This window comes from Novosphingobium sp. (genome assembly GCF_039595395.1).
GTDB lineage: Bacteria > Pseudomonadota > Alphaproteobacteria > Sphingomonadales > Sphingomonadaceae > Novosphingobium.
This window is the reverse complement of the sequence record NZ_JBCNLP010000006.1, coordinates 754727-985412: the sequence shown is the minus strand read 5'-3', so window position 1 is coordinate 985412 and position 230686 is coordinate 754727. Positions and strand designations below refer to the sequence as shown.

The window sequence follows — 230686 nt, the reverse complement described above, 5'->3', positions numbered from 1 at the left end:
CTGTGGGGCGATGCCCGCCTGCGGGCCATGGCGGGCAAGGAATCCATGGCCGCCACCCATGACTCGCTCAATGTCACGCGCGAAACGCATCTGCGCAGTGTTGCGGGCGGCGGGTGTATCGATGATCATCGCAACCGGCTGCAATCCGGGCAGTTCCCCCTCACCTCGCTGCTGCCGGCGATGAACATGGGGATCACCATCAACGCGGCGCGAGCCCTGGGCATGGCCGATAAGACCGGCTCGCTGGACCCCGGCAAGCGCTGCGACCTTGCCATCCGGGATGTCGAACATCCCGCCGAACGTGTCTACCGCATGGGGTTGAATCCGCTCCATGCCTGCATCTGGAGTGGATCATGAACGAGATCATCCTCACCCCCGGCGATGTGCCGCTGGCCCACTGGCGCGCCATCTATCAGGGGAGCCCGGTCAGGCTCGACCCGGCGGCGGCCCCGGCGATTGCGGCCAGCGCGGCGGCGATCACCCGCATTCTGGCCAAGGGCGTGCCAGTCTATGGCATCAACACCGGGTTCGGCAAGCTGGCCAGCGTGAAGATCGCCGACGATGAGCTGGCCATCCTCCAGCGCAACATCGTGCTCAGCCATGCGGCGGGCACCGGCGCCCCCAGCCCCGTGCCGGTGGTGCGGCTGATGATGGCGCTGAAGCTCGCCAGCCTCGGCCATGGCGCCAGCGGCGTGCGGCCCGAGACGGTGGCGCTGCTCGACGCCATGTTGATGCGCGGGCTGACGCCGGTCGTGCCCTCGCAAGGGTCCGTGGGGGCCAGCGGCGATCTGGCGCCGCTCTCGCATATGACCGCGACGATGATCGGCGTGGGCGAGATCGAGATCGATGGAGCGGTGCTGCCCGCCGTGGAAGCCCTCGCCAAGGCCGGGCTGGGGCCCATCGAGCTGGGCCCCAAGGAAGGGCTGGCGCTGCTCAACGGTACGCAATTCTCCACCGCCAATGCGCTGGCCGGGCTGTTCGAGGCCGAACTGCTGTTCCAGTCGGCGCTGATCACCGGGGCGCTCTCGACCGAAGCGGCCAAGGGCACCGATGCGCCCTTCGACCCGCGCATCCATCTGCTGCGCCGTCACCCCGGCCAGATGGAAGTGGGCGAGGCGCTGCGCACGCTGATGCAGGGCTCGGCGATCCGCGCCTCGCACCGCGAAGACGATCCGCGCGTGCAGGACCCCTACTGCCTGCGCTGCCAGCCGCAGGTGATGGGCGCCGCGCTCGATGTGCTGCGTCAGGCCGCCACCACGCTGACCACCGAGGCCAATGGCGTCTCGGACAATCCGCTGATCTTCCCCGAGACCGATGAAGCGCTCTCGGGCGGCAATTTCCATGCCGAGCCGGTCGCCTTTGCCGCCGATATGATCGCCATGGCCATCTGCGAGATCGGCTCGATCGCCGAGCGTCGCGTGGCCATGCTGGTCGATCCGGCGCTGTCGGGCCTGCCCGCCTTCCTCACCCCGCGCCCCGGCCTCAACTCCGGCTTTATGATCCCGCAGGTCACCGCCGCCGCGCTGGTCAGCGAGAACAAGCAGCGCGCCTTTCCCGCCAGCGTCGATTCCATCCCCACCAGCGCCAATCAGGAGGACCATGTCTCCATGGCCGCCCATGGCGCGCGCCGTCTGATGGAGATGGCGGCCAATGCCACGGCCGTGCTGGGCATCGAACTGCTCGCCGCCTGTCAGGGCGCCGATTTCCACACAGGGCTCACCTCCAGCGATGCACTGGAAGCGGTGCGCGCCGCCACCCGTCGCGTGGTCCCCGCGCTGGAGGACGACCGTCATTTCTACCCCGATATGGAAGCGGCCAACCGCCTGATCCGCTCGGGCGCGATTGTCGCGGCGGCGGGCCTGTCCCTGCCGGGCATCGCGTGACCGCCTGACTGGCAATCCATCACGCGGAGGTCACCTTGCCGGTGGCCTCCGCGCATACCCGCGCCGGATATCATCGCAACATCCGATCCCGCCCCGCACGTTCCGGCGCCGCTTTTCACCGCATCAGGCGCTCACCGCCTGACGTTGCAGCACCTGCGTGGCAATCTGCGCGAAGGCCTGCACGGAAGGAGAGGCTTCGCTGGTTCGTCGCCGCCGCAGGCCGATCTTGCGATGCCCCGCTTCGGCCACAGGAATGGTGCGGACAGGCGCCAGCCAGCCGCGCGCCGTGATGCGATTGACGAGCGCGACAGCCCCGATCCGGGCAACCAGACGGTGCGTGAGCGCCACCGAATTGGTCGACAATGTGCGCTTTGGCCAATCGACACCCGCGTTCAGAAACATGGCCTGTGTGTGAGCAAAGGCCGAGCCTCCCGGACGCGGCACCACCCACAGCTCCTCCAATGTCTCGGAGAGCTTCAGGTGTTGGCGCGCCATCAGCGGGGAGTTCTCATGAACGGCCAGCAGAAATGGATCGGAGATCAGCAGCTCCTCGGCGATGTCGGGTGAAGCATTGGGTTGCCCGACCGAGGCGACGACAACATCCAGCTCGCCGGCGATAAGGGCCTCATTGAGCGGGCCGTCCAGCCCCTCGATCACCGAAATCGACAATTGCGGCAAGTCCGCCAGCAACACCTCCAACACATCTGGAATGAACTGCTCCACCAGGCTGGGGGTCACACCAACCGCCAGCGGACCGATCCGTCCCCGGCGCAGCAGCATGGCCTCTTGATCGGCGTGATCGAGCACGGAGCGGATTTCTCGTGCTCGCCTGACCAACGCAGCGCCCAATTCATTGACGACCGCCCCCCGCGCATTGCGGATCAGCACGGGCGCACCAAGACGCTGCTCCAGAACGGCGATGCTGTTCGAGAGAGCCGGTTGCGACAGGTTGAGAGCCTGCCCGGCAAGGCTGAGCGATCCCTGTTCATGGATGGCGAGCAGATGGGTGAGGTGGCGCGGGTCGATCATGGCTTCCTCGCTACGGCGGTGCTTCAGATCGAGGTATCACTCATATTTATACACCATGCAAATCATACGATTTGATTGAATATCACTTCTCCAGCAATTTCTTCCCACCGCCAGGATGGAGATGGGCTGCGAGCACCCGCCTCCCTCGCGCCGAAACATCGAAAGCCCGTTATGCCGGATCACGACGACCTTACCCACGTTTCCATGACCGGCGCCGAAGCGGTGGTTCACATTCTGCGTCATCTCCGCATCACCGAGGTCTTTGGTCTGGCCAGCGGCAAGCTGTCGCCGCTGTTCAAGGCACTGTCCGCCTGTGACGACATGCGCTTCACCGGCGTCCGCCATGAGGCCAGCGCTGCATTCATGGCCAGCGGGATCGCGGCCTCCACCGGCCGCATCGCGCTGTGTCTTGGCGAAACCGGGCCAGGCGGGCTCAATCTGCTCAGCGCGCTGGGCGGGGCCTGGGCCAATCATCTCCCGGTGCTGGCGATCACCTCAAGCAACCCCTCTGCCATCATGCACCCGCACCGGGGCGGTTTCAGCTCGACCGACAATGAGGCGCTCTATCGCCAACTGACGAAATGGACCTGCCGGGTCACCATCGGCGAGCGCCTCCCCGAACTGTTCCACCGTGCCTTGCGGGAGGCCCTGAGCGGTCGCCCCGGCCCGGTGCATCTCGATATTCCGGCCGAAATTCTGGGCGGTACGTTCCGCTACAGCCGCGCCGAGCTGGATGCCCCATGGCCAGCTTCATGGGCCGTCCGCCTGCCCCTCATGCGCGGGATGTGGCGCAGGTGGTCGATCTGCTACGCAATGCAAAGCGCCCTCTGATCGTCGCAGGCGGCGGTGTGGCCCGGTCGGGGCCTGAGGCCTGCACCCGCCTCGTCGCGCTGCTGGAGAGGATCGGCTGCCCCGGCATGACCACGCAGATGGGACTGGGTGTCATTCCTCAGGATCACCCTCTCTGCCTGGGTCAGGGCGGATTTGTTGGGGGGCCTGCCGTGGTCGAGGCCATGCAGCAGGCGGATCTGGTGCTGGCCTTCGGCTGCCGCTTTTCCTCCTTCATGTGGGTGGATGGCCCGCCCAAGTGGGATGACCGCCCGACGCGCAAGCTGGTGCAGATCGACATCGATCCTGCCGCCCTGGGCCAGACCCTGCCCTTGACCCTTGGCCTCACCAGCGACGCGGCTCTGGCGCTGGAGGCCCTGCTTGAAGCCCTGACCGATATCGAACTTGCCCCGGATGCGGATTGGTTGCCCGGCCTGGTCGCGAAGCGCGACAGCGCGCGCGCAGCCATCGCTCTGGCCGATATCGACGGCCAGATGCATCCCGGAGCGCTGGCACAAGGCATTGCCCGCCACATCCGTTCCGATGATCTGGTCACCTTCGATGGCGGCCACACGAGCTTCTGGAGCAATGAGTTCACACCGGCCCTGAGCCCCTCCACCCGCTTTCACGAACCCGGCATGTCGCATCTCGGCTTCGGCCTGCCCGCCGCTTTGGCGATGGCGCGCGCGCATCCCGACCGGCGCGTCTTCTGCCTGACCGGAGACGGCGCTTTCGGTTTCACCCTGCAGGAGTTGGACACCGCCCGGCGCTATGGGCTGAAGGTCATCACCGTCATTCACAACAACGCCAGTTGGGGCGTGATCCGCGCCGCCCAGCGCAAGAATGGCTTCGAGATCGGCACCGATCTCGAGGGCACCGACTATGCCGCCATCGCCCGCGCCTTTGGCTGCCATGGCGAGCGGCTGGAACGAGCGGAAGACCTTGATGCCGTGATGGCCCGCGCCCTTGCCGCCGAAACATCGGTGGTGATCGACGCACAGGTCGCCTGGGCACCGCATCCCATGTTCCCAACCTTTGGCCGGAGCACCGCGCACCGGCTGTAACCATTCCTGACCGTCAATTTGCCCCCACAAGCCAGCACAGAACAGGCCGGGGAAAGGGAGAAGATCGTGCACATCACCATCCGTCGAACTCTGGGATTCAGTGGCGCATCTGCGCTGGCCGTCTGCCTTGCCTCGGCCGCGCAGGCGCAGGAAGCCACCCCGCCGGCACCCGGCGTCGCCGATATCATCGTCACCGCCCAGCGCCGCAGCGAGAGCATGCAGAAGGTGCCCATCGCGGTGACCGCCGCCAGCGCGGAGAGGCTCAGCCAGATCGGTGTCGCCTCCACTTCGGACCTGACAACGCTGGCGCCTGCCGTCCATGTCTCGACGGGGCTTGGCGGTGCCTCCATCGCCATCCGCGGCGTGGGCGGCACCGGGTCGGGCGCGGATGAATCGGCCAATGCGGTCTATATCGATGGCGTCTATCAGCCCTCCCCCACGGCCTCGCTGTTTGCCTTCAACAACATCCAGCGGATCGAGATCCTGAAAGGCCCGCAGGGCACGCTGTTCGGGCGCAATGCCAGCGGCGGGCTGATCCAGATCATCACCCCCGCCCCTTCCGCCGATACCAATCTCAAGGCCCAGATCGGCTATGGCAATTACGACACCGTCACCGCCGGGCTCTATGCCACCACCGGCATCACCGACAATCTGGCGATCGATGTCTCGGGCAATTACAACCATCAGGGCAAGGGCTGGGGCAAGAATCTGACCACGGGTCAGGATGCCTACAAGGGCGAATATGGCGGGGTGCGCAGCAAGCTGCTCTGGACCATCGACAGCGGCACCAGCCTGACCCTGGCCGCGATGTATTCGCATGCCTATGCCCCCAATCTGCAAGGCGGGGCGCTGATCCCGGGCGAACTGACCGTGGTGGGAACGCCGGGCTACAACGGCTTCTACAACACCACGACCAACAATGATCTGCGCACCGGCACCGATCAGCAGAACTATTCCGCGACCTTCAAGCATGATCTGGGCTTCGCCACGCTGACCAGCATCACCAGCCGTGATTTCGTCCATTTCCGGCTGACCACCGAGAAGGATCTGTCGCCGGTCCCGCTGCTCAACCTCAACATCAACAGCCTGAGCTATTCCTGGACCCAGGAATTCCAGCTTGCCTCCAACGGCGATGGTCCACTCAAATGGACCCTAGGCGCCTTCTATTACGGCAATGAACTCAAGACGGTGCCGGTTCAGGTCTCGGGCCTTGCCGTGGCGCCGCTGGCCTATGCCGACACCTTCTCCTGGGCCAACACGCAGAGCTTTGCCGCCTATGGCCAGGCCACCTATGAGATTGCCAAAGGCACCCATCTGACCGGTGGCCTGCGCTACACCATCGACAAGCGCCATATCGATTTCGTCACCACCATCAGCGATCCCACCGTGCCCGCCACGACCTATCCCCGCCAGTCGCTGGAGGACAAGAAACCGAGCTGGCGCGTGGCGCTCGACCAGCAGGCGACGCGCGATGTGCTGCTCTATGCCTCTTATAGCCGGGGCTTCAAAAGCGGGCTGTTCAACGCCACCAACCCCAACCTGCCCTCGGTGCGCCCCCAGACGGTGGATGCCTATGAGATCGGCCTGAAATCAGACCTTTTCAGCCACAAGCTGCGCGCCAACATCGCCCTGTTCGACAATGAGGTGAAGGACATCCAGATCCGCGGCATCCCCAACGGGCTGACCACGCCGATCTTCTACAATGGCGCCAATGCCTCGTTCAAGGGCGTGGATCTGGAGCTGGAAGCCGCCCCGGCGCGCGGGCTGACGGCGCAGGCGAACCTGTCCTATCTGCATGGGCTCTATGGCGCGGGCTTTACCAATGCGCTTTATTTCACCCTGCCTGCCGCGCCTGCCGGTGGTCTGATTGCCTCGGTGGGCGATGCCAGCGGCAAGGTGCCGGTGCTGGCCCCCGAGCTGGTGCTGAGCCTTTCGGCGCAATATGCCTTTGCCACACCCATCGGACGCACCACGCTGGCGGGCTCCTACAGCTACAATGACGGCTTCTTCTTCGATCCCCAGAACCGCGTGCACCAGCCCGCCTATGGGTTGTTCAACGGATCGGTCACCGTCGAGATGTTGCCGCGCATCAGCGTGAAGGTCTGGGCCGAGAACATCGGCAACAAACACTACTATTCCGACGTTCAGCCCGACACCTTCGGCGATGCCTATTTCCCGGCGGCCCCGCGCACCTTCGGCGTCACCCTGTCCTATGCGATGCGCTGAGGAGCCCCTGCCCCATGACCTCTCGCCCTTCTGAAACCCCATCCGAAATCGGCGTGGCGCTGATTCTGGCCGCCTGCTTCGGCACGGTGATGCTCGACCGCATGGAGCAACTGTTCCTTGGCCCCGATCTGGAGCGCGGCCTCCATCTTTCACCCAGCCAGATCGGCCTGCTGGCGGGCGCCGTTTCGGTGTGCTGGGCGCTGTCCACCTTTGTCTTCGGCATGGTCTCGGACCGGGTGGGGCGCAAGCGGGTGCTGGTGCCTGCGATGGTGGTCTTTTCCCTGCTGTCATGGGTATCGGGTCTGGCCCGCAATTTCGAGGAGATGCTGTTGATCCGCGCTTTGCTCGGCCTCGCGGAGGGGCCTTGCTGGTCGGTCATCATGGCCACCATGGAAGACCTCTCGACGCCCGAGCGGCGCGGGCGCAATGTGGGCATCGTGGTCTGCGCCGGGTCACTGGTGGGTTCGACCATCGGCCCGGTGTTCGCCACGCAGATCGCGGCCCATTTTGGCTGGCAGACGGCCTTCTTCGCGGCGGGTATTCCAGGCCTGATCCTGGCGATCGTGGTTGCCCGTCAGGTGCCCGAACCCTCGCGGAAACCCCATACCGCCCGCGCCAGCCTTGCCGCGGCCCGCGCGGTGCTTGCCTCGCGCGATCTGTGGTTGTGCTTCCTGGCCGCGCTGATGCTGACTGTGTGGATTTTTGCCTTCAACACTTTCGCCCCGCTGTTCATGAGCCAGACCAAAGGCTTTTCCGGCACGCAGATCGGCTGGATTCTGGGCGCTTCGGGCCTTGGCGGCTTCCTCTATTGCCTCACCTGGCCCGCCCTGTCCGACCGGATCGGACGGCGCCCGGCTCTGCTGACGGCGGCCGCGATCGCCACAGTCCTGCCGCTGGGCTTTCTGCTGCCGGGGCTCGATGCGCGACTGCTGGCCCCGGTGGCCATGTTGACTTCGGCAGGCCCCGCCATTGCCGCGCTGGCCATGGTGCTGGTGCCCATGGAATTGGCACCGAGCGGGCAGACAGCCACCGCCGTCGGCTTCGTTTCGATCGGTGGCGATGCGCTGGGCGCCACCCTCGGGCCTGTATTGGGTGGCTATCTGGTCGAGCGCTTCGACCTGACCGCCCCATTATGGCTCGCGGCAGGAGCTGGGGCAGCCATCATTCTGGCCTGCCTGTTCCTGAGTGAAACGCGCCCTCGTCTACACACCCGATCCGTTTGAGAGAGAACGGTTTACGCGTCTTGCCCCGCTGACGAGGGACCCTTCTGTCCGATTCAACGCCAATCCAGAAAGCGCATCTCGGACACATATCATATTCAGATACAGACCTGATGCAGGCTCATTCCGGATCCTGAACGGCAAAGAGCGCTTCAATCGGCCCCTCTACGGAGGAAACACAACTACACCGATGGATCGACATCCCGCCTTCCTCTGCACAATCCGACCAGTTGGTGGCCTGTCCGGCAGGACTATCTGATCGATGACTATCAGTTTCGCCTTGCCGGCGCCCGCCCGCTGCGCGTGGACCTGAGAAGCGGCCAGGTCCGGTTGCCGACAGGCTTATCCGATGCGCGTTTCCCGGGCGGATCCGCAACCGTTCTGGGCCTCACATTGGATCCTCGTCGAAGCCTCGCCTCCATCTCCTTTCAAGCTTTGGCACAGGATGTCGTGATCGGGACACTCGCCGGAACTTTGATCCGCCAGGGGATGTCAAGGGCTGCAATCGGGCGGATGTTAGAGAATGGGAAAGGCCCGCAAGCTATCGTCACATTGCAACGAGCACATGGATTCTGACATGACCCGATCATCGAGACTGTGGCTTGCTGCGGCCTTGTGCCTGCCGTTTTCCGCGCCCGGTCTGGCGGCCACCGCGCCGTCTGTTTCGGCTGAGCAGGACAAGGCCCAGGCCATCGCGCGCGTGGTCGAGATCATCAACCGTCCCGTCACTCATCTGGCACGTACAGATGAGGCCAGCCTGTTCTCTCCCGGCTGGTTCCATGAGGGTGCCATCAAGCCTGACTTCGCCAATGTCGATGTGCGCGCCACGCAGGAATTGCCTTACAAGGATTATCGCTGGGTCACCTCAGACCTCAACCCCCAGGAGATGTTCATCGCGAGTGCGCTGGAGTTCAACGCGATGACCAAATATTTCTATCAGGACCGCTCATTGCCGAAACATCGGCTGAGCCAGGACGATATGGTCGAGATAAACGCCCTCTATCGACGTATCGCCACCGACGAGCATGCTATCGCCATGCATCGCTTCGAAACCGCAGGTCTGGTGGCTGTTTTGCTGGCCGTTGCGGCTGCGTTGATCGTCGCCTATCGGCGCGTTGCCTGAACTCGATCCTGCCCCTCGTTAGCATGCTCTTTTTGTCGGACATGATTTTTCCTCATGTCTCTGAGCAGTGGCGCTCGTCAATTAAAAAAGAAATTTGCGTTTTTGAACTGATCACGTAAATTGCTGAAGCAAGATGATGAAGTCATACACCATAAAGTGATTCTTGAACATCTTTTCCGAATTTTCAAAGACATATAAGAGACCAATCCTGATAGGCGGGCAGCACGGTTCCTACCGTTAGGCAAAGTGGGAGGGGGTTACGTGATCATCGACAGACGTGGCATGCTGGCCGGAGTCGCGGTCACGGCCAATTTTACTCTGACAAATCGGGTACATGCAACTGCCGCAGCAGCATCCGCCACGCTGCTTGACGAGCCCGATTATGGCGATGTGACCTTGCTTGATGGCGGCGTCCGCCAACAGGTCGACCAAACCCTCGACGCCGTGATCAACATGAGCGACGATGCGCTGCTGCGGCCATTCCGCGCCGCCGTCGATCTGCCTGTCTCAGGCCCTGCGCTGGGCGGCTGGTATGATCCCGATCCCTCTTTCAACCCGCCGGGCAATTTGACGGGCTATATTCCCGGTCACAGCTTCGGTCAGTATATGTCGGCACTGGCACGCGGCTATGCTGTGACCGGGGATCAGCGCGCGCATCAGAAAGTCGCAAGGCTGGTCGCTGCCTATGCGCCGACCATCTCGCCCAAATTCTATGCCAACTATCCTATCCCGGCCTATACTTACGACAAGTTGATGATCGGCTTGATCGATGCCTTCCGGTTCACCGGCAATCGGCAGGCCTTGCAACTCATCGCCCCCACCACCGAAGCCGTCTTGCCTTATCTTCCGGGCAAGGCGCTGGACCGCGCCGTAACCCAGGCGAATGCCAGGCCCAATGTCGCCTTCGGCTGGGACGAAACCTATACGCTCGCGGAAAATCTCTATCTGGCAGCCGAGATCGGAGCCGGAGACCGCTTCCGCCGGATGGCACCAGCCTATCTTCTGCGGGAGAGCTACCTCGATCCTCTGGCCGCCGGACGCAATGTGCTGGCCGGGCGCCATGCCTACAGCCATGTCAATGCGCTGGCCTCGGCCATGCGCGGCTATCTCCAAGAGCATGATCCTGCCCTGCTGGCCGCGGTGCGCAATGGCATGGATTTCGTCAGAGATCAGAGTTTTGCCACTGGCGGCTGGGGCCCTGACGAAGCCTTCGTCGAAGCCGGTTCGGGCCGCCTTGGCGCCAGCCTGAGCGGTACGCATCGCACCTTCGAGGCGCCCTGCGGCACCTATGGCCATTTCAAGGTGGCGCGCTATCTGATGCGCGTCACGCAGGACAGCCGCTATGGCGATGGCATGGAGAAGCTCTTCTACAATGCCGCGCTGGGCCTGCTGCCCTTGCGCTCCGACGGCGTCGGCCAATATTATGCCGACTATAACGATATCGGCGCCAAATCTTATTATGAATCGAGCTGCCCCTGCTGCGCCGGTTCGATCGGCCAACTCACGGCGGACTATGGCATCAGTGCCTATCTGCGTGACGACAAGGGGCTTTTCGTCAATCTCTACACACCTTCCCGGATGGTCTGGCGCAGGCATGGAGAGCCGCTGCTGACATTGACCCAGCACGGCAATTATCCGCTCGAACCCACCATGGCGCTGCACATTGAGGCGCCGCGCCCGGTGGCCATGGCGCTGCGGCTCCGCATTCCGGCCTGGGCCGGGCCGGGGACACGGGTGTCGGTGAACGGGCGAGATGTTGCCAGCGTTACCTCCGGGCGCTTTTTGACCATCGCGCGGACATGGCAGACCGGGGACAAGGTCGATCTGCGCTTCGATCTCCCTCTGCGCCTGGAAGCTGTCGATGCCCAACATCCCGACCGCGTGGCGGCCGTTTACGGCCCACTCGCCCTCTTCGCGACCGGCGACCGCTTTGCCCTTCACCATCAGCGTGATCTGATGCAACTGCGACAGGTCGCCCCGGCTGCTGCCGAGTGGACCTTGCACGACGCAACAGGCACGACGGTGTTCAAACCCTATTTCGCCCTGGGTGGCGAACCGGCGCGCCTCTACCAACGCAGCATCCTCGACGCAGCCTGAGCGCCGCGTCTCCTCCCCATCAATCCAGCCGCGCAAGAATACCAATCGGAGAACAATGGTGAAGTCGATCCTGCCTGCCGCAGCCATGCTTCTGGCGACCAGCCTGTCCTCAAGCCTGTCCGCACAGACAGCAACCGCGCAATCCCCCGTGGACGCGCGGACCGACGCCCTGATTGCGCAGATGACGCGGGATGAAAAGCTCACGCTCGTCTTCGGCCTGTTCGGCACCGATGATGCCAACCGCAACCATTATGCACGCCCACCGCTGGCGCTGGATGGATCGGCGGGTTTTGTGCCGGGCATTCCACGGCTGGGCATCCCGCCGCAGTGGCAGACCGATGCTGGGGTGGGCGTGGCGACGCAGGGCGCCGCAAAGGAGAAGCGCCTGCGCACCTCCCTGCCCGCCGGGATCGCCACAGCCGCCAGTTGGGCCCCGGACATGGCCCGCAAGGGTGGCGCGATGATCGGAGACGAGGCCAAGCGCTCGGGCTTCAATGTGATGCTCGCGGGCGGGGTCGATCTGCTGCGTGAGCCGCGCAATGGCCGGGGCTTCGAATATGGCGGCGAGGACCCGCTGCTGGCGGGCATCATGGTCGGTGAGCAGATCGCCGGCATCCAGTCGAACGGCGTCATCGCCACGATCAAGCATTACGCCCTCAACGATCAGGAGACCGAGCGCGACGGCACCAGCAATGTGCTGATCGATCACGGCGCGGCACGCATGTCGGATCTGCTGGCCTTCCAGTTCGGCATTGAACGCGGCGCGCCCGGCTCGGTGATGTGCTCCTACAACAAGGTCGATGGCCTGCGCGCTTGCGAGAATCCCTTTCTGTTGACGCAGGTGCTGCGCCATGATTGGCACTGGCCGGGATATGTCATGAGCGACTGGGGGGCGACCCATTCCACGGTGCAGGCAGCCGTGGCCGGGCTCGATCAGGAGTCAGGCTATCCCTTTGACAAGGAGCCCTACTTCGCAGAGCCGCTGAAGAAGGCCGTCGCGAGCGGTCAGGTGAGCGAAGCCCGCCTGACGCAGATGGCGCGGCGGGTTCTGCGCGCCATGGTGGCCAATGGCCTGCTCGACAAGCCGACCAGCGATCAATCCGCCAGCATCGACTATGCCGCGCATGCGCAGGTGACCCGCGCGGATGCCGAGGCCGGGGCGGTGCTGCTGCAGAACAGGAACAGCCTGCTGCCGCTGGGGCCGGGCATCCGTTCCATTGCCATCATCGGCGGCCATGCCGACAAGGGCGTGCTGGCCGGGGGCGGCTCCTCGGCGGTCTATCCGCGCGGCGGCAATGCGGTGCCCGGCCTGACGCCGACCTCCTGGCCGGGGCCGGTCATTTACGATCCCTCCTCTCCGCTTGAGGCGATCCGGAAGCTGGCGCCCAATGCCACGATCCAATTTGCTGACGGAACGGACCCGGCGCAGGCCGCAGCCCTGGCCAAAAGCAGCGATGTCGCGCTTGTTTTCGGCACGCAATGGGCAGGCGAGGGCTTCGATGTCAGCCTTAATCTGGATGGCAATCAGGATGCGCTGATCCAATCCGTGGCGGCAGCGCAGCCCAAGACCGTGGTGGTTCTGGAGACCGGAGGGCCGATCCTGACCCCCTGGCGTGATCAGGTCGGGGCGATCCTTGAGGCGTGGTATCCGGGAACCGCGGGGGGTGAAGCCATCGCCAATCTCCTGTTCGGCGTGGCGAACCCCTCGGGCCATCTGCCGGCGACCTTTCCGGCGGATATTGCTCAACTGCCGCATCACGAGGCCCCGCATGGCGGCGATGTCACCTACACCGAAGGGGCGACGGTCGGGTACAAATGGTTCGAGGCGAAGGGGTTGAAACCGGCCTTCCCCTTCGGGCATGGCCTTTCCTATACCAGCTTCAGCGTCTCGGGACTTCAGGCCACACGCCAGGGCGCGGGTGTGACGGCACACTTCAGGGTTGCCAACAAAGGGCAGCGCCAGGGGGCCGTCGTGCCGCAAATCTATGTCGGCGCGGCTCCGGCTGCAGGATGGGAGGCACCCCGGCGGCTCGGAGGCTGGCAGAAGGTGACGCTGGAGCCGGGGCAAAGCCGGGAGGTCAGCGTGACCATTGATCCGCGTTTGCTGGCCCGCTGGGATGAGAAGAACCATCGCTGGAGGATCGCCGCCGGCACCTACACCATCAGCCTTGCGCAATCCGCGGCGGAAACGAACGAAAGCAGCAGCATCGTGCTGCCTGAACGTATCTTGCCGGTGGATTGGCGCCCGACCGATGGCGGATAGGAGCCATTCCGGGTGATGTTCGCCGCCTGCGTGACATCGAACAGCAGAGCAGGTCACAGCCTGCCATGCCGAAATATGCTAAACAAGAAATTTCTAAAAATATCTTCTACTAGAAAATAAAATATTCAATTGAGTTCTAATATTTCAAATAAATCTCGGACATATAATTATATTTTTAAATTGAATTTATTGTAATTGACGAACAACAAAGCGTCAGGCAATTTCATAAAGCAAATTGATTTTGCGATTCTTATAATAATTAAACAGGAGGGGGTTTACCCATGCAAACAAAGGCCGTCCGGTCTCACCTATTGTCATGCGCGGCATCCGCGCTGACCATCGCCCTTTCAGCACTACCTCCCGCCACGGCCAGCGCCGCCGATGCGCCTGCCGCCACCAAGCCGGATCAGCCCTCCGCCGCCGACATTGTCGTCACCGGCATCCGTGCCTCGGTGGAGCGGGCGATCAGCGTGAAGCGCAACGCGCCCAATGTGGTCGATGCCATTTCCGCGCAGGACATCGGCAAATTGCCCGATGCCACGATTTCGGACTCGCTTCAGCGCATTCCGGGCGTGCAGATCCGCCGCGACGCCGGCGAAGGCAGCACGGTCAATGTGCGCGGCCTGCCGCAGGTCGTGACGCTGATGAATGGCGAGGCTTTCTTGGGCGCCGGGTCGATCACCTCGGTCCAGCCCAGCTTCACCGATATTCCCTCGCAGTTGTTTTCCGGCGCCAGCGTCATCAAATCCTCGACCGCCTCGCTGTTGTCAGCCGGTATTTCCGGCACCATCGACCTGAAAACGCGCCGTCCTTTCGATCTGAAGCCGGGCCTGCATGGCGCTTTTTCGATGGAGGGTGCTTCGGGATCCTCGACGAAGAAGTTCGATCCGCATTTCAACGGCCTTGTTTCATGGCATAATGACACGGTCGGCCTGCTCATTTCCGGTTCCTATTCCAAGGACCATCTGGGCAATTCCTATTCGGGCATCGAGCGTGACTATGGTGGCCGCCTTGCCGATGAATCCCTGGCCAATGCCACCGGCTATGGCGGCTTCCGCTTCGACAATCCCAATCGCGGCACCACCGTGCCGGGCGGCATTGACGTGAACGGCAACGGCACGGCCACCGACACCTTCTTCTCGCCGCAGGCCCACACCGGCTGGAACCGCGTGACAGAGCGCGAGCGCATCGGCGCCAATGCCTCTTTCGAGGCCCATCTGACCGACCAGTTGCAATTCGTGGCCGATGGTTTCTACACGAAACAGAACCAGTATACCGGCACCGCCGGCTTCCAGATGCAGGCTGTCAACTGGCAGGCGGCGGACTTCGTGCCCGGCCTCAGCCGCGACACGGGCTCCACCATCAATGGCATGCACTTCAACACGGTGCAGAAGTACAATTACACGCTGCAAAACTTCGACAGCTATTCCGAAATGAACCGTGCCATTTCGGATTCCACCAATCTGAATGCGGAACTGCGCTACAAGGGTGACAAGCTGAAGCTGACGCTGCGCGGCGTTTATGGCAAAGCCAATTACAAGCTGGACAACAGCTACGCCCAGTTCTCGCTGTCCGATGGTACGCAGTGGCTCAATGGTATCGGCACCTATCCTGCCTCTCTGGGCGGCAATCGCATCTTCAATCCGCTGGGCTATACCTACAACACGCTGCCCGCGACGGTCGATTACACCGGATCGAACGTCAACTTCACCCTACCCGGCCAGTTGACCAGCGAACTGGGCAACAAGAGCGCCTATGCCCTCAAGACCATGTCGTCGGAAGGCAACCAGCGCTCGAACGCGGATATGAAGGTTCTGCGTCTGGACGGCGGCTATGAATTCGACGACCGCTTCAACGTCGAATTCGGCGCGCGCTACAGCGATCGCGGCACGTCACAGACCGTCTTCGACCGGGCCGCGCCGCTCTATGCGAACAATGGCGCCTCCAACCCCGCCGGCTGCTATGCCAAGTGGAAGGCCTTCGACGTTCAGATGAACGATCCCTCCTGCTATGCCACCAACAGCACCGGCCAGTATCTGACGGCGGGCCTGACGCGCCTGGCCACCGATCCCACCGTCTCCGGGCTGGTGAAGCAATACAACCTGCCGGTGGGCGGCGTCGGTTCGATCTATGCCATCGACCCCAATGCCATGCGCGATCCGCTGGCCTTCCAGAACGGCTTCTATCCCGGTAATCAGGAGTTCATCCAGCCGGGCGCGACCTTCTCGGTCGGGCTGAAGCAGTGGTCGGGCTTCGGCCAGCTCAATTACGCGGGCGAGATCGGCTCGATGCCCTTCCATGCCAATGCCGGCCTGCGCATCATCAACACCAGCCTGCATGTGATCCAGCACCGCTCGGGCGGGGGGCAGCCCTATGGCCTGCCCAATGTCGATGCCGGAACCATCACCACCGACCGCTCCTTCACGGACTTCCTGCCCGCCTTCAACGCAGCGCTGGACATCACGCAGAAGCTGAAGCTGCGCGCGGCCTTCTCGAAGAACATGACGCTGCTCAACCTCGACCAGTGGGGCGGCGGCCTGAATTTGAACTATGCCATCGACACCACCACCAATCCGCCGGTGTTCCATGTCGCCGGGGGCAGTTCGAACGGCAATCCGATGCTCGATCCGTGGCGTTCGAACAATTATGACCTGTCGCTGGAATATTACCTCGGCCGTTCCAATCTGATCAGCCTGGGCCTGTTCCGCATCGATGTGCAGAGCTTTATCCAGAGCGCGACCGTCATGCGCAACGACATTCCCGACCTCGACGGGGTGGTCCGCTCCACGGTGCCGATCACATCGAATGTGCAGGGCAAGGGCGGCACGCTGCAGGGGCTGGAACTGGGCGGCAAATATGCCTTCGATTTCCTGCCCGGCTGGCTGGGCGGTTTCGGTCTGGACGCCAACTACACCTATTCGGACTCATCCTCGGGCAATTACGACCTGTCGGGTGCGAAAGAGCCGTTCCACGACAATTCCAAGCATCAGATCAATGCCGCCGTCTGGTATGAGAAGTACGGCTTCCAGGCGCGCATTGCCTGGAACTACCGCTCCAAGCGTGCCGAACAGTCCGATTACGGCGGCATCACCGGCCTGACCCTGTATCAGGCCCCGACAAACTACATCGACGCATCGATCTCCTACGATGTGACCAAGCAGATCACCATCTTTGCCCAGGGATCGAACCTGACCAAGGAATCCGAGCACTATTATCTGGTCTGGCCCGATCTGAAGGCCTTCAACAATCTGTACGAACGCCGCTTCCTGGCAGGAGCCCGCATCAGGTTCTGATCCGGCGTTCCACCTGCCCTTCATCTGCGGGCGGCCTCATGTGCCGCCCGTCTTTTCCGGATCAACAAGACGATGCATAGCGCCAGCGATACGAACGCCGCCGCGCCCGGCGCCATAAGGTCGATTTTGATCGCCGGTGGCGGCACCGCGGGCTGGATGGCCGCCACCTATCTGGCAGCGCGCCTTCAGGGCACGGGGATTGCCATCACCGTTCTGGAATCCAGCACGATCGGCACCGTGGGTGTGGGTGAGGCCACCGTCCCGGCCATCCGCGATTTCTTCAAGGCCATTGGCCTGCATGATTTCGACGTGCTGCGCGCCACGGGCGGCACGCCCAAACTGGGGATTGATTTTGCCGATTGGGCCGGAGAAGGCAGCCGCTTCTTTCACCCCTTCGGCCTCTATGGCCTGTCCTCGCGCGGGGTGCCATTTCATCAATACTGGCTGAAACTGGCCCATGCCGGACAAAGTCGCGATCTGGCCGATTACAGCCTGTGCACCGAAATGGCGCGTTCCGGCACTTTCATGCTGCCGGTGGACAATCCGGTCAACGATCTGGCCGTGTTCGACTGGGCCGTGCATTTCGACGCCACGCGCTTTGCCGCAATGCTGCGCGATCATGCCGAGCGCCAGGGCGTCACGCGGATCGACGACATCATCACCCATGTCGAACTGGACGGCGAAACCGGCCATATCGCGCGGATCGAGACCCAAGGCGCGCTCGCCCTGAGCGCGGATCTGTTCATCGACTGCACCGGCTTCCGTTCGCTCCTTCTAGGGCAGGCATTGGGCAGCCCATGGGTGGACTGGACCGCCATGCTGCCCTGCGACCGGGCGGTGGCCATTCCCTGTGCCGCATCCGGCCCCTTCGAGCGCCCCTACACCACCAGCACCGCCCGCCGCGCCGGATGGCAATGGCGCATCCCGCTGACCAACCGGATCGGTAATGGCTATGTCTATGCCTCCACCCAGATCAGCGACGATGAAGCCGCCGCCACGCTGCGCGGCAATCTGGAAGGGCAGGCTCTGGCCGAGCCCAACCTCATCCGTTTCGGTGCGGGGCACAGGCAGCGTTTCTGGGCGGGCAATTGCGTGGGGATCGGACTGGCGGCAGGTTTTCTGGAGCCGCTGGAATCCACCTCGATCACGCTGATCCAGACGGGACTCGAAAAGCTGATCGACCTGTTTCCCGACCGCGCCTGCGATCCCGCTCTGGCCAGCGAGTTCAACCGCGCCACCACGCTGGAATATGAGCGCATCCGCGATTTCCTGATCCTGCATTATCACGGCAATCGCCGCCATGGCGAACCCTTGTGGGATGCCATGCGCGCAGCCCCCCTGCCGGAGAAGCTGGCGCACAAGCTCTCCTTGTGGCGGGCACGCGGCAAGCTGGTGCGCTATGAATGGGAGGCCTTTCTCGATCCCAGCTGGCTCAGCATGTATGCCGGTTTTGGCCTGTTGCCCCCGGCCCACGACCCGCTGGCCGATCACTTCACCGACGCCCAGGTCGTCGAGGCGCTGGACCATATGCGCGAGGCTATCAGGGCCGCCGCGGCCCATGCCCGCCCTGCCCGCGACTTCCTGGCCCGGCTTGCCGGCGCGCCCGCGCCGCAAGGCGTCGGCTGACACCCATTCATGGAGATAGTGCGAATGACACACCGCATAGCGGGCATCGAACTGGGCGGCACGAAATGCGTGGCCACGCTCTGCGATGACCAGCGCCGCATTCTGGACCAGACCATCGTGCCCACAACCAGCCCGGATGTCACTCTGCCGGCCCTGTCCGCCATTCTGGCGCGCTGGGACCGCAACACGCCCTTTTCGGCTCTGGGGATCGGCTCCTTCGGCCCCCTCTGCCTGACGCCGCACAGCAGCGAGTTCGGCCATATCACCGCAACCGCCAAACCCGGCTGGCGCGATGCCGATGTGCTGGGCAGCCTCTCTGGCCCGCACGATGTCCCCTGCCATTTCGACACGGACGTCAATGCCGCCGCCCTTGCCGAAGGGCGCTGGGGCGCCGCACAAGGGCTGGATGATTTTGCCTATGTCACGGTGGGGACCGGTGTCGGCGTGGGGCTGATCGTCAATGGCAAGCCCACGCGCGGGCTGGGCCATTGCGAACTGGGCCATGTTCGCGTGCCCCGTCTGGCCGGAGACACATGGCCGGGCCATTGCCCCTATCACGGCGATTGCGTCGAAGGGCTGGCCTCCGGGCCTGCCATCAAGGCGCGACTGGGGCAAACGCCTCTGCATGAGGTCACCGCGCAGGACCCGGTATGGACCAGCGTCGCCCATGCGCTGGCGCAGATGTGCCATGCCATGTTGATGAGTTGCGCCCCACGCCGCATCCTGATCGGCGGCGGCGTCGCCAATGGCCAGCCCCATCTGCGCGGCATGATCGAGGATATGGTCCGCGACAGCGTTGCCGATTACATCCCTCTGCCCGACCAGCTCTTTATCCTGCCGCCCGCGCTTGGCGATCAGGCCGGGCCGCTGGGGCCCATTGCGCTGGCCCTCGATGCTCTGGAAAGCGTTAAGCCCGGTTTCACGGTGCCGCCGATCCCGGTGACAGGGCATGGCTGAAGGACACCGCCCATTCGCCGGACAGAAAGCTGGAACCAAAGTTTCGGCAAAAACACCGCGAATAATTATTCCAAATTGACCTATTAATGAAGTCCATCCACCCTGCCACCATACCCGAATGGGAAAACAGAAACGATCGCGTCGCAGCCTCTGGCCCGGCGCCGTGGGAGAGCATTATGGTTTCGCGCAAATTCAGCCGCCGACTGACCGGCTGCGTCGCCGTGTCGGCGCTTGTTCTGGCGCTCAATGCAGCCGCCGCCCCGGCAGCCCCCACCGCAGGGGAAGCGCTCGGCCCCTATAACGCTGCCTTCCTGCAGGGCGGCATCGGCATCGACCGCGATCTTACCCCCTCCCCTCTGCTCGCGGCGCAAGCCAGCCTCACCTTCTCCGCCTGGGTGCTGCCGCAAGAGCTTGGACATGGCACGGTCACGCTGATCGCGCTGGGCGATCCGGCGCAGGTCACCCGCAGCCTTGCGCTGGTCGATGGCCGCCCTGCGCTGATCACCGGCAGAGACAGTCGCCTGATCACCACCACTCCACTGGCCGCCGGGCGCTGGACTCATCTCGCCGGCACTCTCTCGCCCGATGGCGCAAAGCTCTATGTCGATGGCCAAGCGGTGACCTCCGGCTCGCTGCCCGTGCCCGCTGTCACGGGGCAGATCCATATCGCCCCGCCTCTTCCCGGCCAGCCGCATTTCGGCGGCACGCTGGCTGCCGCGCAGGTTGCACCCGGCGCCGCTTCCGCCGACGCCATCGCCGCGCTGGCCTCCCGCCGGCCCGATTTCGACCTTATCCAGACCTGGCATGTGGGCGTGGGCTGGGAATTCCAGAAGACGGCCAACACCGGCTACTGGCGCCAGCAGGACGCATGGACCCTGCCGCAGGCCAAGGGCGGCACCACCGCCCCGGTCGCGACGCCTGTCACGCCCCGCCCTGCGGTGGAGGCCCTTGGCACAGGTCGCTGGCGCATCAATGGCTGGCAACTGGCCGCCGCGCCTGATGTGGCAAAGGATGGTGAAACCCTCTCCCGCCCCGGCCAGCCTGCGGGCGTATGGCGCCCGGCCACGGTGCCCGGCACGGTGCTGACGACGCTGGTCGATCGTGGCGTCTATCCCGATCCCTATTACGGGTTGAACAACCTCAAGATCCCCGAGAGCCTCGCCCGACAGGACTATTGGTATCGCACCAGCTTCACCCTGCCGCCGGAGGCTGCGGGCAAGCAGCTCTCGCTGGTGCTGAACGGCGTGAACTATGCCAGCGCGGTGTTCATCAATGGCGCGCGCGCGGGAACCACCAAAGGCGCCTTCGCGCGCGGCCGCTTCGCCTTTGCCGCCGTATCGGGCGAGAACACCATCGCCATCCGCGTCACGCCCCCGCCCCATCCCGGCATTCCGCATGAGCAGTCGATCAGCGCGGGCGTAGGCGAGAACGGCGGCCAGCTCGCCATCGACGGCCCAACCTTCGTGGCCACCGAAGGCTGGGACTGGATCCCCGGCATCCGCGACCGCGACACCGGCCTGTGGCAAGATGTGGAGTTGGCAGCGACCGGCCCGGTGCGGCTGGGCGATGCGCAGGTCATCACCAACCTTCCCCTGCCCCGCATCGACAGTGCCGACATCACCATCGCCGTGCCGCTCCACAATGACAGCGTTCAGCCCCAGACTGTGACCGTCACCGCCAGCTTCGACGATGTGCGCGTCAGCCGCCAGATCACCGCCCCTCCGGGAGAGAGCGAGGCCCGCTTCACCCCGGCGGATTTCGCCGCGCTGCATGTGAAGAATCCGCGCCTCTGGTGGCCCAACGGCTATGGCGAACCCGCGCTGCACACGCTGCATCTGGAGGCCAGCGTGGCCGGGCAGGGCAGCGATACGGCGACCACACGTTTCGGCATCCGCGAGGTCTCCTATGATCTCTCGCTGATGGACAAGGCCGGGCATCTGCGCCGCGTGAATGTGCAGCCCACGGACGGGCGCATGGCCGGCACAAAGCTGATCGATATCCGCCATGAGGCGATCAAGCAGAGCCCGAAAGGCTGGGTGGAATCCCTGACCGCAGCGGGCGAGACATCCCCCGCCGTGCGCGACCTCGGCCCCGAGGACACCTTGCTCGAGCCCCATCTGACCCTGCGCGTCAATGGCGTGAAAATCGCCGCGCGCGGCGGAAGCTGGGGCATGGACGATGCGATGAAGCGCCATGACCGCGCCCGGCTGGAGCCCTATTTCCGCCTGCACAAGGATGCCCATCTCAACATCATCCGCAACTGGATGGGCAACAACACCGAGCCTGAATTCTACGATCTGGCCGATGAGTACGGCATGATGGTGCTCAACGACTTCTGGCAGTCCACCCAGAATTTCCAGGTCGAGCCCGAAGACCCCGCGCTGTTCCTCGCCAATGCCGAGGATGTGGTGAAGCGCTATCGCAACCATCCCTCGATCGTGGTGTGGTTCGGGCGCAATGAGGGCGTGCCCTATCCCACCCTCAACGAGGGGCTGGACGATCTGCTCTTCAAGCTGGATGGCACGCGCTGGTACACCGGCAGCTCGAACACGGTGAACCTGCAAGGATCGGGGCCCTACAATTATCGCCAGCCCGAGGGCTATTTCACCGATCTGGCCACCGGCTTTTCAGTGGAGACCGGCACGCCCTCGCTGGCCACGCGTGAGGCGGTGAGCGCCTATGTGCCGCCCGCCGACCGCTGGCCGCTGAGCGATACGCTGGCCTATCACGACTGGCATTTTTCCGGCAATGGCGACACCAAAACCTTTATGCAGAGCCTTGAGCGCCGCTTTGGCCCCGCCACCAGCTTCGAGGATTTCGAGCGCAAGGCCCAGATGATGAATCTGGAAGGCCACAAGGCGATGTTCGAGGGCTTTCTGGGCCATCTCTGGTCCCGCAATTCGGGCCGCCTGCTGTGGATGACCCATCCGGCATGGACCTCCAACGCCTGGCAGATCTACAGCTCGGACTATGACACCCATGCCGCCTATTACGGCATCGCCAAGGCCGCCGAGCCGCTGCATGTGCAGATCAACCTGCCCGGCAATGAGGTGGTCGTCATCAACACCACGCGCGACAATGCGCCGGGTCTGACCGCCACCACCCGCATTCTGGGGCTGGACGGCAAGGAACTCTTCGCCCGCCGCGACAGGCTGGATGCTCTGGTCAATCGCGACACGCTGCTGCCCGCCCTGCCGCTGGGCGCCCTGCTGGCCCAGCATCCGATGGTGCTGGTCAGCCAGAGCCTGACGGACCGCAGCGGGCACGTCCTGTCCTCCAACCTCTATTGGCGCGGCAAGGATGAAAGCAGCTATCGCGCGCTCAATGACCTGCCAGCCGTGGCCATGAAGGCGGACGTCGCCGCCCCCGTCACCATCGGGCAGGAGCAGGAGCTGCGCGTTACGCTGACCAACCCCGCCACCACCCCGGCGCTGGCCGCCAAGCTGACGCTGCTCGACGCGCAGGGGCAACGCATCCTGCCCGCCTATTACAGCGACAATTATCTCTCCCTGCTCGGCGGGCAGACGCAGGTGGTCACCATCCGCTATCCCGCCCGCAGCGGCCCCGCCCCGCACGTCAGCCTGCGCGGCTGGAACGTGACGGACGCCGAGGCAGGCCAGTGATGAAACGCGCCACGGCCCTGCTGGCAGCGACCATGTTGTGGGCGGGGGCGGCACAGGCCGCGCCGCCCACAGCGGCTGTGACAGGTGGCACCATCGCGGGCACCGTGGATGATCACGGCACGCTGCTGTTCCGCGCCATCCCCTTTGCCGCCCCGCCGCTGGGCGATCTGCGCTGGCGCCCGCCTGCCCCGGTGGTGCCATGGCAGGGCCAGCGCGATGCCGCCCGGCCCGGCCCCTCCTGCCTGCAAAACGACTATGGCTGGAACCACGCCGACTATGTGCGCGCCAGCGAGGATTGCCTGACGCTGGATGTCGCCACCCCCGCTCTGGCCGGGAAACGGCCGGTGATGGTGTGGATACACGGCGGCAGCAACCGGGCGGGCTCGGCGGGCGAGACGGTGCGGGCCTCGCTGGTGCGGCGCGGTGTGGTGCTGGTGGCGGTGCAGTACCGGCTCGGCCTGCTGGGCAATCTGCCGCATCGCGCTTTGGCCGCCGAGCAGGGCGGCCATACCGGCAATTACGGGTTGATGGACCAGATCGCGGCCCTGCGCTGGGTGCAGGCCAACATCGCGCGCTTTGGCGGCGATCCGGCCAATGTCACCATCTTCGGGGAATCGGCAGGAGCGCAGGATGTTGGCCTGCTGCTGGCCGCACCGGAGACCAAAGGCCTGTTCATCCGCGCTATTCTGGAAAGCGGAACCCCCTCCTTCGGCCTGACCTGGCGCCCGCTCGATCAGGCCCTGCGCCTTGGCGACCAGCTTGACGCCGTGCTGGGGACCGGCGGCGGCATCGCCCCCTTGCGCGCCGCATCGGCTCATGCCCTGCTGGAGGCCGACAAGGCGCTGCATGATCCGGCCCTGCAGCATGACGATTTCCTCTGGCTGCGCGCCACCATCGATGGCGCCGTCCTGCCCCGCGATCCCCGCGCTCTGCTGCAGGAGGCGCCCGCGCGCCCGGTCATCATCGGATCGAACCGTGCCGAATTCGGCCTGCCCGGTGGACGCCCCCATCGCGATGCCGATGTGGACGATGCCTTTGGCGCCCAGACCGACAAGGCCCGCGCCTTCTACCGCCTCGACGCGCCCGATCCCGCGGCAGACCCAAGGCTGGGCGATCGCGATCTGCGTATCGCCACGGACATTCTGTTCCGCTGCCCCGCCGGCAGGCTGTCCGACCTGCTGTCCGGGTTGGGATGGCCGGTCTGGCGCTATGAATTCGATCTGGCGCCCGATGGCGGGCGCAGCTTCCATGCCGCCGAGATCGGCTATGTGATGGAGAACAAGAGCTTTGGCCCCGCCATCACCCTGCAGGATTACTGGCTGGCATTTGCCCAGAGCGGGAAACCCGCAGTTGCGGGCAAACCGGCATGGCCCGCCTATGCGCCGGGCCGCAGCCATATGACATTCGATGCGCGCGGCGCTACGCCCGGCGCCGATCTTGCGGCAACGCCTTGCGACTGGATGGACAGGATATGACAGCCACCCTCAACCGCCGCGCGATGATGGGCATGGCCGCTGCCCTGCCGCTGAGCGCGGCCATGCCCGCAAAGGCGGCCGAATGTCCGGCCGAAAGCGAGGCCGACCGCCGCCTGCACAGCGATTTTGCCTGGCTGGGCCGCTATGCCGACGACAATCGCGCGCTGATCGCCAGCGGCGTGGCCACCGGCATCGTCTTTATGGGCGACAGCATCACGCAGGGGTGGAAAGACAAACGCCCCGGTTTTTTCACGCCCGGACGCGTCAATCGCGGCATCGGCGGGCAGACCACGCCCCAGATGCTGCTGCGCATGATGGCCGATGTGATCGCGCTGCGGCCCCGCGCCGTGCATATCATGGGCGGCACCAATGATATCGCGGGCAACACCGGCCCCATGACAGAGGCCATGAGCCGCGACACCATCGCCGCCATGACCACGCTGGCCCGCGCCAATGGGCTGCGCGTGCTGCTCGCCTCGATCCCCCCGGCCTCGCATTATCCATGGAGGCCGGGTCTGGACACGCGCACGCCGATCGCCGCGCTCAATGGCTGGATGCGCGATTATGCCGCTCAGGCCGGGTTGGACTGGATCGATTATCACGAGGTGCTCGATGACGGCGCCGGGGGCATGAAGCCCGGCCTTTCCTATGACAATGTCCATCCCACCGAAGCGGGCTATGACGCCATGGCCGGTCTGCTTACCCCCCGCCTCGCCACGCTGGGCCTGTAAAACGAGGATTCTCCAGATGAAACGTGCCTTCCACGCCCTGCCCCTTATGGCACTGGCTTTTGCCACGCCCGCTCTGGCGCAATCGCTCGATGTGGCCTCGCCGGATGGCCATAACCGCATTCGCCTCTCCGTCGATGCGCAGGGCCAACCCCTGTGGTCAGCCGAACGGGACGGGCAGCAGGTGATCGAGGCCTCGCCTCTGGGCCTCACGCTGGCGGAAGGCCCGCTGGCGACAGGACTGACGGTCACCGGCAGCGAGGCGACGGCGGGCGAGGATCGCTATGCCATCATCGCGGGCAAGGCTGCCTCCGCCGCCGACCGCTATCGCGCATTGAGCATCCAACTGGTGGAAAAGGACGGCGCCCGCAGGGCCCTAACCGTCGAATTGCGCGCCTATAACGATGGTGTTGCTTTTCGCACCATTCTGCCGGTGCAGCCGCAGATCGTGGCTCCCATCATCCGCGAAGAGCGCAGCGAATTCCGCGTGGCGCCGGGCAGCCATTGCTGGGGTTTCAACATCGGCTCCTTCGGCAAGAGCCATGAGGGAGAATATGAGCCGGTCGATCCGGCCAAAGCGCGGCCCCACAACCTCTTCGACCTGCCCATGCTGTGCGAAAGCAACGGCAAGGCGCTGGCCATCACCGAGGCCGGACTGGCCGATTATGCGGGCCTCGCCCTGACCGGGCGCGGCGATGGCGGACCGGGCTTTGCCGCCAAACTGTCCCCCGCGCTGGACGATCCGCGCATCGCCGTGCGCGGCAAGGTCGGTTCGCCGCTGGCCTCGCCGTGGCGGCTGATCATGCTGGGCGACAAAGCGGGCGATCTGATCCCCTCCACGCTGGTCACCAGCTTGGCCGAGCCTTCGCGCGTGGCGCAAACCGACTGGATCAAGCCGGGCCTCTCGGCATGGGACTGGTGGAACGGGCCCAGTCTGAAGAGCGTGGCCAAGGCCGGCACCAACACCGAAACGGCCAAAGCCTTCATCGATTTCGCCGCCGCCAACGGCCTGCCCTACAGCTTGATCGACGAAGGCTGGTATCAGGGCGCGGGCGGCGCGGGCGAGGTTCGCCCCGGCGCCGATATGATGCATTGGAACCCGGCCATCGATCTGCCCGCGCTGATCGACTATGGCGCGAAAAAGCATGTCCGCCTGTGGCTGTGGTTCAACTGGCGCGCGCTGGACGCCAATATGGAGGCTGCGCTGGCGCAATATGCCGCGATGGGGATCGCCGGGATCAAGGTCGATTTCATGGACCGCGACGATCAGGCCATGGTCGACTGGTATCACCGCCTGCTGGAAGCGGCCGCGCGCCATCATCTGATGGTCGATCTGCATGGCGCCTATGTGCCGCGTGGCCTGACGCGCGCCTATCCCAATTTCCTGACACAGGAAGGGGTTATGGGCGCGGAATACAACAAATGGAGCCGCCGCGTCACCGCCGACCACAATGTGATGCTCGCCTATACGCGCGGTCTGCTGGGGCCGATGGATTATACGCCCGGCGGCTTCAACAATGTGGCGCCCGCCGATTTCGTGCCGCGCAATGACCGGCCTTTCGTTCAGACCACGCGGGCCCATGGGCTGGCGCTGTATGTGGCCTATGAAAGCCCCTTCGCCAGCCTTGCGGACAGCCCGGATGCCTATGCCGAGAGCCCGCAGGGGCTGGACTTTATCCGCGGCGTGCCCACTATCTGGGACGAAACCCGCTTTCTGGGTGGGCAGGTGGGGGATTATGTCGCCATCGCCCGTCGGAAGGGGAAGCGCTGGTATGTCGGCGTGCTGAACAACCATGAGGCGCGCAGCATCAGCCTGCCGCTCGATCTTTTGGGGGCAGCGTTTCACATGACGCTCTGGCGTGATGGTGCCACGCCGCGCGAAACGGTGAAGGAAGCGCGCGCGGTCCATGGGGCTCTTGCGCTTGATCTGGCCGGTTCGGGCGGGGCTGCGATGATCCTGGAACCTTGACAGCGAGGCTGCCCCGGATCCGGTGCGGCCCTGCTGCAGGCACTGCGATCAGGTCAGGCTTCCTCGGGCTTACCTGCGTAACGGTCGGTCGCCCGTATCAATCGATCCAGAATGCCCGGCTCGGAGAAAGCGTGGCCCGCGCCCTCAATCAGATGAAAGTCCGCCTCGGGCCATGCCTTATGGAGCGCCCAGGCATAGCGGGCCGGGCAAGGCATGTCGTAGCGGCCATGGACGATGGTTCCGGGAATCGACCGCAGTTTCTCCGCATCGCGCAACAGTTGACCCGGCTGAAGCCAGCAGTCGTTGACAAAATAATGGGTTTCGAGACGCGCGAAGGCGAGAGCGAAATGGCCATTGTCATGCTGGGCCGTCGTCTCGGGGTCCGGGAGCAGGGTGATGGTCTCGCCTTCGAACAGGCTCCATGCGCGGGCGGCGGCGATCTGATCCTCCAGCACCCCCGTCGTCAGGCGGCGATGATAGGCAGTCAACATATCTCCACGCTCGGCCTGCGGAATGGGGGAGAGGAAGCGCTCATATTTATCAGGGAACATCTCCGAGACGCCGAATTGGTAGAACCAGTTCAGTTCCGGCCCCGTGCACATGTAGATGCCGCGCAGGACCAGTTCCGTCACGCGATCGGCATGGGCTTGCGCATAGGTGAGCGCCAGCGTCGAGCCCCAGGAGCCGCCGAAGACCAGCCATTGATCGACGCCGGCCAAGACCCGCAGCCGCTCGATGTCGGCCACCAGATGCCAGGTCGTGTTCGCCTCAAGCCCGGCGTGAGGGGCGGATTTTCCGCAGCCGCGCTGGTCGAACAACAGAACGTCGTAAAGCGCTGGATCGAACAGACAGCGATGGCTGGGTGAAATGCCTCCGCCCGGCCCGCCGTGCAGAAAGACAGCCGGCTTGGCACCCGGCGTGCCGCAGCGCTCATAGTAGAGGCTGTGGCCGTCGCCCACGTCGAGCATACCGGTTTCATAGGGTTCGATGGGGGGATAAAGGGTGCGCAACATGGTCTCCTTGTCGTCGATTCCGGATAACAAGGAAAGTCACTATGTGAGAGCGTGTCGTGCCCCTCTATCCCGCTGATATGGCAAAAGCCACGTCCGCTTGAAACCCAGGTCGACGCGGGCGACCTCAAGACCCCCATGGGTCACCTTCACAATCTCGGCACCGGCAAACATCCGGAGGAAGGTGTCCGCCTAAGCCTTTGTTGTACCGGTGATCTCCGCAAGGGCGTTGAAGAACCCTTTCTTGCGCGCGGAATTGATGCCCCAATCCACCGGCAGGCTCTGATAGCCATCCTCGAAGGGCTCTGTGATCTGGCGGTAATCGAAATAGCCCCAGCCGACATATTCCTGCACCGCGGCATTCAGGTCATTGTCGAACTTCTCGAAATCGAAATGATCGTCCTCATTGATCAGCAGAGGCTGGCCATGGTAGCCGGGCATCGCGCGAATGTCCTTGGCGCGGCTGCGCAGGCTGTCGGGCGTGGCCATCGCATTGCCATGGAACAGCACGTAATCCACGCTTTCCAGCAGCTTGGCCGGAATTTGCGAGTGCCAGAGTATGCTGGTGCTGACCTGGAGCCGCCCCTGCCGGTTGCGGATCTTGCCCTTGCTGCGGGTCTGAATGCGACTGACCAGCTCATGTGCGCGGGCAGGCTTGATGATGTCATGCGCCCAGGGGGCAAGATCCACCTCATTGCCGACCTCGATCAGCACATGGGTATAGCCCTTCTGGCAGACCAGATCGATCACCTCATCAGCGGCGCGCAACACAGCCGCCTCATCCTTGAGCGCCGGTTTCGCCGCAATGTAGAACAGCCCCAGAATGGCCACCATGCCAGCGGCATCAAGGGCATCGAGCACACGGATCAGGCGATCGCGGTAATCGGGGAGCAGTTGGCCGTCAGCGGTATAGCCGCTCATCTGCCAGGGCTGATGCCAGCCATAGCCCATCGGGCTGCCGCCCTGAATGTTGAAAGCCACAGAGGTCAGCCCATGGGCGCGATAGAGCGGCAGGGCGGCAATGAACTCATTGGTGTTGCGCTCGGGATCCCAGGGGCCGTCGCGATAGGCCCACATGCCGCGCGTCTCCGGGTTCTGGTCATTGGCAATACAATTCACCATGCGCGAGGTGAAGAGCAGCCCCTCGATCTTCGAGCCGCGATACACACGACCGGGATAGGTCAGCTTGCCGTTGATATGGAAAGCATCACCGACAACATCGACCACCGTCGAGCGCGCGGATGCGGCGGCAAAGGCTGGAACGGTGGGAAAGCCTGCCAGCATGACGGCGCTGCCCGTCCCCATCAGTCGCAAGACATCGCGCCGGTTGTTCATGAATTTGGTCATCCTGCATCTCTCCATGATTGTGTTTCGTGGCTTGCGTAAACGGCCTCGACCAGCGCCAGCGTGCGCAGATAGTCCGCTCCGGTCAGCTCATGCGGCTGCCGATCGGCCAGGGCTCGGGTGAAATGGGCCAGCGTGTGGTAGACGCAATCGCCCGCAAAGCCCTTTTTCTCATGATGATACGGCACGGCCTCTACCTGTCCTTGAGGCGAGATGGCGCGCAGATCGCCATCCTCGGCAAGCACCAGCGTGCCCTCGCTCCCCTCGACGCGGAACGCTCCAAAGGTATAGCGCGGGTCGTCCGCCTCGGCCGGGTGATAGCGGTCGGCGTCCCACAGGCCGGTGGCGCCATTGGCGAAATCGCATAGCACCAGCGCCTTGTCCTCGCCCGCGATCACCGGGTTGAGACGGTCCAGCCGGGCCATGACCCGCGTGATCTCCCCGCCCAGAAAACGGAAGACATCGAGGATATGCACGCCGGTCTCATGCACCAGAAAACGCGGCATCTCGCGAAAATAAGGCTGGCGCGAGAGATAGGCATCCTGCCCCCAGCCATCGCCCAGACGGGTGCGGCAATGGATCGCCTGAAGCGCGCCGATGCGCCCGGCATCGATCTGGCGCCTGATTTCGCGATGCCACGGCTGAAAGCGGAAATTGTCATGCGCCATGAACAGGATGCCCGCCTGCTCGGCCATGGCCACGATGGTCTGCGCCTGCGCGAAATCGGGCGCCAGCGGCTTCTGGCACAACACGGCAATGCCGCGCTCCGCCGCCATGCGCACGATCTCGGCATGGGTCTGCGGCGGGGTGATGATGTCGAGAAAATCGGGCTTTTCACGCTCGATCAGCGCGGCCAGATCGTCGCCATAAGCAGGAATGCCGAAACGCTGCGCCATAGAATGCGCGCACCGCGGATCGCTGTCGCACAGGGCGACGATCCCGGCCCCTTCCACCCGCGCCCAGGCGTCGAAGTGGAACTGGCTGAAATAGCCCGCGCCGATGGCCAGCCCGCGCTTCACAGAGGGCCGTCCAGCAACTCGACCTTCTTCGACAGGATCCACGGCGTCACCTCGGCATCGAAAGCCTTGAAGTGAGCGCTGGCCAGATGCGCGTCGAAAGCGGCGGCATCGTCATAGATTTCATACAGCAGCACGCGGTCGTCATGCCGGCCATCGGTGGCCACATCGAAGCGTTGACAGGCCGGCTCCAGCGCCATAGAATCCCGTGCCTGCCCCAGCACACGCTCCAGAAAGGCGGCGCGATGCTGCGCCATGACGACAAATTCCACCCAGACGATCACAGGCCTCTCCTAACCGCCGAAAACGGCATTCAATTCGGCCACCTGCTCCGCCGTCAAACGGCGGTAACGATGACCATCCAGCACGAAATAGAGCTTCGATGTTTCCTCCAACTCCTCCGCGGCGGCGATGGCGGCGGGCAGGTCCGCCCCCGTCACCACCGGCCCGTGATTGGAGAGCAGGATGGCGCGATGATCGCGCAGCAGTCCCTCGATCATATCGGCCTGCGTGGTGTCGCCGGGCCGGAAATAGGGCGCCAGCGCCACCCGCCCGAAGCGCATCACCGCATAGGGCGTGATCGGCGGCAGGACATCGCTGGTGTCGGCAACCTCCAGACAGGACATCGCCACCGCATGGGTGGAATGCAGATGCACCACCGCGCCAATGCCGGGCCGCGCGCGATAGGCGGCCAGATGCAGCCATGCCTCCTTGGTGGGCACCGGGCCATCGACGGGGCTGCCATCCATGCGCACCCGCGTTAGCCCGTCCACCGTCAGGCGGCCGAGCGAGATGTTGGTGGGGGTGAGCAGCAGATGGTCCTCATCCAGCCGCGCACTCAGATTGCCCGATGTGCCGCAGCCATAGCCGCGTGCGAACAGCGAATGGGCATAGTCCACCATGGCCTCGCGCAGTTGGGTCTCGTTCATACCATCTCCCTGGCGAGCTGGAAAAAGTCGGGATCGCCAAAGTTGCCGGATTTCAGGGCCAGCGCGTAACCTTGCGGCTCCTGCGTATAGGTGACCGGCACGCCGGGGGCGATGTCGGGGCCAAAACTCATCATCCGCACCTTGAGCGCGCGCGTCACCGCGCCGGAGGTTTCGCCCCCCGCCACGATAAAGCGCCTCACCCCCGCCTTTGCCAAAGCCTCGGCCAGACACGCAAAGAGCGTTTCGATCCGCGCGGCGGCCTCATCGCGGCCCAGCGTGGCCTGAGCCTGCGCCACGATTGCGGGATCGGCGCTGGAATAGATCAGGAAATCCCCATGGGCAGCTTGCTCCAACGCCCATGAGACGATGCCCTCCACATCGGCGCTCAGCGGATCGATGGCGCGTGACGGCACCTTGCCGGCCATCTGCGCCACCTGCTTCAGGGTCATCGCCGAACAGCTACCACTAAGCATCGCCGCCGGGCCCGGCGTGGCATGCCGCTCAGCCTGCGCCGCGCGATTGTCGCCCATCCTCAACCCGCCCAGAGCGCCGCCCAAAGCCGCGCCACCCGTCACCAGCGGCATGGCGCGGCAGGCCCGCGCGACGGTGGAGATATGGCGATCATCGATGGCATCGACGATGGCCACCTGCCGCCCCAGCGCGGCAAAGCCTTCCTGCAAGGCCTGCTCCCCCGCCTCCACCATGGCCAGCGGCGCCAGCCCGACGCTCGCCCGCGCCTGAACGCCCAGCACGCGCACCAGATCGCTGTCGTGCATCGGCGTCAGCGGATGGTCGCGCATCGAGGAGTCCGACAGCAGCCGGTCCCCCACAAACAGATGCCCCTGATAGACCGTGCGCGCCAGCGCCGGATAGGAGGGGCAAGCCACCGTGACATCGGTCTCCAGCCGGGCCAGCAGATGATCGATCACCGGGCCGATGTTGCCCCGAGGCGTGGAATCGAAGGTCGAGCAATATTTGTAGAAGATCTGGTCCGCGCCCTGCTCCAGCAGAAAATCGAGCGCGGCATCGACAGTGGCCAACGCCTCATCAAGCGGCGCCGTGCGGATCTTGGTGCTGACCACAATCGCGTCGGCAGCAGGCGGAGTGCTACCGGGGACGTCAAAAGTCTGCACCACGCGGCAGCCGTGGCGGATCAGCACAGATGCAACATCGGTTGCGCCGGTAACGTCGTCGGCAATAACACCAAGAATCATTGGACGGGCCATTCACGATTGATAATGTATACGTTGACGTATGTATAAAAGAGGATTCCCTGATGTCAATCGCCGCCTCATCGCTGGAACCGCTGGGCCACAATCTTCACCGGCCCGAATGCGTGCTCCATCAACCCTGCGGCACGGTGCATGTGCCTGACTGGCGCGGGGGGATCACCACCCTGCACCCCGATGGGCGGCAAAGCACGCTGCTGGCCGTGGATGGCCCTCCCGATCTAAAACCCAATGGCATCGCGCTGATGGATGACGGCGGGTTCCTGATCGCCAATCTGGGGGAGGCTGGCGGTGTCTGGGCGATGGATGCGGCGGGGCATGTCACGCCCTTTCTCACGACCCTCAACGGCCACCCGATGCCTGCTGCCAATTTTGTGACGCAGGACGCTCAGGGCCGGACGTGGATCACCGTCAGCACACCCCGCCTGCCGCGCCAGCAGGCGTGGCGGCGCGATGTGCGGGACGGCTTTGTGGTGCGTGTCGATACACGCGGCGCGGTCATCGTCGCCGACGGGCTGCATTACACCAATGAGGCACGCGTCAGCCCATGTGGCGCATGGCTCTATGTGGTCGAAACCTTTGGGCAAAGGCTGATCCGCATGCCTCTGAACGATGCGGGCCAACCGGGGCCGCGCGAAACCGTCGCCCAATTCGGCGACGCGATCTTCCCCGACGGTTTCGCCTTCGACGCGGAGGGAGGGATCTGGGTCACCAGCCTGATCTGCAACGGGCTGATCCGCATCCATCCCGATGGCGGGCAGCAGATCATGCTGATGGAAGACCTGCCCGATCACAGCGCCCCGCTGGCCGCAGCCTTTGCGCAAGGCGCTCTGCCTGCCAACGCGTTGGGGCCCATTCCGGGTGCGCGGCTGCAGCATGTCACCAGCATCGCTTTTGGCGGCTCCGACAATCGCACAGCCGTGATCGGCACGCTGCACAATGACGCGATCTTTCGCTTCGCCCTTTGACCCTTGCGCGCAAAAAGAACCCGCAGAGCGCAGGCTCTGCGGGTCGAGAGGGGATCTGCCACAGGATCGGGGCAAGAGGGAAAGCGCCCGCCCCTATGGTCGATCAAAGACAACACCGCGACGGATACGCAAGGCGACCCAGCACAGCATCGCCAGGAGATTGAGCACAGCGCCCAGCGTAAAGAACGGCGTGGCGCTGCCAAAGGCGGCCATCAGATAGGGAAAGGCGAGCCCGGTCATGAACGACCCCAGATTGCCCGCCATGTTCATCACCCCCGACACCGCGCCAGAGCGTGGTCCGCCCAGATCGATGCAGGTGGCCCAACTCGCCGGATTGGTGAGATCCGCCCCGAACACCGCCAGCGCCAGCCATGCGGTCGCTCCGCCTGCCGTTGTGGCGGTCAGACAGCCCAGCAGGCCAACAGCGGAGAGCGCAAAGCCCACCATCGCCACCCAGCGCCGCGACTGCATCGCGAAACCGCGCCGGAACAGGCGATCGATGGTCCAGCCGCTGACCCAATTGCCCAGCGCGCCCGCCACCAGAGGCACCGCCGCCAGCATGCCGGTGGTCAGCGCATCCAGATGATAGGCCTTCTGCAGATAGGGAAACAGCCATGTCAGGCAGAAGAAGAAGGTGAAGTTGGAGGCGAAGAACTGCCCCATCAGCAACCACATACTGGCCGAGCACCAGAGCGAGCCATGCGGCACAGTCGCCTCGCGCGGATCGGGCCGGGCTTGCGGATCGCCCCGGATTTCGGCCAGTTCGGCAGGCGTGACGCCGGAGTGTTCCTCAGGCGTGTTGCGAAACCATGCGTACCATGCCGCAGCCCAGACCACGCCCACAGCGCCCAGCACGAAGAACGACGCCCGCCAGCCCGCATGGCCCAGCAGGCTGGCCACCAGAGGCAAGGCAAAGGCGGCCCCAAGGCGCGATCCAGACAGGTTGATGCCCTGCGCCAGTGCCCGCTCACCCGCAGGCAACCAGGCGTAGATCGCGCGCGCGCAGGTGGGAAAGGCTCCAGCCTCCGCCGCGCCGAACAGGAAGCGGATCAGGAGCAAGGAGCCCAGCCCCATGGCCAGCCCGGTCAGCCCGGTGAAGGCCGACCAGAGCACCACGATCCCCGCCAACACGCCCCGCGCGCCGAACCTGTCCGCTATGGCACCCGCCGGGGCCTGACACAGCGCATAACCCAGCGCGAAGGCAGAAAGAACCCAGCCAAAGCTGGTGTCCGAAAGCCCCAGATCGCCGACGATCGCCGCCTTGGCTGCCGATACCGCGATCCGGTCGACATAGAGCAGCGTCGTCAGCGAAAAGGTGACGGCCAGCAACAGATGGCGCGTACGCACCATGCGGCTTACGCCAGCGCCGCGCGCACGCGCTCGACGATCTGCGCCGTGCCGTCGCGGCCCCCCGTTTCATAGGACTGGAGATCGCCAGCAGCAAAGGCGATCTCGATGGCGCGCACCAGTTGAACCGAGGCGGTTATGCAGTCAGGCACATCGAAACGTTCGCCCAGCCACTCCAGCATCATCGCGCCCGAGAGCAGCATGGCGGTGGGGTTCGCCTTGCCCTGCCCCGCAATGTCCGGCCCGGTGCCGTGGCAGGGCTGGAAAATGGCATGGCTGTCACCAATGTCGGCCGAGGGGGCCATGCCCATGCCACCGATCAGCGCCGCGCCGACATCGGAGAGGATATCGCCGAACATGTTCTCGGTGACCATCACGTCGAACTCCCAGGGGCTGCGCACCAGGCGAAGGCCCGCCGCATCGACATACATGCAATCGGCCTGAACATCGGGGAATTCCGGAGCGATCTCCAGAAAAACCTGACGAAAGAAAGCCAGCGAGGGGATGACATTGGCCTTGTCCACACAGGTAACGCGACCCTTGCGCCCTTCGCGCGCGGCACGGGTCTGGGCGAGGCGGAAGGCGAAACGGAACAGACGCTCGCAGACATCGCGGCTGATGCGGATCGTGTCGAACACGGCATTCTCTTCGCGGCGCGTCATCGTGCGCGAGGCGAAGATGCCTTCCGTCGATTCACGGATCAGCACGGCGTCCACGCTGGCGGCGCGCGGGTCGGCCAGCGGCGTGGGCGCGCCTTTCAGGATGCGGATCGGGCGGACACCGGCATACAGCGCCAGCATCTCGCGCAGGTCGAGATGCGGCTGCACCTCGGTGCCGTCGGGATAGCGCACATCGGGGATGCCCATGGCGCCCAGCAGGATGGCATCGGCGCTACGGCACGCCTCGACGGCTTCGTCGGGAATGGCGATGCCGGTGCGGCGATAGAGATCGGCGCCGGCCTCATAGTGCTGCATGTCGAAAGAGAAGGTGCCGGCGCGGGTGGCCAGTTCGTTCAACAGATCGACGCAAGGGGCCATCACCTCACTGCCGATGCCATCGCCGGGCAGAACCGTAATCTTGAAAGTGTGCATGGGAGTTCTCGCATTTCCATTTTCTAATGCATTAACGTATACATTAAAAAATGCGAGTCAACAGCCCTGTCCAGCGAGCATGCGTTTTCAGCGGATCAAAGCGAGGTGAGGCCGTGCCGGGTGAGCAGGTCGATCAGCATGGTTCCGCTCTTTTCGCGGTGCAGGCGGTGAATGCGCTCGGCGGCTTCGCCATCGCCGCGGGCAATCGCCTCGACCACATCCTCGTGGTCGCGGTTTGAATTGGTTGGCTTGGGGCGGATCGACAGGGTGATCATCCGCAAGCGATGGGCCTGCCCATTCAGGGTCTCGACGGTTTCGGCCAGACGGCGATTGCCCCCGGCCTGGATCAACAGACGATGGAAGGTGCGGTCCGCCTTGGCCCATTCGCGCAGATCGTCCGCCGCCAGAGCAGCATCCATATCCTCGATGGATTTCCGCATCTCGGCCAGCAGAGCGGCTGACACGCCATTTTCAGCGGCAAATCGCGCGGCAGAAGCCTCCAGCACGGTGACCATCTGATAGATTTCACGCAGATCGTCGATGGAGATATGCTTGACCCGCATGCCATGGCGGGGCCAGATCTCGATCAGCCCTTCGGCCTCCAGCTTCAGCAGAGCTTCGCGCGTGGGGGTGCGGCTGATGTCGAGCTTTTCGGCCATATCCTGCTCGGTGACCTGAAAACCGGCGGGCATTTCATTGTCCAGAATCATCGACCGGATCCGCTGATAGGCGATCTCGGTGAACGATGTGCGCGCCTTTGTTTCCTTGGGCGCCTTCGCCTTGGCCGGGGCAGTCTTCTGGACCGTTTCACTCACCATCGTCTTCAACCTGCTCCAGGGGTATGCGCAAAGCATGAGCTATAGGCGCAATGGCCGGTCCAAACAATGTCGGCGACAGCGCATCCCCAAACCACGGCAAAGCCCTCCCTTGCACGCGGCAAAGGAGGGCTCGACCATGCACCAGAGGATCAGAACGCGGCGCGCAGACCGATGGAGGACATCCGCCCGATCGGGTTGGAGACAAAGCCGTTATAACCATAGCCGCCCACGCCGATGCCGCTGGTGTTGCCGCTGAAGAAGGGCGGCGTGGCATCGAGCAGGTTCTTCACATCGACATAGAAGGTGAGGTTCGAGGCGAAACGGACCGGCAGCTTGTATTCGGCATGCAGGTCGATGGTGGTGTTGGCCCCCACCCAGTCACCCCCGCCATTGGGCAGGCCCGCGCTGTTCACCGTCACCGGATTGAGCGCCGTGTTGCTCCAGTTCCAATAGCCGCCTGTGTAATTGGCGAAACCGTCGATCGAGACGTTGCCATACTGCCATCCCGCCTGAAAGCGCAGCCGCGTCTGGATCGAGGGGAAGGTCGAGTTGAAGCCCGAGGTGTTGAGCACGCTGAAGGGCGTATCGCCGAAATCCTGCATATATTTGGTGTAATAGGTGCCGGTGGCGCCGAGGTTGAAGGTGCCCGCCTTCTGCGTGCGCAGGCGGTAGTTCACCGCATAATCGATGCCCTGCACATTCAGATTGAGCAGATTGCCCGAGTCATTGTTGAGCAGGAAATAGACCGAGGTCGGCAGCGAACCCGTCATCGTGCCGCCATTGGCGACATTGGTGAAGGCATTGATCTGGGCGGTGGTGCAGCCCGAGGGGCAGAGCGTCAGCCGGTCATGCAGCGCCTGCGAATAGAGCTGCACCGAGACGTCTGGGCGGGTCACACCGCCTTTGAAGTGATTGGCCCAATAGGTGACATTGGCGGTGAGGCCCGGCAGGAATTCGGGCTGGAAATCCAGCCCCACCGACCAGCTGTTGCCCGTCTGCGGCCTGGCATTGGCGCCCACGCCATAGTTGCGCGTCAGCCCCTGATTGACACCCGTGCCGATCTGGCAAAGCGTGGTCGCCCCGGCGCAGCCCGGCAATTGCGTGACGCCGGGATAGAGCGCCACGGGTACATAGACCCCGCCTGACACGATGGTGCCCGTCGCGGTGCGCTGATAGCCCATCGAGGGCACACCGATGGCGGCCAGCGGCGGCGCCACAAAGGAGGTGGCATAGTTGGCGCGCAGCTTCACCCCGCGCGTCACCTCCCAATTGGCGGCGATCTTGGGGTTGGTGGTGCCGCCCACGTCATTGTAATGGTCGTGGCGGAACGAGACGTCGATATCCAGCTTGCGGATCAGCGGCACGTTCATGTCCTCGCCCACGATCGGCACCACCGCCTCGGCATAGGCCGAGTAGCTCTTGCGCGAGAGATTGTAGGTGATGAAGGTCGAGCTGAGCGCGGAATTGACGATATTCTGCGGATCGACACTGTCCACCTTCTGCGAAGAACTGAGGAACTCGCCGCCCGCCGCCAGACGGACATCGCCGCCGGGCAGCGAGAAGGCGCGGGCCTGCGCCTCCAGCTTGACCTGATAGAAATCATTGGTGTGCGTCAGCGCCGTGTTGTTCGAATAGAGGCGGTTCCACACCGCCGCATTGGTCGAACCGCCATTGGCATGCCACACGTCCAGCGCATTGGCGGTGGTGAGCGGCGTGTTGAGCGTCACGACATTCTGCCCGGCAATGTCGCTGGCGGTGGTGCTGCCGCTGGCCAGCGAAGTCCCATTCAGCGCCAGATAGGCGCAGGATTGGCAGAACACATTGTAGCTGTTGAGCGAGCTGCGGCTGTGGCCAAGCGCCTGGCTCAGCTTGATCGAGATGCGGTCACTAGCTTTGTAGTCGGCATAGCCATAGAGGTAGAAAGTGTCATTCTCGGCCACCTGCCGCCCGTAATTGTTATCCCCGCGCAGTGCGGCATAGGTGATCGATTCCTGCGTGGCGGTGGGGTCACCCGCCGGGGCGAGGAAGAAGGGGTTGCTCTGCCCTGCGGCCCCTGCCCCCGGACCAAAGGCATTGGCGCTGTTGATCGTGCCCGGCCCCATCGCGCGGCCACCCTTGAGGTGGTTGTAATTCATCACCAGCGACGTATCGAGCCGATCATCGAAATTATGGACCAACCGCATCATGATGTTCGCGCGGGCGTTGCTCTGGATCGCGTCGCCATATTGCGAAATGTTGCAGTTATAATTGGCCTCGGTGTTGGTGACGGTGCTGGTCGCGCCGGGCGAGGTGTAGACCGATGTGCCGGAAGAAGGCGTGCGGATCGTGGCCGGCGAGCAGTTGAAGCTTTGCGCATTACGCCCGCCAACCGCGCGATAGTCGCCCATGCTCAGGAAGGAACGGCTGCTGTTGGCCAGCGGGCTCTGATAGCTGTACTGCGCCGCGACATAGAGGCCGCCGCCGGTCCATGTCTTGCCGACGATGCCGTTGAGATCCTGGCTGCGCCAGTTGTTGGCGAAGGTCGCCTTGCCGCCCAGCTCGACGCCGGAAAAGGTCTTGCGCGTGATGTAATTGACCACGCCCGCGACAGCGTCCGAACCATAGACCGAGGACGCACCATCGGCCAGCACCTCGACCCGCTGCAGCGCGCTGACCGGGATGATGTTGGGGTCGGTCTGGGCATATTGCACGCCGCCGCCCGGCATGCGCATGCCATCGACCAGCACCAGCGTGGTGTTGCTGGCGCTGCCCGCCAGGCTGTGGATCTGCGGCGAGTAATAGGAATAGACGTTTTCGCCGACGCTGGCCGAGCCCGCCGTGCTGATCGCGGGGATCGAGTTGGTCATGTCGGTGGCGTTGACCGGCGCCATCTTCATCATTTCGTTCCGGCTGAGCGCCACCAGATTGGAACCGATGGGCGCAACGCCCTTGATGCTGGTGCCGGTGACGACGATCTCATTGTCGGTGGGCGCGGCGGGCGCCGGGGCGGCTGCGGGAGCGGCATCCTGCGCATGCGCCATGCCGCCTGCCATACAGCTCACCGCCAGCACCCACGTCGAAACAGCACGCCCCAGCCGGGCGCGCGACATCTTTTGCGTCATGAAACCTATCCTCCCTCGGAACCGTCATGGCGTCATCACGCCATTCATTGGATGCTGTAACGTATACGTTGACGCATTCACGAGTCAAGGCCAAGAGGGCGGCGACGCGCATCACGCGGCGCGAAACAACAAAGGACCACCATGTCTCGACACAGCTCTCGCCCCCTGATCCTGGGCAACTGGAAGATGAACGGGCTCTCCACCGACCTGCCCGCGATCCGCAATATCGACGAAATCGCAGGCTTTTACGCCGGGGTAGAGGTGGGCCTTGCCCTGCCCTTCACCCTTATCCCCGGCGGCGCTGCCATGCTGAAGCACACAATGATCGGAGCCCAGAATTGCCACGCCCGGCAGCGCGGCGCCTTTACCGGCGAAGTGTCAGCCGCAATGTTGGTGGATTGCGGCGCAAGTTTCGTGATTCTGGGTCATTCCGAAAGGCGTCAGGGCCAATCGGAAGACAATGACACCGTGCGGCAGAAGGTCCGCGCGGCGATCGAGGCCGGGCTGAAGGTGATCCTGTGCGTCGGCGAGAGTTTGCAGCAGCGCGAAACCGGTCAGGCGGACGCCGTCGTGCGCCGCCAACTCGTCGAATCGCTGCCCAACGCCCCGATTGCCGCACCGTTGTTGACCATCGCCTATGAGCCGGTCTGGGCCATCGGCACCGGGCTGACCCCGGATGCCCAGGCCATCGAGGAGATGCATCGCGTCATCCACGATACGCTTCAGTCCATCGGGCACCCGCCATCCACCATGCCGCGCCTGCTGTATGGTGGATCGGTCTCGGCCGACAATGCCGCTGACATTCTGCGGTTACCGCTGGTCGATGGGGCGCTGGTCGGCAATGCCAGCCTTGGCGCGCCATCCTTCTCCAGCATCATTCGTCAGGCAAGCTGTGCGACATGACGGGAGCACTCCCTGCTTCCACCCATGCCTCGATGCTGTCCTGCATATCGACAACGGCCTGCTTCGGCCCGCCACCGCAATGGCCCACACCGGGCAGCAGCTTCAGGCGGTAAAAATGCGAAACATCCCCCATGCGCGCCCGCACCCTTGCCCGATAGGCCAGCGTATCGGCAAAAGGCACCACGGGATCGGCCAGCCCATGCCATTGCAGCAGCTTGCCCCCCGCCGCCGCGAAAGCCGACAGATCGGCACTGTCGGCATCGACGCTGGCCGACAAGAGATCTCTTGCGCGTTTGAGATCGCGTCCGAAGGAAAAGTTCCACCAGTTCCAGCCCTGCCCTTCGCTCGCCCAGACCTGCCAGAAGCTGGCCCGCATGGGGATGCTCCTGTCCTGTGGATCGCTCCAATAGAGCAACCATTGCCGCTCCGTTCCCGGCGCCTGACCAAAGAAGACAGGGCGGTGTCTTTCATCATGCGGCCCGGCATAGATGGCACGCGCCGCGGTCACCTGCTCGGCCGTCAGGCAAGCCTCGCGCTGACCGGGGCGGCATAGCAGGGCGCCGGGATCTGCGTGACATGCGCCGGGATGATCCAGCCAGCCTGCCCCTGGCTTGCCGCACCGCAGCAGCGTATGCCGCGCCAGCAGATCGAGCTGGCTCTGCTCCAGGATGGGATGCAGATTGTCGCCCCGCCGATGGTTGCTCAGGAACATCCACAGGAAGCCGGCGTTGAGCCGCACCCGGTCATAGCCCGGTGCCCCCGCGACAATACCGTCGAAATCGCGAGGGAAGCGCTGCGCCTCGGAGAGCGCCTGATGGCCGCCGGTGGAACAGCCGTTGAAATAGCGCCAGCGCGGCGCCCGGCCATAATAGGCCCGCGTCAGACTCTGCGCCTTGCGCGCCGTTTCGTGAACAGCGCGCCATCCCCAGTCGGCGATCGCTTCCGGGTGGCCGAGCGCGAAGGAGGGATCATCTCCCTGATGTCCGGTGTCGGTCGCGGCGACGGCATAGCCCTTGGCCAGCGCCCGCGCCATCTGCGCCAGAGGCATGGCCGAAGCATAGCCGCCATTGCCCAGCATCAGAAAACGCCCGTTCCACCGCGCAGGCAGCCAGAGCGCAAAACCGATGTCAGCGCCCTTCACCGGGTGCAGATGGCCACTGACCCGGCATGCGCCCGAAGCAACAGTGGCGACGATCTCCTCCCCCGCCAGAGCGTCACACGCCAAAGCCGGGGCAGCCGTGTCTGGCGACGCTGCGTTGGCCGGAGCCGTGGCCAGCAGCATCAGACTGGCCAGAAGGCTCATGGGCGGGGCGCCTGCAAAACGTTGCTCGCTTGCGCCTCGGCCACCAGCTTTGCGGCATCGTCGGGCAGCAGCCAGCCTTCCTGCACGCGACGGTCGGCCACGGCCTTCACCTTGGCCACGAAACCGGCATGCGAGCCATAGCGCTCCTCCCAAGAGAGACGCGGGTCGCCCTTGGCCAGCCTTTCGGCTTTCGTGGCGGCAAAGGGGATGAAGCCGCCCGCAAAGCCGCAATCGGTACCCGCGCCATAGCCCTTGGCCAGCACATTCCAGCCCAGATAGGTGCCCAGCGGCACCAGATGCTGCACCGAGGGAACACCACCGCCCAGCTCGTTGCCATCCGCATCGACACGCGGCACCAGCGAGGGGATCGCGCGGCGGATTTTGGGCGGCTGCCGGGTGATCACGCCCGAGAGGTCGGGGTAGTCGAAGCCGGGGCCGTAATCGTAATCCAGCAGGCCGTTGATCTTGCCATCGGGCACAGGCGCACCGGGGATGTTGGGCCAATGCATTACTGCTGCGGTGGGCGCCACCAGATCGCCCGCCGCCAGCGTGGGATACTGACTGGGGGGCGGCGCCCGGCCCGTGCTGACCCAGTCGACCAGCCGCTTCAGCAGGGCGCGCATGGTGGGCAGAGAAGGGTTGGGGTTGCTGGCTAGCACGCAAACCGGCGCGCCGGGCCATGGCTTGTCGCCATCGAGCGAGATGCCGCCGGTGATCGAACCGCCATGCGTCACGCCGGGGAAGTAATAGCGGCGCACGTTGGCCGCGATGGGCACATCGGCCTTGGCATCCGTCCCCACCAAGGCGGGCGAGAGGCGCAGGCCCCATAGTTCGGTCGAGCCGAAGGTCTCCATGATCCTGGGGCAGGTACCCGTGGCGGTGCAGCGGTCGAGCAGGCTGTGGGCGCCACGTCCCCGCGTGGTGTCGTTGTAGCGCGTCCACCAGAGCGTGCCCTCGCTGCCCGGCTCGAACAGGGTGGCGGCGCCTCCCGGCACGGCGAAGCGCAGGTTGAGCGGCACCTGCCGGGCGGCGATGTTGGGGTTGGCGCCATCGAAGACGCGGGCGCCATCCTCATCGCGGTTGAAGCCCAGATTGATGAAACTCTTGACGAAATTGCCCGATTGCGAGGTGCCGCTCACCACGCTCCAGTGGACCTGGCTCGCCAACGGATTGGGCGTGCCCGCATCATCAGCCTTGGCGTGGCGCAGAAAGCTGACCAGATCGCGCGTGGCGGCAAAGCCGATGCCCAGCACCAGCGGATCGCGCGCCTGATAGGCCAGCGTATAGGCGTGTGTCGCGTCGAAACCGCCCTTCAGGCAGATACGCGCCGGGTCGGGTGTGCCAGGGAACGGCGCGGTGCGGCAATCGCCAAAGGCCCATTGGTCGGCGGGGATGGGTTCCAGTGGCGCCTCATCGCTGCTCTGGCGGTAGAGATGGGCGTGGGCAGAGTTCAGGTCGACCGGCAGGGGCCGCGCCACCGGGCGGCCGATGCCGCCGGTCAGCCCCCATGTGCTGCCGGAAAGGTCGGTCACGCGGGCCAGCGCCATGCCGGTCAGCCCTTTGGCGACTGGCACGGTGGCGCTCTGCACGCCGGGGGCGGGGGTCAGGTCGCCCTGCCAGCCGCTGATGACGCGGATATGGCCGTCCTCATCGGGGCCGACCTTGCCGTTGCCACGGTTGGGCACATCGTAGAACAGCACGCCGCTGCCGCGCTCCAGCGGGCGGGCGATGGCGAAAGTGGCGCTATAGCCCACCCGGCCTTTGCCGTTGCGCGGGGCATGGGCGATGTCGGTGATAATGGCCTCTTGCGCGGGGCTCAGATCGCCGTCGAAGGTGCCGGTGATGATCTCATAGGGCCGCTCGCCCGGCTTGACGGGCGCGGGGGTGCGGCTGTCGATATGGATCGCGGTGACGCGCCCCTGCGCCCCCGTGGCCAGCGCCAGCAGCGCGCCGCCGAGCAGAAAAGCCTTACGCATCGCCGATCTCCATATCCAGCAATTGGCTGCCCAGCGTCTTGCCATGGGCGTCAAGCGCCAGAGACCGCGTGACCCCGCCCGACAGCGCGCCATGCAGCACGAAATTCACCGCCCCCAGATTGGGCAGCACATGGCGGTCAATGCGCCGGGGCTTCAGCGCGGTGAGGTGATCGGCCACGCGCTGGGCCGTCAACGCGCGCTCCAGCAGGGCGAAGTGTTCGGGCTGGCGCGCAAAGACGCAGATCTGGGATGTGTCGCCCTTGTCGCCGGTGCGGGCATGGGCAATGTCGCGCAGGCGCATCAACTCACCTCGTGCAGGATGGAGGGGGATATGCAATCGCGCCCGATCAGCACCGAGGCGACGGCAACCACCTCGCGCAGGGAGGTCGTCACCCCGCCCCCGCCCGAGGGGCCGTTGAGATAGAGCGCCTCCACCTCCGCGCCGATTTCGGCGGCAGTGGCGGCGTCAGCAGTCCGGGCGGCAACGCGGGCGCGCACTTCCGCCGGATCGCCCATGTGCGCCGTGACATTGGCGGAGTTCATACCGATCAGATCGTAGCGGATATCGTCATGCCGAAGGGCCAGCATGGCGATGCGCTCCTTCACGATCTCCAGCGCCAGTTGCCCGCGCGCCACCGCGCCCGGCCCGGCATAGGTGATCTGCCCCTCACCGATAAAGCCGTCGCGATAGCCGACCGAGACCTTCAGCCTGTCTGGGCGGGGATGGCCCTGCGCGCCCGAGACCGCGATGCGATCGGGGCCCACTTCGGTCAGGTTCAGGCTGGTGAAATCGGCCACCACATCGGCCTGCAGATAGCGCGCGGGATCGAGGATCTCATACATCGCCTGCTCGCGCGCGCTGGCCAGAGACAGACGCCCGCCCGAGCCTGCCGCCTTGGTCAGCACGGCATCGCCATCCTCGGTCACTTCGGCCAGAGGGAAACCGAGGCGCGCCAGATCGGGCACATCCTTCACGCCGGGGTCGGCGAAATAGCCGCCGGTCAGTTGCCCCGCGCATTCCAGCAGATGACCCACCACCGTGCCGCGCGCCAGCCGCGTCCAGTCATCCTCTGCCCAGCCGAAGGCATGGATCATCGGCCCCAGAAACAGCGCCGGATCGCAGACGCGCCCGGTGAAAATGACCTGCGCCCCCTCCTCCAGCGCGCGGGCGATGGGAAAGGCGCCCAGATAGGCATTGGCGGAAATCGGGGCCAGATCGGCCAGCGTGCCGTCGCGGTCGATCAGCGGATGATCCTGCCCGCTGATGGCGCCCAGCACATCGTCGCCCAGCACGGCGGCCATACGGATGCCCTTGAGGCCCAGATCCCGCGCCACGCCCAGCGCCGCCTGCATCGCGGCCAGCGGATTGGCCGCGCCCATGTTCGAGACGATGCGCACGCCGCGCTCCATCGCCGGGCGCAGCACCGCCCGCATCCGCTTTTCCAGCCTGGGGTCATAGCCCGCCGCAGGATCGCGCTGCCGCGCCAGTTGGGCCAGAGCGATGGTCCGCTCAGCCAGGCATTCGAAGCACAGATAGTCGAGTTCGCCCTTCTCGATCAGTTCCACCGCGGGTTCGATGCGGTCTCCGGCGAAACCGGCTCCGGCACCAATGCGTATGCGTGTCATGGGATTGCTCTCACTCATAATCCGATCAGGCCAAGGGCCAGCGCCGCCAGCGTCATCACCAGCGTGGCGGCAAACAGCCATGGGAAGGCGAAGCGCTGATGCGCGCCCAGTTCAATGCGGCTGAGCCCTGCGACAAGGAAGGTGGCGGGCGTCAGCGGGCTGACAGGAAAGCCGACGGTATGCATGCCCAGCAGCGCGGCCTGCGCCACCTGCACCGGCGCCACGCCGAAATGCCCGGCCACCTGCGCCACCACCGGCAGCACGCCGAAATAGAAGCTGTCCGGGTCGAACAGCATGCTCAGCGGCATGGAGGTCACCGCCACCAGCAGCGGAATGCGCGCGCCCATGCCGCTGGGCACCAGAGCCACGCTGGATTGCGCCAGCGCATGGATCAGCCCCGCGCCATTCATGATGCCGGTGAAGGCCCCGGCGGCGAAGAGGATGCCGGCCATCATCATGGCGGGGCGGGCATGGGCCTCGATGCGGGCGCGCTGGTCTTCGGCGCGGGGATAGTTGATGGCCAGCACCAGCGCGGTGGCGACCATAAAGACCACGGCAGGCTCGGCCTTGCCGGTGACCATCAGCGCGATGACCGCCAGCGTGATTGCCAGATTGAGCCAGAACAGGCGCGGGCGATGCAGCGGGTCGGGGGCGCTGACTGCAGTGGCTTGCGCGATCTCGCGGTCGATGGTCGGCAGGGCAGTGAGGCGTTTTTCCTCGCGCCGCCCCATCCACCATGCAGCGCCAAAGACGAAGATCAGGCCGACGATCTGCACCGGCAGCATGGGCGCGAAAATCTGCGCCGTGGTGAGATGCAGCGCCGCGCTGGCGCGTAGGGTCGGCCCTGTCCAGGGCAGGAAATTGACGCCCGCCGCCAGCGAGGCACAGCAGGCCAGAATGCGCCGGTCCATGCCCAGTTGGTCATAGAGCGGCAGCATGGCGGGCACGGTGATCAGGAAACACACCGCGCCTGATCCGTCGAGATGGATCAGCAGCGCCAGCAGCGATGTCCCTACCGTAATGCGCGAGGGGCGACGGCCCACCAGCCGCAGCACGCCGCTCACCAACGGCGCCAGCAGCCCGGCATCGCTGACCACGCCGAAGAACAGGATGGCGAAGACGAACATGCCTGCCACCGGCGCGATCTTGGTCACCCCCGCGATGATCCAGCCCGGCACGCCCGCGCCCTGCCCCAGCAGCAGCGCGCCCGCCACTGGGATCAGGATCATGGCCGCCAGAGGCGATAGCCGGTTGGTGAGGATCACCGCCAGCATCACGCCGACGATGGCGAGGGCGCCTAGAGCAAGCATCGCTCAGCCCTCCCCGGCGGAGAGCGCCGCCATCATGTTCTGCGCGGCGGGCGACAGGCTGCGGCCCGAGAGATGGGCAATGCCGATCAGTCGCTCCGATTGCGGATCGTCGAGCCGGTGCCATTCCAGATCATGCGCGCCCACCATTGGGCGGCAGGACAGAGGCAGAGCGCTGATCCCCAGACCTGCCGCGATAAAGGCGCCCAGCGTGGCGGGCTGTGCGCATTCATAGAGCGGACGCGGGGTCAGCCCCGCGCGGGCAAAGGCCGCATCGGTGATCTGGCGCACGCTGCTGGAAGGGGCCATGGCGATAAAGGGGCTTTGCGTGAAACTGTTCCAATCGGGGGTCGGCGACGCTTCTCCGGCGCGACAGACCAACGCGCAGGGGTCCGAAAACAGCGGCAGGAAGGTGAAATCCTCTTCCGTCTCCTCTGGCGGGGTCATCACCGCCAGATCGATCAGCCTTTCGCGCAAGTGCTGATAGATGGTGCCCGCCAGTCCCTCGCGAACCGTCACATCCACCCCCGGCCACTGGTCGCGAAAGCGGCTGAGCACTTGCGGCAGATCGCCCACGGCATAGGAGGGCAACACGCCCAGCACCACCCGCCCGCGCTGGCCCGACAGGGTCTGGCCCAGCTGGTCGAAAGCCTCGTCGAAATCGGCGATCAGGCGTTCGGTCAGGCGCAGCAGATCCTCGCCCGCCGGGGTCAGTGAAACATGGCGGCGGTTGCGGTCGAACAGGCGCCCGCCAAGGTCTTCCTCCAGCAGGCGGATGGTGCGTGACAGCGCCGGTTGCGAGACGCAGCTCATCTCCGCCGCGCGGCTGAAGTTGACGGTCTGGGCCAGAATGCGGAACTGCCGCAAGACGGAGAGGCTGGGCGTGCGGGGCATACGAAATCTCTGCGCCAGAGGAAGCCGGCCATCGGGCCGGAGAAAGGGCGCATGGTGGCGAGGCGCAGGCGCGGCGTCCAGCAGGCAGATGCCTTCGGGGAGCGCCGATGCCATGACCTCGCCAGCCAACATCAGAACTTCGCCGAAACGCGGGCGTACATCTGCCGCCCGAAGGGATCGGCGATCGAGGGCAGATAGCCGTTGTAGAGCGCGGCGCCGGGAGCCTTGTCAAAGATGTTGATCATGCCCAGCGTCAGATCATAGCGATTATCCTTGCCAAAATTCAGACTGTATTGCGCGTCGAACACCGAGAAGGAGGCGACCCTGGCCGTCACATTGGGCAGCACCGTGCCCGTGCCGCTGGTGTTGATATTCTGCCCGTAATCGTCCTTCACGCCCGAGGTGTAGCGCCATGTCAGCGAGAGCGTGTGGCGGCCATAGCTGGCATCCACCCCCGCCACGCTGCGCCAGCGCGGCGCGGCGGACGAAGACGTGGGCGACTGGTTGAAGGCATTGCGATAGCCAACGCCATTGTAGACCACCGATCCCGTCACATTGCCGCCAGCATCGCGCAGCAGCACGCCGGTGTCGACATCATAGGTCAGCAGCCAGGTCAGCGTGTCACGCAGGGTCAGCTTCACCGGCCCGGCATCGAAGCCATATTGGCCCTGCAGGTCGAGACCCGCCGTCTTGGTGCCGCTGGGCGCGTTGAAGCTGGAGACCAGCACCGATTGCAGTCCGCCAGTCAGCGGATCGCGGATCACCGCGCTGCCGTTGGGCGCGGTGTTGACCACCTGCTGCGGGTTCTGTGTCGAGATCTGGTTGTTGAACTGATAGTTCCAGTAATCGAGCGAAATCCGCGCCCGCCGCGTCGGCACGAAGGTGGCGCCAATGTTGTAGACGGTGGAGGACTGTGGCTTCAGATTGGGGTTGCCATAGGTCTGGATCGTGCGGAACGAGGTTGTGCCATCGACCGGATCGGTGACATTGACCACATTGGTGCCGATCAGCGAGCCCGAGCCATTGGCCAGCGTGGGCGCCTGAAACGCCTTGCTGTAGGACCCGCGCAGCGAGAACCATTCCACCGGGCGGAAGTTCACCGCTACCTTGGGGACCAGCTTGCTGTAGCCGCCCGCATCCTCGTAACGCGCGGCGGCGTTGAGGGTCAGGATGTCGATGGGTTCGTAATTGGCTTCGGCAAAGACGCTCTTCACCTCGCGCGCGAAGCTGGTGTTGAGATGCTTGCCGAGGAAGCCGCCATAGCCGGACAGCAGCAGATCCGAATAGGTGGTGGTGGAGGTTTCGCGGCGGTATTGCGCGCCCACGGCCACGGCGATCTCATGGCCATTGATGCTGGCCAGCGGGCCGTTGGCGACGGCCTCGGCGATGTAATATTGCCGCTTGTAATCGGTGAAGACGTCGCTCTGCAGATTGTAGATCAGCGACGGGTCCATCTGCGACAGATTGGCCTGCAGCGGGCTGTAATAGAGGCAACTGCCCTGCCCCGCCACCGCGCCGCTGGCGCCGCCCAGGAAGTTGGTGTTGCAGTTGGGCCCGCCGTAACCGCGCAGCGCCGCCTGGAACAGGTTCATATCGGTGTCGCGGTCGCGCGCGATGGTCTGCGAGGCCGAATAGGTCAGCGTCGCCAGATAGTTCCACCGCCCGATCAGCTTGCCGCGCCCGCCCAGCACATAATGCTGCTGGTTCACCGTATCGCGCATCACGCGATAGTCATAGCCGCCCGGAAAACCCTGAGCGCCGATGGTGCGGCCATAGAACAGCACATTCACGCCGAAGGGGTTGTAGGGGTTGGAGGCGGGCATCGTCGCATTGCCCGCGTTCTGGGCATAGGAAGGCACGCCGAAACGGTCTGAATCCTGATGGTAGTAGCTGATTTCGGAGAAGATCGTGTTGGCGTCGTTGATCTCGAAGGTGCTGTCGTCGTGGATGTTGATGCTACGCGCGCGCGGGCGGATCGGGTTCTTTGGCTGGAAATTATAGAGGCAGTTGCCAACGCCGAAACTGGCACCGCCGGTTGGCGAATAGACACTGTTGGTACCCGCAGCGCCGCAATTGGGGTCCACCACTTTCAGCGTGCCATTGGCGGCCTTGTTGGCATCGTAAAGCGCGGTATAGTCATTGCCGCCGATCACCACATGGCCACCGGTCGAGGTCAGCGGGCGCCCGGTCAGCAGATAGCTGCCGGGATAGCCGCTGGCGGTGTTGTTGACGAAATTCGTGACCGCGCGATCCGAATTCTGCAGATTGTCCTGAAAGCGGTAGGAGGCCGACAGCACGGTGTGGAACCGGTCGCTGCCCAGCCCCAGCATGGCCTGCACGTTCCAGGCGGGCGACTTGTCGATGCTGGTGAACTGTGCCGAGGTCTTGAAGCCCTTGAACTTCGTATCGGTCAGCACGTTGAACACGCCCGCCACCGCATCGGCGCCATAGGTGGAGGAAGCGCCGTCCAGCAGCACCTCGACCCGCTGAATGGCGATATCGGGCGTCAGGCTGTTGAGGTTGACGTAATCGTCGCCCGCCTGAGGCGTCACGCGGCGCCCGTTGAGCAGCACCAGCGTCGATCCCGAACCCAGCCCGCGCAGATTGGCCGAGCGCGTATCGCGCGAATCCGCGCCGCCCTTGGAGAGATCCTGCAAACCGCCCGTGCTGCCGACATTTTGCGGGATAAACCGCGTAAGATCGCCGATCGAGGAGGAGCCGGTGCGCTCGATGGCGGCATTGTCCACCGCCAGAATGGGCGAGGCGCGGTTCTCCTGCCGGATGTTGCCGAGATAGGAACCGGTCACCACGATGTCCTGCGGCTTGGCCTCACTGGCCTGCACCTGATCGGCGGCTGGCGCGGTTGCAGCCGGAGCCTGGGCGCAGGCCTGCCCTTGCAGACCGGCGATGCCGACGGTCAGCGCCGTGCCCGCCATCAGCCAATGTTTTGTTCCGAATACCCCCGTCATGCGCACCTCCTCCAGACCATCGGCGAGGAGATGCCCTTTCGGAACGCGGCCATGCGCGTCCGATCCGGATTGTTCTCCCTCCCCACCTTGGTGGTTTTCTTGTCTGGAGGGGTGATGGAGCGCGGCGCAGATCAAGTGAAATACAATTGACCTATATTCTTATAACGTGAACTGATAAGTGCGCGGAAAATATGTTGCCACCGGTTGGGCGAGAGGGCGTTATGCCTTTCGCATCATCACCTGGGCGTTGATCATTCTTTCCCATGGTTTGCATAGCGTTTTCTGTCAGGAATTCTCTCCGGCATTTCAGGCAGATCCGGCTGTAATGAGCTGAAAAATCGATGGCGCCTAAGCGAGGTTCACATGCACGTCAGCATGTTGGCGCTTGGCACGCGGGGACTGGCCGCTTTGTTTTGTGTAGCAGCCTCACCGGCTTGTGCTGCACGCGAGCATCCGCAATGAATTGCGCCAAACTGTCCTTTGTTTATAACGCCTTTGATCGAGAGGCGAGGACAATGGCGAGCTTGCGGCGACTTTGTGCCATTCTTCTTGATATGCTGTTTGCGGTGCCAAGGGCCATGGTGTGCAGAATCGCATCCGCCGCTTCCGGCGTAAACTTGCTTGCTGTACTCAACGCCATAAAGGCGAGGCACTTCGCTTTACCTGCTGATCGCGGTGAGAGCTGGCTGCCGATTGATCAGTTCTTCATGGGGGCTGTGGTGTCTGTAGTCTGCCTGCTGCCATCCTTGCACTTGAGGCATACGGGCTCGTCGGCATTTCTGTGGGATCTATGATTTTAGGAGCAGATCTACGAATCGACGCGGCTTCGTGTCGGAAGTCACAAGGCCGCGCCGAAAGTATGAGCAGACTGGCTGTGATGGCCTATTGCGCCCGATCGAACCATTCGAGGAAAGCCTTGGACTTGCCATCCGGCGCCTTGCCCACGCCCCAGCGCACCAGCGTCTTGCCATCAGGCGAAAAGCGCCAATACTGCCCCACGATCACATCGCCATCCTTCTGCTCCAGCACCTGATAGGTGTTGGCATCCAGTTGCTTGATGCGAATCTGGTTGAAGCGGGCATTCTCATGCAAGGGGCCGGGCACGTCATCCAGCGTCGCCTCGAAATTGTTGAGATAAGGCTTGGCCGGATTGGTGGTGTTGACGGCGTGATACTCCAGCTTGTTGGCCGTCCACTTCAGATCGATGGACAGCCTGAAGCCCTTGGGAAACTCGCCATTGCTCCAATAGCTCTTGGCTTCGTTGGAGACATATTTGCCGTCATGGCTCACGGCGGCAGGCTTGGCCATGGCGGGCACAGCCACCACGGCGGCAATCATCATCGCGGCGCCCATGGCCGCGGTTTTGGCAAACGTCATCATTGTGATTGTCCCCTGTGTTTCAGAAGTTGGTGGTGGATTCCAGATGCGCCTCAACATCCTTGCGGGTGGTCCACAGGGTGCGGAACGTCTTGGATGTCAGGAACTGCAACTGGTCGGCGTTATGCGGCGAATTCGGCTGGCTGGAATTGCCATAGCTCATCATGCCTACCGCCTTCATCGGGGTGGAGAACTCCACCATCGAGACCCAGGTCTCGCCATGGGCCGGGGTGCGCTCGCCATTCTTCATCGGGCCCCAGGTGATGGTGCGGAACACGCCGGTGTTGCCGAAGCCGCCATTGCCCGGCAGGTTGACATGGCCCAGATGGAAGCGTGATACCTCGCCAAAGGGCCGGTCGATGGCACCGTAGAGCTGCTTCGTCTTGGCCACGGCCTGCTTCAGCATCGCGACGGCGGCCGTCTTGTCCTTCAGGCCGCGCGGGGTTTCCAGCGGGTCGTCCAACGTCCATTTCACGGCGTAATTGGCTTGGCTGGTGAAATTGCCCGGCGCGAAAATGCCTGCCCATGTCTCGAACAGCAAAGCGCCTCTGCTGTCCGCATTGTCCTGATGGTCCCAGGCCGAGAGCAGCGCGACGGCGGCCTGCACATCGGTGTCGGTGCTGTCCTTGGCGGCGGCGAGCAGATCGGGCAGCATGCGGTCGGCCATCAGGCTGCGCGTGGTCAGCTTGCGCGCCACAAAATCGTCGAAGCTCAGCTTGGGGGTCTGATCCAGCAGCTTGACCGACATCTGGGCGCGCTGGCTCATCGGGCCGATGGCCGAGACATAGGAGGGCCACTTCTTCGGATCGAGCACGCGCGGATAGGTTGCCAGCCATGGCGGATCATTGGCGTTCTGCACAAAGCCGCTCGCCGGATCGAGCACCTTGGGCAGGTCGTCGTAAGTGTGAACATCCTTCCACAGGGTGGAGGAGGTGTCGCCCGCCACGGGCTTGACCCAATCGGCATAGCTGCCGCCCTGCTTGTGGACCGGCAGGATGCCATTATCGAGATAGAGGATATGGCCCGCCCGGTCGGCATAGACGATGTTGAACATCGGCGCCTGCACCGTGCGCAGCGCCCTTTCGAAATGGGCCCAGTCCTGCGCCTTGCCCATATCGAGATATTGCTGCAGCACGCCGGGGCGGTCCAGCCCGGCGACCTTGAGCGCGATCGTCTCCTGACCGCCGGGCAGATCGAAGACCGGGCCCTGAACGGCGTAGCGCTGGGTGAAGGTTTCGGTCTTCAGGCTGCCGTCGGCCTGCCTGACCTTGAAGCTCTTCTGCTGGGTGGTAAAGGGCAGGGTCTTGCCATCGAAGCTATAGCCCTCACCGCTCAACGTCAGCTTATAGGAAGTGTAGCCCTGAATCGTGTTCACCGTATTGGTGAAGCCCAGATTGTTGTTGAAGCCGAAGCGCAGCACCGGCAGGCCGACCTGCGTCGCGCCATAGATCGAGAGGCCGGGCGCGCTGATCTGCGCCTCGAAATAGGTCAGGATGCTGGGCGCCCAGGGCAGATGCGGGTTGGCCAGCAGCATCGCATGCCCGCTGGCCGAGCGCGAGGGCGCCACCGCCCAGGCATTCGACCCGCCCGCATTGTTCGTCGCCGGATTGACCAGCACCCGCTGGTCCGAGGCGATGTAGACATAGTTCATCAGGCGATGCGCATGGGCCATGATGTCCACGCCCCTGATCGGCAGCACCTGCCTCACCTCGGGCTTGAGCGCCTCGGGGTGCGCCTTGGCATAGGCGTTGATCCCGGCGGCAAAGGCATCGAGATCGGCGCGCATCTGTGGCGTCTGCTGCGCATACCATTTGGCCGAGCGCTGCGGCACATCATTGGCCACCAGCCAGCGGTCCTGCTTGGCGAAGCTCTCGCCCCAATATTCGGCGGCGCGGGCGCGCGCCTCGCCCAGCATATGGAGCAGGATGTCGCCATGCGCCTGCGCCTGCGCATAGCCGAAGCCATAGAAGCCGCCCTCCTCGGTTTTCGCATAGATATGCGGCACGCCGAAGCTGTCCCACAGGATCTGCGTGCCTGCCTGAGGGGTCGCGGTATGTTTGATGGGAGCCTTGGCCTCCACCGCCGCACCGGTCAGCGCGGCCGTGGCCATCAGGGCGATGGAAAGAAGCTTGCGTTGCATCAGAAGTTCACCCTTACTCGGCCATAATAATAGCCGCCTGTGAAGCCATAGGAGCCGGTCGAGGGATATTGGCCATTGCCATAGATGGCGCTCGCGACACCCACGGCATCGGGATAGACGTTGAACAGATTGTTCGCGCCGATCGCCAGATTGATCGCCTTGGTCGCCTGAACGCCCAGCTCCATATCCGTGATCCACTTGGCGCCGAAGTAGCGGTCGCTGGCATAGACGGGCTGGCCATTCACCGTGCCGCTGGCATTCTGGTTGGAATAGAAACCGCCATAACGCACCAGACGGCTGCTCAGCGTCACCGGCCCGAAGGTGGAGACATTGTTCAGGAACAGTTTCGACTTGGGCAGGTTTTCGGTCATGTTCATCTGCGACACGCGGTCGAAGAGCACATAGTTCGCGCCCAGCGCCGCCAGTTGCGCCGGATTGGCGGCAACGCGGGTGATGACCGTCTGGTTGTAGTTATAGCCCAGATTCCATTGCATCTTCACGCGCTGCGCCACGGTGTTGTTCCAGGTGGCCACCACATCGATGCCGCGGGTGCGGGTGTCGATGGCGTTGGAATAGTACTGCGCGCTGATGTCCCCCGACAGGCCGTTGGAGACCAGAATGTTCGACACCGCCGTGCCGGTCAGCGTGGAGGTCAGGGCGATGCGATCATTGACCTGGATCTGATAGGCATCGACGGTAATGTTCAGGCGCCGCGTGGGCTTCAGCACGAAACCGGCGCTGAAATTGAGCGAACGCTCGGGCTTGAGCGGTTTTGACCCCAGCGCGATGGCGGCGGGTGAATCCACCGGCAGCGTCTTGATCTGCAGCAGGTTGAGCGTGCCGTTGATCGTGCGGAACTGGCCGGTCGTGGAGGCATAAAGCTGCTGCGCGATGGAAGGGGCGCGGAAGCCGTTGTTCACCGCGCCGCGCAGCGCCAGCCAGGGGGTCACCTCCTGACGGACAGTGGCCTTGCCGATCACCGCATTGCCGCTGCTGTCGTCGAAATGCTCGAAGCGGCCGGCCAGATCGATGGTGGTGTGGCGCGTGGGATCATAGGCCACATCGAGATAGGCCGAGATGTTGTTGCGGCTCTTGTAGCCCGCGTCCGCCGGGGTAAAGCCATTGGCCGCCTGGGCGCCCGGCGCCGGGCGGATGGTCGTGCCGTTCACCACATAGGTGTAGGTGCCTGCCGCATAGGAGCCCGGATCGCCCTGCTGCACGGCATAGCTTTCGCGCCGGTGCATCACCCCCGCCGAGACCTGCAGATTGCCGCCGCCCAACTTGTAGCCCTTGGTCAGATCGAGCGAATTGTCCCATTCGGTGGAGATCAGCGAGCCGACATAGAAGCTGGTTGGGCTGGTCGGCCCCAGCGAGGGGTTGAGCGTGTTGAAACCATCCTGCCAACTGCGGTTCTTGCCGTAATTGCTGGAAAGATCCCACTTCCAGCCCTCGACCACGCCCTTGGCGCCCAGCGCGAATTCGAAATCCTCCTCATTGATGTTGAGCGAGGGGCGGAAACCGTTGGGATAGACCGTCGGCAGAGAGGCCGAATTGTTGGGATAGCGGAAGGTGAAATCGAGCTGCGACTTGCGCAACCCATAGGTGCCGAAGGAATAGACCTCGAACGCCCCGGCATCATAGCTGGTGTTGTAGCCCAGATTGACCGCCTGCGTGGGGAACGCACCGTAATTCTTGGTGACCATACGGTCGGCGGTGGCCTCACGCGGGTCGAGCTGGCCGTTCACGGGATAATAGAGGCAGGTGGCCTGCCCCACCGCCGTGCAGTTGGCGATAGCGGTGGCGCGGTTCGACGCGTCCTGCTTCTTGGCGTTGACGAAGAAATCGGCATAGCCCTTGTCACCCAGCGCGAGGCCATAGCTGGCCTCGGCCAGATAGTTCTCGCCATCCGAGCGGTCCATGTTCTGCCCGGCGGTGAAGGAGGCGGTGCCCTTGTTCCTGTCCTTGCGCAGGATGATGTTGATCACGCCCGCAATGGCGTCAGAACCATATTGCGCCGCCGCACCATCGCGCAGCACCTCGATATGGTCCACCGCCGAGGTCGGGATCATGTCCAGATCGGTCGGCACCGAACCGTTGTAGAGCGAGGACACCGCGTTGATCAGCGAAGTCTTGTGGCGCCGTTTACCATTCACCAGCACCAGCATCTGATCGGGATTGAGCCCGCGCAAACCGCCGGTGGAAATCACAGTGGAGGTGCCGCCGCCCGCGCGGGTGGGCACGTTGAAGCTGGGCACCAGCGTGTTGAGCGCGGCCAGCACGCCCGGCTTGCCCGTGGTCTCCAGCTCCTTGCCCGAGATCACGTCGATCGGCGTCGGACTGTCGGTGACGGTGCGCGGGGTGCCGCGTGAGCCGGTGACGACGATGGTGGCCGGTGGCGGTGCATCCTCGCTGGCGGCGGGGGACGTTGCGGAGGCTGACACCGCGGATTGCGCCGCGACATAGCTGGTCGCCCCGCCGGTCAGCAGCGCCACGGGGCGCACTTCGGCGCCGGTGCCGTTCACACCGCCATTGGCTTTGGCCAGCGACAGCGCAAAGGAGCGCGTCCCGGCATGATTGGCCTTGATCCCGGTGCCCTCGATCAGCGCTACCACCGCCTGCTCGGGCGACATGCGCCCATCGACGGCATGGGTCTTCACATCCTTGAGCAGGTCATAGGGAAACAGGATCTGGAAGCCCGACTGGCGCGAAAACTCCGCCATGGCGGCCGGCAGCGACTGGCGCGCGATATGGAAGTCCATATTCCCCTGCCCGGCCTGCGCCGGAGCGGATATGGCCGCCAGGCATAAGCCCAGCGCCCCGGCCAAATGATAATGATATCGTGTAGCGCCCACAAAATTTCCCCGAGTTCGTGACGATCTACCCGGCTGAAACGGATGGGGTGGGCAAGTCTGCCAGTGCCGTTTTCAGAAATATGACAAAAACTCGATATCCGGTTCGTTTACCGTATGGCAGCCGGGCGATCCCTCATGAAAACAGGCACGAATGCTGGTGCGACAGAGGGATTCGCAAAGGAGCATCCTCACGTGACGAACAATCCTGTCCGCTTGCGGCTCGACTGGTTCAAGACCGTCATCCTGCCCCATGAAGCCGCGCTGCGCGGACGGATGCGCCGCGTGCTCAGACAGCGCGAGGATCTCGACGATGTGGTGGCAGAGGTGCTGGCGCGGGCCTATGCGACCGGCGATTTCGCGCGGATCACCTCGGGGCGCGCCTATCTGTTCCAGATCGCCCGCAATCTGCTGATCGACGAGGCGCGCCGGGCGAAAATCGTGGTGCTGGAGGATATTGTCGACCTCGATCTGGTGGCCGATACGCTCTCGGCGGAGCGTCTGCTTCAGGCGCGCGACCAGTTGCGGCGGCTCGAGGCCATTGTGGAGACCCTGCCCCCGCAATGCCGCCGGGCCTTCATCCTGCGCCGTGTTCATGATAGGCCGGTGAAAGAAATAGCAGAAGAGATGGGCTTATCCGTCTTCACAGTCGACAAGCATATTGCCAAAGCGACTCTGAAAGTGATGCAGGCCCTTGGCCAATTCGAGGATGCAAGGTTTGACGACCCCGATCACGTCTGGCCCGCCCCCGTCCGGCCCGACAACTCCCGCTCAGCAACGGGAAGCGATTGAGCAGGAAGCCGCTCGCCTGTTCCATCAGGCGCGTGACAGCGGCAGCGATGAGGCCTGGGCACAGGTCTATCGCTGGGTCGAACAGAGCCCGGCCCATGGCGTGGCCTTCGCCAAGGCCGAAGCCGGCTGGGAAATGGCCGAAGCATTGCGCTCGGGGGGCGTGCAGCATGGGGGTGCCGCGGATGAGCCAACTGCGGATCTGCGGAACCGGGCCGATCGCGAGGAACCATCCGCCCGCACAGGGCCTCGCCTCTCACGCCGCAGCTTCGCGGCGCTGGCGGCGGGCAGCGGGATTGCGGCGGCGGCATCGCTGGGCTTCTGGCATATGCTGGGCGGCCAGCGCTACATCACCAAAGTGGGCGAAGCGCGGCTGATCGAACTGGCCGACGGCAGCAAGGTCCGCCTCAACACCGACAGCGCCATCGACGTCAACCTTGAGGAGCGCAAGCGGACCATCCGCTTTCTGAAGGGGGAGGCACGTTTCGATGTCGCCCATGATCCGAAACGCCCCTTTCTGGTGACCGCACGCGACGGTTCCGTGCAGGCGCTGGGCACGGTTTTCAACCTGCGCCAGCGCAAGGATTTCACCGAGGTGACCGTGATCGAGGGACAAGTCGCGGTGATCGATCAAGGCGCGCCTGCCACCACCGTTCCGGCAGGCACCGCCGCGATGATCCGCGCCGCCGCGGTCTCGGTGATCAGGCTGGCGCCGAGCGATCTCGACCGGCGCACGGCCTGGCAGCAGGGGCAGATCCATCTGGAGGGCGAAACGCTCTCGCAGGCGGTGGATGAGTTCAACCGCTATCGCACCAAGCCGCTGGTGATCGGCGACCCGGATCTGGCCAGCCTGCGGATGGGCGGCATGTTTTCCGCGACCCATTCCGACGATTTCGTCGAGGCACTCAAACAGTCTTTCGGCATTCGCGTGATGGCAGGCAGCGATGGCGCCGTGATCCTGCTGCCGGAGAATGGGAAATCGCCGCTGGATCACGGATCTGTATAGAACAAGCTAATAGCCAATGATCCGAAGCAGGTTCTGATCAGCCATGGCTTACGCCGATGTCCTCAAGCCATTTTTTTGGCGACGCCGAAGCTGCGGAGACCATGTCCTTGTCCGGGCATCCGCAGCAAATCTTTTCAGATCCCTCAAACAAGCAGCCCACTGCCCGCGTGGAGCTTGCGGCCTGCACCGATGTCGATGCCTATACCACCCATGCCAGCATCGGTTTTAGAAATTAGCTCCGAACCGGTCCCTAAGCCGCTCTGACACCTGCAAGTTGGCAGCCAGGCCTGTCGCGGACTTAACTGGAAGCCACACCCCATCGGCCGCCCTGGGTCCTCCTGCCCAAATCTTTCCCCCGCCCTCTCCTGCTGGCAAAGATCGTGTGCAGGCTGTTTTTTGGCAGCCAGGATAGGAGCAGCCATTTTACTCTTCCGAGGCAATTGCTGAATGCTGGCCCTGATTGCCTACCCGCCTTTGGCTATGTGATCCAGTCGCAGAAACCGTGCCGCGTTGTTATAGAGAATGTCGCGCTTCTGCTCTGAAGTCAGGTAATCCGCATTCTGCACGATACCGATCGAATAAGCCATCAACCCCGGCCAGGCCAGTTGATCGGTGCCGAACATCACCCGATCCTCGAAACCAGCCTCAACAATCCGCTGGATGTAGCGGTTCACCTCTTTCAACGGATAGCTCCAGATCAGCCCGGCGATATCGACATAGACATGGCTGTTGGCCTGAAGCAGGGTCAGCATGTTGTCGATCATCGGATAGCCGGCATGCATCACCTGCACCCGCAGGCGTGGATGGCGCGCCAGCAATTCCTCCAGCAGCAACGGATTTCCTGCCGAGCCGCGGAAGGCAGGCATCGCCACATTGGCCCGCCCCGATCCGCCCGTGCCCATGTGAATGGCGACGGGAACATCCAGCTTTTCGGCCAGCGCGAAATAGGAATCCACGCTCATGTCGCTGGGCGATGTGCCCTGATATTGCAGGCCGATTTCGCCCATCACCTTGAAGCCGTCGCGCGTGAAAGCGATGTTGAGCATCTTGAGCTGCTCGGACGCAGGCGGTGTGCCGGAGCCGGTCTGGAAGGCGGTTCCAGGGATGACACGCCCAGGGGGAGCGGCCTCCTGCCATTTTTTCACCTCCTCGGGCTGACCGAAGACCACGCCAATGACATTCAGCCGCTCCATCTCCGCCAGCACATCCTTGCGATATTCGCCCTTTTTCGCCGGATAGAGTTTGGGCGTGCAATCCTCCTGAGACCAGCCAAAGGAAGCTTCCTTGCCGTCACGCGGGTCGGAGGCGAGGAACTTCGACTGGTTGGGGCAGACCGGCTGAGCCCATGGCGCATCCTCCATGGCATGCATATGCACATCGATCACCGGAGCGCGCTCGCTGCCGGTGTTCTGCGCGAAGGCGGCCGGGGCGCCGAGCCAGCTCAGGGCCGTCAGCGCGGCCATGGCACAAGATCCTGCTCGCATTGCTTGTCTCCTGATGGGAAGAAAGGGCAGCCGCGCCCGCCATTGGCGCGGCTGCCCATAAGGGTCAGTAATGGAAACCCGCGCGCAGCCCGAAGGTGCGCGGATCGGACATGGTGACCGAGCTGGCGCTGCCAGCGACCAGCGAGACATTGTTTTCGATGTTCTTGATATAGGCGCTCAGATACCAGCGGTGGCCGGGCGCATTGTAGGTGACGCTGGCCTGGGTCTTGGTCTGGGCCGGGGTCCACAATTTCAGCCAATAGGGTCCGTTGTCCCCGAAGACAGTCACCGAATAGGCGGTGGACAGGCGCGTGCCCACATTCAGTTGCACATCACCCTCGCCCACCGGCACCAGATAGCTGGCATTGACGTAAATGACGCGCGAGGGCGTGCGATCCAGCTTCTGCCCGGCATAATTGGCCAGCTGGCCGCTGGAATTGACGGTGCAATTGCCGGAACTGTCCAGGCCGCTGGGGCAGAACTGGCGGTAATGGCCGTCGGTCAGGTCGATGCCGGTGGTCAGGTTGAAGTTGTGAACGGGGGTGAACTGCGCCTCGAATTCCCAGCCCAGCACCGATGCCCGGCCGGCATTGGTGGTGATCGTCTGATTGGCGCCATTGACCGGCACGATGGCGCTCAATTGCAGGTTCTTGTAATCATAGTAGAACAGATTGGTGTCGATCTTCACACCGGGGACAATCGTGCCGCGAAAGCCCAGCTCATAATCGATCAGGGTTTCAGGTTGGTAATAGATCGCATGCTGATCACCCAACGCATAGTTGCAGCGCTCGCCCTGGGTTGTCACCAGTGACTGGCCTGCAGCCCCGCTGGAGCAGCCGTCGCCAAAGCCACCCTCCTTGTAGCCGCTGGCCACCGAGCCATAGAGCAGGCCACGCCCGATATCGGCATCGAAACCGCCGCGCCACGTGACCTTGTTGCTCTTGATTTCGCCGTCATTGACATAGCTACGGTCAGCCGCGCCCGGCGTGAGGTTGTAGAGTCCGCCAGCATAGACGTTCGAACCCAGGCTGTTGATGTGCACCGTATGGCCATAGCGACTAAGGTCGTCGGCCGTGTAGCGCACGCCCGCCGTCAGACGGATATGATCGGTCACCTTGTAGGTGCCCTGGGTGAAGGCCCCCTTGGTGGCCGAAATCGTGTGCTGGGGGAAGCCATAGATATAGGTGTTGCCAAAAGCGGCAGGCGCCAGATTGTAGATGTAATAGGCGATGCGCGATTCCTCGCGGAAGTAATAGAGGCCGCCCTGAATCTTCAGCGGCCCCTGCCCTGTGCTGGCCAGACGCAGTTCATGCGATTGCTGCGTATAGTCACCGTTGAAGGTGCCCGGAAGATTGACGCCGATCAGCGCATTGCTGTTTTCCTTAGCATTGTATTGCCGCACCGAACCCAGATAGGTTCCCTTGAGCGGGCCAAAATTATAGTTCAGTTCGGCATCCACATTGTAGGCAATGTCGTTCACATCGGGCTTGGAGGAATTGACGTTGCCGCCGCCATACTGATTGGGAGAGATCCCTGTCGGCAAAGGCGTGTTGAACGAGGCAGAGGCCAGCGTGCTGGTCAGCGCCTGGCTGGTGTTGCCAATCGGCGCCCAGGTGGCGGTGCGTGGCGAACCGGCGGTGGCACCGGACTGGATGTTATAGAAATTGCTGGTCGGCAAAGAAGAATCGCGCGATCCATTCAGCTTGGAATAGGCTCCGCGCAGCAGAAGGTCGCCATTCTCGCCCAGCTTGAAGAGGCCCTGTAGGCGCACACTGATATTCGTGCGGAAGTTCTTGTTGAAATAGGGGTCATTGCTGGCCGGTTTGGTGTAGGTGTCGCGCGAGTCATAGTTAACCGACAGGCGGAAGGCCGCCCAATCCGTCGCCTGAGCGTTGAAGAAGGCATCGGCATTGATGGCATTGTAATTGCCATATCCGATATTTCCTCCCGCCGAGAGCTTGCCGAATTCAGGCTTGTTGGTGATGACATTGATCACGCCAGCCGTGGTGTTACGGCCATAGAGCGTGCCCTGTGGGCCCTTGAGAACCTCGATATGGTTGATGTCGAGAAAGCTGACATCGGCCTCCTGTGGGCGGGCGATGTAGATGCCGTCAAGCAGGAAGGCGGCGGAAGGATTGCCTTTTTCGGTGCCGTCGGTGCTGGTTACGCCGCGGATGGTGATCTGCAGGCCATTGGTGCGATCGATCGAAAGATTGGGCACCTGTTCGCCCAGATTGGCAGGATTGGCGATGCCCTTGCTGCGCAAGCCGTCGCCGGAAATCGCAGTGATGGCCACCGGTGTCTTGGACAGTAACGTGCTTTCCCGCGTGGCAGTAACGATGATGTCACCGTCCGACCGTGTCTCATTTGTTTGGGCATAGGCGTTCGAAGACGCAACAATGGATATGGCGGATACAAGGCCCGCCAGGGCAGTTCTCTGCATTTTCCCCTCTCCCAGTCGGCATTCACGTTTCTCGTGATCTGCCTTTACATAGGTTTTACAGCGGAGGTTTCCTGTCAAGGCCGCGAAACAACGCGCCAAAATCTGTGACAATTTGGCACCTTACGCTGCGAATATAATTCGCATAAAATACATACAGATAACCATCCAACTGGACGATTATGGCCAACAGGCTGCTCTTGCAGCGGCAAATGAATTCCTATGCGTGATCTTCGACCATGCGCCCCGCTTGCCGCGAATTTGCCCCGAGGAGAGCCCTGCTCGGAGTCGCCGTCGTACCAGAAGGCCGATCCCGGTCGGCATCATCGAGGCCATCACCATGCGCGAACATACTGCCACTCCCAGTCCTGGACCCAACTCTCGACAGCAGCCATCCATTCACATTACAGCCACTTGCCAAGTCAGACGGAGGTGAGACTGACATGCCTGGATCGGGTTCGCTCCAGGGCATCGGGCGAAAAACGGCCAAGCCGCCAATCCAAACGCAAACCCCTCTAGGCACAGAAGATTTTTGGTAGGATATCACAGTATCCACGATAGCTGTGTGATGCTCGAGATCGGGCTTTTGGGAAAGGCTTCCAGCATGAAGGCCCTGCGTTTAGGTCTATTCGCAAACCTGCTTCTCGGCAGCGCGGTGGGATCCACCCTGCATGCGCAGACCGCTGCTTCTGTTCCGACGCTTACTGCGCAAGATCGCAGCGAGATCGTCGCCGGCCTCGCGCAGGCTTTGCGCCAACGCTATGTCTTCCCCGATATTGGAGAGCGCGCGGCTAACGCCATCACCACCTCGTTGGCCACCGGCTCTTATGATGCCCAGCCTGACCTGGTGGCCTTTACCGCAAGGCTGTCATCAGACGTTGATGCCATCGCCCATGACAAGCATTTGCAGGTATGGTCACTGGCTGCCGGACCGCCGCATCCGGCAACCGCCGCTCCGGTGCCCCGCAATGAGGCCGGGATCGTTCGCGCCGATTGGCTGGCGGGTGGCATTGGCTATATCCAGATCACGGCCTTTTTCCCAAAACCGATGTTTAAAGAGGCGCTCGACAAGGTGATGACCAGCCTAAAGGGCTGCAGAGCCTTGATTATCGACGACCGTGGCAACCATGGCGGCCAACCGGATTCGGTGGCCTATCTGGTCAGCTTCCTTGTCGCGCGTGGGACACTCATCGTAGGAAAACCGCCGTGGAGGTTCCAGCTTTCGGCTTCCCACAAGGCAGTGTTGCAAAAGGCAGGCGTCCCATAGGCGACGTTATGGCAGCCAGGGTCAGCTTGCGTCGATTATGCTATCATCCGGCCAATCGAGCGTTCTGTGGAGTCGCGCGTGACGCGACCTCAAGGAAGGAGCGAAATCATGCCGCCCATCATCGATGAAACAAAGCTACACGCGTTCGTTGGAAAGATGCTCGGCGATCTGGGCGGTGCGATGAGCGTGCCGACGGTTCGCATCGGCATGCGGCTCGGCCTGTTCGATGCCTTGGCCCGGTCGCCCGCCAGCGCGCAGGAACTGGCCGTAAGGGCAGGCGGCCTGCATGACCGCTATGTCCGCGAATGGGCGCTCGCGCAGGCTGCGAACGGCTATGTGGAGTTCGACCCGGCCTCGGATCGGTTCAGCCTGTCGCCGGAACAGGCCATGGTTTTCGTCAACCGGGACAGCCCGGTCTACCTTGCCGGAGCCTTCGAGCTTGTGGCGGCGATGATCGAGGCGGAAGCCAAGGTCGAGGACTGTTTCCGCCATGGCACAGGCGTGCGCTGGGGCGATCATGCCGGCTGTCTGTTTTGCGCGACGGGTGCTTTCTTCCGGCCCGGATACGTCAACAACATCGTTCAGAACTGGATTCCGGCGCTGAATGGCATGGAGGCACGCCTTCGCGGCGGCGCCAAGGTCGCGGATGTCGGATGCGGTGTCGGTTTCTCGACCCTGCTGATGGCCGAGGCCTATCCGGAAAGCCGGTTCATCGGCTTTGACTTCCATGCACCCTCGATCGAGGAGGCAAGGCGACATGCACAGGACCATGGCCTTGCTGACCGCGTCACATTCGAAGTGGCGGCGGCGAAGGACATTACCGAAGACGGCTTCGACCTGATCACGATGTATGATTGCCTGCACGACATGGGCGATCCACGCGGTTGCGCCATCCACATGCGCCGGATCCTTGCGGATGGTGGCATCTGGATGGTCGTCGAGCCCATTGCCGGCGACGCGCCAGCCGATAATCTGAATCCCGTGGGGCGGCTCTATTACAATGCCTCCACCATGATTTGCGTGCCGACATCGCTGGATCAGGAGGTCGGTGAAGCGCTCGGGGCCCAAGCCGGAGAACAAAGGCTGGCCCGGATTATGCGCGAGGGCGGCTTTGCAAGCGTGCGACGTGCCACCCAAGGCCCGTTCAACATGGTGCTGGAGGCGCGCTGATCGGGATCATGAGGTTATGCGGCCGGCCCTCGGTCAGGGGCCGTTGACATAGCAGACCTTCACGGCGCTGAATGGAGGGCTCGAAATCCGCTCTCCATTCAGCGCGACACTGCCGCGCAAAATTGCTGATCTTATTTCAATTTTCCGCAGAACCGGCCTGCCCGACCGCGAATTGTTCCCCTCCTTCGCTTGACACCAGATTGACCTGCCCATTGGCCCCATCGTTGCGCAGCAGGTTCCGAATGAACTGGCGCGTAAATCGCCCTCCCACATCGCTTGCAATGTCCATGATCGGCCGCTCCGGGCTCTGCTCAATCCGGCGCTGCTGCAGCTCGAGGACGATCTGATCTTCCTCAAAGGTTCGGGCCGTCTGCTCGAAAACAAGATCGGGTATGTCACCGGTGGTCACGTTTGTTGCCATCGACCAGAAATAGTGCGTGGTGCTTTCCGTCTCCGGTGTGATCCCGTGGAAACCACGCATCGAAAACCCATGCTCGCGCTTGCCGTCATAGGCTCCAGTGCCTTCGTCGCAGGCACCAGTATGGATACGGATCAAAATCGGCTCAAACTCGATCTCCTGCCAGCGATCAACAAGCCCCTTGAAGCCTTTTGCGGCAACATAGGTCGGAGGAGGCACGGAAGCGGGCATGCGTCGCTCGACACGCACCCCATTGGGCTGTCGGGTCGCCACAGTCCTAGTTTTGAAATGCAGTTCCGGATTACCCCCGATCGTATGGGGATGAATATAGGGGAGATGGGAGAGGTCCATCAAATTGTCGATCAGCAACTGCCAGTTGCCCTTCACATGGAAATGAGCGCCGCGCCACGCCCAGACTGGATCGCGATGGAAGGCATAGTCGGGGATCGCGTTCTCATCGGCCCTTTCGGCGTCGCCCATCCAGATCCACAGCATCGCATCGCGCTCGACCAGCGGAAAACTGCGCACCTTGGCAGTGGCAGGGATCTTGTCCTGCGCCGGAATATGCGTGCACCGGCCATGTGTGCCAAATTCCAGTCCATGATAAAGGCAGCGCAAGGCTTCGCCATCCACAACACCAGCGCTCAACGGCATGGCGCGATGAACGCAGCGATCTTCCAGAGCCCCCACCTGGCCGGAAGCGGTGCGAAACAGGGCGACAGGCTGACCAAGGAAGGTGCGCCCCAAACGCTCGCCTGATTTCAGCTCATCCGCCCAACCCGCAACATACCAGGCATTGTGGACAAAGGGCGGCAGGGTTTGATCGCGCAGACTCATCGGTCATCCTCTCATTCGATGCGGCCGAGATTAGCGCCCCTCTCACTGATTGGTGTAACTGCTTATCCGGATAAGCTATATTAGTAGGATGGATTACCGCAGACTCGACCTTAACCTGCTTGTCGTGCTCGACAGCCTTCTTGAGGAAAGGGGCGTCAACGCGACAGCACGCCGCCTGGGCATGAGCCAGCCCAATGTAAGCTTTGCCTTGAACAAGCTGCGCAGCTTCTTCGCCGATGACCTGCTGGTTCGCCAGGGCAATGCCATGGCGCCCACCGCCATGGCCGAGCGCATGCGCGAGCCGGTCCGCCGTATCCTGAACACTGTCGACAAGGAACTGCTTGCCCAGCCCGGCTTCGATCCGGCACGCTCCGAACACCGCTTTGCGATCAGCACATCGGACATTGGCGAGTTGGTGTTCCTGCCCCGACTGATTTCCGAGCTTGAACGCCGCGCGCCGGGCATCACCTTGCGATGCCACTCGCTGCCTCCCGCCGAACTTGAGCGCGCGATGGCGGATGGGACGGTCGATCTGGCTCTGGGCTATTTTCCCGATCTCCAGGGTAGCGCCTTCATGACGCAAAAGCTCTTCGATCACCCCTTCGTCTGCATCGCCCGCGCCGAGCATCCCAAGATCCGGGATGTGCTCGATCTCGAAACTTTTCTGTCACTGGGCCATATCGTCGTTGCGCAGAAAGGTCGAAGCCAGGAGCTGTTTGAAGCGCGCTTGAGACATCTGGGCCTGTCACGCAGGGTCGTGCTTGAATCGCCCCATTTCATGAGTGTTCCGCTGCTCGTCGCCGGATCGGATCTGATCTCGACGGTTCCCTATGCGGTTGGTGAGTTGTTTGCCTCCATGGCGCACTTGCGCCTCATCGCCCCGCCCTTCGACACAAGGCTGATCGAGTTGAAGCAATTCTGGCATCGCAGCCATCATCGGGACCCGGCGGCGACCTGGCTCAGGACCCTGATCGCGGAACTTTTTATCGGGCGCGACACGCCCATGACAGGCATGCTGACAGCAAGCGCCGCTTTGCCCGACAAGCCTTGATCCGGCCGGGATTGCCTGCCGTCTACGTACCGATTGCGCGGACAGGTTTTCTCCCCTGCCCGCGCGAGCATGTCAAAAACGGTAGGAGGCGCGCAAGCCATAGGTACGCGGCGGGCGCAACTGGTTGTAGAGTACGCCATTCTTGACCGGGCTTTGGAAGGCCGCAGCAAAGATCGTGTTGTTTTCCAGATTGTTCACGAAGGCTGCCAGCGTCAGTTTGCCGTTCGCCGGCTCGAATTCGATCCGCGCGTCGGAGGTGGTGTAGGTGCCCTGATAGCCAGCCGAAAGATAGTCGATCGAGACATAGCTGCCCGTCTGGATACGGCTGTTCGCCGCGAAGGTCAGATGGCTGCCGTCCCCGAGCGTGACATGGTGTTCATAGCCCATGTTGAACGTCCAGTCCGGCGCGTTGGCCAAGGGCTTGCCGGAGCAGTCGACGCTGTAGATGGCCGCGCCGCTGCTCGCGCCGATGAGGCTCGTCGGGGCGACCGCGCAGCCCACGGCAGGCGCACCGCCGGTGGCCGAATAGGCATTGTAGCGGAAGGTGCGATAACGGGCATGAAGCCACTGGACATCGGCGGTGAAGAGATTGGCCGCGTCAGGCTTGAAGACCAGCTCAGCCTCGACGCCATGCAGACGCGCAGAGCCCGCGTTTTCCGTGAGAAACACCGGAGCATAGATGGCGCCAGCCGGGCTGGTGGCGATCTGGACCGGGCCGAGGTGGGAAATCTGCTGGTTCTTGTAATCCCACAGGAAGGCTTCGAAATTGAGTTGCAGCCGGTTGTCGAGGAACCGGTTCTTCGACCCCAGCGTGTAGGCGGTCAGGTTTTCGGGCTGCGAGCTGTTGTTCGTTTGCGCCGCGTAAAGCGCACCCGATTTGAAGCCGGTCGCCACCGAGGCATACAGCAGGCTGCGCGGACCGGCATCAAATTCCGCGCCAGCCTTCCATGTTGCCTTGCGGAAATGCACGTCGCTGATCGCCTGCGACGTGACGGGATTAAAGATGGGTGTGAAATTGCCCGTGGCCGGACTGACGAAACCCACGAAGGGGGAATTTACGACAGCGCTGTTCTGCGTTTTGTGATCGTCGGTATAGCGCAAGCCTCCGGTCAGGCGAAATTTGGGCGCCACGGTGACGGTTGCCTGGCCAAATGCGGCAAGGCTCTGTGTGGCAAGGTTCGGCGTCACCAGCAGGATGTTCGATCCCTGGTTGTAGTTCTGGCTGGCGTGAACACGCTCGTCAAAGAAGTAGCCACCCACAACCCAGTTGAGCATGCCCTTACTGTTGGCCAGCCGGGCCTCCACCGAACTCTGATGGGTGTATTCTTGATCGCGGATGTAAAAGCCCGAGGCATAGGACAGAAAGTTGAGATCGGTCTCGCGGAAGGCGGGAATGACCGTTAATTTGGCGAACCCCAACTCCTGGTTCACCGTCAGCGCGGCGCCGTAGAAATTGTTGCTCTGAAAGCCATTGGGCTGGGTAACGACCTGAGGCACAGGCGCCGTGGGGCTGGCGGCCAGATAGGCCGCGACGACGGCGGGATCGCTGGGCCCCAGGCGTCCGTTGCCGATCAGCGGCATGATCGTGCCACCCGATCCCTTGCCGCCGACATGGCCATAATCGAGCATCAGCGTCGCATCGAAACCGGTGCGGGAATCGAACTTGAGCTGCGCGCGGGCGGCCTGGGTGTTCTCGTCATCGTAACCGTCGCTGTAGTAACCGTCATGGCTGGCATGCTGGCCCGAAACGCGCAAAGCCCATCTGTCACCGATGGGCAGGTTGACGGCACCTGACACCTTCACCGCATTATAGTTGCCATACTCGCCGTTCACAAAGCCCGAGGTCTCGCCCAGCCTGGGCTTGGCCGTGATGACATTGACCGCGCCGCCCGAGGCATTGCGCCCGTAAAGCGTGCCCTGCGGTCCCTTGAGCACCTCCATGCGTTCAAGGTCGTAGAACAGCGCGGCAGGGGCGGCGGGGCGCGACAGATAGATGCCGTCCAGATTGAAGGCGACGCCCTGATCGGCGAAGGCATTGGCGCCGAAGGTACCGATGCCGCGCAGATAGATCTGCGTATAGGAGGCCGCCGGCGCGATCTGCAAAGCGGGCACCAGCCGCGTCAGATCGGTGGCCTGACTGATCGATTGCTTGACCAGTGCATCTCCGGCCACCGCGCTGACCGCCAGAGCGGTCTTCTGGAGATTTTCCGACCGGCGCTGCGCGGTGACGATGATCTCCTGAATACCGTGATCGGCCCCGTCCGACTTGGCGGAGCGTGCCACGTCTGACGGCGCATCCGTGACGGTCTGGGCCTGAACCGGCGCGGTCAGAACAACCGGCGCCAGCAAGGTTGACGCAATTAGAGCTGTTTTCAGCCTCATGATCCTCTCCCCTTTTTTGTTGAATGCAGAATGGCAACATGAATGCCATCATCAAAATTTTTTGATTTTATGGTCATCCAATCATGAAACGAATAGATCCACCTGGGCCTTCATGCCCAAAGCGATCACGCTCCCGAAGGCTTGCCCGCGTCAGGATATCTGTGCCTGCACCCGCTTGTGCACCGGCACATAGGGCGGCGCGTCCTCGATCTCGGCGAGTTGCGACAGGATGTGCCTGGGCATGTCGTCGCCCACCATCTTCTGCAGGAAGGGCGTATGATCAAACACCCAGTCCCGCAGCGGGCGCAACCAGCGGGGGCAGTGATGGAAGATCTTGCCCGTAAAATAGGCGCCCTGAGTGACCTGCACGGTGTGCGGGATCCGCCGTTTTTCAAAGGCCAGCAAAGCGGACCGGACCGCACCTGTATCCGCCATGTCGATCGCAGCCAGTTCGCGCGCCAGAAAATAGCCATCCTCGATCGACATGCCTGCGCCATAGGCGGCATAGGGAGAGGTTGGATGCGCCGCATCGCCCACCAGCGCGATGCGCCCCTTGCTCCACGCGCGCAAAGGCGGCCGATCACGGATTTCCCAGCGCTGCATATGCTCAAGCGGGGTCGCTTCCAGCAGATCCCGCACGGTCTTGGGAAAGCCGCGAGCCCGCTCACGGCAAAAGCCGATCAGGTCCGACGGTGGCGCAGCCGATGGATCGCAGGCTTCCAGAACCCACCATTCATAGCCCCATTTGCCCTCGTGCCGGATCGGCGTGTAGCTGACCTGGGTGGTGCGGTTGTGGGCAATGATGCCCACGCCCTCGGGCTCCTTGTCGAGGAACAGATAGCCCCCCACCAGATGGAGGCGCTGATGCCGGATCGGCTCGTCACCCCACAGATGCTTGCGGACAAAGGAGTTGATGCCATCGGCTCCGACCAGCACATCGGCATCATGAACCGTGCCATTGGCGAAGGTCAGGCGCACGCTGTCGCCCCTGTCCTCGACCGACACCACATGATGGTCCAGCTTCAGAACACCGGGCGGAAGAGCATCGATCATCCGCTGGTACAGGCCCCAGCGCAGCAGGCCGATGAAGCCACCACCATATTCGGCCTCAACCTCTTCGGGCAACTGAACATCGGCGCGGCGCTTGCCCTTGGCGTTCTCGAAATAGGTGTGGCACGGCGCGCCCAAATCCTGCGTATCAACGCCAATCAGCTTGAGCACCTTCTGCGGCGGCGGCCAGAGATTGAGAATATTGCCCGCCGCCTTGATCTCCCTTGCTCGCTCGAAAAGCGTCACATCGAAACCCAGCCTGATGGCGGCAAGCGCGGTGGCCATACCAGCCGGCCCCGCTCCGACAATTGCAATGCGCCCCTTAGGTATCGTCATACGCTGTCCCTCCCCGTGTTCATCTGTTATCTAAACATCGCTTAGATTAATTTAAGCGATGTTTAGATTCGCGGCAAGCCCTGTTTTGCGAGGACTTGCCCCAACGCTCGGGACTGTTAGGGAAGGGTGGCAAAGGCGATAAAAATGGACAGATGATGGCACGCGCCACAACCTATCATAAGGAAGACCTCAGGCGCGATCTGCTCGCGGCTGCGCGGGACATGATCGCACAGCAGGGCTATCACACCCTGTCCTTGCGCGGTCTTGCGCAAATGGTTGGCGTCACCAGTGGCGCGCCTTATCATCATTTCTCGGACCGCCGGGCCCTGCTGCTGGCCATCGCCATCGAAGGCTTCGAAGATCTGATCGCCCCGACACAAGCGCCTGACATTCTGAAACTGCCGCCGCTCGATCGCCTTGTGGCGCTGGGCCGGGCTTATCTCGACTTTGCGCAGCACCAGCCCAGACTCATGGAACTCATGTACGAAAGCGAGCTCACAACGCCGGCGCCCGCTCCCGAATTGCTTGTCTATCAGCGCCGAGGCTCTCAGGCACTCCTTGATGCGATCACCGAAGCTCTCCCGGCCAACTTGCCCAACGACCGGATCTCAAGAGTGGTGGGCTATTGGTCGACGGTCTACGGCCTTGCCGTGCTGCGCAACAAAGGGCTGCTTCAACCTCATGAGCCAGAAGCCGTAGAGCCACAGGATACCGACCATTTGGTGATTACCCGGAGTGCAAAAGCCGCATTGCAGCCCTGATCAGTTCCGATGCCGTTGAGAAAGCCGCCGTCCAAAACCCCTTTCATGATCGTCGAAAGCGGGCCTTCATTCATCCGGCACTCCAGAACTGAAACCTCCCGTAAAAGCGGCGCGGGCCGTATTATTCCGCCAGGGAAGCCCGTGACGGGGAGGAAGGCAGGGGGGCACGAAGCCCCCCTGCCAAAAGCCGATACCATGCTCAATACTTCAGGCTGAGCGTGCCGATCACCGTGCGACCAGCAGCCTGATGCGCATAGTGCGTTGCATAGGCCTGATCGTAATACAGCTTGTTGGTGATGTTGAGTGCGCTGACCCGCAGGCCGATCCGCTCATTGAGCTGATACGAAGCATTGGCATCGAAGCGCCAGTAATCCGGCACATAGACCGCGCGGGTCTTCACGATGGACAGCACGCCATTGGTGTAGGTCCGGCTGTCCGAGAAACCGCCATAGACCTTGCCCATATAGATTGCCCCGCCGCCCAGGCTGAACTTGGGCGTCACCTTGTAATTGGTGAAAAGGGTAAAGCTGTTGGTCGGCGTGTTGGGGAAGGCATGGCCGGTGAGCGCCGCCGGGGCATAGACCGTTGCCGCCGCACCGCTGGCATTGGTGCCGGTGGTGGCGGTGTAACCCGCGTTCAGCACCTTGGAGGGCATATAGGTGTAGCCGCCGAACACGCTCCATTTGGCCGTGACATTGCCGCTGAAGCCAACCTCGACGCCGCGCACGCGCTTCTCGCCGATAAAGGCCACGGTGCCGTTCGAGTCGGTGTAACGGGCATTGGTCGTACGGGTCTGGAACACGTCGAGGCTCAGCGCAAACTGGTCGTCGAACAGGCTCCACTTGGTGCCCACCTCATAGGAAGTGGTCTTCTGCACCTTGAGCGTGTTGGGATCGATGGTGGCGGAGGCCACCGCATTGTCCTCGCTGCCCTGCGCCAGGAAGGAGCCGGGCGGCACCGTCGAGGAACCGGTCGAGATGTAGAAGCTGCCGTTGGGCACGGGCTTGTAGATCAGGCCCGCCTGATAGGTGAAGATGTTGTCGGTGCGGCCCTGCCAGGTGCGGCTGGCGGTGTAGGGCGCGACCACGGCGGCGCTGGCATTGGTGACATAACGGTCGAAACGGCCGCCAAGATTGACCATCAACTTTTCGGTGAGCGTGATCGTGTCGAACAGGCTGGCCGAGACGGTCGAGGAGTTGGCCAGCGCCATCGATGCGGGCGCGCTGCGCTGGATGGCGGCAGGCGTGGTCGAGGTATCGCTGACCGTGCTGACCCAATTGTCGTTCGGGTTCGGATTGGCCGCCGAGGTGCAGTAGAAGTTGGCAATGGCGGCACTGGTGCAACGCGGGGTCAGCGTCGAGCCGGTGGACAATGCCGTGCCGGTCGCGGCGTTCGAGACGAAAGAGCCATAGCCCGAATCCTGCCAGCTGTATTCCAGCGCGGCGGCAAAGCTGTGCTTGAGCGTGCCGGTGTTGAACTTGCCCGACAGATCGAGCTGATCGACGAAGCCGCTCTGCTTGCTGTAGCGGGTGTTCGCGCGGCGCCACACTGTGCCCGGCACCATCGAATTGGCCGTGTTGTTGATCGAGGCCGCCACACCATAGACATCGCCCTGCGAATCGTCGGGCTGGGTGTAGATGTATTCCTGCGTCGTGTTGGAATAGCGCATGGTGTTGCGCAGCTTCAGGCCGTTCTCGAAATTATGTTCGAAGCGGGCGGTCAGGGCATCGGTATTGGTGGTGCGGAAATCGCGATCGATCAGGCCATAGAAGGCGCCGCGCGCGCGGGTGATCGTCTGCCCGTTGATCAGCGTGGTCGGCGCGGTCGACAGAGGCGCGGTTTCGGCATTGGCCGAAGTCTGGTTGTTGATCGTGGTGAAATAGGGAATGCCCGAATCCGGCAGTTCGGTCGAATGCAGGTGATACCAGTCCAGCTCAAGGCTGGTGGGGCCGGTGAGGCCAAACTTGATCGAGGGCGCGATGCCCCAGCGCTTCTGCCAGATCGCGTCGCGACCGGCCACGCCCTGATCGTGAAACATGCCATTGATACGCACGCCCACAAAGTCGCTGAGCGGCTGGTTGATGTCCACCGTCACACGCTTGTAGTCGGCATTGCCCAGGCTGCCGTCGATCTGGGCGAAACGCTTGTCGGTCGGCGTCTTGGACACGATGTTGATCGAACCGCCGCCATTGCCGGAACCGTTGGTCACACTGTCCGAGCCCTTGGTGACCTCGATGCTTTCGACATCGAAGGTCTCGCGGGTCTGGGCGGCGATGTCGCGCACGCCGTCCAGATAGGTGGAGGCCTGCGAATCCGCGCCGCGAATGAAGGGGCGGTCGCCCAACGGATTGCCGCCCTCGCCAGAGCCCATGGTGATGCCCGGCACGGTGCGCAGCGCTTCGGACAGCGTCGAGGAGTTGGTGTCGGCCAGGACCTGGCGCGAGATGACCGTGATCGACTTGGGCGTGTCCAGCAAGGGCGCGGTCGCCTTGGGGCTGGCCATGCGCTCCACCTTGTAGCTGCCTTCGGTGATGGCCGTGTCGGTCACGGTCACGCCGCCCAGATTTTGCCCCTCGCCGGTCTGGCCTGCCTGATCGGTGCCCTGCGCCATGGCGGGCAACGTGCCCGAAAACAATCCGATGCAGCCCATTGCCAATGTGCTGGCACCTTGCCCGATCCTTTTCTGCGCCTTGCCGACCATGTGATTCCCTATTGATAGTGAGTTGCAATTAAGATGGAGGCGCTTTTGCAAATGCGTTGCAATAGGTCAACGCGCAAAAATTTAAGAATCTTCATGTTGCAGTAAAACAACACCAAATCACCGCCATCCCGTATGGGCAGCCTATGTGTATTCAAATTGTATCCGCGCCGGACATATGATCCATGAAGCGCGACAAGACTTGCCAAGTCAGTTCACGGACATTGGCAAAAATCAATCTTTGTCGCAAAGTTTGTCGAATTGTCGAAGCGCAATGACAATATGGTGTTTGTAGAAGAAATCCCGGAGACAGCCGCTATGCAAGCGATGCGGCCCTGCCCTTAAAAGCATCTCTCCCTCCGGTAACTCTCGCCATGACCACGTCCACGTCTCTTCGCCCCCATATTCTGATCGTGGATGACGAGCCCGACATTCGCGACATGCTCGCAGCCTATCTCGCCCGTCAGGGCTGCCATGTGCTGTGCGCCGCAGACACGGTCGAGGCCCGCCACATCCTGAATACCCAGCCCGTCAGCCTGGTCCTGCTCGATGTGATGCTGCCGGGAGAAAGCGGCTTGTCCCTGGCCCGCTTCATCCATGCCACCAGCGCCATTCCCGTCATTCTGGTCACCGCCAAGGCAGAAGAAGCCGATCGCATCAACGGCCTGAATGCCGGCAGTGACGACTATGTCGTCAAGCCCTTCTCGCCGGCCGAGCTGTATGCCCGAATTGGCGCCGTTCTGAGACGAAGCGGCGGCCACAGGCCGCTGCCGAGCCGGGAAAGCCAGTCCTATACCTTCGGTTCCTGGACCTTGCGCACGGGCCGACGCGAGCTGATTGACGAGCAGGGCATCGTGACGCCTCTGCCCAAGAGCGAATTCAACCTGCTGCACGCCCTCGTGACCCATCCACATCAGATGCTGTCGCGCGAGCAATTGGTGAAGCTGAGCGAGGGACCGAACGCCGTCCTGTTCGACCGCAGCATCGACAACAAGATCCGTCGGCTGCGCAGCAAGCTGGAGCCGGTTCCTGCCAGTCCCGAATTGATCAAGACGGTCTGGGGCGGCGGCTATATATTCACCGCCGACGTCTGCGTGCGATGAGGGATCTGCGGCGATCCAGCCTGACGTTTCAACTTGGTCTGCTGCTCGGCATCGCGCTGCTGGCCGCGCAATTGGCCAATCTGGCGCTCATTCTCAACGAGCAGCAGAAGCTCAGCCTGGCCAAGAACGAAGGCCCCGCCATCCATCACTTTGCCGCCATTGCCGCCGATGCCCAGCGGACGCAAAGCGCGGCTGTCAGCCGGCTCCTTCAGGAGCGTTCGCACCGCGGCGCCTATTTCGACCTTAAAACCCACAATGACGTCCCCTTGCCTGATGACCCAAGGCTGGTCCGGCAAACGGTTGATGCGCTCGAAGCCCTCGGCGTCACGGCCAGAGATGTGCACATCGCCAGCGCGCCTCCGCATCAGGGCATCGGGCCGGGCGGAAAGCCCTTCCCCAAGCCCGACCCGCTCGACCCGCACAAGCCTGACCCCGAACGCCTTGCCGCCATGCAGGTCCTGCATTTCGCCTTCCAGCGCCCTGATGGCCTGTGGTTCACCGCGCGCATTTATGCGCCTCTGCCCGAACCCTTCCTGACAGTCCGCCTGCTGCTGGCGACCACGATCCTCTATGGTGTCGTGCTGCTGCCCGCCCTGTGGATTGCGGCCCGTATTGCGCGGCCACTTCGCTCTCTCACGCAAGCAGCCGAAGCTTTTGGCGGCAGGGGCAATCCGGACTTCGTTCCGCCGACCGGCCCCGGCGATATTGCCGCAGCCATCAACGCCTTCAATGCGATGAACAGGCGCGTGGTCGGTCTTCTGGATGAAAAGGACCGTATGCTCGGCGCGATCGGGCACGATTTGCGCACGCCGCTGGCCTCCTTACGGCTCAGGCTTGAACAGATGGAACCTCTCGGCGATCGCGAGACGGCCATTGCCAAGATCGAGGACATGGCGGCCATGCTGGATGACATCCTGATGCTGGCCCGCACAGGACGCTCCCGCAGCGAGAGCGAAGCCATCGATCTGACCGCCCTGGCCCTGGCCGTGGTCGGGGATGAGATGGATCTGGGGCGCCCCGTCACCTTCAGGGAAAGCATTATCAGCGGGGACGAACGGCTTTTGGTGATGGGGCATGCCGGGCAGTTGCGCCGCGCCCTGAGCAATCTGATCGACAATGCGGTCACTTATGGCGAGTCAGCGATTGTCGAGATCCATCCCGTTGGCGACCGGATCGAACTCTGCGTTTCCGATCGCGGCAAGGGCATCCCGCCAGAGGATCTGGAGGCCGTTCTTGCCCCCTTCCATCGTGCCGAGCCGTCAAGAAACCGAAACAGCGGCGGCAGTGGACTGGGGCTTCCGATCGCGCAAAGCATTGCGGCAAGCCACGATGGCGAGTTGCGTCTGCAATGCGCCGAGGGAGGTGGCTTGAAAGCCACAATTGCCCTTCCAATCGCACAGCGGCCGTACATTCGAACGACATCCGGGCGATAGACTGTGTGTACGACCAACTGGCAACAGGCCGGAAACTGCCTCATCCGGCGCCACCAGCCCGCCGGGTCGAAGCAAGGCCCCAACGCGGTCCGGCCCATGCCTCTTTTTATCTGGCAATTTCTGGCAATTCACGCACCCATATGTTGCGAAAACTGATCGGCTTACTCTGGTCGCCATGCGCTTGCAGCTTGATCGGCGCGCGATCATAGGGCTTGTAGCTGGGCTTGCCGACATACGTCGTCTCGCCGCGCAGCTCAGCATGGTTCTGCACCAGCACGCCATTTAGAAACGCGGTGAGATAGGCCGGGCTCTTCAACGATCCGTCCGCCGCAAACACAGGTTTGGTCCACACCACGTCGATGCTCTGCCACTCTCCGGGCTTGCGCACGGGGTTAACCAGCGGCGGCACTTGCTTGTAGATCGCACCGGCCTGCCCGTTGACGTAGGTATCGTTGTGGTAGCTGTCCAGGATCTGCATCTCGTAACCCGTATCACCGGGACCAGTGGAGGCCAGGAACAGGCCGCTGTTGCCCCGCGCCTGCCCCTGGCCGGTGATGCCCGCCGGGATGCGATATTCGAGATGGAGCTGATAGCTGTCGAAGGACTGACGCGTCTGGATGTTGCCAGCCCCCTTCAGGACGGTCATCATCCCGTCCGCCACGGTCCAGCGCGCCGCCGAGCCGTCCTTCACCGACACCCATTGGTCAAGCGACTTGCCCCCGAACAGCACCGTCGCGTCGGAGGGCGGAGACGCGGTCTCGCTGCCGCCCGACGCCACCACCGGCACCGCCGGCGACCATTGCTCGGTATCCTCGGGCTTGTCCTTGCTGTCCTGCGCCAGCGCAGCCGGCGGGATGGCAACCAGCAGCAGGCTCGCGCTCAGAAGGATCGATTTCATAGTTGCCATTCCTTTCAGCATTCCCGGTCAAGACAATGATGGGCGACGGCGATGTTGGGAACCCTTTTACATGAAAGGTTTCAGCCCGATCGGCAGATACGTCGCCTTAAAGAAAAGCTCTCCTCCAGCCGCCCACGATGTGGGAGGCACGAGGCAAGCCGATTGGACAGACTGAACCACATCAGGTTTGCGGAAGCCTTCAACCTCTTCAATCCACCGGAGCGCTGACATAGCAGACGATCATCGCTCTCAAGGTGCCCCCTGGAAACGGCCCTTGGTTCAGTTGATGTTTTTGGAGGTCCGCCACTCCGGCAAGACTGCCGCTGTTACAGAATATGCCGCCACTTCGAATGACCGGTTATGGCCGCCAGATTTAACCGCCACACCAGCCTTTTCTCGACGATAACCGCGCAAACCAGATCGAGAATAGGCCCACCGCAGCAATAAACAGTGGAAATGGCACCACTTGGGCCAGTCCCTTGTGCGCAATGAGGTCGGTCGCGGCAAACGCGTAACCGAACATCACGACAATCGCGACGAACGAAATCCAGAAAAGTGGCCCCGCCCATGACTGGCGAAGCAGCAATGCCATACCGCCCAGCAATCCCCCAAAAGTAGCGACAGCGTAAACCCAATTGTACCAGACAGGCAGCGCGGCGTAATATTTCAGTGACCAGTCATCAACTGGCCCCATCGCCGCCGCGCCAAGTCTGAACTGCGTGACACAGGCGTAGCAGCCTCCCGCCTCCCACAGGACAAGCAGGATCGCGATGATCCAGAACCGGACCGGCGTGTTAACTTTGGCAGCCATCGTCCCCTCCTCGATTGCAACTGGTGGTGAGATTGCGCGAGAGGCGCGCCAATGGCAAGGTGAAGCGCATCACAAGCGGACGCGCGTTCATGTTGGCCTAAAATCAATAGAATGGCCCGAAAGACTGCCTTTTCTCAGTGCGTCCAACCCGATGCTTCGGCCCAATCCCGCACGGCCTGCGCAAACAACCGCAATGCCGTGGGCGGATGACGATTGGCCGGATAATAGAGGCAGGCCCCCGGAAAGGCATGGCTCCATTCGGGCAGCACATCGACCAATCGCCCCGCCGTCAGATGATCCGCCACCAGACTTTCGGGCAGCCAGGCGATGCCGATGCCATTGAGCGCGGCCTCCAGCATCAGATTGGTGTTGCCCAGCGTCATCGGTCCCTGCACGTCGATGGTGGCTGGCTTTCCGTCTTTCTCAAGATCCCAGAGATAGAGCGCGCCACTGGTAAAACGAAAGCGGATGCAGGCGTGCCGAAGCAGATCCTGCGGCACCACCGGTCTCTCCTTCCCCGCCAGATAGGCCGGCGAGGCAACCGCCATAAAGCGCCAGGGCCCGCCAAAGGGAATGGCGATCATGTCGCGGGGCACATCCTCCTCCACCCGGATACCGGCATCGAAGCCATCGGCCACGATGTCGATCATGCGGGTGTCCACCACGAATTCGACGTGAATGTCAGGATAGGCCGCCAGAAAATCCGGCAACACATGGCGGATGAGCGGACGCGCCCCCGCCTCCGCCGCGCTGATGCGGATCGTGCCCGAGGGGTGATCCTGCGCCGATCCGGCCTCATCCACCGCCTCGGTCAGATCGGCCAGCGCCGGGCGCACCCGCTGCAACAGACGCTCCCCGGTTTCGGTCAGCGCCACGGAGCGCGTCGTGCGGTTGAACAGCCGCACATCCAGCCGCGTCTCCAGATTGCGGATCGTATGGCTGAGCGCCGAGGGCGACAGGCCCATCACGCGGGCCGCGCCGCGAAAGCTGCGCTGCTCGGCAATGGTGATGAAGGCGGTCAGTTCAGCCAGATCGGCGCGCAGCATAGATGAGAAATCCAGAACAGGGAGTTGCAAAAACTCCATCATTGATGAGTGTTATACTACAATTTACACCTGCCTCCCACAGGGAAAGAGGCGGTCCGGCGCATCGGAGGCCTCCCCCGCCCATCGTCCGAAGGACCATCATCATGCCCCATTCCCCCCGCCGCTGGCTCATCACGGGCTGCTCGACCGGTTTTGGCCGGGCTCTGGCCGAAACGCTGATCGCGCGCGGCGACACGGTGTTCGCCACCGCCCGCCAGCCCGAACAGATCGCGGATCTGGTCGCGGGCCACCCCCATGCCCATGCCCTGAAACTGGACGTGACCTGCCGCGAGGACATCCTCGCGGCGGTCGAGGCCGCAGGCGAGATCGACGTGCTCGTCAACAATGCGGGCTATGGCTATCTGACCGCCTTCGAGGAGGGCGAGGACGAAGCCTGTCGCGCCCAGTTCGAGGCCAATCTCTTCGGCCTGATGGCCCTCACCCGCGCGGTGCTGCCCGGCATGCGCGCGCGCGGTTCGGGCCATATCGTCAACATCGCCTCGGTCGGCGGGCTGATCGGCAACCCTGGTTCCTCCTATTACGCGGCGAGCAAATTCGGCGTCGTCGGCCTGTCCGAAGCGCTGGCGCAGGAGGTCGGCCCGCTGGGCATCAAGGTCACGGTGGTCGAACCCGGCCCCTTCCGCACCGACTGGGGCGGGCGCTCGCTGCAATCCTCGTCCACGCGCATTCCGGCCTATGCGCAGACGGTTCACCAGCGCCTCGACATGATCGCGCGCTACAGCGGCCATCAGCCCGGCGATCCGGTGCGCGCCGCTCAGGCCATCATCACCGCCGTGGAGAGCGACAAGCCGCCGCTCAACCTCATTCTGGGCAAGTTCGGCGTGGATGCGGTGCGCCAGAAGATCGCCGCCCTCTCCGCCGAGATCGACGCCTGGGAGCAGGTGTCGCTCGGCGCGGATTTCCCCCAGGACGCATAAGCCCGCCTGCCCGTCGGAACACACAAGAGAGAGGCCGTCATGCCCCCATCCCCCCTCCACCCGGATCGCCGCCGGTTCCTGGGCATCTCGCTGCTGGCGGCCTCGGCCACGGCGGCGGGGGCCGGTTTCATGCCGGGCGCCGCGGGGGCGCAGGCCATCCCCACCCCTGCCCCCGCCTCCTCGCGCCCGATGGTGGTCGGCGATCCGGACATGCGGGGCGTCTCGATCGAGCGGGTGACCTATCCCAACATCGCGGCCAACACCGTCATCGCCGCCAATCTGTTCAAGCCGGCGGGCTTCGATGGTGCCAAACGCCATGCGGCCATCGTGGTGGGCCACCCCTTTGGCGGCGTGAAAGAACAGACCGCCGGGCTTCATGCGCTCAAGCTGGCGCAGATGGGCTTTGTCACCTTGTCCTTCGACGCCTCTCATTACGGCGACAGCAGCGGTGAGCCGCGCTACACCGAAGTGCCCGCCACCCGCGTCGGCGATTACAGCGCGGGGGTCGATTTCTTCAGCCGCCAGCCCTTTGTCGATCCCGGCCGCATCGGCGTGCTGGGCGTGTGCGGCGGCGGCGGCTATGCGGTCAGCGCGGCGGCCATCGATCACCGCATCCGGGCCATCGCCACGGTCAGCATGTATGACATGGGCCGCGCCCGCCGCCAGGGCCTTGGCGACAGCATGAGCTATGAGCAGCGGATGAAACTGCTCGACGAGATCGCGCAGCAACGCTCGATCGAGGCCGCGGGCGGCACGCGGCGCGATATCCGCGCCCTGCCCACCCAGCCTGCCACCGCCGCAACGCCCGCCATCGTCCGTGAATTTCTCGCCTATTACGACACGCCGCGCGGCAAGCACCCCAACTCGACAGGCTGGTACGCCTTCACCAGCCTGGCGCCGATGATGAACTTCTTCCCCTTTGTGCAGGCGGAAACGATCTCGCCCCGCCCGCTGCTGATGGTGGTGGGCGAGAAAGCGGAATCGGCCTATTTCAGTCAGGACGCCTACAAAAAGGCCGCCGAGCCCAAAGAGCTTTTCGTGGTGCCTGGGGCCACCCATGTCGACCTCTACGACAACCCGCGCTATACCGCGCTGTCGGTCGAGCGACTGGGCACCTTCTTCCGTCAGCATCTGGCCTGACTTCTCTTTGCGGAAAGGAGACCGCCCATGCCCCCGCTTGTCAGAACCATGCTTGCCGCCGCCGCCGCGCTGATCGGCGGCACGGAGGGCGTGGCCCGCGCGCAAACCGCGCCGTCCGCCGCGCCACCGCCCCGCGGGCAGCTCGCCGAGCCGTCCCGCGCGCAGCAATTGATGGGCGATATCGCGCCCAAGATGGCGCAATTGACCGACGATGTGCTGCTGGGCGACATCTGGGAGCGCCCCGGCCTCGCCAAGCGCGACCGCAGCCTGATCACCGTGGCGGCGCTGATTGCGATGAACCGTCCCGAACAGTTGCGTTCGCATCTGGCTCTGGCCCGGCAGAATGGCGTGACTCAGGAGGAACTGGTCGAGACGATCACCCAACTGGCCTTCTATACCGGCTGGCCCAATGCCATCTCGGCCATCGGCATCGCGCGTGAGGTCTTTCGGAATGAGAAAACCGGTGATCGCTAGGGGCGGCGGCATGCGCGCGCTGGCGGCCATGCTCGGGCTGATCATGGCGCCCGCTGCGGCCCGCGCAGAGCCTGCCGCAGCACAGGGCGATGTGACGGTGATGCGCGCAGGATCGCAGCCCGCCACCCCGGCGGCGGCGGACCATTTCACCGGTACGGCCCGCGTGGAGGCACGCTTTCAGGCGAGCGCGCCGGCACGGGTCGGCGGCGCCTTCGTCACCTTCGCGCCCGGCGCCCGCACCGATTGGCACAGCCATCCGCTGGGCCAGACCCTGATCGTGACGGCAGGCACCGGGCAGGTGCAGCAATGGGGCAAGCCGGTCCAGACCATCGCGCCCGGCGACATCATCTGGATCCCGCCGGGCGTGAAGCACTGGCACGGCGCCGCCGCCTCCACCGGCATGACCCATCTGGCCATCACCGAGAGGCTGAACGGCAAAACCGTGGACTGGATGGAGAAGGTCGCCATGGAGCAAGCGCCGCGCTGACAGCCGGCGAGAGGTGAGGCGGTGGTGCACAATCCTGACGCCGACTCCGGCATGGCCTCCTCCCTGCACCGCGCCGTGGAGCAGGCGCACGCGTGGCGCGCCGGGCGTCTGCTGATCATGATGGCCGATATGCCCTTGTCAAAGCGACGACCTTGCGCATGCTGCTCGACCGGACCACAGGACACAGTCACTGCATGCCGCTATCCCGAGGGAAGGCTGGGCCCTCCGGCTTGTTTCGGGAGCAGGCGCATGGGGGCCCTCGCAGTGCTGGTCAGCGACATCGGCGCACGCCATTTACTCCGCCGGCCAGGCTTTGTCAGCGCATTCCACGTCCGTCCGAGGCGTTGATGGATATCGATACTCCGGAGGATTTTCGGCTGACTCAGCTCAGAGGGGAACCCAGCATTCGCGCAGGAGGCTTAAATGACAAGGGGACGCACATCGAATGCAACGAACGGCTTGAGGCGTGAATGCCGCAGTCGCCTTTACGAAAAGCCTGCCCTTCGTTTATCACTCACCCAAGGCCGTCAAATGTTCGAGCGTTGGTGAAGCCTGATACCCTCCGAGGCGATTTTGAAGGTGGGCAGGCAACGCAATTCAAATAAAGCTTCGCCGCCTGCCGTCTCCCAAAACCTGTTCAATGAGCGGTAAAGCCGCCATCCACGGGTAAACCCACGCCCACCACGAAACTCGCGCCGGGGCTGCACAGCCACAGAACGGCTGCCGCCACTTCATCGGCATGGCCAAGCCTGCCTATCGACTGCTCTTTCATGATGGCCTCCATCGCGTCGGCCTGCCCGGCCAGCATGTCCCGAACCATGGGCGTATCGATTGTGCCAGGGCACACCGCATTGATCCGGATGCCGCGCGGCGCATATTCCACACCCGCGCTTTTGGTTAGCCCCAGCACACCATGCTTGGTAGCGTGATAGGCCGCCCGCTGCGGCAGGCCAACCAGCCCGCCCAACGACGAGCAATTGACGATCGCGCCCGTACCCTGCTCGCGCATCTGCTTGAGCTCATGCTTCATGCAGGCCCAAACGCCCTTCAGGTTGATCGCCTGAACGAGATCATAGGCCTCGCCCAGCTCGTCGGCCGCATCGCTGGGTGGCACCTGAATGCCCGCATTGTTGAAGGCCATATCAAGTCTGCCAAAGGTGGTGACAGCCTGCGCGACCATGGCCGCGACCTGTGCCTCATCGGACACGTCGCAGCATACACCCAGTGCCTTGTGCCCAGAACCGGTCAACGCCTTCACCTGTGCAGTCAGTGCGGGCTCATCAATATCGCTCAGGACCACGGCGGCCCCCGCCTTGGCGAAGGCTTGCGCTGTGGCCAGCCCCATGCCTTTGGCCGCGCCCGTCACAAGCGCAACTTGGCCGGTAAAATCATAGGTAGGAAGACCGCGCGCATTGATGGCGTAAGTTGAAACCATGAAAGAGATCCTTCGAAACGGTCAGGGGTGCCGCGCCGCCGAGGCAAGCGCGGCGTCGTATTGCTGGTCCGTGACTTTCTCCAGCCACTGGACATTTCTTCTGTTCAGCGCCTCCTGCACCGACAGGTGCGTCATCGCACTGCCCCGCGCGGCACCATGCCAGTGACGGACATTGGGCGGACACCAGACGACATCCCCGGCATGGATGAGGTGTGCGGGCTGCCCCTCGACCTGCGTGATGCCGGTCCCCTCGACCACCCAAAGCCACTGACCGAGCGGATGGGTGTGCCAGGCGCTGCGGGCACCGGGCTGAAAGGTGACGCGGCCCGCCGTGGTGTGGCCCTGTGTGCGGTCCTCGATCACGGGTTCGACACGCACCGAGCCCGTAAATCTATCCGTCGCCCCCGCGCTGGCGGGCCGCGAGCCCGCCGGCAGGATCACCGTATCGGGCTGAGCGGCCGCGGGCGCCGCAAAAGCCAGGATCAGGATCAGGGCCAGTGGCAAGCTGTGCCTCACTTCACGGCCTGGGCACGCTTGGCGAAAACCTCCTTGGCGACCGGAAGCGCAGACATGGCATTGGGCCAGCCAGCGTAAAAGGCCAGCTGAGTGATGACCTCGGCAGCCTGTTCCTGCGTCAGGCCATTGTCCATCGCCCGGTTCAAATGATAGGTCACCTGCGCCACCTGACCCGAGGCAATCAGCGCGGCCACGGTGATCAGGCTACGATCGCGCGGAGCAAGGCCGGGGCGCAGCCACAGATCGCGAAACAGGTAATCGGTGGTGTAATCGACCAGACCGGGCGCAATCTCCCCGAAATTCTCGCCCACGGTCTTCTTGCGCAGGGCCTCGGCGGTGTCATCGAGCGGCAGGGGCTCGGGATCGACCGGTGGCAGGCTGTCCTCGCCGATGCCATGGGCAGCGAACACCTCGGCCACGGGCGGGACGGCGGCCATCGCATTGCCCCAGCCCGCGTAATAGGCCAGATGGGTGATGGTTTCCGAGATTTCGGCGGGCGTCACGCCATTCTTCAGCGCCAGATCGGCATAATAGCGCAGACCCGCAGCCTGCCCGCGCGTGATCAGCGCCGCAAGAGTGATGAGACTGCGGTCCCGCTTGCCGAGGCCTGGACGTTCCCAGACGCTGCCGATCAGGCGCTCGCGCGTATAGGCCCCCAATGCGGGCGCAACCGCGCGCATCTGTTCGGCCGAAACAATGGGTTCTCCAACCTTGGGGAGCGCTCCAACCTTGGGAGCGGCGGCTTGGGCTGGTATGGTCATGGCAAACAATCCTGCAAGTGTGGCGATGGTGCGGATCATGCGGGTCGCTCCGCAAGCTCGATGGTGATGGACATGGAGCCGGGCACGTCCAGCGCGGCCACCGGGCCGTCGACACAGCCCAGCACAATGATGCCGGGCTGCGGGGTCGCCCTGAGATCCTGCCGGTAGAAGATCGCGACATCCGGCCCCGGCGACCAATAGGCGATCTGACCGATCTCATAGGAGAAAGCGCGGGGCGCATCGGGTGAAAGCGCCTGCGGCAGGCCAGCATATTTCTCACGCTCGAGGAGATCGTGAAAGGTGAGCGTCAATGGCAGAAGCGCCACGAAATCACGCGTGCTCCGGCTATCGTTCAGCGTGGCGCTCAACACCTCTCCCCCGATCGTCAGGACGATCCGCATGGGTTCAGGCCTTGGGGCCGGGAAGGTATTGCTCATCGGTGACGGGCTCCAGCCACACCACATTCACGCCGTCCAGCGCTTCCTGAATGGCGATATGCGTCATGGCGGTGGTGGGCGATGCGCCATGCCAGTGCTTGTGGCCGGGCGGGCACCAGATCACGTCTCCGGCACGGATCTCGACGATGTCCTCGCCCTCGCACTGGGTCCAGCCGCAACCGGCCGTGACCAGCAAGGTCTGGCCCAGCGGATGGGTATGCCAGTTCGAGCGCGCGCCGGGCTCGAAGGTCACGGCGGCGCAGGAGACACGGGACGGGGGCGCCGGCGCGTTGAGCGGATCGATACGGACGGTGCCGGTGAACCAGTCGGCGGGGCCGACCATTGAGGGCTGTGAGCCCGGACGTTTTAGCTGCATGGGGGGCTTCTCCTTGGGTCAGCCCGCCATGGGCCGCCCTTCGCGGACAGACCCCTAGCTAGAGGGAAGAGAGGCTTTCGATTAGCCCCTCAGCATTTGATGCAGCGTTGCATTCTGCTCATCATTGGCCATGGAACTTTCGGGCATCACAGCCCCAGCGGCCGCATCTCGCGCACCAGATCGATCAACAGCCGCAGACCGGCGGGCAACTGCCGTCGGCTGGAATAATAGATGTGGTAGCCAGGCCCCTCGGTCGCCCAATCCTCCAGCACGAAACGCGCCTCGCCACTGGCGACGAGCGGCGCCAGCACAGGCTGCGCGGCATACATCAGCCCGCCGCCCTGCCTCAACATTTCCAGCCCGATCCCGGTTTCGTTGAAGGTCACGCTGCCCGGTACGGCAAGAGCGAATTCCACCCCGTTGCGCATGAACTCCCAGCGATAGAGCCGATCATCGCCAAGCCGGATCTGCAGGCAGCGATGGTGCTGCAGATCCTCGGGCACCTGCGGCGTGCCAAAGCGCGCGAGATAGGTGGGAGACGCCGCGACCAGCCAGCGCACATCGGCCGACAGGCGCACCGCGATCATGTCCTCGGGCACGGTGCCGCCATAGCGGATGCCCGCATCATAGCCCTCGCCCGTCACATCCATCATGCGGTTGGTCGCGGTGACCTCGACATCGACATCGGGGTAGCGCTCGACAAAGGTGGGCATCACCGGACCGAGCAGCAGACGTGCCGCATCGCTCACCACATTGAGGCGGATGCGCCCTGCCGGAGCATCACGGTAACGGTTGAGCGCTTCCACCGCCTCGGCGATCCGGTCGAAAGGGCCGGTGATGGCAGCGCAAAGCTCCTCGCCTGCCGCCGTCAGCATGACGCTGCGGTTGGTACGGTTGATCAGGCGCACCCCCAGACGCCCTTCCAGCCCCTTGAGCGCGTGACTGAGTGCCGATGCCGAAACGCCCAGATCCTGAGCGGCGCGGCGAAAACTGAGATGGCGCGCAATGGCCAGAACATAGATGAAATCGGCGATATCGGAGCGGGTGACTTGCATCGCAAGAATGTGAACCCAAGGCCGCACTTCCACAAGACCATGCGGCATCCATGATGAACTACTCTCATCACTCCGTTAAACCCAAGGGGTATCACCGGAATATGCTTCAGGCGCTATTCTGCCGCGAAAGCCGCGCAGGAGATATCATGGCCAACATTCCACATGCCCTGCTGGCGCTTGCCCTCATGACCTTCGCGGTGCCGGTTTCGGCGCAGCAACCGGGCGCCGCTGCCCCAGAGGCTTATTTCATTGCCGAATTCGCGATCAAGGATCGCGCCGCCATGCAGCCCTATCGCGCGCATGTCGCGGAAACCTTCGCGCCTTTCAGCGGGCGCTTCGTGGCGCGCGGGGGCAAGACGGTGTCGCTTGAAGGGCCTGCACTCAACGGCAACATCGTGGTGATCCATTTCGACAGCCTCGCTCAGGCGCAGGCCTGGTACACGTCTCCTGCCTATGCGCCACTCAAGGCCATTCGCCACGGCGCCGCCGTGACCCGCGCCTACATCGTGACCGCCGGGCCGGAATAACACGCTCATCGCCCGATGAGCCTGGGAGAACGATCATGAAGACAAGGATGTTGGGCAACAGCGGGCTGGACGTCTCCGCTCTGGGGCTGGGCTGCATGGGCATGAGCTGGTCCTATGGCGCGCCCGGCGACCCGCAGGAGATGGCCGCCCTGCTCCATGCCGCCGTCGAGCGCGGCGTGACCTTTTTCGACACGGCGGAGGTCTATGGCCCCCATGCCAATGAAGAGCTGCTCGGCGCGGCCTTGGCTCCCTTCAAGGGCAAGGTGGTGATCGCCACCAAGTTCGGCTGGGCCCCCGCGCCCGGCGATGGCGCCGGGTGGAACGCGCTGAACAGCCGCCCCGAGCATATTCGCACGGTGATCGAAGGATCGCTGCGGCGCCTGAAGGTGGATGCCATCGATCTCTACTATCAGCACCGTGTCGATCCCCAGGTGCCGATCGAGGAGGTGGCAGGTGCGGTCAAGGATCTGGTGGCGGCGGGCAAGGTCAAGCATTTCGGCCTGTCCGAGGCCAATGCCGAGACGATCCGGCGGGCCCATGCGGTCCACCCGGTCGCGGCGCTGCAAAGCGAATATTCGCTGTGGTGGCGCGAACCGGAAGCCGAGATCCTCCCTTTGCTGGAGGAACTGGGTATCGGCTTCGTGCCCTTCAGCCCGCTGGGCAAGGGGTTCCTTACCGGCAAGATCGATGCTTCCACCACCTTTGGCGCCGATGATTTCCGCAGCACCGTGCCGCGTTTCGCTGCCGATCACCGCGATGCCAATCTGGCGCTGGTCGATGTGGTGACGCGCTTTGCCGCGCAGAAAGGCGTGACCCCCGGCCAGATCGCGCTGGCCTGGCTGCTGGCGAAGAAGCCATGGATCGTGCCCATCCCCGGCACCACTAAGCTGCACCGGCTTGAAGAGAACATCGGCGGCGCCAGTGTCGAGCTGACGGCACAGGACGTAGCCGAGCTTGAGGCGGTATCGTCTCGGGTCAAGGTCGAGGGGGCCCGCTATCCCGCCTTTCATGAAAAGCTGGTCGGGCGTTGAACGGAGGCATGCGGATATGGCTTTGAACATTGGCGCGACGCTTGCGCCTCTGGCGCTTCTGGCAAGCTGCGAGGCGATGGCGGCCGCTTCCGGCTCCCCGGCCAATCCGCTGGTCGGATCGTGGCATATCGTCTGGATGGACAATCAGGACGCCAGCGGCAAGACCATCCGCAGGACCGATCGGCAGGGCCAACTGATCTACACGCCCGATGGCCATATGTCGGTGCAGGTGATGTACCCCCAGGGCGAGGCTCAGGAGCCGGAAGGGCCCGTACAATACGCCAGCGATGGCTATGAGGCGTCCTATGGCCGCTATGACATCGATCGGACACACCGCACCGTCACCCATCATGTGCAGGCCGCGATGATGCATGCGCTGGTGGGCCGTGATCTGCCGCGCTTCTACAGCTTTGCCGATGGGCGGCTGACCCTGCGCTCGACCGACCCCAAGGAGCATTGGTCCGTCACCTGGGAGCGTGACCGGGATTGAGTCCGTCCAGGCGTCACCTGATCGACACCGCCCGCGCGCAACATCGCTCAACCTTCGCGCTGTTCGGCCCAGACCAGCAAGGCATCGAGCGCCGGGCACAGGGCCTGCCCCCAATCGGTGAGCCCATACTCAACCTTGGGCGGTACCTGAGGGTAAACGATGCGCCGCACGATGCCGTCACTTTCCATCTGTCGCAATTGCTGGATCAGCATCTTTTGCGACACGTCGGGAATGGCGCGCTCAAGCTCGGAGAAGCGCAGCACCTGGCCGCCGAAGAGATGGAACAGGATGGTCAGCTTCCATCGCCCTTCCAGCAGCTTGAGCGCATTCTGCACGCCCTGCGCCGCCGTTTCGCGTGTATGTTCCTGAGCCATACTTTTTCGTAAGTACCTTACTTTTTCGTGCGTTCTTGTCCTTTTTCAAGTTAGGCCCGATCTCTCCGGCACGCAATCGCAACCGGAGAACGCCCCCATGTCCCTGACTTTGCCGGAGCCCATCTCGGCCTATTTCATCGCCGATGCGGCGAACCCCGACGCCGTGGCCGCCTGCTTCACCCCCGACGCCATCGTGATCGACGAGCGCCAGCCCCATCAGGGCCGCGACGCCATCGCCCGCTGGAAACAGGAGGCCAGCGCGCGCTACAATTACACCGCCGAGCCGATATCGATCAGCGCGCAGGGCAGCGAACAGATCATCATCGCGCATCTGACCGGCGATTTCCCCGGCAGCCCGATCGACCTGCGTTATGCCTTCACGCTGGATCGAGGCGCCATCGCTCGGCTGGAGATCACCGCATGAGCTTCGATCTGGGCCTGAAGGGGCAGCGCGCGCTGGTCACCGGCGGCACGAAGGGCGTGGGTGAAGCGGTGGTCCGCGCCCTGCTCGATGCGGGCGTGACAGTGGTTGCCGCCGCGCGCAGCGTGCCCGCGCAGGGGCAGGAACGGCTGCATTATGTCGCCGCCGATCTGATGACCGCTCAGGGCTGCGCGCAGCTTGCCGGAACGGTGCAGGCCCTGTTGGGCGGGGTGGACATCATCGTTAACGTGCTGGGCGGATCAAGCGCGCCCGGCGGCGGTTTCGCAGCCCTCGACGATGAGCAATGGACGCGGGAGCTGAACCAGAACCTGATGCCGGCCGTGCGGCTCGACCGGGCATTGTTGCCCGGCATGATCGCGCAAGGGTCGGGTGTCATCATCCATGTCACCTCGATCCAGCATATGTTGCCGCTGCCGGAATCGACCACCGCCTATGCTGCCGCCAAGGCCGCCTTGGCCACGTACAGCAAGAGCCTGTCGAAGGAGGTCACGCCCAAGGGCATTCGCGTGGTGCGCGTGGCGCCCGGCTGGGTCGAAACCGATGCCGCCGTCGCCTTGGCCGAGCGGCTGGCCCAGGAGGCGGGCACCGATTATGAGGGCGGCAAGGCCATCATCATGGCATCTCTGGGCGGCATTCCGCTGGGCCGACCGGCCAGACCTCAGGAGGTTGCCGATCTGATCGCCTTCCTGTGCTCGCCGCGTGCCGGGGCGATTTCCGGCACCGAATATGTGATCGATGGCGGCACCGTGCCCACCGCCTGACACGACATCTCATGCTTGCCAAGGCGGGATAGCCGTGCTTTCGCTCGCCCCCTGCTGTGGCCAGGCAGATGACCGGTCAGGGGTGAAGAAAGGCCAGATCTCCGCGCTGTGTCGCATCCTCGGCCTGGCGGGTCAGCAAGTCTGCATCGTTCTGCAGCAAAAAGCGCTGGGCCACAGCCTTGGCCGCAGCCGCCTGCACAGCCGAGACGTAACCCGCACGCGTATGATAACGCTCCTCGATCGAAGGCCTGCTGTCGCCTGAAGCCATGCGCTCCTGCGCGGTGCGCGCAAAGGGCACGAAACCGGCGTTGAAGGTGCAGAGTTGCCCGGCATAGGGCCCCTCGCGATAGCGGTTCCAGCTCAGATAACTGCCGAGCGGCGCCATCATCTGCACCGAGGGTACGCCGCTGGTTTCATTGCCGTCGGCATCCACCTGCGCGGCCAGCGCGGGCACCACGCGCAGGATCGCGGGCGGCTGGCGGGTGATGATGCCCGTCTGATTCACATAATCGAAGCGCGGGCCGAAATCATAGACCAGCACCGGATTGGCCAGCCCCACCGGCGCCGCCACCCTGGGGATGGCCGGGAAACGCAGCCCGCCATGATCGGGATCGACCAGCGTTCCGGCCGCCAGACTGGGAAAAGCGCTCTCGGGCGGTGGCGTGCCATGGCTGACCCAGTCGACCAGCGCGACGGTCAGCGCGCGCACCTGATCGCTCTGCGGATTGGGGTTGAGCGGCAACTGACAGAGGCCCTGCGGCGCGGTCAGCGCAAAGCCGCCGGGCCCGCCGCCATGCGCGGTGCCGGGCAGATAATAGCGCCGCACATTGGCGGGCAGCGCGATGTCCTTGGCCAGATCCAGCGTCGCCAGATTGGAGGAGATGCGCAGCGCCCACAGCTCCGACCCGCCGAAGGTTTCGACAATCAGCGGGCAAGTGCTGTCGGCCCCGCAGCGGTCCAGCATCGAGCGCGGTGGTCCCCCGCGCACGGCATTGACCGCCTTGCCCCACCAGACGACGCCCTCGCTGCCCGGCATGAACAGGCTGGAGCCGCTGCCCGGTGTGGCGAAGCGATAGTCGATGGGCGTCAACCGCCCGGCGATATGGGCATGGGCGCCGTCCCACACCTTGCGGCCCTGTTCGTCGGCGTTGAAGCCCAGCGCGATCACTGTCTTGACCAGATTGCCGACCTGCGAGACGCCCTGCCCGATCACGAAACGCACCTGCCCGGCCAAAGGATTGGCCTGCCCGGCATCGTCGGCCCGCGCATGGCGGAAAAACGCGGTGCCATCGCGCAATGCCGCCAGCCCGAGGCCCAGCACCAGAGGATCGCGCGCATCGAAGGTGAGCGTATAGCTCTCCTGCGGGCGGAAGGCGCCTTTCAGCCGTTTGACGCAAAGGTCGGCGGGCGGGGTGTCATCCGTGGGCAGTTTGTCGCCCTTGCAGTCCCACCAGCGCCAGTCGGTGGGGGCAATGGTGTAGCGCGGGCCGGTGGGCTTGCCGCTGGCATCCTCGGGAGGGCCGCCGGTCAGCGTGGCGCGCGCGGTGTCGAAGCTGGCGGGGTGATAGATCAGCGCCCCGGCATTGCCCTGATCCAAGTGCATGATCGCGCCGCTCGGCCCCGCGCCATCGTCGGTGGGCACGCGCACCAGATAGCGCCCGGTGATGGTCTTGCCGTCCGCCTCCTTCGCCACCGGCACGCGGATCGATTCCAGCTTCAGCCCGGCAGCGGAGCGGTCCGCGTCGGGCTTCTCCGCCAGATCGCCCTGCCAGCCGATCCACAGCACGGCATAGCCCTTCTGGTAATAGAGCGGATCGACCAGCCCCGGCCCGCGCCACGAGGCCACCCCGCGATGCCCGCGATTGGGCAAGGCGTCGATCAGCACGCCCGAGGCCTTGGCCGGATCGAGCGGGCGCAGCAGGGTGAAGGTGGAGACATACTCCACCCTGCCCCTCGCATTGCGCGGCGCCAGCGCCAGATCCTGAATGATAAGGTCGCCGGGCGCCGCCGGATCGACCTCGCCCAGCAGGCGCCCACGCAGCAGCTCATAGGGGCCGGTTTGCGCAGTGATGGCGCTGTCCTGCACGGTCTCGCGGCTGTCGATCACCATGCGCGCCGTTCTGGCCTCAGCGTTGGCCACAGGCGCGGCGCAGACCGCCAGCAGCAGAAATTTGCAGGACAGCTTCATCACCCTCTCCCCGTTCAGAACGACATGCGCGCGCCCATGGTGAAGTAACGCCCGATCTGGTCATAGGCGCTGCTGGCCGCCATGGCGAAGCTGGTCACCTGCGGCGGCGAGCGTGGCGGATCGCGGTCGAACAGATTGTTCACCGTCAGATAGAACTGTGTCTTATGCGCGGTCTTCAGATTGTAGGTCAGCGTGACGTCGGTGTAGAACACGGCGGGCGTGGTGTTGTCGGCATAGCTGATGTCCCCCCCGTCGACCAGATTGGGGTCCAGCTTGGCCTTGCCGATCATGCGCTCCTGCGCGAAGATCGAGAAGGCGCTGGTGCTGTAATTGGCCTGGAACACGCCGCTCCACTTGGGGGTGGTGGTCGAGCCCAGCAATTGCACGGTCGGCGATCCGGGGGCCTGGGTCTGGTTGCTCAGCCCATGGTTGGCCAGCAGGCGCAGCTGCAGCTGCCCGGCCCCGATCTGGCGATGATAGGCCAGCTCCATATCCACGCCCGCCACGCGCACCACGCTCAGATTGAGCGTCTTGTTGCGCACCACCAGTGTCCCCGCCGAGGTAACGGTGAAGAGCTGGCACAGCGCCGCATTGCCCGCCGCACACTGGTCGAGCACCTGCTGCTCTGTCAGCGTGCCGATCGCGTCCTTGATGTGGATGCGGTAATAATCGACCGACATCTGGAAGCCGGGCAGAAAATCGGGCTTGAGCACCGCGCCGCCGGTGAAGGTGCGCGCCACTTCGGGGCGCAGATTGACGTTGCCGCTGGTGATGTTCTGGCTCTGCACGCTGCGGCCCTGATAGGTCAGATTGTTGAGCGTCTGCCCGCCGGGGTTGAACAGTTCGAGCAGATTGGGCCCGCGAATGTCCTGCGACAGCGTGCCGCGCAGCCGCACCGCGCCATTGACATCCCAGACCCCGCCCAGCTTCCAGGTGGTGACCCCGCCCGACTGGCTGTAGATCGCGTGACGCACCGCGCCGTTCAGATCGAGCGAACGCGCAAAGGCCACATTGCGCAGCAGCGGCACGCCCAGCTCCAGATAGCCTTCCTTGATGTCATAGGAGCCGGTGAAGGGTTGCGGGTTGAAGGTGCGCCAGGCACCCACCTTGCCCTGCAGGGCGCTCGGGAAGCCGCGCAGGCCGGTGCCATCGCTGATCGCGGCGGAGGTGGCATCGACCGTCTGCGTGCCCAGCTCCTTGCGATACTCCAGCCCCGCCGCCACGCTGATCGGCGCGGCCAGCGCGAAGCGCGAGCCCAGATCGCCCGAGATGTTGGCGGCCGCGACATGCTCCTGCAGCTTCAGCTTGGCCACCGAATTGCCGATGATATAGTTGGTGACCGCATCGCTGGCCGTGCCCGGCCCCATGATGTTGCGCGGGACACAGCCCGCATCCATGCCGGACAACGTCGAGCGGCAGACGATCTGCCCGTTGGCCGGGTTCACCACCGCATCGGTCGAGGCGTAAAGCTGGCGGTTGCTGGTCAGATTGTTCTGCGCCAGCCGCTGGTCGGAACGGCCGTAATTGTAGGAGACGTCCCAGTTCCACTTGCTGCCGATGCTGCCCTTCAGCCCGGCCAGGGCGTGATAGGCGTCGATCTTGGAGTCCAGCACCGAAAGCGGCAGATCGCCCTCGAATTTGCCCACCGTGAAGGAGGTGATCTTGTTGGCATCCATCAGCGCCGCCACCGAGGCGGGCAGATAGGCATTGTCGCGATAGATCGTATATTGCAGCGCCGAACCGACATCCTGCAGATAGTTCGAGGCTTCGCTGGTGTGGGTGCGGGCATAGAGGCCCTCGGCGAACAGCGTCACAGCGTCGGAAAGCTGATACTCGCCATGAAGGAAGGCGTTGTAGCGGGTCTGCGAGGGCGACAGGGCGATCTGCGACTTGGCGCCGTCACCCCCGCTCTGGAAGGCCGAGCCGGTCTGCGTGCCATAGTTGAAGGGCGCCAGCATGCCGCCATTGAGGAACTGCATGCCCTTGAGCGGACCCGAGGTGATCAGCCCCCCGAAGGTGCCGATCGAGCTGCGCACATTGGGGATGACGACATAGGCCGTGCCGCCCTTGACCGGATTGGTCACGCGCCCGGCATTGTTGTCGAACCAGTCGCGCCCGGTGGGCTGATCGATGCCGACGCCATCCTGATGGAAATATTGCAGGCCGCCGATGACATGCCCGCGCCCATCGGCGAAATCATGCCCCCAGGCCAGCGATCCGCCGCCCAGCGGCATGTCGGCATGGGTCGAGACGCCGGTCTGGGCCTCCAGCTTCAGGCCGGTGAATTTGGTGTCGAGCACGAAGTTCACCACGCCGGAAATCGCGTCCGATCCATAGGCCGCCGAGGCGCCGCCCGTGACGACATCGACGCGCTGCACCAGCTCTTGCGGCAGAATATTGACATCGACCGAGCCCGAGGCGTTGGTGGTGGGCATCCGCCGCCCGTTGAACAGCACCAGCGTGCGGTTGGCGCCCAGCCCGCGCAGGTTGAGCAGATTCTGCCCGGTGGTGCCGCCGTTGTTGGTGTTGGTGCCCTGCGATGTCTTGGTGCTGCCGTTGAAGACCGGCAACTGGTTGAGCGCATCTGCGACATTGGTGGGGGCAGCGGTGCGCAATTGCTCGGCGCTGGCGGTGCTGACCGGCGTGGGCGCGGAAAAGCCCGAGCGGATGCGCGTGCCGGTCACCACGATATCACCGGCGGCGGGCGCGGGCGCCGGGGCGGCGGCTTCAGACGCATCGGCTGCGGGCGTTTCGGTTGCGGGCACACTCTGGGCCCAGACAGGCCCGGCCAGCAGCGCCACCCCCAGCGAGAGCGAACTGACAGCGCGGCGCAGGGCCACGGCACGGACGATCGACGATCCCATGTGCATATCCTTCCCATATCAGGCAGCTCTCCCCACGCAGGGGCCGCCCATTGTCTTGTAATCTTTGCTTTATGCTCCCCCGGAACCCGCGAGACGGGGCGCTTGTCCGGTCTCGGCCCGGCTCCGCGCTCCCATGCCCCCGCTTGGGTTCCATCAGGACAGGGACGGTATAGGAGGGCAAACTGTCAAAAGACTGACGGCGGGCGGATGTTCTTTCAGCGCGCGGGAACGATCGCCTGCAGCCACTCCTGCAGGAACACCTTGCGCCGTGCCTGATCCTGCAGCCGCAGCAGCGAAGACGACACATTGGCCTGGCTGAGCAATCGCTCCGAAGGGGTGAAGCTGGCCCGCGCATCGGGCACCGGCGGGGTGAGGATGCGGCTGGCAATGGCCTGCCCTTCCGGCGAGATCAGAAAGGCCAGAAAGCTGCGCGCCAGATCGGGCCGCACCGCATCCTTGGCCACCATGGCCGAGCGGGTCTGCACCGCCTGATAGTCGCGCGGCACGATCACCCCGACATCCTCATGCCGCCGCTGCGCCGCATAGGCGTAGGATAGCTGGACATTATAGGCCAGCAGCACATCGCCACGCGCCACCGCATCGACCATCGTGTTCGAGCAGCAATAGAGCCTTATATGCCCGCGCCCGAAGCTTTCGATCAGCCGGCCATACAAGGGCGCTTCCCGCGAATCGAACTCGGCGTAATTGTAGGCAAGGCCCGACTGCCGGATGTCATAGGTGGCGATATGCCCATCGAGCGCCTCGGCCCGGTCGCGCAATTGCTCGGCCAGCGCGGCATGGCTGTCGGGCACCATGGCGGGCGCCAGCAGGCGGCGGTTGTAGACGAAGACCGCCGGTTCCAGCGCAAAGGCATAAACCTCGCCGCGCCACTCGCGCCAGTCGGGGGCGGCAAGCCCCGCCGCCTGGGCGCAGCCGTCATTGGCCAGTTTCACCAGATGGTCGGTCGCCACCGAAATGAACAGGTCCGGGCCATCGTGGCCGCGCGCGCAGCGCGCCTGCGCATCGCCCAGCAATTGCGTGCTGAGCATATCGACATAAAGGATCGCCAGATCGGGATGATACGCGCGAAACCCGTCGAGGAAGGGGCGCATCAGGCTGATGTCGGTCGCCGCCTCGATCACCAGCGTGGCGCCGCGCTGAGCGGGAGCCAGTTGCTGACCAGCCTTCCACACGGGTGCCGCCTTGCCCTCGCGCAAGGGCGGCAGGGCGGTGACGGTGCTGCCCGGCGGCGGGGTGAAGGAGGATTGTGCCGTGTCATGACTTTGCGGCGCGCAGCCCAGAGGCAGCAGCGCCAGCGCCATCACCAGTCCACGCAGCATGCGGCGCGCGCTCATGCCTCGCCTCCCGGCAGGTCAAGGCGGACCTGAAAAGCGCCATCGCCATCGCGCCCGAAGCTCAGCACGCCGCCATGCGCCCGCGCGGTTTCATGCGCGATGGACAGGCCCAGCCCGGCCCCCAGCTGGGCCTGCCGCTTGAGCGCGAAAGGCTGCACCGCGCGCGGCCATTGCGCCGGGGAGATGCCCGGCCCCCGGTCGGCGATCCCCAGCACCACCCTTCCTTCCGCTTGCGTACCGGTGATGCGGATCACCCCCGGCCCGCCGTGAGTCATGGCATTATGGATCAGATTCATCACCGCCTCGCGCAGCATCACGGCGTCGCCCTTCACCATCAAGGGTGCCTCGGGCAGATCGACCGCCAATTCGCAATGGAAGGCGCCTGCCTCCTCGATCAGGTCGATCGCCGCCTGCCGCACCAGCTCGCCCAGATCGAGCGGCGCCAGCAGAGCGGTTTCCCCGCGATAGGCGATCATCGCATGGCCCAGCAACTGGTGGATCAGACGGTTCAGCTCGGTCAAGCGGTCCTTGAGCCGCGCGATGCGGCCCAACTGGCGGCTTTCGGTCACCTCATTGCCCAGCAGGTCCAATTGCGCACCCAGCGCGGTCAGCGGCGTGCGCAATTGATGCGCGGTCAGCCGGGCAAAGAACTGCATCGTGCCCAGCCGCGCCTCCACGCGGGAGACCAGACCGTTGATCGCCTTCACCAGCCCCTCGGTCTCACGCGGGCCGGCCATATCGATGCGCTTGAGATCGCCCGGTTCGCGCGCCTCGATCATCGCACTCAGCCTTGCGAGCGGACGCACCGCCAGCCGCGCCGCGCGCAAGGTGGCCATAAAGCCCAGCAGCGAGAGCACCAGCGCGCCCGGTGCGGCGCGCAGGAACAGATGACGGCGCATCGCCTCACGCGCCAGCAATGTCTGCCCCACCGTAACGGTCAGCCGAGCGGCATGCTCGCCATTGCCCAGCGCGCGCGCCACAGTAAGAAAGCGCACATTCTGCCCGCGATAGGGCCGGGTCAACGCGCTTTCCCCCAGCGCCCGCCGCACCATCACCGGAGGCGAGGCGACAGGCAGGTCGTCATAGCCGGTCATCAAGGTACCATTACCCTTGCGCACCGCGTAATAGAACCGGTCATCCGCCGCTATGCCCAGCGTATCGAAGGCACTGACGGGCGGGACCAGCTGCGGCTCGTCATCGAGCACCACCGCGCTGTCGAGGAACTGCACCGCCGCGCTCTGCAGCAGGCGATCATAGGATTCATCCGCCGCCGATCCCGCATCATACCAGGCCGACACCAGCGACACCAAGGTGCCCAGCGCGAACACCGCCACGACCACCAGCCGGAAGCGGGCATCGATGGAATGGGCGAGGCGCGAAAGAATGGCGTCGAACACGGGCGCGCCTCACTCGGCGCGGAACTGATAGCCCAGCCCGCGATGGTTGATGATGACCGCTCCCGAGCCCTCGATCTTGCGACGCAAACGGCCCACCAGCACCTCCACGGCATTCTCGCTGGCATCGCTGCGCCAGTCGAACAGACGTTCGAGAATGTTGGCCTTGCTCAGCACCCGGTTGCGGCCCGCCAGCAGCATTTCGAGCAAGGAGAGTTCACGCGGGGAGAGCGCCAGCACATCCTGCCCGATGCGCGCCAGCCTTGTGCCGCGATCATAGACCAGCCGCCCGCACGTCATATCATTGGTGCGGTCACCGCTCTGCCGCCGCAACAGGGAGCGGATGCGGGCCTGCAATTCGTCGAAATCGAAGGGTTTGCACAGATAGTCGTCAGCCCCCAGATCGAGCACCTGCACCCTTTCGCTGACCGCCGCGCGCGCCGTGACGACCAGCACCGCCGCATCCAGCCCGCGCGTCCTTATCTCGCGCAGCAGGCTGACGCCATCGGCATCGGGCAGCATAAGATCCAGCACGATCAGATCATAGGTGGCGCCCACCAGCCAGTCCTGCGCAGCGCTGCCGTCGGCGGCCCAGTCAACCACATGCCCCAGCCGCTCGATCGCCGCGACGACGCCCTCGGCGACATCGACTGTATCCTCAACCACCAGCACGCGCATGAAGCGCCTCTCCCTCGTTCGGCTCTCTCGGCCCGGTCCGCTATAAGGTGCAAGACTGACAGCAAACTGTCAGCATAACAATGAATCAGGTACTCATTCCATCAGAGTTTAGCGCGCCCTGATCATTTTCGAGTCGCTGTTGATTAAGAAGGATAATTATTAGTTTTCAAAAACTTAATTCATCATAAATGGTTGTACACTGACATTCATCGCAAAATTTCATGCAGATTTATCGGCCTTAGCCCCCCTCAGCCCGACAGGGATCGACAGCTGTTTTGCCATAATTTTATCTGTGCCTAACTAGGCTGGACGGCGCACTTATGACTGCGCTTGATGCGATGTTCGATGCCTGCAACATAGGTTTCCACCTCCCGAATTCGCTCATCGCATGGAACCCAAACGCAGCACGGGCGGTTAACTGCAACTGCTATTCCTCCCCGGACAACCGCGCCAGAGCGAACGGTTTGGAACAGAATTGGTGGACTGAATTCCTAGGCCAGCCCGTGTCCGATCTGGCCATTGTCCGCATCAAGATCGCGCAGATCGCGCCCGCGCGTTTCTCGCCCGAACCATGCCACCAGTATGAGTGCAATGGTGGTGGGCAGCATCACCAGCAAGGAAGATGCCCCCATCGAAAGGGTAACCCCGCTGATCGTCAGCCCCTGCGCCAGCAATCCACCGCCCTTCGTCCAGGCCGCGACCCAACCCGTCGCGCGACCGCGTACCTTCAGGGGAAAACTCTCTGCCGTATAGGGCAGGACAATCGCGATAATGCCGTTCGTGCCGACAATGAGCAACGCCACCGGCAGCACCGGGCTTCCGTTACCCGCCAGTTCCAGCCGCAACACCAGCAACAGGCCCATCAGTGTCAAGGCGATCATCGTAGCCAGTGCCCATTTTGTGCTCCATCGACTGTACAGCAGCGCCGCCAGGAACACCGTTGGACATGCGATCAACGCGCTCTCGGCGAGCAGACGGCTGGAGACACCCACGGAATAGCCTTTCGCCACCAGATCCGCCGGCAGCCAGAGCAACAGGCCAAAGTTGATCAGGCCCCATGACAAAGCGCATATGCTGAGCGCGGCCAATTTGCCGTAAAGCTGGAAGCCAATAAGCGCGTGCGATCCACGCTCGCCAGTCTCTAAGGGGAGTTTGGCCCGCTGCGCCCTCGCGCCAAACCGGCGCATCACCGCCTCGGCTTCCTCGACGCGCCCTCGCGCCAGCAGGAATTTCGCGGATTCCGGGATCAGCGCTCCCAGAAGAACCAGCGTCAGCCCTGTCGGCAGATTGGCAAGCCATAGGATACGCCAGCCGAAAACCGGTTGCAGCAAGGCCGACATGCCGCTGGCCGCGAAATAGCCGCCGACTGCGCCCAGTCCGCCAACAAGCACCAGACTCCAGCCGCGATGGCGGCTCGGCATCATTTCGGCAAGCAGCGCATAGGTCACCGGCAGCATGCCTCCCGCCGCGGCGCCCATCATGAAGCACATGGCAATGTTCCAGGCCAGACTTGGCATGGCGCCACAAATCGAAGTGCCCACGAACATCACCGCCGACAGCAGGATTGAAGCCTTGCGTCCGTAAACATCGGCAATCCAGCCCCACAGCACCGATCCGGTCACCGTGCCGGCCAGCGCAAAAAACGGCACCAGCGAGACAGTCTTCTTGGGAACACCATATTCGCTGATCATGCCGGGAACCGTGAAGCCCAGCGACGCCGGTTTCATCACATCGATCACCAGGGCGACCGTCAACACAGCCATCAGGCCCCAATGGGCGAGGCCCAGGTGGGCATCCTCCGGTGCCGCAACGACGATCTGCGCGGCAGTCGCACGTTGTGCCGCGACATTACGAGGCAGCAGCCCATAAGCGGCAACCAGCGTGCCCAGGATGATCAATCCCATACCGGCCAGCATAAAGTTGTCCATGGCCATGCCCGCCAGACGATAGTGCATCGAGCGCGCCATCATAAACATCGGGAAATGGGCGCAAACGCCCAGCGTCACCGCGATGCAGCCCGCAACAAAGGCCCAGACTGCCTGTCGATCCGACAACGTGCTTTTTATTGTACCCATGTGCCTTAACCCTCTCGCTCGCCACGCGATAAACGCAATGCCGAAGAAGTGAAAGCGGCGGCGCCGGAGGATGCAGACAGAGGGTACCCTAGCCGCTATTGGCTGATCGCTCACCTGGTGGTCAGCCAAACTCTGAACGCGCCAGCACTACATCAAATTTGCACGCGCGGACAGAAAAACGATGAGCCCAGCACCAAGCCTGTGCCCACTATGCTTTCTCTCACCAATGCCGTATTTGTGATTCCTGCAGGGTCCTGACAGTAAGAGCAGTCCATGCAATGTGCAGCGATACCATACCACAGGACACCTGCTGGCGATCTAGAGGTGTTACTGGCAACCTCACGTAGGAAAGGAAACTGGATACTTCGCAAAGGCCAGGTCAAATCTGAAAAAGCTGCTACTGCCTCGGTTGTGGAAGAGATGTATGAAGAGGCAGGAGCCCGCGGCACGATCGGTCAGGGCGCTGGTAGCCCGGTGCGACTTCCCTTTGATCGAAGTGGCGAAGGCGCAGCAAACGAGCAAATGCACATCTTTTCGCTCGAGGTCGATACGACCTTACCGATCTGGCCGGAGATGTTTCAACGCCAGCGCCGGTGGTTAAACCTTCAGGACGTTGAGGAGTTGGTCAAGGGTGCTCATTTTCGCGCGACGCTCAAGCGGTTCGCTACGATCATGGCACCCATAACATGACCACTCGTGTTGTGACCGGATCGACCGGCAACAAATCGATGTAACATCCGACCTGAAAGAGAAACATCAAGCTGCTAGAAGGGCTGTGCGAGTCACCAAAGGCGACCGTTTGGAGAGGAAAGCCGATGTTCGACCAGATCGACGCAGCCTATTATCGCATGCGCGCAATCGAAGAGCGCGAGAAAGCCAACGATGCCGACATGCGCGAAGCCGACAAGCATCGGGTGCGGGCCGCCCTTTTTGAAAAGAGAGCAAAAGCGCTGGCAGGATCAGTGGTCGCGTAAGGTTCGGGAGAAGCACCGTTCCGGTCGACCTACTGCGTCGGATGTCGCAACAGCAGATCTGTCAGCCGGACCCCGCCAGGCCAAACCGCCTTTAAAGGTTGCGATGCACGTAGACGATAGCCGCCTCAGTGGATTTGGTCATACTTGCCAAGTACAAGATTCCGCGAGCGACCAGGAACCAAACTTTTGCCGTCGTGGGAAGCTCAATGTTTCGCCTAGGTTAGATGACGTTTTAGCCAGTCAAGACGCGCACAATTGGCGCGCCGACGGTCACTAGGACGATGGCCAGAGGTGGCCATCGTCGGAAAATCAGCAAAGCTAGGGCGATAACCACGGTCGCCACATCCCCGGCATCGACAATCCCTGTTGTCCAGAGCGGGCTGTAAAGAGCGGCCGCGAGAATCCCGACCACGGCTGCGTTGACCCCGGCGAGAACTCCACGCGCAGCCCGTTGCTGCCGAAACTGTCGCTGAAATGGGAGAGCTCCCGCCATCAACAGCAGACTTGGTAGTGACAAAGCAACCAGTGAGATCACCGCAGCGGTCAGGCGGGCGGAAGGTAAGGCAAGCGCCCCCAGATAAGCAGCGAGCGTGAACAGTGGGCCAGGCATGGCTTGGGCCGCACCGTAGCCCGCAAGGAAGGGCGCGTCGCTCATCCAGCGCGGCACCAACTCGGCGCGTAGCAGCGGCAGCACAACATGACCGCCGCCAAAAACCAGCGCGCCCGCTTTGTAGAAGATGGCAGCGAGGGCCAGCAGCGTGGTTCCCGACGCCGCGATGGGAAGAGCAAAAAACAAGACGCCGAAAGCCATCAGGCAAACCACACCAGCGCGCGGCGCCGGTCGCCAACCCTCGAGACTGTCCGACAGATGAGCGCTATCGCGGCATAGCCATGTCCCGAGCAAGGCACCTGCAGCAATGGCCAAGATCTGCGTGATGGGAGCCGCTGCCGCCAGCATGAGAATAGCGGCCGCCACAGCAAGCAGGCGCCGAGGGAGATCAGGGGTCAGCCTGCGCGCCATGTCCATCAGGGCCTGTGCCACGATGGGAATGGCGACCAGCTTTAACCCGTGAATGGCGCGCATCGCCAAGGGTCCTGTCATGCGATCGACCCAATAGGCGAGCAACAGCATGGCAAGGGCCGACGGCAGCGTGAAGGCCGTCCATGCTGCAACGCCGCCCCACCAGCCTCCACGCGTCAGACCGATCGCGAAGCCCACCTGGCTCGATGCCGGTCCGGGCAGAAATTGGCCCAATCCAACCAGCTCGGCATAGGCTTCCTCGGAGAGCCACCCGCGACGAACCACAATCTCGCGATGGAAATAGGCAAGGTGAGCGACCGGTCCGCCAAACGAGGTCAGGCCCAGCTTGAGAAAGGTGCCAAATATCTCGCTGGGCCGTCCGAGGGACGTTGGGCAAACCACTGTTAAGGCTGACGGACTACAGTGTCGGATCGCTACACTGCAAACCGGTGTACCGACAGAAAGAAATTGTGGTTGCAGGCCTTGGTTATCCATTTGGGCGCGGCTCTCCACCCGACATGACATTGGGAACGGACCGCAAGTCAGCCGGGAACTGGTCAAACAGAGCGTTAAGATCAAACACCATTCCGTCCCGATCGGAATAAGCATTGCGTTGAGCGAGGCGGATATGTAAATTCCAGTGCTGTGAAAAGAGTCTTTCACCTTCTTCTCCTCATCGGAGCACTGATCGGGCTGTCTGGCCAGGGGGTTGCTTTTGCGACCATCGTGCCTGCGGTTTCCGCATCCACGGCCATGTCCGTATCGAGTGGTGCCGGCATGTCCGATGACTGCATGAAGATGATGGCCCAGCAGCAGCCCGCGCAAAAGCCCTGCAAGAGCATGACGCTGGCTTGCATAGCCGGGATGGGCTGCATCGCGCCCATGGCGCTCCACAATGATGCGCCCATGCTGCAGACGCGCCAGATCAATCCCGTGCTGGGCTTCTGGCCCATTACGCCGATCCTGGATGGCAGCGCTCTCGCGCCTGAGCCCGAACCTCCGACTCTCCTTGGCTGATTGAACCAGCTGGCAAGGCTGACGGCATCACAGGCGCCTGTAGCGCTGTGATCAACTCCGTTCGCCTGCGGCTTTTATCAAAATTTGCCAAAGGATTACAGTCATGAAGACGTTTGTTCTGCGCGCCCTTCTGGGCGTGGCTCTCGCTGCGCCCGCCGTTGCTTTCGCGGCGCCCGCCGACCACAACCAGCAAGCCGGCCATTATGAATGGCGCTCGATCCCGCAGTTTGGCCCGCGAGCCTCGGGCCCGGCACGCCAGCAGGTCTGGGTGGCCGATGCGACGCCAATGGCGAGCTGTGACTGCGACATGATGAAGATGAGCAGCGCCAAGGCTGCCGATTGCATGACGCGGATGCAGGCCATGGCATCGCCGGTCTCGGGCCACCGGGCCGGCTAGGCCAGGGCTCCGGCCGCTTAAAATCGGATTGAGGACCGGGGCATCAGTGACGGCGGGCTTTGCCTGCCGTCACTGACCCTACCTCTACGTTCGAGCCCTGGCGGCCTGATCCTGCGATCAGGAGATTTCCATGCGATGGTATCTTTGCTTGCCGCTCATCGCGGCAATGCCCCCGGCTGCATTCGCCGGGCCGCTCACCTTCGAGGCCGCGCTGCGCAAGGCCGAGACTGAGGCACCTTCCATTCACGCCAAATCACTCGGCGTCGAAGCCGCGCGTTCGGCGCGAGGTGCTGCCGGGGCGCTGCCCGATCCAACTCTGGGCGCCAGCGTCGAGAGCTTTCCGATCTCGGGCCCGCTCGCGTTCGAGCCCCAGCGTGATGATTTCACGATGGCGCGTGTCGGGGTTTCCCAGGACATTCCCAATCTCGCCAAACGCCATGCCCAGCAGGCGCGAGCCGAGAGCGACATCAAGGCCGCCGAAGCCGACACCGCCGTGGAAGCTCGCTCTGTCGAGGTCGGCACGGCACTGGCCTGGATCAACCTGGCCTATGCCCAGCGCCGCGTGGCCGCGCTCGACGACCTGCTCTCCGCCCTAGAACGCGTGGTCGGCACAACCCAGGGAGCGGTCGTTTCGGGAGGCACACGCCCGGCACAGACCCTTGCCGGACAGCAGGCCATCGCCGCCCTGGCGGATCGCCGCAGCGAGCTTGTTGCAAATGAGGCCAGGGCCCGCGCGATGCTGACACGCTGGACCGCCGATCCGACGCCCGAGATTGCAGGCACAGTCCCGGATTTCGAGATCACCCCATCAGCGCTGCGTGCCGGTCTCGATCGCCATCCTGCCATCCGCATGATCGATGCCCAGGCAGGGCAGGCCGATGCCGATGTCCGCTTGGCTGACGCAGGCCGACGCTCGGACTTCGGCGTCAATCTGGCTTACCAACGCCGTGATCCCCGCTTTGGCGACTATGTTTCGGCGGGCGTCACGGTCAGCCTGCCCTTCTTCACCCGTCACCGCCAGAACGCGAGCATTGCCGCGGCTCAGGCCACTGCCGGAAAGGTCATTGCCGAACGCGAGGCAGCGAGGCGCGCTCTCGAAGCCGATCTCGACGCCGATCTGGCCGATCACCTGATGCATCATGAGCAATGGCTGCGCGCGCGTGACACGCTTCAGCCGCTCGCACAGCAGCGGGTCAAGCTGGAGACGGCAAGCTATGCCGCCGGGCGCGCGAGCCTCGTCGATATCGCCGATGCCTATGCTGCCCTTGCCGACACAACCCTCACCACCCTCGACCGCGAAGCCCTGGTCGCCACCGATGGCGCCCGGCTGACCCTGACCTATCGGAGCGACGAGCGATGACCAAAGACACCTCTCCGCCGCGCCCTCGCCTCGTCTATGCGGGCCTCGCCATCACGGTGATCGCAGGCAGCGGCGGCTACGGCCTTGCACGCTGGACGAACCACGACGCGGCGATGCCCACCCCGGCTCAGGCATCCGCTTCGGACCACAAGCCGCTTTACTGGTATGATCCGATGAAGCCGGACCAGCACTTCGACAAGCCCGGCAAATCTCCCTTCATGGACATGCAACTGGTCCCCAAATATGGCGAAGCGGGCGGCGACGATGCGCCCGGCATCCGGATCGATCCGGCAGCATCCCAGAGGCTGGGGCTGCGCACTGTCGCTGTCCGGCGCGGAGAGATGGCGAGCGATCTGACCGCCACCGGAACGATCGATTTCAACCAGCGCGATGTCGCGGTTGTTCAGACGCGGGCTGCCGGCTTCGTCCAGCGGGTCTATGCTCGCGCGCCCGGTGATGTGATCGGCGCCGGTGCTCCGATGGCCGACCTTCTGGTGCCGGAATGGGGGGGCGCACAGGCTGAATTCCTCGCTGTTCGCCGCACGGGCAACAAGGCGCTCATCGATGCCGCACGGCAGCGCCTCATGCTGCTGGGCATGCCATCGGGCATGATCGCAGGGGTCGAGCGAAGCGGGCGGCCTCATAACACCATCACCATCTCCACCTCGACCAGTGGCGTGATCAAGACCCTCAATGTCCGCGCAGGCATGACCATGGCGACAGGTCAGACCCTTGCCGAGATCAATGGTCTTGGCACCGTCTGGCTCAACGCTGCCGTTCCCGAAGCCATCGCGGCGCCCCTGAAGCCTGGGCAGCCCGTGCAGGCCACACTGGCAGCCTTCCCTGGCGAGACCCTGTCGGGCCGGATCACTGCCATCCTGCCCGAAACCCAGGCCGACAGCCGAACGCTGACCGTGCGCATCGAACTGCCCAATCGGGGCGGGCGCCTTCGCCCCGGCATGTTCGCGACGGTGTCGCTTCAGGGCAACCGCCAACCGGCCTTGCTGGTGCCAACGGAGGCGCTCATCCGAACCGGCAAACGGACGCTGGTGATGCTGGCCCTCGATCAGGGCCGCTATCGCCCGGCGGAAGTTCAGACGGGCCGAGAAGCCGGTGACGAAACCCAGATTCTCGCCGGCCTGTCGGAAGGCGAAAAGGTCGTCGCATCGGGACAGTTCCTCCTCGATTCCGAAGCCAGCCTGTCCGGCATGCAGGCGCGCCCGATCACCTCTACCTTGCCGGCTATGAGCGGGATGACGGGCCAATGATCGCGCATCTCATCCGCTGGTCGGTCCGGAACCGCTTCTTCGTTCTGATCGGCATGCTGGCGCTGATCGGCGCCGGGGTCTGGGCGGTACGCTCCACCGCCATCGATGCCCTGCCCGATCTGTCCGACGTGCAGGTGATCATCCGCACCTCCTATCCCGGCCAGGCGCCCCAGATTGTCGAGAACCAGGTCACCTATCCGCTGACCACCACCATGCTGTCGGTGCCCGGCGCCAAGACGGTGCGCGGCTACTCCTTCTTCGGCGACAGCTTCGTCTACGTGCTGTTCGAGGACGGCACCGATCTGTACTGGGCGCGCTCGCGCGTGCTCGAGTACCTCAACCAGGTGCAGGGACGCCTTCCGCCGGGCGCGCGCAGCGCTTTGGGCCCGGACGCCACCGGCGTGGGCTGGGTCTACGAGTATGCGCTGGTCGACCGCAGGCCGCCACGATCTGTCGCAACTGCGCAGCCTTCAGGACTGGTTCCTGAAGTTCGAGCTGAAGACCGTGCCGGACGTGGCCGAGGTCGCCAGCATCGGCGGCATGGTCAAGCAGTACCAGGTGCTGCTCGATCCGGTGAAGCTGGCCGCCTATGGGGTGACGCATAGTCAGGCGGTGCAGGCGATCCAGCAGGCCAATCAGGAGGCCGGCGGCTCGGTGCTGGAAATGGCCGAGGCCGAATACATGGTCCGCGCCTCGGGCTATCTGCAGACACTCGATGATTTTCGCGCCATTCCGCTGAGAACCGGATCAGGCGGCGTGCCGATCCGCCTTGGCGATGTGGCCACGATCCAGATCGGCCCGGAGATGCGGCGCGGCATCGCCGAACTGAACGGCCAGGGCGAGGTCGCGGGCGGCGTGGTGATCCTGCGCTCGGGCAAGAACGCGCGCGAGACCATCGCGGCGGTGAAGGACAAGCTGGCCACGCTGAAGAAGAGCCTGCCTGCCGGCGTCGAGGTCGTGACCACCTACGACCGCTCCCAGCTGATCGATCGCGCGGTCGACAACCTGAGTCACAAGCTGATCGAGGAGTTCATCGTCGTCGCGCTGGTCTGCGGGCTGTTCCTCTGGCACGTGCGCTCGGCGCTGGTGGCGATCATCTCGCTGCCGCTGGGCGTGCTTGCGGCCTTCATCGTCATGCGTCATCCAGGGCGTCAACGCCAACATCATGTCGCTGGGCGGGATCGCCATCGCCATCGGCGCCATGGTCGATGCCGCCGTGGTCATGATCGAGAACGCCCACAAGCAGATCGAGGCGTGGGAGCACGACCACCCGGACCAGCCTCTCACGGGCGAAACCCGCTGGCGCGTGATCACCGAGGCCGCCGCCGAGGTCGGCCCCGCGCTGTTCTTCAGCCTGCTGATCATCACCCTGTCCTTCATTCCGGTCTTCACGCTGGAAGGGCAGGAAGGCCGGCTGTTCGCCCCGCTGGCCTTCACCAAGACCTACGCCATGGCGGCCGCGGCCGGGCTGTCGGTGACCCTGGTGCCGGTGCTGATGGGCTACCTGATCCGCGGGCAAGCATTCCTGCAGAACAGGCCAACCCGCTCAACCGCTGGCTGACCGGCCTGTACCGCCCAGCCATCGACTGGACCTTGCAGCGCCCCAAGCAGGTGTTGCTGATCGCGGCGCTGATCTTCGCCACCACGGCATGGCCGCTCGCCCGGCTGGGCGGCGAGTTCCTGCCCCCGCTCGACGAGGGCGACCTGCTCTACATGCCCTCGGCCTTGCCCGGCCTCTCGGCGGCCAAGGCCTCCGAGCTGCTGCAGCAGACCGACCGCCTGATCAAGACCGTGCCCGAGGTCGAGAGCGTCTTCGGCAAGGCCGGCCGCGCCGAAACCGCCACCGATCCGGCGCCGCTGGAGATGTTCGAGACCACCATCCAGTTCAAGCCGCGCGACCAATGGCGGCCGGGCATGACGCCGGACAAGCTGGTCGAGGAGCTCGACCGCGACGGTCAGGGTGCCCGGCCTGGCCAACGTCTGGGTGCCGCCGATCCGCAACCGCATCGACATGCTGGCCACCGGCATCAAGAGCCCGATCGGCGTCAAGGTATCCGGCGCCGATCCCGCCGAGCTCGATCGCATCGCCCATGATGTCGAAACAGTGGCCAAGCGCATTCCCGGCGTCAGCTCGGCGCTGGCCGAGCGGCTGACCGGCGGGCGCTACATCGACGTCGACATCGACCGCGCGGCGGCGGCCCGCTACGGCCTGAACATCGCCGATGTGCAGGCCATCGTCTCCGGCGCGGTGGGCGGCGAGACGATCGGCGAGACGGTCGAGGGCCTGGCCCGCTACCCGATCAGCGTGCGCTATCCGCGCGAGTTGCGCGACAGTCTTGAAGGCCTGCAGGCCTTGCCGGTCCTGACGCCCTCGGGGCAGCAGATCACGCTTGGGACCGTCGCGAACATTGCGATCACCGACGGCCCGCCCATGCTCAAGAGCGAGAACGCCCGGCCTTCCGGCTGGGTCTACATCGACGTGCGCGGGCGCGACCTGGCGCTCGGTGGTCGGTGACCTGCAGCATGCGGTGGCGAAGGATGTCAGGCTCTCGCCCGGCGTCAGCATCGCCTACTCCGGCCAGTTCGAATACCTGGAGCGGGCCACCGCCCGGCTGAAGCTGGTGGTGCCGGCCACGCTGCTGATCATCTTCGTGCTGCTCTACCTGACCTTCGGGCGCTTCGACGAGGCCGCGCTGATCATGGGAACACTGCCCTTCGCCCTGACCGGCGGCATCTGGCTGCTCTATCTGCTGGGCTTCAACCTGTCGGTGGCCACCGGGGTCGGCTTCATCGCGCTGGCCGGCGTCGCGGCCGAGTTCGGCGTGGTGATGCTGATCTACCTGAAGAATGCGCTGGAGGAGCACGACGGCGATCCTGCCCAGGGCGAGGTTCAGGCCGCCGTCCGCGAAGGCGCGGTGCTGCGCGTGCGCCCCAAGGCCATGACGGTGGCGGTGATCCTGGCCGGCCTGCTGCCGATCCTGCTGGGATCAGGGGCAGGGTCGGAGGTGATGAGCCGCATCGCCGCGCCGATGGTCGGCGGCATGATGACCGCGCCGCTGCTGTCGATGTTCGTCCTGCCCGCCGCCTATCTGCTGCTTCGGCAACGGCGGGCAAAATCCAGAACCCAACCCGTTTAAAGCAAGGAGAAAACCATGACCTACCTTCGATTGACCATTGCGCTCGGCCTCGCCGCTCTGACCGCTGCCTGCGACAAGAAAGCCGAGGCACCGGCATCTAAGGACAGCAGCCAGCCTGTTTCTGCCACCAGCAGCATGCCGGGCGCCATGGCAATGGAGCCCTCGGCAGCGGCAGCCATTGAGGCCAAAGGCCACGGGATCGTGACCGCGATCGACAAGACCGCCAGTATGATCACGCTCTCGCATGACGCCATCCCCGAAGCGAAATGGCCTGCCATGACGATGGGCTTCAAAGCGGCTCCAGGTGTCACCGATGCCGTCGCCGTGGGGGACAAGGTCGATTTCGATATCACAATCAAGGGCAGCGTCGGCGAAGTGACGGCGATCCACAAGCGATAATGCGCCGGGGCTGGCACGATCTGCTAGAGATTGTGTCAGCCTTCACGCCACCTGCGATCCCACAATGAACGATTGTCGGCTGACTCATTTCTGGGTTCGTAAGGTGCCATTCCTAACACCAACACCACAACCTCACCGTCTTGTGAGGAACCCGTGCATTGTCAGCCAAGCAATAAACTCATCCATCACCAGTGTTGTGGTCGTACCGGGCACGCCCAGGCCGAAGCCATGGCTCCCCTTCTGATATCCATGGATCTCGACCGGCCGCTTCGCGGCCAGCCAGCCCTGTGCGATCGGGAAGCCCTGAGAGGGAAACAGTGGATCATCAAGCGCCAGCGCATCAAACATCGGCGGAGCATCCGCGGGGACATCGACCCGCGCCTGCGGCCCATAGATATAGCCGAAAAAGGCAGGCTTCTCTTGAGGCCCCGCTGTCAGCACAGTCTGCAGGGCCGTCATCGCCCCGGCGGAAAAGCCGATCATCCCTACCCGGGAGGGATCAACGCCCCAGCGCGCCGCGTTGGCCCGCACCAGCTTGATCGCCTCACGCCCATCGGTCGCGGCATCAGGATTGGTCAGGCTCGGCGGCTTGGTCGGATCGGTCAGCCCTGCCATCATTGTGCGCATCATGTAGTTGCCGGCTTCACTTTCATCGCGCGGGGTGGGCAACAGACGGTATTTCAGCACGAAGGCAGCGATTCCCCTGTCCGCCAGCGCCCGCGCCACCCCCCAGCCTTCATGATCCATCGCCAGCAGCATGAACGCGCCGCCCGGCGCCACCACCACAGCCGCGCCCGTTGCTTTGGCCGGATCGGGCAGCACGGGGGTCAACGTAGGCCGGGTGACGTTGCGCACGGTATAATCCACACCGCCAGCCTTCGACCAGATTTCGCTGGCCGCGCTACCCATGGTCGTCTTGCCGTAAAGCGGTATCGCATCGGGCTCCGCCGGCGCGGGAGCAGGCACCATCGCGGGCATTCCCTGCTGCGGCTCACGCTGCGCCATGGCGGGCGAGGTCCCCAACAGGGTCAGAACGAGCATATACCCGATCCGATGGAATAAGGCTTTCGGCACGTCTCTCTCCCTTACAGTGTTTTGCCGCCCTTAAGCCATCGCAAACCACCAAAGTATAATAATCATTTTTAGGATCGACATAGGCAGCACTGATACACCTGAAGCACGACCAATCTGGCGACAGCCAAGGCCTGGCCTTTCAGCCCCTTGGCTGACAAAGCCGACGTACAGGGGGCCCGGCTGGGCCGCTATAAGCTGCCGTCCGTTCAGTGGCGGTGACAGCCGGTTTCTTTTGCTTTTGGTAAAAAAAGACCGAAGCACAGTTCCTATCGCATACGCAGCATGTTGGGCATCGACTGCTCTCTAGTCTTTACGAAACGTAGATCGGCCCGACGTAACCATCCCGGCGCCATCCCCTAGAAGTTCGGACATAGCGGGACGTCCATCCCCCACCGCACATGCCTGTGCAAGTATAGCTCACCTTAACAGTCGCGCTTTGTATATCAGATGAGAATTGCGGAGCACCAACAGAAAAAATCTTGGCTTCCTTTACCTTTATGCCAGGTTTGGGAGCATGCACGTTTGCCCGTGCCCATGCATCATCGTCTGCCAGGCCGATCCCGCCGGCCTTCTCCTGTTGAAGTGCAGGGCATGATGTCATCGCTGGGCAGCCAAGGTCGAGGTAAAGCTCAAATTGCGGATCACGATTGCCCTGAAGCGCATCTCTGATCTCAGTTCGACTAATGTCGCAAATTACAGATGTCCGATTGGACCCGAGAAGTGGGTCAGCCATGAGGGCTGCAGCCAACATCAGCATATCTGTAAATCTTCCGATTTTGTCACTGATGCGGGCCTACTGCGGCATGCGGAATATCAGGCACTCGCTCTAGCTGAACTACGCCACCCTCTTCCATATGGAACTTAAAATCAAAGAAAATTTGTAAAGAATCGCACCTTGAGTTGTCACAATTAATATGCATCTTGAGCCACTGCGTTCATCTCGGAATTGTGAGGCTTATCTTGATAATAGCAGCATTGCTCTTGGCGCAGACATCTGCTTCCACCACGCAGCCGTTGTTGAGCGACAGCATTACGCTGGGTGGAGAGCATGTTTGTTCAGTAGCATTTGATGACCAAAATGCATCTTCCACAAGATTCTGGCTGGCGGGTTTTTGGTCGGCGTTGCCGTCATCCGGGGTTCAAACGCGAACGACAATCAGAAGCACTGTTGATCTTTTCCAGAATATCAAAGGCGAATGCACCGCAAATCCGGCTAGAAGCATTCAGGCGACGACATTGGATTTTTATCGCCGGAATAGCGATTCCTGAGAATAATCATTCGTAATATTATTGATTTGGCATCATCACAGCCGGCAGGGAGGCAGAAGCTCCCTGTTGCGCTGTGTGATTGGGGTTGGAATATGCCGGTTGATCGTCGGGTCTTTCTTGCTGGGGCGGGACAACTGCTGCCATGTCTGGGATCGCACGGGTAGCCACAGCGCCCTATCGCATTCCCTTCACCCTGACGGACTCGCGGGTGGTGGTTGATTGCACCATAGGCTCTCAAGGGCCGTTTCGCTTTGTCTTCGATACAGGCGGAACTCTTGGACTGATCGAGCTTGAGCTAGCGAAGAAATAGAAGCTGAAACAGATGGGCTCCACCTTTTTACCGCTGAAGCAAGGGCATAAGATTACCCATTGTTCGTTGTTCCCAATTTAGCTTTCGCTGGTCAGGTGCGGCAGCTGATTTCGATTATTGCGGGTATAGGCAACCTCGATTTCATGGACGGAGCAGTCAGCTCGATTGCCGCCGGGGCACTGACCGCAGGCAATTATGAGTTGGATTTCGAGGTCAAAGAATGGCGTATCTACCGCGATGTCTTACCGGATCGTGGCGGCTGTGCGGGCCATGACGAACAGTTGGTCGCCATAGACATCGACCTTTGGCAGCTGGTTCGCCTTGAGCGCATCCTCGACCGAAACAGGGTGGAGGTCATAGTGAAGGTGCAGCTGCTGCATTTCCTGTGCGGTTGGATCGCACATGCCGATCCAGACAAATTGGCTGCGATCGTCCGGACAATGGATCCGCTCCTCGATCGTCACCCCGCGCAGACGCTCTCCGTTCCGATACAAACAGGCCGCTACGACCGGCATGACGCATTCCTTCCCATTCTCTGCGCTGTTGCGTCCTTGCAGCAGGCATCAAACGCATCACCCGGCCGCTTTGGAGCGACCGGGTGCTTGATGGCGATGGTCATTGTCACCGGTTCGAGGCCCTTGCGGTTTGCCATTACCACGGCGTTTGGAGCCCGGAACCTGTCCCCGATGCTTCAACGGCCGGGAGATTTCGGCTCTTGCTTGGCTGCAACGTTGGCCGCTCTCACATCAAGTGCGGCCTGATGCGCGCGCATGACGAGGAAGGCCGCCAGCGCGGCCCGGCCACCGGCATAATGCATGGGGTCCATGGCTGCCGCAGCGATGAAGGGATGGTGTGTTTCGCTCTGGTTCGTGCGAGGTCTGGGCCTGATGTGCCGGGTGCGGCGTCGCATGGCGCGATCACAGTCGCGCTTCCAACCGTCGCGTAAACGGGCGCCGTTGATCACCAGGAGCAGCCCGAGGCTGCCAAGCGCGAAGGTTAACAGCCCCAGAGCACCTTCAAGTGCTGATGCCGGACCCTTGGCATGGGCTTCCCAGACCTGGCGATGCAGCAGCGTGCTTCCGCCGGCCCCAAAGAGCAGGACAGCAACGCCTGTCAGGCGATGCCGGAGGTCACGTTTGGTCATTCTGCTCTCCTTCCAACCTGCAGCAGGACATGGGCAGCCCTGTCGATGAAGCATGGGTCGCTCGCGCACAGATGCTCCAGCCGTTCGAGGCCGGCGTGAAAGGCGGTGTCCGCCATGTCCTTCGGGTTCCAGCGGTGATCGGGAGCGAAGCGTCCGTGAAAGAGGTCGAGGCCCGCCCGCTCCTCGATGTGCCCATGCGCGGCGAACAGCGCGGCAAACTCGTCAGCGGTGAAAAGATGGGACGGAAATTCGAGATGGCGTCCGTCGAGCAGGTCGATCTCCAGCCGGTCTTCCACGTTGTCTTGCCGGAAATTGCGGGCCTGCTCGATCCCGGCGACGAAGATCGAGGGCAGGCTGCCCACGGTCCGTACCGTCACGAAGAGCGTGTCGCCGGCGCCCGCCAACCTTGCGGCTACGGCCTGATGCTGGGCAACGGGAAGGTGGTTGAGGACTCCGTAAAGACACAGGACGATATCGATATGACCCTTGGGCAACGAGGCTTCGGCAATATCGGCAACGATCACTTCAAGGTTGACCGCCGGATCATTCGCCTGCGCCAGTTCCTTGGCGGCAAGGTCGATCATCGCGGGGGAAATATCGAAGCCCAACCCGTCGATTTCGAGAAAACCAAGGGCTCTTGCGCGCAGTGCGCAGCGCTTAAGCCATGTACCCGGACCGCAGCCCGCATCGAGAATCCGGATGCTGGTGCGGCCCGACGATCGAATGGCGACGAGTTTGGCGTCGATCCGCCGCCAGATCTCGCGATCGGCAAAGCTATAGCGGCTTGAAAACTCGAAGAGCGCGCGAAGGTCGCCATCGGCATAGCGCAGATAGGTTTCGCCCACGGCGTCATAGGCCTGGGCAGCTTCATTCGCGGTTACGGGATCAAGGGCCATGGTGGCCATTTTGCGGTTCTCCGTTCAGGGGGGAAGGATCAGGTTTGCCTGAGGGCGTGGTGGGCCGTGGTTTGTCGGTGGATACCACCAGCGTTAGCGCGCCTGAGGTGCGGATCTATTAAGTCGATGAGTCAGGCGCTGTTTGATCGCGTGGCGGCGTTTGCTCCTGCAGCATTCGATGCGGCTCGCGGCACCTGGCTTTCACCACTCGCCCAGACCGTTTTGGGGATGTGAAGGCTGCCCGTCGAAAGGGTCGCTGGGTGTCATGGAAGGCCTGGGTAGCAGGCACGCCGTTACTGGCGTCCAGCGCGCACAGGTGGCGCCCCGGCGAGGTCCTCAAGCCTGACTTCCAACCTTCGTCGAACATAGCCACACTCCGATGTGGCCATCCATCTATCAGGCATCTGCATATGGCTTCGAGAGCACTTTTATCGGGTTGGCATTGAAATTACGTAGGAATGCCTCGGTTCATCCCATTCGATCCATAAGCTTATCCCATGTGCCAAGCGGGCTCATTTTTCCGGACAAACCTGAAGGCGGACTGAGCTGTCTCAAGGACATGGTTGGCGCTGCAGGTAGAAGAGTCGCGCAGCGACCGGCCATTTCCAGCCCCATGAGCCTACGGCAGCTTTCGACGACCAGATTGAAGCCCTGGAATGGCTGGTTTGTCAGTGGCAGCCGTCTGGTAGCTTCACGAGGCTCAAGCGGCCGCTCCTGGCAGAACCGGTCTTTGACGATAGTATATGCGAACGGCATAGTTTGGGTCGAGACCTGCCGCTTCGTTGCCGCTGACCATCCTGCCGGGAGCCGCTGACAAAGCAGTCCTTCAGGCCCATGAGTCAGTTCGTCGTAAGCCGCCTTCTATTCATGGGAATCCGCGGCCCGTCGAGGGCTCTTTTACGCTGAATCTGGGAAAAAGCCGCCTGACCGGAGACGATGATGTTGCGGACCTTAAGCTCAGCGTTCATATTGGGCGAATGCAGGTTTCTGATCCGTATTTAACGCCATCATTGGCCAAGGCAGACCTGCCTGATCCTTCGCGCTTTTCAGAGTTTTATCCCTTTATCAAAGGCGTCTTCAGCCAGTGGCATCGCACGCCCTTTTTGCTCGAAGGGAGGCACTTCGTAACCGCCGAGCAATGGATGATGTACGCCAAGGCGCTGTTGTTCGATGATCATGATGTGGCTGGGCAGATAGCTTGCGAAGTCGATCCAGCGGTCCAAAAGCGCTTGGGCCAGCAGGTCAAAGGTTTTGACCAGGGCCGTTGGGATCAATGGAAAATCGATATTGTCTATCGGGGCAATTTTGCGAAATTCTCTCAGAATGAAGGTGCGCAAAGGCAGCTTCGTAACACGGGAGATGGGCTGCTGGTCGAGGCAAATCCTCGCGATTGGGTTTGGGGAAATGGTCGAGACATCGACCATCCCGCCGGACATGCGCCGATGGTCTGGCGGGGAGAAAACTTACTGGGACTTATCTTGACCAAGGTGCGTATGGATCTGCTGGGTGCTCGCTAGGAACGTCCTTCCCCCCCAACTTACCTGTCATTGCATTCCCTGATCCCGGTCAGTCCGCTTACAGGGCCAGCGTCAAGAACACTCCATGGCAGAAAAGTTAGGGGAAGCGGACATCAGCCGCACGCCTTGAGGAGCACCTCCTTAACGGCCTCTGCTCATACGCGCCGTATCGTTTTTCGTGTCGGCACTGCTTACCCCTGGGGCTTTTCCTTAGCCAGCCGCCCGGCGATGGCATGGACCACCGGCATCAACTGGCTGACATCTTCAATCACATAATCAGCCCCGGCATCACGCAGCACTTGTGCAGAGGCTTCGCAGCGCGCCTGGCGCTGCGCTTCGGGCAAGCCGCGATAATCTGCGTGGCTCAGCCCCATACCATTGCCGGAGCCAGCCAGCCCCACAGTCCAGCACCCGGCCTCGCGGCCTTCGACGATGCCGACGGGCGCATCGTCCACCTTGATGCAATGGCGGGCGGGCCAGGCGTCAAGCGCGATCAGAGCCGCCCATGTCATCAGCGGAGCGGGCCTGCCGCTGGGGGTCTCTCCGGCGCAGATCACCACCTCGGGCGCGTAACCTTGCGCAGCAGCCAGGGGCAGGATCGGCGCCATCATCTCACGCGTGTAACCGGTGCCCGAGCCGATGCGGATGCCCAACTGGCGCAGGGCCTTAACGGTTTCCACAACGCCGGGGATCAGCGTGGCGGAGGCGGCTGCGGCGGCCTGCATCGCCGGTTCCAGTCTGGCGTAAAGCGCCTGCACATCACCTTCATCGGGCAGATGGCCGCGCGCCGCCTGCCAGCGCGCAGCCATTTCGGGCTTGGCCAGAATGGCGCGCAAATGGTCGAGCTTGGCCTTGCCCATATCGGCGCGGGCCTCGGCATCGGTGAGCACAAGGCCCTCGCGGGCGAAGACCGAGATCAGCGCCTCGACCGGGGCCATGCAGCCGAAATCGATCATCGTGCCCGCCCAGTCGAAGATCACGGCCTTGATGGGAAAGGACGACGCGGTCATGCGGCAACTCCCAGCTTGAGGCCCGCCAGATCGGCCAGCACCTTTTCGGCAATGCCAAAACCGGTGGAGGCACCCGTGCCGCTGGTGACGATCACCAGCCGCACATTCTCTTGCGGCGTATCGATCAGGAAGGTCCGGTCCGGCGCGACGGCATAGGTGCCAGTCCAGCGCTCGATCACCGGGGGCACAGGGCCGCCCAAAGCGGTGGCATATTCCTGAAGGATATCCTCCTCGGCGCTGGCGGGGGCGAAGGGCGGTGGCACGTCGGCGTAATGGTGGCTGTCCCCCACGATCAGGCTGCCATCGGTGCCCTGCGCCACGATCAGATGGACGCCATTGTCGAAAAGGCGCGGCACTTCGCCGCGTAGACGGGCCTCCAGAACGCGCGCTTCGGGCAGCGCGCCATAGCCGCGATAGCGCAACAGCCCCAGATCGGACATGATCGCGCCGGGCAGCCTGACGCCCGGATTGGCGAGCCGCAGCATCGAAAGGCGGCAGCGGGTCAAGCCATAGGCCGCGATCCGCTCCGGGTAGAGCGTGTTGAAATCATCACCCGGGCAGACCACTACCTGGCCCGCCTCAACCACCCCGCGCGAGGTGGTGAGGCGCGGCGGGGCGACCTCATGCACCGCCGTTTTCGTCATCACCGTCACGCCCATCTGCTCGGCGAGGAAGGCGGTGATGCGGGGGATGGCGAAGCGGGATTCGACGCGGATTTCGTGCGGGCTGTGCAGCGCACCCATCAGATCCGCCCCGCCCATGCCGCCCGATGCTGCACGGAATGTTGCAGCATCGAGCAGGCTGCAGCCCTCGCCCATCTCGGTTTTCAGAAAGGCCTCGATCACCGCGATGGCCTCGGGCGAGCGGGCGGTGAGGTAGAGGCCTTCATGCTCGATGGGGATGGCAGCGCGGGGCGCCAGATCGGCCCAGATATCGCGGGTGCGGCGGGCCAGTTGCCAGCTTGTGCCGCGCTCCTGACCCGTGACGGTGATAAAGCCGAAATTGCGGATCGAGGCGCCGCTGGCCGCGCCATCACGCTCGATCAGCACCACCTTCAGGCCTTCGCGTGCCGCAACATAGGCATGGGCCAGCCCCAGAATGCCGCCGCCCACCACCGCCAGATCATAAGCCATGCCGTCTCCTTATGTGCGCCAGTCGGTCAGGGCACTGCCGAGGTGCGTTTTCAAATCATCCAAATAGGGTTCAAAAGCCCGCCACTGGTCCATACCGTCGCGGAAGATCGGGCGGCGGACCTGCTCGCTCGAGGGCGTGCGGACGGCGCGGCGATTCTGGTGGAAGTTGAGGCAGGCCTCGTCAAACGGCAGGCCGCAATAATCGAGCAGGCGGCGGACCTGGGTTTCGAGATCCTCGATCACATCCTCATGCAGCACGCGCAGCACGCGGCCCGGCAGAGCGCTATCCCAATGACGCATCAGCTCCAGATAGGTGCGGTAATAGCGGGCGATGTCTTCCTGCGAATAGGTGAACTCCTGCCCTTGTGCGAACAACTGCTTGAGGTTGGAGAAGCAGCAGGACATCGGGTCGCGGCGCGTATCGATGATTTTCGCATTGGGCAGGATCAGATGGATCAGCCCGATATGGCGGAAATTGTTGGGCATCTTGTCGATGAAGAAAGGGCGGCCCAAACTCCGCTGCGCCTGTGTTTCGGCCAGATAGCGCTCACCCAGCGCCCGGCATTGCAGCGGCGTGAGATCGGCCAAAGAACCGGGATAGCGCGGAGCGTCGAAATCATGGTCGCGGCCTTGCAGCTCCAGCACCATGCGCTGGATATCGGGCAGTTCCTGCGTGCCCTCGATCTGCGGATGGCTGGCGAGGATCTGCTCGATCAGCGTCGAGCCGGAACGCGGCAGGCCCAGCACGAAGATCGGGTCTGGCGCAGCGCAACCCCAGCCCTCGCGCGCGGTGAAGAAGGCGCTGGTGCAGACCTCTTTCTGCAGGCGCGTGTTGGTTTCGAGGATTTCCGGGCGATACCCGCTAACCTCGCGCTGCAGCGCATTGCCGCGCGCGTAATGCTGCCATGAGGCTTCGGACTCGCCGGCATCCTCCAGCGCCTTGCCCAGCGCGAAGTTGAGATGCACCCGGTCGGCGTCGCCGGTGGCGGGGGCCGCCTCGGCGCCGCGCATGGTCTCCACCGCCTGCGGGGTGAAGCGATAGGTTTTCAGATTGGCCAGACTCCACCATGCATCGCCGAAATCGGGACGCAGCGCGGCGGCATGGGTGTAGGCGGCAATCGCCTCGGGCAGGCGGCCCAAGGTCTTGAGCGCATGGCCCAGCCACAGATGCAGATCGGCCAGATAGAGGCGCAATTCACCATCATCCCCCGGCTCGGCGGGCAGATCGGCCAGGATCGCGTGATAGAGCGCGATGGCCTCCTCATGATGGCCCAGCCCCACGGCGATGGTGGCGTCCAGCCGTTTGAGATCGGCGGCGGCCTGCGCGCGCAGCGGCGCCAGCGCTTCCCGTGCCTCGGGATATTTGTGCCGGGCGATCAGCGTCTCGACATACTCCTGCCGGGCCGCATGATGATCGGGGGCCAGGGTCAGCACCCCGGCATAAAGCACCTCGGCATCGTCGAGCACATCATGCGCCACGCCGATCTTGGCCAGCAGGCGCATCGCCTCGGGATGGTCGCCCTGGGTGAGCAGGAAGCGGCGGGTCAGCACCTCGGCCTCGTCCAGATCGCCGTCTGAAAAAAGCGACGTCGCCTCCACCACCGCCTCGGGCAGCGCGCGCAACGTGTGGACATGCGCCTCGGCTTTCAGCGCATTCTCCATGTCACCTGTCAGGCGATAGACGCCCGAGAGCATCTTCCAGCCATGCGGCAAGGCCGGGTTGATGCCCACGGCTGTCAGCAGCGCCTCGATGGCGGCGGGGGCATCGCGGCGGGCGATATGGCACAGCCCGCGCTCCTGATGCAGCAGGCTGTAGCGCGGATGGTGAGCGGCCAGACGTTCGAGCTGCGCCAGCGCCTCCTCGATCCGGCCCAGAAAACGCAGGCTGATGGCGTGGATCAGCAGCAGGTCGCGGTGATCGGCCCAGCGTTTCAGCAAATTCGCGGCATCGCGGACGACCGCCGCATGCTGCCCGGCCCCTTGCGCGCCGCGCAGCCGGCTCAGCTCGGCGTCGGGCAGGGTTTCGGGGGTGAGCGGCATGGGGCGTTCCGTGAGCAAGGACGATGTCATGGGCAAGGCGTCTGCCGCCCCGCCCATGACAGTATCGTGACAGATCAAAGAGACATCAAAGATCAATGGCGAACTTGATGCCATAGGTCATCGGCCGCAGCGGCAGTTCCGATTTGATGAACTGCGCCGAGGAGGTGAAGGTGGAGGCATGGGTGTTGGTCAGGTTCTGGCCAAAGACCGACATGGTCCAGTTGTTGTGCTTGAAGCCGAAATTCGCGTCGAGCAGCGCATAGCCCTTCATGTGGTAACGCAGCAGGGTCGTGCCCGGCACCGAGACGCCATCGCCCGAAGGATAGGTGGACGGCTGGTTCCACATCGGCCCGTTGTAGGAGACTCCCGCGCCCACGAACCAGTTGTAATCCCCGCGCCCGGCCCATTCGTAACGGCCACGGATGTTGCCCTGCACCTTCGGGCTATAGGGCGTGGTGCTGCCGATGGAGCCGAAGGGGCTCTGCACGGGTTGCTGCACACCCTTGGGGTAATAGCTGGTGATGCACTGACCATTGTTCACCGAGGCCGGATTGTTGGCCACCAGACAGGGCGAGGACGACTGTTTGCTGTCATTATAGGTGCCGCCCATCTGCACCGAAAGGCCCGCCATCGGCCGCGCCGAGACCTGAAGTTCGGCGCCCTTCACATGGTAGCTGGGGCCGTTGGTGGCAAAGCTGGTGTTGCCAAAGCCGCCCGCCGGGTTGAAGAAGTTGATGATCGCATTGTTCCAGACCATGTAATAGGCCGAGAGATTGAACTGCACCTTGTGGTTGAGCAGATCGGTCTTCAGGCCCATTTCCCAGTTGGTCAGCGTATCGGGCTGATAGCCGTTGGGGCGCTTGAGCTGCGGCGTGCCGTTCTGGTCGGGCAGCACCAGGCTGCTCGAACGGTTGAAGCCGCCGGGGCGGAAGCCCTGGCTGAACAGCGCATAGACCAGCGTGTGCTCGCGCGGTTTCCAGGCGATCTCCGCCTTGCTCTTGAAGCCGTGATAGGTGATGTGGTCATTGGCCGCATCGATGTTGACCTGCCCCGCCGTGCCGCAGGAGAGGGTCTGATAGCAGGCGCCGGGCACCGTGCCGAACTGCGAACCGACCTCATACTCCTTGTAACGGTAATAGCGCGTGCCGCCGGTCACCGTCAGATTGTGCAGAATGTCGATGTCGGCCGATCCGAAGAAGGCCAGCTGGTCATAGCCGCGCTGCGTATCCTCGCCGAAAGCGGTGTTGCCCGGCTCAAGCCCCGGCTGGTTGGCGGTGCTGCCCGGCGCCGTCGATACCGCGCCCGAGCAGACCCCATTGGCGGCGATCAGATCCTGGGTACAACTGGGGATCGACTTGTAGTTGAAGCGCATCACGTCCTGGATGCCGAACTTTTCCCAATAGGCGCCGCCGATCACGCGGATGCGCTTGTTCTCGGGGCTCTGGAAGCGGATTTCCTCGCTGTGATGCGTGTTGCGCATCGTGTCGTTCCAATAGGCGACCGGCGAGTAGCAGAAGGTCTGTCCCTTGCCCCAGCCGGTGGCCGCGCCGCTGCACTGGTAATACATGCCGCCGCCGGTGCGCGAATAGTTCGAATAGTCCTGCTGGTTGGAGATGTGGCGCGTCATATAGGCGCCGGTGTAGACCACTTTCCAGTCGGCGATCTTGCCGTTCAGCGTCCAGGCGGTGTTCCAATAGGTGTCGGTGTTCCACTGCGGCACGAAAGTGGTGGTCTGCAGGCTGCCCAGCGGCTGGAAGTCGCTGCCCACCGGGAAGGTGCTGGACGAACCCTGTGCGTTGAGATGCTGATAGCTCTCGGTGACCAGCAGGTTCCAGTCGGGCGCGATGTCCCACAGGGCCTCGACGCGGCCGCCGGTGTAGTCGACCGGGTTGAAGTCATGCCTGGCCAGAGCGTAATTGTTGTAGACCCCGCCGTTCGACTGATTGGTCGCGCTGGGGATGAAGCCATAGTTCACGCTGCCCGCATCGGTGGCGCGGCGGGTGAAGGTGCTGGGCACGTTGTCGATATAGCCGCCCTGATGGTCGCTGTAGATCAGCGCGCGCACGGCCAGCTTGTCCTTGATGACGGGGATGTTGATCACCGCCTGACCCGAGGCATTGGGGGCGCCGCCCGCCGTGCCGCCGAAGCTGCCCTCGATATGGGCTTCCCAGCGGTCCAGCTTGGGCTTGGCGGTGATGTAGCGCACCGCGCCCGCCTGAGCGCCACCGCCGAACAGCGTGCCCTGCGGGCCTTCGAGCACTTCGACCCGCTCGATATCGGCCATATAGACGTCGGCGTTACGCGCCGGGAACTGCATCGACTGATCGTCGAGATAGAGCGCGACGTTGGGGAAAGGCGCGATCGTGCCCGAGGACTGCCCACCCGCAAAGCCCGTCGAGAGGCCGCGCATGAAGATCGCGCCCTGCCCCGGACCGTTGCTGGAGAAGGTGACATTGGGGGTGAACTTCAGCAGATCGCTGAAATTGTTCACATTGAGCTGCGAGAGCGAGGCGCCTGACAGCGCCTGAAGCGTCATCGGCACCGACTGGATCGACTCGTTGCGGCGGGTCGCGGTGACGACGATATCGCCCGTGGCTTCGGGAACCGGCGCGCTTTCGGCGGCAGGAGCGGGTGCCTCATCGGCATAGGCCTGCGTGCCTGTCAGCGCGAGGCCCGCGCAAGACAGCATAAGCCCGGATTTGAGCAGGTTTGAACGGATGGTCATGGTGCCCTCATGGATGACGGAAAATTGTCGCTATGCAGGGCGGCGCCCCCGTCCCTTGGGGCGGCCGCCGTGTTGGGCGCGTGTTTGTCAAAAGGGCGGACGGTCGGCCAATATATATCGGCTAAGGCTTTTATAGGTCTGATCTATAAAATGTTGCGCTGCGGCGGATCGGTCACCGCCCTGTCACATTCGGGCTGTAAAAAATACATAATAATCACAGTGGAATAGTGTCATGGGGGCCGTCAATCATCAGCATCTGCGTGCCTTTCATGCCGTCGCCAGCGAAGGCAGCTTCAGCCGCGCGGCGCGCAGGCTCAACATCTCCCAGCCGACGCTTTCGCAGCAAATCAAGGCCTTGGAGACGCGGCATCGCGCCCAACTGTTCGAAGGTCGCCGCCGCCCGCTGCAATTGACGCCGATCGGGGAGGAATTGTTACAACTCACCCGCCGCATGTTCGCCACCGCCGAAGAGATCGAAACGCTGCTCGATGAAAAGGTGAATGCCGAAGGACAGCGCATCCGCCTGATCTCGGACTCGCCGGTCCATGCCGCGCGCCTCGCCCAGACCATCATGCAGATGGAGACCGGCATCGAGGTGGAGGTGCAGATCGACAATTCGCGCAACACTTTGGCCCATCTGCTGGATGCGCGCGCCGATGTGGGGATCATCAGCGATCCGCAGGTCGATCCGCGGCTGTTTTACCGGCCCCTGTTCGTCGATGCTCTGGCGGTGGTGGTGGCCAGCGGACACCCTTTGGCTGGGGCAGAAAGCTTCCCCCTCGCCCGCCTTGCCGAAGAATGCCTGTTGGTGCGCGAGATATCCTCGAAGACGCGCGGGGCGATGGAAAGCCTGCTCAACGCCCATGATATCGTGCCCGCCCGCAAGATCGAGCTGCACAGCCGCGAAACCATCCGCGAAGCCGTGGCGCTGGGTCTGGGCGTCAGCCTGTTCTTCGCCAGCGAATGCCCGCCCGATACGCGCCTTTGCGCCATCGCGCCCGATGCCCAGCCCGATCCGGCGCTGCTCACCAACTATTTCGTCTGTCGCAGCGAACAGCGCCGCTCGGGCCTGATGCGGATGATGATCCAGGCGGTAGAAACCATGCCCGCCTCGATCCCGCGCCATCATGCGATCAAGACCCCTGTCACCGAGGATATCTTGTGATGAAGGGGCTGTCGGCAATCGGTCATATAAGAATCTCATAACCATGGGCATCCTTGAACAGCGCCGCGAAAGACTCGTGCCCCATTCACCTTTTTCGATGCCGACACGCAGCGTCTCAGAGCGCCTGACTCTGCGTCTCTCGCAGCTCTCACCCATCGCCTTTGGCATCTATGCCGGGCTGATGGCCTTTGGCGTCTATTTCGCCATGTATGCCTTTCGCAAACCCTTTACCGTCGCCGATTTCGCGGGGCTGACGGTGCTGGGCATGGATTACAAGATCGCCTTGGTCATCGCTCAGGTGGTGGGCTATGCGCTGGCCAAGATGGTGGGCGTGAAGGTCATCGCCGAACTGCCCGCCCATCGCCGCATTCTGGGCATTCTGGCACAGATCGCCCTGGCCGAGGTCGCGCTGGTGCTTTTCGGGCTGGTCCCTGCCCCGTGGAATGTCGCCTGCCTGTTCCTCGATGGCCTCGCGCTGGGCATGATCTGGGGCATGGTCTTCGCCTTTGTGGAAGGGCGGCGGCAGTCCGAACTCATTGCGGCGATCCTGTGCGCCAGCTTTATCCTCTCCTCGGGCACGGTCAAAGCCGTTGGCGAATGGGTGCTGCTGAAGGGCCTCAGCCCCTTCTGGATGCCCGCCGTCGCCGGAGCGATCTTCACCCCGCTGCTGCTGGTGTGCCTCTATGGCCTCTCCATCCTGCCCGAACCCGACGCTCGCGACATCGCCGAGCGCATCGAGCGCAAACCCATGAACGCGGCCGCCCGCGCCCAATTGTGGGGCCGCTATGCGGTGGGCCTCACCGGGCTGATCCTGCTCTATGTGATGCTGACCGCCCTGCGCGATTTCCGCGACAACTTCTCGGCCGAAATCTGGCGCGAGGTCGGCCATGGCGGTCAGGCCGATATCTTCGCCTGGAGCGAAATCCCCGTCAGCCTGGTGGTGCTCGCCGCGCTGGGTTGCACGATGATGTTCCGCGACAACCGCAAGGCGGTCGCCGCCAATATGGTGCTGGTCGGGTTGGGGCTGGTGATGGCCGGAGGGGCCTCGCTGGGCTTTGCGGGCCATATGATCGGTTCGGTGGCGTGGATGATCCTGCTGGGGGCGGGACTTTATCTGGCCTATACGCCCTTCAACGGCACCCTCTTCGACCGGCTGGTGGCCAGTGGCGGCACGCCGGGCAATGCCGGTTTCATGATCTATCTGGCCGATGCTTTTGGCTATTGCGGCACGATCCTGCTGCTGCTGGCGCGCAACCTGCCCGGCCTGCATCTGGACTGGACGCATTTCCTGATCAAGATCAGCCTTGCCACCAGCGGGCTGGGTCTGGCCCTGCTGCTCTTCGCCTGGAGCTGGTTCGACAGGCGCCTGAGCCAGTCCGATGAGGCAGTTCCGGCCATTTGATCGCGGCGCTGCATCGCATTGGGATTTTACCGCTCCGGTGGTCGCAGAATGCCACCGGCGTTCCGGCCTTCGGAATCGAGCATGGCCGACATGATGACCTCGCCATTGGCGAACACCAGATCGTAAGTGTCGTCGCCCTTTGCGCCGCGCCCGCGGAACGTGACCGACTTCAACACGCCCAGCCCTTTGAACATCTCATGTGTCATGGGCAGATCGCGGCGGACAATTGCGGCAAACTCCGGAGCGAGTGTATCGTAATCGGGTGAGCCGCTCGCCAGACCGGTGACAAGGCGCCGCAAGGCTGCCTCGGTCCCGGCGCTGGGCATGGCGCCGGATACGGCTGACGATGCGGACGGGACACTTGCTGTCGGGCTTGCCTGCCCCTCCATGGCGCCGGATGACTGAACCGACATGATCAAGGCGGCGGTGGCTGCAAAAAAACTCATGAGCATTGCTCCCGAGACGATATAAATCTGGTGCCGTCGCGTGAGCCACGCGGTCTCGTTTTGCGGGGCGGCAACGGAGCCGCCTTCATCGGGCCCGGCATGGCCCGGCGGAAGGTCCGACGAGCCGGGTCCCAACCGACCGGACTGCTCTGACGCCTCCACCAGTTTCGCGGCTTCGAGGGATGAGGACAGGCCCAGCTTGGCGCGGGCCATCTTCAGACGCTTCTCCACGACGTGAGGCGAGATGCCGAGATCGAGGGCCATTTGCTTGGCAGTCTGGTGATTCAGACAGCGCTTGAGGCATTCCCGCTCGGCCATGGTCAGGCGCAGGATCGCCGCCCGTGTGCTCTCGTCTATCACGTCCATCGTCATGTCGGCCAACCTAGCGTTTCCCGCGCCAATGCCAACTCCGGCTGTCTGGTACCCCTCTGGTACCCCATCGCCCGATCCCGTTCCAAGGAGCGCGGTTGCCAACAGCCGACGAGGCGCGAACCCTCACGAATGAATCTTGCGAACATCGTGCCACGCTGTCACAACGCCCCCGTCGGCAGGCCAGGCTGGGGCAGCTTGTTGCCGCGCAGGTGAACATATCCTGCGACGTGCAACGATTGCGGTGAGAAGGTTCGACAAGTGAGCTACGAGTACAGCAGCAGCAGCCAGAATTTTACGTTCCCCAACCCCTTGCGGCAGCACAAATACTTTGTTGCGGCGGCCTCTGCGATTTCCGGCCTCACCGGGCTGATCATTCTCTTTCAGGCACGGACGGCGCTGCATGATGGTGCCCGCGCCCGCGCGCTGGTGGCGGCGGCTGTCGCCTTTCTGCTGATTGTCGTTGCCGGCGGCCTGCTCTTTCAATTTTTCAGTCAGTTGCGCTTCTTTTTCGGGCGCGGCCGACCGATGGGACTGGCGCCGCAGCTTGGCCCCGATCAACTTGGTACAAGCCAGGGCGCCGAGACCTACATCAAGGAAACATTGCGCCAGCAGGCTCTGGAATATCCGGAACCCGCCGATCCCCTGTCCAGCCTGCTCTATTACCTCATTCCCGATCTGATTTATGCCCCGCGCCCGGTTCGTGGTTTTGCCGAAAGGCAGTTCCAGTCGGGTCTGGTCATTCTGGCGTTGCTGGCGGGCCTTGTCGTTTCGGCAGTGCTTGGCAGCGGCAGGAGCGACAATGCCGCGAATGTGTCGAGCTGGGTGGCGATTGTTCTCTTTCTCGTCGCGATCCCGACGCTTTGGAGGCCCAAAGCCGGCACGCCGAACACCGATGCGGGGCTGAGCGCCCTGTCCGTACCGAAAATGGCGGGACTGATTGCATTTTCGGTGCTGGGGCCCGTCGTGATATCCCTTTTGGGCAGCGCCCTTCCGGCCCCTCCGATCAGCATCAGCACGGGCACCCTGTTCCTGCTGTTGCTGATGGCCGCCATCATCCATGTCCTGTTCTTTGTGGCCATCATCCGCCACAAAATGGCAGCGCCATCGACCACCGTGACGATGGTCCAGGATACGTGGAACATCTCGGTGACCCCCGCGCTGATTTCCGCTGAATTCATGCGCGCCATGCAGGAAAATTGGTGGGAGAAAATTCCCAATCGCCGCTATTGCCGGATCGACCCCGTGGTCGACCTTCAGCAGCGATCCGGCCTGTTCCAGGGCAGCATCGTTGAGGAAACGCAGCCCGTCCCCTTCGTGCTGGATGGTGTCGGCGGGGAGCGGCCTTTCGCGTCAGGCGACCCCCTCATCATCAACATCATCAATGGCTACGCCTTGTTTCTGACCATGATGGGATCGATTGGCAGCTATGTGCTGGTTGACGCCCTGATCGGCGGCAGGGAACTGGGGTCGCTTTTGGCCTCTACGCTGTTTTGCTGGGCGATCTCGAAAGCGGCCTTCGACGTGGCGCGGTCGCTGACGCTTCGCTTCGATTTCCGGTCGCAATTGATCTGGATGGAGGTGAGCGGCACCTACAATGCCGCTGAAGTGGGCCAGGGAAATCGTTACACCTCCAACCTCCATTCCAGCAGCCAGGTGGTGCAGGTTGAGGGGATGACGTTCAGGCTGTGGGTTGCCGACGTCCATTCTGTCGCTTTCGGCAAGGATGGGCAGCGCGCCATCATCGCGATGCTGGGCGAGCCGGACATCGCCACAGCACTCACCCGCCGGTTAAAGAGCTTTATCACAAGCCAGGCCACGCTGGTCTCGGTGGGAAGCGTCGGTGATCAGCAACGCGCCGAGTTCAGCAATCACATGAACGGGCATTTGAACCGCGGCACCGCAAACCAGATTCCAGACAACCTGCCACCCTCAAGAGCAGGCTGACCCGCCGGGTTAGCGTGTGCAGTGATCTGCCCAGAGCCTGCCCGATGTCCTCGGCCCGAATCTGAAGGTGCTGTTTTGCGAGATCAATCCTGGTTTGCAGGCAGCGGCAATCGGGCATCATTGTGCGGGACGGGGTAAGCGGTTCTGGCGGGTGATCCATCTGTCCGACTTCTCAAATGCATCATAAACTGCTGCATCCAGGCAATGGGTCCTGAGCCTAGCTTATCATCAAATTACTTCGCGGCCATTGCATACGCATCAGTGACCGTCGCTGGCTTCGGCGCGGCTAGGGCATTCCCAAGTAGATCATACAGCGCGACACCATCTCGAGCGATATCGATCCAGAAATACTCGCGACGGTTAAGCGCCTGTTTCACCTCTTGAAGGCTGTGCACGACGATGTTCACCGGGCGGCCAATGGCTTCGTCGCGCAGGATCTTGTCCTCTGCGATATACCAATAGTCTGGAGTTTGGGATGGCTGACCATGATCAGCCGATCAAAATCCGACTGATAGCCATTCTCCGGCTCATCAACCCAATCGCTACGCACGTAGCTACCGAACAGGATGATTTTGAGGATACGTCCGCTTTTCCACTATGGCTGATTTCCGCCGTCGATTGCCTTGGCGAACTCGGTCATCAGGAACGCTCCAGCTCGTCCTGCTGAACCGGTGGTAGATGGTCGATATCGCTACGCATTGACGGTTTCTCACTCTAAATCATGTTATTGGCAAGTTCTATCGGCGTATGAACTCGATAGACCGCTTCCGCTGAGAAAGCTGCCGTTCGCGGCGGGGATTGATGTCGCTACGTTCAACTCGCCGAAGAAGGCGATGAACGTCCGTTCATGGAACATTCCTGCCACTCCCACGCGACGTGTCGAACGGCAAGTCTTGTCAGCATCTCACGCCCAGCCCCCCTGGCCGAGACCGCAAAATGAGTGGCATCGCGGACGCTCGATCTGATCTGCAGAAACTGCCGATTACCCGCCATTTGAATCAAATGATCAGTTTCAAAACTACACCGCGACCGGAAGTAACTTCGCATCTCAAATGTGGTCTGGCTGTAGGCATGAAGGTCTATCCTCCTTTTGCCACAGCGGCACCCACAATCGTTGTCGTCTTGCCACCACCCATAAGGACTGCATGGAAAGGCCCGCCAATCTCTTCCCCGTTAGGGCCGTAGAACCCCGGTGCGATGGAGCCCACCGTCGTTCCATTGGCTGTCAGGTTAGCTACAGGGCTCTGCCCCGCCGTCAGGGTGCCGGAAAAACCCAGATTGCCAAAATCCGTGATGCCGGCAGCACCGCTCCCCTTGAGAGCTAGCCCGCCAGTGTAGGTGCTATGACTGAAATCGACATCGAAGGTCGAGGTGCCAGTTACACTGTATTTCTGGGTCAAAGTATCAACCGCGGCGCCATAGGCAACACCGACGTAGTGCGCAGAGCCAGTCCGGGCCGCGATTGCGGCCGGGGACGTCGCAATGCCAAAAGTAAAATACAGCTGTGCACCATCGTTCGTCATCGCGTTCGGCTGCACCAATGTCCAGCGGCCGAAACTCAGGTAGGTCAATGCGAGTTCGGTATTACCACTGCCCGGCTTGTAAAGGTCCAGCGTCGTGGTCTGCCCCGAGCTCGTCTGGCTATAGGAGGTGAAATTGGGATTTGCCGGTGCCACCATGTCGGCGCCGGTAAATGTTGTGTATGGCAGATCCGAGCGGCCAGGGACTGTCTTGATGCTGCCCGTCAATGTTTCAGTCAACTGCATGGGTACATCGTCGGCCCTGACCGAAAAGGTGGGGACATAGCTTGGCGAATTCGTGATCAGAGCACCGTTTCCTCCCAGGATCTGATCAACCACCGGATTGGTCAGAGACAGGTTGGCCGGCGTGAGGGAAGCATTTTGCACCCCCACGATAGCTCCGCTTGCAGCACTTCCATCGGAGCCGGTCGCCGAAAAGGTGGCGCCAAGTTCGGTGCCGCCTGGGCCATAAAAGCGGCCGCTCAGGCTCCCTTGTCCCGAGCCGTTGGCACCGCTGTATCCGGCCGTGCCGGAGAAGGTGCCATCGCTGCTCGAAAGGTGCCCCGCGCCTGTGATGCTGACGCTGCCTCCGTATACCGAATTGCCGCTGACAAGCCCTGTCTCGGTGTTGTAGGCTGACGTGCTGAACACACCGGTCAGGAAGCTGACGTTGAACTGCCCCCCGCCCTGAAAGGCTACAGGCTCCTTCCCTGGAGTGGTAGCCAAGCCAAACACGTTGGTGGAATAGGCGGCCTGACCGGTGCGTGGCACGGCGTTGGCCGGCGTGTCGAGACCGTAGGTAAAAATGTCCAGGGTGGTGTTCTGTGTGCTGGCATTGCCCGTGTTACGCTGCCAATAGCCCATGCCGACATATTGCGGCCCGTTAACGCTGGCCCCCGGAACGCTGGCCGAAATCAGGGTCAGCCGGTCGCGGTTGGTGCCATTGCTTTTGATATACACGCTCTGGCCAGCGCTTGAAGTCGAGCTGTTGACATCGGCAGGGGCAAAGGTCTGGCTGCGCCCTTGGGTGGAGAGGGTGTAGCTGTTGGTTCCCGCATCATAGGCGATGGTCAGCGGCGCCGCAGCGGTCGAACCCGAGAGCGTCGTCGAGCTGGCCAGATCGAAGCTGGCTGTGCCGGTAGCGGCATTGTTAGCAAAGCTCTGGCTGGCGCGTAGGGAAGCCAGCGAGATGTTGGTTGCGGCAGGAGACGAACCCACGGTGTTGACGCTGTTAACCCCGCCACCTCCATCTCCGCCGCATCCGGCAAGGGCCGAAACGCCAAGGACCATTGAGGTCAGCGACATTGTCTTGCGAAACTTCATCCTTGTTGCACCCCTGCAAATGGCGACATATCGCCCTTGATATTCAAAAAGCGGCAGCGACCCCAACTTCACCTGAAAATCTTTTGTAATCATAAATTTGAACGGAAGATGCATTGCGTTCGTATCGCAGCCGGATCATCGGCGCGAAGGTCTTGAGTCGCACCTTGCGCAAGGTGGCAGCAAGGCTGGCGGCATAATCGTTGTCGATGCGCCGATCAGAGAACAGCAGCAGCCGCTTCTCCGCCTCCAGATGCCCATAGGATAGGTTGAGCGTCACCGTAGCCGGGCCAATTTCGCGAAAAAGATAATCGCTGACGTTGATCCCGGCGGTAGCATAGCCTGGATCCGTGGCTGTCTGGCGGTTTGCCGACACCTGGAGACCGCCACCAAAACGCCCTGAAAAGGCCCGGTCCACACCAGCCGCCAGAGCCCAGACATCGCCTGATTCCAAGCTATCGCGCAGATTGTTGACGGAGGCAAAGCTGGCATCCACGCGCAGTTGCGTCCGCTTGCCTACTGCGCGTTGCCAATTGGCCGTGGCCGCCACCGAGAAGCTGTAAGGCTGCCCGCCATACCACCGCCAGATAGGGCCGGCCGAGAGTGAGAGGCGATTGGGCCCGCTGACCAGTTCGGGGCCGAGTTGCGGCGCGAGGATCACATCATCGAACTCCGGCGCACGATAGAGATTGGCGCTGCCCGACAGGCGGCCCAGCAAGCTCAACCCCGTTGTAATCGGCAGCCTTGCGAAGGCCTGGCCGCGCACGACCGCGCCCACTCCGGACGATTCCCGCGCATCGGGGCTGAGCGAGAAATCGCCAACCACCGTCCCCAGGGTTGGCGAGCGGGTCGCCCGGTTCACATTGCTGTCAGGCGCGAGCGCAACTTCCAGACTACCGCCGACCGGGCGCTGGTTTTCTAGCGCCTGCTGATAAAAGCGGACGAGACGAGAGACATCGCCCGGCAAGCCACTAGCCTGCGCCGCGCGCAATTCGCGCCCGGCAGCGCCCATCCGCCCCAGCAGGGCATCAATCCGCGCCAGTTCGAGGCGAACAGGTGCGGCGTCGGGCTGCTCGTCAAGAATATGGCGCAAGAGAATAGCCGCCTCGGCGGGCCGCTTCATATGATCGGCCAACAACAGGGCGAGACGAAAGCGCGCTTCGTTGCGCAACGCCTTGTCTGGATTGAGGGTCAAAGCGCGCAGGGCGGTTTCGGCGGTATCGTAACTGCCTTGCGCCTGCTCTTGCGCGGCAAAGGCAAACAGTTGGACAGGGGAGAGCCGCATGGATGTATCGGATCGCACAGCTTCCTCTGCCGACAGCGGGATGGATGTGCCCAGCACCATTAGAAGGCTGCTTATTCTCCCAAAATAACTACGGCGTTGTGCACTTTCCATCGGCAAGCCGTTAGATTTTAAGCGCGCGCGCGTCCATACGATTTTTCAGCAAACGCTTCTATGCCTTTGAACAATCACCCGCTTCCACCCATGTTGCCTTCCATCCGATCAAAATGAGGCGACTAGCCTCCGTCCGCCTTGCTCAGGGTGATCGGCAACTTTGGCTTGATCGGACGTTTAGGGGCTGCTGCGGGATGGCTTGAGCGGGTCAGCGGCTGTGCCTAGCTCGATCAACGGGGCAGCGCGGTCGACGACTACGCCTTTCCCAGCCGGGTTGACCATAACGGGCACCTCAGCACCCGCCAGCACGCCAGGTTCGTCGATGAATGTGTGACGGGGGCAGCCTGATGCGCAGTGAGTATGGCACCCACTCGCTTCGGCGAACGAAGGCAGCGATAATCTATGGGGCGACCGGCAAACTGCGGGCTGTCCAGATCCTTCTCGGCCATAGCAAGATCGAGAATACAGTGCGCCATCTTGGCATCGGCGTAGAGGACACACTTGCTCTTGCCGAAAACACCGAAATTTGACCTGTGGAAAAATTTTCGTTCTATATTAACAATTTCAAGGGAAATATCATCTTCCCAAGCGGACAGATCGTCATGTCCGGCCTCAGTGGAATACGAGGTCCTGAGATCACCGCTTCGAATTGTGTATCTATTCGAAGCACGGTAATCAGTAAATGTGTGCAGATCCCAGTTGCTATTGCGGATTCCTCCAACTTGATTGGCGATGCCGAGATCGTCAACAATTCCCACGTAAGCGTAGAATCGGCGGTCCAACTGAGTGGGGCCGTCACCGCATCACGGATTACACCGACTGTGGATGGGCAAGCATCTGCCTATAGTTGGGGCACCAGGGCTTTGGGGACTGCCGATGACCGCAGCGCCTATGATATGGGCGGAATTGATAGCACCTACATTGCTGCAGGATATGCCAACAAACTTATTTGCAACGAAATTGCGTCCACCCCTGATACAATAATGCAACCCCAATACGCCAGAGTAGACCTCCTCACCGGCGCGACAAGTTATGAAATTGAAAATATTTGCAATATAGTATTGCGATATTTATCATAATTTAATTGACACCATACCGTAAATTTATTGCGATTACATGGCTTCATTGACAGCAATGATTGAATAATCGCTATAATCAGGACCCATTGGTTGACAGACCGCTATGTAATTCAGGCTCCGGAGAAGACTGAGCATGGCGCTTGTATTGGCTGACGGATGAGCAGATGGAGCGCTTGTCGCCGTATTTTCCCAAGAGCCACCGCAAGGCTCGGGTCAATGCTCGGCGGGTGTTGAGCGGGATCATTTTCGTCAATCACAATGGCCTGCTCAGGCGGGATGCGCCGAGGGGATAAGGGCCGTACAAGACATTGTATAATAGCTGGAAACGGTGAGGTGAGATGGGGGTGCTCAACCTTGAGGTACTCCCTGGCCGCAGCGGCAAGGGTATCGGTGCCCGGCTGCCGCGAACCCGCTTGCAGCCACGCCGTCGGTGCACTGACAGACCTTCCTCCCGATAGAGGCGATAGAACTCCTTGCGGTTCATCATCAGCTCCTGACGCTCCAGCATGAAGCCAATCCGGCAATAGCCAAAGCGACGCCACTGAGTGGCAACCTCGCGCATCTCCTCTCGAATGGCACCGTGATCGGGCGGATGAACACGCCGGACCGTCTTGAGATCAACACAGATCAGCACGCGGACCCAACGCTGTGGGATCTCATAGTCCCGCAACACCCGTAGCACAGCGCCTCGCCGCCAGCCTGGCGTCGTCAGACTTTTCCCAGCAGATCCTTCAGGATGGCATTATTCAGGATGCTTTCGGCCAGCAGCGGCTTGAGCTTGAGCTTGAGCTTGAGCTTGCCCTTCTCATCCCTAAGCTGCCGCAGCCGCCGAGGATCGAAAACCTCCAGCCCCCCCCTTTTTCCGCCAAACGCCAAACGCTGCACCTTGATGCAGGTGCCGTCTTGGCAGTGCTCTTCATGACCGCGCCGGCATGCACCAGCACCTCCAGCAGCTTGAGCCAGAAGCCCCGATGCGACCAGCGGTTAAACCGATTATAGATCATTGTCTGCAGGACAATCGCACCGGCGGAAGCCGGCCTTCAACACATGCAAGATACCTGAGATCACCCGCCGGTCATCCACACGCTGAGCGCCGAATAGGTTCTTCGGCAGATAAGGCTCGATCGCTGCCCAAGCCGCAACCGACATCCAAAACAACGCCATACGTCGCCTTCCGTGCCCACGCCATCAATAAATCACGAAAACAGCTAAAAATAAGAAAATATATTCATAATAAATCACAGATTTTTTGAATTTTTTCCGAGAATATTTTTATACAATTAAATATATCTGTAAATAAAAGAGAAATATATATTTTTATTAACTCGTTTAAATAATATTAATTTATGCAAAAAATTCAAAGCACACAATTAACGACACAAGCCCGCCTTTTCCTACTTAGGTGGAGGCAAGGAGCGAAGATTGAAGACATGGATACTCTCAGTACTGCAGCACTATGGCGAGCACTGGATGGAGTGGGAGTTTAACGGAACTGCGGCAGAGCCAAAGATCAAGGCCGATATTAAGAGAGTTCTTCTCCAATCGGCGTATAAAGATTATCCATTTAAGCCAATCTCCGCCTGATGCCTCGACACCGCGTTGCCATCGGTCTCAGCGGGTCCACCCTCTGTCTTCATAGGCTATGCTTTTAGAAGACCACGGTTGTTTTCACGGCGCCATCGCACCATTGGGCCGCATCCACAGCGGCCTTGGAGCTTCGTCGCGGTCCACATTATCCGCTGGATTGTGGGCCATTTTTATGAAATTACTATGGGAAGGTCGCAGCCGAGAACCAAAACATCTCACCAACTTCTCCAAGTACGAGATGATGCCCTTATGCCTTGCCCTGATAGCATCGGTCGCTTGCGGCAAACCGCTCGCTTTTGTGCGCTCGCATTTGCCTGTCTGCTCATAGCCTCCGGCCCGGCGCAGGCTCAGCACCCATACGACATGGTGGTGGAAATGGTTGCTGATCAAACTTCTGACAACCTTATACTTGAAAGGTGCCTCAAAGCGTCTTGCTTCGCATCACATGCGATGGTTGATCGCTGCCACAACGAGAAATACCAAGGAGTTACCTATATAGAGCAAGGAAATATACTCTGCCTTAACGGCAATATTGAATGGGGAGGCGACTATTGGTCCGAAGGTGACAAGCTAAAATCAATAAAGAAATTCCATATAAAGAAACACGTCCACCTCGTTGTTACATCATATGGTGGAGAGTTGACAAATTCCATAATGATTTCAAGGTATCTTAGAAAATACGACTATTCAGTGATAGTTTCTGAATTTTGCCTGTCAGCGTGCGCCCAGTTCATTTTTATCGGGTCCAATAAGCGGATTGTCTCGGAAGGCGGAGTAGTCGCTTTTCATGGAGGGCCATTCTCGCAAGATCAGATACAAAAACTGGAAGTTTCCGACATCGAGAAAGGCAAGATCACAAAGGCCATGAGCGAATTTTACGCATTTTACAAAGAGATGAAGATCCCAATCGAGATAACCTACAATTTTCCTCAAAGTGTTTTGGAGAAGGCTAAGAACAATAAGGGCACCATGTGGGCTCCAAACCAAGAGGATTACAAATCATATGGCGTGGATGTAACGTTTTGCGCAAATCCCTAGGCTCGGGCTCCATTGATTGGCGGCCCGCGATGTGATTCAGGCTCCGGAGAGAGACTGAGCATAAGCGACCTGTATTGGCTGACGGATGAGCAGATAGAGCGCTTGTCGCCGTATTTGCCCAAGAGTCACGGTAAGCCTCGGGTCGATGATCAGCGGGTGTTGAGCGAGATCATTTTCGTCAATCGCAACGGCCTGCGCTGGCGGGATGCCCCGAGGAATACGGACCGCAAATCCCACGCGTTGCCGGTCAAATATGACAAGCGCCGCAACCACATCGAGATCATGTTCGGCTGCCTGAGGGACTGGCATCGCGTGGCAACGCGATACGATCACTGCCCCACAGGCTTCTTCTCCCTCCCTCTGGCTGCAACCATGCTCTTCTGGCTCTGATCCGTGAGTCCTGAACCCAGTCGAGGGTAGGCAAACATAGGGCGTTTCCTGCGGGACTTCCGATGACCTTTCTGTCGGCGAGCCGAATCAAGAGAGCTCAACTGATTGGAAAAGGACGAATTTATTCAGGAACCTTCTCCGACTTGGTTCGCAAAAATCCAAAGAGGCAGAATTTTCCCATATTTTTGAATGGTCAGCCAACTGTCAGCATAAGTGATTAGGCGGCGCAAGAGATACAAGCTGCACAGAGCAAGGCGGCAGCCGAAGCGGTGAAGGGATTGGAACGATGAAAGCTGGCGACAACGCGCTGTCCGCAACTATGGCGCACGGCACTTCAGCGCGCGACACGCCGCCCGCTCCCGCCAAGAGCCGCGTGGGCGATGTGATCCGCGTTGCGGGCGGCAATCTTCTGGAAATGTACGATTTCATGGTGTTCGGTTATTATGCCGAAGCCATCGGACGGACTTTCTTTCCCTCCAGCAGCCCTTCGGCGGCACTGCTGCAGGCGCTGGCCACCTTCGGCGCGGGGTTCCTGATGCGCCCGGCCGGCGCGCTGGTGCTGGGTGTCTACACCGACCGGCACGGGCGCCGCGCGGGCCTGCTGCTGACATTGGCGCTGATGAGCCTTGGCATCATCCTGCTGGCCGTGACGCCCAGCTATGTGTCCATCGGGTTGGCCGCACCCTTTCTGGTGGTGTTGGGGCGGCTGGTTCAGGGCTTTTCAGCAGGCGCCGAACTAGGGAATGTATCGGTCTATCTTGCCGAGATCGCCCGGCCGGGGCGCAAGGGCTTCTATGTGGCCTGGCAATCGGCATCGCAGCAGGTGGCAGTGGTGCTGGCCGCCGCGATCGGCTTCGTGCTGGCCTCCATGCTCAGTCCGGCGCAGATGGAGGCCTGGGGTTGGCGCGTGCCGCTGGCCATCGGTTGCCTGATCGTGCCCGTACTGCTGCTGCTCCGCCGCAATCTGGGCGAGAGCGAAGAGTTCGAGGCGCGTACGACCCGTCCCACCCTGAACCAGATCATGCAAGGCCTGTGGGTAGCACGCGGGCGCGTGGCCGTCGCCATGGGCATGGTGCTGATGACGACGGTCAGCTTCTACACCATCACCGCCTATACGCCGACGTTCGGCAAGCTGCTGCACCTGCCCACGGAGGACAATCTGACCATCACCGCACTGGTCGGCGTGTCCAATTTCCTCTGGCTGCCGCTGATGGGCGCCCTGTCGGACCGGATCGGGCGCATGCCGATCCTGCTGGCCTGCACGCTGGCCATGGTCGTCTGCGCCTATCCGCTGATGGCCTGGCTGGCGGCCAGCCCGTCCTTTGCGAAGCTGCTGCTGGTCGAACTGATCCTGTCGTTTTTTTACGCCAGCTACAATGCGGCCATGGTGGTCTATCTGACCGAATTCGTACCCCCGGCGGTGCGCGCGGCAGGCTTCAGCCTGGCCTATAGCCTGGCAACAGCGGTCGGAGGCTTCACGCCCTTTATCGTAACCTGGCTGATTGGGGTGACTGGCAACCATGCCATTCCCGGTGCCTGGCTGGCCTTCAATGCGCTGCTCAGTCTGGCGGCGGCTCTGATCGCTACTCGGATCTCATCGTCAGATCTCGACAAGCCAGAATAGCGCAAGCCCCAAACCACGCCATCTGCTCACGCGGCCATCATACCGGCAAAATTCCTCTCCATAGCACGCATATTACGGGAAATTATGCTTATCGATGCCACCACATCATCGACAATTAACCTGACTATAAATATAATTCATTAACACAGAATGATTTATGATGCAATAATTTCAAAATTTTCTATTCTCATAAAATTTCATTTCATCAACAAAGACAGAATGGCTAAGATGCCCGACGCTACAAAAAATTGAGGAAGAAAAAGGGGATCATCTTCTGCCTCCGCAAACATAGGCAACTCGCATCGACTTCGACCAACCCTTAATAGCAACCTTCCATTCATCGCCCCAAAGGAGCCTATTGAAAAATCCAGCGCGCTTCAGATCATTCACATTTCACACTGGCAAGGAGTGATCCCGCTGACAAAGCTGACCTTCAAGGTCAATGTACCGCTCCTCAATAGCAGTCGATTGTTCACCTCCTCCATACCGCACGGCTCCCGATGCTATGCCTCCATGGCCGGCGCCGTTCTGGCAGCGCGGGCGAGCTCGATCGCCCGATTGCCGATGAAGCAAGCCCACCTCAATTGTGGGATCCGATGCAGCGAAGGCGAGCACGATGCCCAATTTCTCCACAATATCATTTTCATTGGGATCGAGTGGAATTGCAGACCCCAGCCTGGAACACCCGCGCCATCGCTTTCTGCCGGCGCGAGAGAGCAAGCGGACGGGAGAAGATGCGTTTTGCGCTGCCTCTAGAATGATGGATCGCAATATGTGTCTATTCATCCAGGACGAGACTGTTGGCAGGCAAAGGGACTTCCATATCCTTGAGCATCTCCCTCATCGCCGCAGCTTCATCCGCCCCGTTCAGCACCTCGAACGCCTGCTGTGCCCGCTGCCAAAGCGGCATGGCGGCGGCCAGTCGCGCCCGGCCCGCAGCGGTCAGGCGGATGATCCGGGCCCGGCGGTCCTGCTCGCTCGGGATGATGTCCATCAGCCCATCGCGCTCCAGCAGCTTGATGTTTTGTCCCGCCGTGCTGCGATCGAGATCAAGCATGGCGGCCAGAGCGTTGACCGACAGCGGCTTGCCCGATGCCAGCGCCGCCAGCATTGAAAATTGCGTCGCCCGCAGCCCCACCGGCGCGAGGCAGGAGTCGTAATAGAGCGAGATGCGCCGCGCCGCCTTGCGCAGGCTGATGCAATGGCACTGGCCCACCGCCGGGAGCATCGCCTCATCTGGCACATCGGGGGAAGGATCAGGCATGAGGCTCCGGTTCAAAGATAGGTCATCCAATGGTGGCGCCTTGTGCGCTTGATCCGCGCATAGGCCTTGCACGCCGGATAGAGCAGCAGCAAGCCGCACACCCAGATCGCATAGACGCCGCCCAAGCCGATACCATAATCCGTCGAGGCCGACAGGGGCGTATGGCCGATGGTGATGGCATCCACGAACATCCAGCCCACCGGATAACCTCTGGCCCAGACCACCAGCACCGACAGGGCATGGTAAAGCGGCAGATGCAGCAGATAGAAGAACAGCGGCACTCGGCCCAGCAGGACAAGTCTGTCGGCGAGCACCAAAGGCAAGCGCTCTGCAAGCCCCAGCAACAGCAAGGCCGGCCCTAGCGTCATCAGGGTGTAAAGCAGCGAGGGCGGATATTTGGTGCAGTTGAGGAAGGACATCAGGGTGAACAGGCCATCACGCTGAAGAAGCCACGGCTTGGGATCGCCATAGAGCTGAGCCGCGCGCAAGGCGATGAACGCCGCGATCATCGTGAGGCCAAGATTGCGCAGGATCGGCCCACGCCGCTCGGCCGGAAGTTGGAACAGCCCGCCCATACCATAGCCCGCTGCCATGATGCCAAACCATGGCAACACCGGATAGATCGAGGCGATCACATGGCCCGGCCATGGCTTGAAGATTTGGAAATCATCCAGCACAGCCCATGCCGGGGCCATTGCACCGAAGATCTCCGCATGGGCGTTCAACCCGTCATGCAGCAGCACGATGGCCAGCCCTATGGCCAGCACAATCCGGGGCGCGGCAACCCGCGCCGCCAGCGCCAGCAGGATCATCGAGCCACCGATCGCCCAGATCACCTGCAACCGGACAAAGCCATAGTGAAGGTTGAAAGCCCAGCCCAGCGGCGTGACGAAAGCCACTTCCAGCAGCATCAGCCACAGCCCGCGCGAGATCAGCGTGCCCGTTCCCCGCCCTTCCCCGGCACTGGCGAGAAAGACGCTGACCCCGGCCAAGAACACGAAGGTGGGCGCACAGAGATGGGTGATCCAGCGCGTGAAGAAATAGGCCGGTGTGGTCTGGCTCATATCGGTGGGATCGAAGGGGGCGTTCGACACGAATTCGCGAATGTGGTCCAGCGCCATGACGATCATGGCCAGCCCCCTGACAATGTCGATTGATGTCAGGCGGAGGTTTGTCGCCCGGCTGGCCGTCTGCTGATGCATTTGCTGTCCCCCTGTCGGTTCACCGCGAACCGCTCCTGGCCTATTTATGGGGATATCCCCATAAATCGATACGCGTTTTGGGACAGGCGATGGACGCGCACGATGCCAGGATCGGCCGGACATGCAGCTACGATGCGCCGAACCGTCACTCCTGCTCCACCATTTCTGCCAATCAGGCCGCGATATCTGCCAATGATCCATCCGCATCTTGTCCGAGATCGGATCGAGGCATAGGTCTGCTTTCAGATAAAGGCATATGCTTCTATATTGAAAAAAGGATCAGAACGATGAGCCAGGCAGACTATCTTGTAAGCGGCGCGAGCGGCCGGACCGGTGGCGCTGCCATCGACGAATTGCTGAACATGGGTAAGACAGTCCGCGCCTTTATGCGCAGCGATGGCGAGGCAGCCGCCGCCCTTCGCGCGCGGGGCGTGGAGATCGCCCTGGGCGATTTCACCGATATCGATGCCATCCGCGCGGCGATGGAAGGGATCAAGGGCGCCTATTTCCTCCACCCCATCGCGCCGGGCATTCTGGGCGCCGCCGCCTATTTCGCCCAGGCGGCCAAGGAAGCCGGCGTGCGCTCGATCGTGAACATGTCGCAAATTTCCGCCCGCCGCGAATCCACCAGCCATGCCGCGCAGGACCATTGGGTTTCCGAGCAGGTGTTCGACTGGTCAGGCGTACCCACCACCCACATCCGCCCGACCTTCTTTGCCGACTGGTTGTTCTACCCGCATTTCGCCAAGGAAATCGGGATCACCAAGATGATCCAGTTCCCCTTCGGCAACGGTCGCCATGCCCCCATCAGCTCGGAAGATCAGGGCCGCGTCATCGCCCATCTTCTGGCCAAGCCCGAGGGGCATGAAGGCAAGGTCTACACGCTGCACGGTCCGGTCGAAATGAACCATACAGAGATCGCCGCCGCCATGAGCGAGGTGCTGGGCACCACCATCACCTATGCGCCGCTCTCGATCCCGGCGTTCAAGGAGAAGATGGAAAACCTCTATGGCTTTCCGCCCTTCCTGGTGCAGCACCTCGAGGAAGTCGCCCAGCACTATCAGGATGGGGTTTTCGCAGGCACCAACGATATGGTCGAACGGATCACCGGAACCCCTGCCCAGTCGGTGCAGGAATTGACGATCAAAAACCTTGCAGCCTTTGCCTGAGGGACGGTGATTGGAGAAAGGATACTGTCATGTGGCAGAGGGTTGAAGCCCCAAAGGTCGATCACTGCAACTGCTTTGCCCTGCGCAAGGCCTCGCGCCAGATCTCCCGGTTCTACGACGCCCAGCTTCAACCCACCGGCCTGCGCATCACCCAGTTCCTGACGCTGGCCATCCTGAACGAGATTGGCGCCACCCCTATCATGGATCTTGCGGATCGCCTCGATATCGAGAAGACCGCGATGGGGAAAATGGTGACCACGCTGGAACGCGATGGGCTGGTTGGCATGCACCGCTCTCCCACGGATGGCCGAAGCCGGATTGTCACCCTGACCGATGCGGGCCGTGCCCTGTTCAATCAGGCCGTGCCGCTCTGGCATCAGGCCCAGAATGCCTTTGCCGCAGTCAACGATATCGGGGCGATTGCGGCGCTGCGGCCCGGCTTTGTGCTGAAAACCGCGCCGAAAACCACAGCGCCGCAACCGGCCTGACCGGCATAATCCGGCAATGCCCTCAGCGCTTGGGGCCAAAGGCCTGAGCGCGGCGCCCCGGCGCGCGCATCGACGCCAACACCTGCACCATTCTTCATTGGAGACAGATCATGCATTATCGTGTTCTTGGCCAGACAGGCCTGCGTGTGTCCAGCCTGGCCCTGGGAACGGCGAATTTCGGCAAACGCTGGGGCTATGGCGCCAGCGAGGACGAGGTTACCCCGATCTATCGCGCCTATCGTGAAGCGGGCGGCAACATCATCGACACGGCCAACAACTATCAGGCCGGCGAATCCGAAGAGATCGTCGGAAGGCTGATCGCGGGCGAGCGGGACGATGTCGTCCTCTCGACCAAATTCACGCTGGGCTCATCACCCCAAGTCGGCCTGCTGGGCACTGGGAACAGCAGGCGCGCGCTTGTCCAGTCGGTGGAAGCAAGCCTTGCACGACTGGCGACCGACCATATCGATCTGCTCTGGGTTCATTATCCTGATGAGGTCACTCCGGTGGACGAGATCATGCGCGGTCTTGAGGATGTGATCCGCTCGGGCAAGGTCCTCTACACCGGCTTCTCGAATTTCCCGGCGTGGCGTGTGGCAGGGGCGGTGACACTGGCACAGGAACGTGGCTGGGTCGCGCCTTCTGCTGTCCAGTTCGAATATAATCTGATCGAGCGGACGGCGGACCGAGAAATTCTGCCCATGGCCAATGCTTATGGCCTCACCTCCTTTGGCTGGTCTCCTTTGGGCGGCGGCACACTGACCGGCAAATATCGTCGTGGCGAAGAGGGCCGCCTTCAGGCACTGGGAATCGTGGTGCAGAAAGAAGATGATGATCGGGCGGTCGCCACCGTGGATGAAGTCATCGCCGTGGCCCAGGACATCGGTGCCAATCCGGGGCAGGTGGCATTGGCCTGGACACTTCATCGCGGGATCCTGCCGCTTGTGGGCCCGCGTACGGTCCGGCATCTGGCCGATAATCTGGGCGCCCTCGACGTGACCCTGTCGCCTGGGCAGATCGAACGCCTGGACCGCGCCAGTGCGATCCAGCTCGGCTTTCCGCACGACATGAACGCGAGCGCCTGGACACAGGACAATGTCGCCGGTGGCCAGAGCGCCCGGATCCTCCCCCCTTCCATCCCTCCCCGCTGACCGCATCGCCGGAGCCTGACATGACCCAAAACACGCAACGCCATCCTTTCCTTGATGATCTCAATGAGGACGTGACCCTTGTCTCCTCGGTACTGCGAGGGGAGCTGACGGGGCGCGATCAAGTCCTGAAGGTCGTCAAGGCAGCGGGAGGCCTCTATCGTAGCCAGACCCCAACCTTCCTCGGCCATGCCGATGATCGCATGTTCTTCCAGTATGAAGCCGATCTGGGCAATGGCCTAACCGCCAGCGGCATGGTGTCGATCATCCGCGATGACAATGGCGGCGTCTCCCGGCTTCACATTGCCTTCAGCCCGCTGGGCGCCGTTCTGAGCATCGCGGAAAGGCTCAAGGCGGCTGTATCCGGCGATCTGGACGCCGACCTGTTTCTTTAAACCAGCCCCCTCGGGCCATGCTTCTTTTCGGAGCATGGCCCAAGCGTTGTCTCAACTCTCGAAAGGCGCGCCCAGCAGCAAATCGCAGACATTGGGAATATCCAGGCCAGGAACCAGTCGGCGGCCGATATCCGCCAGCCCCGTGCCGATCGCCGTATGGGGTTTGGTCCTGGCAATCTCCGCCAGAGCGCTTGTGAAGGCTTCCTTGAAGCCCAGACGCGGATAAAGGCTGAGCGTATCATCGATCAGTTGAACCGGGATCTCCTCCATCCGCAGTCCCATGACATCGACATGGGCACCGAAATGCACCAAGGCCACCTCCGGCTCGCGCCGATCCGCAATATCGGCGGCGGAATGCAGCGCAATGGCATCCCAGACCAGCGCTGTCCTGTCCTCCGGATAGTCATGGGCGTGAAGGAAGCGCGCGGCGGCATCCGCGCCATCCACCTCAAAACGCTTGTCGGCGCCATGTTGATGAGACAGGCCCAGATCGTGAAGCAGCGAGGCGATATAAACCACCTCGCGGTCGAACCTCATCTCCCGCTTTCGGGCGAGGAATTCCGCGAACCAATAGGTACGGTGGACGTGATTGAGCAGGACCGGGGCATGGGCCTGCGCGGCGAGGGCAGCAGCCTTGCGGGCAAGGTCAGAATCCGGCGCGGTGATACCACCAATCGTGACTGCAGATAAGCTCATGACGCGTTCCTCGGGCAATTGGATTTGCAAGATTCCGCCCAGATGGTTCGACCATGCTCTGGCAACAATGACAATCAGCCCTCGTTTTCAGACAGCCGATAGAGGGAGATCATGCTCCCTGATCACGCCCTCGCCCAAAGCGGCTGCGATAGTCTTGCGGCGATATGCCATGGGCCCGCACAAAGGCCCTCCGCAGCCTTTCGTCATCACCAAAGCCAGTGAGGCCAGCGATCCGCTGGACAGCTTCACCAGTGGCTTCCAGCAGACGCCGCGCCGCATCAACGCGCAGCTTTTCCACCGCGCGAGCCGGACTTTCACCAGTTTCCTCAAGATAAACACGGGCAAAATTGCGCGGGCTCATAACGGCAACCTTGGCCAGGGCTGGCACGGAGAGATCCTTGTCCAGATTGGCGCGGATCCAGTCATGAAGCCTATCGAAGCGTCCACGCACATCGCTGATCTGCCTGCGCAATTCGACGCTGAATTGGGATTGTCCTCCGGGACGCTTCAGGAACAGGACCAGCATCCGGGCCACATTCAAGGCCGTGCCATGCCCGAAATCCTCCTCGATCATGGCCAGAGCCATATCGATCCCCGCCGACACGCCGGCCGAAGTCCAGATGCGGCCCGAGGTCACAAAGATCGCATCCGGCCGCACCGTCACGGCCGGATGATCACGCGCCAGTTGATCGCAGGCAGACCAATGCGTCGTCGCCTCATGCCCATCCAGCGCGCCAAGTTCAGCCAGAATGAGCGCCCCGGTACAAATGGATCCGAGCCGCCGGGGTCGCCCGAGGAACCTCGCTAGACCATCGCGCAGCTGCGCCCTGGCTTCTGCCGGAGCCGTCACCTCTCCACCGGCCACCAACAGCGTATCGGTTTCGCGCATCATGGCATCCTCGAGCCGCAGCGTCGGCAGCGCAATACCGACATCCGTATCTACCATTCCACCGCCGATGGAGGCCAAGAGCACCTGATAGGCAGCATGGCCATCCTCCGCCCGGACTTCCGCGAAAGCCTGCATCGGCCCCGTCACATCGAGCAATTTGGCACCTTCATAGGTCACGATCACGATCTTGCGCGCCGCCACCTGGTCAGATGCATCCATAACCATGCTTTGATTATGCTCCATATGGCATTATGGTGTTTGCGAATACCCCTGATGACCCGTTGCCTGAGCCTTTCGGTGTCGCACAAAGCCATCTTCCGCAGGCGGTTGTGGCATTTGATACGATCCCGATAACGCATGGATCAATTTCATCAAGAGATAGGTTCAATCGGCCAAGGCCGCTGACAATCCAGCCATTGAACGTTGAAATCTCAAACCTCGATAACTGCCGGTCATTCACAATGCCTCTACAGGCTAAGCATCGTCGGCATGGGGCCACCCTTGGCCCAACTCTGGCGGACCGGGCGGCTCCCGCCCCATCATGAGGTTGATCAAGCCTTCAGCAACGAGGTAATGGCATCTCCTGCAGGTTGCTCATCCCCGGCCTTCTCAGAGATCCTGAAACACATCGCCGCCGGCCAATCCATTGGGCCTGAGCACAATCAAAGACCAAACCGGATTTTTCGCGAACGTGCCGCAACTCTGGATTTCGCACTTATCTTTTACCAACGAGTTCCAGCCGAGGATCCGGTTGTGCGCCGCACTGCCCTTCCGCGACATGCATCGGTAGCACCCGCCCGCTTGGCATCACAAGGCGAACGGTCCGCCCGGTCCGATGTGTCCGCCAGATCCTTGTCCTCAACAACCAGAGTTAAACTCACTCTGATCGTGACAGTCCGGGACGATCCCCGCACCAGATGGAAGACCACCAGACGCACAATCTTGCCGCTCTGCCCCATACATTCGCGCCGGAGCAAATCCTCAAGAACCGCTTCGTAAACTTCGCTCTCGAGAATTTTGAAGCGGCGGCCTGTAAGCCGTTGCTCACCATGCCATATGACGAGATTCCCTGTTCTTTGCCGCAAGAGCACTGGAGCGGATCGTTATTTCCCGCGCGGGCATATAGGCTTCTATCGATCACTCGGTTTTCAGCGCCCCCAATGCCTGAATTTCCGACAATCCTGTCAACGCGCCGGTTGGCGGGCGCAGTCGGACGCGGATCTGTCGCCCGGCCAAGGCTTCGGTCTCGATGGATCGGGTCTGGCGGTCGTCCTGGCCCTCGACCTGTTCGATCAGTTTCTGCCAGTTGCCTTGCCGGTCCCGCACCTCGGCAACGAAACCATAAGCGGCAGCTTGCGGGAAGGTCAGCGTCAGTCGATGGATCTCCACGACGCGCTCAAGGTCAATGGTCACGCTCATTGTCGTATCGCCAGCGGCCGGGGCCCAATAGGTCGACGGATCGCCATCATTGACCCGCTGCGAACTGTGATCGGGCGCGCTGCTGCTGGCAAATGTCGGGTTGTTCGAACCGAAACTGTTATCGCCAGGTCGTTCACGCAGCGGCGCTGTGTAAGCGACGTAAGGCCGGTCAGCGATGAGCGGCGTCTGGCCCGGCACAAAGGTCGGGCCGGAGATCGTCCGGACCGTTGCCACCGCATCCTTCAATCCGGGCGAAGTCGCACGCAGACGCGTGAGCCCGGCTTGCCAACTGCGCATCGCAATAGCCGCCTCGCCATCCCGGATAGCGATGTCGCTGTCCGGCGCGAAGGTGATCGCGCGGCCGGTGGGCAATTCGCCCGGCCCCGCCTCGATGGTCAAGTCCACGTTCGGGCTGTTGCTCAGCCTGTGACCCTGCGCGTCCAGTACGCTGACGATCACCTGCACATCGTCGGTGCCATCGGCGCGCGCGATGGTGGGGCTGCTGGTGGTGATGCGAAGCGCGGCGGGCGTGCCCGCCACGGGCCACACCGGCGGCGCCACATGCGCATAGGCATTGCGGTACCAGTAATATTGGCGTTTTGGCAGGCGGAAATAATCGATCACCCCCATCCCGCCAAAACGTTTGCCGGCAATGGAGCCATGGTCGAACCCGGCCCAGATCGCCTCACCCGAGCGCCATGGCAGACGCCAGGAGCCTTCCTTCGTCTTGTCGGCGCCTGGGGTGTTGGGCAGGTCGTCCCAGCCCGGCGCATAATCACCGGGACGGTCGGACATCGTCGAGCCATATTCGCCAATGAAATTCGGAATTCCAGGGTTGGGATAAAGGCTGGCGCCATCGCCATTGTAACCAACAACATCGCCCAGCTTGTCGATCTCGCCGCGCTGGGCGCCATCGATTGAGGCGGGCCGGGTCGGATCGAGCTGATGGCTGAGCGCCACCATATCCTTCAGCAACCGGCGCACCTGAGGCATGGTCTCCTTCTTCGTGAAGTAGACCTCATTGTCCATGCCCCACACCACGATCGAGGGATGGTTGCGGTTGATGCGGATCATCTCGGCAAGTTGCTGCTTGACGCTGTCCTCGAAACCGGCAGCTTCGGCAGGTTCCGTGGGATAGGACGGCGCCCCCCAGGCATGCTTGAACCCTGCCGTGCCCCAAAAGGGCGCCTCGGAGAGGAACAGCACGCCCACCCTGTCGGTCGCCTCGGCGAAATGCGGATCGTGAGGGTAATGCGAGCCGCGGATGAAATCGAAGCCCGCGTCCTTGATAAGCCGCACATCGCGGTCGATTGCGCCATTGGTGACGGCATCGCCCCAGCCCGCCTGATCCTGATGCACATTGGCGCCCTTGAAGTAGCGGTGCCTGCCATTGAGGAAAAAGCCCTTGTCCGCCGTCCATTCGAACCAGCGGAAGCCAAACTCGGTCTCGAAGCGATCGCGGGTCCGCCCGGCCACAGTCAGCGTGGTGACCGTATGGTAGAGGGCCGGCGTCTCGGGGCTCCAAAGGTGCGGGCAAGGGATTGGCATCGAGGTCTGCCGGGCGACCTGCATCGCCCCCGGATCCACGCTCACGCGCGTATCGGGCAGCGTGGCGACCGTGCGGCCGCGATCATCGACGACATGAGTACGAACCAGCACATCGGCAGGCACCGCGCCATCGTTACGCACCTCGGTCTCCACCGACACTTTACCGGAGGCCGCCGACAGATCGGGCGTGGTAACCCGCGTGCCGGTCCAGGGCACATGCACCGCATCCGATGTCACCAGCCAGACGTCGCGGTAGAGGCCACCGCTGAACACATGCTCGCCCGCACGCGGAGCCAGTGTCGCCTGCCATTCGTTGTTGACGCGCACCGCAATGACGTTGCGCCCTGCATGCAAGGCGGGGGTGATGTCGACCGGGAAGCCGGTGTAGCCGCCGCGATGATGCGCCAGTTCGGTGCCGTTCACATAGACATGCGCGTCCTGAAAAGCGCCCTCGAACTCAAGCGAATAGCGCCGCCCGGGCACAACCGCCGGCAAGGTCAGAGCCTTTCGATACCAGCCATCGCCAACGTAAAAATCGGGTGCGCGGAAATAGGGCATGGAGAAGCTATGCGGCAGGCCGACATGCTCCCATGCCGCATCGTCCAGCGTGGGCGCTTCTCCATCAGCCACTTTGCCGAGTTTGAAGTGCCAATCGGCGTTGAAGTTGACCCGTGCGCGCCCCCCGTTAGGGGCCGATACCGACGGAACCGGATCGGCCAGGGCGCTCGACAAGCCCCAGGGCGCAAGGGCGATCATGGCAAGCAAAGGCGCAATCTGGCTGATGCTTGGCCTTCCCACGGTCCTCTCCCATCCTGTTTTCGCTGAACTTTCTCCCATGTCTATGCGGCCAATTTATATTTTACTACCAAAATCTAGATCTCTTATGTGAAATTGATTCCTCCTGACTTGAGCGACCGCCCCATGGCGCGCGTGTTTCCGCAAGGACTGTCAGGTGGATCGGGGGCGCCCCGCAATGGGCCATGGTGCGAAAAGCGGTCATCGCCTAACAACCAAAGCAGATCATTCGCCATGAGCCGATCCGGGAGAACCAAGCTGATGTTGAGCCGCCGCGTCACCTTATTCGCCAGCCTGGCAACGGCCTTCCTGAGCTCTCAGGCGCGCGGTGCCCAACACCCCGGAAGCTGGCCCGCCACTCCGGCGGAAGAGATTGATCTCTGGCCCGGCACACCGCCCGGCGCGCCTTCGGTTCTACCCATAGAGCAGGTCATTGAAAACGGTGACGACGCGCATCACAGCCGGATGGTCAAAGGGATCGCCCGCCCGCGCATGAAAGTCTTTCGACCCGACAAGCCAAACGGGGCGGCGCTGCTGGTAACGCCGGGTGGTGGCTATTCGGTGATCATGATCGATGTGGAAGGCTATCAGCTCGGCCCATGGCTGAGCGAACGGGGCTGGACTGTCTTCGTGCTCTACTATCGCTTGCCCGGGGAAGGCTGGGCGGACCGGGCGAATGTGCCGCTGGCCGATGCGCAGCGGGCCATGCGGTTGATACGGTCACGGGCAGCCCAGTATGGTTTTGACCCGCAAAAGGTCGGCGCCATGGGTTTCTCCGCGGGCGGGCATGTCTGCGCGGATCTTGCGACGCGATACGATGCAAAAGTCTATGCGCCGGTCGATGCCGCCGACCGCCTGAGCGCGCGCCCTGCGCTGGCGGCCCCGATCTATGCCGTCCAGTCGATGAGCCAGCCCCTCGCCCATGCCGGCTCGCGCGCCATGCTGCTGGGGCCGAACCCGACCGCCGATATGGAGCATGCGCATAGCACGGCCAATCATGTCACCGCGAACACACCACCTGTGTTCATGGTCCATGCCGAGGACGATACGGTCGTGTCAGTCGAAAACACCATCGCGATGCGCGCCGCGCTCAAGGCGGCGGGCATCAAGGTGGAAACGCATCTGTTCACCGCCGGCGAACATGGCCTGAGCCTTCCGGGCCCGGCGGGCGAACCTGCACGCCGCTGGAAAGAGATGTTTGTCGCCTGGGCTCAGGCGCAAGGTCTGGGCTGATAGCCATGGCGCGAGGCGGCCACCGAGGGGCGTGCGGTCCTGTCAGCGCGAGGAATGGGCAAGGGCGATCGAAACTGGCTGCCCGCTGTAGGAGATGACCCGGCTCCAGTTCCCATCAAGCGGCGGGGCCTCAGCGCCCACCAGCTTGATGCGGATCTGGCGTTGTGGCCGCATGCCTGCGAAATGCCCTCGCCTGGCCCCGATGGTCAGAACGTGTCGGCTTTCGTCCCAACGCAGATCGACCTCGGCCTTGCCGCCCTGTTCATAGGCATAAGTCAGCCCGTCGTCCTCATAGAGCCGCGCCACGCCATCTCTCCCCGGGAACACCAGAAGATCCAGATCGCGCGCCAGGGCACCGGCCGTGGACTGCACCACCGGGCCAAGAGGAAGGATGCTACCCGCACGGGCATGCAGCGGAATGTGCTCAATCGGCGCAGGCACCCGATGGGTCATCCCGCCGGCGCGATGCTCGCCGGTCCACACATCATACCAGCCACCTTCCCAGACGGGGAGATAGACCGGCCATTCGGTGACATCGGGCGCCAGAACCGGTGCCACATGCAGAGCATCACCAAACATATAGCTGCCGGTCTGGTCCAGCGCCTGTCCATCCTCGGGGAAATCGAACACCAGCGGGCGCAGCAGCGGCATGCCCGAGTGCGACGCCTGCGCCGCCAGCGCATAGATATAGGGCAGCAACCGATAGCGCAGATCCAGATAGATGCGCGCCACGGCCTCGACCTGTTCGCCATAACGCCAGAACTCGGTGTTGGTCATATAGCCATGGACGCGCTGCAGGGGCAGGAAGGTGGCATATTGAAACCAGCGGATGAACCGCGCGTGATAAGCCGGGTCGGTGTATTGGCCATCACCGGGACGGAAAAAGCCGCCGGCATCGACGGTCCAGTAGGGATAGCCTGCCGCCGCCATGTTCAAGCCTGCGGGAACCTGACGGCGAAGGGTTTCCCAGTCGTTGCCGATGTCGCCCGACCAGGTGGCTGCCCCATAGCGGTGCTGGCCGGGAAAGGCCGAGCGGGTGAGGATCATCACCCGCCGATCAGGGAAGGCCGCGCGTTGTCCCTCGTAAACCGTGCGCGAGACTTGCAAGGGATAGGCAAGGCGCACCCGCTCGCCCGGCCCCGCCGCCGTATCGCGTCCCAACAGATCGTCGTTCTCGGGCTCGGTGGCATCCTGCCACCAGGCGTCAATGCCAAGTGCGCCCAGGTGCCTGTTCTGGCTTTCAGCATAGAAGGCCGCCGCAAGGGGATTGAAGAAGTCGATCCAGTCCGTACCGGAAATGAAGAAGCCGCGCGCGGCAAATTGCTTGCCCAGCTCCGTATCGCGCGAGATCTTGGACCAGACCGAAAGCATGAATCGCAGGTCCATGCCATGCAGTTCGTGGCATAGTCCGGCGGGATCGGGATAGTTCTTCTCATCGAAACGCATCGCATTCCAGCCATGCGCGCCCCAATATTGCCAGTCCTGCACCATGACATCGACCGGCAGGCGACGGCGGCGGAACTCCCGGGCCGTGTCCAGGATCTCCTGCGAGGAATGGAAGCGCTCACGGCAATGAATATAGCCGAACGTCCAGACGGGCATCATGGGCGCCGCCCCGGTCAAAGCACGATAGCCCTCCATGATCTGTCTGGCGGAGGGCCCGGCAATTACCACATAATCGATGGCCTGAGCGACAGGAGAACGCCACACAGTGGTCGGCGCGGCGAGACCATAGCGCAGGATGGGTGCATCCTTGGCACCGGCCAGAATACGGACATCATGCTCGCCCGGTTCCAGCTCGGCGATAAAGCTGGTGGTGGGCGGCAGCCAGAGATTGGCATGATCGACCAGAACCCGCCCGTCGATCTCGACATGATAGCGTGAGGTCATCTTGCCCCCGCTGTCGAACAGAAAGGCATAGCGACCAGCGGCGGCAACGGAGAAGCGCCCGGTATAGACCGCCTCACGCAACTCGACGCGCGCATTGCCCTGTGTCGTCGTGACATCGGCCAGTTGGGAGGTGCCGCTTTGGGCTTTCTGCTGGAGCGGGATGGTTTGATCGGGCGGGTTGAGCTCGCTCATCCCGTCATTGTGCCACAGCAGCCCATAGCCTTGGCTGGAGAGGAGGAAAGGCAGGCTGATCTGGGTGTTCACCTGCGTCAGGCGACGCGGCAAGCCGCGCAAGTTCAGATGGCCGTCCTGGAAACAGCCCGTGCCATAGAGCCGTTCCTCCGGCGGGGAGATGAAGCCCTGCTCCACCCGCTGACACGGCATGCCGCGCACCGCATGCGCAGCCATATGCCGCGTCCCCGCCTGTTCGCTCAGCAGCAGGCGGCCATCGGGTGTGAGAAAGCGCAGCGCCGATCCATCATGGGGGATCTCGCAGTGGATCGCGGGCAATTCCAACCGTGTGGCTCCGGCCATGTCACGCCGGACGAGATGGTAACGCCCCTTCTGCCGGACCAGCATCTGGCTCGGCGGAACATGTCCGTCGGCAACCGCTCCCGACACAAAGCGGACCCGGAACGCCTGCGCGCCAACCGCCATGACCTGCAAGGTGCCATCGGCGAAAGTCGCCTGAAAATCCGGCACATCCCGCCCGGTCGATCCGGCCAGCGCCCCCAGTGCCGGGCCGGACAGCGCTGAGGCTGCCACGCCCGCACGCAACATGTCTCTGCGCGTCACGGACCAGGAATTGGCTTCACCCAGATGATCGGTCACGCACTCTCCTCTTCCGCGTGCTGCCTGCTACAGATCGCTGTCCAGCGCATCGCCCGGCCCCACGGCGCCGCGTTCGGCCTGATAGCCAAGGCCATCGGAAATGCGCGCGACCGCGGCATTCAACATCTCGCGCGCGGCCTCCAGATGGACTTTCTGCGATCCGTCGATCAATTCGAGGAACGGGATCGTCAAGGCGGCCACCACTTGTCCGTCAAAGCCGAACACGGGACAGCTTATGTCCGTAACGCCATGGGTGATCGGGCTCTGGCGGCTGTCATGGCCACGCTCACGGATGAGCGCCAGCCGCTCGCCCAGCCATGCGCGATCCACCGGGGCCTCGCGCTCCTTTTCCGCCTCGACGATGATCTGTTCCGCCCGCGCGGCGCCCGAAAAGGCAAGCAGCACTTGTCCGGAGCAACTGTTGATGATGTCGATCTTCGCACCGACACGCAGCGAGAAACCACGGGTTCCAGGCTGTTGCTCGCAGGCGACGACCAGTCCGCTGCCCGCATTGGGCACCACCAGATGGCAGGACTGCCCTGCCGCAGAGGCCAGCCCCTGCATCTCGGGCAACGCCGTGCGCACGATATCCTGCGCCGGTGTGGCGCGATAAGCCAGTTCCAGCAGCTTGTAGGCGACAGTGTAGCGATCGGTCGTCTCCGATTTGCGCACATAGCCCAGCCGCTCCATCACGACGAAAAAGCGAAACAATTCGCCCAACGTCCGATCGAGCGTCGCCGCGATCTCGCTGACCAGCGCCCCCTCGGGATAGCTCGCCAGGGCTTCGATGATTTCAAAGGCCCTTTCGATGGCAGGGGCGGCATAAGAGCCCTTTGCTCCGGTTTGCTTCATTCTTCGTTCCTGGCTTCAGGGCCGCGCTAGCCCCACTGGCGTTCAAAGGTTCCGGCTGGGCCGATCACCACCACGAACCTTTCTGTGCCAGCCCTGACGGTGACTGTCGATCCCGGTTCCCCCCGGACGACCAGCGACCGGTGCCGGCCACCGCGCCAGACCAGATCGACCTTCAATGCGCCGCGCGCGCGAAATCCCCTGATCGCGCCATCCGGCCAGGCGGAAGGCAGGGCGGGCAGCAGGTGCAGTTCATCGCCCCAGCCCTGGATCAGCATTTCGAGAATGCCCGCCGTGCCGCCGAAATTGCCGTCAATCTGGAAGGGAGGATGGGCATCGAACATGTTGGGATAGGTGCGCCGGGGCCCCAGCAACCCCTTGAGAACCTCATGCGCATGGTCGCCCTCGCCCATCCGTGCCCAGAGGCAGACACGCCACGCCGTCGCCCAGCCGGTGGACAGGTCGCCGCGCTGCCGCAGGCTGACCTTGGCCGCCTCGATCAGTTCAGGCGTATCGCGCGGGTTGATCTGCCCGCTGGGATAGACGCCATAGAGATGGGAGACATGCCGATGATGCGGATCGGGCGCCACCGCATCCCAGTCCTCCAGCCATTCCTGCAATTGCCCCTGCGCGCCGATGCGGTCGGGCGCGAGGCGCGACCTTGCCTGCCTGACCTTGCCAAGCCAGTCGGCATCCACCTTCAGGCGCTCGCCCGCGCCCAGCGTATGGCCGAACAGGTCGCGGATAATCTGGCGGTCCATCGCCGGACCCACGCAGAGCGAGGAGCCGAAAGCATGCTCGTTCTCGGGCGAGAGCGAGGGCGAAGTGACCAGCCCGCGCCCCTTGGGATCATCGATCAGCGTATCGAGGAAGAAGTGCGAGGCCCCCTTCAGCAGCGGATAGAGCCGCGCGAGCAGCGCCCCGTCACGCGTGTGATCCCAGTGACGCATCAACGTGTTGCACAGCCAGGCGCCGCCGCAGGGCCACAAGCCCCACAGCGGCCCGTCGATCGGCGCGCTGGCCCGCCACAGATCGGTGTTGTGATGCGCGACCCAGCCCCCCGCGCCATACATCACCCGCGCGGTCTTCGCGCCCTTGACCGCCAGTTCCTCCACCATCCGCACCAGCGGCTCGATGCAGAGCCCCAGCCCCGCCGGATCGGCGGGCCAATAGTTCATCTCGGTGTTGATGTTGATCGTGTATTTGCTGTCCCATGGCGGCAGGGTGCTCTCGTTCCACAGGCCCTGCAGAGTGGCAGGCTGGCCGCCCGAACGCGATGAGGCGATCAGCAGATAGCGGCCATATTGCACATAAAGCGCCGCCAGCCCCGGATCATCCTCGCTCTCGCTGGCCGCGATGCGCTGGTTGGTGGGCAAGGCTGCAGCCGCGCGGGTCCCCAGATCAATCGTCATTCCGCCGAACAGGGCGGCGTGATCGGCCATGTGAGCGCGGCGCAGCGTGTCATAGGATTTGCGCTCCGCCGCCTGACCGACAGCGCGAACCTTTGCCACCGGATCGCCGCTGATGTCGCGGGCACTGACATAGCTCGTCGCCGCGGTGATCAGCAGGGTCACCTCGCGGGCACCGCGGATGGAGAGACCTTGCTCCGTCTGCGTAATGGTGCCGTCCCCGATGGCGCGTACCCGCATCGCATAGCGCAGACCGGCGGGAATACCGGCGGAGCTTTCATTGTGCCCGGTCACCAGAAACGCGCCGCTGCCATCGCCGACCAGCGCGACGCCCGCCTTGGGCGGCCCTACCTCTTCGCGCAACATCCAGTCGGTGGGCCGCGTGGTTTGCGGGGCGCCGCCCTCGCCGAATTGCTCGCGCGGGGTGCGCAACGCGCGCGGGGCGCGATAGGTGATGTCGAAGTCGAGCGTGCCCGCTTCCGCCTCCAGACGCATCACGATCACCTGATCAGGCGCCGAGGCGAAAACCTCGCGCCGGTAGCGCGCCGTCCCCTCGCCATACTCGGTCGTCGCGATGGCCGAGGCCAGATCGAGCTGACGCCGATACGCCTTAGGCTGCTCCGGGTTGGAAAAGGTCAGCAACAGATCGCCCAGCGTGCCGTAGGGCATCTGGGAGAGCGGTTTGGCCATCATGCGGGCAGAGGCCAGATCGGTTGCCTCCTTATATTTGCCTTGCGCCAGCAGGGCGCGAACCTGCGGCAGGGCGGCCAGAGCATCAGGATTGTCGGGATCGTAGGGAGAGCCGGCCCAAAGCGTGTTCTCATTGAGCTGCAGCCGTTCCTGCGCCACCCGACCGAACACCATCGCGCCAAGCCGCCCGTTGCCCACCGGCAAAGCCTCGGTCCATGCCCCGGCGGGCTCCTGATACCACAGGCACTCGCCCGGACGGGCTTGCGCATGGGCGGACGCGGCGGACCTTGCCCCCAGCACGGCGGGAGACGCGCTCAGGGCCAGACCCGCCGCCAGTGTCTCGCGCCGGTTGAACCCCCTGGGCTTTGTCGCGCGTGTCATCCTCTTTCCCCTGTTGTTTTGCGATCTTCGCTGTCGGTTGTACTCGGCAAGGTGCTCAGCGGCCGCCATCCGGGCTGATGGTGACGGCGGCCCCGCCCGAGGCCGCCAGTTTCAGGGTCAGGCCCGCACCGCTCGCCATGGTGGCGGATGCGGTCCTGAGGTCGTTCATGCCCGCGCCATCCTGCCATGTGCGAACGCTCCAGCGGCGTCCCTTCTCCAGCATGTCGAGCGGCACCCTGATCGTGCGCGCCTGTTCATTGGTCATGGCGCCGATATACCATGTGTCCCCCTTGCGCCGGGCCAGCACGATGTATTCGCCCACCTCGCCGGCAAGGAACCGCGTTTCATCCCAGCTTGTCGGCACCTGCTTCAGGAAATCGGCGCCGGGCGCCAGCTTGCCTGCCGCATCGATGTAGGAATCCGGGCTGTCCGCCAGCATGACCAGCGGTGAGTCATAAACGACATACATGGCCAGCGCCTGCCCGCGCGTGGTCTGCACGAAAGGCCGGGGGGAGCGGTGCTGCCGGGCCATTTCGGCAGGCGGCAAAGCGTGGAAGCCGCCGGGCGTATAGTCCATGGGGCCCAGCAGCATGCGCGTGAAGGGCAGCGTCACATTGTGGGTGGCGGTGATGCGCGTGCCGAATTTGTTGTATTCCGCCCCCAGCACGCCTTCCTGAGTCAGGAAATTGGGCCAGGTGCGCGCCAGCCCATCGGGCGGATAGGCGCCGTGCAGATCGACCATCAGATGATGCGCCGCCGCCTTGGAAAGCAGCTCGTGATAGAAGGCGACCATCTGCTGATCGTTGCGGTCCATGAAATCGACCTTGATGCCCTTGATGCCCCAGGCCTCATAGAGCGCGAGGGCGGCATCCATCTGCCGTTCAAGCTGCTTCCACTGCAGCCATACCCACACGCCGACATGGCGCTCCGCGCCATATTTCACGATGCCGGGCATATCCATCGCGGCGATCGGCACGGTGACATCGGCGGGCCGCGCACCTTCCGAACTGCCCTTGTACCAGCCCTCGTCGATCAGAATGTAGTCGAGGCCCATCGATGTGGCGAAGTCGATATAGGCCTTGTAGCTGGCCGTATTGATCCCCGCATCGGGCACATTGACCGCCCAGCCATTCCACCAGTCCCACGCCGATTTGCCGGGCTTGATCCAGCTCGTGTCAGCGATCCTGGAGGGGGTGGCCAGCAGTTGCACCAGACTGGATTCAATCAGCTTGCCGGGCCGGTCGCCGATCATCACCACGCGCCAGGGCGTGGTCAGCGGCGCATCGACCAGCGAGGCGTGAACGGCGGCGCCGAAGGTCCCCGTATCTCGCGCATTGTCCACCCGTGGGGTCAGGCCGACATTGACGCCCAGCCCATAGTCGCCGCGCCGCGTGTAATAGGCACCCGCATAATCGCGCTTGTCGGCTTCCAGCAGGGCGAAGGTGGTCTGCCCCTTGCCGGTCTTGCACACCAGCGGCGCGTCATAGAGGTGAAAACCCCACATGGCCGAGGCCTTGAAAGCGCTGAACTCGGTCTCGTGCGAATTTTCGAACTTGCCGGCATTGGCGCCCCAGCAGCCATAGTCGGCAGGGAAATAGAAACCCGTGGTTTCCCAGAAAACATCCAGATTCTGGAACCTGGCCTGCCCCGGCACCACGAAGCGGAACGCCACGCCGTCGTCATAGGCCCGCAGCACGACGTCGAACCTCACATCGTCCTTGCGGCGCTGAAGATGCAGGGTCAACTGGTTGTAGCGGTCGGCGACCTGGCTGGCCTTGCCCGCCAGCGGCGCATAGCTGTCGTTCACCGATGTCGCCTCGGATGCCAGGACCGTCACGGCCTCGCCCCCGATCGAGCCCTGGCTGGTGAACAGGCCCATCGGCGATTCGGCAAGGACCGGGGCGCCATCATGATCGACGGTATAATGCAGCCCCGCTTCCGCCGAGACAGTCAGCCGCGTGTGGCCGTCGGGCGACGTCACCCCCAATGCGGTCTGCGCGGCGGCGGGCGAGGCCATCAACACCAGACCGGCCAGGGCCGTGGTGCCGCTCAACAGCGCCCTCACGGCATCGCCTGCTGACATTCGCTTTGTTGTTCGGCCGATCTGCATCTCTCTCTTCCCGTTTGTCGCTGCCATTTTTTGGTTCACGCGTTACATCCACGCCCCCATTTGCCCGGGCACGAATTCGAAATCGCCCACACCCGGCGCTTCCGATCTGGTCGGTCGGTCCGAGGCGGTGGCCAGCATGGTCTCGAAGATCATCGCCCCGGCCTGCGCCACCGCCGGGCTGGCCGCGCGGGCCAGAAGATCGGCGGTTTCCTGCTCGGTCTGCCGGGCCCGAACGGCCATCGCGGCATCGATGCCCGCGGAGGTCATGGCGGCGACAAGGTCCTCCGCAGTGAAGTCACGCGCCAGGATGGGATCGCCCTCGATCCAGGCATAGGCCTCGTAACGCCAGAGGTGATGATGCGCGTCAATCTTCATCAAGGGGGCTGCCTGAAGGTCAATATCAGATATGAGAACTAACTTGCATATATGATCCTCAGCGTCTAGCCCAATGACACGATCCGTTGCTCGAGAGGATGTTCAAGCTCATGAAATCGATCGTCTGCCGGGAGCCTTTCAGCCTGACTGTCGAGGAGCGCCCACGTCCCGAGGCCAAGGCGGACGAACTGATCATCCGCATCCGGCGGGTGGGCCTGTGCGGCACGGATTATCATATCTTTGCCGGGCGCCATCCTTTCCTCACCTATCCCCGCGTGATGGGCCACGAGCTTGCGGGCGAGGTGCATGCGGCGCCCGAAGGCTCGCCCTTCCATGTGGGGCAGGTCGTGGCCGTGAACCCCTATCTGGCCTGCGGCACCTGCATCGCCTGCCGCAAGGGCAAGCCCAATGCCTGCGTCACCATCAGCGTGCTGGGGGTCCATGCCGATGGCGGCATGGCCGAGTTCCTTGCCGTGCCGCAACGTGCCGTCATCGATGCGACCGGCCTCACCCTCGATCAGGCCGCCATGATGGAGTTTCTGGCCATCGGCGCACATGCGGTGGCCCGTTCGGGAGTCGATGCCACAGACCGCGTGCTGGTAGTCGGCGCCGGCCCGATCGGCGTGGCCTGCGCCCTCTTCGCGCGGCTCAATGGGGCGCAGGTCACTCTGGCCGATATGCGCGTGACCCGGCTGGCCTTCGCGCGCGACAGGCTGGGCTTCGATGACACGGTGGAGGTCACCCCTGCCCTCACCGCCGAACTGGCCGAACGCACCGACGGCGCCATGTTCGACGCTGTCTTCGATGCCACCGGCTCACTGGCCGCCATGGCGCAGAGCCTCACCTATGTCGCCCATGGCGGCAGGCTGGTGCTGGTGGGCGTGGCGCCGGGCGATCTCGTCTTTGCCGATCCCGAATTCCACAAGCGGGAAACCACGCTGATGGCCAGCCGCAACGCGCTGGCGGCGGATTTCGAACGTGTCAGGCAGGCGATGCTGACCGGCGCCATTCCCACCGAGGCCTTGCACACCCACAGCATTGCCGCGCATGACATGCCCTCCCGCCTGCCCGAGCTGATCGAAGAAGCCGACCATGTTCTCAAGGCCATCGCGTCCTTCTAGGGTATCGCAGAGATGACCGCATCACGCTCCGCCTTCCTTGCGCGCCTTGCCGCCAGCGGTCCCTTCGGCTTTGGCGCGTCCACGCTCGGCAATCTCTATCGCGCCATCGACGATGAGACCGCGAAGGCCACGGTGGACGCCGCATGGGCGCAGGGCATCCGCTATTTCGACACCGCGCCTTTCTATGGTTTCGGCCTGAGCGAAAGGCGGCTGGGCGATGCCTTGCGCCACCGCAAGAGCGACGAGATCATCCTCTCAACCAAAGTGGGCCGCCTGCTGGTGCCCGGCGAGGGTGGGGGCGAGCGCCATGGCTTCCACTCACCGATGCCCTTCGATCCGGTCTATGATTACAGCTATGATGGCGTCATGCGGTCGTTCGAGGCCAGCCTGCACCGGCTCGGGCTGAGCCGCATCGACATCCTCTACATGCATGATCTTGGCCGCGTGACGCATGGCGATGCCCATGACCATCATCGCGCCCAGGCGGTCGGCGGCCTGCGCGCCATGACCGAACTGCGCGATCAGGGGGCCGTGTCCGCCATCGGCCTGGGCGTCAATGAGGTGGAGATCTGCGCGGATTGCATCGAGCATGCCGATCTCGACCTGCTGATGATCGCGGGCCGCTACACCTTGCTCAACCGGGACAGCGACGCCTTCCTCGAAACCTGCCGCGCGCGCGGGATCGGTATTGTGGGAGCCGGTGTGTTCAATTCGGGCATTCTGGCCACCGGCGCGCGCAACGGCGCGGCCCATTACGATTACGGCCCGGCGCCCGATCCCATTCTGCGCCACGTCGAGGTGATCGAGCAGCTTTGCGCGCGCCACGCCATACCACTCGCCGCCGCAGCCCTGCAATGGGTCGCCCGGCATCCCGCGGTCACGCAGGTGGTGGTGGGCACCGGCAACCCGGCCCGGATCGGCCAGAGCGCCGAGCTGGCCAGACAGGCCATCCCCCCTGCCTTCTGGGCGGAACTGGACAGGCTGGAACAGGCCATGCCCAACTGCTGAGGCACCGCCAAAAAAACAACAGAAAAACGGAGATGGGATGATGATGATCGGCGAAAGCACTCCGGCGGGCTCCGGCATGGCCGGGGGCGGTTTTATCACCCCTTCCTATCGCTGGGGCTTCGCGCTGATCGTCAGCCTGTTCTTTCTCTGGGCACTGGCCAACAATCTCAACGACGTCCTGATCCGCCAGTTCCAGAAATCGCTCGGGCTCGACCGGGCGCAGGCGGGCTTTATCCAGTTCGTTTTCTACATCGGCTATTTTCTGGTCGCCCTGCCCGCCGGACTGCTGATGCGGCGCTTCGGCTATCGCGCGGGCGTGCTGACCGGCCTGCTGCTCTATGCGGCGGGGGCGGCGCTGTTCTATCCGGCATCGCTGATGCTCAGCTTCGGGGCATTCCTCTTTGCCCTGTTCCTGATCGCGGCGGGCGCCGCCTGCCTTGAAACCACCGCGAATGTCTACACCGCCGAGTTCGGCTCGCCGGCCACCACCGTGCAAAGGCTCAATCTGGCTCAGGCCTTCAACGGGCTGGGCGCCAGCATCGCGCCAGCTCTGGGCGGCCTACTGATCTTTTCCGGGGTCGAGCATTCGGCCTCGGCCCTTTCGGCGATGACGCCCGGCCAGCTCGCCGCCTATCGCGCCGCCGAGGCAAGCACCGTGCAACTGCCCTATGCCTTGCTGGCGGTGGCCGCGCTGGCGGTGGCCGGAGCCGTGGCGATCGCCCGCCTGCCCGGCATGCGCGAGGGCGAGGAGACGCCGCTGCGCATCCAACTGGCGGAACTGGTGCGCAGCCGCTCTCTGCTGGGCGCGGTCATGGCGCAATTCTTCTATGTCGGCGCTCAGGTCGGGATCTGGAGCTATTTCATCGACTTCGTGAAGGATGTGACGCCCTGGGTCTCCGAGCGGCATGGCGCATTCCTGCTCTCGGCCAGCCTCCTGCTCTTCATGATCGGGCGCTTCACTGGCACCGCGCTGATGGCGCGCATTTCGCCACCACGGCTGCTGGGCATCTATGCCGTGGCCAACATCGCTTTATGCGCCGTGGCGGCCAGCGCGCCGGGCTGGGTTGCGGTGGCGGCGCTGGTGACGACCAGCTTTTTCATGTCGATCATGTTTCCGACCATTTTCGGTCTGGGTGTCGCCTCGCTGGGCGCGGCGCGCCCGCTCGGTTCCTCCTTCATCATCATGGCGATCATCGGCGGAGCCTTCTTCCCGCCGCTGATGGGGCTGATCGCCATGCACGGCGGTGGCATTCCTTCGGCGCTGCTGCTGCCGCTGGTCAGCTTTGCGATCATTGCCGCCTATGCCTTCAGGCTCCGGCGCGGCAATCAGGCATAACAAAGCCCGCGGGTGCCAGTTTGCAACCAGCACCCGCGGGCCGGGCGTTTTTCGTCAGTTGGCAGCCTTGATCCAGCCGTGCATCGCCATCCAGCGGGCGAACTCATCGAACCAGCCGGTGCTCGTCGTGGTCTTGGGATACATGCCGAAGCCATGCCCGCCCTGCTCGAAGAAATGGAACTCGACAGGCCGCTTGGCCGCGCGCCAACTGTCGATCAGCCCATAGCCGCCGTGGCCGAACAGCGGGTCGTCCGCCGCCAGCGCGACAAACAGCGGCGGGGCATCGGCCGGTGCGGTGACCGGGGCCATCGGGCCATAGATCGTGCCGATGAAGGCGGGCTTGGCATCCTGTCCGTCAAGCGTCGTGGCCAAGGTCAGCATCGCCCCCGCCGAAAAACCGACCATGCCCACGCGCGCGGGATCGACATGCCATTCGCCCGCCCGCTTGCGCACAAGGGCGAAGGCAGCGCGCGCATCGGCGATCTGCGGCCCGAAATTCATGCGCGTCGGGGGCGTGGCCGGCGGCGTCGCACCGCCCGAGAAGCGCGTGCGCTCGATCTGCTGATAGGCCGCGATATCGGCCGGGGTCTGGTTCAACCGGTATTTCAGCACGAAAGCGGCAACCCCGCGCGCCGCAAGCGCCTTGGCGACATCCCAGCCCTCATTCTGCATCGACAGGGTGGTGAAGCCGCCGCCGGGCGCGACGATCACCGCCGTGCCGGTCGCCCTGGCGGGATCGGGCAGGAAGGGCGTGAGCGTCGCCACGGTGACATTGCGGGCGAACTGGCTGCCATACTGGCTATGCCATGCCTCATGCGCCTTGGCGCCCGGCAGCGCCCCGGTTCCAAGGTCGATGGCGTCGGGCTGGGCTGGCGTTGCGATCTGCGCCATCTGGTCGTTCTGCGCCTGTGCCGGCGACGCCAGAGCGATCGCCACGGCCATCGCGGCAATCGGCAGGCGCCGGAACTGGGCGCGCATGGTGTTCGACAGGGTGGTCATTGAAACATCTCCCGCTCTATCTGTTACAGGTGAGGGTCCGCCCCCCTGCTATGGTGTCTGGAAGGTCCAGCGACCGGCATCGCTGGCCGGGTCGAACCGGGCGAGCACGGGTGTACTGGCGCCTGCAGCGACAAGCGCCACCTCACCGCCCGATGTCGGTTGCAGGCGGGGCGTGATCCGGTAGCTGCCATCGGTCAGCTGATCGATCCGCCAGAGCTGCCCGGCCGTGCCGGAGAAAGCGGCATCGGCAACCAGCTTGCCATCGGCCGTCGCCGCCAGCGCCCGCGTGGTGCCCGCGATCAGGATCTTGTAATAAGGCGCGCCCATATAGCCCCCGGCAACCGGCTCGACCGACCATTGCTGGTGGGGCTTGATCATGTAATCGCCCAGATCGACGGCCAGCGCCCCCTGCGGCCAGGCCGCCGAATCCTGCTCCAGCGTCAGATTGGCAATGGGGCCGACCGGCGTGGTCGGCGGGCCAAAGAAACCGCGCTGCCGCTCGAAGTTGATGCGCACGAAATCGACATCCAGCTCCAGCGCGCCGCCGCTGCGTTCCGACTGGATCTCATAGGTGCCCGCCGGGATGTTCGTGCCCGCCACTGGCCAGCCATTACGCCAGAGCAGCGGCTGGATGCCCAGCACGCTGCGCCCGCTGCGGTCCATGTCCGCCTCGTAATGCATCGAGAATTTTTCCATGCCGCCGCCCAGATCGATGAGCCCGAAATGGCCGGGGCCATACACCCGGCCCCGCCCCGCCACGACCAGCTTGCCGCCCCCTTTCAGCAGCGGAATGCCCATGTTGTCGACATAGGGACCGGTCGCACTGCGCGAGCGCCCGACCCGGATGTTGTAGGAGGAATTCGGCCCATCGCAGCAGGTGCCATGCGTACCGAGCAGATAATACCATCCGTCGCGATACATCAGCGCCGTCGCCTCCATGTCGATGGCGACGTCGACGGGCTGATTGCCGGCCATGCGCTGGCCGGTGGCGGGATCGAGCTCGATCATGCGGATCGAGCCGAAATAGGTGCCATAGCTGAGCCACAGATGCCCATCGGCCATGAGAAAGGCCGGATCGATGGCGTCATGATTTTCGATACCATCGCTGGAGGCGACGACACCCACATCATGATAGCCGAAATCGGGGGATTTGGGGTCCAGTGTCCTGGTCCACATGATCTTGACCTGGCTGGCGTGCCCGCCGCTCATGCCGCCGCCGCCCACGGCATAGGCCACGTAATAGCGCTCACCGATCTTGATGACATCGGGCGCGACGCCGCCGCCGGGGCGCTCGCCCCCCGCGTGCCACGTCCAGCCATCCTCGGACACGAGACCGCCGCGCCCGGTGCCGAAGGTGTAATATTTGCCGTCGGACAGGGTGATCGTCGAGGGATCATGGATATAGGGTTCGCCCGCCAGTTGCTGCGCATGGGCAACACCGGAACAGGCGGCCATCAGAGCCAGGCAGGAGGCGGCGGCGGTAAGAATGTTCATGGGAAGCTCTTCCCTGCTTGTCGAATGGAGACGTGCCTTGGGTTCAGCGGGTGCTGGTCGTGATGTCGGTGATCGCGCGGCCCTTTTCATCGACAAAGCGCACGCAGAAATCGCTCAGACCCGGACCATTGATGACCGCGCCGCGCAGGATGTTGCGCCCCTTGTGCAGGGTGATCGGCGCGGAGACGACATCGTCCATCACCATCCGGCGGTCACCGAAGAGCGTGGCGGCCTCCTGCCCGTTGAGCCACCACATCGAAGCGGAGTTCGAACCCACGGCCAAGCGCACGCCCTGCATCTCACGCGGGCTGTTGACCACCGTGGTGGCCCAGAAAATGACGCCATAGGTCGGCTTGCCCAGACCCGAGGCGAAGTTGAACAGCTTCACATCGAAGAGCGAGCTGTCCAGCGCGTGCCAAGCCAGCGGCTTGCCCGCCACGCTGACCTTTTGCCCATCGCGCGGCAGGGTGGTGTAGGGTCCGCTGAGCGGCGGCGTGCTGAAAGCCTGCCGGACATAGGTGCCGGTGAAGACGGTATTCGTGCGGTTAGGCTTCTCGACCGGTTCCAGCAGCAGCCAGCGCTGAAGGAAACCATCGGCATCGGTGGCTTTGGGCTGGGCGGATGCGGGGGCAAAGAACGGCGCCAGCGTGGGCGCTTTGGCGGCCGGTGCGTCGGCCCCCTGCGCGATAGGCGCCGCCATGGCCGAGGCTATGATCAGCAATGTCGGCACCCCGTGAGACAGGATCGCGTGAAGTCGGGTCACAAGGTTTCTCCTGAACGGGTCATCAAGGAAGGGCGATCCCGGTCACGCCTGCCGCGTCAACGCGGGATCGGCGCGCCATAGGTGATGGTGAAGCCGGTTTCCACCGTGGGCAGCCCCTGCCCCGGCTGTCCGCCGCCAAGGCTCAGCGTATAGGCGCCAGGCATGACGCTGCGTTCGCCCTCCGGGTTTACCGCGCTGAGATCTCGCGGCGAAAGATCGAAGCTGACCTGCCGTGCCTCGCCCGGCTTGAGCGCCACGCGCTGGAAGCCGCGCAGGGCGATGTTGGGTACGCCAGGCGCCTGAGGGAAACGCAGATAGATCTGCGCCACCTCATCGCCCGCCCGCGTACCGGTGTTGCGCAGTTGCGCCGTCACATGCACGCCCTTGGCCGCATCGCCCTCCACCGGGGTGACGGTGAGGCCGTCATAGGCAAAGCTGGTGTAGCTGAGCCCATAGCCAAAGGGATAGACCGGCTTGCCGGTGAAATAACGATAGGTGCGCCCGTTCATCGCATAATCGTCGAAAGCGGGCAGATCGGCCAGCGTGTGATAGAAGGTCAGCGGCAGACGCCCCGCCGGATTGGCCTCACCAGAGAGCACCTGTGCCACGGCTAGACCGCCATGCTGGCCGGGATACCAGGCCTCCACGATGGCGTTGGCGTTGTCCTTCGCCCAGCTCAGATCGATGGCGCTGCCGTTCAGCGCCACCACCACCAGCGGCTTGCCCAGCGCCTTGGCGCTTTCGAGCAAGGCGCGCTGATCGGCGGGCAAATCAAGCGAGGTCTTGTCACCACCCGCAAAGCCCTCGACCTTGACCGGCATCTCCTCGCCCTCAAGATCCGAGGTGAGGCCAACGGCCGCCACCACCACATCGGCGCTGGCCACCGCTTTGCGCAGATCGGCCTGCTCATCGCGCGAGACGCGCTTCCAGAACAGGGCCGCTTCAGCCGGGTTGCCTCCTTCCACCGCGAAATGCAGCGGATAGCGCTGCCCCTTCTTCAGCGCGACATCGACCAGCTTGAGCGGTTCGCCCCAGTTGCTGGCGTGCTCGGCCGCGATGGCAGGCTTGCCATCCACATCGATGGCGCCCTTCACGCCGGTGACGCCCATGCGGTAGAAGCCGGTTTCGGGGGCCACGAAAAAGCCGCTCCACACCACCTTATAGGCGTCGGAAAGCGATTTGATCTCCTGCGCGTGATTGGCCAGGCGGGTTTCGGTGCGGGTGATGGCGGGGCGCTGTCCGAACGTGCGCTCGCCGCGAGGTTTCGCAGGATCGAGGGCATTGAAATAATCGGCGCGCAGCCCCGGCTTGCCCTGAGGCGTGAGAAAATGACCGGCTGGCACCGGATCGCCATCGGTGATCGATGCGCTGAAGGGCACCAGTTCCACCTGAGCATCGGGCATGGCGCGGCGCAAGCCTTCCACCACCGAGATCGGCGGGGCCGAATTGGGCGAAGAATAATTGCCGCGCAGCACGCGCGTCGCATCGCCCAGCGGGCCGATCACCGCGACCTTCACGTCCTTGCGCAAAGGCAGCGTGCCGTCGTTCTTGAGCAGCACCAGACTTTCGACCGCAGCGCGCAAGGCCATAGCGCGATGTTCGGGCGTGTCCACCATCTTCGGAGGCACAGGCGTGGTGTTGGGCCCCGCAATGCCGGGCAAATCGCCGTTGCGGTAACGCGCGGCAAACAGGCGCACCAGCGCGCGGTCCAGATCGGTCTGAGTCAGCAGGCCGCGCTGCAAGGCTTCGACATAAGGCTTGTCCAGCCCCTGCTTGCCGATGATCGTCCCACCGTGGCATTCATTGTCCACCCCCGCGCGGAAGGCCGCGGCCACGCCCGCCGCCGGGTCGGTGGCATATTTGTGATGGTCGGCGATATCGACCACCGCATCGCAATCCGACACGACATAGCCCTTGAAGCCCCAGGCCCCGCGCAAATGGTCTTTCAGCAGATTGTCGCTGGCGCAGGCCGGTTGTCCATCGATGCGGTTGTAGGCGCACATGATCGAACCTGCTTTCCCTTCCACGATCGCGGCGCGGAAGGCCGGCAGATAGGTGTCTTCCAGATCATGGCGCGAAACGAAAACGTCAGCGACATGGCGGGTGGATTCCGGCCCCGAATGCACCGCGAAATGCTTGGGTGTGGCGATCACCAGAGGATGGGCGGGATCAGGCCCCTGCATGCCGGTGACGAAAGCCACGCCCATATGCGCGGTGAGGAAAGGATCCTCGCCATAGGTTTCCTGCCCCCGGCCCCAGCGCGGATCGCGGAAGATGTTGATGTTGGGCGACCAAGTATCGAGCCCGGTGCCGATCTTGCCCAGATGGCCCGTCTCGCGCCCCAGCGTGTGCATGGCGCGCACTTCGGTGCCGATGACGCCCGCCACATCATGCAGCAGCGGCGGATTGAAGGTAGCCGCAAGGCCGATGGGTTCGGGGAAGTTGGTGGTGGGCACCGGCCCGAAAGCGCCATGGAGCGATTCCGTCCACCAATTGTAGGCCGGAATGCCAAGGCGCGGGATCGCCGGGGCCACATTGACCAGTTGCGCGATCTTCTCGTCCTGGGTCAACTGCGCGACAGTGGCAGTCGCCAGTTGCTCTGCCTGATCTGCCGCGCGCGTGTTCTGAGCCGAAAAGGCAACGACGCTCATGATCGTTGCGATGGACAGCAGCCTGCGCCGACGGCAGGCGAGCGATTGAGACATTTCTCTCTCCAGAAACAGCACAGCCAATTCAGACCGATCGCAACACATAGTCAGCGATCTTGAGGGTCAGTTTGCAGTGTCATGGCAGGCCGGTGATCCCTCACCGGCCCGCCGTCAGCTGTTATCAGAAATGATAACGTGCACCGAATGTAAAGCGACGACCATAGCTGTAGGCATCAAGCAGTTGGTTGCTGAAACGCCCATGGGTGCTGTAGGTCGAATTGTTGATGTTGGTGATGCCGCCGAACACCGAGACCTGCTTGGTGATGTCATAGCTCGACGACAGGTCGACCTGCACCTGACTGTTGACGAAGGTCGGCTCGGCGCCGAACTGGCCGGTGTTCTGGTTCTGGCCGAACTGCAGCAGATAGCTGTCGCGCCAGTTGACCGCGACACGCGCCTGGAAGCCGTGCTTGTCGTAGAAGGCCACCAGGTTCGCCGAATTGGCCAAGCCCGTCACGGCAAAGCCGCTCTGGCTGATGTCGCTGGAATCGTAGGGCTTGTTGGTGCCAACGAAAGTGGCGTTGGCGGTGAAGCCGAAGCCGCTGCGGCCAAACACATGCTGCAGGGCGATTTCCACGCCGCGCACCGTCGCGTCGGGTCCGTTGACATTCTGCGAGACGGCAAATTGCGCAAGCTGACCGGTCGTGGGATCGACCACGCCGTTGATCGTCTGCCGCTGCACGCCCGCCACGATGAAGTTGCTGACATGCTTGAGGAAGAAGTCGACCGAGAAGTAGGAGTTGGGCGCATAATACCACTCGGCGGCGGCGTCGAAATTGTCCGAGAGGTAAGGCTTGAGGTTGGGGTTGCCGCCCGTCGCCGTCAGGGCGCCCACGCGCTGGCCCGAGCCCACATTGAGCACCGGATTGAGCTTGGAGAGACCCGGACGCGTCAGCGTGCGCGAACCATCGAGGCGCAGATGCAGCTTGGGCGTCAGCTCCAGCTTCAGATCCATGCTGGGCAGCAGATAGTTGTAGCTGCTTCCCGCCACGATCGTGTTGGTCGCCCCATTGTTGGCATAGACCGTGGTCAGCAGCGTCGGGTCGGCGGTGCTGGTGGTCAGGGCGGTAGGCGTCTGGCCCAGCGCCAGCGTGTCGAGATGGGTGTTCTCGTAACGCAGGCCCGACACGAAGTGGAAGGGCATGCTGGCGATATCGGTGGTGAAGCTGCCGCGCACATAGGCCGACCAGCTCTTCTCCCTGATGGTCGCCACGCTCGACGGGCTCAGCGCCAGATTGAGCGCGCCGGTAAAGCCCGTGCAGCAGCCATAGTTGTAGCCGGGCACGTTGGTCGTCTGCGGATTGCCCAGGCTCTGCAGATAGGCATACACGGCCAGCGGATTGTAGGTCAGGATGCCCGGCGCCAGATTGCCGCTGTAACCCGGAATGAAGTTGGCGGTGCTGATCGTGCCGCCATAGATGCTGGAGGGCAGCGCCACGCCCGTGGTGCGGCCCGAAGCGGTGCCGTAACCGGCATAGGCCTGCCAGTAATTGTTGGTGAAGGTGTCGCTGGCCTGCAGGCGGAAGGTGTCTTCCGTATAGGAACCACCGAACTGCAGCTTGAAGTTCTCCTGCTCCCACGTGCCCTTGGCGTGGAACTGGCGCACCACGTCGGTGTTCTGCTGGGCCTGGCGCACCATCACATGCGAGCCGATCACCGAGGTGTTCAGGAACTGCCCGGCATTGCCCGAGGGCCCGATGTCATGCAGCACCGGCAGCGTGTTGCTGCTGTTGCCCGTGACGGCAAGGCCGGTGTTGGCGCCCAGAATGCCGCCATAGCCGATATCGGAGCTGTTGTTGCCGATCTCGCCATTGGGGTTGAGCCAGCTCTTGGCGAAGGCGGCGTCGAAGTCGAACTTCAGATGCTCGGTCGCCTCATATTTGAGGTTGGCGCCCAACTGGTTGGTGTTGATCAGCGAATGGGCGATGCCGGCATTCATGTCCATCGGCGTGCCGGGCTGGTTGAAGTCAACCGTGGTGCCGTTCTTGTCGAGCTTGACGTTGGTCAGGCTGCTCATGTTGAACCATGCGGCATAGCCATAGCTGTTGGTCTGCACGACCTGGCTGCTGAAATTGTCATCCACGGTCAGCAGCAGCTTGTCGGTCGGCTTCCACTGCAGCACGAGGCGCGCATCGACGCGCTCGTCGCGGGTGGTGGTCTGCTCGGCGCCGGCCTGCTGCGGGAACCAGCCCAGCACATTCTGCTTGTCGCTGGCGAGGCCACTGGTGGTCGAGCCCGGATTGCAGGTGGCCGCCGTGCTTCCCGAGAGCTGGCAAGGAGCGTAATAGCCGCCTTCCCAGCCATTGACGAAGACGTGGTTGGTGGTGGTATCGTGGCGCGAATAGGCGATGTCGCCCAGAATGCCGATCGTGTCGTCGGCAAAGGTCTTGCTGACCAGCAAGCCGCCCGAGGGCACGACATTGCCCTTGCGATCCTGGATCGAGCCCGACATCGCGGCCGCCACATGGAAGCCGGGGTGATCGAAGGGCTTGGGGAAGGCGATGTCGATGGTGGCGCCGATGGCGCTGGCCGAAACCGAAACGTCGGGCGTCTTGTAGACGCTGAGCTGGCCGACGAAATCGGAGCCCACGGTCGAGAAATCGACCGAGCGCTGCCCGGTGGCCGTCGAGATATGGCGCCCGTCATAGAGCGTTTCGTTGAAGTCGCCGCTGAAGCCGCGCACGGTCACGCCGGTCGCCTCGCCGCGGTTGCCCGAGATCTGCACCGACACGCCCGGCAGGCGCTGGAGCGAGGCGGCCACGTTGGGATCGGGGAACTTGCCGATATCTTCCGCTGAAATGGCATCGACAACGCCCGGCGCCGCGCGCTTGATATCCAGATTGCGCTGCAACGATCCGCGAATGCCCGTCACGATAATGCTCGGCGCGTCCTCAGGCGCAGGAGCCGCGCTCGCCGTAGGTGACGGCGATGCATCCTGCGCAAAGGCAGGACTTCCTACCGCCACTGCCAAGACGCATGAGGCGCCCGAGACCATCAATTTTTGCACAACCTGCCTGACCATACCTCTACCCCCTAGTGTTCGCCGGACATTTTTTCGTTCTCGACGACGTTCAAGACATGACTGTTCGGCATCACAATCGACACCGATGTGAAAAATATTCATTTTCTACTATGAACTACTGCATCTACACGCCTGCCGAGGCGCACTATCTCCCTGCCACGCCCCGTTCGACGCTTCACAGGAGTGTCGTAGAGCTAAAAGATAGCGCTATCAAGTCCAATTTTCACAGGCGAAATCTCGCTCGCAAAAATGGTTGTGGGCTGCGATCCCCTCTTTCGAAACAGCCCGCGATCTGTCGGAATGACGCCACAGCCTCCTGCCCGAAAGCCCGTTGATCCCACGCCCGTTGCTGTTCGATTCTCCAGGGAAAGGCGGCGTCCTCCGGCAAAGCGAACGAATCGTCCTACCTCTCGACAAGTCAGGTTAGCCGCGCGGCAGGCGAACTGATCATCCAATTCACACCGAAACGCCATGGTGTGAGGGAGGGTAGGCTTCTCACACCATGGCGCTGTTTTAGCGGAAACGGATCGCGCGCGAGCCGCTCCGCCTACCGACCGGCCCGCCGGAGAGGCATGGCAGACCGATCAGACTTTCCAGGAGGTGACCTGACATCCCAGGCCGCCCCGAACATCAAAAATTGAAACGCACGCCCGCGCGATAAACCCGCCCGATCTGGTCATAGAGAGCCGGATTGTTGAAATTGGGATTGGGCGGCGGCGAAACATTGGTCAGATTGTCGATCTTAAAGAATGAGGTGACATTCTTCACGATGTTGAACGATCCACCGATATCGATGTAGAAGGCCCCCGGCATGAAGTTGCTGTCGATCGTCGGATTGTTGACGGTGGACACCGGGCAATTTCCGGCCGAGCAGGTCACATAATTGTTCGCAAAAGTACCGTTGCTGAACCAACGCTCCTGCACCAGCAGCGAGAATCTGTCACTTTCATAGCTCTGCACCGCCAGCCATTTCCAGTGCGGTGTCGCGCCAAGGTTGGAGCCCGCACTGTCCACCGGTATGGTGCCTGGGAGCCCCGTATCGGTGATGTAGTTGACGACATGCGTGGCCAGAGCGCGCAAGTTCAGATTGCCGGGCAGCCCCAGCGGGCGACGCCAGCGATAGCTTGCCTCGATATCGAAACCTTCGGTGCGGATCGAAGCCAGGTTGAAAGGCTGGACGTTGATGTAATTCCCACCCACCGGATTGTTCAGATTGAAAGCGCCGCAAGTCTGGGGAAGAATATTCTGGTAGCAGTAATTCACGATGTCATTGGCGCCCAATGAGGAAATGACACCGCTGATCTTCAGCTTGTAATAGTCGAACGAGACATTGAGGCCAGGCAGCCACGAAGGGTTGGTCATCGCGATCCCGAACGTGCTGTTGCGCGCGATTTCAGGCTTCAGATTGGGATTGCCCACCGTGCTCTGGATCACGAGCGTCGCCACATTGTGGAACGGGTCGAAGAAGTTGGGCAGCGTGGTCGTCACCGGCGCGGCAAACAGTTCCGACAGGTTGGGCGCACGCACATCGCGGCTGGTCACACCGCGCAGACGCAGGCCGCTGATCGGCAGATCCCAGGTGCCGCCGACCTTCCAGGCCCAGACCGTGCCCGATGTGCTGTAATTGGTGACGCGAGCGGCACCATTGATGCTGGCCTTGCCCAGGCTTTCCGAACGCAGGACGGGCAGATCGGCCTCAAGGAAGCCTTCCTTCACGCCATAGGCGCCGCCGCCATTCTTGTAATTGCCCGCGTACCAATTGTTGCCGCCCGCGATCAGGACGGGGTCTGCGGGATAGGGGCCATAAGCCGGCGTGTTGTTGAAACCTGCACCGTAAGGATCGGCAGTAACGGTATAGAATTCATGGCGGAACTCGCCGCCGAAAGCGATCGACAGCGGCCCGGCCCAAAGATCGACCGGAGAGCCCGAAAAGTTGATGCTGGCCACGTCCTGCGTTTGGCGGGTGTGCTGATACGGCCCGGCTTCGGGCACCACATAGTTGCGCGCGCCCGCCGATGGCTGGCCGCCCAGAATGTTGAGCGGTTGGCAGCCATTCGCCCGCGCCACCGGATCACGACAGACAATAGCGCCGTTGAGCGAGATGGCATCGATCGCCTGATTGAAGCGCTGGGTCAGCAGGATGTTGCGCACATCGACCTGAGTGACGTTGGTCCCATGCTCGCCATAGATGTCATATTTCCAGTCGGTGCCGCCAACGGTGAACGTCCCCTTGCCGCCCAGCACGAAACGATATTGACGGCGATCGGTGAAGACGGTCGTGTTGCCCAGCGCGGCGTTGCTGGTACCGAACTGGAAGCTGGTGATCCCCGCATTGGTGCAGGCCGTCTGGATCGAGGTCGGCACGAAGGGATTGGCGCATTGAAGGGTCAGACCCGGCTTGTTTTCGCCATTCACGGGCTGATTATGCGTGTTCACCTTACCGAAGTTGAACGTCATGTAGACTTCGTTGCGGTTGTCGATGTCGAAGCCCAGGCGGCCATAGGTATCGAGGCGCTGCAGAGCCGATTGCAGCGAACGACCGGCATCGACATTGCCCGACAGATCGCCACCCAGACAGAAACCCGGATAGCAGCCCGCCACCGTGCCTGCGGCATTGCGCTGAGGCACACCGTTCGAACCATATTGGAACTGGAAGGGGTTGCCGGTCGCATCAAAGGCAATACCCTGCAGTGGTCCCGCGGTGATCAGGCCATATTTGGTGAAAGTGGTCGACTGGACCTGATTGCGCATCAGATATTGCGGTGATCCATCGTTGAGAACGCCGCGGTTGATCATCGAGGTCTGCTGGAACCAGTTGCGGCCATTGGCCAGCGCGGTGCCGAACTGGCCGCCGCCGATGCCCGCTTCCTTGCTGAATTCCACACTGCCGATGAAATGCAGGCGATCCTGCAGGAAGCTGCGACCATAGGCGATCTGACCCATGTACTGGGCATCGTCACCGTAATTGGTGATGCCGCCCTGAACATTGCCCTTCAGCCCCTTGAAATGGGTGTCGGTGATGAAGTTCACCACGCCGCCCACCGCGTCCGAACCATAGGAGGCCGAGGCGCCGCCGTTGACCACATCGACCCGCTTGATCAACAATTGCGGAAACAGGCTGATATCGGGTACGCCGGTGACATTGGCCCCCACCACGCGCTGGCCGTCGAGCAGGGTCAGCGTGCGGATCGCGCCCACACCGCGCAGCGAAAAGGAGCTGAGCCCCTGCTGCCCGCTCGAGGTGCTGAACGTGTTGACCTGAGAGCCCGTCGATCCCTGAAGCGAGGGCAATTGGGCAATGGCATTGAAGACGTTGGGCTGGGCATTGGCGGTGATGCTGGCGGCATCGACCACGGTCGTCGGCGTGGGTGCGGTGAAGCCACCTGTCGTGATGCGTGAACCGGTGACAATGATCTCCTTGTCCTCCGGCACGCTGGCCGCCCTGCCGGCTGAAGGCGGTGCATCGGCGCCCTGCTGACTGAGGTCAGCGGCAATGGCGCATGAGGGCAGAAGCCCCAGAGCCATGACGGCCATTCTCAAGGATGTACTGGAAAATAGGGCGCATTTGGCGATCTGAACTTGCCTTGTCATGAAAACTCCCCCTTTTGATTTTTATGAAATTGATTTTTATGTCTTTATTATTTCTGCGGAGATGAAGAATCATTGCAAATCATTCCGCGTTAACGCAAACGTTCTCTACTCCGACAAATGGGTCCTGTAAATATCCCGATTTTGTGTTGAATGCGGAAATCCAAATCGATATGCCCTACACCTATGACAAGGCGCATCGTCCGCCACACCCGCCCAAAGGACGGCATGAATGTTTTCGTTAACGTACCAAAAGCTGGCGACGCTTGGCCGCAAGAACGTCCGCATGGTCATGCTGACCCTGTTTGTCGGGGCGATGATCATCAACTATCTGGCGCGCTCGGTCATGGGCGTCGCCGCACCCGTCATTCTCTCCGAGCAGGGGATCACCAACCAGCAATATGGCTGGATCACCGGCGCCTTGCAGCTTGGCATCATGTGCCAGCCCCTGGCCGGCATGCTGCTTGATCGGGTGGGATTGCGGGTTGGTTTCGCTGTTTTCGCGCTGGCCTGGTCGGCGATCACCCTCGCTCACGGGCTGGCGCGGGGCTGGCTGGGTTTTGCGGGGCTCCGCCTGGCGCTGGGCATGGCGGAAGGCTCCGCGCAACCGGCGGGCCAGAAGCTGGTCGCCGAATGGTTCCCCGCCCGTGAACGCGGCATGGCGGGAGGGATCTACAACATTGGCGCATCGCTGGGGGCGGTTCTGGCACCGCCGCTGGTCGCCTGGTCCGTCTATGCCACAGGCAGCTGGCGTATCGCCTTCGTGGCCACGGGCGTTCTTGGCGGCCTGTGGGCCGCGCTGTGGTTTCTGTTCTACGCGCCGGTCAATCGCCATCGCGCGGTCACCCCCGAGGAACGGCGACTGATTGTCGAAGGGCAGGAAGCCCATCTCCAGGCGGGCGCGCCCAGCCTGCCACTCCGCCGCCTGCTGACCGATCGCAACCTTTGGGGCATCGCCTTGCCAAGGCTGCTGGCCGATCCGGTGTGGGGCATGCTGTCCCTGTGGCTGCCCTTGTATCTGGCACGCGAACGCGGCTTCGATCTCGCCCACATCGCCCTTTTGGCATGGTTGCCGTTCCTTGCAGCGGATCTTGGCTGCCTGTTCGGCCCGGCCGTGGCCAGCTTCCTCCAGCGGCGCGGTGTGGCTCTGGTCAATGCGAGACGGATGACCTTCTCTCTGGGCGCCTTGATGATGACGGGCGTGGGGCTGGTGGGGCTCGTGGCCAATCCCTATGTGGCGCTCGCCCTGCTTTGCCTTGCCGGTTTTGCCCATCAGACCCTGTCGGTCACGGTCATCACCCTGGCTTCGGACCTTTTCCCGCGCAACGATGTGGGCACCGTTGCCGGTTTTTCGGGCCTCGCCGCCAATCTGGGTGTCCTGATCTTTTCCCTGTCGCTTGGTAGCCTGATCGACTCGATTGGCTATTCCCCGTTTTTTCTCACGCTTGGCTGCCTTGATCTCATGGGTGCGGCCGTGCTCTGGACTTTGGTGCGCAAGCCATCATGACGACTTTTAGCAACCCCGTGCTGCGTGGGTTCAATCCCGATCCTTCCATTCTGCGGGTTGAGGACGATTTCTACATCGCCACCTCAACCTTCGAATGGTATCCCGGCGTGCAGATCCACCACAGCCGGGATCTGGTCCACTGGCGGCTGGCGAACCGCCCCCTCTCCCGCGCCAGCCAGCTCGATCTGCGCGGCGCTCCTGATTCCTGCGGCGTCTGGGCGCCCGACCTGACCTATGCCGATGGACTTTTCTGGCTGATCTTCACCGATGTGAAGCGCTATGGCCAGACCACCGTCTCGGGTGCCGAGGGCGCCTCCTGTCGCGACTTCCACAATTATGTGGTGACCGCCCCCAGCATCGAGGGCCCCTGGAGCGATCCCGTCCACATCAACAGCAGCGGCTTCGATCCGGCACTGTTCCATGATGAAGACGGGCGCTGCTGGGTGCTCAACATGCTGTGGGACCATCGCTCCGGTCGGGACCGCTTCGGCGGCATCATCATCCAGGAGCTGGACAAGGCCAGCATGCGCCTGATCGGCGAGCGCCACATGATCTTCGGCGGCACCGAGCGCGGCTTCACCGAAGGCCCACATCTCTATCGTCACGATGGCTGGTATCATCTGCTGGTGGCCGAGGGCGGCACGAACTGGAACCATGCCGTGGTGATGGCCCGCAGCCGCACGCTGCTGGGGCCTTATGAGGTACATCCCGATGGCGCGGTGCTGTCCGCTCACGGTGCGCGCGACGGCGCTTTGACAAGGGCAGGTCACGGCGATCTGGTGACACTCAAGGATGGCAGCGTCTGGCTGGCCTATCTCTGCGGTCGCCCTCTGCCCAAGCTGGAGCGTTGTCCATTGGGGCGCGAAACCTCGATCCAGCCCATGGTCTGGGGCGATGACGGCTGGTTGCGCAGCCTGACCGCCCATGCCGCACCCGATCCCACCCCTCCACGGCCGATGCTGGCACCTCACCCCTGGCCCGAGACGCCGTGGAACGGTCATTTTGACGGTCCGGACCTGCCCGGCGCCTTCCAATGGCTGCGCAGCCCGATGCCCGAGCGGCTTTGGAGCCTGACCGAAAGGCCGGGCTGGCTAAGGCTGTTCGGCAGGGAATCCATCTCGAGCCATTTCGAACAGGCGCTGATCGCACGGCGCTTCGAGCATTGGTCCTTTACCGCCACCACCCGCCTCGATTTCAACCCTGCCCATTTCCAGCAGGGCGCCGGGCTGGTGTGCTATTACAACAGCACCAAGTTCTACTATTTCACCCTGTCATGCGACGAGGACAGGCGCTGCCTGCGCCTGCTCTCCGCAATCCCGGCGAAAGGCACGCGCGATGAGCTGGTGTGCGACACCGTTCCCGATGGCGATATTGACATGCGCGCCCATGTGGACGGCCCATCGCTGCGTTTCGGCTGGCGTTCTGCGGATATGCCGGACTGGCAATGGATCGACCATGACCTCGACGTCAGCGTTCTGTCCGATGAGGTATCGCTGCAAGGGCTTCCCAATTTCACGGGAGCCTTCGTCGGGGTCGCCTGTCAGGATGTCTCGGGCGCAGGCTTACCGGCGGATTTCGCCTTCTTCCACTACGCGCCGCAAGACTGATGCTCAGGGATGATCCTCGGGAGCGATGGCGGCGGTGGACTCGCGGTAGATGATGCCATGTTCCAGCACGATATCGGCCCCGGCACCGGTCTGTTCTGTCCCCAGCGCGGTCTGGCGCGCCACATAGGCAAGCGCTTCAGAAGCCAGGCGGCGCAATGGCTGATGCACCGTGGTCAGCATCGGCCAAAGGGTTACGGCCGCCGAGCTGTCATCGAAACCCACCACGGTCAGTGCGCCGGGCACATCGATCTGGCGGCGATGCGCAACCGACACCACGGCAGCAGCCATATCATCATTGCTGGCGAAGATCGCGGTGGGCGGCCGCGGAGAATCGAGAAGCTGCTCTCCTGCCGCAAGCCCGGAGCGATAGCTAAAGTCGCCCTGCACCACCTGAACCTCAACCTCGCCAATTTCGCGCACCGCAGCGTAAAAGCCGGCCATACGTTCGGCGCTGGCCCTCTGGTCGGGGTTGCCCAGCACGAAGCCCAACCGACGATGGCCAAGGTCCAGCAGGTGACGGGCCATTTCATAGGCGGCACGATGGTTGTCGATGCGCACGCATTGGGCATCATCGACATCATAGGCGCCCAACACGGCCATGGGCAGCCCAAGCGGCCTCAGAACATTGAGAACCTTGCGCGATTCCCCCAGCGGAGGCGCCAGAATAAAACCGGACAGGCCGGAATCGGCGAAATCCTCCAACTCCGCCTGGGTTGGCGGATGGCCATTTTCTCCCTTCAGCAAAGCCAGCCGCGCGCCATGGATCGAGGCTTCCTCGAACATGCCGGTCAGCATTTCGCTCATAAACGCGGCGCTCGGATTGGAATAGATGATGCCGATCTGAAGCTGGGTGGAGGTGACCAGACTGCGCGCGGCGGCATTGGGCGTGTAGGCGAGATCACGAATGACGCTTTTGACCATCTCGCGGGTTTCGTCGCTCACGCCGCTTCGCCCATTGATGACCCGCGACACGGTCATCGCCGAGACGCCCGCCACGAGAGCAACGTCATTCATTGTGGCGCCGCCTTTGGGCCGGTCGGACTTCACCATGCTTCTCTATTCCCATCGCTTTGGTGCCCAATCTTATTCCCTGTCAGGAATTCACGACAACGACAAGAGAACTCGCGACAAGGAATGCGCATCCGCGCCGACAAACATCGAACACCATCCTTCACGCCTCTCGAAGTTGACATCATCAGCAAATCAACCTTGCATTACTCCAACAAATAGTCGTACTGGTAGCGCAATCATATAAGGCCGCGGTCAGCATGAACTGACGGTCAAACCGAGGAGAGTGTGCCCATGAAAATCGCACTTGCCGTTCTTCTGGCGGCTGCAGTGGCAAACGTCCCTGCCACCGCGCAAACCGCACCAGCCATCGCCGAGGATTTCAAGCCATCGCCCCTCAACCAGCCGGGGCAGCAATATCCTCAGGTGAACTCGCAAGGCTATGTGCGCTTTCGCATTGCCGCCCCCGATGCCAAGGCAGTCAAGGTGAGCCTGGGTCTGGGCGGGCGCGGCGGCACCACGCTCAACAAGGCGGCTGACGGGGCCTGGACCGGCACGTCGGAAGGCCCGCTCGATGAGGGTTTTCACTATTACCATCTGACGATCGACGGCGGCACCTTCAACGATCCGGGCACGCTGAATTTTTATGGCTCGACGCGCTGGGAAAGCGGCATCGAAATCCCGGCCCATGATGCCGAATTCTATGCGCTCAAGAACGTGCCTCACGGTCAGGTGTCGCAGATCCTGTTCCCCTCGCCCAGCACGGGGACCCAGCGCCGGGCCTATGTCTACACGCCGCCCGCCTATGGCGACCATGCGCAGGAGCGCTATCCGGTGCTCTATCTCCAGCACGGCTGGGGCGAGGATGAAACGGCCTGGGCCAATCAGGGCCATGCCAATCTGATCATGGACAATCTGATCGCAGCGGGCAAAGCGCGGCCTTTCATCATCGTGATGACCTATGGCATGACCAACGATGTGCGCCCCGGCAGCCCCGGCGGGCTCTCCAGCTTCGACATCAAACCCTTCCAGACCGTGCTGCTCGACGAGCTGATCCCCTATGTCGACAGCCATTTCCGCACGCTGAAGGATCAACCGCACCGGGCGATGGCGGGCCTGTCCATGGGCGGGTTCGAGACCAAGCTGATCGCCCCAAAAAACCTCGACACATTCGCCTATATCGGTCTGTTGAGCGGCGGCACGGTCTCGCTTGACGATGTGAAGTCGTTTCCCGGTTACCGTGAAAAGGTCAAGCTTACCTTCGTGAGTTACGGCAGCCGCGAGCTTGACCCCGGTCGCGCCACGCCGCCGGGCATGCCCAGAGCCGACCCGCGCGCCAATGCGCAGCAGATCAAGAGCGCGGGCGTGCCCAGCGTGTTCTATGTGTCGCCCGATACCGGCCATGAATTCATGACCTGGCGGCGCAGCCTGAAGGAAATGGCTCCCCTGCTCTTCAGGGACTAGCTGATAACCGTCGATGCCTGTCATTCGGTAAGGGCCGGGAAAGCCCGCCGGTGCCGGTTGTCTCAACGAAAGTCTGTCGCCGTCGGCCCCGGATCGGAGCGGGAGAGGATATGATGAAGCCACGTTACCCGGCCCATGCTCTTGGGGCGTTGCTGCTCATGAGCATGGCCATGCCCGTAGGCGCGCAGGTTGCCACGCAGGCGCCTGCCCCCGTAGCGAATGCGGCGCCGACCCGCGTCGAGCACATCATCGTTCACGGCAAGGCGCTCGAAGGCGCGCTGGAGGGCGACTCCGCCGATCGCGAGGTCATCGTCGTGCTGCCGCCCGGCTATGACCGGTCCAGGAGCCGCCGCTATCCGGTGGTCTATGCCCTGCACGGCTATTCCATCGGCGCTGCGCAGTGGACCAACGAAATTCATGTACCCCAAGTGATCGAAACCGCCTTTGCCAAGGGCGCGCGCGACATGATCTTCGTCTTCCCGGACAGCAAGACGGCCCACAATGGCTCGATGTATGCTGGCTCGCCGACCACCGGCGATTATGAAACCTTCATCGCCCATGATCTGGTGGCCTGGGTCGATGCGCATTACCGCACCCTGCCCGACCGGCGCAGCCGTGGCCTCATCGGCCATTCCATGGGGGGCTATGGCGCCAGCCGCATCGGCATGAAGCACCCGGATGTCTTTGGTGCGCTCTATCTGATGAGCCCCTGCTGCCTCTCGGCCCGCACCAGCGCCGGGCTCACCCCGGAGGCGCTGGCCGCCTATGCCGCCATGACCTCACCCGCCGATTCCGCCAGGCTCGACTGGGGGCAGCGCACCACTTTGGCCGCCGCCGCCGCATGGTCGCCCAACCCCAAAAACCCGCCGCTCTATCTGGACCTGCCCGTGAAGGACGGCCAGCCCCAAAGCGACGTGCTGGCCAAATGGGCCGCCAATGCGCCCCTGTCCTTTGTCGACCAGTATATCGGCAATCTACGCCGCTATGCCGCGATTTCGATCGATGTCGGCGATCAGGACGGGCTGAAGGTGGATGCCGGCAAGCTGCATGACGTGCTCGACAGCTATCAGGTTCCCAACCATTTCGAGATCTACCCCGGCACGCATACCAGCCGCGTGGCCTTCCGCTTTCAGGATCAGGTCGTGCCCTTCTTCAGCCAGCATCTGATCTTCGAGGCCCGCAAATGAACAAACGCATCGCCACCCTCGCGGCCCTGGCCTCGGCCTTTCTCGCGCAGACCGCGCTGGCCGGGAGTGATCCTCTGGCCGCGACAGGGCAGTGGAGCGTCAATGCAAGGGGCAGCGCACCCCTGCCGCCGATGGGGTGGAACAGTTGGAACGCCTTCAACAGCGATGTGAACGAGGAAAAGGTCATGGCCTCGGCGCAGGCGCTGGTGGACAGCGGGCTGGCGGCCAAGGGGTATCGCTATGTCGATATCGACGATGGCTGGTGGCTGCAGCGGCGCATGCCCGATGGGCGGCTGCTGATCCGTACCGCCAATTTCCCCTCGGCCCTGACGCCCGATGGCGGCACCAGCTTCCGCCCCCTGACCGACCGGCTGCACGCCATGGGGCTGAAGGCGGGTATTTACTCCGACATTGGCCGCAACAGTTGCGGACAGGCCTTCACCTCGACCTTCGCCAACCAGCCGCAGGGCAGCGTGACCGAACGCGAGGTGGGTCTTTATGGCCATGCCGGGCAGGATATCGCCCTGTTGATGGGCGACTGGAACTTCGATCTCATCAAGGTCGACGGCTGCGGCATTCGCGCGATGGGGCCGGACAATCCGACGGTCAAATCGGGCCAGTACCGCGCATTGCAGCCGCTGGTCGATTATGACACGCTGCCGCGCACCGACATCCCCGCCTCGCGCGCGCTCTATGAGGAGGTGGCGCAGGCGCTCGCCAAGACAAGGCCCGACAACAGCTATGTCTTCTCGATCTGCCTGTGGGGCGCGGCGGATGTGCGCAGTTGGGCCAAGCAGGTCGGCAACATGTCGCGCACCAGCGAGGATATCTCGCCCAATTGGGAGCGCATGCTGCATAATTTCGATTCCTCCGTGCGGCGGGAGCTTTATGCCCACCCCGGCTCGTGGAACGATCCCGACATGCTCTATGTGGGCACCGGCGCCTTCGACATGGGCCATCCGGTCGAGGCACGCTCGCATATGGCGCTGTGGGCGATGCTGAATGCGCCGCTGATCATCGGCTATGATCTGCGCAAAATGACCCCGGCGCTGCTCGATGTTCTGGGCAATCCGCGCCTGATCGCGCTCAACCAGGATGCGGCGGGCAATCAGGCCGTGCTGGCCTATGACAGCGATACGGTGCAGATTCTGGTCAAGACGCTGGGTGATGGCAAGGAAAAGGCGGTAGCCATCTTCAACCGCACGAATGCCCCGGTCGATGCGGTGCTGACCGCCGCGCAGCTCAAGATGCTGGGCGATGCCGACATCACGCTGACCGATCTGTGGAGCGGCATCACCACCCATCTCAAGGGCGAGCAGAAGCTGCAGTTGGCGCCGCATGAAACGCTGATCTATCGCGCCAGCGGCGCGCGGGCGCATCCGGAAGGCCTGTATCTGTCCGAGCAGCCCGCCCGCGTCAATCCGGCGGTGGACGGTGTGGTGGAGCCCGAGGCGGACCCGCTGATCCATCGCGGCACGATTCCATGGTCCAGCACGCGCGGCGGCGGCCAGCATCCGCAATATGCCGGCTGGGGCGGCGCGCGAGCCGATGCCACGCCCTATGGCCAGGCGCTGAAGGTGGGCGGCAAACCCTTCGCCACGGGCCTGGGTGTGCTGGCCAATTCGCGGATCGAGGTGCGCAATGGCGGCTTTCGCCATTTCTCGGCGCTGGTGGGGATGGACGATTCCGCCCGCACGCGCGACACGCCCTTGACCTTCGCGATCTATGGCGACGGGCGTCTGCTGGCGCGCAGCAAGCCCCTGCCCTTCGGCGCGGCGCCCTTTCGGTTGGAGGCCAACATCAGCGGCATGAAGATTGTCGAACTGGTGGTCATTGGCCGGAAGGGGGAGCGTTACCCTGCCGTCGCAACATGGGGCGAGGCCGTGATGGACAAATGAGACATTCGTTCGTCCGAAGAAAAAAGCTCTGCCCTTCGCATGTTCATAGCAGGATTCTTACGAGCGCGAAGCGCTGCTCATCCTTGGCAAGGCAGCATTCTTGACCACACCGGGTCCTGCAGAGCAGGATCGCCAAGCACGGAAATTTCCAGTTCGGCAGAAAGCAGAGCAAAAAGCAGCTAAGGCGTCTTATCAGCGCATCAAACACTACACCATGCATCAATTTTTAGAGCCTAAGTATGGAAACAGGGATGAGCTTCTTCCCTGAAAAATTCGGGGTACATCCGCGTGAAGCTTACCATCCTTCGCCTCCATAAACGCATGGCAGCTATGCTGAACTCCCTATTGTTAGCTGCCTTTCCGGAGACCACGACCCGCCGGTCAACCCTATACCGCCCAGCTAGGTGGTGCCCCCTGCCCTCTCCCGCCAACATAGCTGACATTCAGCCCGCCTGACCGCTCCGTCGAAACCGGTCGTAGGTTCAGTCTGTCAAAATTGGCAACGAACGGCCAGTTTCAGGGCATGGCGCAGACACGCTGGTGGTCAGAAATGTTAGGGGCAGCCGACATTAACAGATGTATGGAAAGCCTACATTTGGTGGTAAGGAGATAGTCAGCTTTTCCGCGAGAACCTGAACCACCGCTCGGCTGCGCCACCTACTAGAGAGCCCAAAAGTATCCCAATTACGCTGGCGGCGATCTTCCTCAGGTCAGGATGCGCAGGCGTCACATGGCTTATTAGGCCATTGAGCAAAAGCGCAATGCTGAAGCCGACCACGAATACAACTATGGTTTTCATGCCGCCATTCTATCGCAGACTGGCATGGCGACAATGGGGCGTTTGCAGCCACGCGTCCAACGGCAGGTTTGTTGTCGTGCCCGGTAAGGCCGCATTTTCCGCTGTGTTGGGGAAACGGTCACTGCCCCCAGCCGCCCGCAAGCTGGGCTAATCCGCCCACAGCAAATCCAAAAATCGCCGCACCAATAAAGATGGCATAGCCCTTACGCGCCTTCCGCTTGTATCCTTTGCGATCATCAGACACTTGGAAACGATTGACCCACATCGGCAAAAAGAAGCGGGTGCCATAGAACCACGCCCCGCCTGCCACGAACCACGCGACGATGAATAGGATAAGCATGGCGTGCGCAAATATGGTCATCATCGGATTATCACCCGGGCCGTGAATGTCTGCAAGGTTGTCGGCTCCGGAACGGCTGATTTTTCCATATCCAGGCCGATAGCAGCCGCCAGCATGCTGGCCAGCGGCTCGGTGACCCGTGATAGCATGACCCTGCTCAAGCATGCAGGGAGTCGAGGGCATCCATGGTGCGCGTCGAATAGACCAGCGCGGCGCCTGCGTTGACGGCGATGGCCACGCCCAGCGCCTCGGCGATCTCCTCGCGGGTGGCGCCCGCCTTGTCGGCGGCTGCCGTGTGGACGGTGATGCATCCATCGCAGCGCAGGCTTATCGCCACGGCCAGCGCGATCAGCTCGCGGGTTTTGGCATCGAGCTGGCCTGTGTGGGCGCCCGCCTGGCTAAGCTGGGCATAGCCCTTGACGGTATCGGGACTGAGCTTGGCCAAGCCGCCGACACCGGCGAGAACTTGCGAACGATAGGCATTCCAGTCGATCATGGACATGATGTTACTCCTTGCTTGGTGGTTTCAGTTGTCGAAGGCGGTGGCGATGGCCGTATCGCGCCATGCGGCGATGTCGGCCTGAACCTGGGCAATCTTGCTTTCCATGCGGGCGATGCAATCGGCGCCCAGCGGCAGACGCAGCGGGGGTTCAGGCGCCTCGACGGCGGCGATGATCGCCCGCACGCCCTTGGCCGGATCGCCCGCCTGCAACCCGTTGCGGGCCGAGACATTGCTGCGCGTCACGCCTGCGCTCTGGGCATAGGCGTCGATGGTGGCGACGGCCTGAACGGCGCTGTCGGCGGAGAGGAATTCGGTGCGGAAATAGCCCGGCTCCACAATGGTGACGCCGATGCCGAAGGGCGCCAGTTCGAGCGCCAAAGCCTCGGACAGGCCCTCGACCGCGAATTTGGCCGCATTGTAGAGCCCGAAACCGACCGAGCCGGCAAAGCCCCCCACCGAGGAGAAGTTGACGATATGCCCCCTGCCCTGCGCCCGCATCGCGGGCAGCGCCGCGCGGATGACATTGTGCGTGCCGATCAGATTGGTGCCGATCACCGCCTCGGCCTCGGCGGCGGAGACTTCCTCGACCGCACCGACCAGCCCGTAGCCCGCATTGTTGACCAGCACGTCGATGCCGCCAGTGGTGGCCACCGCTTCGGCCAGCACGGCGTCGGCCTGATCGGCGTCGCGCACATCCAGCCTGAAGACCGTCAGCCGGTCATGTAGCATGGGCGCGCGGCCATCGCGCGTGGTGCCGACCACCGTGTGGCCGCGGGCCAGCAATTCCTCGGCCATGATACGGCCAAAGCCGCGCGAAATGCCTGTGATGAACCAGTTTGCCATGATCCTATCCTCTGTGTTGCTTACTGAGGTCATGATTACGGCACGGCGGCGAAGCGATCCAATTGACCCTTCTACGCCCTGTGATAAGCTGAACTAATGAACGCGCTGGACATCCGCCATTTGCGCTACTTCGCCGCCGTGGCGGGTGAACGCCATTTCGGCCGCGCGGCGGTGAAGCTGGCCATCACCCAACCCGCGCTCAGCCAGCAGATCGCCGCGCTGGAGGCCATTCTGGGCGTGCAACTGCTGATCCGTGATCGGCGCAGCGTGACCATCACCCCGGCGGGCGAGGCTTTCCTGGCGGGCGCGCAGGATCTGCTCGCCCGCGTCGATGCTCTGGTGGAAACCACCCGCCGCTCCGCCCGGCAAGGGGACGCGCAGATCACCATCGCCATGGTCGAGGCGACCAATTTGCCCTTCCTGCTGCCCGCGCTGGCCGATCTGCGAAAGCTCTATCCGGCGATCAAGGTGCTGCGGCGCGAAATGGTCTCGCCCCAGCAGGTGCGAGCGCTGCTGGCGGGCGAGATCGACATCGGCATGGGCGTGCTTCTGGGCCATGAAGACGCGACCAGCGGCATTGCCGCGCGCACCCTGCTGGAAGGAAGCTGGCTGGTTGCAGTGCCGCTCGGCCACCCGCTGGCCGGGGCGGAGCGGCTGACCCCGCGCGATCTGGCACGCGAACCGCTGATGATGTTTGCGCGCAGCATGAACCCACCGCTCTATGACCAGGTAATCGACAGCTTCCGCCGTCATGGTGTCGAGCCGAGCTTCGTGTACGAAACCAGTCAGCCGCAACTGGGCCTGACCATGGCCGAAGAAGGGGCGGGGCTGATGATCGGCGCGGATTATGTCTTCGGCGCCAGGCGGCAGAACTGCGCCTATGTGCCGCTGGAAGGGCTGCCCACGCTGTCGGTGCATGTCTTCTGGCGCAAAAGTGAAACGTCCGGCCTGATCCATGATCTGATCGAATGCTTGATCGAGCAGGCCGCCCGATAGCCGGGGATGTCGGCGGCGTATCGAACGGGCTCAGCGCGCCAAAAGAAGGTCGGGCATCAGGCGGGCCAGCCGGGAAGCAGCATGATGCCGAAATCAGGCGCGGCCCCGCCACATCGCCGGGCTGCTTCTGCTTACCTGCGACTTTCAGGAAGTCGTCAAAGCTGCCCTGCGTGCACAGCGGGAGGTAGCAATTGGGGTTGCCGCTGGGGTTGGACAACTGGTGCGCCATGCTGCGCTTGAGCTAGATCGCCTCGCCAGCCCTGATCGTCATGATCCCCTCGGCGGTTTCAGCCTGAAGTTCCCCTTCGATCATATAGAATGGTTTCATCGTCACCATCCTGGACATGGATCGGGGTCCTCGAGGGTCCCTCGCTCCGGTTTGCGAACAGACAAAAAACGGCCGTCCGTTTCCGCCCCCGCTACAAGGCAGGTCATGACCGCGGCGGCCAGAATATACTCGGAGAATGTCTGAGCTAAATCACTCATCCTCAGGTCCTTTTCAGAATTTTGCATTGCCTTGCGGGTCGCCGAAGAGAAAGGGGCCGGCTGGACAAAAGATGGCCTTGCCAATTCCGAACCAACGCTCCAATCGAGGGCAGCTGATCGCCTCGACTCGCTAACAAAGCCGACCTTCACGGGCTTCGGCCGCCTGCTCAATAGCCGCCCTCCGTTCATCTCACCTAAGAAGGCCGTTGGCGAAATCGGCGCGGTTCATTCGTTGACCTGGCGCAGCTGCTAGGCGGCAATGTCGAAGCGATCCGGGTGATTTCCTACACTATCTCGGGTATCGGCTTTCTGGGTGCGGGCGTCATCATGAAGGAAGGCATGAATGTGCGCGGCCTCAACACGGTAGCGACCCTGTGGTGTTCTGCCGCCGTGGGCTCCTGCGCGGGCACGGATATGGCGGCGGAAGCAGCGACGCTGACCGTCTTCATCGTGGCGGGCAACACACAGCTCCGCCCGCTTGTCAATGCGATCAACCGGATCCCCTTAGATGGCGGTGCACTAGAGGCGACCTATTCGGTCACCACCATCACCGAACCCGCAAATGCCTCGGAGCTGCGCGACCTGCTGATCGATCATTTGGAACTGATGCGTTACCCTGTCGCCGACACGGCCATCATCAAACGGTCTGAAACCCTCGTGGAGATCACGGCAACGCTAGTGAACACCGATGCCGCCGACGCAGATCTCAACACGGTGGTGTCCCATCTTGCCAAGGCGCATGATGTCCAACACGCCACCTGGGAGGTGCATACCCAGGATTGAAGCCCGCCTCAGCCCTATCCCGTCCCAAGGACCTTGCCTCAAACTACAAACATAGCGAGGGCAGCAATGCCCATGATTGCCGTAGCCGCCCAGCCCAAGATGGTAACCGCCATGGGAGCCTTGAACCGCCCCATGCGGCTGTGCTTGCGCACCACGATCATCATGGCGATCATGATGGGTACAGCGACCACGCCATTGATCACCGCGCTCCAGAACAGCGCCTTGATCGGATCGAGCGGCGACCAGTCGATGGCAATGCCAAGCAGGGTGGCCAAGCCGATCACTGTATAGAAGCCGACGGCTTCCCATGGCTTGTAATCGAGCCCGGCCTTCCATCCCCGACTGTCCCCGATGGCGTAAGCCGCCGAGCCCGCCAGCACCGGAATGGCCAGTAGACCTGTCCCGATGATGCCCAGCGAGAACAAAAGGAAGGCAAACTGCCCCGCGACAGGTTCGAGCGCCTGCGCGGCCTGCGCCGCCGACTGGATGTTGGTCACCCCATGCGTGTGGAGTGTCGCTGCGGCAGATATAATGATGGCGATGGCCACTGCGCTGGAAATGCCCATGCCAGTGAGCGTGTCGAACCAGATGCGCCTAAACTGGCGGCGGGCCTGAGACGGATCATTAAGCAGAGGCTCGGCCGCCGGATCACAATTGACCTCCTCGACCTCCTGAGCGGTCTGCCAGAAGAAAAGGTAAGGGCTGATCGTCGTACCGAAAATGGCGACGACTAGGGTGATCGCTCCAGCATTCTCAATCCGGGGCAACACCAGCCCCAAAGCTACAGCGCGAGCATCGAGATGAACGAACAACAGCACTGCAAAATAGGCAAAAAGAACCAGTGTCAGCCATTTCAGGACAGAGGCATATCGCCGATACGGAATGAACATCTGTAGCACCAGCGAGAGCAGGGCAAAGCCGAGCGTCAGCAGATGCGCGCTGCGGCCTGTGATCATCTGCGCCGCTGCCCCCATGGCGGACAGATCCGCTCCGATGTTGATGGTATTGGCGACGAACAACAAGGCGACAAGGGCAACGACAATGGGGGCAGGAAAGAGCTTCTCCATGTTCGCCGCCAGACCCACACCTGTTACGCGCCCGATATATGCACTGACCAACTGCACCGCGCACATCAAGGGATAGGTAAGCAGCATCGCCCAGAGCAGCCCATAGCCGGCCTGCGCTCCGGCTTGCGAATAAGTGGCAATGCCGCTGGGATCATCGTCCGCCGCGCCCGTGATCAGGCCTGGGCCGAGTTGTTCGGCCAGCGCAACGGAACGCGCACGAAATCCCATTTTCATGATATTTCCCCGGCAAATCCCTCTTGCAGGAAAGAGGTTTCGTCCTCCCCTTGTTCCAAATATATAAAATTCATAAAATTCAATGTGGAACGGTGCGCTTCAGACAGTCCCGGCAGATTCCCTGTGTATCTTTGCTATTTTTCATAAGGATAACAGACATGGGTATGAAGCAAATGGGCGTCAGGATCGTTCAGTAGAGAGGCCGATAAGTACCGGCGCTTCCAAGAGGCCGTCATGAGCAACCTGACCTCAAGCTCCGATCATCGCAGCCCACAAGGCCGCCTGCTGCCCATGGTGATCGGCGCCACCGGCGTGGTGTTCGGCGATATCGGCACCAGCCCGTTGTACACCCTGAAAACCGTGCTGTTTCTCTCCGGCGATGCGCCGTCGGCGCCGGTGATCCTTGGCCTGCTGTCGCTGATTTTCTGGACGCTGGTGATCGTCACCTCGCTCAAATACGCCATGTTCGCCATGCGCATCGGCAACCGCGGCGAGGGCGGCATCATGGCGCTGATGTCGCTGCTGGTCAGCAGGCGGAAATCCCGGCCGCTGGTGCTGTTCGCCGGCCTGTTCGGCGCGGCGTTGATCTACGGCGACGGCGCCATCACGCCGGCCATCTCGGTGCTCTCCGCCCTCGAGGGGCTGAATATCGTGCTGCCGGCGTCGCAGCCCTACATTCTGCCGGCGGCGGTGGTGATTTTGCTCAGCCTGTTCGCCATTCAGCCGCTGGGCACCGCACGTATCGGCCGCGTGTTCGGGCCGATCATGGCGTTGTGGTTCCTGTCGATCGCCGCGCTGGGCGTGTGGGGCATCATCCAGCACCCGGCGGTGCTGCTGGCGCTGAACCCGATGTACGGCATTCATTTCCTGTTCTCGAATGGGCTGACCAGCTTCCTGGTGCTGGGCGGCGTGTTTCTGTGTGTCACCGGCGCCGAAGCGCTGTACGCCGACATGGGGCACTTCGGCAAACGGCCGATTTGGCTGGCCTGGTTCGGCATCGTTTTTCCCAGCCTGTTGCTCAACTACGCCGGCCAGGCCGCGCTGATTTTGGCCGGCGCCGACGTCACGCAGAACATCTTCTTCCGCCTGTGCCCGCCGGCGCTGCTGATCCCGCTGGTGATCCTGGCCACGCTGGCGACGATCATCGCCAGCCAGGCGATCATCAGCGGCGCGTTTTCGATGACCCGCCAGGCAATCCAGCTGGGGTGGCTGCCGCGGCTGCGGGTTAAACAAACCACCGAGGAAAGCTACGGGCAGATCTACATCGGCGCCATCAACTGGCTGCTGATGGTGGTGACGCTGTTCCTGACGGTGTTCTTCAAATCCTCGGACAATCTGGCCGCCGCCTACGGCATCGCCGTCTCGTTGACCATGATCATGACCACCGGCTTGCTGTTCGTGGCGATGCGCGAGGTGTGGCGCTGGGGTTACGCGCGGGCAGCCTGTTGGTGGCGGGGTGTTTCTTCGTGGTCGATCTGAGCTTCCTGACGGCCAACCTGAGCAAGGTGTTGCAGGGCGGTTACATCCCGCTGCTGCTGGCCGCTCTGGTCTATCCCGTGATGCGGCTCTGGCATCGCGGGATCGGCGCCATGCGCGAGGCGGTGAACCACAGCGCGAAGCCGCTGGCGGAACTGGACGCCATGCTGGCAAAGCCGGGCATCACCCGCGTGCCCGGCACGGCGGTGTTTCTCACCCATACCACGCAGGATATTCCGCCCGTCCTGCTCTGGCACGTCCGCCAGAACCGGGCGCTGCGCGAGCATGTGATCATCCTGCGCGTCGAGATCGCGCAGGTGCCCTGGGTCAGCCGGGAGGATGGCATGACCATCGAGCGCCTCGCCCCCGCCATGTGGCGCATCTCCGCGCTCTATGGCTTTATGGAGAGCCCCGATGTACCCGACACCATCGCCCGTTGCCCGGAAGAGATCAGGCCCGCCGACCCGGGCGATGTGACCTATTACATCGAGCATGGCTCCCCCGTCCCGCGCGAGGACAAGCCGCGGCTGGCGGCATGGCGGCGGCGGCCCTTTACCTTCATGGCCCGCAACAGCGACCGGATCAGCCGCCACCTGAACCTGCCGCCCGAGCAGACGGTGGAGATCGAACGCGCCGTGGCGATTTGAATGCCTTGTCGAGAAGGATCATCCTGGGCCTCACGCCGTTACGCATCTGCCACGCACCTGTCTCCAGTGTAAACGGTCGCTTCCGCGTCCATTCACAGCCCTGGGCGCTTGATGCGTCTTATCGATGCCGATCCTGCGGAGCAGAGTGCCATGTCCTTACGTCATCATCGCCTTGCCCCCAGCCCCACGCTCACCGGAGCGCTGTCTCTCGCGCTGGTTCTGGCCGGTTGCCAGAAGGCGCCGGACAACACGGCCAGCGCCGACAGCGCAAGCGTCATGGCTGCCCCCGCTCTGCCCGCCACCCTGCCCATGACCAACGCCCCGGCGCAGCAGGCGACCCTCGCCCCCGCGGCCACCGCGCTGCCCCGCGCGCAGCCCCTCCGCTCGGTGCGCGTTGCCGACCCGCGATCGGCCTATGCCTATGCCGATCAGGCCAGCTACGTCTCGCAATCGCTGGGCGATGCGCCGCCCGATTACAGCTTCAACTACGACAATGTGAGCCCTTGGGCATGGCAAGGCTATGACGGCTCACGCACCTTCGTGGAGCCGGTCGCGGGCGGCTATCGCACCTATTACTATCGCGCCGGGGCCGAACAGCCCTATTTCGTCCGCGATCCCGACTATGGCTATGGTTATGATGGCGACCAGCTTGCGGCGATCTACGGGCCGGACGGGGCGCTGATCCCCTATGACAACTACGGCCCACAGGAGGCCTATGCGGCGGCCTATCTCTGGCGCGCACGACGCATGTACGAAGCCTCGCGCGAGAGGCAGGCCATTTCAGCCGCTGACTGGGCAGCGCGGCAAAATTCGATCATCGCGGCCCGCGAACGATGGGCTGCCAACCGCGACCGACAAGCGGACTGGGCTGCCTATCACGCGCAGGAAGCGGCGCAGGAAAGCCGCTATTGGGCCCAGGAAGCCCAGCGCCGCGTGGAAGACCAGCAGCGCTTCGATCAGTGGCATGAGCAGGATTTCCGCACTCCGCCACCCCCGCGCGCAATCCCGCCCAGCTGGCATCAGGCAAGCTGGGCGCAGGACAGCGCGCGCTATGCCCCCGTTGCGGCAGCGGTGGTGGCAGGGGGTGCGGCGGCCGTGCTGCTGGCACGCCATCATCAGGATGCGGCCCCACAGCACCCGCCTATGCCGCCACAACCCGTGGCCCAACCCGCGCGCCCTGCCCCCGCGCCACCCGCAGTTCGGCCCGACCGGCGGATGCAGCCCGGCCCCGCAGCCCACGCCCCTTGGCAGGAGCACGTAAACCGCCCCCCTGCTCCCCACGCGCAAGCCCCGGCCACGCACCACGGCCCCGTTCCGCCGCATCCGCCGATGGCCATGGCGCCCCAGCGCCCCAACAGTCCGCCGCCTGCAGCGCGCATTTCGGGCGCTGAGGTGCATCAAGCATCGCATGCCCTCTCTCCCATGAGGCCGCCCGAACCGAGCGTGGCCGTCCACAGAGGCAATCAAGGCACCCCGCAAGAGCATCCTGTCGCGCCGCGCGTACCGATCCATGGTGGGGCACCTTCCGCGCCCATGACACATCCTGCCCGTCTACCTGAGACTCGGCCGGCACCCGTCATGCTGCCGCGGCCCGCGCCAGCGCCACAGCACCATGAGGGCAGCGGGCAGCAGGGCGACACTCACCCGGAAGGTGGGCATGCCGGGGGTGGGGAACACCATGGCCACCACTGATTGACGGAACCCTGGTACGGAACCGCTGACAAAACCGACATCCAGACTGTGAGGCCAGGCGTCTAAAAGCTGCTACTGGTTTATATCCTCAGCAAGCGATTGAGCCCTTTTCGCCCTCTGCCACCCGGACAAGCACCTTCCCGGTCACGCCCCCCTGTTCAAGAGCAAGATGCGCCTCGGCCGTGCGCTGCAGCGGCACGATCAGACCGATCCTGGGCCTGTAGAGGCCAGCCTTGAGGCAGGCCGTTATATCCTCGATCGCGACCAGCTTGACCGGCATCGGCACGGTGTAGATATAGACGAAGCGGAAGACCGCCCCAGCAATCATCGCCTGCAACAGGGGAATGGCGCCCTCATCCCCTGCATTGCGCATTGCATAGGCACTGATGACCCCACCCTTCGTCAGACAGGCAAGGTCCAGCGTCACATTCGCAACGAGATCGACATCAACGATGCGATCAACTCCCACACCTGCTGTCGCTTCCATGATCCTGGCGGCCACATCATCCTCATGCAGGTTGAGCACCAGATCGGCCCCCGCCTCACGAGCGATGGCCCCCTGCGCGGCATCAAGAACCGTGGCTGCAACCCATGCTCCCGCCCATTTGGCGAGATGGATCGCAGCAGACCCCACCACGCCAGCACCACCATGAACCAGAACAGAGCGCCCCTTCAGATCTCCATCAGCAAAGAGACAACGATGAGCGGTTAACGCCGGAATGCCGAGGGAAGCGCCAATCTCGTAAGATGTGCTGGCCGGCAGGAGCACGGCGTTGTCCGAGGGCACGGCAACGAATTCGGCTGCGGTTCCCGCTGCCCTGCCGGACTGCGCCTCGAAGACCCAGACACGCTCGCCAATCCTTGTCGGCGAAACGCCCCCGCCAACTGCCTCGATCACGCCGGCGCCATCCTGATGCGGGATGACAAGGTCATAGGCCATCGTTGAAGAAAAGCCGGTCCGCGCCTTCACATCGGTCGGGTTGATAGCCGAGACATGGATACGGACCAGCACCTCTCCCTCCTGCGGCGCGGGGCATGGAAGGTCACCGAAGGTCAAAACATCGGCCGCCGGTCCCTGGCGGTCGTAACTGATAGCACGCATGAACATTGTCCTGCCTTTCGCAGCCACCTCTGAGCCGGAGGCGCGAGGCAGCAGATCCGCTCACGCAGGTGTTTTTGCAAGAAGGCAACATATTTACACCTAGGGATACAAAGTATACCATTGAAGGATGACATCAGCTTCCAAGCCATTCCGCTGCGCCGTCGAGATCACCATCGATGTGGCAGGCGGAAAATGGAAGCCTCTGATTCTTCATTATCTTCTGGATGGTACAAAGCGGTTTGGCGAGTTGCGCCGCCTGATCGGCGGGGTGACTCAACGCTCACTCACGCTTCAGCTTCGACAGTTGGAGGAGCATGGCGTGATCCACCGCGAAGTGTTTGCCGAGGTCCCGCCGCGGGTAGAATACTCCCTAACCGAGCGCGGCACCACGCTCGCGCCGATTCTCGAAGCGATGAAACAGTGGGGCGAGACTTACGCGAAAGAGCAGGAGCCCATCTGTCCAGATTAACGGCCAGCCATCGCCGAAAGAGACACCCAAATTATCTTTCGGCTCCGTCAAAAACCGGCGCCAAATCATCTCTGCTCCCCATGATCGACGCCGTAGAACGTTCAGTCAGACATCGTGATCCAATTCTGGACGCTGGGGCGCTGTTGCACCTTTTCGTGCCATGCCCGCAGCGCGTGGCAGTGATCCGGAACCGCGACATCAACGAGAGACGCAAAAATGAGCCCGCCAATCACGGTGATGTCCGCCATCGAGAACGCATCGCCAGCGACGTAAGGTTGATGTTCGAGCACGCTGTTGAAGTAGCTCATGCCCCGAAGGCCTTTGTCACGCTGACGCAGACCCCATTCGGCATTCTGGTAGAGTTCCACCTGTGGGCCAAGACCTGGCGTCGCGTGATGAAAATAAACACTGATCGGATCGAGCAATTCCAGTTCGGCGCGCTTGTTCATCATATGGATGACCCCCTGTTCGAGAGGCGTCTGTCCCGTGAGCCATGGCTTGCCGTCCAGCCTGTCGAGATATTGCGTGATGGCCGTGCATTCCGCCAGAAAGATGCCGTTGGGCAACTCAAGGACCGGCAATGTGCCGGAGTAGTTTTTGGCGAGGAATTCGGGCGTTTTGTGCTCGCCTTTCCAAAGGTCAACCGACTGAAATTCCACCTGAGGCCGTAAGCCCTTTTCCCCAAGCGCGATGCGAATCCGGGCCGGATAGGGACCCGTATGCCAGTCATATATTTTCATGAGCTTGCCTTTCACGAATCTACCGAACGTTCGGTAGGCATATCAGCTAAGGCTTCCATTTTTCCGCGTCAACGCCTAACTAACAGATGGTAGACAAGCAGGAAGACGATGAGCACAACTTCAAGAGAAGCCATTTTGGCTGCAGCCACGACCATCGCGCAGGCCCATGGCTATGGCGGCCTCAACTTCCGCGATCTGGCGGCCATGGTCGGGATCAAGCCGCCCAGCATCTATCATCACTTCCCCAGTAAGGCCGACATTGGGGTAGCGGTTGCAAAACGTTATCGTGAGGATTCCCTGGCAAATCTGGAAGCCCTTTCAGAGCGAAGCGCCGATCCTCGCGATGCCCTGCGCCACTATCCGGCCAGCTTCCGCAAAGCGCTGGAAAACGGCAATCGCCTTTGCCTTTGCAGCTTCATGGCCGCTGAATACGACGATCTCCCAGACCCCATTAAACTGGAGATTCAGGCCTTCGCTGATGTCCATACCGCCTGGCTGGCCAAATCACTTGTTGCTGCAGGGCTGGTCGACCGACACACTTGCGAACAGCGGGCCCAGGCCATTTTCGCGGCCATTGGTGGAGCACAATTGATGGCGCGGAGCCGATCAGACATTGCCCTCTATGACGGGTTGATCGATGCTTACCGCTTGTCTGGATTGCTGCCTCAATAGGGCAGCCGTTGCGCGGCAAACACGGCCATCGAACTCGGACGAAACCGCCGACAGAGCGGTCATATAAATCTCCGGACAGGATCGTCGAAAGCGCTCCCTCATTCCGCACTCAAGGGACGACCGCTCCGGCAAAACCGGCGCGGTCCACATCGCCCAGCTCTGCAATGACAGCTCTTCGCTCTAATGTGGATCCACCGGGGAAATCCATGCGCGGCCCTGGTCCATGTCCATGGTCAGCACCCATGTCTTGAGGATGGACACGCCGATGTTGCCGTCGAGAACCAGGGGCATGGCATGGGCATCATCCACCACCAGCCTGACCCCGCCGGTCAGCTCTCCCCGAAACCGTTGAGGCTCCTTGCTGTCGGCCTTCATCGAAAAGAGTTCGGCATTGTGACTGCCCACGATCACCGAGGAATCGCTACCGGTGTCCACCTCCATCCACACCTGTCCCCTGGGCGTGCCGATGGCGACGAAGGGAGTCACGGCGTGCCCAGACACTTCGCCGGCAAGACGAAGCCTGATTTCCTTGGCGCCGGCGATGCGCCGCTTCAGGCTTGCAGGCGTTTCCAGCACCAGTTGGCGATGCGCGAGATCGATGGTCAGGATCTTTCCTGCAAAGCTGTCGAGTGCCACCGAACCGGCCAGCGGCGGGGCGTCCTTGGGCAGTAGCCTGGCGAAATCGAAGACGCCGGCGGTCGATGTGGTGAGGGTGACGCCGTTGCTGCGCAGGCTTACATCGTTGCAGCGCGCCATATCCACGCGGTCGCCCCGCATGCGAAAGCCGGTGATCTGTCCCCAGGGCGCGCAGCCGATCTCGGCCGCGGTTGCCGCAGTGATGACCGAGATGCCACCACCGGTGTCGAAGAGAAAGGTGCGCCGCTTACCGGCAAGCTCGGCCTCGAACGACCATACCACGCCCAGATAAGGTGCAAGGGCAATCGTCGTCGGCTGTGACTGCGCCGAGGCTTGCGACGTCAGCGCAAGCAATGAGAAGCACAATACCGCCTTGGCCGTGATTTTCCTGATCGCTGACATCATGCCCCCATGATCGAAAATACATCCTGCGATTGTGTAACAAGGGATATGTGCAAGGCAAGCGCCGAGCGCGGCCTTGGCAGGCCATTTCTGTATGTTTTAAAGAGACCGCAGGCGGGTGAACCTCATGCCACTGAATCTATGTCAGCTTTACTCGTATACGTCGCGCACAACAGACTTTTCGCCCCCCACGACATTGCCACCTTTTACTTCTCCAAATCAATTGGCTGAAGGCACCTCACATGTGCCAACCCAACCCTGCAGCATCACCTCGCCATCGCCCGAGGCGCGGATGCCCCCGCTGTGCGCAAGAAACGCGGCGCGGGAGCGGCCTGACGCAGCCCGCCATGCTCGACAACACTGTGCCGCGCCACGTGATGCGGATGATCTGGGGCCTCGCGCGCCGTCAGCACCGGGCCACACAGGCATCGCTGCCCTCGAACAGCTTCGCCCAATGACGCTGTGGCTGGCTGGCGAAGGTGCTGGCCAGCGCGATACAGGTGATGTCATGGCCCGCGATCCGCACCCATGGCCCCTCCTGCTCCCAGCCCCAACCGCTCCATCACACCGGGGCGCATGCCCGCGATCAGCAATGGGATTGGGCCAACCATTGCCGCCCTCGCGGCCGATCCGCAGCACACCGGCCCCAGATCGGACAGCAAAATGGCGGCATCGGGACCGGGGCCGGTGCCGGCGAATTCGACCACCCTCAGCCCGGCGAGCGGCCCGTTCATTCCTGAAGGCATCCGGCCCGCAGAAACCCGGTGAGGCGCTTGGTGATGATCGCCTCGGCATCGCCGACCATGCGGTTGAGCAGCTCGCCGCAAGTGGGAATATCATGGATCAGCCCCTGCACCTGTCCGGCCCAGACGAGACCGGCCTCCAGATCGCCGGTTTCCAGCGCCTGCCGCCCCTTCGCGCCCGAGACCAGCGGGCGGATATCCTCGAACACCGCGTCGGGCCTCGCCGAGATCTCGACCACCTGATGCGAGACCGGGCTCGCCGCCACCCGCCCGGTGTTGTGAAAGCGGCGGAAGATCAGCCTGGTGTCCCTCTCGGAATTGCTGACGATAAACTGCTTGATGCTCTCATGGATCGGCGCTTCCACCGTCGCGCAAAAGCGCGTGCCCATATTGACGCCCTCCGCTCCCAGCGCGAGGGCGGCGGCCAGACCGCGCCCGTCGCCGATGCCGCCGCTGGCCAGCATCGGAATGGAGATCTGATCGGCCGCCGCCGGGATCAGCACGAGGCCGGGAACATCGTCCTCGCCGGGATGGCCCGCACATTCGAAACCGTCGATGCTGATGACATCGACCCCCATCTTCTGCGCCGAGACGGCATGGCGCACCGCCGTGCATTTGTGCAGCACGGTGATGCCATGGCTCTTGAAATCGTCAATATGCTCGCGCGGGTTGTGGCCGGCGGTCTCCACAATGGTCACGCCGCTCTCGATGATCGCGCGGCGGTATTCGGCATAGGGCGGCGGGGTGACCGAGGGCAGGATGGTCAGATTGACGCCGAAGGGCTTGTCGGTCAGCGCGCGGCAACGGTCGATTTCCCGGCGCAGCTCGTCAGGCGTGGGCTGGGTCAGCGCGGTGAGGATGCCAAGCCCCCCCGCGTTGGAGACCGCACTGGCCAGCTCGGCCCGGCCCACCCACATCATCCCGCCCTGCACGATGGGGTGTTCGATCCCCAGCAGATCGGTGATCCGCGTTTTCAGGCCCATCACACCGCCTCCACAATGGTGACATTGGCGATACCACCGCCCTCGCACACCGCCTGCAGGCCATAGCGCAGCCCCCGCGCATGCAGCGCATGGATCAGCGTGGTCATCAGCTTGGTGCCCGTGGCACCCAGCGGGTGGCCCAGCGCAATGGCCCCGCCATTGACATTGAGCTTCGCCGGATCGGCGCCCAGCGCCTTGGCCCAGGCCAGCGGCACGGGCGCGAAAGCCTCGTTCACCTCATAGAGATCGATGTCCTCGATGGTCAGCCCCGCCTTGGCCAGCGCCTTGCGCGTGGCCTCGATCGGCTCTTCCAGCATGATGACCGGATCGCCCGCGCTCACCGTCAGATTGACGATGCGCGCGATGGGCTTGAGGTTATGAGTCTTCAGCCCCGCAGCATTGACCACCAGCACGCCCGAGGCGCCATCGCAGATCTGGCTGGCATTGGCCGCCGAGATCACCCCGCCCTCCTGCAGCAGCTTGACCGCGCCGATGCCCTCCAGCGTGGCATCCGCGCGGATGCCCTCATCGTGGCGATGCAGCCCGCCCGCCACCGCCAGCGGCACGATCTCCTTGTCGAAGGCCCCCGCCTGCGTGGCGGCATGGGCGCGCTGATGGCTTTGCAGGGCGAAGCGGTCCAGCGTCTCGCGATCGAAGCCATATTTGGCAGCGATCATCTCGGCCCCCGCGAACTGGCTGAACTCTTTCACGCCAAAGCGGTCGAGAATGCGCGGCGAGAACGGCCCGATGCCCACCCCGGCGCTTTCGTGATAGGCAATGTTCGAGAACATCGGCACGCGCGTCATACTCTCGCCGCCCGCCGCGATCACCACATCCTGCGTGCCGCTCATCACCGCCTGAGCCGCGAACTGCACGCATTGCTGGCTCGATCCGCACTGGCGGTCCACCGTCACCGCCGGAACGCTCTGCGGCAGCCTGGAGGCCAGCACGGCGTTGCGGGCAAAGGCAAAGCCCTGCTCGCCCGCCTGGGTGACGCAGCCCAGGATCACATCCTCGATGGCCGCCGGATCGATGCCGGAGCGGTCGACCAGAGCGTTGAGCACCTCGCCCGCCATATCGGCGGGGTGCCATTCGGCCAGAGCGCCCTTGCGCTTCCCCCCGGCGGTGCGGGCGGCTTCGACGATATAGGCTTCGCTCATGACGGCTTCCTTTCGGTAAAATCGGGTTTGCGGCGTTCGACAAAGGCGGCGATGCCTTCGCGCGCTTCGGCTGTGGCACCGGCCTGCGCGATGCGGGCGGCTTCGAGGGCAAGGTGACTGTCGAGATCCTGCTGGAAACCGGCGGCCAGCAGCGCGCGCGCCCCGCCCAGCGCCGCCGTCGGCCCGGCGGCCAGCGTGTGGGCCAGCGCCATGCCTTCCTCCTGCAAGGCCTCTGCCTCAACCACGCGCGTGACGAGGCCGATGGCCTGCGCCTCTTGCGCGCCGATGCGACGGTTGGTCAGGATGATCTCCTGAGCGCGGCGCAGGCCGACCAGCCGGGGCAGCAGCCAGCTCATCCCGCCATCAGGCGTCAGGCCGACAAAGCCATAGGCCGCGGTGAAATGCGCCGTCGCCGATGACAAGACCACATCGCCCAGCAGCGCCAGGCTCAGCCCCGCCCCCGCCGCCGGGCCGTTGACCAGCGTGACCACCGGCTTGGCCCCATGCACCAGCCTGCTGACCGAGCGATGCAGCGTGCCCGCCAGATCGAACAGATAGGCCGAGGCATCCGGCGCTTGTGCAAAGCCGGCAATATCGCCGCCGCCGCAGAACAGCTTGCCCGCGCCGGTCAGCACCACACAGCGCAGCGCCGGATCGGCCAGCGCCTCATCCACGGCCTGCTCCAGTGCCTGCGCCAGCGGCATATTGACGGTGTTGCCCGCCTCCGGGCGGTTCAATGTCACCACGGCGACGGCGCCATCGCGGTGCAGCAAAACGGGTTGGTCGGTCATGTGCAGGCCTCCATGGCGTCGCGCGCAAGGCGTGTCAGGCGGGGGAAGGCTTCGGCCCGCGCCGCCGCCTGGGCGTTGGAGGCATTGCCGCGCAGCACGCGCCCCTTGATGCCGTGAAAGATCGCCGCCAGACGAAAGAACTGGAAAGCGATGTAGAAATCCCAATGGGCGATTGTGTCGCGACCCGTGCGGGCGCAATAGGTGGCGATGTAATCCGCCTCGCCGGGCAGGCCCAGAGCCACGGGATCGGCACCGCCCAGCCCGGCCACGATATCGGGCGGCATGCGGTACATCATCGCGTGATAGGCGAAATCGGCCAGCGGATGGCCCAGCGTGGAGAGTTCCCAGTCCAGCACCGCCAGAATGCGCGGCTGCGTGGGGTGGAAGATCATGTTGTCGCAGCGGAAATCGCCGTGGACGATGGTGGTCTCATCCCCCGCCGGAATGGCGGTGGGCAGCCATGCCACCAGCGCGTCCATATCGGGATCGCGCCCGGCCAGCTCATCGGCTTCGTACTGGCGGGTCCAGCGGGTGATCTGGCGCTCGAAATAATTGCCCGGACGGCCGTAATCGCCAAGGCCGACCGCAGCATGGTCCACGCCATGCAGCGCCGCGATCACACGGTTCATTTCGTCATAATAGGCGGCGCGCTGGTCCCTGGGCACCTGCGTGAAGGCGGCGTCCCAGAAGACCCGGCCCTCCACCATCGCCATGACGTAGAAGGCGCTGCCGATCACGGCTTCGTCCTCGCAGACACCCAGAATGCGCGCCACCGGCACATCGCTGCCTGCCAGCGCCTGCTGCACGCGTGCCTCGCGCAGCACATCATGCGCGCCCTTCAGGATCGGCCCGGCAGGCTTGCGGCGCAGCACATAGCTGGCCCCCGGCGTCTCGAGCCGATAGGTCGGGTTGGACTGGCCCCCGTTGAACTGGCTGACCGCCAGCGGCCCGGCAAAGCCGTTCACATGAGCAGCCAGCCATGTTTCCAGCGCCGCCACATCCAGCGCGGTGCGCAAATCTCCCGCGCCGCTGTTGGCGGCGGCGATGTCGTCAACCATGGGCCTGCCTCCACTCGCGGCGGATGGCCTTGGCGAGGCTCCATTTGTGGACCTCGGTCGGGCCGTCATAGATGCGGAAGGCGCGGATCTCACGGAAGACCTGCTCGACGATGGTCTTGTCGGTGACGCCCGTGCCGCCCATCACCTGCACGCAATTGTCGGCCACCTTCATCAGCGCCTCGGACACCGAGACCTTGGTCATCGAGCTTTCCACCGCGCCCAGACTGCCGGTGTCCAGCACGCTGGCGCACCAATCGATCATCAGCTCGCATTGCTTGAGCAGGATGCGGTTCTCGGCCAGCATAAAGCCCACGCCCTCATGCTCGATCAGTTGCTTGCCGAAAGCATGGCGGCGGCAGGCGTAATCGGTGGCGATCTCCTGCGCGCGGATGCAGGCCCCCAGCCAGCGCATGCAATGCGACAGCCGCGCCGGGCTGAGCCGCACCTGCGCATATTTGAAGCCCTCGCCCGCCTGCCCCAGCATCTGGTCGGCGGGGATGCGCAGATTGTCGATGGTCAGCTCGGCATGGGTGCCGGGCATCGAATTGTCGATGGTGTTGGGCGCGCCGGTGATGGTGATCGCCGGATCGGGCAGATCGACCAGGAACATGCAGGCGCCCGGCGCATCCTCCTCTTCGGAGCGCGCCATGACGATGCCGACGCCCGCTCCATTCGCCCCGGTGATGAAGCATTTTTTGCCATTCACCACCCAATGGTTGCCGTCACGGCGGGTGGTGGTGATCATCATCGAGGGATCGGCGCCCGCGCCCTGCAATTCGGCGGGCTCGGTCATGAAAAAGGCCGAGCGGGTGCGCCCCTCGACCAGCGGCTTGAGGAAACGCTCCTGCAAGGCCGGGCTGGCGACATGGCGGATGAGGTACATATTGCCCTCATCGGGCGCCGCCGTGTTGCAGGCCAGCGGCCCCAGCGGCGAGAGGCCACTGCGGATCAGCACCGCCGCCGTTTCGCGCTGGGTGAGATGGCTGCCATCAGGGCGGATATGCGGGGTGAGCACGCCCGCCTCGCGCGCCTTGCCGCGCAGATCATGGACCAGCGCGTCGGAGGGGGCGCCATGGTGATCGCGGCGTGGATCCTGCTCATAGGGCGCGACCACATTTCGCACGAAGGCCTCGACGCGGTCGGCCAGCGCCAGCACCTCGGGGGAGAGCGCACTCATTTCGCGGCGAGCCGGATGGCACCGTCCAGACGGACGACTTCGCCGTTCAGCATGGGGTTGGCGATCATCGCCTCGACCATTTTGGCATATTCGCTCGGGTGGCCAAGGCGGCTGGGAAAAGGCGTCTGCTTGCCCAGCGAGTCTTGGGCCTCCTGAGGCAGGCCCGCCAGCATCGGGGTCCAGAAAATGCCCGGCGCGATGGTGTTCACCCGGATGCCGTAACGCGCGAACTCGCGGGCGATGGGCAGCGCCATGGCCACCACGCCGCCCTTGCTGGCGGCATAGGCGGGCTGGCCGATCTGCCCGTCGAAGGCCGCGACGCTGGCGGTGTTGACGATGATGCCGCGCTCGCCATCCGCGTTCAGGACTTCGGCATCGAAAATCCGCGCCGCGAACTGCGAGAGCACATTGAAGGTGCCGATCAGATTGATGTTGATGATCTTGGCGAAGCTGGCCAGCGGCAGGGGCGCGCCCTCGCGGCTGATGACCTTGGCGGGCGGGGCAATGCCCGCGCAATTGACCAGAATGCGCGCCTTGCCATGGGCCGCCTCGGCCTGCGCGATCGCCTGCTCGACGCTGGAGGCATCGGTGACATCGACCTTGGCAAAGGCTCCGCCGATCTCCTGCGCCTTGCCCTGCCCGACCTCGGCATTGAGATCGAACAGCGTGACCTTCGCGCCGCGCGCCGCCAGCAATTCCGCCGTCGCCGCGCCAAGGCCCGAGGCGCCGCCCGTGACGATGGCTGCCAATCCGCTGATATCCATGCATTCTCTCCCAGATTTGATGGTGTGAAATGCGCCGGCTATTCCGCCAGCGCCCGCGCGATCACCATGCGCTGAATGTCGGACGTGCCCTCGTAGATCTGGCAGACGCGCACATCGCGGTAGATCTTGGCGACGCGATACTCTTCCAGATAGCCGTAACCGCCCAAAGTCTGGATCGCACCCGAGACCACCGCCTCGGCGGTTTCAGAGGCCACCAGCTTGGCCATCGAGGCCTCTTTCAGGCACGAGGCTCCGGTATCCTTCACCGCGGCGGCATGCAGCACCAACTGGCGCGCGGCCTCCAACTTCGCGGCGAGATCGGCGAGGCGATGGCCCACGGCCTGATGATGGATGATGGGCTGGCCAAAGCTCTTGCGGTCCTTGGCATAGGTGATGGCGATCTCCAGCGCGGCCTGCGCCATGCCGATGCTCTGGGCGGCGATGCCGATGCGCCCCGCCTCCAGATTGGAAAGCGCAATGCGATAGCCCTCGCCCGGCGTGCCCAGCACCAGATCATCGGGCACGAAGACGTCGTCGAAACGGATGGCGCAGGTGTCCGACGCGCCCTGGCCCAGCTTGTGCTCCACCTTGTCGACGCCATAGCCGGGGCTGTCGGTGGGCACCAGAAAGGCGCTGATGCCCTTCTTGCCGGCCGCCGGATCGCTGAGCGCAAAGGTGATGGCCAGCTTGCCGATCCGCCCGTTGGAAATGAACTGCTTGGCGCCGTTCAGCCGCCAGCCGCCTTCCACCCGCGTGGCGCGCGTGCGCAGCGCTGCGGCATCCGATCCGGCATCGGCTCGGTCAGGGCGAAGGCGCCAGTGTAACGGCCCGCGATCAGATCGGGCAGGAAACGCGCCTGCTGCCCCGCGCTGCCATAGCGCAGCAAGGCCGAGACGATCAGGCTGTTGTGGATCGACAGGATCGTCGAGAGCGCACCATCCCCCGCCGCGATCTCGATCAGCGCCAGAGCATAGCTGACATAGTCCACGCCCGCCCCGCCTGCGGCTTCCGGCGCGGTCATGCCCATCAGGCCAAGCTGCGCCAGTTCCGGAAAGAGATCAGCGGGATAGGCGCCGTCGGCCTCATGCCGCAGGGCATCGGGATACAGCCGCTGCCGGGCGAAATCCCGCACCATCTCCTGCACAGCCTGCTGGGTGTCAGAGAGAATCATAAACTCTCCAGTCTATTTTCTACTGATGAGTAGATTGTATTCGACGCGGTTTCGTGTCAAGCCTTCCCCGTGCCGTGCAAGCCGATTTTGCAGGAGAGATTTTTGAACAGCCCAGCATCCCCCTTCCAGACCGCCCAGCAGCGCAGCAGCGCCCGCCAGGCCAAGCGCGATGCGGTGCTGCGCGCGGCGGTGCAGATGTTCAACGAAAAGGGCTTTCACCAGACGTCGCTCGATGATGTGGCCGCGCGGCTGGGTGTCTCCAAGCCGACGATCTACCACTATCTGGGCAACAAGGATCAGGTGCTCTTCGAATGCGTGACCTTCGGCCTGGCGCAACTGATCGAGGCGGCGCAAGCATCGCAAGCGCGGCCGGGACGGGGCATTGACAGGCTGATCGCCTTCCTCACTCGCTATGCCGAGATCAACATGGATGATTTCGGCCGCTGCGTGATCCTGACCGGCGACGAAGCACTGAGCCCCGACAGCCGCAAGCAGTTTCACGCGCTCAAGCGGCAGATCGACACGGCCATGCGCCAGTTGATCCGCGACGGGATCGACGATGGTTCGATCGCGCCGGTCGATCCCAAGATGCTGGCCTTCGCTCTGGCTGGGGCGCTGAACTGGCCGGCACGCTGGCACGATCCGCAAGGCACCGAAACGGCTGCGGATATTGCCACCCATCTGGTGTCGCTTCTGGCACAAGGCTTCCGCCCGCGCTGACGGCCGCCGCGCCATGTTTCGCCGGATGGGCAGCCGCCTGTTGCAGGATCGCGCCATAAGCACCTCTCAATCGGCGGGAGCGAGGCGCACCCGAAGGCCATCAAGATCCTCGGTGATGGCGATCTGGCAGGACAGGCGTGAATGGTCCTGACGGTGAAGCGAACTGTCGAGCAGATCGGCCTCATCGTCGCTGGCGGGGGTTCTCATACTGTCCGGACCGGCTTCCACATAGACATGGCAGGTGGCGCAGGAACAGCAGCCGCCGCACAAGGCCAGCAGATCGTCAAAACCATGATTGCGCAGCGCCTCCATCAGGCTGATGCCCGGCGGCGCAGAGATTATGGTTTCCGTTCCGGCAAGATCGATCACATGAAGATTGGCCACAAACTGCTCCCGGTCAGTGCATTTTCCAATGCGGTATCGGAGGGTGAAAGCGTTTTCGCTTATCCGCCCGCAGCCACGCCGCGCGCTTTGAATTCGGCGATCAGCTTGGCTTTCAACAGCTTGCCTGTCGGTTCCCGCAGTGGATCATCGCGAAATTCGAAATGCTTCGGCGTCTTGACCCCGCCCAGCCCGTTTCTGGCATAGAGCCTCAGGGTTTCGGCAAGCCTGTCGTCCCCCTTCACGCCGGCGGCGGGTTGCACAACGGCCAGAACAGTCTCGCCCAGCTCCTCGTCGGGAACGCCGATCACCGCGACATCGCAAACAGACGGGTGCGTGATCAGGACATTCTCGATCTCCTGAGGATAGATATTGACGCCGCCCGATATGATCATGAAGTTCTTGCGGTCGGTCAAAAACAGAAAGCCATCCTTATCGACATGCCCGATATCGCCCATGGTCGCCCAGCCATGGGCATTATGGGCCGCCTCGGTCTTGGCGGGATCATTGTGATATTCAAAGCCGGGTCCATCCGCGAAATAGATATTTCCCACCTGACCCGCCGGACATTCACATCCCTCGTCATCCAGAATACGGATCGTGCCAATCACCGCCGGGCCGACCGAGCCGGGCCGCTCAAGCCACTGGGCGGATGACAGGGCGGTGATGCCGCACATTTCCGTGCCCGAATAATATTCCTCGATGATGGGGCCCCACCAGTCGATCATCGCGTGCTTGACGGAGACAGGACAGGGCGCGCCCGCATGGATGGCGGCGCGCTGAGACGAAAGGTCATAGCGCTTGCGAACCTCCTCCGGCAATTTGAGCAACCGCACAAAATGGGTGGGCACCCATGTGCCATGCGTCACCCTGTGCCGCTCGATCAGCGCCAGCGCGGTTTCGGCGTCGAAGCGCGGCATGATCAGCACCGTCCCGCCAAAGCGCTGGACCGTCATCGCCCAGCGCAAAGGCGCCGCATGATAGAGCGGCGAGGTCGAGAGATAGACCATCGCGCCATCCATGCCATAAAGCGCCGCCCCCATCCGCATCAGCGCGGTTTCTTCCCCCAGCGCCCCCTGCGGCAAGGCCGGTTTGATACCCTTGGGCCGCCCCGTGGTGCCCGAGGAATAGAGCATGTCGGCCCCTGGGCTTTCATCGGGGATCGGCGTTTCAGGCCTGTCGGCGCAGGCCTTCTGCCATGCGCTGACCGTATACAGCGTGACGCCGGGGCAGAGGCCCGCGATCTGCGTCGCCATCTCCGTCAGCCGGTCCGAGACCACCAGCACCTGCGCCCCGCAATCGCCAAGAATATAGGCGGCATCGGCGATGCTCAATTTGGTCGAGACGCTGGTCAGATAAAGCCCCGCCCGTTCGGCGGCCCAGGCGATCGCGAAAACCGCCGCTTCATTGTCCAGCATCACGGCGATCACATCGCCGCGCCTCAACCCCATGCTGCGCAGCAAATGCGCCCCCCGGTTGGCCGCGCTTTCCAGATCGGCATAGGTCATCTGCGCGCCGGTCGCGGTGCACAGGCAGGCAATCCGGTCCGGATTTGCTGCGGCATGGTGGCGGGGATGCTGCAAGGAACCTCTCCATCTCGTCTGTTCTGAATCTATGGCTGGCGGGCATCGACATGGGATGCGAACACTCAGCGGCAGGCCGGGTGAAGCAGGCCCGGCCCCGCTCACGCAAGGCCAAGGCACGAAATGTCAAAAACCAAAGCAGGTGAGGCTAAAGCCAGCACGCGGCCCGGCGGCTAGACAGGGTTCAACAGCCACGGCCAGCGACCGCCTTCGAAAAAGCGAAAAGGTGGCGATGGCCGAAAAAGGCTAAGGGAGACGGGAAATGCCCATTGGTGTGAATGATTGCCTCCGCATTCTGGCGACAGCTTCGATGATGGCTGTCGCCAACCCTGCCCTGGCCAGGGACGAGCCTGCCGCTCCGGCGCAAACCGGCACGGGCCAGCCCGCCACGCCATCGGATGGCGAAATCGTGGTGACGGCGCAGCGGCGCTCGGAATCGGTGCTGTCGGTCCCGCTGGCCATTTCGGCAGTGGGCGGAGCGGCGCTGGCCACCAAGGGCGTTACCAATTCGGTTGCCCTGTCGCAGGTGGTGCCCAACCTGCAGGTCAGCACCAATTTCGGCGCGGCGCAGCCCAATTTCTCGATGCGCGGCATTTCGGTCGCCAATGAGTACAATTCCAATCAGGTCTCACCGGTCGGTGTCTATATGGACGATGTCTATCTGGCCGCACGCGCCAGCCACGGCATGGGCCTGTTCGATCTCGACCGGGCCGAGGTGCTGCGCGGCCCTCAGGGCACGCTGTTCGGGCGCAACACCACCGGCGGCGCGATCAACTTCATCACCAAGGGTCCCAAGCTGGAAGGCTCCAACGGCTATGCCGATGTGGGCTATGGGAACTTCAACACCTTCACGGCGCAGGGCGCGGTGGAAACCACCTTCGACGACCAGCAACTGGGCGTGCGCGCCGCGGTCAACTATGTGAAGGGCGACGGGCAGATCAAGAATATCCATCCCGGTTCGCCCGATCCGGACAGTCAGGATACGCTGCAAGGCCGCCTGTCCTTGCGCTATCGCCCCACGGGCAGCGGGCTAGACATCAAGATCCGCGCCTATGCCGGGCGCGACCAGCCCACGGGCTCGGCGATCTTTGGCGATGCCTCGGCGCGCAAGGGGCTGGATTTCTTCACCGTCAACATGGGCAATGTGGGCCGCTTCCGCACCAGCGCCTGGGGGGTGATGGCCAACATCGCCTATGAAATCCATCCCGGCCTGACGGTAACCTCGATCACCTCCTATGATGGCGGCCGCCTCAGCATGGGCGCCCAATCCGATGGTACGCCCGAGGATGGCGCCTATGCCGCCGCCAATGGCTATCCCGGCCTTTACATCAACTGGCATTCCAAATTCCGCCAGTTCACCGAAGAAACCCGCATCAATTACGAATCCGGCAAGCTGAAACTGGTCGGCGGTGTGTTCTATGGCTGGGATCGCACCATCACCGACAATGATTTCAACATCGGCGTCGTGCCTGTGTCGCCCACAACAGCTTTGACGCCCGGCGGCTTCTTCCAGCATTACGAACAGAACCGCTTCTCGCTTGCGGCGTTCCTGCAAGGCGATTACGAGATCGCGCCGCGCCTGACCCTGACGCTGGGCCTGCGCGAAACCTGGGACAAGTCGCATTACGGCGATGGCTATGCCTATCTCTATGCTGGCGGCATTCTGGGCGGCACGCCGGAAACGCCGCTGGCCACCACTGTGCCCTGCTACAATGCGGCAGGCTGCGCCTATGATCCCAATGCGCGCTTCGGCCTGCACGGCAGCAACAGCGCGCTGACCGGCCGTGCCGCGCTCAGCTACAAGTTCGACGGCGGTCTTCTCGCCTATGCCAGCTACAACCGGGGCTATCGCTCGGGCGCCTTCAACGGCGGCGCCTACACGTCGCAGACCGGGATCAACTATGTCGCGCCCGAAAGGGTCAACGCCTATGAGGTCGGGCTGAAAGGCCATCTCTTCAACCGCGCGGTGACCTTCTCCACCGCCGGCTTCTATTATGACTACACCAACCAGCAGTTGCAGAACACGCTGCCCGGTCCGGTGGCCGTGCTGGTCAATGCGCCCAAGTCCGAAATCTATGGCGCCGAACTGGAAGCAAGCTGGCGCGTGATGCCCACGCTGGCCTTCAACGGCTCGGTGGGCGTGCTGCATGCCCAATATAAGGAGCTGACCCTGCAAGGCGTCAATCTGGCCGGGCAGGACCTGCCCTTCGCCCCTCACTTCACCGCCCAGGCGGGTATGGACTGGACGCTCTATCGCGGTGCCGGGGATGAGGTGACCTTCTCACCCAATCTGGCCTACACCGGCCATGTCTATTTCACGCCCTTCAATCTGGTGAATGCCTCGGCGGCCAATCAGAACAGCGAGCTGCAGCAGGCGGGATACGCCAAGGTGAACGCCCAGCTTGTCTGGAAGCATGGCCGCTATCAACTGCGCGGCTGGGTCAACAATGCCTTCAACGCGAAGGTCTATGCCTATGGGCTGGATCTGCGCGGCGCGGGCTTCCCCTACAATTACCTCGTGCCTTCCACCCCGCGCACCTACGGCGTCAGCGCCCGCGTGACGTTCTGAGCCGGAGAGGTCCACCATGTCCGTCACAGCGCTCGCCCAGCCCGATCTCAAGAATCCGGACCTTTATGTCCATGCCGTGCCGCATGAGCTTTTCGCGCAATTGCGACGCGAGGAGGGCGTCTACTGGAACCCCGAAAGCGATGGCCCCGGCTTCTGGGCGGTGCTGCGCTACGCCGACATCGTGGAGGTCTCGCGCCAGCCCGCCCTCTTTTCCTCGGCCCATGAGATGGGCGGGCATCGCATCTTCAACGAAAACGAGGTGGGTCTGACCGGGGCGGGCGAAAGCGCGATCGGCATTCCCTTCATCTCGATCGATCCGCCCGTCCACACGCAATATCGCAAGCTGATGATGCCCGCCGTCTCGCCCGGCCGTCTGGCGGGCATCGAGGAGCGCATCACGCAGCGTTGCCGCCTGCTGCTCGACCAGATCCCGCTGGGTGAGGATGTGGATATGGTGCGGGCCCTCTCCGCCCCTCTGCCCCTGCTGACGCTGTGCGAACTGTTCGACCTGCCGCCCGACATCGGCTGGCACGATCTCTACGACTGGACCAACGCCTTCGTCGGCGAGGACGACCCCGATTTCCGCCAGAGCCCCGAGGCCATGGCGCAGGTCCTCACCAGCTTTTTCGCCCTCGCCCAGCACCTCTTCGACGAGCGCCGCCGCAACCCCGGCCCGGATCTGGCCACCCTGCTGGCCAATGCCGAAATCAACGGAGAACCGGTGCAGTTCCCGGAATTTCTCGGCAATATGATCCTGGCCTTTGTGGGCGCCAATGAAACCACCCGCAATTCGCTGAGCCACACGATGGTCAATTTCGCCGCCCGGCCCGAGCAATGGGAGCAGCTGCGCGCCACCCCCGATCTGCTCAAAACCGCCGTGCGCGAAATGGTGCGCCATGCCAGCCCGGTGATGCATATGCGCCGCACCGCCACGCAGGACACGGAGCTTGGCGGCAAGCGGATCGCCAAACGCGACAAGGTGGTGATGTGGTACACCGCCGCCAACCGCGACGAAACCGTCTTTGCAGACCCCGACTCCTTTGACATCACGCGCGGGAACATCCAGCATCTGGGCTTCGGCAGCGGGCAGCACGTCTGCGTGGGGTCGCGGCTGGCGGAAATGCAATTGCGCGTGGCGTTTCACTTGCTGGCCGAAAGGGTCAAGAGCTTCGAGCTGCTCTCCCCGCCGCGCCGGTTCCGGTCGAACTTCATCAACGGGCTCAAGAACCTCGATATGAAGCTTCAGCCGCTGTGACGCCGCGCTGACGGGAGAGAACAGATGCACGCAGATGCACGATACCATCCGGCCGGCACGAATGAGGCGATCATCTCCGACGCCATCGGGCGCGGCCCGGATATGCAGTTGGGGTCAAAGACGGATGGCTGGCAATTGTCGCGCTGGCGCCAGTTCATCGGCTCCTACGATGTGCCCGCCCTGCCCGAGCCGCTCTATACCATGCATATCGCCGGGCAGCAGCACAACCGCACCTGGCTGAACGGCGGCTGGAGCGAAAGCGTTTCGATGCCGGGCTGCGCTACCATCGTTCCGGCGGGCCAGCAGACGGGCTGGCTGATCGATGGAGAGCTGGATGTGGTGACGCTGTCGGTCTCCTCCGACCAGTTGAGCAAGGCCCCCGCCGCCGACCAGTTTCGCCAGATGCGCTTTGCCTTCTTCGACCCGCTGGGCGCGGCGCTGACGCGGCAGGTGCTGAGCGAACTCTACGCCCCGCCCAGCACCGAACGCGAGGTCTATATCGGCGCTCTGGTCAATGCCCTGAAGGCGCACATCCTGCGCGGCGCCAATTCGGTCTCGGCCTCGGAAATCCCGACCTCTGCCTTTTCCGCCTATCGCATCCACCATGTGATGAACACCATCCTGCAGAACCCGGAGGCGCAGCATTCGCTGGAGGAAATGTCGGCGGTGGCGGGGCTGACGCCCTCGCATTTCTGCCGCGTGTTCCGCAAGGCGACGGGCCTCTCGCCGCACCAATATGTGATGAAGACGCGGCTCGATAAGGCGCAGCAAATGCTGCACCAGACCGACCTGTCCATCGCCTTTATCGCCGAAAGTCTGGGCTTTACCAGCCAGAGCCATTTCACCCGCGCCTTCCGCCATTTTTCCGGCGTGGCGCCCAGCGATTTTCGCAAACGCGTCAGGATCTGATCCCCATGCAGCCCGGTTTTGCCGATCTTCCCTTGCCCGACCTGCGCCTGCGCAGCGGCGATGACATCCTGCCCGGCGAGGGCGCCTATGCGCTGGAAGACCCCTGTCTGGGGGAGTCCTTCGCCGAGGTGCCCGTGGCAGGCGCTACGGCGGTCGATGCCGCGGTGGAGGCGGCAAAACGGGCGCTGCGCGATCCGGCATGGCGCGATCTGGCCCCTCTGGCGCGCGAACGCCTGCTGCATCGTCTGGCCGATGCGATGGAGGCCGACCTGCCCCGCCTCGCCGCGCTGGAGGCGCTGGACACCGGCAAGCCTCTCGCCATCGCGGAAACCGTGGACATTCCCGCCGCGATTGCCTGGCTGCGCTCCTATGCCGGTTGGCCGGGCAAGATCGCCGGGCGGGCGGGCACACTCTCGGCCACACCGGGCGCTTACCATGTCTATACGCGGCGTGAGCCGGTGGGCGTGGTCACGGCCATCACCCCGTGGAATTTCCCGTTGGTGCTGGCCATGTGGAAGATTGCGCCTGCCTTGGCGGCGGGCTGCACGCTGATCCTGAAACCGGCGGCGGAAACGCCTCTCTCGGCGCTGCGGCTGACCGAATTGGCGCGGCAGGTGGGTTTCCCGCCGGGGGTTTTCACCGTGCTCACCGGCGATGGCGGCACCGGGGCGGCGCTGGCCGGGCATCAGGGCGTGGCCAAGGTTGCTTTCACCGGCTCCACCCTGACAGGGCGGGCGATCCTCGCTGCCAGCATTCCCGATTTCAAGCGCGTCACGCTGGAGCTGGGCGGAAAATCGCCCTCGATCCTTTGCGCGGATGCCGATCTGAAGACGGCCATTCCGCAGGCAGCGATGGGCTGTTTCTTCAACTCGGGGCAGGTCTGCTATGCCGGGACGCGCGCCTATGTGCATCGCTCGATCTATGAAGAGGTGCTCGACGGGCTGGCACAGGTCGCCGCCAGCCAGCATCTGGGCCCCAGCGCCGACCGCCAGAGCCAGCTTGGCCCCCTGATCAGCGCACGCCAGCATGAGCGCGTCTCCACTCTGGTCGAGCGCGCGCGGGCCTCGGGCATCGCCGCTGTCGGCCCCGGTAGGGGCATGCCCGAAACCGGCCATTACTTCGCCCCGACCATCCTGCGCGATGTGCCCCCCGACGCCGAAATCGCCCGCGAGGAGGTCTTCGGCCCGGTGCTGGCCGTCACCCCTTTCGACGAGGTGGAGGAGGCGATCGCGCTGGCCAATGACAGCCCCTATGGCCTGGCCGCCCATCTCTGGACCCGCGATCTGGCCCTGGCCCATCACACCGCCGCAAGGCTGGAGGCAGGCACGGTCTTCACCAACTGCATCATGCTGGCTGACCCCGCCTTCCCCTTCGGCGGCATGAAAAGCTCCGGTCTGGGCCGCGAAAACGGCATCGAGGCGCTGGACGCCTATCTGGAACCCAAAAGCGTGGTCATGGCAATCTAGGACAAGGTGATGAGCGAAACACACAAGGGCGCCTGCCTCTGCGGGCAGGTTCACTACACCGTTGCGGGCGACCCGCTGATGGTCGGCATCTGCCATTGCCGCCATTGCCAGAAGCAGTCTGGCGCGCCCTTCTCGGTGGTCTGGGGCGTGACGGATGCCGCCTATACCCAGCAGGGCGAGACGCGCGAATACACCGATCAGGGCGACAGCGGACAGGTGGTGCACCGCCTGTTCTGCGGCGCTTGCGGGTCCCCCATCCGCTCGCGCGCCGATGCCGCGCCGGGGATCAGCTTTATCAAGGCGGGCACGCTGGACGAGCCCGACCGCTTCTCCGCGGCTTTCGAAGTCTATTGCGACCGGGCCTGGCACTGGTTGCCCCAACTGGCGCAGGCGCGCCACCCACTGGCCTATATGGGAGACGTATCATGAGCGGCGCAACGCAGCTTTCCGGCAAGGTGGCATGGGTAACCGGCGGGGGATCAGGCATCGGACGCGCCATCGCCCAGACGCTGGCGGAACGGGGCGCCTCCGTGGTGATCGGCGATATCGACAGCAAGGGCGCTCGGGAAACAGCCGCCCTGATCGCTGGCGATCCTCTGGTGCTGGATCATAATGTCACCTCGCCCGAAAGCTGGGAGGCCGGTGCCAGGGCCATCACCGGGCGCTTCGGCAGGCTGGATGTGCTGGTCAACAATGCGGGCGTGATGATGACCGCGCCTTTTGCCCAGGCCCCGCTCGACCATCTGCGACGGCAATACAGCATCAATGTGGAAAGCGTATTCATCGGCATGCAGACCGCCTTCCCCCTGATGCAGGACACCATCGCCAAGGGCGCTGCGGGGGCCTCGATCATCAACATCTCTTCGGTCTATGGCATGGTGGCGGGCGCGGCCTTCGCGGCCTACAGCGCCTCGAAAGGCGCGGTGCGCGCCCTTTCCCGCGCCGCCGCGCTGGAATGGGCCAAGACCGGCGTGCGGGTGAACTGCGTGCTGCCCGGCCCCGTGCAGACCAATCTTGGCGCCAGTTGGGAGCCGCCCGTGGATGACAAGGGCGTGCCCATCCCGCCCGAGGTGTTGCTGGAAGCATGGTCGGCGATGATCCCGATGGGGCGGCTGGGGCAGGCGATGGATGTCGCTCCGCTGGTCGCCTTCCTCGCCGGCGACGAGTCCCGCTTCGTCACCGGCGCCGAACATGTCGTCGATGGCGGCTACACCGCAGGCTGAAGGAAAATACAGTGCAGATCACCGCCGCCGTCGCCACGGCCCCTCACAGCGATTTCACCATCTGCCCGCTGAACCTCGACGCCCCCGGCCCGCATGAGGTGCTGGTGCGCATCGCGGGGGTGGGCCTGTGCCACACCGATCTGGTCTTCCGCGACCAGTTCATCCCCTTCCCACTGCCCGCCGTGCTGGGCCATGAAGGCGCGGGCGTGGTGGAAGCGGTGGGCGAGCATGTCACCGACATCGCTCCCGGCGACACGGTGGTGCTGGGCTTTGCCAGTTGCGGCGCCTGTCCGCGCTGCACGGACCATCTGCCCTCCTATTGCCGCAAGTTCGTGCCGCGCAACTATGCCGGAGCCCGCCCCGACGGCACCAGCCCGCTGCATGACGGCGCAGCGCCGGTTGCGGGAGCCTTCTTCGGCCAGTCCTCCTTCGCCAGCCATGCCATCGCCGACCGCCGCAATGTGGTGAAGGTGGAAGCAGGGGATGATCTGGTCCTTCTCGGCCCGCTGGGCTGCGGCTTGCAGACCGGCGCGGGGGCGGTGCTGCGCTCGATGGACTGCCGGGCGGGCAGCACCATCGCGGTGTTCGGCGGCGGGCCAGTCGGGCTGGCCGGAGTGATGGCGGCGAAATATCGCGGTTGCAGCCGCATCATCCTGATCGAGCCTCTCCCCGCGCGGCGCGCTCTGGCGCTGGAGCTGGGCGCCACCGATGTGATCGATCCCGCAGGCTCCGACATCGCCGCCGCCATCCGTGCGATCCTGCCCGATGGTGTGGATGCCGCGCTGGAGAGCAGCGGCCGCGTCGAGGTGGTGGAAGCCGCTCTGGCCAGCCTGTCAAGCCACGGAATTCTGGGGCTGGTCGGCGTGCCGCCGCGCGCCGACAGTGCGCTGAGCATCAATCTGGCCGGGCTCATCACCCATGGTCACCGCATCATCGGCATTGTCGAGGGCGACAGCGATCTGCAGAGCTTCATTCCCGAACTGGTCGCGCTCTACCGCGCCGGGCACTTCCCCTTCGACCGGCTGATCCGCCGCTTCCCTCTGGCCGCGATCAACGAAGCCGTCGCCGCGCAGCATCGCGGGGATTGCGTGAAAGCGGTGCTGATCCCGTAAGCAAAGGAACGAAACTCATGGATATTCAAGGGCTGGCGGCCATCGTCACCGGCGGTGCTTCGGGGCTTGGCGCGGCCACCGCCGAGATGCTGGCGGCGCGCGGCGCGAAGGTGACGATCTTCGATCTCAACGCCGAGCTGGGCGTGGCCAAGGCGCGCGAGCTGGGCGGCCACTTCGCCTCCGTCAATGTCACCGACGAAGAAGCGGTAGGCCATGCCCTGCGCGAGGCGGAAGGCCTGCATGGCAAGGCGCGCATTCTGGTCAATTGCGCCGGGATCGGCCCGCCGGGCAAGGTCATCAGCCGCGAGGGCACAGTGCTGCCGCTGTCCGATTTCGCGAGGATCATCACCATCAACCTGATCGGATCGTTCAATGTCCTCTCGCAATTTGCCGGGGCGATCCATGATGCCGATCCGCTGAATGCGGATGGCGAGCGCGGCATCATCATCAACACCGCCAGCGTCGCGGCCTTCGACGGGCAGATCGGCCAGCCCGCCTATGCCGCCTCCAAGGGCGGGATCGTCAGCATGGCGCTGCCCATCGCGCGGGAATTCGCCCGCTATGGCATCCGCGTCAACACCATAGCGCCAGGCATCTTCTGGACCCCGGTGCTCAGCGTTCTGCCCGAAGATGTGCTGGACTCGCTGGGCCGTCAGATGCCCTTCCCCAGCCGCCTTGGCCAGCCCGCCGAATTTGCCAGACTGGCCGAGGCGATCATCGCCAATCCAATGCTCAACGGCGAGGTCATCCGGCTGGATGGCGCCATCCGCATGGCCGCGAAATGAAGGCAAGCACCATGAGTTGGACCTATGCAACGGTCGAGCGCGAAGGGCCGCTGACCATCGTCACAATCAACCGGCCCGAGGCGCATAATGCGCTCAACGCGCAGGCGCATATCGAACTGGAAGCGATTTTCGACGCTTTCGCCGAGGATGACAGCCAATGGGTCGCCATTCTGACCGGTGCCGGAGACAAGGCCTTCTGCGCCGGGCATGATCTGAAGCAGCAGGCCGCCGGCGGCGGGCTGACCACGCCCCCCAAGGGCTTTGGCGGGCTGACCGGCCGCTTCGATTGCCCCAAGCCGGTGATTGCCGCGGTCAATGGCGTTGCGATGGGCGGAGGGTTCGAACTGGCGCTGGCCTGCGATCTGCTGGTGGCCGGCAGCAAGGCGAGTTTCGCCCTTCCCGAGGTGCGCGTGGGGCTGGCCGCTTTGGCGGGCGGGTTGCAGCGCCTGCCCCAGCAGATCGGGCTGAAACAGGCGATGGGCATGCTGCTGACCGGGCGGCGCGTTTCCGCTGCCGAGGGCGCGGCGCTGGGTTTCGTCAATGAGGTCGCCGAGGGCGATGTGCTGACCACGGCGCGGGCATGGGCGGCGCAACTGCTGGAAGGCGGACCGCTGTCGGTGCGGGCGACCAAGGAGTCGGTGCTGCGATCACTGTCCATGCCGGTTGCCGAGGCGATGGCGGCGCAGTGGGATTTTCCCGCCATGCAGACCCTGCTGGCCTCCGAGGATGCCATCGAGGGCCCGTTGGCCTTTACCCAGAAACGCAAGCCCGAATGGAAAGGGCGCTAGCTCCGCCGAGCCCCATGTCCGGCGCGCCCAGAAACGCCAGAGGATGATACCCATGCACCGTCTCGATTTTCCCGATGCCCTGCCGATGCAGGATGAGGATATCGCCAGTTTTCGCGACAGTGTGGGCCGTTTCCTCGACAAATACGCGACTCCCGAGGTGATCGACGGCTTTCGCAAGGCGGGCATCGTTGCGCGCGGCTTCTGGGAGCAGGCGGGCCGTCAGGGCCTGTTGGGTCTTTGCACGGCAGAAACCCATGGCGGCGCCGGGGGGGACTTCCGCCATGAGGTCGTGCTGATCGAGGAACTGGGGCGGCGCGGTTTCGAAGGCTGGGACGTCACGCTGCACAATGCCATCGTCGCCCCCTATCTTGAGGCCTATGGCTCGCAGGCGCTGAAACAGCACTGGCTTCCCGCCATGGCCAGCGGCGCGGCCATTGGCGCCATCGCCATGACCGAACCGGGCGCGGGCTCCGATCTTCAGGGCATCAGGACCACGGCCCGGCGCGAGGGCGACAGCTATATCGTCAACGGCGCCAAGACCTTCATCACCAATGGCCAGAACGCCGATGTGGTGCTGGTCGTGGCCCGGACCGATCCCGCGGCCGGGGCGCGCGGCATCTCCATTCTGGTGGTCGATGCGCGGGGCACGCCGGGTTTCGCGCGCGGGCGCAATCTCGACAAGATCGGCCGTTCGGCGTCCGACACCTCCGAACTGTTCTTCGAGGATATGCGCGTTCCCCTCGACTGCCTGCTGGGCGAGGAGGAGGGGCGCGGCTTTTACCAGTTGATGGAGAAGCTGCCTCAGGAACGCCTGATCCTGGCCGTGCAATCCATGGCCGCCATCGAGCATATTCTGGGCATCACGCTGGACTATGTGAAGGAGCGCAAGGCTTTCGGTCAGGCGATCCTCGATTTCCAGACCACCCAATTCGCCCTGGCCGAGATGAAGACCGAGGCCTGCGTCGGCAAGGCCTTCGTCAACCATTGCGTGGCCGAGCATCTGGCGGGGCGGCTGGACAACACCGCCGCTTCCATGGCGAAATACTGGCTGACCGAGCTGCATGGCAAGATCGCCGACCGCTGCCTGCAACTCTTCGGCGGCTATGGCTATATGAACGAATATCCCATTGCCCAGGCTTATCGCGATGCCCGCGTCACCCGCATCTATGGCGGCACCAACGAGATCATGAAACTGCTGATCGCCCGCAGCCTTTAGGGCGATCATTGCCCCTGTCCGGTCCCGGATCAGGCATGATGTTCACGTGATCTCGCGCCGCAGAATCTTGCCTGTCGCGGTTTTGGGGAGGTCGGCACGAATCTCAACATGGCGCGGCACCTTGTAGGCCGCCATCCTGCTGCGGCAAAAGGCGACCAGCTCCGATGTCCATTCGGTCGGTTCCAGCATGGCCTCGGGATGCAGGCTGACCACCGCCTTGACCGTCTCGCCGCGATAGGCGTCAGGGATGCCCACGACCGCCGCCTCGCGCACGGCCGGGTGGCTGTAGAGCACATCCTCGACCTCGCGCGGCCACACCTTGAAGCCCGAGGCGACGATCATGTCCTTCTTGCGGTCGACCAGATAAAGCCACCCCGCCTCATCGATCACCCCCACATCGCCGCTGCGAAAGCCCTCGGCACGCATGGCGGCGGCTGTCTCTTCCGGCGCGCGCCAATATTGCGCAACGACGCTGGGGCCTTTGATCACGATCTCCCCGGCCTCACCCGGCAGGCAGTCCTTGCCGTCTTCGCTCACGATCCGCACGCTGGCGCGCGGGACCGGCTTTCCCGCCGACAGCGCGCCCGTGGCCGGATCGCAGGGCGCCAGCGGCGCTGCGGGGGCGATGATCACGGGCGCCACCGTTTCGGTCAGGCCGTAAGCATTGCGGAGGGTCACCCCCGTCGCGGCCAGCACTCTGTCGCGCATGGCCGGGGCGATCGGCGCGCCGCCTGAAAAGATCGTCGTCAGGCTGGCGACGCGCTCGCTGGAGAAGCGGGGTGAATCGATCAGCGCCGCCAGCGCGGTGATCGCCGCCACCGTAAAGGCCGGTCGATGGCGTTCAATGGCATCCAGAACCGTGTCCGCCTGAAATCTGTGGCACAGCACCAGCGGCGCCCGCGCCGCCAGTGCCGCCCCGATATGCCCGCTCAGCCCCGTGACATGGAACAGCGGCGCTGCCGCCAGAATGGGGACGCCCGGTTGCAGCCGGGCCGTCTCGCAATAGGTCTGCGCGCCCGCCAGCAGATTTGCATGGCTCACCACCGCCCCCTTGGGCCTGCCCGTCGTGCCCGATGTGTAGACGATCATCAGGAGATCGCATGGCGTGTCGAGACCGGGAGGCCCCGCCTGCGCAACCCCGAACGTACCGCCTTCCCCCACCGTAAAGCGATGAACGCCGGGCAGCGCCGCCCCCAGCACCGTCTCGGCATGGTCCATCTCGCAGACGATGGCGCGCGGGCTGCAATCGGCGGCCAGCTTCTCGATCTCCGGCAGGCGGTACATGGGGTTGAGCGGAACGGTGATCACCCCGGCCCGCGCCGCGCCCAGCAGCGCGATCACGAACTCGGGCACATTCTGGAGGCACAGGAACATCCGGTCCCCCGCCCTCAGCCCCGCCGCCGCCAGAGCGCCCGCGAAACCGGCACTGCGGCGGTCGAGCGCGGCAAAGGAGATGCTGTCGTCACGGTACAAAAGGGCGGGGGCATCGGGATCGGCGCCCACCGCCTTGGCCAGAAGGTCTGTCAGCATGGGCTCAGGCTCCGGCGGACGCATAGCCCATCACCGCCTTGACCTCGAGGAACTCACCAAAGGCATGCGCGCCCCATTCCCTGCCGTTGCCCGATTGCTTGTAGCCGCCAAAGGGCGCGGTCATGTCCAGATCGGGGTAGTTGAGATAGACCTGCCCCGCGCGCAGCCGCCCCGCCACCTCGCCTGCCTCCTGAGCGGCGCCCTGCACATAGGCGGCAAGCCCGTAAGGCGTGTCATTGGCCATCACGATGGCCTGCTCGACATCCTGATAGGCCAGAATGGTCAGCACCGGGCCGAAGATTTCCTCCCGCGCGATGATCATATCATTGGTCACATCGGCAAACACCGTGGGCTTGACGTAATAGCCCGCATCCAGCCCATCGGGCAGTCCTGTGCCTCCGGCGACCAGCGTCGCGCCTTCATCGATCCCGGTCTGGATCAGATGCTGCACCTTGTCCCACTGCGCCTGGCTGACCACCGGTCCCAGCTTCGCATTGCTGGCAGGCTGGCCCACGGTCTGCTCGGCGGCGGCGGCGGCGGCGATGGTCTTGGCCCGCGCCATATCCCCGGCGGCCACCATCATGCGCGAGGGGGCATTGCAGGACTGGCCCGAATTGACCATCATCGCCGCCACACCCTGCGCCACGGCGGCCTCAAGATCGGCGGAGGGCAGCACGATGTTGGCCGATTTCCCGCCCAGCTCCTGATGCACGCGCTTGACGGTGGGGGCGGCCGCGCGGGCCACCTCGACACCGGCGCGGGTCGAGCCGGTGAAGGAGACCATATCAACATCGGGATGCGCGCTGAGCGCCGCGCCCACGCCGGGGCCATCGCCATGCACAAGGTTGAAAACGCCCGCCGGAACCCCTGCCTCATGCATCACTTCGGCAAAGATATGGCCGCTGAAAGGCGCGACCTCTGAGGGTTTGAGCACCATGGTGCATCCCACCGCCAGCGCCGGGGCGACCTTGCAGGCGATCTGGTTGAGCGGCCAGTTCCATGGCGTGATGAAGGCGCAAACACCGACCGGCTCTTTGGCCAGCAAGGTGGCGCCGCGCTTTTCACTGAATTCGTAATGTTCGAGGATCTGGCGCGCGGTCTGCAGATGGGCCAGGCCGATCGGCACCTGCGCCGCAGAAGCCAGCCAGGCCGGCGCGCCCATTTCAGCGGTGACGGCAGCGGCAATATCGTCGGCCCGCTTCTGATAGGCCGCGATGATGGCGTCGAGCAGGTCCAGACGCTCCTGCACGCTGCTGCGCGAGAAGCTGTCAAAGGCCTTGCGCGCCGCCGCCACGGCATGGTCGACATCCTGCGCATTGCCAATCGCCACCCGTCCGGCGATCCCGGCATCGGCCGGGTCGATCACATCGATCACAGTCGCGCTGGTCGGCGAGACCCAGCGGCCATCCACGTAGAATTGCAGGGCCTCACGCATATCACTCTCCTGTGTCAGGCTGGTGTTCATGATGGTTTGACCATCATCTTGATCTGGTCGCCGCTGGCGGTCAGCGCGGCAAAGGCGGCGTCGATGCCCGCAATCGGCACGCTGCCCGTCACCATCGGGGCCAGACGGGCGGGGTCTGCCACCAGCATGTCGAAGGCGGCGCGAAACTCCTGCGCGGAATAGGCAAAGACGAAGCGGAGCTGGAGCGACTTCTGGATCAGCAAGGCCGGTTCGATGGCATCGCTTTCCATGCAGACCCCGGCAACCACGATGGTGCTCGCCACGGGCGCGGCCTCCGCCACCGCTGTCAGCATGCCCGGTTTGCCGACGCATTCGAAGATCACCGCGCGTTTGCTCACGCCGACCGCCGCCATCGTATCCGACAGGCCGGTATGCAGGTTCTGCGTCCGCCACCAGGCCGCGCTTGCCTCGGTATCGGGGGCGATCGCGGCATCGGCGCCCATCGTCTCGGCCATGGCGCGGCGGGCAGGCACCGGGTCGATGGCCAGGATCGGCCCCAGCCCCAGCGCGCGCAACCGGGCAATCACGAAAAGCCCAACCGGCCCACAACCATAAATGGCAAAGGCGCAATCGCCATCCACCCCCGCCTGATTGACGGCATGCACCGCCACCGCCAACGGTTCGGTCAGCGCCGCAATGTCGGTCGGCACGTGATCGGGCACCGCCAGCAATGTGTCCTGGGGCAGCACCATGCGTTCGGCAAAGGCGCCGTGATAACGGTTCGAATAGCCCACCAGCACCAGCCCGCGATCATCGACCAGAAAGGGCTGGCACACCACCCTTTGCCCGCGCGGCAGATCACCCGAAGGTTCGAGCAGCTCGGCGCAATATTCATGCCCCATCACCACCGGCAGATCCGGGTCCATAAAACCCTTGAAACCGGCGCGGTGCAGCAGATCGCACAGATGCGGCGCATGATCGCGGGCATGCAGATCGCTGCCGCACACGCCGCAGGCCAAAGGCGCCGCCAGCACCTGCCCGGCCTGCGGTTCGGGCTCGGGCAGGGTCTCGATGGCGATGCGGCCTTTCAGAAGCACCGCAGCCTTCATAGCTTGATGTTCTCGTAATAGGGCACCATCACCTCGTCATCAGCGGCTTCGCCCAGCATCGCCGCCGTCATCGGCAGCATCACATCGGGATCGACGGTGACATCGATGCAGCCCGGCAGGCCCGAGGCAAAGGCCCGCGCGATGGCCGGGCCGATCTCCTCGACCTTGGTCACCCGCTCGCCATAGCAGCCGAAGCCCTTGGCGATTTCGTGATACTTGATGTCGCCCAGCAGCGAGATGCAACTGTAATTCGCGCCATAGAGGATCTGCTGCCCGTGCAGCGACTGGCCCCAGCAGCTGTTGTTGAGCACCACCGTGACGACCGGCAGCCTCTGGCGCACCATCGTTTCGAACTCCTGAAGGTGGAAGCCGACCGCGCCATCGCCCGTGATCTGCACCACCGGCTTGCCGGGCCTTGCATAGGCCGCGCCAATGGCAAAGCCGAAGCCCAGCCCCAACGCGCCCAGCTGGCCGAAAGTCAGCACCCCCCCGGCATGCTTGACCCGTGCGTGATAGGCCGCCCACAGCCCGGCCTCGCCGCCCTCCAGCACGAAGCTGGTGCCTTCGGGCGCGCCTTCGACGGCGGCCTTGGCGGCGAAATAGGGGTTGATGCTGCCCGAGCGCGTTTCGGCGGTGAATTCCGCGCCGACCTGCCGCGCCGCCTGCCTCATGGTGTTGCGCCAGCCGTGGAAATGATCGGGCGCCCCCTGCCATGCCGCGGCCACCGCATCCATAAAGGCGCCGACGCTGGCGGTGGTGGCCAGTGCGGGCTGATGGATACGCCCGAACTCCACGGCATCGGCGTGAACCTGCACGATCTTGGCCGCTTCGGGGAAGAAGGCGCGGGTGCGCCCCGCCATGAACAGGCCGAAGCGCGAACCGAGCATCAGGATCAGATCGGGCGCCTCGCCCTGAGCGGTGGCGATGGCAATGGCGCTGGGGTCATGGGCATAGGCCGGATTGTCGGGGGCGAGCAGGCCCATCGCGCGGCTGGACTGCACCACCGGAATGCCCAGCCGGTCGCAAAAAGCCGCGACCTGCGCCTGAGTCGCCTGATAACGCGCCAGCGAGCCCAGAATGGCCACGGGGCGTTTCGCCTCGGCCAGCAGGCGCAGCACCTGATTGACATGCTCGGGCAGCGGCGCGGTGGCGAGCGGCGGCACCGGCAGCGGCAAGGCCAGCGGCAGGCGCGCAGGGCGCGCCATCACATCGATGGGCAGCTCGACGAAGACCGGGCCGGGGCGCCCGCCCAGCGCGACCGTGATGGCATTGGCCAGTTGGTCGGGGATGCGGTCCGGATCGGTGATGCGGATGGCCAGCTTGACCACCGGCGCTGCCATGGCGATCTGGTCGACGCCGCCCTGCAGCACATTGAGCGACTCCTCGCGCAGCGGCGGCGCACCGGCCAGAAACAGCACCGGCACGCCATCGAGACGGGCATTGGCCATGGACGTCAGCGCATTGGTGAAGCCGGGCCCTGCCGTGATCATGCAGACGCCCAGGTCGCCGGTCAGCCGGGCCCAGCCTTCGGCGGCATGGCCCGCGCAGGCTTCATGGCGTGTATCGACCAGTTCGATGCCCTCATCGAGGAAGCCCTTGAAGGCCGCATCCAGATGGCCGCCATGCAGCGCGAAAATGGTTTTAACCTTCGCCGCGGCCAGCGTGCGCGCCACGGCCGCCCCGCCATCGATCCGCGGTTTGCGATCTGCCTCTGCCATTCGTCTGTCCTCGTCCCGTTCTGTGTTGGGCCGAGCGTAACGCGGCATGCGGTCTGAGGGGATTGACGGAAACCCGTAATGTCCCTGGCGCGATCAAACGCCTAGAAGCAGCACCAGCGTCCTTGAACGCAGTGGCCTGATCGCGCTACTCTCGCAGGCAAGGACAGATGACTGACCCCGGACAACGGGGCGGCGTCCCGAGGAGAATGAGATGCCCGGAATGACCAACAGCGTGTATGACTTCACGCGGCATATCGTCGAAAGCTGCGGGCTGGACAGTGCCTCGATCTTTTTGTGCGACCGCGTCTCAAGCAAGCCGCGCGTGTCCTATCTCTTTCATTATCAGATCTCTGACGTGGTGCAGGACCGCTATGAGCGCCACACGGTCTTCCACGAGGACCCTTTCACCGATCCGCGCATCAAGGAGCAGCCCGATCTGATGCATGACGACGGCCTGCTGCTGGCCGCCGACCGGCGGGTGCAGAGCGGGGATTTCGCGAGGGGGCGTTATTGGCCTTTCATGCGCGATCACGGCATCGATGTGATCGGCGCCTCGACTCGCCGTCTGCTGCCCGGTGTCTATGCCACGATCGGCTTTCACCGCCGCCGCGACGGCAGCCATGGCGCCGCCGTGCCGGTCAAGCGGCTCGACACGCTGGCGCGGCGCTTGCAGGATATGACCAGCGGGCTGATGCTGCGCCAGATCCTGGATCAGGCCAATGGCCTGTCCACCTTTCGCAGCAGCTATTTCGAGCGCACGCAGGCGGCCTCCGCCCATCCGCGCCAGGCTCTGTCACTGCGCGAGCGCGAGATCGCCTCGCTGGTGTGCGAGGGGCGGCTCAACAAGGAGATCGCCTATATCGTCGGCCTGTCGGAGCACACGGTCGAAAACCATCTGCGGCGCATTTATGCCAAATTCTCGATCCACAACCGTTCGGCTCTGGTGGCGGCCATGGCCGCGATCTGAAGCGGCGGGCGTGACTTAACGGGCAATGGCGCTCGGCGCATCGGCCAGATGGCTGGCGGTGCCCAGCAGGCGGGTGAAGTTGGGCTGCCCGGTGTGCGCCGTCATGCCGCCATCGACCACCAGATTGTGGCCGTTGATGTAAGACGCATCGCCTGAGGCCAGAAAGGCGATCGCCGAGGCCACTTCCTCGGGCCGCGCCGGGCGCTGCATGGGCAAGGCGCCGTCATAGGCGGCCATGATCGCGGGATTGCCGGTCAGCCCCGTCGCCAGCGGTGTCGCGGTGAGGCCGGGGCTGACCGCATTGACGCGCAGCGCGGGTGCATGATCGATGGCCATGGCGCGCGTCAGATTGATCACCGCCGCCTTGGCCGCATTGTAAGCCGCAAAGCCGTAATCGGCGGCCATGCCCGAGGCCGAGGCGACATTGACGATCGAACCGCCGGTCTGCGCCAGATGCGGGATCGCCTGCCTGCTGGCCCAGAACACCGACTCCACATCGACCGCCATCACCTGACGCCAATGGTCCAGATCGATCTCGGTGACGCGGCCCAGCGACCCCATCCCCGCATTGTTGACCAGCACATCGAGGCGGCCGTAATGCGCCATGACCTGCGCGATCATGCGGTCGATGGCCGAAGCGTCCAGCACATCAACCTCGATCCCCAGATGGCGGTCACCGCCGATCTCCCGCAGCATATGGTCGATCGCCGGGCGCCGGATATCGGCTACCACCACCGATGCGCCTTCCTGAGCGAAGCGGCGCACCGCCGCCTCGCCAATGCCCGATCCGCCGCCGGTGACGATGACGACCTTTCCCTCGAAGCGCATTCTCGTTTCTCCTGTTGCATGGGCGACGGCATCCCGTCGCGAAAAGCCCGTCAGAAATGATAGGACAGGCTGGCGCCGAAGGTGCGCGGGGCGGTCTGGATCAGGTAATCGTAACCGAAGGAGGCGCGCTCATCGAGGCCATCGGCAAAGGTCTTGGCATTGGTGAGATTGCTGACCCACAGCCGCACGCCATAATGCGCGGTGTTGTAGCTGAGCTGCGCATTGATCTTGGTGTTGGCATTCTGGTGCAGGTTCACATTGCCGGCCAGATTGTTGTAAGGCGTGAAATAGACCAGTCCGGTGTAGACGAAGGAGGGGGTCAGGGTGACGGTTCCGTCCCCGATCCGCGCCATCGTCCAGTCGAGCGAGCCGCTGGCCGACCAGCGCGGCGCATAGGGCAGGCGCTGGCCGCTCAGATCGCCACCCGAAAGCTGCAGCGCCTGATAGGTCGCATCGAGGAAGGAGCCTGACAGGTTCAGCTTGAGATCCTTCGCGGGCCTGAGCGTCGCTTCGGCCTCGACACCCTGGATGCGGCTCTTGTCGACATTGCGCAGCAGGGTTTCGGTGCCGATCGTCTCATTGATCTGCTGGTTGCGGTAATTCATGATGAAACCGGCCAGCGAGAGCGACAGCATGCGATCGAAGAAGCGGCCCTTGGCGCCGATCTCATAGGCATCGACCTGCTCAGGCTTGGTCGTGATGATGGTGGGCCCGAAAAAGCACTGACCGCAGAAGGCCGCGGCGCGATAGCCACGTCCATAGCTGGCATAGAGCATCTTGCCGTCATCGAAGGTGTAGTTGATCGCCGCGCGCCCGGTCAGCGCGGAGCTGTCGAGCTTGAGCGTGGGGCCGGAGACGAGTTGCCCGCTCGCCGCATCATAGCCGCCGAAGAAATAGGTCCCACTGGCGGGTGAAAAGGCGCTGATGTCGCGCGTTCCCGTGAAGGCCGAGGCCGGCACCTGATAGGCTTCGTAATTCTGATAGCGCCCCGTATCATGCGTGTAGCGCAGCCCCAGCGTGACCGAGAGATGCGAGCCGATTTTCTGGTCCGCCTGCGTGAAGGCGGCATAGGAGCGCCGGACCTGATCGTATTTCTGACGGATCATCGCGGCGCCATCGAACAGCCAGTAATAGCTGTCCGAGGCATCCTTGTCGTAACCATAATAGAGGCCCGCCTGCACATTGGTGCGGTCGTCGGAATAGGCGGCGCGCAGCTCCTGATTGAACATGGTGAAGACATTGCCGTAAAGCGTATCGAGCGGCTGGGTGAAGACCGGCGATTCCAGCCCGGTGCCTTCCTGGGAGAAGGCCTGCTTGAGGTGATCGTAGGAGGTCAGCGAGGTCAGTTGGATGGCCTCGTTCAGATTGTATTTGACGATCAGCTCGGTGCCGTAACTCTCGATGAAGCTGCGACCGACACGCGCACTGTCCACCTCGAAAAAGCCCAGCCCCTTGGCGGCGCGGCTGGTGCCCAGAACGGGATTGAAGCCATTCGCCCCCGTGCCG

The 230686-nt window shown here is 63.3% G+C and carries 180 protein-coding genes and 6 pseudogenes (1 of these 186 only partly in view); 89 read left to right on the top strand and 97 right to left on the bottom strand.

The window, feature by feature from the left end; translation table 11 throughout:
* Positions 1–100: 100 nt before the first annotated feature.
* Both ABDW49_RS24250 and hutH read left to right on the top strand, forming a co-directional pair.
* Positions 101–357: pseudogene (locus ABDW49_RS24250) on the top strand (amidohydrolase family protein); the annotation flags it as partial.
* A complete protein-coding gene (gene hutH / locus ABDW49_RS24245; protein WP_343615996.1) occupies positions 354–1883 on the top strand; it encodes a histidine ammonia-lyase in 1530 nt (509 codons plus the stop codon). The pseudogene ABDW49_RS24250 and the gene hutH, both read left to right, overlap by 4 nt.
* A 123-nt stretch (positions 1884–2006) precedes the next feature.
* Here the strand turns inward: hutH and ABDW49_RS24240 are convergent, their stop codons facing one another.
* Positions 2007–2912, bottom strand: a complete 906-nt coding sequence (locus ABDW49_RS24240) for a LysR family transcriptional regulator (RefSeq protein ID WP_343615991.1) — start codon at positions 2910–2912, stop codon at positions 2007–2009.
* A 171-nt stretch (positions 2913–3083) separates the two neighbouring features.
* Here ABDW49_RS24240 and ABDW49_RS24235 point away from each other — a divergent pair, with 171 nt between their 5' ends.
* From ABDW49_RS24235 to ABDW49_RS24170, 14 genes are all read left to right on the top strand, one after another.
* Positions 3084–3743 carry a thiamine pyrophosphate-binding protein gene (locus tag ABDW49_RS24235; RefSeq protein WP_343615988.1) on the top strand — a complete coding sequence of 220 codons (660 nt, stop codon included), beginning with the start codon at positions 3084–3086 and terminating at the stop codon, positions 3741–3743.
* Positions 3653–4804 carry a thiamine pyrophosphate-binding protein gene (locus ABDW49_RS24230; RefSeq protein ID WP_343615986.1) on the top strand — a complete coding sequence of 384 codons (1152 nt, stop codon included), beginning with the start codon at positions 3653–3655 and terminating at the stop codon, positions 4802–4804. The genes ABDW49_RS24235 and ABDW49_RS24230 overlap by 91 nt, the downstream gene beginning before the upstream one ends.
* Before the next feature lie 66 nt (positions 4805–4870).
* Entirely contained in the window at positions 4871–7030 is a 2160-nt protein-coding gene (locus ABDW49_RS24225; RefSeq protein ID WP_343615984.1) for a TonB-dependent receptor, read from the top strand.
* Between the two features lie 14 nt (positions 7031–7044).
* Positions 7045–8253, top strand: a complete 1209-nt coding sequence (locus ABDW49_RS24220; protein WP_343615983.1) for an MFS transporter — start codon at positions 7045–7047, stop codon at positions 8251–8253.
* Positions 8254–8827: 574 nt separating this feature from the next.
* Positions 8828–9373 carry a hypothetical protein gene (locus ABDW49_RS24215; protein ID WP_343615981.1) on the top strand — a complete coding sequence of 182 codons (546 nt, stop codon included), beginning with the start codon at positions 8828–8830 and terminating at the stop codon, positions 9371–9373.
* A gap of 261 nt (positions 9374–9634) precedes the next feature.
* On the top strand, positions 9635–11470 hold the full coding sequence (locus ABDW49_RS24210; protein ID WP_343615980.1) for a beta-L-arabinofuranosidase domain-containing protein: 1836 nt from the start codon (positions 9635–9637) through the stop codon (positions 11468–11470).
* 55 nt (positions 11471–11525) lie between these two features.
* Positions 11526–13733, top strand: a complete 2208-nt coding sequence (locus ABDW49_RS24205; protein ID WP_343615978.1) for a glycoside hydrolase family 3 C-terminal domain-containing protein — start codon at positions 11526–11528, stop codon at positions 13731–13733.
* Between the two features lie 281 nt (positions 13734–14014).
* On the top strand, positions 14015–17026 hold the full coding sequence (locus ABDW49_RS24200; RefSeq protein ID WP_343615976.1) for a TonB-dependent receptor: 3012 nt from the start codon (positions 14015–14017) through the stop codon (positions 17024–17026).
* Positions 17027–17098: 72 nt separating this feature from the next.
* Complete coding sequence (locus tag ABDW49_RS24195) at positions 17099–18652, top strand: tryptophan halogenase family protein (protein ID WP_343615974.1); 1554 nt, start codon at positions 17099–17101, stop codon at positions 18650–18652.
* 24 nt (positions 18653–18676) lie between these two features.
* Complete coding sequence (locus ABDW49_RS24190; RefSeq protein WP_343615972.1) at positions 18677–19609, top strand: ROK family protein; 933 nt, start codon at positions 18677–18679, stop codon at positions 19607–19609.
* A 176-nt stretch (positions 19610–19785) separates the two neighbouring features.
* A complete protein-coding gene (locus ABDW49_RS24185; RefSeq protein WP_343615970.1) occupies positions 19786–23232 on the top strand; it encodes a LamG-like jellyroll fold domain-containing protein in 3447 nt (1148 codons plus the stop codon).
* Positions 23232–24707, top strand: a complete 1476-nt coding sequence (locus ABDW49_RS24180) for a carboxylesterase family protein (RefSeq protein WP_343615968.1) — start codon at positions 23232–23234, stop codon at positions 24705–24707. The genes ABDW49_RS24185 and ABDW49_RS24180 overlap by 1 nt, the downstream gene beginning before the upstream one ends.
* On the top strand, positions 24704–25438 hold the full coding sequence (locus tag ABDW49_RS24175) for a GDSL-type esterase/lipase family protein (protein WP_343615967.1): 735 nt from the start codon (positions 24704–24706) through the stop codon (positions 25436–25438). The genes ABDW49_RS24180 and ABDW49_RS24175 overlap by 4 nt, the downstream gene beginning before the upstream one ends.
* Positions 25439–25454: 16 nt before the next feature.
* Positions 25455–27404 carry a glycoside hydrolase family 97 protein gene (locus tag ABDW49_RS24170; protein WP_343615965.1) on the top strand — a complete coding sequence of 650 codons (1950 nt, stop codon included), beginning with the start codon at positions 25455–25457 and terminating at the stop codon, positions 27402–27404.
* Between the two features lie 53 nt (positions 27405–27457).
* Here the strand turns inward: ABDW49_RS24170 and pip are convergent, their stop codons facing one another.
* The 6 genes from pip to otnK all read right to left on the bottom strand — a co-directional run bounded on the left by pip (position 27458) and on the right by otnK (position 32917).
* Positions 27458–28417, bottom strand: coding sequence for a prolyl aminopeptidase (gene pip, locus ABDW49_RS24165; RefSeq protein ID WP_343615964.1), 960 nt, complete (start codon positions 28415–28417; stop codon positions 27458–27460).
* Between the two features lie 189 nt (positions 28418–28606).
* Positions 28607–29761 (bottom strand): hypothetical protein, encoded by a 1155-nt coding sequence (locus tag ABDW49_RS24160; RefSeq protein WP_343615963.1) that lies wholly within the window; start codon positions 29759–29761, stop codon positions 28607–28609.
* Positions 29758–30777, bottom strand: coding sequence for a Gfo/Idh/MocA family oxidoreductase (locus ABDW49_RS24155; RefSeq protein ID WP_343615962.1), 1020 nt, complete (start codon positions 30775–30777; stop codon positions 29758–29760). The genes ABDW49_RS24160 and ABDW49_RS24155 overlap by 4 nt, the downstream gene beginning before the upstream one ends.
* Entirely contained in the window at positions 30774–31058 is a 285-nt protein-coding gene (locus ABDW49_RS24150; protein WP_343615960.1) for a putative quinol monooxygenase, read from the bottom strand. The genes ABDW49_RS24155 and ABDW49_RS24150 overlap by 4 nt, the downstream gene beginning before the upstream one ends.
* 9 nt (positions 31059–31067) lie before the next feature.
* Complete coding sequence (gene otnC, locus ABDW49_RS24145; protein ID WP_343615958.1) at positions 31068–31703, bottom strand: 3-oxo-tetronate 4-phosphate decarboxylase; 636 nt, start codon at positions 31701–31703, stop codon at positions 31068–31070.
* Positions 31700–32917, bottom strand: a complete 1218-nt coding sequence (gene otnK / locus ABDW49_RS24140) for a 3-oxo-tetronate kinase (protein ID WP_343615957.1) — start codon at positions 32915–32917, stop codon at positions 31700–31702. Before otnK ends, otnC begins: the two co-directional genes overlap by 4 nt.
* Before the next feature lie 62 nt (positions 32918–32979).
* On the opposite strand from otnK, the gene ABDW49_RS24135 reads away from it, so the two are divergent.
* Positions 32980–33900, top strand: a complete 921-nt coding sequence (locus ABDW49_RS24135; RefSeq protein WP_343615956.1) for an SMP-30/gluconolactonase/LRE family protein — start codon at positions 32980–32982, stop codon at positions 33898–33900.
* Between the two features lie 93 nt (positions 33901–33993).
* Here ABDW49_RS24135 and ABDW49_RS24130 read toward each other — a convergent pair whose 3' ends face one another.
* The 4 genes from ABDW49_RS24130 to ABDW49_RS24115 all read right to left on the bottom strand — a co-directional run bounded on the left by ABDW49_RS24130 (position 33994) and on the right by ABDW49_RS24115 (position 40257).
* Entirely contained in the window at positions 33994–35250 is a 1257-nt protein-coding gene (locus ABDW49_RS24130; protein WP_343615954.1) for an MFS transporter, read from the bottom strand.
* 5 nt (positions 35251–35255) lie between these two features.
* Entirely contained in the window at positions 35256–36338 is a 1083-nt protein-coding gene (locus ABDW49_RS24125; RefSeq protein WP_343615952.1) for an isocitrate/isopropylmalate dehydrogenase family protein, read from the bottom strand.
* A gap of 95 nt (positions 36339–36433) precedes the next feature.
* Positions 36434–37156, bottom strand: coding sequence for a GntR family transcriptional regulator (locus ABDW49_RS24120; protein WP_343615950.1), 723 nt, complete (start codon positions 37154–37156; stop codon positions 36434–36436).
* Positions 37157–37305: 149 nt separating this feature from the next.
* Entirely contained in the window at positions 37306–40257 is a 2952-nt protein-coding gene (locus ABDW49_RS24115; protein ID WP_343615948.1) for a TonB-dependent receptor, read from the bottom strand.
* Between the two features lie 141 nt (positions 40258–40398).
* On the opposite strand from ABDW49_RS24115, the gene tpiA reads away from it, so the two are divergent.
* Positions 40399–41160, top strand: a complete 762-nt coding sequence (gene tpiA, locus ABDW49_RS24110) for a triose-phosphate isomerase (protein ID WP_343615946.1) — start codon at positions 40399–40401, stop codon at positions 41158–41160.
* Here the strand turns inward: tpiA and ABDW49_RS24105 are convergent.
* The 10 genes from ABDW49_RS24105 to ABDW49_RS24060 form a co-directional block, all read right to left on the bottom strand.
* A complete protein-coding gene (locus tag ABDW49_RS24105; protein ID WP_343615944.1) occupies positions 41132–42463 on the bottom strand; it encodes a tannase/feruloyl esterase family alpha/beta hydrolase in 1332 nt (443 codons plus the stop codon). The genes tpiA and ABDW49_RS24105 overlap by 29 nt on opposite strands.
* Positions 42460–44439 carry an alpha/beta hydrolase domain-containing protein gene (locus tag ABDW49_RS24100; RefSeq protein WP_343615942.1) on the bottom strand — a complete coding sequence of 660 codons (1980 nt, stop codon included), beginning with the start codon at positions 44437–44439 and terminating at the stop codon, positions 42460–42462. The genes ABDW49_RS24105 and ABDW49_RS24100 overlap by 4 nt, the downstream gene beginning before the upstream one ends.
* A complete protein-coding gene (locus tag ABDW49_RS24095; protein ID WP_343615940.1) occupies positions 44432–44740 on the bottom strand; it encodes a hypothetical protein in 309 nt (102 codons plus the stop codon). Before ABDW49_RS24095 ends, ABDW49_RS24100 begins: the two co-directional genes overlap by 8 nt.
* A complete protein-coding gene (locus ABDW49_RS24090; protein WP_343615938.1) occupies positions 44740–46065 on the bottom strand; it encodes an acyclic terpene utilization AtuA family protein in 1326 nt (441 codons plus the stop codon). Before ABDW49_RS24090 ends, ABDW49_RS24095 begins: the two co-directional genes overlap by 1 nt.
* A 14-nt stretch (positions 46066–46079) precedes the next feature.
* Positions 46080–47375 (bottom strand): citrate:proton symporter, encoded by a 1296-nt coding sequence (locus tag ABDW49_RS24085; protein ID WP_343615936.1) that lies wholly within the window; start codon positions 47373–47375, stop codon positions 46080–46082.
* Between the two features lie 3 nt (positions 47376–47378).
* Positions 47379–48380: a LysR substrate-binding domain-containing protein gene (locus tag ABDW49_RS24080; RefSeq protein WP_343615934.1), complete on the bottom strand. Its 1002-nt coding sequence runs from the start codon at positions 48378–48380 to the stop codon at positions 47379–47381.
* 17 nt (positions 48381–48397) lie between these two features.
* Positions 48398–51235 (bottom strand): TonB-dependent receptor, encoded by a 2838-nt coding sequence (locus tag ABDW49_RS24075; RefSeq protein ID WP_343615932.1) that lies wholly within the window; start codon positions 51233–51235, stop codon positions 48398–48400.
* Between the two features lie 882 nt (positions 51236–52117).
* Positions 52118–52615, bottom strand: a complete 498-nt coding sequence (locus ABDW49_RS24070; protein WP_343615930.1) for a hypothetical protein — start codon at positions 52613–52615, stop codon at positions 52118–52120.
* 19 nt (positions 52616–52634) lie between these two features.
* Positions 52635–54752, bottom strand: coding sequence for a penicillin acylase family protein (locus ABDW49_RS24065; protein ID WP_343615928.1), 2118 nt, complete (start codon positions 54750–54752; stop codon positions 52635–52637).
* Positions 54752–57511 (bottom strand): TonB-dependent receptor, encoded by a 2760-nt coding sequence (locus ABDW49_RS24060; protein WP_343615926.1) that lies wholly within the window; start codon positions 57509–57511, stop codon positions 54752–54754. The genes ABDW49_RS24065 and ABDW49_RS24060 overlap by 1 nt, the downstream gene beginning before the upstream one ends.
* Positions 57512–57796: 285 nt before the next feature.
* On the opposite strand from ABDW49_RS24060, the gene ABDW49_RS24055 reads away from it, so the two are divergent.
* The 3 genes from ABDW49_RS24055 to ABDW49_RS24045 are packed head-to-tail and all read left to right on the top strand — an operon-like array spanning position 57797 to position 59632.
* Entirely contained in the window at positions 57797–58393 is a 597-nt protein-coding gene (locus ABDW49_RS24055; RefSeq protein ID WP_343615924.1) for a sigma-70 family RNA polymerase sigma factor, read from the top strand.
* Positions 58320–59396, top strand: coding sequence for a FecR domain-containing protein (locus tag ABDW49_RS24050; protein ID WP_343615923.1), 1077 nt, complete (start codon positions 58320–58322; stop codon positions 59394–59396). Before ABDW49_RS24055 ends, ABDW49_RS24050 begins: the two co-directional genes overlap by 74 nt.
* 56 nt (positions 59397–59452) lie before the next feature.
* Positions 59453–59632, top strand: a complete 180-nt coding sequence (locus ABDW49_RS24045; protein ID WP_343615921.1) for a hypothetical protein — start codon at positions 59453–59455, stop codon at positions 59630–59632.
* 228 nt (positions 59633–59860) lie between these two features.
* On the opposite strand, the gene ABDW49_RS24040 is transcribed toward ABDW49_RS24045, so the two are convergent.
* Entirely contained in the window at positions 59861–60859 is a 999-nt protein-coding gene (locus ABDW49_RS24040; RefSeq protein WP_343615919.1) for an amidohydrolase family protein, read from the bottom strand.
* An 85-nt stretch (positions 60860–60944) separates the two neighbouring features.
* A complete protein-coding gene (locus tag ABDW49_RS24035; RefSeq protein ID WP_343615917.1) occupies positions 60945–63176 on the bottom strand; it encodes a TonB-dependent receptor plug domain-containing protein in 2232 nt (743 codons plus the stop codon).
* 712 nt (positions 63177–63888) lie between these two features.
* On the opposite strand from ABDW49_RS24035, the gene ABDW49_RS24030 reads away from it, so the two are divergent.
* Together ABDW49_RS24030 and ABDW49_RS24025 are read left to right on the top strand one after the other, a co-directional pair.
* Entirely contained in the window at positions 63889–64587 is a 699-nt protein-coding gene (locus ABDW49_RS24030; RefSeq protein WP_343617380.1) for a S41 family peptidase, read from the top strand.
* A 108-nt stretch (positions 64588–64695) separates the two neighbouring features.
* A complete protein-coding gene (locus ABDW49_RS24025; RefSeq protein ID WP_343615915.1) occupies positions 64696–65757 on the top strand; it encodes a class I SAM-dependent methyltransferase in 1062 nt (353 codons plus the stop codon).
* A gap of 136 nt (positions 65758–65893) precedes the next feature.
* Here ABDW49_RS24025 and ABDW49_RS24020 read toward each other — a convergent pair whose 3' ends face one another.
* Positions 65894–67012 carry an aromatic ring-hydroxylating dioxygenase subunit alpha gene (locus ABDW49_RS24020; protein WP_343615913.1) on the bottom strand — a complete coding sequence of 373 codons (1119 nt, stop codon included), beginning with the start codon at positions 67010–67012 and terminating at the stop codon, positions 65894–65896.
* Between the two features lie 88 nt (positions 67013–67100).
* Between ABDW49_RS24020 and ABDW49_RS24015 the strand changes: the two genes are divergently transcribed.
* Positions 67101–68063: a LysR family transcriptional regulator gene (locus ABDW49_RS24015; RefSeq protein WP_343615911.1), complete on the top strand. Its 963-nt coding sequence runs from the start codon at positions 67101–67103 to the stop codon at positions 68061–68063.
* Positions 68064–68135: 72 nt separating this feature from the next.
* Here the strand turns inward: ABDW49_RS24015 and ABDW49_RS24010 are convergent, their stop codons facing one another.
* Entirely contained in the window at positions 68136–70445 is a 2310-nt protein-coding gene (locus ABDW49_RS24010) for a TonB-dependent receptor (RefSeq protein WP_343615909.1), read from the bottom strand.
* Between the two features lie 150 nt (positions 70446–70595).
* The gene (locus ABDW49_RS24005; protein WP_343615907.1) at positions 70596–71831 is read right to left on the bottom strand and encodes an NAD(P)/FAD-dependent oxidoreductase; all 1236 of its coding nucleotides are present in this window, start codon (positions 71829–71831) and stop codon (positions 70596–70598) included.
* A 152-nt stretch (positions 71832–71983) separates the two neighbouring features.
* Here ABDW49_RS24005 and ABDW49_RS24000 point away from each other — a divergent pair, with 152 nt between their 5' ends.
* Positions 71984–72592 carry a TetR/AcrR family transcriptional regulator gene (locus ABDW49_RS24000; protein WP_343615905.1) on the top strand — a complete coding sequence of 203 codons (609 nt, stop codon included), beginning with the start codon at positions 71984–71986 and terminating at the stop codon, positions 72590–72592.
* Between the two features lie 199 nt (positions 72593–72791).
* On the opposite strand, the gene ABDW49_RS23995 is transcribed toward ABDW49_RS24000, so the two are convergent.
* Entirely contained in the window at positions 72792–75293 is a 2502-nt protein-coding gene (locus ABDW49_RS23995; protein ID WP_343615904.1) for a TonB-dependent receptor, read from the bottom strand.
* A gap of 371 nt (positions 75294–75664) precedes the next feature.
* On the opposite strand from ABDW49_RS23995, the gene ABDW49_RS23990 reads away from it, so the two are divergent.
* Positions 75665–76393: a response regulator transcription factor gene (locus tag ABDW49_RS23990; RefSeq protein WP_343615902.1), complete on the top strand. Its 729-nt coding sequence runs from the start codon at positions 75665–75667 to the stop codon at positions 76391–76393.
* On the top strand, positions 76390–77826 hold the full coding sequence (locus ABDW49_RS23985) for a HAMP domain-containing sensor histidine kinase (RefSeq protein ID WP_343615900.1): 1437 nt from the start codon (positions 76390–76392) through the stop codon (positions 77824–77826). Before ABDW49_RS23990 ends, ABDW49_RS23985 begins: the two co-directional genes overlap by 4 nt.
* A 106-nt stretch (positions 77827–77932) precedes the next feature.
* On the opposite strand, the gene ABDW49_RS23980 is transcribed toward ABDW49_RS23985, so the two are convergent.
* The 3 genes from ABDW49_RS23980 to ABDW49_RS23970 form a co-directional block, all read right to left on the bottom strand.
* A complete protein-coding gene (locus tag ABDW49_RS23980; RefSeq protein WP_343615899.1) occupies positions 77933–78724 on the bottom strand; it encodes a DUF1080 domain-containing protein in 792 nt (263 codons plus the stop codon).
* A gap of 373 nt (positions 78725–79097) precedes the next feature.
* On the bottom strand, positions 79098–79535 hold the full coding sequence (locus ABDW49_RS23975) for a hypothetical protein (RefSeq protein ID WP_343615898.1): 438 nt from the start codon (positions 79533–79535) through the stop codon (positions 79098–79100).
* Positions 79536–79669: 134 nt separating this feature from the next.
* Positions 79670–80581 (bottom strand): LysR family transcriptional regulator, encoded by a 912-nt coding sequence (locus ABDW49_RS23970; protein WP_343615896.1) that lies wholly within the window; start codon positions 80579–80581, stop codon positions 79670–79672.
* Between the two features lie 143 nt (positions 80582–80724).
* On the opposite strand from ABDW49_RS23970, the gene ABDW49_RS23965 reads away from it, so the two are divergent.
* Genes ABDW49_RS23965 through ABDW49_RS23950 form a run of 4 tightly spaced genes read left to right on the top strand, consistent with a single transcriptional unit; the run spans position 80725 to position 83659 of the window.
* The gene (locus ABDW49_RS23965; RefSeq protein WP_343615894.1) at positions 80725–81558 is read left to right on the top strand and encodes an oxidoreductase; all 834 of its coding nucleotides are present in this window, start codon (positions 80725–80727) and stop codon (positions 81556–81558) included.
* 39 nt (positions 81559–81597) lie between these two features.
* On the top strand, positions 81598–82698 hold the full coding sequence (locus ABDW49_RS23960; protein ID WP_343615892.1) for an alpha/beta hydrolase: 1101 nt from the start codon (positions 81598–81600) through the stop codon (positions 82696–82698).
* 27 nt (positions 82699–82725) lie between these two features.
* A complete protein-coding gene (locus ABDW49_RS23955) occupies positions 82726–83172 on the top strand; it encodes a carboxymuconolactone decarboxylase family protein (RefSeq protein WP_343615891.1) in 447 nt (148 codons plus the stop codon).
* Positions 83173–83182: 10 nt separating this feature from the next.
* On the top strand, positions 83183–83659 hold the full coding sequence (locus ABDW49_RS23950; protein ID WP_343615889.1) for a cupin domain-containing protein: 477 nt from the start codon (positions 83183–83185) through the stop codon (positions 83657–83659).
* A gap of 637 nt (positions 83660–84296) precedes the next feature.
* Here ABDW49_RS23950 and ABDW49_RS23945 read toward each other — a convergent pair.
* The 6 genes from ABDW49_RS23945 to ABDW49_RS23920 form a co-directional block, all read right to left on the bottom strand.
* Positions 84297–85094, bottom strand: coding sequence for an SDR family oxidoreductase (locus ABDW49_RS23945; protein ID WP_343615888.1), 798 nt, complete (start codon positions 85092–85094; stop codon positions 84297–84299).
* 21 nt (positions 85095–85115) lie between these two features.
* On the bottom strand, positions 85116–85610 hold the full coding sequence (locus ABDW49_RS23940; RefSeq protein ID WP_343615887.1) for a cupin domain-containing protein: 495 nt from the start codon (positions 85608–85610) through the stop codon (positions 85116–85118).
* Positions 85607–86371: a carboxymuconolactone decarboxylase family protein gene (locus ABDW49_RS23935; RefSeq protein WP_343615886.1), complete on the bottom strand. Its 765-nt coding sequence runs from the start codon at positions 86369–86371 to the stop codon at positions 85607–85609. The genes ABDW49_RS23940 and ABDW49_RS23935 overlap by 4 nt, the downstream gene beginning before the upstream one ends.
* 35 nt (positions 86372–86406) lie before the next feature.
* Positions 86407–86772 carry a cyclophilin-like fold protein gene (locus ABDW49_RS23930; RefSeq protein WP_343615884.1) on the bottom strand — a complete coding sequence of 122 codons (366 nt, stop codon included), beginning with the start codon at positions 86770–86772 and terminating at the stop codon, positions 86407–86409.
* Between the two features lie 4 nt (positions 86773–86776).
* Entirely contained in the window at positions 86777–87184 is a 408-nt protein-coding gene (locus tag ABDW49_RS23925) for a cupin domain-containing protein (RefSeq protein ID WP_343615883.1), read from the bottom strand.
* A 146-nt stretch (positions 87185–87330) separates the two neighbouring features.
* Positions 87331–88239, bottom strand: a complete 909-nt coding sequence (locus ABDW49_RS23920; protein WP_343615882.1) for a LysR family transcriptional regulator — start codon at positions 88237–88239, stop codon at positions 87331–87333.
* A 146-nt stretch (positions 88240–88385) separates the two neighbouring features.
* Between ABDW49_RS23920 and ABDW49_RS23915 the strand changes: the two genes are divergently transcribed.
* The 3 genes from ABDW49_RS23915 to ABDW49_RS23905 are packed head-to-tail and all read left to right on the top strand — an operon-like array spanning position 88386 to position 90287.
* Positions 88386–88766, top strand: coding sequence for a DUF1330 domain-containing protein (locus ABDW49_RS23915; RefSeq protein WP_343615880.1), 381 nt, complete (start codon positions 88386–88388; stop codon positions 88764–88766).
* A gap of 35 nt (positions 88767–88801) precedes the next feature.
* On the top strand, positions 88802–89797 hold the full coding sequence (locus tag ABDW49_RS23910) for an aldo/keto reductase (protein WP_343615878.1): 996 nt from the start codon (positions 88802–88804) through the stop codon (positions 89795–89797).
* Positions 89798–89813: 16 nt separating this feature from the next.
* On the top strand, positions 89814–90287 hold the full coding sequence (locus ABDW49_RS23905; RefSeq protein ID WP_343615876.1) for a lipocalin-like domain-containing protein: 474 nt from the start codon (positions 89814–89816) through the stop codon (positions 90285–90287).
* Between the two features lie 47 nt (positions 90288–90334).
* Here ABDW49_RS23905 and ABDW49_RS23900 read toward each other — a convergent pair whose 3' ends face one another.
* Complete coding sequence (locus ABDW49_RS23900) at positions 90335–90661, bottom strand: helix-turn-helix domain-containing protein (RefSeq protein ID WP_343615875.1); 327 nt, start codon at positions 90659–90661, stop codon at positions 90335–90337.
* Between the two features lie 97 nt (positions 90662–90758).
* Here ABDW49_RS23900 and ABDW49_RS23895 point away from each other — a divergent pair, with 97 nt between their 5' ends.
* Positions 90759–91085 (top strand): nuclear transport factor 2 family protein, encoded by a 327-nt coding sequence (locus tag ABDW49_RS23895; RefSeq protein ID WP_343615873.1) that lies wholly within the window; start codon positions 90759–90761, stop codon positions 91083–91085.
* Positions 91082–91864, top strand: a complete 783-nt coding sequence (locus ABDW49_RS23890; protein WP_343615871.1) for an SDR family oxidoreductase — start codon at positions 91082–91084, stop codon at positions 91862–91864. The genes ABDW49_RS23895 and ABDW49_RS23890 overlap by 4 nt, the downstream gene beginning before the upstream one ends.
* 76 nt (positions 91865–91940) lie before the next feature.
* Here the strand turns inward: ABDW49_RS23890 and ABDW49_RS23885 are convergent, their stop codons facing one another.
* The 6 genes from ABDW49_RS23885 to ABDW49_RS23860 all read right to left on the bottom strand — a co-directional run bounded on the left by ABDW49_RS23885 (position 91941) and on the right by ABDW49_RS23860 (position 102298).
* A complete protein-coding gene (locus tag ABDW49_RS23885) occupies positions 91941–94052 on the bottom strand; it encodes an alpha/beta hydrolase domain-containing protein (protein WP_343615869.1) in 2112 nt (703 codons plus the stop codon).
* Between the two features lie 14 nt (positions 94053–94066).
* Entirely contained in the window at positions 94067–96916 is a 2850-nt protein-coding gene (locus ABDW49_RS23880) for a TonB-dependent receptor (protein WP_343615867.1), read from the bottom strand.
* Positions 96917–97131: 215 nt separating this feature from the next.
* The gene (locus ABDW49_RS23875) at positions 97132–98271 is read right to left on the bottom strand and encodes an ABC transporter substrate-binding protein (protein WP_343615865.1); all 1140 of its coding nucleotides are present in this window, start codon (positions 98269–98271) and stop codon (positions 97132–97134) included.
* Positions 98268–99668, bottom strand: coding sequence for a sensor histidine kinase (locus ABDW49_RS23870; RefSeq protein WP_343615863.1), 1401 nt, complete (start codon positions 99666–99668; stop codon positions 98268–98270). The genes ABDW49_RS23875 and ABDW49_RS23870 overlap by 4 nt, the downstream gene beginning before the upstream one ends.
* A gap of 9 nt (positions 99669–99677) precedes the next feature.
* On the bottom strand, positions 99678–100343 hold the full coding sequence (locus ABDW49_RS23865) for a response regulator transcription factor (RefSeq protein WP_343615861.1): 666 nt from the start codon (positions 100341–100343) through the stop codon (positions 99678–99680).
* 491 nt (positions 100344–100834) lie between these two features.
* Positions 100835–102298 carry an MFS transporter gene (locus ABDW49_RS23860; protein WP_343615859.1) on the bottom strand — a complete coding sequence of 488 codons (1464 nt, stop codon included), beginning with the start codon at positions 102296–102298 and terminating at the stop codon, positions 100835–100837.
* A gap of 444 nt (positions 102299–102742) precedes the next feature.
* Here ABDW49_RS23860 and ABDW49_RS23855 point away from each other — a divergent pair, with 444 nt between their 5' ends.
* Both ABDW49_RS23855 and ABDW49_RS23850 read left to right on the top strand, forming a co-directional pair.
* A complete protein-coding gene (locus ABDW49_RS23855) occupies positions 102743–103108 on the top strand; it encodes an NUDIX domain-containing protein (protein WP_343615857.1) in 366 nt (121 codons plus the stop codon).
* 125 nt (positions 103109–103233) lie between these two features.
* A complete protein-coding gene (locus ABDW49_RS23850; RefSeq protein ID WP_343615855.1) occupies positions 103234–103392 on the top strand; it encodes a hypothetical protein in 159 nt (52 codons plus the stop codon).
* Between the two features lie 232 nt (positions 103393–103624).
* Here the strand turns inward: ABDW49_RS23850 and chrA are convergent, their stop codons facing one another.
* Positions 103625–105076: a chromate efflux transporter gene (gene chrA, locus ABDW49_RS23845; protein WP_343615853.1), complete on the bottom strand. Its 1452-nt coding sequence runs from the start codon at positions 105074–105076 to the stop codon at positions 103625–103627.
* Between the two features lie 114 nt (positions 105077–105190).
* On the opposite strand from chrA, the gene ABDW49_RS23840 reads away from it, so the two are divergent.
* The 6 genes and pseudogenes from ABDW49_RS23840 to ABDW49_RS23815 all read left to right on the top strand — a co-directional run bounded on the left by ABDW49_RS23840 (position 105191) and on the right by ABDW49_RS23815 (position 111991).
* Positions 105191–105430 carry a hypothetical protein gene (locus tag ABDW49_RS23840; RefSeq protein WP_343615852.1) on the top strand — a complete coding sequence of 80 codons (240 nt, stop codon included), beginning with the start codon at positions 105191–105193 and terminating at the stop codon, positions 105428–105430.
* Between the two features lie 103 nt (positions 105431–105533).
* On the top strand, positions 105534–105827 hold the full coding sequence (locus ABDW49_RS23835) for a hypothetical protein (RefSeq protein ID WP_343615851.1): 294 nt from the start codon (positions 105534–105536) through the stop codon (positions 105825–105827).
* A gap of 130 nt (positions 105828–105957) precedes the next feature.
* The gene (locus tag ABDW49_RS23830) at positions 105958–107187 is read left to right on the top strand and encodes a TolC family protein (RefSeq protein WP_343615849.1); all 1230 of its coding nucleotides are present in this window, start codon (positions 105958–105960) and stop codon (positions 107185–107187) included.
* Positions 107184–108455, top strand: a complete 1272-nt coding sequence (locus ABDW49_RS23825) for an efflux RND transporter periplasmic adaptor subunit (RefSeq protein WP_343615847.1) — start codon at positions 107184–107186, stop codon at positions 108453–108455. Before ABDW49_RS23830 ends, ABDW49_RS23825 begins: the two co-directional genes overlap by 4 nt.
* Positions 108452–111592: pseudogene (locus tag ABDW49_RS23820) on the top strand (efflux RND transporter permease subunit). The gene ABDW49_RS23825 and the pseudogene ABDW49_RS23820 overlap by 4 nt, the downstream one beginning before the upstream one ends.
* A 15-nt stretch (positions 111593–111607) precedes the next feature.
* Complete coding sequence (locus tag ABDW49_RS23815) at positions 111608–111991, top strand: copper-binding protein (RefSeq protein ID WP_343615845.1); 384 nt, start codon at positions 111608–111610, stop codon at positions 111989–111991.
* A 132-nt stretch (positions 111992–112123) separates the two neighbouring features.
* Here the strand turns inward: ABDW49_RS23815 and ABDW49_RS23810 are convergent, their stop codons facing one another.
* A complete protein-coding gene (locus ABDW49_RS23810; RefSeq protein ID WP_343615844.1) occupies positions 112124–113032 on the bottom strand; it encodes an alpha/beta hydrolase in 909 nt (302 codons plus the stop codon).
* A gap of 1050 nt (positions 113033–114082) precedes the next feature.
* Here ABDW49_RS23810 and ABDW49_RS23805 point away from each other — a divergent pair.
* Entirely contained in the window at positions 114083–114334 is a 252-nt protein-coding gene (locus tag ABDW49_RS23805; protein ID WP_343615843.1) for a hypothetical protein, read from the top strand.
* Positions 114335–114886: 552 nt separating this feature from the next.
* On the opposite strand, the gene ABDW49_RS23800 is transcribed toward ABDW49_RS23805, so the two are convergent.
* From ABDW49_RS23800 to ABDW49_RS23790, 3 genes are all read right to left on the bottom strand, one after another.
* A complete protein-coding gene (locus tag ABDW49_RS23800) occupies positions 114887–115159 on the bottom strand; it encodes a CorA family divalent cation transporter (RefSeq protein WP_343615841.1) in 273 nt (90 codons plus the stop codon).
* 176 nt (positions 115160–115335) lie between these two features.
* Positions 115336–115788: a hypothetical protein gene (locus tag ABDW49_RS23795; protein ID WP_343615838.1), complete on the bottom strand. Its 453-nt coding sequence runs from the start codon at positions 115786–115788 to the stop codon at positions 115336–115338.
* On the bottom strand, positions 115785–116693 hold the full coding sequence (locus ABDW49_RS23790) for a class I SAM-dependent methyltransferase (protein WP_343615836.1): 909 nt from the start codon (positions 116691–116693) through the stop codon (positions 115785–115787). The genes ABDW49_RS23795 and ABDW49_RS23790 overlap by 4 nt, the downstream gene beginning before the upstream one ends.
* A 773-nt stretch (positions 116694–117466) precedes the next feature.
* Between ABDW49_RS23790 and ABDW49_RS23785 the strand changes: the two genes are divergently transcribed.
* Positions 117467–118201 carry an NADAR family protein gene (locus ABDW49_RS23785; protein ID WP_343615835.1) on the top strand — a complete coding sequence of 245 codons (735 nt, stop codon included), beginning with the start codon at positions 117467–117469 and terminating at the stop codon, positions 118199–118201.
* Positions 118202–118392: 191 nt separating this feature from the next.
* Here ABDW49_RS23785 and phnX read toward each other — a convergent pair whose 3' ends face one another.
* The 4 genes from phnX to ABDW49_RS23765 form a co-directional block, all read right to left on the bottom strand.
* Positions 118393–119211 carry a phosphonoacetaldehyde hydrolase gene (gene phnX / locus ABDW49_RS23780; RefSeq protein ID WP_343615833.1) on the bottom strand — a complete coding sequence of 273 codons (819 nt, stop codon included), beginning with the start codon at positions 119209–119211 and terminating at the stop codon, positions 118393–118395.
* Positions 119208–120344, bottom strand: a complete 1137-nt coding sequence (locus ABDW49_RS23775) for a TIGR03364 family FAD-dependent oxidoreductase (protein WP_343615831.1) — start codon at positions 120342–120344, stop codon at positions 119208–119210. Before ABDW49_RS23775 ends, phnX begins: the two co-directional genes overlap by 4 nt.
* A 9-nt stretch (positions 120345–120353) precedes the next feature.
* On the bottom strand, positions 120354–122384 hold the full coding sequence (locus ABDW49_RS23770; protein WP_343615829.1) for a sulfotransferase: 2031 nt from the start codon (positions 122382–122384) through the stop codon (positions 120354–120356).
* An 85-nt stretch (positions 122385–122469) separates the two neighbouring features.
* The gene (locus ABDW49_RS23765) at positions 122470–125109 is read right to left on the bottom strand and encodes a TonB-dependent receptor (RefSeq protein WP_343615827.1); all 2640 of its coding nucleotides are present in this window, start codon (positions 125107–125109) and stop codon (positions 122470–122472) included.
* Positions 125110–125341: 232 nt separating this feature from the next.
* Between ABDW49_RS23765 and ABDW49_RS23760 the strand changes: the two genes are divergently transcribed.
* Together ABDW49_RS23760 and ABDW49_RS23755 are read left to right on the top strand one after the other, a co-directional pair.
* Positions 125342–126274 (top strand): LysR substrate-binding domain-containing protein, encoded by a 933-nt coding sequence (locus ABDW49_RS23760; RefSeq protein ID WP_343615825.1) that lies wholly within the window; start codon positions 125342–125344, stop codon positions 126272–126274.
* Positions 126275–126371: 97 nt separating this feature from the next.
* The gene (locus ABDW49_RS23755) at positions 126372–127676 is read left to right on the top strand and encodes a DUF5690 family protein (protein WP_343615823.1); all 1305 of its coding nucleotides are present in this window, start codon (positions 126372–126374) and stop codon (positions 127674–127676) included.
* Positions 127677–127702: 26 nt separating this feature from the next.
* Here ABDW49_RS23755 and ABDW49_RS23750 read toward each other — a convergent pair whose 3' ends face one another.
* Positions 127703–128494 (bottom strand): helix-turn-helix transcriptional regulator, encoded by a 792-nt coding sequence (locus tag ABDW49_RS23750; RefSeq protein ID WP_343617378.1) that lies wholly within the window; start codon positions 128492–128494, stop codon positions 127703–127705.
* A gap of 258 nt (positions 128495–128752) precedes the next feature.
* On the opposite strand from ABDW49_RS23750, the gene ABDW49_RS23745 reads away from it, so the two are divergent.
* Complete coding sequence (locus ABDW49_RS23745) at positions 128753–130438, top strand: hypothetical protein (protein WP_343615821.1); 1686 nt, start codon at positions 128753–128755, stop codon at positions 130436–130438.
* 233 nt (positions 130439–130671) lie between these two features.
* Here ABDW49_RS23745 and ABDW49_RS23740 read toward each other — a convergent pair whose 3' ends face one another.
* Positions 130672–130845 carry a hypothetical protein gene (locus ABDW49_RS23740; protein WP_343615819.1) on the bottom strand — a complete coding sequence of 58 codons (174 nt, stop codon included), beginning with the start codon at positions 130843–130845 and terminating at the stop codon, positions 130672–130674.
* Positions 130846–130913: 68 nt separating this feature from the next.
* On the opposite strand from ABDW49_RS23740, the gene ABDW49_RS23735 reads away from it, so the two are divergent.
* Positions 130914–131105 carry a hypothetical protein gene (locus ABDW49_RS23735; RefSeq protein WP_343615817.1) on the top strand — a complete coding sequence of 64 codons (192 nt, stop codon included), beginning with the start codon at positions 130914–130916 and terminating at the stop codon, positions 131103–131105.
* A gap of 412 nt (positions 131106–131517) precedes the next feature.
* Here the strand turns inward: ABDW49_RS23735 and ABDW49_RS23730 are convergent, their stop codons facing one another.
* Positions 131518–133395, bottom strand: a complete 1878-nt coding sequence (locus ABDW49_RS23730; RefSeq protein ID WP_343615815.1) for a transferrin-binding protein-like solute binding protein — start codon at positions 133393–133395, stop codon at positions 131518–131520.
* A complete protein-coding gene (locus ABDW49_RS23725) occupies positions 133325–134623 on the bottom strand; it encodes a surface lipoprotein assembly modifier (protein ID WP_343615814.1) in 1299 nt (432 codons plus the stop codon). The genes ABDW49_RS23730 and ABDW49_RS23725 overlap by 71 nt, the downstream gene beginning before the upstream one ends.
* 285 nt (positions 134624–134908) lie before the next feature.
* Between ABDW49_RS23725 and ABDW49_RS23720 the strand changes: the two are divergent.
* The 3 genes and pseudogenes from ABDW49_RS23720 to ABDW49_RS23710 all read left to right on the top strand — a co-directional run.
* A pseudogene (locus ABDW49_RS23720) lies at positions 134909–135204 on the top strand (tyrosine-type recombinase/integrase); the annotation flags it as partial.
* A gap of 3 nt (positions 135205–135207) precedes the next feature.
* A complete protein-coding gene (locus ABDW49_RS23715; RefSeq protein WP_343617430.1) occupies positions 135208–135753 on the top strand; it encodes a hypothetical protein in 546 nt (181 codons plus the stop codon).
* A 164-nt stretch (positions 135754–135917) separates the two neighbouring features.
* A pseudogene (locus ABDW49_RS23710) lies at positions 135918–136043 on the top strand (IS5/IS1182 family transposase); the annotation flags it as partial.
* A 77-nt stretch (positions 136044–136120) separates the two neighbouring features.
* Here the strand turns inward: ABDW49_RS23710 and ABDW49_RS23705 are convergent.
* Positions 136121–136614, bottom strand: a pseudogene (locus ABDW49_RS23705) (IS3 family transposase); the annotation flags it as partial.
* A 975-nt stretch (positions 136615–137589) separates the two neighbouring features.
* On the opposite strand from ABDW49_RS23705, the gene ABDW49_RS23700 reads away from it, so the two are divergent.
* The 3 genes from ABDW49_RS23700 (at position 137590) to tcuC (ending at position 140392) form a co-directional block, all read left to right on the top strand.
* The gene (locus ABDW49_RS23700; RefSeq protein ID WP_343615812.1) at positions 137590–138378 is read left to right on the top strand and encodes a hypothetical protein; all 789 of its coding nucleotides are present in this window, start codon (positions 137590–137592) and stop codon (positions 138376–138378) included.
* Positions 138379–138438: 60 nt separating this feature from the next.
* Positions 138439–138768 (top strand): transposase, encoded by a 330-nt coding sequence (locus ABDW49_RS23695; protein WP_343617376.1) that lies wholly within the window; start codon positions 138439–138441, stop codon positions 138766–138768.
* A gap of 286 nt (positions 138769–139054) precedes the next feature.
* Positions 139055–140392, top strand: a complete 1338-nt coding sequence (gene tcuC, locus ABDW49_RS23690; RefSeq protein WP_343615811.1) for a tricarballylate/proton symporter TcuC — start codon at positions 139055–139057, stop codon at positions 140390–140392.
* Between the two features lie 778 nt (positions 140393–141170).
* Here tcuC and ABDW49_RS23685 read toward each other — a convergent pair.
* Both ABDW49_RS23685 and ABDW49_RS23680 read right to left on the bottom strand, forming a co-directional pair.
* Positions 141171–141656 carry a MarR family winged helix-turn-helix transcriptional regulator gene (locus ABDW49_RS23685; RefSeq protein ID WP_343615810.1) on the bottom strand — a complete coding sequence of 162 codons (486 nt, stop codon included), beginning with the start codon at positions 141654–141656 and terminating at the stop codon, positions 141171–141173.
* Positions 141657–141667: 11 nt separating this feature from the next.
* Positions 141668–142858 (bottom strand): heparan-alpha-glucosaminide N-acetyltransferase domain-containing protein, encoded by a 1191-nt coding sequence (locus tag ABDW49_RS23680; protein WP_343615809.1) that lies wholly within the window; start codon positions 142856–142858, stop codon positions 141668–141670.
* 287 nt (positions 142859–143145) lie between these two features.
* On the opposite strand from ABDW49_RS23680, the gene ABDW49_RS23675 reads away from it, so the two are divergent.
* The 4 genes from ABDW49_RS23675 to ABDW49_RS23660 all read left to right on the top strand — a co-directional run bounded on the left by ABDW49_RS23675 (position 143146) and on the right by ABDW49_RS23660 (position 146058).
* Positions 143146–144027 carry an NmrA family NAD(P)-binding protein gene (locus ABDW49_RS23675; protein ID WP_343615807.1) on the top strand — a complete coding sequence of 294 codons (882 nt, stop codon included), beginning with the start codon at positions 143146–143148 and terminating at the stop codon, positions 144025–144027.
* 29 nt (positions 144028–144056) lie between these two features.
* Complete coding sequence (locus tag ABDW49_RS23670; protein WP_343615805.1) at positions 144057–144515, top strand: MarR family transcriptional regulator; 459 nt, start codon at positions 144057–144059, stop codon at positions 144513–144515.
* A 110-nt stretch (positions 144516–144625) separates the two neighbouring features.
* Entirely contained in the window at positions 144626–145666 is a 1041-nt protein-coding gene (locus ABDW49_RS23665; protein ID WP_343615804.1) for an aldo/keto reductase, read from the top strand.
* A 20-nt stretch (positions 145667–145686) separates the two neighbouring features.
* The gene (locus ABDW49_RS23660) at positions 145687–146058 is read left to right on the top strand and encodes a hypothetical protein (protein ID WP_343615802.1); all 372 of its coding nucleotides are present in this window, start codon (positions 145687–145689) and stop codon (positions 146056–146058) included.
* Positions 146059–146109: 51 nt separating this feature from the next.
* On the opposite strand, the gene ABDW49_RS23655 is transcribed toward ABDW49_RS23660, so the two are convergent.
* The 3 genes from ABDW49_RS23655 to ABDW49_RS23645 all read right to left on the bottom strand — a co-directional run bounded on the left by ABDW49_RS23655 (position 146110) and on the right by ABDW49_RS23645 (position 151408).
* Positions 146110–146754: an HD domain-containing protein gene (locus tag ABDW49_RS23655; RefSeq protein ID WP_343615800.1), complete on the bottom strand. Its 645-nt coding sequence runs from the start codon at positions 146752–146754 to the stop codon at positions 146110–146112.
* A 109-nt stretch (positions 146755–146863) separates the two neighbouring features.
* The gene (locus ABDW49_RS23650) at positions 146864–147862 is read right to left on the bottom strand and encodes a DJ-1/PfpI family protein (protein WP_343615798.1); all 999 of its coding nucleotides are present in this window, start codon (positions 147860–147862) and stop codon (positions 146864–146866) included.
* Between the two features lie 918 nt (positions 147863–148780).
* Entirely contained in the window at positions 148781–151408 is a 2628-nt protein-coding gene (locus ABDW49_RS23645) for a glycoside hydrolase family 2 TIM barrel-domain containing protein (protein ID WP_343615796.1), read from the bottom strand.
* Between the two features lie 489 nt (positions 151409–151897).
* On the opposite strand from ABDW49_RS23645, the gene ABDW49_RS23640 reads away from it, so the two are divergent.
* Complete coding sequence (locus ABDW49_RS23640) at positions 151898–152638, top strand: alpha/beta hydrolase (protein WP_343615794.1); 741 nt, start codon at positions 151898–151900, stop codon at positions 152636–152638.
* Positions 152639–152680: 42 nt separating this feature from the next.
* Here the strand turns inward: ABDW49_RS23640 and ABDW49_RS23635 are convergent, their stop codons facing one another.
* From ABDW49_RS23635 to ABDW49_RS23615, 5 genes are all read right to left on the bottom strand, one after another.
* On the bottom strand, positions 152681–155359 hold the full coding sequence (locus ABDW49_RS23635) for a TIM-barrel domain-containing protein (protein ID WP_343615792.1): 2679 nt from the start codon (positions 155357–155359) through the stop codon (positions 152681–152683).
* Positions 155360–155386: 27 nt separating this feature from the next.
* The gene (locus ABDW49_RS23630) at positions 155387–156211 is read right to left on the bottom strand and encodes an IclR family transcriptional regulator (protein WP_343615790.1); all 825 of its coding nucleotides are present in this window, start codon (positions 156209–156211) and stop codon (positions 155387–155389) included.
* Between the two features lie 26 nt (positions 156212–156237).
* The gene (locus ABDW49_RS23625) at positions 156238–158688 is read right to left on the bottom strand and encodes a glycoside hydrolase family 95 protein (protein ID WP_343615788.1); all 2451 of its coding nucleotides are present in this window, start codon (positions 158686–158688) and stop codon (positions 156238–156240) included.
* Positions 158689–158743: 55 nt separating this feature from the next.
* Positions 158744–160753, bottom strand: coding sequence for a glycoside hydrolase family 97 protein (locus ABDW49_RS23620; protein ID WP_343615786.1), 2010 nt, complete (start codon positions 160751–160753; stop codon positions 158744–158746).
* 87 nt (positions 160754–160840) lie between these two features.
* Positions 160841–161176, bottom strand: a complete 336-nt coding sequence (locus ABDW49_RS23615) for a hypothetical protein (RefSeq protein WP_343615784.1) — start codon at positions 161174–161176, stop codon at positions 160841–160843.
* 107 nt (positions 161177–161283) lie between these two features.
* Here ABDW49_RS23615 and ABDW49_RS23610 point away from each other — a divergent pair, with 107 nt between their 5' ends.
* The 3 genes from ABDW49_RS23610 to fucP are packed head-to-tail and all read left to right on the top strand — an operon-like array spanning position 161284 to position 164638.
* Positions 161284–162294, top strand: coding sequence for a zinc-binding alcohol dehydrogenase family protein (locus ABDW49_RS23610; RefSeq protein WP_343615782.1), 1011 nt, complete (start codon positions 161284–161286; stop codon positions 162292–162294).
* A 12-nt stretch (positions 162295–162306) separates the two neighbouring features.
* Positions 162307–163302, top strand: a complete 996-nt coding sequence (locus ABDW49_RS23605) for an aldo/keto reductase (protein WP_343615780.1) — start codon at positions 162307–162309, stop codon at positions 163300–163302.
* A gap of 37 nt (positions 163303–163339) precedes the next feature.
* Positions 163340–164638 carry an L-fucose:H+ symporter permease gene (gene fucP / locus ABDW49_RS23600; RefSeq protein ID WP_343615778.1) on the top strand — a complete coding sequence of 433 codons (1299 nt, stop codon included), beginning with the start codon at positions 163340–163342 and terminating at the stop codon, positions 164636–164638.
* 54 nt (positions 164639–164692) lie between these two features.
* Here the strand turns inward: fucP and ABDW49_RS23595 are convergent, their stop codons facing one another.
* The 6 genes from ABDW49_RS23595 to ABDW49_RS23570 all read right to left on the bottom strand — a co-directional run bounded on the left by ABDW49_RS23595 (position 164693) and on the right by ABDW49_RS23570 (position 177149).
* Positions 164693–165580, bottom strand: coding sequence for an alpha/beta hydrolase (locus tag ABDW49_RS23595; protein ID WP_343617374.1), 888 nt, complete (start codon positions 165578–165580; stop codon positions 164693–164695).
* A 105-nt stretch (positions 165581–165685) separates the two neighbouring features.
* On the bottom strand, positions 165686–167131 hold the full coding sequence (locus ABDW49_RS23590) for a family 43 glycosylhydrolase (protein WP_343615776.1): 1446 nt from the start codon (positions 167129–167131) through the stop codon (positions 165686–165688).
* 43 nt (positions 167132–167174) lie between these two features.
* A complete protein-coding gene (locus ABDW49_RS23585; RefSeq protein ID WP_343615774.1) occupies positions 167175–167894 on the bottom strand; it encodes an acetylxylan esterase in 720 nt (239 codons plus the stop codon).
* 56 nt (positions 167895–167950) lie between these two features.
* Positions 167951–170599, bottom strand: a complete 2649-nt coding sequence (locus ABDW49_RS23580) for a glycoside hydrolase family 3 C-terminal domain-containing protein (protein WP_343615772.1) — start codon at positions 170597–170599, stop codon at positions 167951–167953.
* A 124-nt stretch (positions 170600–170723) separates the two neighbouring features.
* A complete protein-coding gene (locus ABDW49_RS23575; protein WP_343617372.1) occupies positions 170724–173597 on the bottom strand; it encodes a TonB-dependent receptor in 2874 nt (957 codons plus the stop codon).
* A gap of 657 nt (positions 173598–174254) precedes the next feature.
* A complete protein-coding gene (locus ABDW49_RS23570; RefSeq protein WP_343615770.1) occupies positions 174255–177149 on the bottom strand; it encodes a TonB-dependent receptor in 2895 nt (964 codons plus the stop codon).
* A gap of 295 nt (positions 177150–177444) precedes the next feature.
* Here ABDW49_RS23570 and ABDW49_RS23565 point away from each other — a divergent pair, with 295 nt between their 5' ends.
* Together ABDW49_RS23565 and ABDW49_RS23560 are read left to right on the top strand one after the other, a co-directional pair.
* Positions 177445–178719 carry an MFS transporter gene (locus tag ABDW49_RS23565; RefSeq protein WP_343615768.1) on the top strand — a complete coding sequence of 425 codons (1275 nt, stop codon included), beginning with the start codon at positions 177445–177447 and terminating at the stop codon, positions 178717–178719.
* Entirely contained in the window at positions 178716–180326 is a 1611-nt protein-coding gene (locus ABDW49_RS23560) for a glycoside hydrolase family 43 protein (protein ID WP_343615766.1), read from the top strand. The genes ABDW49_RS23565 and ABDW49_RS23560 overlap by 4 nt, the downstream gene beginning before the upstream one ends.
* A gap of 3 nt (positions 180327–180329) precedes the next feature.
* On the opposite strand, the gene ABDW49_RS23555 is transcribed toward ABDW49_RS23560, so the two are convergent.
* Complete coding sequence (locus tag ABDW49_RS23555) at positions 180330–181340, bottom strand: LacI family DNA-binding transcriptional regulator (protein WP_343615763.1); 1011 nt, start codon at positions 181338–181340, stop codon at positions 180330–180332.
* A 288-nt stretch (positions 181341–181628) separates the two neighbouring features.
* Here ABDW49_RS23555 and ABDW49_RS23550 point away from each other — a divergent pair, with 288 nt between their 5' ends.
* From ABDW49_RS23550 to ABDW49_RS23535, 4 genes are all read left to right on the top strand, one after another.
* Complete coding sequence (locus tag ABDW49_RS23550) at positions 181629–182798, top strand: alpha/beta hydrolase-fold protein (protein ID WP_343615761.1); 1170 nt, start codon at positions 181629–181631, stop codon at positions 182796–182798.
* Between the two features lie 110 nt (positions 182799–182908).
* Positions 182909–183985: an alpha/beta fold hydrolase gene (locus ABDW49_RS23545; protein WP_343615759.1), complete on the top strand. Its 1077-nt coding sequence runs from the start codon at positions 182909–182911 to the stop codon at positions 183983–183985.
* A complete protein-coding gene (locus tag ABDW49_RS23540) occupies positions 183982–185883 on the top strand; it encodes an NPCBM/NEW2 domain-containing protein (RefSeq protein WP_343615757.1) in 1902 nt (633 codons plus the stop codon). The genes ABDW49_RS23545 and ABDW49_RS23540 overlap by 4 nt, the downstream gene beginning before the upstream one ends.
* Before the next feature lie 100 nt (positions 185884–185983).
* A complete protein-coding gene (locus tag ABDW49_RS23535) occupies positions 185984–186151 on the top strand; it encodes a hypothetical protein (protein WP_343615755.1) in 168 nt (55 codons plus the stop codon).
* Positions 186152–186800: 649 nt separating this feature from the next.
* Here the strand turns inward: ABDW49_RS23535 and ABDW49_RS23530 are convergent.
* The 3 genes from ABDW49_RS23530 to ABDW49_RS23520 form a co-directional block, all read right to left on the bottom strand.
* Positions 186801–187046 (bottom strand): hypothetical protein, encoded by a 246-nt coding sequence (locus ABDW49_RS23530; protein WP_343615754.1) that lies wholly within the window; start codon positions 187044–187046, stop codon positions 186801–186803.
* Positions 187047–187179: 133 nt separating this feature from the next.
* On the bottom strand, positions 187180–187524 hold the full coding sequence (locus tag ABDW49_RS23525) for a carboxymuconolactone decarboxylase family protein (protein WP_343615752.1): 345 nt from the start codon (positions 187522–187524) through the stop codon (positions 187180–187182).
* 24 nt (positions 187525–187548) lie between these two features.
* Entirely contained in the window at positions 187549–188367 is an 819-nt protein-coding gene (locus tag ABDW49_RS23520; protein WP_343615750.1) for an SDR family NAD(P)-dependent oxidoreductase, read from the bottom strand.
* Positions 188368–188463: 96 nt separating this feature from the next.
* On the opposite strand from ABDW49_RS23520, the gene ABDW49_RS23515 reads away from it, so the two are divergent.
* On the top strand, positions 188464–189363 hold the full coding sequence (locus ABDW49_RS23515) for a LysR substrate-binding domain-containing protein (protein WP_343615748.1): 900 nt from the start codon (positions 188464–188466) through the stop codon (positions 189361–189363).
* A 762-nt stretch (positions 189364–190125) separates the two neighbouring features.
* Complete coding sequence (locus tag ABDW49_RS23510; protein WP_343615746.1) at positions 190126–190632, top strand: MgtC/SapB family protein; 507 nt, start codon at positions 190126–190128, stop codon at positions 190630–190632.
* 38 nt (positions 190633–190670) lie between these two features.
* Here ABDW49_RS23510 and ABDW49_RS23505 read toward each other — a convergent pair whose 3' ends face one another.
* On the bottom strand, positions 190671–191933 hold the full coding sequence (locus ABDW49_RS23505) for a divalent metal cation transporter (RefSeq protein WP_343615744.1): 1263 nt from the start codon (positions 191931–191933) through the stop codon (positions 190671–190673).
* 234 nt (positions 191934–192167) lie between these two features.
* On the opposite strand from ABDW49_RS23505, the gene ABDW49_RS23500 reads away from it, so the two are divergent.
* The 3 genes from ABDW49_RS23500 to ABDW49_RS23490 all read left to right on the top strand — a co-directional run bounded on the left by ABDW49_RS23500 (position 192168) and on the right by ABDW49_RS23490 (position 195748).
* Positions 192168–193412 carry a KUP/HAK/KT family potassium transporter gene (locus tag ABDW49_RS23500; protein WP_343615742.1) on the top strand — a complete coding sequence of 415 codons (1245 nt, stop codon included), beginning with the start codon at positions 192168–192170 and terminating at the stop codon, positions 193410–193412.
* Positions 193400–194056, top strand: a complete 657-nt coding sequence (locus tag ABDW49_RS23495; protein ID WP_343615740.1) for a KUP/HAK/KT family potassium transporter — start codon at positions 193400–193402, stop codon at positions 194054–194056. Before ABDW49_RS23500 ends, ABDW49_RS23495 begins: the two co-directional genes overlap by 13 nt.
* Before the next feature lie 150 nt (positions 194057–194206).
* Positions 194207–195748, top strand: a complete 1542-nt coding sequence (locus ABDW49_RS23490) for a hypothetical protein (RefSeq protein WP_343615738.1) — start codon at positions 194207–194209, stop codon at positions 195746–195748.
* Between the two features lie 88 nt (positions 195749–195836).
* On the opposite strand, the gene ABDW49_RS23485 is transcribed toward ABDW49_RS23490, so the two are convergent.
* Positions 195837–196856, bottom strand: a complete 1020-nt coding sequence (locus tag ABDW49_RS23485) for an NADPH:quinone reductase (RefSeq protein ID WP_343615736.1) — start codon at positions 196854–196856, stop codon at positions 195837–195839.
* Between the two features lie 121 nt (positions 196857–196977).
* On the opposite strand from ABDW49_RS23485, the gene ABDW49_RS23480 reads away from it, so the two are divergent.
* Positions 196978–197319, top strand: a complete 342-nt coding sequence (locus tag ABDW49_RS23480) for a helix-turn-helix domain-containing protein (RefSeq protein ID WP_343615734.1) — start codon at positions 196978–196980, stop codon at positions 197317–197319.
* A gap of 101 nt (positions 197320–197420) precedes the next feature.
* On the opposite strand, the gene ABDW49_RS23475 is transcribed toward ABDW49_RS23480, so the two are convergent.
* Entirely contained in the window at positions 197421–198059 is a 639-nt protein-coding gene (locus ABDW49_RS23475; RefSeq protein WP_343615732.1) for a glutathione S-transferase, read from the bottom strand.
* 108 nt (positions 198060–198167) lie between these two features.
* Between ABDW49_RS23475 and ABDW49_RS23470 the strand changes: the two genes are divergently transcribed.
* Positions 198168–198731: a TetR/AcrR family transcriptional regulator gene (locus tag ABDW49_RS23470; RefSeq protein ID WP_343615730.1), complete on the top strand. Its 564-nt coding sequence runs from the start codon at positions 198168–198170 to the stop codon at positions 198729–198731.
* Between the two features lie 180 nt (positions 198732–198911).
* Here ABDW49_RS23470 and ABDW49_RS23465 read toward each other — a convergent pair whose 3' ends face one another.
* The 9 genes and pseudogenes from ABDW49_RS23465 to ABDW49_RS23425 all read right to left on the bottom strand — a co-directional run bounded on the left by ABDW49_RS23465 (position 198912) and on the right by ABDW49_RS23425 (position 207616).
* Positions 198912–199772, bottom strand: a complete 861-nt coding sequence (locus tag ABDW49_RS23465; RefSeq protein WP_343615729.1) for a hypothetical protein — start codon at positions 199770–199772, stop codon at positions 198912–198914.
* 503 nt (positions 199773–200275) lie between these two features.
* On the bottom strand, positions 200276–200503 hold the full coding sequence (locus tag ABDW49_RS23460) for a hypothetical protein (RefSeq protein WP_343615728.1): 228 nt from the start codon (positions 200501–200503) through the stop codon (positions 200276–200278).
* A complete protein-coding gene (locus tag ABDW49_RS23455; RefSeq protein WP_343615727.1) occupies positions 200500–201495 on the bottom strand; it encodes a nitronate monooxygenase family protein in 996 nt (331 codons plus the stop codon). The genes ABDW49_RS23460 and ABDW49_RS23455 overlap by 4 nt, the downstream gene beginning before the upstream one ends.
* Complete coding sequence (locus ABDW49_RS23450; RefSeq protein WP_343615725.1) at positions 201495–202655, bottom strand: acetyl-CoA C-acetyltransferase; 1161 nt, start codon at positions 202653–202655, stop codon at positions 201495–201497. The genes ABDW49_RS23455 and ABDW49_RS23450 overlap by 1 nt, the downstream gene beginning before the upstream one ends.
* Positions 202652–203446, bottom strand: coding sequence for an enoyl-CoA hydratase-related protein (locus ABDW49_RS23445; protein WP_343615723.1), 795 nt, complete (start codon positions 203444–203446; stop codon positions 202652–202654). Before ABDW49_RS23445 ends, ABDW49_RS23450 begins: the two co-directional genes overlap by 4 nt.
* Positions 203443–204504 carry a phosphotransferase family protein gene (locus tag ABDW49_RS23440; RefSeq protein WP_343615721.1) on the bottom strand — a complete coding sequence of 354 codons (1062 nt, stop codon included), beginning with the start codon at positions 204502–204504 and terminating at the stop codon, positions 203443–203445. Before ABDW49_RS23440 ends, ABDW49_RS23445 begins: the two co-directional genes overlap by 4 nt.
* On the bottom strand, positions 204497–205681 hold the full coding sequence (locus ABDW49_RS23435; RefSeq protein ID WP_343615719.1) for an acyl-CoA dehydrogenase: 1185 nt from the start codon (positions 205679–205681) through the stop codon (positions 204497–204499). Before ABDW49_RS23435 ends, ABDW49_RS23440 begins: the two co-directional genes overlap by 8 nt.
* Positions 205678–206445, bottom strand: a complete 768-nt coding sequence (locus ABDW49_RS23430; RefSeq protein ID WP_343615717.1) for an SDR family NAD(P)-dependent oxidoreductase — start codon at positions 206443–206445, stop codon at positions 205678–205680. Before ABDW49_RS23430 ends, ABDW49_RS23435 begins: the two co-directional genes overlap by 4 nt.
* Before the next feature lie 38 nt (positions 206446–206483).
* A pseudogene (locus ABDW49_RS23425) lies at positions 206484–207616 on the bottom strand (acyl-CoA dehydrogenase family protein).
* Between the two features lie 102 nt (positions 207617–207718).
* On the opposite strand from ABDW49_RS23425, the gene ABDW49_RS23420 reads away from it, so the two are divergent.
* Positions 207719–208336, top strand: coding sequence for a TetR/AcrR family transcriptional regulator (locus ABDW49_RS23420; protein WP_343615715.1), 618 nt, complete (start codon positions 207719–207721; stop codon positions 208334–208336).
* 66 nt (positions 208337–208402) lie between these two features.
* Here the strand turns inward: ABDW49_RS23420 and ABDW49_RS23415 are convergent, their stop codons facing one another.
* Together ABDW49_RS23415 and ABDW49_RS23410 are read right to left on the bottom strand one after the other, a co-directional pair.
* Positions 208403–208720 (bottom strand): 2Fe-2S iron-sulfur cluster-binding protein, encoded by a 318-nt coding sequence (locus tag ABDW49_RS23415; RefSeq protein WP_343615713.1) that lies wholly within the window; start codon positions 208718–208720, stop codon positions 208403–208405.
* Between the two features lie 59 nt (positions 208721–208779).
* Positions 208780–210300 (bottom strand): acyl-CoA synthetase, encoded by a 1521-nt coding sequence (locus ABDW49_RS23410; protein ID WP_343615711.1) that lies wholly within the window; start codon positions 210298–210300, stop codon positions 208780–208782.
* 262 nt (positions 210301–210562) lie between these two features.
* On the opposite strand from ABDW49_RS23410, the gene ABDW49_RS23405 reads away from it, so the two are divergent.
* Genes ABDW49_RS23405 through ABDW49_RS23360 form a run of 10 tightly spaced genes read left to right on the top strand, consistent with a single transcriptional unit; the run spans position 210563 to position 221623 of the window.
* A complete protein-coding gene (locus ABDW49_RS23405) occupies positions 210563–212869 on the top strand; it encodes a TonB-dependent receptor (protein WP_343615709.1) in 2307 nt (768 codons plus the stop codon).
* A 16-nt stretch (positions 212870–212885) separates the two neighbouring features.
* Positions 212886–214124: a cytochrome P450 gene (locus tag ABDW49_RS23400; protein ID WP_343615708.1), complete on the top strand. Its 1239-nt coding sequence runs from the start codon at positions 212886–212888 to the stop codon at positions 214122–214124.
* A 24-nt stretch (positions 214125–214148) separates the two neighbouring features.
* A complete protein-coding gene (locus ABDW49_RS23395) occupies positions 214149–215033 on the top strand; it encodes an AraC family transcriptional regulator (protein ID WP_343615706.1) in 885 nt (294 codons plus the stop codon).
* Between the two features lie 5 nt (positions 215034–215038).
* Complete coding sequence (locus tag ABDW49_RS23390; protein ID WP_343615704.1) at positions 215039–216499, top strand: aldehyde dehydrogenase family protein; 1461 nt, start codon at positions 215039–215041, stop codon at positions 216497–216499.
* Positions 216500–216508: 9 nt separating this feature from the next.
* Entirely contained in the window at positions 216509–216928 is a 420-nt protein-coding gene (locus ABDW49_RS23385; protein WP_343615702.1) for a GFA family protein, read from the top strand.
* Positions 216925–217722, top strand: coding sequence for an SDR family oxidoreductase (locus tag ABDW49_RS23380; protein ID WP_343615701.1), 798 nt, complete (start codon positions 216925–216927; stop codon positions 217720–217722). Before ABDW49_RS23385 ends, ABDW49_RS23380 begins: the two co-directional genes overlap by 4 nt.
* An 11-nt stretch (positions 217723–217733) precedes the next feature.
* Positions 217734–218834: an NAD(P)-dependent alcohol dehydrogenase gene (locus ABDW49_RS23375; protein WP_343615699.1), complete on the top strand. Its 1101-nt coding sequence runs from the start codon at positions 217734–217736 to the stop codon at positions 218832–218834.
* A 17-nt stretch (positions 218835–218851) separates the two neighbouring features.
* Positions 218852–219619, top strand: a complete 768-nt coding sequence (locus tag ABDW49_RS23370) for an SDR family NAD(P)-dependent oxidoreductase (RefSeq protein ID WP_343615697.1) — start codon at positions 218852–218854, stop codon at positions 219617–219619.
* An 11-nt stretch (positions 219620–219630) separates the two neighbouring features.
* Positions 219631–220407, top strand: a complete 777-nt coding sequence (locus ABDW49_RS23365; protein ID WP_343615696.1) for an enoyl-CoA hydratase-related protein — start codon at positions 219631–219633, stop codon at positions 220405–220407.
* A gap of 52 nt (positions 220408–220459) precedes the next feature.
* Positions 220460–221623, top strand: coding sequence for an acyl-CoA dehydrogenase family protein (locus ABDW49_RS23360; RefSeq protein WP_343615694.1), 1164 nt, complete (start codon positions 220460–220462; stop codon positions 221621–221623).
* Positions 221624–221665: 42 nt separating this feature from the next.
* Here ABDW49_RS23360 and ABDW49_RS23355 read toward each other — a convergent pair whose 3' ends face one another.
* The 4 genes from ABDW49_RS23355 to ABDW49_RS23340 are packed head-to-tail and all read right to left on the bottom strand — an operon-like array spanning position 221666 to position 227385.
* Complete coding sequence (locus ABDW49_RS23355) at positions 221666–223153, bottom strand: AMP-binding protein (protein ID WP_343615692.1); 1488 nt, start codon at positions 223151–223153, stop codon at positions 221666–221668.
* 4 nt (positions 223154–223157) lie between these two features.
* A complete protein-coding gene (locus tag ABDW49_RS23350) occupies positions 223158–224588 on the bottom strand; it encodes an aldehyde dehydrogenase family protein (protein WP_343615690.1) in 1431 nt (476 codons plus the stop codon).
* Positions 224589–224614: 26 nt separating this feature from the next.
* The gene (locus tag ABDW49_RS23345) at positions 224615–225655 is read right to left on the bottom strand and encodes a zinc-binding dehydrogenase (protein WP_343615689.1); all 1041 of its coding nucleotides are present in this window, start codon (positions 225653–225655) and stop codon (positions 224615–224617) included.
* Between the two features lie 8 nt (positions 225656–225663).
* Positions 225664–227385, bottom strand: a complete 1722-nt coding sequence (locus ABDW49_RS23340; RefSeq protein WP_343615687.1) for a thiamine pyrophosphate-binding protein — start codon at positions 227383–227385, stop codon at positions 225664–225666.
* Positions 227386–227605: 220 nt separating this feature from the next.
* Here ABDW49_RS23340 and ABDW49_RS23335 point away from each other — a divergent pair, with 220 nt between their 5' ends.
* Positions 227606–228352, top strand: coding sequence for a LuxR C-terminal-related transcriptional regulator (locus tag ABDW49_RS23335; RefSeq protein ID WP_343615686.1), 747 nt, complete (start codon positions 227606–227608; stop codon positions 228350–228352).
* Positions 228353–228367: 15 nt separating this feature from the next.
* On the opposite strand, the gene ABDW49_RS23330 is transcribed toward ABDW49_RS23335, so the two are convergent.
* Both ABDW49_RS23330 and ABDW49_RS23325 read right to left on the bottom strand, forming a co-directional pair.
* Positions 228368–229180: a glucose 1-dehydrogenase gene (locus ABDW49_RS23330; RefSeq protein WP_343615684.1), complete on the bottom strand. Its 813-nt coding sequence runs from the start codon at positions 229178–229180 to the stop codon at positions 228368–228370.
* A 50-nt stretch (positions 229181–229230) separates the two neighbouring features.
* On the bottom strand, positions 229231–230686 hold the 3' portion of the coding sequence (locus ABDW49_RS23325; protein ID WP_343617370.1) for a TonB-dependent receptor. Its footprint extends 698 nt past the window's final position; 1456 of the gene's 2154 nt are visible here — the last part of the coding sequence; its start codon lies beyond the right edge, outside the window — the gene reads right to left on this strand; its stop codon occupies positions 229231–229233.

Bases quoted from the DNA above. Each gene is read 5' to 3' on its own strand.
- ABDW49_RS23850 (WP_343615855.1), top strand. From the start codon at position 103,234: ATGTTCGACCAGATCGACGCAGCCTATTATCGCATGCGCGCAATCGAA.
- ABDW49_RS23815 (WP_343615845.1), top strand. From the start codon at position 111,608: ATGACCTACCTTCGATTGACCATTGCGCTCGGCCTCGCCGCTCTGACC.
- ABDW49_RS23480 (WP_343615734.1), top strand. From the start codon at position 196,978: ATGACATCAGCTTCCAAGCCATTCCGCTGCGCCGTCGAGATCACCATC.
- ABDW49_RS24105 (WP_343615944.1), bottom strand. From the start codon at position 42,463: ATGAGCCTTCTGGCCAGTCTGATGCTGCTGGCCACGGCTCCGGCCAAC.
- ABDW49_RS23775 (WP_343615831.1), bottom strand. From the start codon at position 120,344: ATGGCTTATGATCTGGCGGTGGTGGGCGGCGGCATTCTGGGGCTGGCC.
- ABDW49_RS23935 (WP_343615886.1), bottom strand. From the start codon at position 86,371: ATGACCATACCAGCCCAAGCCGCCGCTCCCAAGGTTGGAGCGCTCCCC.
- ABDW49_RS24085 (WP_343615936.1), bottom strand. From the start codon at position 47,375: ATGCTTGCTCTAGGCGCCCTCGCCATCGTCGGCGTGATGCTGGCGGTG.
- ABDW49_RS23680 (WP_343615809.1), bottom strand. From the start codon at position 142,858: ATGCATCAGCAGACGGCCAGCCGGGCGACAAACCTCCGCCTGACATCA.
- ABDW49_RS23590 (WP_343615776.1), bottom strand. From the start codon at position 167,131: ATGAACATTCTTACCGCCGCCGCCTCCTGCCTGGCTCTGATGGCCGCC.
- ABDW49_RS23960 (WP_343615892.1), top strand. From the start codon at position 81,598: ATGCCCCCATCCCCCCTCCACCCGGATCGCCGCCGGTTCCTGGGCATC.
- ABDW49_RS23670 (WP_343615805.1), top strand. From the start codon at position 144,057: ATGTGGCAGAGGGTTGAAGCCCCAAAGGTCGATCACTGCAACTGCTTT.
- ABDW49_RS24230 (WP_343615986.1), top strand. From the start codon at position 3,653: ATGGCCAGCTTCATGGGCCGTCCGCCTGCCCCTCATGCGCGGGATGTG.
- ABDW49_RS23995 (WP_343615904.1), bottom strand. From the start codon at position 75,293: ATGGTCGGCAAGGCGCAGAAAAGGATCGGGCAAGGTGCCAGCACATTG.
- ABDW49_RS23475 (WP_343615732.1), bottom strand. From the start codon at position 198,059: ATGAAAATATATGACTGGCATACGGGTCCCTATCCGGCCCGGATTCGC.
- ABDW49_RS23340 (WP_343615687.1), bottom strand. From the start codon at position 227,385: ATGGCAGAGGCAGATCGCAAACCGCGGATCGATGGCGGGGCGGCCGTG.
- ABDW49_RS23355 (WP_343615692.1), bottom strand. From the start codon at position 223,153: ATGCTGACAGACCTTCTGGCCAAGGCGGTGGGCGCCGATCCCGATGCC.
- ABDW49_RS23370 (WP_343615697.1), top strand. From the start codon at position 218,852: ATGGATATTCAAGGGCTGGCGGCCATCGTCACCGGCGGTGCTTCGGGG.
- ABDW49_RS23530 (WP_343615754.1), bottom strand. From the start codon at position 187,046: ATGATGACCATATTTGCGCACGCCATGCTTATCCTATTCATCGTCGCG.
- ABDW49_RS24160 (WP_343615963.1), bottom strand. From the start codon at position 29,761: ATGACCAAATTCATGAACAACCGGCGCGATGTCTTGCGACTGATGGGG.
- ABDW49_RS24170 (WP_343615965.1), top strand. From the start codon at position 25,455: ATGAAACGTGCCTTCCACGCCCTGCCCCTTATGGCACTGGCTTTTGCC.
- ABDW49_RS24020 (WP_343615913.1), bottom strand. From the start codon at position 67,012: ATGAGTCTGCGCGATCAAACCCTGCCGCCCTTTGTCCACAATGCCTGG.
- ABDW49_RS23955 (WP_343615891.1), top strand. From the start codon at position 82,726: ATGCCCCCGCTTGTCAGAACCATGCTTGCCGCCGCCGCCGCGCTGATC.
- ABDW49_RS24065 (WP_343615928.1), bottom strand. From the start codon at position 54,752: ATGCAACGCAAGCTTCTTTCCATCGCCCTGATGGCCACGGCCGCGCTG.
- ABDW49_RS23335 (WP_343615686.1), top strand. From the start codon at position 227,606: ATGACCAACAGCGTGTATGACTTCACGCGGCATATCGTCGAAAGCTGC.
- ABDW49_RS23910 (WP_343615878.1), top strand. From the start codon at position 88,802: ATGAAGACAAGGATGTTGGGCAACAGCGGGCTGGACGTCTCCGCTCTG.
- ABDW49_RS23595 (WP_343617374.1), bottom strand. From the start codon at position 165,580: ATGGCCGTGGCGATCGCTCTGGCGTCGCCGGCACAGGCGCAGAACGAC.
- ABDW49_RS23765 (WP_343615827.1), bottom strand. From the start codon at position 125,109: ATGACCATCCGTTCAAACCTGCTCAAATCCGGGCTTATGCTGTCTTGC.
- ABDW49_RS23925 (WP_343615883.1), bottom strand. From the start codon at position 87,184: ATGCAGCTAAAACGTCCGGGCTCACAGCCCTCAATGGTCGGCCCCGCC.
- ABDW49_RS23385 (WP_343615702.1), top strand. From the start codon at position 216,509: ATGAGCGAAACACACAAGGGCGCCTGCCTCTGCGGGCAGGTTCACTAC.
- ABDW49_RS23875 (WP_343615865.1), bottom strand. From the start codon at position 98,271: ATGAGCGCGCGCCGCATGCTGCGTGGACTGGTGATGGCGCTGGCGCTG.
- ABDW49_RS23450 (WP_343615725.1), bottom strand. From the start codon at position 202,655: ATGAGCGAAGCCTATATCGTCGAAGCCGCCCGCACCGCCGGGGGGAAG.
- ABDW49_RS23505 (WP_343615744.1), bottom strand. From the start codon at position 191,933: ATGAAAATGGGATTTCGTGCGCGTTCCGTTGCGCTGGCCGAACAACTC.
- ABDW49_RS23825 (WP_343615847.1), top strand. From the start codon at position 107,184: ATGACCAAAGACACCTCTCCGCCGCGCCCTCGCCTCGTCTATGCGGGC.
- ABDW49_RS24175 (WP_343615967.1), top strand. From the start codon at position 24,704: ATGACAGCCACCCTCAACCGCCGCGCGATGATGGGCATGGCCGCTGCC.
- ABDW49_RS24025 (WP_343615915.1), top strand. From the start codon at position 64,696: ATGCCGCCCATCATCGATGAAACAAAGCTACACGCGTTCGTTGGAAAG.
- ABDW49_RS23660 (WP_343615802.1), top strand. From the start codon at position 145,687: ATGACCCAAAACACGCAACGCCATCCTTTCCTTGATGATCTCAATGAG.
- ABDW49_RS24115 (WP_343615948.1), bottom strand. From the start codon at position 40,257: ATGACGCAAAAGATGTCGCGCGCCCGGCTGGGGCGTGCTGTTTCGACG.
- ABDW49_RS23675 (WP_343615807.1), top strand. From the start codon at position 143,146: ATGAGCCAGGCAGACTATCTTGTAAGCGGCGCGAGCGGCCGGACCGGT.
- ABDW49_RS24195 (WP_343615974.1), top strand. From the start codon at position 17,099: ATGCATAGCGCCAGCGATACGAACGCCGCCGCGCCCGGCGCCATAAGG.
- ABDW49_RS24200 (WP_343615976.1), top strand. From the start codon at position 14,015: ATGCAAACAAAGGCCGTCCGGTCTCACCTATTGTCATGCGCGGCATCC.
- ABDW49_RS23950 (WP_343615889.1), top strand. From the start codon at position 83,183: ATGCGCGCGCTGGCGGCCATGCTCGGGCTGATCATGGCGCCCGCTGCG.
- ABDW49_RS23490 (WP_343615738.1), top strand. From the start codon at position 194,207: ATGTCCTTACGTCATCATCGCCTTGCCCCCAGCCCCACGCTCACCGGA.
- ABDW49_RS24185 (WP_343615970.1), top strand. From the start codon at position 19,786: ATGGTTTCGCGCAAATTCAGCCGCCGACTGACCGGCTGCGTCGCCGTG.
- ABDW49_RS23570 (WP_343615770.1), bottom strand. From the start codon at position 177,149: ATGGCTCTGGGGCTTCTGCCCTCATGCGCCATTGCCGCTGACCTCAGT.
- ABDW49_RS23665 (WP_343615804.1), top strand. From the start codon at position 144,626: ATGCATTATCGTGTTCTTGGCCAGACAGGCCTGCGTGTGTCCAGCCTG.
- ABDW49_RS23470 (WP_343615730.1), top strand. From the start codon at position 198,168: ATGAGCACAACTTCAAGAGAAGCCATTTTGGCTGCAGCCACGACCATC.
- ABDW49_RS24190 (WP_343615972.1), top strand. From the start codon at position 18,677: ATGACACACCGCATAGCGGGCATCGAACTGGGCGGCACGAAATGCGTG.
- ABDW49_RS23610 (WP_343615782.1), top strand. From the start codon at position 161,284: ATGAAATCGATCGTCTGCCGGGAGCCTTTCAGCCTGACTGTCGAGGAG.
- ABDW49_RS23770 (WP_343615829.1), bottom strand. From the start codon at position 122,384: ATGCCGCTCACCCCCGAAACCCTGCCCGACGCCGAGCTGAGCCGGCTG.
- ABDW49_RS23790 (WP_343615836.1), bottom strand. From the start codon at position 116,693: ATGGCCACCATGGCCCTTGATCCCGTAACCGCGAATGAAGCTGCCCAG.
- ABDW49_RS23730 (WP_343615815.1), bottom strand. From the start codon at position 133,395: ATGCATCTTCCGTTCAAATTTATGATTACAAAAGATTTTCAGGTGAAG.
- ABDW49_RS24075 (WP_343615932.1), bottom strand. From the start codon at position 51,235: ATGACGGGGGTATTCGGAACAAAACATTGGCTGATGGCGGGCACGGCG.
- ABDW49_RS23515 (WP_343615748.1), top strand. From the start codon at position 188,464: ATGAACGCGCTGGACATCCGCCATTTGCGCTACTTCGCCGCCGTGGCG.
- ABDW49_RS23750 (WP_343617378.1), bottom strand. From the start codon at position 128,494: ATGACGATGGACGTGATAGACGAGAGCACACGGGCGGCGATCCTGCGC.
- ABDW49_RS24040 (WP_343615919.1), bottom strand. From the start codon at position 60,859: ATGGCCGCGCTGACGGCCCTGAGCTGGCTCGGCGCCCCGGCCGCCTTC.
- ABDW49_RS24205 (WP_343615978.1), top strand. From the start codon at position 11,526: ATGGTGAAGTCGATCCTGCCTGCCGCAGCCATGCTTCTGGCGACCAGC.
- ABDW49_RS24220 (WP_343615983.1), top strand. From the start codon at position 7,045: ATGACCTCTCGCCCTTCTGAAACCCCATCCGAAATCGGCGTGGCGCTG.
- ABDW49_RS23440 (WP_343615721.1), bottom strand. From the start codon at position 204,504: ATGGTTGACGACATCGCCGCCGCCAACAGCGGCGCGGGAGATTTGCGC.
- ABDW49_RS23390 (WP_343615704.1), top strand. From the start codon at position 215,039: ATGCAGCCCGGTTTTGCCGATCTTCCCTTGCCCGACCTGCGCCTGCGC.
- ABDW49_RS23630 (WP_343615790.1), bottom strand. From the start codon at position 156,211: ATGAAGCAAACCGGAGCAAAGGGCTCTTATGCCGCCCCTGCCATCGAA.
- ABDW49_RS23905 (WP_343615876.1), top strand. From the start codon at position 89,814: ATGGCTTTGAACATTGGCGCGACGCTTGCGCCTCTGGCGCTTCTGGCA.
- ABDW49_RS23725 (WP_343615814.1), bottom strand. From the start codon at position 134,623: ATGGTGCTGGGCACATCCATCCCGCTGTCGGCAGAGGAAGCTGTGCGA.
- ABDW49_RS23330 (WP_343615684.1), bottom strand. From the start codon at position 229,180: ATGCGCTTCGAGGGAAAGGTCGTCATCGTCACCGGCGGCGGATCGGGC.
- ABDW49_RS23520 (WP_343615750.1), bottom strand. From the start codon at position 188,367: ATGGCAAACTGGTTCATCACAGGCATTTCGCGCGGCTTTGGCCGTATC.
- ABDW49_RS24100 (WP_343615942.1), bottom strand. From the start codon at position 44,439: ATGCGTAAGGCTTTTCTGCTCGGCGGCGCGCTGCTGGCGCTGGCCACG.
- ABDW49_RS24030 (WP_343617380.1), top strand. From the start codon at position 63,889: ATGCTCGAGATCGGGCTTTTGGGAAAGGCTTCCAGCATGAAGGCCCTG.
- ABDW49_RS23920 (WP_343615882.1), bottom strand. From the start codon at position 88,239: ATGCAAGTCACCCGCTCCGATATCGCCGATTTCATCTATGTTCTGGCC.
- ABDW49_RS24090 (WP_343615938.1), bottom strand. From the start codon at position 46,065: ATGACACGCATACGCATTGGTGCCGGAGCCGGTTTCGCCGGAGACCGC.
- ABDW49_RS23880 (WP_343615867.1), bottom strand. From the start codon at position 96,916: ATGGGATCGTCGATCGTCCGTGCCGTGGCCCTGCGCCGCGCTGTCAGT.
- ABDW49_RS23735 (WP_343615817.1), top strand. From the start codon at position 130,914: ATGGCTGACCATGATCAGCCGATCAAAATCCGACTGATAGCCATTCTC.
- ABDW49_RS23640 (WP_343615794.1), top strand. From the start codon at position 151,898: ATGAAAGTCTTTCGACCCGACAAGCCAAACGGGGCGGCGCTGCTGGTA.
- hutH (WP_343615996.1), top strand. From the start codon at position 354: ATGAACGAGATCATCCTCACCCCCGGCGATGTGCCGCTGGCCCACTGG.
- ABDW49_RS24235 (WP_343615988.1), top strand. From the start codon at position 3,084: ATGCCGGATCACGACGACCTTACCCACGTTTCCATGACCGGCGCCGAA.
- ABDW49_RS23800 (WP_343615841.1), bottom strand. From the start codon at position 115,159: ATGCCGGTCGTAGCGGCCTGTTTGTATCGGAACGGAGAGCGTCTGCGC.
- ABDW49_RS23700 (WP_343615812.1), top strand. From the start codon at position 137,590: ATGCCTTGCCCTGATAGCATCGGTCGCTTGCGGCAAACCGCTCGCTTT.
- ABDW49_RS23550 (WP_343615761.1), top strand. From the start codon at position 181,629: ATGAAAATCGCACTTGCCGTTCTTCTGGCGGCTGCAGTGGCAAACGTC.
- ABDW49_RS23525 (WP_343615752.1), bottom strand. From the start codon at position 187,524: ATGTCCATGATCGACTGGAATGCCTATCGTTCGCAAGTTCTCGCCGGT.
- ABDW49_RS23500 (WP_343615742.1), top strand. From the start codon at position 192,168: ATGAGCAACCTGACCTCAAGCTCCGATCATCGCAGCCCACAAGGCCGC.
- otnK (WP_343615957.1), bottom strand. From the start codon at position 32,917: ATGATTCTTGGTGTTATTGCCGACGACGTTACCGGCGCAACCGATGTT.
- ABDW49_RS24095 (WP_343615940.1), bottom strand. From the start codon at position 44,740: ATGCGCCTGCGCGACATTGCCCATGCCCGCACCGGCGACAAGGGCGAC.
- ABDW49_RS23540 (WP_343615757.1), top strand. From the start codon at position 183,982: ATGAACAAACGCATCGCCACCCTCGCGGCCCTGGCCTCGGCCTTTCTC.
- ABDW49_RS23445 (WP_343615723.1), bottom strand. From the start codon at position 203,446: ATGACCGACCAACCCGTTTTGCTGCACCGCGATGGCGCCGTCGCCGTG.
- ABDW49_RS24070 (WP_343615930.1), bottom strand. From the start codon at position 52,615: ATGATGACGTTTGCCAAAACCGCGGCCATGGGCGCCGCGATGATGATT.
- ABDW49_RS23970 (WP_343615896.1), bottom strand. From the start codon at position 80,581: ATGCTGCGCGCCGATCTGGCTGAACTGACCGCCTTCATCACCATTGCC.
- ABDW49_RS23400 (WP_343615708.1), top strand. From the start codon at position 212,886: ATGTCCGTCACAGCGCTCGCCCAGCCCGATCTCAAGAATCCGGACCTT.
- ABDW49_RS23990 (WP_343615902.1), top strand. From the start codon at position 75,665: ATGACCACGTCCACGTCTCTTCGCCCCCATATTCTGATCGTGGATGAC.
- ABDW49_RS23455 (WP_343615727.1), bottom strand. From the start codon at position 201,495: ATGGGCCTGAAAACGCGGATCACCGATCTGCTGGGGATCGAACACCCC.
- ABDW49_RS23350 (WP_343615690.1), bottom strand. From the start codon at position 224,588: ATGCGTGAGGCCCTGCAATTCTACGTGGATGGCCGCTGGGTCTCGCCG.
- ABDW49_RS23810 (WP_343615844.1), bottom strand. From the start codon at position 113,032: ATGCTCGTTCTGACCCTGTTGGGGACCTCGCCCGCCATGGCGCAGCGT.
- ABDW49_RS24015 (WP_343615911.1), top strand. From the start codon at position 67,101: ATGGATTACCGCAGACTCGACCTTAACCTGCTTGTCGTGCTCGACAGC.
- ABDW49_RS23465 (WP_343615729.1), bottom strand. From the start codon at position 199,772: ATGATGTCAGCGATCAGGAAAATCACGGCCAAGGCGGTATTGTGCTTC.
- ABDW49_RS23460 (WP_343615728.1), bottom strand. From the start codon at position 200,503: ATGAACGGGCCGCTCGCCGGGCTGAGGGTGGTCGAATTCGCCGGCACC.
- ABDW49_RS24120 (WP_343615950.1), bottom strand. From the start codon at position 37,156: ATGGTGAGTGAAACGGTCCAGAAGACTGCCCCGGCCAAGGCGAAGGCG.
- ABDW49_RS23835 (WP_343615851.1), top strand. From the start codon at position 105,534: ATGAAGACGTTTGTTCTGCGCGCCCTTCTGGGCGTGGCTCTCGCTGCG.
- ABDW49_RS23795 (WP_343615838.1), bottom strand. From the start codon at position 115,788: ATGACCAAACGTGACCTCCGGCATCGCCTGACAGGCGTTGCTGTCCTG.
- ABDW49_RS23430 (WP_343615717.1), bottom strand. From the start codon at position 206,445: ATGGATATCAGCGGATTGGCAGCCATCGTCACGGGCGGCGCCTCGGGC.
- ABDW49_RS23975 (WP_343615898.1), bottom strand. From the start codon at position 79,535: ATGGCTGCCAAAGTTAACACGCCGGTCCGGTTCTGGATCATCGCGATC.
- ABDW49_RS23360 (WP_343615694.1), top strand. From the start codon at position 220,460: ATGCACCGTCTCGATTTTCCCGATGCCCTGCCGATGCAGGATGAGGAT.
- ABDW49_RS23865 (WP_343615861.1), bottom strand. From the start codon at position 100,343: ATGCGCGTGCTGGTGGTTGAGGATACAGTCGATGTCGCCGAGGGCGTC.
- otnC (WP_343615958.1), bottom strand. From the start codon at position 31,703: ATGAACGAGACCCAACTGCGCGAGGCCATGGTGGACTATGCCCATTCG.
- ABDW49_RS23685 (WP_343615810.1), bottom strand. From the start codon at position 141,656: ATGCCTGATCCTTCCCCCGATGTGCCAGATGAGGCGATGCTCCCGGCG.
- ABDW49_RS23755 (WP_343615823.1), top strand. From the start codon at position 126,372: ATGCCGACACGCAGCGTCTCAGAGCGCCTGACTCTGCGTCTCTCGCAG.
- tpiA (WP_343615946.1), top strand. From the start codon at position 40,399: ATGTCTCGACACAGCTCTCGCCCCCTGATCCTGGGCAACTGGAAGATG.
- ABDW49_RS23380 (WP_343615701.1), top strand. From the start codon at position 216,925: ATGAGCGGCGCAACGCAGCTTTCCGGCAAGGTGGCATGGGTAACCGGC.
- ABDW49_RS24000 (WP_343615905.1), top strand. From the start codon at position 71,984: ATGATGGCACGCGCCACAACCTATCATAAGGAAGACCTCAGGCGCGAT.
- ABDW49_RS23575 (WP_343617372.1), bottom strand. From the start codon at position 173,597: ATGGTCTCGGGCGCCTCATGCGTCTTGGCAGTGGCGGTAGGAAGTCCT.
- ABDW49_RS23930 (WP_343615884.1), bottom strand. From the start codon at position 86,772: ATGCGGATCGTCCTGACGATCGGGGGAGAGGTGTTGAGCGCCACGCTG.
- ABDW49_RS24135 (WP_343615956.1), top strand. From the start codon at position 32,980: ATGTCAATCGCCGCCTCATCGCTGGAACCGCTGGGCCACAATCTTCAC.
- ABDW49_RS23985 (WP_343615900.1), top strand. From the start codon at position 76,390: ATGAGGGATCTGCGGCGATCCAGCCTGACGTTTCAACTTGGTCTGCTG.
- ABDW49_RS23365 (WP_343615696.1), top strand. From the start codon at position 219,631: ATGAGTTGGACCTATGCAACGGTCGAGCGCGAAGGGCCGCTGACCATC.
- ABDW49_RS23395 (WP_343615706.1), top strand. From the start codon at position 214,149: ATGCACGCAGATGCACGATACCATCCGGCCGGCACGAATGAGGCGATC.
- ABDW49_RS24045 (WP_343615921.1), top strand. From the start codon at position 59,453: ATGTCCTCAAGCCATTTTTTTGGCGACGCCGAAGCTGCGGAGACCATG.
- ABDW49_RS24125 (WP_343615952.1), bottom strand. From the start codon at position 36,338: ATGCACACTTTCAAGATTACGGTTCTGCCCGGCGATGGCATCGGCAGT.
- ABDW49_RS23405 (WP_343615709.1), top strand. From the start codon at position 210,563: ATGCCCATTGGTGTGAATGATTGCCTCCGCATTCTGGCGACAGCTTCG.
- ABDW49_RS23560 (WP_343615766.1), top strand. From the start codon at position 178,716: ATGACGACTTTTAGCAACCCCGTGCTGCGTGGGTTCAATCCCGATCCT.
- ABDW49_RS24060 (WP_343615926.1), bottom strand. From the start codon at position 57,511: ATGGACTTCCATATCGCGCGCCAGTCGCTGCCGGCCGCCATGGCGGAG.
- ABDW49_RS23485 (WP_343615736.1), bottom strand. From the start codon at position 196,856: ATGTTCATGCGTGCTATCAGTTACGACCGCCAGGGACCGGCGGCCGAT.
- ABDW49_RS23915 (WP_343615880.1), top strand. From the start codon at position 88,386: ATGGCCAACATTCCACATGCCCTGCTGGCGCTTGCCCTCATGACCTTC.
- ABDW49_RS23625 (WP_343615788.1), bottom strand. From the start codon at position 158,688: ATGACACGCGCGACAAAGCCCAGGGGGTTCAACCGGCGCGAGACACTG.
- ABDW49_RS23830 (WP_343615849.1), top strand. From the start codon at position 105,958: ATGCGATGGTATCTTTGCTTGCCGCTCATCGCGGCAATGCCCCCGGCT.
- ABDW49_RS23885 (WP_343615869.1), bottom strand. From the start codon at position 94,052: ATGAAGCTGTCCTGCAAATTTCTGCTGCTGGCGGTCTGCGCCGCGCCT.
- ABDW49_RS23605 (WP_343615780.1), top strand. From the start codon at position 162,307: ATGACCGCATCACGCTCCGCCTTCCTTGCGCGCCTTGCCGCCAGCGGT.
- ABDW49_RS23965 (WP_343615894.1), top strand. From the start codon at position 80,725: ATGCCCCATTCCCCCCGCCGCTGGCTCATCACGGGCTGCTCGACCGGT.
- ABDW49_RS23860 (WP_343615859.1), bottom strand. From the start codon at position 102,298: ATGCACTATCGTCTGGCGGGCATGGCCATGGACAACTTTATGCTGGCC.
- ABDW49_RS23555 (WP_343615763.1), bottom strand. From the start codon at position 181,340: ATGAATGACGTTGCTCTCGTGGCGGGCGTCTCGGCGATGACCGTGTCG.
- ABDW49_RS23435 (WP_343615719.1), bottom strand. From the start codon at position 205,681: ATGAGTGCGCTCTCCCCCGAGGTGCTGGCGCTGGCCGACCGCGTCGAG.
- ABDW49_RS23565 (WP_343615768.1), top strand. From the start codon at position 177,445: ATGTTTTCGTTAACGTACCAAAAGCTGGCGACGCTTGGCCGCAAGAAC.
- ABDW49_RS24080 (WP_343615934.1), bottom strand. From the start codon at position 48,380: ATGGCATCGGCGCTCCCCGAAGGCATCTGCCTGCTGGACGCCGCGCCT.
- ABDW49_RS23945 (WP_343615888.1), bottom strand. From the start codon at position 85,094: ATGGTTTCAACTTACGCCATCAATGCGCGCGGTCTTCCTACCTATGAT.
- phnX (WP_343615833.1), bottom strand. From the start codon at position 119,211: ATGACCGCGTCGTCCTTTCCCATCAAGGCCGTGATCTTCGACTGGGCG.
- ABDW49_RS23840 (WP_343615852.1), top strand. From the start codon at position 105,191: ATGTCCGATGACTGCATGAAGATGATGGCCCAGCAGCAGCCCGCGCAA.
- ABDW49_RS23890 (WP_343615871.1), top strand. From the start codon at position 91,082: ATGAGCTTCGATCTGGGCCTGAAGGGGCAGCGCGCGCTGGTCACCGGC.
- ABDW49_RS24005 (WP_343615907.1), bottom strand. From the start codon at position 71,831: ATGACGATACCTAAGGGGCGCATTGCAATTGTCGGAGCGGGGCCGGCT.
- ABDW49_RS24180 (WP_343615968.1), top strand. From the start codon at position 23,232: ATGAAACGCGCCACGGCCCTGCTGGCAGCGACCATGTTGTGGGCGGGG.
- fucP (WP_343615778.1), top strand. From the start codon at position 163,340: ATGATGATGATCGGCGAAAGCACTCCGGCGGGCTCCGGCATGGCCGGG.
- ABDW49_RS23895 (WP_343615873.1), top strand. From the start codon at position 90,759: ATGTCCCTGACTTTGCCGGAGCCCATCTCGGCCTATTTCATCGCCGAT.
- ABDW49_RS23980 (WP_343615899.1), bottom strand. From the start codon at position 78,724: ATGAAATCGATCCTTCTGAGCGCGAGCCTGCTGCTGGTTGCCATCCCG.
- ABDW49_RS23760 (WP_343615825.1), top strand. From the start codon at position 125,342: ATGGGGGCCGTCAATCATCAGCATCTGCGTGCCTTTCATGCCGTCGCC.
- ABDW49_RS23580 (WP_343615772.1), bottom strand. From the start codon at position 170,599: ATGTCTCAATCGCTCGCCTGCCGTCGGCGCAGGCTGCTGTCCATCGCA.
- ABDW49_RS24215 (WP_343615981.1), top strand. From the start codon at position 8,828: ATGACCCGATCATCGAGACTGTGGCTTGCTGCGGCCTTGTGCCTGCCG.
- ABDW49_RS24130 (WP_343615954.1), bottom strand. From the start codon at position 35,250: ATGGTGCGTACGCGCCATCTGTTGCTGGCCGTCACCTTTTCGCTGACG.
- ABDW49_RS23650 (WP_343615798.1), bottom strand. From the start codon at position 147,862: ATGGATGCATCTGACCAGGTGGCGGCGCGCAAGATCGTGATCGTGACC.
- ABDW49_RS23545 (WP_343615759.1), top strand. From the start codon at position 182,909: ATGATGAAGCCACGTTACCCGGCCCATGCTCTTGGGGCGTTGCTGCTC.
- tcuC (WP_343615811.1), top strand. From the start codon at position 139,055: ATGAAAGCTGGCGACAACGCGCTGTCCGCAACTATGGCGCACGGCACT.
- ABDW49_RS24010 (WP_343615909.1), bottom strand. From the start codon at position 70,445: ATGAGGCTGAAAACAGCTCTAATTGCGTCAACCTTGCTGGCGCCGGTT.
- ABDW49_RS24240 (WP_343615991.1), bottom strand. From the start codon at position 2,912: ATGATCGACCCGCGCCACCTCACCCATCTGCTCGCCATCCATGAACAG.
- pip (WP_343615964.1), bottom strand. From the start codon at position 28,417: ATGTTGCGCACCCTTTATCCCCCCATCGAACCCTATGAAACCGGTATG.
- ABDW49_RS23655 (WP_343615800.1), bottom strand. From the start codon at position 146,754: ATGAGCTTATCTGCAGTCACGATTGGTGGTATCACCGCGCCGGATTCT.
- ABDW49_RS23900 (WP_343615875.1), bottom strand. From the start codon at position 90,661: ATGGCTCAGGAACATACACGCGAAACGGCGGCGCAGGGCGTGCAGAAT.